The sequence below is a fragment of the Chloroflexia bacterium SDU3-3 genome, from assembly GCA_009268125.1.
Classification (GTDB): domain Bacteria; phylum Chloroflexota; class Chloroflexia; order Chloroflexales; family Roseiflexaceae; genus SDU3-3.
Map to the genome: position 1 here is coordinate 1 of WBOU01000013.1, position 186,360 is coordinate 186,360.

Annotated in this window: 150 protein-coding genes and 1 pseudogene; 90 read left to right on the forward strand and 61 right to left on the reverse strand. The window is 65.3% G+C overall.

Annotated elements, in window-relative coordinates; all coding sequences use genetic code 11:
* Window positions 1-136: 136 nt before the first annotated feature.
* The 9 genes from F8S13_19345 (at window position 137) to F8S13_19385 (ending at window position 7,703) form a co-directional block, all read left to right on the forward strand.
* Window positions 137-544 carry a hypothetical protein gene (locus tag F8S13_19345; protein KAB8141254.1) on the forward strand — a complete coding sequence of 136 codons (408 nt, stop codon included), beginning with the start codon at window positions 137-139 and terminating at the stop codon, window positions 542-544.
* Between the two features lie 1,405 nt (window positions 545-1,949).
* Window positions 1,950-2,825 (forward strand): hypothetical protein, encoded by an 876-nt coding sequence (locus F8S13_19350; protein KAB8141255.1) that lies wholly within the window; start codon window positions 1,950-1,952, stop codon window positions 2,823-2,825.
* Between the two features lie 6 nt (window positions 2,826-2,831).
* Window positions 2,832-3,320 carry an isoprenylcysteine carboxylmethyltransferase family protein gene (locus F8S13_19355; GenBank protein ID KAB8141256.1) on the forward strand — a complete coding sequence of 163 codons (489 nt, stop codon included), beginning with the start codon at window positions 2,832-2,834 and terminating at the stop codon, window positions 3,318-3,320.
* Between the two features lie 103 nt (window positions 3,321-3,423).
* Entirely contained in the window at window positions 3,424-3,948 is a 525-nt protein-coding gene (locus F8S13_19360; GenBank protein ID KAB8141257.1) for a hypothetical protein, read from the forward strand.
* 186 nt (window positions 3,949-4,134) lie between these two features.
* A complete protein-coding gene (locus F8S13_19365; GenBank protein ID KAB8141398.1) occupies window positions 4,135-5,055 on the forward strand; it encodes an NAD(P)H-binding protein in 921 nt (306 codons plus the stop codon).
* Between the two features lie 122 nt (window positions 5,056-5,177).
* A complete protein-coding gene (locus tag F8S13_19370) occupies window positions 5,178-5,987 on the forward strand; it encodes a hypothetical protein (GenBank protein KAB8141258.1) in 810 nt (269 codons plus the stop codon).
* Window positions 5,988-6,016: 29 nt separating this feature from the next.
* A complete protein-coding gene (locus F8S13_19375) occupies window positions 6,017-6,553 on the forward strand; it encodes a hypothetical protein (GenBank protein ID KAB8141259.1) in 537 nt (178 codons plus the stop codon).
* A 19-nt stretch (window positions 6,554-6,572) separates the two neighbouring features.
* On the forward strand, window positions 6,573-7,142 hold the full coding sequence (locus F8S13_19380) for a hypothetical protein (protein KAB8141260.1): 570 nt from the start codon (window positions 6,573-6,575) through the stop codon (window positions 7,140-7,142).
* A 45-nt stretch (window positions 7,143-7,187) separates the two neighbouring features.
* On the forward strand, window positions 7,188-7,703 hold the full coding sequence (locus F8S13_19385) for a hypothetical protein (GenBank protein ID KAB8141261.1): 516 nt from the start codon (window positions 7,188-7,190) through the stop codon (window positions 7,701-7,703).
* A 104-nt stretch (window positions 7,704-7,807) separates the two neighbouring features.
* Here F8S13_19385 and F8S13_19390 read toward each other — a convergent pair whose 3' ends face one another.
* Window positions 7,808-8,194, reverse strand: coding sequence for a VOC family protein (locus F8S13_19390; GenBank protein ID KAB8141262.1), 387 nt, complete (start codon window positions 8,192-8,194; stop codon window positions 7,808-7,810).
* A 279-nt stretch (window positions 8,195-8,473) separates the two neighbouring features.
* Here F8S13_19390 and F8S13_19395 point away from each other — a divergent pair, with 279 nt between their 5' ends.
* A complete protein-coding gene (locus tag F8S13_19395) occupies window positions 8,474-8,821 on the forward strand; it encodes a hypothetical protein (GenBank protein ID KAB8141263.1) in 348 nt (115 codons plus the stop codon).
* A 60-nt stretch (window positions 8,822-8,881) separates the two neighbouring features.
* On the opposite strand, the gene F8S13_19400 is transcribed toward F8S13_19395, so the two are convergent.
* Window positions 8,882-9,556, reverse strand: a complete 675-nt coding sequence (locus F8S13_19400; protein KAB8141264.1) for a peptidase E — start codon at window positions 9,554-9,556, stop codon at window positions 8,882-8,884.
* Window positions 9,557-9,908: 352 nt separating this feature from the next.
* Window positions 9,909-11,234 (reverse strand): annotated as a pseudogene (locus F8S13_19405) (VWA domain-containing protein).
* Window positions 11,235-11,980: 746 nt separating this feature from the next.
* Here F8S13_19405 and F8S13_19410 point away from each other — a divergent pair.
* The gene (locus F8S13_19410; GenBank protein KAB8141265.1) at window positions 11,981-13,018 is read left to right on the forward strand and encodes an STAS domain-containing protein; all 1,038 of its coding nucleotides are present in this window, start codon (window positions 11,981-11,983) and stop codon (window positions 13,016-13,018) included.
* Between the two features lie 61 nt (window positions 13,019-13,079).
* Here the strand turns inward: F8S13_19410 and F8S13_19415 are convergent, their stop codons facing one another.
* Window positions 13,080-15,890: a DNA polymerase III subunit epsilon gene (locus F8S13_19415; protein KAB8141266.1), complete on the reverse strand. Its 2,811-nt coding sequence runs from the start codon at window positions 15,888-15,890 to the stop codon at window positions 13,080-13,082.
* Between the two features lie 471 nt (window positions 15,891-16,361).
* Here F8S13_19415 and F8S13_19420 point away from each other — a divergent pair, with 471 nt between their 5' ends.
* The 7 genes from F8S13_19420 (at window position 16,362) to F8S13_19450 (ending at window position 22,172) form a co-directional block, all read left to right on the forward strand.
* On the forward strand, window positions 16,362-16,598 hold the full coding sequence (locus F8S13_19420) for a hypothetical protein (GenBank protein ID KAB8141267.1): 237 nt from the start codon (window positions 16,362-16,364) through the stop codon (window positions 16,596-16,598).
* Between the two features lie 20 nt (window positions 16,599-16,618).
* Entirely contained in the window at window positions 16,619-17,539 is a 921-nt protein-coding gene (locus tag F8S13_19425; protein KAB8141268.1) for a hypothetical protein, read from the forward strand.
* Between the two features lie 12 nt (window positions 17,540-17,551).
* Complete coding sequence (locus tag F8S13_19430; protein KAB8141269.1) at window positions 17,552-18,763, forward strand: MFS transporter; 1,212 nt, start codon at window positions 17,552-17,554, stop codon at window positions 18,761-18,763.
* Between the two features lie 16 nt (window positions 18,764-18,779).
* Window positions 18,780-19,142, forward strand: coding sequence for a DUF2089 domain-containing protein (locus tag F8S13_19435; GenBank protein KAB8141270.1), 363 nt, complete (start codon window positions 18,780-18,782; stop codon window positions 19,140-19,142).
* A 16-nt stretch (window positions 19,143-19,158) separates the two neighbouring features.
* Window positions 19,159-19,524, forward strand: coding sequence for a hypothetical protein (locus tag F8S13_19440; protein KAB8141271.1), 366 nt, complete (start codon window positions 19,159-19,161; stop codon window positions 19,522-19,524).
* Between the two features lie 12 nt (window positions 19,525-19,536).
* Entirely contained in the window at window positions 19,537-21,264 is a 1,728-nt protein-coding gene (locus F8S13_19445; GenBank protein ID KAB8141272.1) for a tropomyosin, read from the forward strand.
* Window positions 21,265-21,446: 182 nt separating this feature from the next.
* Window positions 21,447-22,172, forward strand: a complete 726-nt coding sequence (locus F8S13_19450) for a class I SAM-dependent methyltransferase (protein KAB8141273.1) — start codon at window positions 21,447-21,449, stop codon at window positions 22,170-22,172.
* 140 nt (window positions 22,173-22,312) lie between these two features.
* Here the strand turns inward: F8S13_19450 and F8S13_19455 are convergent, their stop codons facing one another.
* The 7 genes from F8S13_19455 to rsmI form a co-directional block, all read right to left on the reverse strand.
* Window positions 22,313-23,044, reverse strand: coding sequence for a PIG-L family deacetylase (locus F8S13_19455; protein KAB8141274.1), 732 nt, complete (start codon window positions 23,042-23,044; stop codon window positions 22,313-22,315).
* A 304-nt stretch (window positions 23,045-23,348) separates the two neighbouring features.
* On the reverse strand, window positions 23,349-24,896 hold the full coding sequence (locus F8S13_19460; GenBank protein ID KAB8141275.1) for a protein kinase: 1,548 nt from the start codon (window positions 24,894-24,896) through the stop codon (window positions 23,349-23,351).
* Window positions 24,893-25,099, reverse strand: a complete 207-nt coding sequence (locus tag F8S13_19465) for a hypothetical protein (protein ID KAB8141276.1) — start codon at window positions 25,097-25,099, stop codon at window positions 24,893-24,895. Before F8S13_19465 ends, F8S13_19460 begins: the two co-directional genes overlap by 4 nt.
* Entirely contained in the window at window positions 25,060-25,704 is a 645-nt protein-coding gene (locus F8S13_19470; GenBank protein KAB8141277.1) for a hypothetical protein, read from the reverse strand. The genes F8S13_19465 and F8S13_19470 overlap by 40 nt, the downstream gene beginning before the upstream one ends.
* A gap of 89 nt (window positions 25,705-25,793) precedes the next feature.
* Window positions 25,794-27,065: a methyltransferase domain-containing protein gene (locus F8S13_19475; protein KAB8141278.1), complete on the reverse strand. Its 1,272-nt coding sequence runs from the start codon at window positions 27,063-27,065 to the stop codon at window positions 25,794-25,796.
* A complete protein-coding gene (locus F8S13_19480) occupies window positions 27,062-28,297 on the reverse strand; it encodes a methyltransferase domain-containing protein (protein KAB8141279.1) in 1,236 nt (411 codons plus the stop codon). Before F8S13_19480 ends, F8S13_19475 begins: the two co-directional genes overlap by 4 nt.
* A gap of 17 nt (window positions 28,298-28,314) precedes the next feature.
* Window positions 28,315-29,067: a 16S rRNA (cytidine(1402)-2'-O)-methyltransferase gene (gene rsmI, locus F8S13_19485; protein ID KAB8141280.1), complete on the reverse strand. Its 753-nt coding sequence runs from the start codon at window positions 29,065-29,067 to the stop codon at window positions 28,315-28,317.
* Window positions 29,068-29,847: 780 nt separating this feature from the next.
* Between rsmI and F8S13_19490 the strand changes: the two genes are divergently transcribed.
* Entirely contained in the window at window positions 29,848-30,747 is a 900-nt protein-coding gene (locus F8S13_19490; protein KAB8141281.1) for a pseudouridine-5'-phosphate glycosidase, read from the forward strand.
* Window positions 30,748-30,824: 77 nt separating this feature from the next.
* Here the strand turns inward: F8S13_19490 and F8S13_19495 are convergent, their stop codons facing one another.
* Entirely contained in the window at window positions 30,825-31,709 is an 885-nt protein-coding gene (locus F8S13_19495) for an oxidoreductase (GenBank protein ID KAB8141282.1), read from the reverse strand.
* A gap of 141 nt (window positions 31,710-31,850) precedes the next feature.
* On the opposite strand from F8S13_19495, the gene F8S13_19500 reads away from it, so the two are divergent.
* Complete coding sequence (locus tag F8S13_19500) at window positions 31,851-32,705, forward strand: helix-turn-helix domain-containing protein (GenBank protein ID KAB8141283.1); 855 nt, start codon at window positions 31,851-31,853, stop codon at window positions 32,703-32,705.
* Window positions 32,706-32,789: 84 nt separating this feature from the next.
* Here F8S13_19500 and F8S13_19505 read toward each other — a convergent pair whose 3' ends face one another.
* A complete protein-coding gene (locus F8S13_19505; protein ID KAB8141284.1) occupies window positions 32,790-33,674 on the reverse strand; it encodes an oxidoreductase in 885 nt (294 codons plus the stop codon).
* 135 nt (window positions 33,675-33,809) lie between these two features.
* On the opposite strand from F8S13_19505, the gene F8S13_19510 reads away from it, so the two are divergent.
* Window positions 33,810-34,664, forward strand: coding sequence for a helix-turn-helix domain-containing protein (locus tag F8S13_19510; protein ID KAB8141285.1), 855 nt, complete (start codon window positions 33,810-33,812; stop codon window positions 34,662-34,664).
* 52 nt (window positions 34,665-34,716) lie between these two features.
* Here the strand turns inward: F8S13_19510 and F8S13_19515 are convergent, their stop codons facing one another.
* From F8S13_19515 to F8S13_19525, 3 genes are all read right to left on the reverse strand, one after another.
* A complete protein-coding gene (locus F8S13_19515) occupies window positions 34,717-35,229 on the reverse strand; it encodes a hypothetical protein (GenBank protein ID KAB8141286.1) in 513 nt (170 codons plus the stop codon).
* Between the two features lie 16 nt (window positions 35,230-35,245).
* The gene (locus F8S13_19520; GenBank protein ID KAB8141287.1) at window positions 35,246-35,650 is read right to left on the reverse strand and encodes a hypothetical protein; all 405 of its coding nucleotides are present in this window, start codon (window positions 35,648-35,650) and stop codon (window positions 35,246-35,248) included.
* 1,135 nt (window positions 35,651-36,785) lie between these two features.
* Window positions 36,786-38,375, reverse strand: a complete 1,590-nt coding sequence (locus F8S13_19525) for a hypothetical protein (protein ID KAB8141288.1) — start codon at window positions 38,373-38,375, stop codon at window positions 36,786-36,788.
* Window positions 38,376-38,859: 484 nt separating this feature from the next.
* Here F8S13_19525 and F8S13_19530 point away from each other — a divergent pair, with 484 nt between their 5' ends.
* From F8S13_19530 to F8S13_19565, 8 genes are all read left to right on the forward strand, one after another.
* Complete coding sequence (locus tag F8S13_19530; protein KAB8141289.1) at window positions 38,860-39,471, forward strand: trimeric intracellular cation channel family protein; 612 nt, start codon at window positions 38,860-38,862, stop codon at window positions 39,469-39,471.
* A gap of 1,030 nt (window positions 39,472-40,501) precedes the next feature.
* Entirely contained in the window at window positions 40,502-41,239 is a 738-nt protein-coding gene (locus F8S13_19535) for a DUF4343 domain-containing protein (protein KAB8141290.1), read from the forward strand.
* Window positions 41,240-41,297: 58 nt separating this feature from the next.
* On the forward strand, window positions 41,298-42,029 hold the full coding sequence (locus tag F8S13_19540) for a hypothetical protein (GenBank protein KAB8141291.1): 732 nt from the start codon (window positions 41,298-41,300) through the stop codon (window positions 42,027-42,029).
* Entirely contained in the window at window positions 42,026-42,538 is a 513-nt protein-coding gene (locus F8S13_19545; GenBank protein KAB8141292.1) for a GNAT family N-acetyltransferase, read from the forward strand. Before F8S13_19540 ends, F8S13_19545 begins: the two co-directional genes overlap by 4 nt.
* Before the next feature lie 458 nt (window positions 42,539-42,996).
* Window positions 42,997-43,911 (forward strand): SDR family oxidoreductase, encoded by a 915-nt coding sequence (locus tag F8S13_19550; protein KAB8141293.1) that lies wholly within the window; start codon window positions 42,997-42,999, stop codon window positions 43,909-43,911.
* 153 nt (window positions 43,912-44,064) lie between these two features.
* Window positions 44,065-46,320 carry a hypothetical protein gene (locus F8S13_19555; GenBank protein KAB8141294.1) on the forward strand — a complete coding sequence of 752 codons (2,256 nt, stop codon included), beginning with the start codon at window positions 44,065-44,067 and terminating at the stop codon, window positions 46,318-46,320.
* 544 nt (window positions 46,321-46,864) lie between these two features.
* Window positions 46,865-50,425 (forward strand): alpha-amylase, encoded by a 3,561-nt coding sequence (locus F8S13_19560; GenBank protein ID KAB8141295.1) that lies wholly within the window; start codon window positions 46,865-46,867, stop codon window positions 50,423-50,425.
* 165 nt (window positions 50,426-50,590) lie between these two features.
* A complete protein-coding gene (locus F8S13_19565) occupies window positions 50,591-53,650 on the forward strand; it encodes a helicase (protein ID KAB8141296.1) in 3,060 nt (1,019 codons plus the stop codon).
* Window positions 53,651-53,791: 141 nt separating this feature from the next.
* On the opposite strand, the gene F8S13_19570 is transcribed toward F8S13_19565, so the two are convergent.
* The 6 genes from F8S13_19570 to F8S13_19595 all read right to left on the reverse strand — a co-directional run bounded on the left by F8S13_19570 (window position 53,792) and on the right by F8S13_19595 (window position 60,124).
* On the reverse strand, window positions 53,792-54,952 hold the full coding sequence (locus F8S13_19570) for a GNAT family N-acetyltransferase (GenBank protein ID KAB8141297.1): 1,161 nt from the start codon (window positions 54,950-54,952) through the stop codon (window positions 53,792-53,794).
* Window positions 54,949-56,097, reverse strand: coding sequence for an ATP-grasp domain-containing protein (locus F8S13_19575; GenBank protein ID KAB8141298.1), 1,149 nt, complete (start codon window positions 56,095-56,097; stop codon window positions 54,949-54,951). Before F8S13_19575 ends, F8S13_19570 begins: the two co-directional genes overlap by 4 nt.
* Window positions 56,097-57,086: a ketoacyl-ACP synthase III gene (locus F8S13_19580; GenBank protein KAB8141299.1), complete on the reverse strand. Its 990-nt coding sequence runs from the start codon at window positions 57,084-57,086 to the stop codon at window positions 56,097-56,099. The genes F8S13_19575 and F8S13_19580 overlap by 1 nt, the downstream gene beginning before the upstream one ends.
* A gap of 49 nt (window positions 57,087-57,135) precedes the next feature.
* Window positions 57,136-57,966 carry an MBL fold metallo-hydrolase gene (locus tag F8S13_19585; GenBank protein ID KAB8141300.1) on the reverse strand — a complete coding sequence of 277 codons (831 nt, stop codon included), beginning with the start codon at window positions 57,964-57,966 and terminating at the stop codon, window positions 57,136-57,138.
* Window positions 57,967-57,978: 12 nt separating this feature from the next.
* Window positions 57,979-58,953 (reverse strand): NAD-dependent epimerase/dehydratase family protein, encoded by a 975-nt coding sequence (locus tag F8S13_19590; protein ID KAB8141301.1) that lies wholly within the window; start codon window positions 58,951-58,953, stop codon window positions 57,979-57,981.
* A 274-nt stretch (window positions 58,954-59,227) separates the two neighbouring features.
* Window positions 59,228-60,124 carry a DUF4349 domain-containing protein gene (locus F8S13_19595; GenBank protein ID KAB8141302.1) on the reverse strand — a complete coding sequence of 299 codons (897 nt, stop codon included), beginning with the start codon at window positions 60,122-60,124 and terminating at the stop codon, window positions 59,228-59,230.
* Window positions 60,125-61,064: 940 nt separating this feature from the next.
* Here F8S13_19595 and dnaX point away from each other — a divergent pair.
* The 9 genes from dnaX to F8S13_19640 all read left to right on the forward strand — a co-directional run bounded on the left by dnaX (window position 61,065) and on the right by F8S13_19640 (window position 74,993).
* On the forward strand, window positions 61,065-62,861 hold the full coding sequence (gene dnaX / locus F8S13_19600) for a DNA polymerase III subunit gamma/tau (GenBank protein ID KAB8141303.1): 1,797 nt from the start codon (window positions 61,065-61,067) through the stop codon (window positions 62,859-62,861).
* Window positions 62,862-62,900: 39 nt separating this feature from the next.
* Window positions 62,901-63,206 carry a YbaB/EbfC family nucleoid-associated protein gene (locus tag F8S13_19605; protein ID KAB8141304.1) on the forward strand — a complete coding sequence of 102 codons (306 nt, stop codon included), beginning with the start codon at window positions 62,901-62,903 and terminating at the stop codon, window positions 63,204-63,206.
* An 86-nt stretch (window positions 63,207-63,292) separates the two neighbouring features.
* On the forward strand, window positions 63,293-63,910 hold the full coding sequence (recR, locus tag F8S13_19610) for a recombination protein RecR (protein ID KAB8141305.1): 618 nt from the start codon (window positions 63,293-63,295) through the stop codon (window positions 63,908-63,910).
* A gap of 326 nt (window positions 63,911-64,236) precedes the next feature.
* The gene (gene malQ, locus F8S13_19615; GenBank protein ID KAB8141306.1) at window positions 64,237-65,754 is read left to right on the forward strand and encodes a 4-alpha-glucanotransferase; all 1,518 of its coding nucleotides are present in this window, start codon (window positions 64,237-64,239) and stop codon (window positions 65,752-65,754) included.
* 136 nt (window positions 65,755-65,890) lie between these two features.
* Window positions 65,891-67,408 carry a YifB family Mg chelatase-like AAA ATPase gene (locus F8S13_19620; GenBank protein ID KAB8141307.1) on the forward strand — a complete coding sequence of 506 codons (1,518 nt, stop codon included), beginning with the start codon at window positions 65,891-65,893 and terminating at the stop codon, window positions 67,406-67,408.
* Between the two features lie 605 nt (window positions 67,409-68,013).
* On the forward strand, window positions 68,014-70,218 hold the full coding sequence (locus tag F8S13_19625) for a fibronectin type III domain-containing protein (GenBank protein ID KAB8141308.1): 2,205 nt from the start codon (window positions 68,014-68,016) through the stop codon (window positions 70,216-70,218).
* Window positions 70,219-70,911: 693 nt separating this feature from the next.
* Window positions 70,912-72,612, forward strand: coding sequence for a proline--tRNA ligase (locus tag F8S13_19630; GenBank protein ID KAB8141309.1), 1,701 nt, complete (start codon window positions 70,912-70,914; stop codon window positions 72,610-72,612).
* Between the two features lie 144 nt (window positions 72,613-72,756).
* Complete coding sequence (locus tag F8S13_19635; protein KAB8141310.1) at window positions 72,757-73,326, forward strand: universal stress protein; 570 nt, start codon at window positions 72,757-72,759, stop codon at window positions 73,324-73,326.
* A 158-nt stretch (window positions 73,327-73,484) separates the two neighbouring features.
* Window positions 73,485-74,993: a threonine/serine exporter family protein gene (locus F8S13_19640; protein KAB8141311.1), complete on the forward strand. Its 1,509-nt coding sequence runs from the start codon at window positions 73,485-73,487 to the stop codon at window positions 74,991-74,993.
* A 77-nt stretch (window positions 74,994-75,070) separates the two neighbouring features.
* Here the strand turns inward: F8S13_19640 and F8S13_19645 are convergent, their stop codons facing one another.
* The 6 genes from F8S13_19645 to F8S13_19670 all read right to left on the reverse strand — a co-directional run bounded on the left by F8S13_19645 (window position 75,071) and on the right by F8S13_19670 (window position 80,814).
* A complete protein-coding gene (locus F8S13_19645; protein ID KAB8141399.1) occupies window positions 75,071-75,595 on the reverse strand; it encodes an STAS domain-containing protein in 525 nt (174 codons plus the stop codon).
* A 287-nt stretch (window positions 75,596-75,882) separates the two neighbouring features.
* Window positions 75,883-76,662 carry a hypothetical protein gene (locus F8S13_19650; protein KAB8141312.1) on the reverse strand — a complete coding sequence of 260 codons (780 nt, stop codon included), beginning with the start codon at window positions 76,660-76,662 and terminating at the stop codon, window positions 75,883-75,885.
* 289 nt (window positions 76,663-76,951) lie between these two features.
* Window positions 76,952-78,799: a phosphoenolpyruvate carboxykinase (GTP) gene (locus F8S13_19655; GenBank protein KAB8141313.1), complete on the reverse strand. Its 1,848-nt coding sequence runs from the start codon at window positions 78,797-78,799 to the stop codon at window positions 76,952-76,954.
* 322 nt (window positions 78,800-79,121) lie between these two features.
* Window positions 79,122-79,607, reverse strand: a complete 486-nt coding sequence (locus tag F8S13_19660; protein KAB8141314.1) for a response regulator — start codon at window positions 79,605-79,607, stop codon at window positions 79,122-79,124.
* A 278-nt stretch (window positions 79,608-79,885) separates the two neighbouring features.
* Window positions 79,886-80,134 carry a hypothetical protein gene (locus F8S13_19665; protein ID KAB8141315.1) on the reverse strand — a complete coding sequence of 83 codons (249 nt, stop codon included), beginning with the start codon at window positions 80,132-80,134 and terminating at the stop codon, window positions 79,886-79,888.
* A 50-nt stretch (window positions 80,135-80,184) separates the two neighbouring features.
* Window positions 80,185-80,814 carry an MBL fold metallo-hydrolase gene (locus tag F8S13_19670; GenBank protein KAB8141316.1) on the reverse strand — a complete coding sequence of 210 codons (630 nt, stop codon included), beginning with the start codon at window positions 80,812-80,814 and terminating at the stop codon, window positions 80,185-80,187.
* A gap of 537 nt (window positions 80,815-81,351) precedes the next feature.
* Between F8S13_19670 and F8S13_19675 the strand changes: the two genes are divergently transcribed.
* The 8 genes from F8S13_19675 (at window position 81,352) to F8S13_19710 (ending at window position 90,406) form a co-directional block, all read left to right on the forward strand.
* Window positions 81,352-82,728, forward strand: coding sequence for a BMP family ABC transporter substrate-binding protein (locus tag F8S13_19675; protein ID KAB8141317.1), 1,377 nt, complete (start codon window positions 81,352-81,354; stop codon window positions 82,726-82,728).
* A 95-nt stretch (window positions 82,729-82,823) separates the two neighbouring features.
* Entirely contained in the window at window positions 82,824-84,368 is a 1,545-nt protein-coding gene (locus F8S13_19680) for an ATP-binding cassette domain-containing protein (GenBank protein KAB8141318.1), read from the forward strand.
* A complete protein-coding gene (locus F8S13_19685; protein ID KAB8141319.1) occupies window positions 84,365-85,405 on the forward strand; it encodes an ABC transporter permease in 1,041 nt (346 codons plus the stop codon). The genes F8S13_19680 and F8S13_19685 overlap by 4 nt, the downstream gene beginning before the upstream one ends.
* Window positions 85,406-85,421: 16 nt before the next feature.
* Entirely contained in the window at window positions 85,422-86,438 is a 1,017-nt protein-coding gene (locus F8S13_19690; protein ID KAB8141320.1) for an ABC transporter permease, read from the forward strand.
* Window positions 86,439-86,496: 58 nt separating this feature from the next.
* Window positions 86,497-87,105: a xanthine phosphoribosyltransferase gene (gene xpt / locus F8S13_19695; protein ID KAB8141321.1), complete on the forward strand. Its 609-nt coding sequence runs from the start codon at window positions 86,497-86,499 to the stop codon at window positions 87,103-87,105.
* A gap of 208 nt (window positions 87,106-87,313) precedes the next feature.
* Window positions 87,314-88,255 (forward strand): cation transporter, encoded by a 942-nt coding sequence (locus tag F8S13_19700; protein ID KAB8141322.1) that lies wholly within the window; start codon window positions 87,314-87,316, stop codon window positions 88,253-88,255.
* Window positions 88,256-88,332: 77 nt separating this feature from the next.
* Window positions 88,333-89,751 (forward strand): aldehyde dehydrogenase family protein, encoded by a 1,419-nt coding sequence (locus F8S13_19705; protein KAB8141323.1) that lies wholly within the window; start codon window positions 88,333-88,335, stop codon window positions 89,749-89,751.
* Between the two features lie 52 nt (window positions 89,752-89,803).
* A complete protein-coding gene (locus tag F8S13_19710) occupies window positions 89,804-90,406 on the forward strand; it encodes a formylmethanofuran dehydrogenase (GenBank protein KAB8141324.1) in 603 nt (200 codons plus the stop codon).
* A 34-nt stretch (window positions 90,407-90,440) separates the two neighbouring features.
* On the opposite strand, the gene F8S13_19715 is transcribed toward F8S13_19710, so the two are convergent.
* The gene (locus tag F8S13_19715) at window positions 90,441-92,405 is read right to left on the reverse strand and encodes a glycogen debranching protein (protein ID KAB8141325.1); all 1,965 of its coding nucleotides are present in this window, start codon (window positions 92,403-92,405) and stop codon (window positions 90,441-90,443) included.
* A gap of 283 nt (window positions 92,406-92,688) precedes the next feature.
* Between F8S13_19715 and F8S13_19720 the strand changes: the two genes are divergently transcribed.
* The 4 genes from F8S13_19720 to F8S13_19735 all read left to right on the forward strand — a co-directional run bounded on the left by F8S13_19720 (window position 92,689) and on the right by F8S13_19735 (window position 98,505).
* A complete protein-coding gene (locus F8S13_19720; GenBank protein ID KAB8141326.1) occupies window positions 92,689-94,347 on the forward strand; it encodes a diguanylate cyclase in 1,659 nt (552 codons plus the stop codon).
* A gap of 17 nt (window positions 94,348-94,364) precedes the next feature.
* Window positions 94,365-96,761 (forward strand): response regulator, encoded by a 2,397-nt coding sequence (locus F8S13_19725; protein ID KAB8141327.1) that lies wholly within the window; start codon window positions 94,365-94,367, stop codon window positions 96,759-96,761.
* Window positions 96,748-98,223 (forward strand): response regulator, encoded by a 1,476-nt coding sequence (locus F8S13_19730; GenBank protein ID KAB8141328.1) that lies wholly within the window; start codon window positions 96,748-96,750, stop codon window positions 98,221-98,223. Before F8S13_19725 ends, F8S13_19730 begins: the two co-directional genes overlap by 14 nt.
* Window positions 98,224-98,295: 72 nt before the next feature.
* Entirely contained in the window at window positions 98,296-98,505 is a 210-nt protein-coding gene (locus tag F8S13_19735) for a hypothetical protein (protein ID KAB8141329.1), read from the forward strand.
* Between the two features lie 63 nt (window positions 98,506-98,568).
* Here the strand turns inward: F8S13_19735 and F8S13_19740 are convergent, their stop codons facing one another.
* The 7 genes from F8S13_19740 to F8S13_19770 all read right to left on the reverse strand — a co-directional run bounded on the left by F8S13_19740 (window position 98,569) and on the right by F8S13_19770 (window position 106,053).
* Entirely contained in the window at window positions 98,569-99,747 is a 1,179-nt protein-coding gene (locus tag F8S13_19740) for an ArsA family ATPase (GenBank protein ID KAB8141330.1), read from the reverse strand.
* A 150-nt stretch (window positions 99,748-99,897) separates the two neighbouring features.
* Window positions 99,898-102,567, reverse strand: a complete 2,670-nt coding sequence (locus F8S13_19745) for a pyruvate, phosphate dikinase (protein ID KAB8141331.1) — start codon at window positions 102,565-102,567, stop codon at window positions 99,898-99,900.
* 90 nt (window positions 102,568-102,657) lie between these two features.
* Window positions 102,658-103,044 carry a type II toxin-antitoxin system death-on-curing family toxin gene (locus F8S13_19750; protein KAB8141332.1) on the reverse strand — a complete coding sequence of 129 codons (387 nt, stop codon included), beginning with the start codon at window positions 103,042-103,044 and terminating at the stop codon, window positions 102,658-102,660.
* A 44-nt stretch (window positions 103,045-103,088) separates the two neighbouring features.
* On the reverse strand, window positions 103,089-103,475 hold the full coding sequence (locus tag F8S13_19755) for a type II toxin-antitoxin system death-on-curing family toxin (protein ID KAB8141333.1): 387 nt from the start codon (window positions 103,473-103,475) through the stop codon (window positions 103,089-103,091).
* A 25-nt stretch (window positions 103,476-103,500) separates the two neighbouring features.
* Complete coding sequence (locus F8S13_19760; GenBank protein KAB8141334.1) at window positions 103,501-103,707, reverse strand: hypothetical protein; 207 nt, start codon at window positions 103,705-103,707, stop codon at window positions 103,501-103,503.
* Between the two features lie 105 nt (window positions 103,708-103,812).
* On the reverse strand, window positions 103,813-105,171 hold the full coding sequence (locus F8S13_19765; protein KAB8141335.1) for a hypothetical protein: 1,359 nt from the start codon (window positions 105,169-105,171) through the stop codon (window positions 103,813-103,815).
* A 3-nt stretch (window positions 105,172-105,174) separates the two neighbouring features.
* Window positions 105,175-106,053 (reverse strand): M55 family metallopeptidase, encoded by an 879-nt coding sequence (locus tag F8S13_19770; GenBank protein KAB8141336.1) that lies wholly within the window; start codon window positions 106,051-106,053, stop codon window positions 105,175-105,177.
* 93 nt (window positions 106,054-106,146) lie between these two features.
* Between F8S13_19770 and F8S13_19775 the strand changes: the two genes are divergently transcribed.
* From F8S13_19775 to F8S13_19785, 3 genes are all read left to right on the forward strand, one after another.
* Window positions 106,147-107,787, forward strand: coding sequence for a DHA2 family efflux MFS transporter permease subunit (locus tag F8S13_19775; protein ID KAB8141337.1), 1,641 nt, complete (start codon window positions 106,147-106,149; stop codon window positions 107,785-107,787).
* A 144-nt stretch (window positions 107,788-107,931) separates the two neighbouring features.
* The gene (locus F8S13_19780; protein ID KAB8141338.1) at window positions 107,932-108,663 is read left to right on the forward strand and encodes a CoA pyrophosphatase; all 732 of its coding nucleotides are present in this window, start codon (window positions 107,932-107,934) and stop codon (window positions 108,661-108,663) included.
* A 184-nt stretch (window positions 108,664-108,847) separates the two neighbouring features.
* Entirely contained in the window at window positions 108,848-109,093 is a 246-nt protein-coding gene (locus F8S13_19785; protein ID KAB8141339.1) for a hypothetical protein, read from the forward strand.
* A 60-nt stretch (window positions 109,094-109,153) separates the two neighbouring features.
* On the opposite strand, the gene F8S13_19790 is transcribed toward F8S13_19785, so the two are convergent.
* The 4 genes from F8S13_19790 to F8S13_19805 form a co-directional block, all read right to left on the reverse strand.
* Window positions 109,154-109,993, reverse strand: a complete 840-nt coding sequence (locus F8S13_19790; protein ID KAB8141340.1) for a purine-nucleoside phosphorylase — start codon at window positions 109,991-109,993, stop codon at window positions 109,154-109,156.
* A 90-nt stretch (window positions 109,994-110,083) separates the two neighbouring features.
* A complete protein-coding gene (locus tag F8S13_19795) occupies window positions 110,084-110,782 on the reverse strand; it encodes a PH domain-containing protein (protein ID KAB8141341.1) in 699 nt (232 codons plus the stop codon).
* Window positions 110,783-110,896: 114 nt separating this feature from the next.
* Complete coding sequence (recO, locus tag F8S13_19800; GenBank protein ID KAB8141342.1) at window positions 110,897-111,670, reverse strand: DNA repair protein RecO; 774 nt, start codon at window positions 111,668-111,670, stop codon at window positions 110,897-110,899.
* A gap of 32 nt (window positions 111,671-111,702) precedes the next feature.
* Window positions 111,703-113,568, reverse strand: a complete 1,866-nt coding sequence (locus tag F8S13_19805) for a hypothetical protein (protein ID KAB8141343.1) — start codon at window positions 113,566-113,568, stop codon at window positions 111,703-111,705.
* A 215-nt stretch (window positions 113,569-113,783) separates the two neighbouring features.
* Between F8S13_19805 and F8S13_19810 the strand changes: the two genes are divergently transcribed.
* The 5 genes from F8S13_19810 to F8S13_19830 all read left to right on the forward strand — a co-directional run bounded on the left by F8S13_19810 (window position 113,784) and on the right by F8S13_19830 (window position 118,867).
* Window positions 113,784-114,386 carry a CDP-alcohol phosphatidyltransferase family protein gene (locus F8S13_19810; GenBank protein KAB8141344.1) on the forward strand — a complete coding sequence of 201 codons (603 nt, stop codon included), beginning with the start codon at window positions 113,784-113,786 and terminating at the stop codon, window positions 114,384-114,386.
* 61 nt (window positions 114,387-114,447) lie between these two features.
* A complete protein-coding gene (locus F8S13_19815; protein KAB8141345.1) occupies window positions 114,448-115,314 on the forward strand; it encodes a hypothetical protein in 867 nt (288 codons plus the stop codon).
* A 142-nt stretch (window positions 115,315-115,456) separates the two neighbouring features.
* Window positions 115,457-116,839, forward strand: a complete 1,383-nt coding sequence (locus F8S13_19820; protein KAB8141346.1) for an SLC45 family MFS transporter — start codon at window positions 115,457-115,459, stop codon at window positions 116,837-116,839.
* 8 nt (window positions 116,840-116,847) lie between these two features.
* Window positions 116,848-117,633: a tryptophan synthase subunit alpha gene (locus tag F8S13_19825; protein KAB8141347.1), complete on the forward strand. Its 786-nt coding sequence runs from the start codon at window positions 116,848-116,850 to the stop codon at window positions 117,631-117,633.
* 151 nt (window positions 117,634-117,784) lie between these two features.
* The gene (locus F8S13_19830; protein KAB8141348.1) at window positions 117,785-118,867 is read left to right on the forward strand and encodes a methyltransferase domain-containing protein; all 1,083 of its coding nucleotides are present in this window, start codon (window positions 117,785-117,787) and stop codon (window positions 118,865-118,867) included.
* A gap of 131 nt (window positions 118,868-118,998) precedes the next feature.
* On the opposite strand, the gene F8S13_19835 is transcribed toward F8S13_19830, so the two are convergent.
* From F8S13_19835 to F8S13_19860, 6 genes are all read right to left on the reverse strand, one after another.
* Window positions 118,999-121,530, reverse strand: a complete 2,532-nt coding sequence (locus tag F8S13_19835; GenBank protein KAB8141349.1) for a hypothetical protein — start codon at window positions 121,528-121,530, stop codon at window positions 118,999-119,001.
* A gap of 338 nt (window positions 121,531-121,868) precedes the next feature.
* On the reverse strand, window positions 121,869-122,603 hold the full coding sequence (locus F8S13_19840) for a hypothetical protein (protein KAB8141350.1): 735 nt from the start codon (window positions 122,601-122,603) through the stop codon (window positions 121,869-121,871).
* A 72-nt stretch (window positions 122,604-122,675) separates the two neighbouring features.
* On the reverse strand, window positions 122,676-123,602 hold the full coding sequence (locus tag F8S13_19845) for an NADP-dependent oxidoreductase (protein ID KAB8141351.1): 927 nt from the start codon (window positions 123,600-123,602) through the stop codon (window positions 122,676-122,678).
* Window positions 123,603-123,682: 80 nt separating this feature from the next.
* Window positions 123,683-124,102 (reverse strand): MarR family transcriptional regulator, encoded by a 420-nt coding sequence (locus tag F8S13_19850; GenBank protein KAB8141352.1) that lies wholly within the window; start codon window positions 124,100-124,102, stop codon window positions 123,683-123,685.
* A 78-nt stretch (window positions 124,103-124,180) separates the two neighbouring features.
* Window positions 124,181-125,596: a cytochrome P450 gene (locus F8S13_19855; protein ID KAB8141353.1), complete on the reverse strand. Its 1,416-nt coding sequence runs from the start codon at window positions 125,594-125,596 to the stop codon at window positions 124,181-124,183.
* The gene (locus tag F8S13_19860) at window positions 125,589-126,167 is read right to left on the reverse strand and encodes a hypothetical protein (protein ID KAB8141354.1); all 579 of its coding nucleotides are present in this window, start codon (window positions 126,165-126,167) and stop codon (window positions 125,589-125,591) included. Before F8S13_19860 ends, F8S13_19855 begins: the two co-directional genes overlap by 8 nt.
* A 483-nt stretch (window positions 126,168-126,650) precedes the next feature.
* Between F8S13_19860 and F8S13_19865 the strand changes: the two genes are divergently transcribed.
* The 3 genes from F8S13_19865 (at window position 126,651) to F8S13_19875 (ending at window position 130,612) form a co-directional block, all read left to right on the forward strand.
* Window positions 126,651-127,409 carry a TetR/AcrR family transcriptional regulator gene (locus tag F8S13_19865; protein ID KAB8141355.1) on the forward strand — a complete coding sequence of 253 codons (759 nt, stop codon included), beginning with the start codon at window positions 126,651-126,653 and terminating at the stop codon, window positions 127,407-127,409.
* 93 nt (window positions 127,410-127,502) lie between these two features.
* Window positions 127,503-128,300: an SDR family oxidoreductase gene (locus tag F8S13_19870; protein KAB8141356.1), complete on the forward strand. Its 798-nt coding sequence runs from the start codon at window positions 127,503-127,505 to the stop codon at window positions 128,298-128,300.
* Window positions 128,301-128,446: 146 nt separating this feature from the next.
* Entirely contained in the window at window positions 128,447-130,612 is a 2,166-nt protein-coding gene (locus tag F8S13_19875) for a catalase (protein ID KAB8141357.1), read from the forward strand.
* 50 nt (window positions 130,613-130,662) lie between these two features.
* Here the strand turns inward: F8S13_19875 and F8S13_19880 are convergent, their stop codons facing one another.
* From F8S13_19880 to F8S13_19895, 4 genes are all read right to left on the reverse strand, one after another.
* Window positions 130,663-132,108, reverse strand: a complete 1,446-nt coding sequence (locus F8S13_19880) for a DNA-3-methyladenine glycosylase 2 family protein (GenBank protein KAB8141358.1) — start codon at window positions 132,106-132,108, stop codon at window positions 130,663-130,665.
* Window positions 132,099-132,626, reverse strand: coding sequence for a methylated-DNA--[protein]-cysteine S-methyltransferase (locus tag F8S13_19885; GenBank protein KAB8141359.1), 528 nt, complete (start codon window positions 132,624-132,626; stop codon window positions 132,099-132,101). The genes F8S13_19880 and F8S13_19885 overlap by 10 nt, the downstream gene beginning before the upstream one ends.
* A gap of 570 nt (window positions 132,627-133,196) precedes the next feature.
* Complete coding sequence (locus tag F8S13_19890; protein ID KAB8141360.1) at window positions 133,197-134,858, reverse strand: CapA family protein; 1,662 nt, start codon at window positions 134,856-134,858, stop codon at window positions 133,197-133,199.
* The gene (locus F8S13_19895) at window positions 134,855-137,446 is read right to left on the reverse strand and encodes a DUF3160 domain-containing protein (GenBank protein KAB8141361.1); all 2,592 of its coding nucleotides are present in this window, start codon (window positions 137,444-137,446) and stop codon (window positions 134,855-134,857) included. The genes F8S13_19890 and F8S13_19895 overlap by 4 nt, the downstream gene beginning before the upstream one ends.
* A gap of 272 nt (window positions 137,447-137,718) precedes the next feature.
* Here F8S13_19895 and F8S13_19900 point away from each other — a divergent pair, with 272 nt between their 5' ends.
* On the forward strand, window positions 137,719-138,864 hold the full coding sequence (locus tag F8S13_19900; GenBank protein ID KAB8141362.1) for a sigma-70 family RNA polymerase sigma factor: 1,146 nt from the start codon (window positions 137,719-137,721) through the stop codon (window positions 138,862-138,864).
* Window positions 138,725-141,556, forward strand: a complete 2,832-nt coding sequence (locus tag F8S13_19905; protein KAB8141363.1) for a DEAD/DEAH box helicase — start codon at window positions 138,725-138,727, stop codon at window positions 141,554-141,556. Before F8S13_19900 ends, F8S13_19905 begins: the two co-directional genes overlap by 140 nt.
* Before the next feature lie 606 nt (window positions 141,557-142,162).
* On the opposite strand, the gene F8S13_19910 is transcribed toward F8S13_19905, so the two are convergent.
* The 3 genes from F8S13_19910 to F8S13_19920 all read right to left on the reverse strand — a co-directional run bounded on the left by F8S13_19910 (window position 142,163) and on the right by F8S13_19920 (window position 147,936).
* Window positions 142,163-142,738 carry a hypothetical protein gene (locus tag F8S13_19910; protein ID KAB8141364.1) on the reverse strand — a complete coding sequence of 192 codons (576 nt, stop codon included), beginning with the start codon at window positions 142,736-142,738 and terminating at the stop codon, window positions 142,163-142,165.
* Between the two features lie 706 nt (window positions 142,739-143,444).
* Entirely contained in the window at window positions 143,445-144,698 is a 1,254-nt protein-coding gene (locus F8S13_19915; protein ID KAB8141365.1) for a TCR/Tet family MFS transporter, read from the reverse strand.
* Window positions 144,699-144,840: 142 nt separating this feature from the next.
* The gene (locus tag F8S13_19920; protein KAB8141366.1) at window positions 144,841-147,936 is read right to left on the reverse strand and encodes a hypothetical protein; all 3,096 of its coding nucleotides are present in this window, start codon (window positions 147,934-147,936) and stop codon (window positions 144,841-144,843) included.
* 299 nt (window positions 147,937-148,235) lie between these two features.
* On the opposite strand from F8S13_19920, the gene F8S13_19925 reads away from it, so the two are divergent.
* The 5 genes from F8S13_19925 to F8S13_19945 all read left to right on the forward strand — a co-directional run bounded on the left by F8S13_19925 (window position 148,236) and on the right by F8S13_19945 (window position 153,221).
* Window positions 148,236-149,393, forward strand: a complete 1,158-nt coding sequence (locus F8S13_19925) for a PAS domain-containing protein (GenBank protein KAB8141367.1) — start codon at window positions 148,236-148,238, stop codon at window positions 149,391-149,393.
* A gap of 172 nt (window positions 149,394-149,565) precedes the next feature.
* Complete coding sequence (locus F8S13_19930) at window positions 149,566-150,945, forward strand: ABC transporter substrate-binding protein (protein ID KAB8141368.1); 1,380 nt, start codon at window positions 149,566-149,568, stop codon at window positions 150,943-150,945.
* A gap of 89 nt (window positions 150,946-151,034) precedes the next feature.
* Window positions 151,035-151,922 (forward strand): sugar ABC transporter permease, encoded by an 888-nt coding sequence (locus tag F8S13_19935; GenBank protein KAB8141400.1) that lies wholly within the window; start codon window positions 151,035-151,037, stop codon window positions 151,920-151,922.
* A complete protein-coding gene (locus tag F8S13_19940) occupies window positions 151,922-152,806 on the forward strand; it encodes a carbohydrate ABC transporter permease (protein KAB8141369.1) in 885 nt (294 codons plus the stop codon). The genes F8S13_19935 and F8S13_19940 overlap by 1 nt, the downstream gene beginning before the upstream one ends.
* A gap of 205 nt (window positions 152,807-153,011) precedes the next feature.
* Window positions 153,012-153,221: a tyrosine-type recombinase/integrase gene (locus F8S13_19945; GenBank protein KAB8141370.1), complete on the forward strand. Its 210-nt coding sequence runs from the start codon at window positions 153,012-153,014 to the stop codon at window positions 153,219-153,221.
* A 348-nt stretch (window positions 153,222-153,569) separates the two neighbouring features.
* Here F8S13_19945 and F8S13_19950 read toward each other — a convergent pair whose 3' ends face one another.
* The 3 genes from F8S13_19950 to F8S13_19960 form a co-directional block, all read right to left on the reverse strand.
* Complete coding sequence (locus tag F8S13_19950) at window positions 153,570-154,067, reverse strand: hypothetical protein (protein ID KAB8141371.1); 498 nt, start codon at window positions 154,065-154,067, stop codon at window positions 153,570-153,572.
* Window positions 154,068-154,180: 113 nt separating this feature from the next.
* The gene (locus tag F8S13_19955) at window positions 154,181-155,509 is read right to left on the reverse strand and encodes a hypothetical protein (protein ID KAB8141401.1); all 1,329 of its coding nucleotides are present in this window, start codon (window positions 155,507-155,509) and stop codon (window positions 154,181-154,183) included.
* Between the two features lie 209 nt (window positions 155,510-155,718).
* Entirely contained in the window at window positions 155,719-156,648 is a 930-nt protein-coding gene (locus F8S13_19960) for a hypothetical protein (protein ID KAB8141372.1), read from the reverse strand.
* Window positions 156,649-156,782: 134 nt separating this feature from the next.
* On the opposite strand from F8S13_19960, the gene F8S13_19965 reads away from it, so the two are divergent.
* Window positions 156,783-157,646, forward strand: a complete 864-nt coding sequence (locus F8S13_19965; GenBank protein KAB8141373.1) for a transposase — start codon at window positions 156,783-156,785, stop codon at window positions 157,644-157,646.
* A gap of 215 nt (window positions 157,647-157,861) precedes the next feature.
* Here F8S13_19965 and F8S13_19970 read toward each other — a convergent pair whose 3' ends face one another.
* Together F8S13_19970 and F8S13_19975 are read right to left on the reverse strand one after the other, a co-directional pair.
* Window positions 157,862-158,287, reverse strand: a complete 426-nt coding sequence (locus tag F8S13_19970; protein ID KAB8141374.1) for a hypothetical protein — start codon at window positions 158,285-158,287, stop codon at window positions 157,862-157,864.
* A gap of 197 nt (window positions 158,288-158,484) precedes the next feature.
* Window positions 158,485-159,291: a hypothetical protein gene (locus F8S13_19975; protein ID KAB8141375.1), complete on the reverse strand. Its 807-nt coding sequence runs from the start codon at window positions 159,289-159,291 to the stop codon at window positions 158,485-158,487.
* 332 nt (window positions 159,292-159,623) lie between these two features.
* Between F8S13_19975 and F8S13_19980 the strand changes: the two genes are divergently transcribed.
* From F8S13_19980 to F8S13_20000, 5 genes are all read left to right on the forward strand, one after another.
* The gene (locus F8S13_19980) at window positions 159,624-160,112 is read left to right on the forward strand and encodes a DUF1232 domain-containing protein (protein KAB8141376.1); all 489 of its coding nucleotides are present in this window, start codon (window positions 159,624-159,626) and stop codon (window positions 160,110-160,112) included.
* Window positions 160,113-161,087: 975 nt separating this feature from the next.
* Entirely contained in the window at window positions 161,088-161,288 is a 201-nt protein-coding gene (locus tag F8S13_19985) for a hypothetical protein (GenBank protein KAB8141377.1), read from the forward strand.
* A 100-nt stretch (window positions 161,289-161,388) separates the two neighbouring features.
* Entirely contained in the window at window positions 161,389-162,879 is a 1,491-nt protein-coding gene (locus tag F8S13_19990) for a radical SAM protein (GenBank protein KAB8141402.1), read from the forward strand.
* 14 nt (window positions 162,880-162,893) lie between these two features.
* The gene (locus tag F8S13_19995; GenBank protein ID KAB8141378.1) at window positions 162,894-164,255 is read left to right on the forward strand and encodes an SPASM domain-containing protein; all 1,362 of its coding nucleotides are present in this window, start codon (window positions 162,894-162,896) and stop codon (window positions 164,253-164,255) included.
* A 44-nt stretch (window positions 164,256-164,299) separates the two neighbouring features.
* A complete protein-coding gene (locus F8S13_20000; GenBank protein ID KAB8141379.1) occupies window positions 164,300-165,814 on the forward strand; it encodes a hypothetical protein in 1,515 nt (504 codons plus the stop codon).
* A 93-nt stretch (window positions 165,815-165,907) separates the two neighbouring features.
* Here the strand turns inward: F8S13_20000 and F8S13_20005 are convergent, their stop codons facing one another.
* The gene (locus F8S13_20005) at window positions 165,908-166,300 is read right to left on the reverse strand and encodes a hypothetical protein (GenBank protein KAB8141380.1); all 393 of its coding nucleotides are present in this window, start codon (window positions 166,298-166,300) and stop codon (window positions 165,908-165,910) included.
* Between the two features lie 57 nt (window positions 166,301-166,357).
* Entirely contained in the window at window positions 166,358-167,113 is a 756-nt protein-coding gene (locus F8S13_20010; protein ID KAB8141381.1) for an NAD-dependent deacylase, read from the reverse strand.
* A 210-nt stretch (window positions 167,114-167,323) separates the two neighbouring features.
* Here F8S13_20010 and F8S13_20015 point away from each other — a divergent pair, with 210 nt between their 5' ends.
* From F8S13_20015 to F8S13_20040, 6 genes are all read left to right on the forward strand, one after another.
* Window positions 167,324-168,334 carry a hypothetical protein gene (locus F8S13_20015; protein KAB8141382.1) on the forward strand — a complete coding sequence of 337 codons (1,011 nt, stop codon included), beginning with the start codon at window positions 167,324-167,326 and terminating at the stop codon, window positions 168,332-168,334.
* Window positions 168,335-168,353: 19 nt separating this feature from the next.
* Window positions 168,354-169,058, forward strand: coding sequence for a hypothetical protein (locus F8S13_20020; GenBank protein ID KAB8141383.1), 705 nt, complete (start codon window positions 168,354-168,356; stop codon window positions 169,056-169,058).
* Window positions 169,059-169,261: 203 nt separating this feature from the next.
* On the forward strand, window positions 169,262-169,501 hold the full coding sequence (locus F8S13_20025; GenBank protein KAB8141384.1) for a hypothetical protein: 240 nt from the start codon (window positions 169,262-169,264) through the stop codon (window positions 169,499-169,501).
* Between the two features lie 9 nt (window positions 169,502-169,510).
* Window positions 169,511-170,101 (forward strand): arginase family protein, encoded by a 591-nt coding sequence (locus F8S13_20030; GenBank protein ID KAB8141385.1) that lies wholly within the window; start codon window positions 169,511-169,513, stop codon window positions 170,099-170,101.
* Window positions 170,102-170,328: 227 nt separating this feature from the next.
* Complete coding sequence (locus tag F8S13_20035) at window positions 170,329-171,453, forward strand: iron-siderophore ABC transporter substrate-binding protein (protein ID KAB8141403.1); 1,125 nt, start codon at window positions 170,329-170,331, stop codon at window positions 171,451-171,453.
* Window positions 171,454-172,027: 574 nt separating this feature from the next.
* Complete coding sequence (locus F8S13_20040) at window positions 172,028-172,279, forward strand: hypothetical protein (GenBank protein KAB8141386.1); 252 nt, start codon at window positions 172,028-172,030, stop codon at window positions 172,277-172,279.
* A gap of 105 nt (window positions 172,280-172,384) precedes the next feature.
* Here the strand turns inward: F8S13_20040 and F8S13_20045 are convergent, their stop codons facing one another.
* Entirely contained in the window at window positions 172,385-174,382 is a 1,998-nt protein-coding gene (locus tag F8S13_20045) for a tetratricopeptide repeat protein (GenBank protein KAB8141387.1), read from the reverse strand.
* Window positions 174,383-175,202: 820 nt separating this feature from the next.
* Here F8S13_20045 and F8S13_20050 point away from each other — a divergent pair.
* From F8S13_20050 to F8S13_20095, 10 genes are all read left to right on the forward strand, one after another.
* Window positions 175,203-175,667, forward strand: coding sequence for a lipocalin-like domain-containing protein (locus F8S13_20050; GenBank protein KAB8141388.1), 465 nt, complete (start codon window positions 175,203-175,205; stop codon window positions 175,665-175,667).
* A 52-nt stretch (window positions 175,668-175,719) separates the two neighbouring features.
* Window positions 175,720-177,198: a glucoamylase gene (locus tag F8S13_20055; protein ID KAB8141389.1), complete on the forward strand. Its 1,479-nt coding sequence runs from the start codon at window positions 175,720-175,722 to the stop codon at window positions 177,196-177,198.
* The gene (locus F8S13_20060; protein KAB8141390.1) at window positions 177,182-177,619 is read left to right on the forward strand and encodes a hypothetical protein; all 438 of its coding nucleotides are present in this window, start codon (window positions 177,182-177,184) and stop codon (window positions 177,617-177,619) included. The genes F8S13_20055 and F8S13_20060 overlap by 17 nt, the downstream gene beginning before the upstream one ends.
* Window positions 177,619-179,397: a GMC family oxidoreductase gene (locus tag F8S13_20065; protein ID KAB8141391.1), complete on the forward strand. Its 1,779-nt coding sequence runs from the start codon at window positions 177,619-177,621 to the stop codon at window positions 179,395-179,397. The genes F8S13_20060 and F8S13_20065 overlap by 1 nt, the downstream gene beginning before the upstream one ends.
* Before the next feature lie 85 nt (window positions 179,398-179,482).
* Window positions 179,483-181,333 carry a GMC family oxidoreductase gene (locus F8S13_20070; GenBank protein ID KAB8141392.1) on the forward strand — a complete coding sequence of 617 codons (1,851 nt, stop codon included), beginning with the start codon at window positions 179,483-179,485 and terminating at the stop codon, window positions 181,331-181,333.
* Window positions 181,334-181,392: 59 nt separating this feature from the next.
* Window positions 181,393-182,457 carry a hypothetical protein gene (locus F8S13_20075; GenBank protein KAB8141393.1) on the forward strand — a complete coding sequence of 355 codons (1,065 nt, stop codon included), beginning with the start codon at window positions 181,393-181,395 and terminating at the stop codon, window positions 182,455-182,457.
* Between the two features lie 2 nt (window positions 182,458-182,459).
* On the forward strand, window positions 182,460-182,915 hold the full coding sequence (locus tag F8S13_20080) for a hypothetical protein (protein ID KAB8141394.1): 456 nt from the start codon (window positions 182,460-182,462) through the stop codon (window positions 182,913-182,915).
* Window positions 182,916-182,946: 31 nt separating this feature from the next.
* Window positions 182,947-183,858 (forward strand): myo-inosose-2 dehydratase, encoded by a 912-nt coding sequence (iolE, locus tag F8S13_20085; GenBank protein KAB8141395.1) that lies wholly within the window; start codon window positions 182,947-182,949, stop codon window positions 183,856-183,858.
* Between the two features lie 3 nt (window positions 183,859-183,861).
* On the forward strand, window positions 183,862-184,881 hold the full coding sequence (locus F8S13_20090) for a sugar phosphate isomerase/epimerase (protein KAB8141396.1): 1,020 nt from the start codon (window positions 183,862-183,864) through the stop codon (window positions 184,879-184,881).
* A gap of 3 nt (window positions 184,882-184,884) precedes the next feature.
* Window positions 184,885-185,841, forward strand: coding sequence for a hypothetical protein (locus F8S13_20095; protein ID KAB8141397.1), 957 nt, complete (start codon window positions 184,885-184,887; stop codon window positions 185,839-185,841).
* The last annotated feature ends 519 nt before the right edge of the window (window positions 185,842-186,360 follow it).

The window sequence follows — 186,360 nt, forward strand, 5'->3', positions numbered from 1 at the left end:
ATGATGGTATGATAGCGGGGCGAGGGGGGCATAACGACTCCATAGGGTATGGTTTGGGTTGGCACGCAAAGCATACCCGTTTTGCGCGTTCTGTCCACCTCGCCACAAAAGTGACACCTGTTGAGGGGCGCGACCCGTGGCTCTGGTGGGCATCGCGGGGGCCATGGCCGCGCTGGCGCTGATGGCCACGCTTGGCCCCCAGGCCCCCTACCCGCTGATCGGCGGCGTGCTCTTCCTGATGGGCGGCTCATTCGGCTGCGTGCAGCAGCTCCCCGTGGCCGCCATGGCCAACACGCCCGCCGATCAGCACGCGGCGGTGGCCCACGGCTCCACCCTGCTGTCGGTCATCCACGCCACCGCCGCGCCGCTGGGCGTGGGCGCGCTCTCCACGCTGCTGCAGATCTTCGGCCAGCACGCGGGCGCGCTGGCCGGGTTCCACCGCAGCGCCCTGGTGGCCGCCGCCGTCGCCACAGCGGCGCTGCTGCTGATGCTGGGAGCGCCTGCCCGCCGCGCGCCGAACGTACGGGCGCAATTACCTAACTAAAAATATTCTTACCACGAAGACACGAGGTTTTTACCACCAAGACTCCAAGACTCCAAGGAGCAATAAGATCTGGGAAATAGCGGCGGGCCAGCTCCACCCACTCGGCCCATGCGGCGAAGGTGCTGCTGGTGTTTTGATGGCCATATGCACGAACACCAGCAGCCTGTTTCTCAGCACGGGAACGCCTTAAATTGGGAGTTCCAAGGGGGCGATGCCCTCACATGGTGTCACTTTCTCTGGCGGAGCATTCGGATGCGGCACATGACGAGAGAACGCGTGCCAAGCCATGCACCGCATGGAAGATTCTCGATCTCACCCACCCGGCCCATGCGGCGAAGGTGCCGCTCGTGCACACTGGCCATATGCACGAACACCAGATGCCTGATTTCGGCATAGGAATGCTCCAAATTGGGGGTTTCGAAGGGGGCAACGCCCCCTCGCGGGGTTCCGAGGGGCTGGCCCCTCGGCGCTGCCCGCGCAAGGCATCCACCCACCAAACATCGACCAATGCCATCGCTGAAGGAAAAAACGCCCAGCGCCGACGGGAAAAGTGACACCATGTGAGAGGCATCGCCCTCACATGGTGTCACTTTATCGGGTGTTCCGAGGCCGTTTTAGCGAGACGGTGCGTTGGTATTCGTTCGGCTTGGGTGCGCCTTCGTCGATAGTGGTCATTTTTGGATGGTGATGCATGCCCTATGCGGGCGGCACCACGGACTCCGCGCCCTTGGATCCCCGCGAGGGGCGTTGCCCCTTCGAACCCCAATGTTGACCGTTCCTATGCCGTTTCCCGGTAGCTGGTGTTCGTGCATATAGCCATCAAGACGTGAGCGGCACCTTCGCCGCATGGGCCGGGTGGGATGGCGCGGCGCGATCATGGGTTGAGGCGGATTGCTTGCTGGGAGCGCAACTGGTGGTGTGCATAGTCTGGCACGCATGATTGTGGGTCTTGCCGCATCCTGACGCCCTGACTAAGAACGTGACACCATGTGAGGGCCAGCCCCTGTGAACCCCGCGAGGGGCATCGCCCCTCACATGGTGTCACTTTTCAGGGCGTTCCCATACCTTTTTGGCAAAGATGCCCGTTCGGCGGCATGAGAGCCGCATTCCAATGCGCTGGATGTACGACAAGGTCGTGCAAGCCCCGGCACGCGGTTTTGTACCATGTGCCGCATCCAAAGGCCCCACTCATGAAAGTGACACCTGCTGAGGGGGCAGGCCCCTAGGCGCTGCCCGCGTAGGGCACACACCCACCAAACACGATGAACCCTTATCATCGAAGCCGCAGCCGGTCGCCCCGACCAGGCAGCCTCGCCGCTGCGCAGCCCAGCGAGCACCGAGCCGCGCGCAGCCCCGACGAGCTATGCTATAATCGCCGCGCATTCTTCCTACCATGAGAGAACCTATGACCGCCACCGCACGCGCGCTCCCGCGCACCATCGTCATCGGCTCGGCGTGGATGCTGCTGCTCACCATCATCGGCGGCATCATCGGCGGCGTCCTGCTCGGCCTCCTCGCGCAGGTCGTCTACCTCGTGTTCATCTTCCCTGTCATGCTCGGCGCAGTCTGCGGCGGCATAGTCACCCAGATGGCCCGCAAGCGGAAAGTGGCCATCGCCCCCTTCGTCATGCTGTGCGCCGTGGTCATGGCGCTGATCGCCTATATGAGTTACCACGGCACCAGCTACGCCCTATTCACCTATCAGGCCAGCGACCAGCTCGCGAAAGACTACCCCGACAGCACCCCCGAGCAGCGTGACAGGGCTATCCAGCAGTCCCTCTACGATACCACCGGCTTCAGCGGTGTGCTCGGCTTCCTGAGCCTCAGCGCCAGCAGCGGGATCACCATCGGCAGCATGGGCGGGGCGCACGGCATTATGCCGCTGGTGGGGCCATTCGTGTGGGGCTACTGGGTGGTAGAGCTGGGCATCGTGGTCACGGTCAGCGGGCTGATCGCGCGCGGCGAGAGCAAAAAGCGCTTCTGCTACACCTGCGGCGAGTGGTATCGCGGCGAGAACATCGGCACGATCAGGCGGCTGAACCAAGAGCAGATCGTACAGCTCATGCGGCTCCAGGAGTGGAAGGCGCTCGACGAGGCGATAGAGGAGACCGACGCCAGCGGCTACGACGTGTACTGCGAGGCATGCGAGTGCAGCTACGCCCCGGTGTTGCTCACCGCCACCTACATGGGCAGCGACATGCAGGGCCGCCCGCGCGTCGTCGACATCGCATCTGCCGAGGTGCCCGCCGACTTCGCGGATACCTTCCGCCTAGCGCACTAGAGGATCATGCCTATGTCAAGCTCGGCCCACAGCCGCCCGTGGCAGATCTTCGAGGTTGTCGTCGGCACCCCCATGCTGCTGGCGGCGGCGCTGCAGGCGCTGCTGCCGCTGCCCATCGGCGGGGCGCAGCACGCCCCGCCGCGCGTGGGCGCGGGCGCGGCGCTGCTGGTGGCTGGGGCGCTGCTGGTGGCCGCGACGCGCCGCCAGATGCGCGCGCTGCACCAGCCCACCGACCCTGGCCAGCCAACCACGCGGCTGGTCACAGGCGGGGTGTTCGCGTGGTCGCGCAACCCGCTGTACCTCGGCGGGTTCGCGGCGCTGGCCGGGCTGGCGCTGGCGCTGGGCGCGGCCTGGGGCCTGATCATGCTGCTGCTGGCGCTGGCCGCCGCCCACGCCCTGCTCATCCGCCCCGAGGAGCGCTACCTTGCGGCGACGTTTGGCGAGGAGTACCGCGCCTACGCGGCCAGGGTGCGCCGATGGATCGGGCGGGGCTAAGGACCATGAAAGGGCACACAAGATAATGCTCACGCAAGAGGACATCGAACAATTATACTCTTATCAGCTCTCTATTCAACCAGCAATTCTCAGAAATGAGCTAATGACAACAGTCCTCAGCTTCTATGGTATTCTAGGAGTGATATGCGACATTGAGAGCAAAAATCAAAATGCCCACCAATACCTCAATGGAGAAGATAGATCCTGCTGTAATATGATACCATCGCCACTCAAAGAATATATTGTGTGCATAGAGCCATACCGCCAGAATATTCTCGATATCTGTAATCATTGTCTAGGCGATATTATCCAAAATCGCATAGATGGCAGCGAGGTCAGCAATACAGGCCGCTCAAGCTTCCCAGATACTACTCTTATCGCATCCTGTCTCAGTGATGATCTGGAAACAGCTATCTACCGCATCGCCAATGAGCTAAACGCATGCTGGGCTATCATCAGACGCGAAACAAACGCCTTTCGAGACAGCTCGATAGATCACCTATCGCCAACTGCCCAAGAGATATTTCTTGGCACACCGGTGCTGGCCGAGCCACAAGGTCTAGAGCAGGTCGACGTATTAATACGCGGCCTGCTGATCGCCAAGCTGCGCGAGCGTGACGCAGCCTAGCCACACTCGCGTAGCCGTTCCTGCCGCCTGGGTGCAAAAAGCGTTCATATTGGCGAGAATCCTGGCCCCTACAATAGATCTATCGATTCGCCCATCACACCAACATTGGCGCATCACCAGCGTATCTGCTGCGCCAGACGAGAGGCATAGCGAAAGATAGACCCTATGAGCGCAGCACCCACCCACATGGTCACCGGGGCCTTCGGCTACTCGGGAAAATATATCGCCCAACGGCTTCTGGCCCAGGGGCGCAGCGTGGCCACCCTCACCAACTCGCCCCAGCGCGCCAACGCCTTCGGCGGCAGGGTGAAGGCCCACCCCTTCAGCTTCGAGCGCCCCGACGAGCTCGAGCGCGCACTATACGGCACCGAGGTGCTCTACAACACCTACTGGGTGCGCTTCAACCACAGCATGTTCAGCCACGCCGACGCGGTGGCCAACACGCTGGCCCTGTTCGAGGCCGCGCAGCGCGCGGGCGTGCGGCGCATCGTGCACGTCAGCATCACCAACCCCTCGCTCGAATCGCCGCTAGAGTACTTCAGCGGCAAGGCGCGGCTTGAGCAGGCCCTGGTCGAATCTGGGCTTTCCTACGCCATCCTGCGCCCCACCGTGCTGTTTGGCAAAGAGGACATCCTGATCAACAACATCGCGTGGGTGCTGCGGCATCTGCCGGTGTTCGGCGTGTTTGGCGATGGACAGTACAAAGTCCAGCCCATCGCGGTGGAGGATCTGGCCGATCTCGCGGTGGCGCAGGGCGCGGTGCAGGCGAGCGCCACCATCAACGCCATCGGGCCGGAGACCTACACCTACCGCGCCATGGTCGAGATGATCGGGCGCGGCATCGGCGCGCGCAGGCCGATGGTGGGCGTGCCCCCGGCGCTGGGGCTGCTGGTGGGGCAGGCCCTGGGCGCGCTGGTCAACGATGTCATCATCACCCGCGAGGAGATCGCCGGGCTGATGGCGGGCCTGCTGTGCGTCGACACGCCGCCCATCGGCACCACCCGCCTGAGCGCGTGGGTCGCGGCCAACGCGGCCACGCTGGGCCGCCGCTACGCCAGCGAGCTGGGCCGCCGCCGCGACCGCGCCGCTGCCTACGCCAGCAACTAGCGCGGGGTCTCGGAAGATTGGGCGCTGTGGTGAAGTTAGGAAAATGCCTCTAGAACATATTGCATGTGGGGAAGAAAACCGTATACTTCACCACAGCGCCCTTCGCCACAGCGGAAAAGCCCATGACTCAAGCTGCGATCCTCGGCTATATCAACCATCTCGAAGACCCTGCCTACCTAGCCCGCCTGCTCGACATGGCCCCGATGCCAGCGCTTGTGGAGCAGCTCGGCGCGCTGCTACGCTCGGGCGACGCCGAGCATGTCGCGGCGGCGTGCCTCATCATCCGCGACCTCACCCCCGTCGTGCCCAGGCACGAGCTGGGCAGCGCATTCCGCGCGGCCTTCGCCAGCTCGCCGCTGGTGGCCGCGCTGGAGGAGCTCGTACTCACGGGCGACCGCGCCACCCGCGCGGAAGCCATCTACACGCTAGGGAAGACTGGCTGCGTCGCCAGCGCCGCCGCGCTACGCCGCGCCTTCGACGCGCTGTACGAGGCCGACCCGCTGGTGCTGCCGCGCCTGGTGGGCGAGATCTGGTGGCTCGAAGGCCAGCACGACTGGGCGCTGATCGACACGATGGTAGCGAGCCGCAGCTACGCGACCCGCTGGGCCGCGCTTGCCGCCCTCTCCACATGGTCGGGCAATACCGCATTCCAGGCCGAAAGGCAGCGCCGCTATGCCGCCCTGCGCCAGGATGCACACCCGCTCGTGCGCGCCGAGGCCGACTTCGCCTACCAAGAGCTGCTGCTTGAGCAGCGCCTGCCCAGCCTGCCCCTGCGCGAGAGGCGAGCGCAGCGGGCCGCGCTCGAGCGCGACAGGCCGCGCATCACGTTTGCCGATATGGGGCATCGCTTCAGCGCCTACCTGCACGCGCGGCGGCAGGGTAGCTACACGCTGGAGATGCTCAGCCAGTTTCTGGATGGGAAGCTGCTGTAGGGTTATTATGACAATCAGGAGACAAGATCATGCAGCAGATCACCTCAATTTCCGCACTTGACGCATTTCTGGGCGGTATCTCGTTTGGCGTGTCGATGTACACCCGCAACATCAAATTCGACTTTTCGATCCGAGAGATCCCGCGCCATCGTTCCCCCAGCAAGACGCTGCTGCATACCTCTATGCATCTCACCCGCCCATCCATCGCGACACTCTCTACCGAGGATCAAAATCGCCAGCCAGAAACCTGGGAGGCGTTTGGCAAACGGCTAGAGTCCTGGTTCACGCGGCATGAGCAGTTTTTGCCTGTAGCACCTTACGATTCGGCAGACGACGAGGTACCCAAGCAAGGGTGGCTGCGCGCCACCGACCAGATTCTCATCGCAGCAAGCGAGGCTATCGAGGCCATCATCTCCCTCTTTGGCGAGCAGGCCGAGGTCTACATCCACCCCTTCCCGGCTGAGATCTACCACCGACACAAGATGGCCGTGTTCGAAGAGGACCGCGTGCTGATCTTTGGACGCAAGCATGCCGCACTCCTGATACTCAGGCTGGAACAAGCATAAGAGAAAGGCAGTGACATCCATGAATATCGGAGAGATACTTGGGCGGATGGCTAAGATTCAGGAAAGCATCTTCGGGCCAGCGCTGCCGAAAAAATCTATCACCTACGGCAGCCGCATCGCCATCCGCGCTTCCAATGGCAAATATGTGCAGGTCAACCACCACCAAGCGGCCCGCATCATGGCGCTCGCGAGCAATGTCCAAGAGTGGGAGATCTTCGAGATCGTTGCAGCCCACGACCCATTCTCCTACAAGCAGAAAACCATCCGCTACGGCGACCAGATCGCGCTCAGGGCGATCAGCAACAAAACCTTTGTCCGCAATATTGTTGAGCAAGATCCAACTGAGCTAGGGGCGCTCGCGCCACTGGTGAAAGAGACAGAAACCTTCAAGCTGGTAGCCGCACCGAGCATGCGGGCAACGGCAGCCCGAAAAGATGTGGACTACGGACAGCCATTTGTGCTTCAGACCGCGCAGGGCGACTACATCACCTGCGATCACGCTGCCGATGGCCGACTGCGGGCCAAGCGTAGCGCTGCAATTGGCGATACCGAGACCTTCTTCTTTATCCACCCCGATCTACCGCGATAGGGCCAGCGTTATCGATCCTTGCGCTACCACAGAAAAGGCACCGCCATGATCCTGCCCAAAGAGCGAGACCCGCGACTGATCACCATCCGCCGAGGTGGCACGCTCACCGACGAGCACCACCGGCTGCTGGCGCTGTGGGCGGCGGCGTGCGCCGAGCATGTGCTGCACCACTTCGAGGCGGCGCAGCCCGCCGACACGCGTCCCCGCCAGGCCATCGAGCACATCCGGGCCTGGGCGCGCGGCGAGATCTCCATGACCCTCGCGCGCGCGGCGGGGGGCCACGCCATGGCCGCCGCGCGGGCCTTGAGCGGGGCGGCGCGCCACGCCGCCTACGCGGCGGGCCAGGCTGGGGTGGTGGCCCACGTGGCCGCGCACGACCTTGGCGCGGCGGCCTACGCCATCCGCGCCGCCATGGCCGCCGCGCCCGCCGCCCAGGCCCAGGCCGCCGCCCTCGCCGAGTGCCGCTGGCAGCGCGCCCAGCTCCCCGAGGACATCCGCGCGCTTGTGCTCGACGACCAGCGGCGGCGCAACGCGATCTGCTGGTCGGTGTTCGAGTGCTGATCGGGTGGCATTCGCGCACACATGCACCGCTGCGGCCTCCCTACACCATAGATAAGGTGCGAGGCACTCACCAAAAAGGCAGCCGCAAGAGATACCGCCAGCGCTCACTGCCCATCCGGCGGCTGCCACAGCTCGATCCTGTTTCCCTCGGGGTCCAGCAGCCATGCAAACACGCCATACTCCGAGTCCTCCACGCGATCCTCCACCGCCACGCCCTCGGCGCGCAGCGCGGCCAGCAGCCCGCGCAGGTCGGCCACGCGGTAGTTGATCATGAACGGGGCCGCGCTGGGGCCGAACGAATCCGCGTCGGCGGGCACTAGGTTCCACGCCGTCGATCCAGCACCCGCCGGGTTGTCAGGGCCAGCCCAGGCGAAGGACGCGCCACCCCAGGCCTGCACGTCGATACCCAAGTGGGCCTTGTACCACACGCCCAAGGCCTGGGGGTCTCTGGCCTTGAAGAAAATGCCGCCGATACCGGTCACGCGCTTCATTGAATTTGCTCCTCTGAGGATAGCCGATCTATAGCATAAAGCACTATTGGCAAAATAGCGCTCCCAAAATGCCCGATTGCCCTGCAGGTCATCGAAATCACCCGCCAGCTGGCAGCCCTGAATATATTCTGCTGCTTCTAGAGCTTGCTCATCGCCAGATACGACCAGGTGGTCCAAAGTCTCGCGGACACCAGCAGAAACCAAAAACTGTATATCGAGGCCGCAGTAGGTATCAAAATTAGCCACCTTCGCCCTCCAGAGCAAGGGCACATCTTCAACATGGCCGAGCTTGGAGAGCACAAAAGCGCTCAGGCGCAGCTCGTCGGTCATACCCTCTTCTGGATCTCGATGCAGCGCGATATCGTGCTCCAAAATGTATCGGGACAGCGGGCGATCTGCCGCATCTGCCGATTTGTTCATCTCCAGGCAGATAGCGTGGCGAAGATCCAGATCTCCAGCGATCTGGCGGAGAATCTCGGCGGGCGGGAGATCGGGGCTGACTCGCCGCGACACCGCAAGACAGTCAAGCGCATGCATGTCTGTGTTAATGCTACTCCTATGCTGTTGGGCGAAAGCCAGATAGGGACTCTTTATCATAGGCGGTACTGGCATTATACCCAACGATAGCGCGCCAGGGTGTCAGGTGCAAGCAAACATATAGGTAAACGGAAAGCCCGCCGTGCCCTATCAGCGCGCGGCGGGCGCGAAGCTGCGCCAGTGCCCCTCGGAGATCACCTCGGCGACCCCATCGACCACCTTGATCGCGGTCTCGTCGTCGATGGCATAGGTGGGCAGGGGCAGGCGGGCGGCCCAGCGCTCGGCATGGGCCATGGTGTTCTCGGGCAGCATCTCGTGGTCGAGGTGCGGGAAGATCGCGAAGTCGACCAGCCCCAGCGTTGCGTCATCGCCGCCGGTGGGGGGCCGCCAGCCCACGAAGTCCTGGCCGATGCGCGGGGCCATCACCATGCTGCCCGCGCTCAGGCCCACGTAGACCAGCCCCAGCGTCGGCAGCAGCTCGGCCAGGCCCGATTGGCGCATCCAGTAGTGCAGGAACAGCGGGTCGCCGCCGTTCACCAGCAGCGCATCGGCCTGCTCCACCGCAGGCAGCCAGCGCGACCGATCGATGCTGGGCAGCGCGGTCAGCTCCAGCACGCCCATGGACTTCCAGCCCAGCTCGCACATGGGCGTGGTGGACTGGCCGCTGAGAAACTCCCAGGCGTGGGCCGGGCCGCCAGGGATGGCGTAGATGGCGGTCGGGATGCAGAGCGCATGGCACTCGGCGATCGGCTTGCCCAGCATGCCGACCAGCGCGCTGTGGATGCTGGGGTTCTTCACACCAGCCGAGGTGAGCAGCAGTTTCATGCGGTCGCTCCTTTAGGCATAGGGAGAAAATGGGCAGCGCTGGGCGTAGTTCATACGCTTTTTACGCCAGCGAAAACCGCACATATATTCTAATCGGCGTGTCAATACCACTAGCCCCACAAATGATCCACACGGGTGGATCGGGCTGACCTGATGCCCGCCCCATCGCGATGCGCCCGCATCGCAGCCTCACCCGATGCGGGCGCATCGCAGGGGCGTTCGATGAACCCATGCATGCGGCGCGGGCGGGCACGCGGCCCGCCCCTACCACAATGGTAGCATCGTTGCTGACCGGGCAACACAAGCATCGCCCACGGTCGGCCCCCGCGCCTATCCTACACAAGCGCTATCGCTAGCGCATCGCTAGGCCAGATGCGCGCTCGACGAGCTGGGCGAACTCCTGCGCGTCCGCATCGTTGGGCAGGCTGGATGCGGCCTGCCTAGCCAGCGGCAGCACGTCGGCCATGGTGTAGCCCTTGGCGCTGCCGCGCAGCTGCTCGGCGAAGCTGGCCACCGCCACGGCCAGCTGCAGCTGCGGTGCGGCCCCCTGCCAGCTGCCGCCCATGGCATCGCTGGACAGCGCCTGCGACTGCTCGCGCACCCCACCGCCCTCGGGGTCGGCGTAGCGCATATGCACCGTCAGAGCCGTGCCGCTGCCCTGCTCGGTGAGCGCCACCTCGTAGAGCGCGGTGACGCTGTGGCCTGCGCCCACCTCGCCCGCGTCCACCTGGTCGTTGCGGAAATCGGCATCGGCCACGGCGCGGTTCTCGTAGCCCAGCAGGCGGTAGCGGCTGACCACCGCCGGGTTGAACTCGACCTGCACCTTGGCGTCCTTGGCGATCACCTGGAGCGTGCCCGTCAGGTTCTCGCGAAACACGCGCTGGGCCTCGTCGATGGTGTCCACATAGGCGTAGTTGCCATCGCCATCGTCGGCTAGCTGCTCCATCAGCGTGTCGTTGTAGTCGCCTAGGCCAAACCCGACGGTTGTCAGGTACACGCCCTGCGCGGTGTAGTCCTTGATCTGCTGGCGGATGCCTTCGGGGCCGGTCACACCCACATTGGCCACGCCATCCGAGCAGAGGATCACGCGGTTGATGCCGCCGTTCAGGAAGGCACCGCTGGCCACCTGATAGCCCAGCTTGATGCCAGCCTCGGCGTTAGTCGAGCCTTCGTTGGCCAGGCTGTTGATCGCGGACATGATCGTGTCGCGGCTGGTGGCGCTGGTGGCCTCCAGCACCGTACGGGCCTGGCTGCCGTAGACCACGATCGCCACCTGATCGCCCTCGCGCAGCTCATCCACCAGCAGGCCCAGCGCCTGCTTCACCAGCGGCAGGCGGTTTGGCTGCTGCATCGAGCCGCTGACATCGATCACGAACACCAGCGAGGCGGGCTTGCGCTGGCTGGCGTCGATCACGCGGCCCTGCACGCCCACGCGCACGATCTGCGTATTGGTGCCGCCCAACGGTGATGGAACCGCATCGACCGAGATACCAAACGCGCCATCCTGCGGCTTGGGGTAGCTGTAGTCGAAGTAGTTGACGAACTCCTCGACGCGCACGGCACCTGGATGCGGTAGCTGGCCGTTGTTGAGGGCGTTGCGCGCCGACGAGTACGACGCCGTGTCCACATCCATGGCGAAGGTCGAGAGCGGATCGGCGGCGGTCTCCACAAAGGGGTTTGGGGCATCTGGCTGGGCAGGGACAGGCGTCGGGCCGTGGTCATCCTGCGGGGCGGGCGTGGGCAGCAGCGCGGCGTCGGCGGGCGCGGCGGGCGCGGCAGCCTCGGCTGCCGGGTCGGGCTTGCCCACCGGGGGCGATCCGGCCTGGGCGGGGGCCGCTTGGCCTGCCGCCTGCGGGGCGGGCGGCGCGACATTCGAGACCGGGGCGGATGGGGCGGGTGCCCCGCCGCACGCGCCGAGCAACACGGCGCAGAGCAGCATGGGCGTGTGGCGTTCCACAAACCGTCGCATGGGAGTCTCCTTTTTGGTTATTGGTCCACCATGCCTGGGAAATCTGGCGCAAATGACCAAGGGACATCCGCGCTGCCCTATAGACGGCTACCCGCACAAATAGGTTCCCACGAACGACACAGCTCATGCAGCCAGTTTCACCGCAGGGCCGCAGAGTTCGCGACAGAGCGCCGATTCTTTTACCACCAAAAACTCCAAGGAAAGAAGGGAGCCAAGAACCACGAAGGCTCGAAGACCCCAAAAAGATACAAACCTTCGCGTCTTCGCATCTGCGTAGTAAAGAAGCTTCGGTGAATCAAGCATGCAGCGGCCCTGGACTGTGACTGCAGGCAGCAGCGCTGCTTGCCAAGATCGTGTATGATACCAAGCAGGCGTCGAGCTATGTTCCCCACAACCCTGACGGCGGCGCACGCACTGCGACAGATCCTCGCTACCCATGCTGATGGAGAAGGCCGATGGCTCGTAACACCAGGCACACCAGCATCACCAAACGACAGGCGATCCTCACCCTATTCACCTTGCTGTTCGCCGCCACCACCATGTTCTTCCTGATCACTCTAATCTTCCCCAACGACAGGATCGCGCTGGCGATCGTGGGCGTGACGTGGATTATCGTCGCCAGCCTGTTTGCGAGCTACTACCGCGGCTGGGATACGGCGCGCTTTCTGGTACCACCGGCGATTGTCATTGCCTTCAGCATGACCGATAGCGCTCCCTATACGCTTGAGAATCTGATCGTGCCGATCTCGCTCATCCCCATCCTCACGCTGATCTTCGCCAACTGGATCTGGACCGTCGGCATTGTGGTCACGCTTTTCGCCATCATGGTTGTGCGCGGCGGCGGCGCACCGATCGCCGAGGGGGTACTTAGCATACCGATGTATGCCGCTCAGCTTGGGCTGGTGGCGCTGGTCTGGCACCTCTCTAGCGCACACGCGCGGCAGGCCGAGCAGAGCGCGCTGCTGGCCGACGAGGCCCGCCAGCAGGCCGAGCACGAGCGGCAGCAGGCCGAGCAGCACCGCGACGATCTGACCAGGCAGAATCAAGAGCAGCAGCGCCTGATCCAGCTGATCGACGAGCTGGAGACCCCGGCCATAGCGGTGGCCGAGGGCGTGCTGATCGCCCCGCTGGTGGGCAATATCGACTCGCGGCGCGGCCAGCAGATCACCAAACATCTGCTGGATGAGGTCTACCGCCAGCAGATCGAGCTGGTGATCCTCGACATCACCGGCGTGCGCGCCATGGACACCATCGTCACCCGCCATCTGGTGCAGACCAGCCAGTCGCTGCAGCTGCTGGGCTGCCAGGTGATCCTCAGCGGGATCTCGACCGAGCTGGCCATATCGATCACGCAGATGGGCATTGAACTCAATCAGCGCATCCAGACCGCGCGCACACCCAAGGCTGCGCTGGAGCAATTTTTTCAGCAGAAGGATGCGACCGACGAGCTGGGTGGCAACGCGATCATCGCGCGGCTGTTCCAGCAGAGCTAGCCACAACGCACCGCCCCCGCCCAGATCTGGGCGGGGGCGGTGCGTTGTGGTGCAGCGCAGGCTAGCTGCGGTTCAGGAAGCGCGCGGCCAGCGCGGGCAGCTGGGCGGCGGGGCCAGAGCGCACCAGGGCCTCGGGCAGCGAGTCGAGGAAGAGCTGGCCGTAGCGCTTGGAGAGCAGGCGCTTGTCGAGCACGGCCACGATGCCACGGTCATCCTTCGAGCGGATGAGGCGGCCAAAGCCCTGCTTGAAGCGCAGGATGGCCATAGGCACCGACAGCTCGTTGAACGAGTCGGTGTACAGCTCGGAGCGGGCCGCGAAGATCGGGTCGTTGGGCACGGGGAAGGGCAGCTTGGCGATCAGCAGCACCGAAAGCGCATCGCCCACCACATCCACACCCTCCCAGAACGAGGTGGTGCCCAGCAGCACGCTCTGCGGGAATTCCTTGAAGCGGTGGATGAGCGAGCGGCGCGAGCCATCGATACCCTGGCCCAGCACTGTGATCCCGCGCTCCTCCAGCGGCTCCTGGATGGCGCGGTAGGTCTGCTTCAGCGCGCTGGAGGCGGTGAAAAGCACCAGGGCGCGCCCGTTGGAGGCGGTGCAGATACTGACGATGGCCTGCTCCAGCGCGCGCTGGTAGCCCGGGTGGTTCGGCTCGGGCATGTCGTTGGGCAGGTAGACGAGGGCCTGCTTGGTGTAGTCGAAGGGCGACTCAAGCTGGAGCGCGTCCGGCTCCTCGACGCCCAGTCGGTCGCGGATGAAGTCGAACTGGCCATCGACCGACATGGTGGCCGAGGCCAGCACAGATGTGGCCTTGAGGGCAAACAGGTTGGCCTGCAGCAGCTCGGCCACCGAGAGCGGGGCGGCGCGCAGCTCCAGGGTGTCGCGCATGCGGTCGTAGGTGAGCCATGTCACCAGCTTCTCCTCGCCGCCCACGATGATCGCGCCAACGTTCACGCGCACGTCGGTCACATAGCGGCGCAGGCTCTGCACCCGCAGCGCCAGGGTCTCGTAGTCGGGGATGCCCGCATCCTTCAGGTTGCCCACCAGCGCCTCCAGCTTGCCCAGAGCGTTGCTGATCTCCTGCAGCTGCAGCGACAGATTGCCCCAGGCCATCTCGATCTCGGCCCAGGCGGGGTGCTGGCGCTCCTTGGGTGTCAGGCGCAGGCGCGGATCGTAGCTGGTGCTCTCGGCCTCCTCGTTCATAAAGATCGAGAGGCGGTTGAAGCAGTCGTAGACGCTGGCGCGGGCCTTGGTGACGGTGGGGCCAAGCGTGCGAGCGATCTCGCTGGCGGTGTCCATGTCGCCCTGGGTGGTCGCGCCCTCGCGCAGGCGGCTGGGCAGCTCGGCGAACAGGCCGCTGGAGATAGCCGCGCCGCCCTCGGCGAACAGGCTATCGAGGAAATCGAGCAGCCCGGACTGATCGACCGCGAAGCCGAGCTGATCGGTGGCCACATCCTCAAGATTGTGGGCCTCGTCGATCACTAGGTGGTCGTAGGGCGGCAGCACGTTGGCCTCGGTGGCCAGGTCGGCCAGCATCAGGGCGTGGTTGGCCACCACCACGTGGGCGGCCTCGGCCTCGCGGCGGGCCTTGAAGAAGAAGCACTCGCGGAAGAAGGCGCAGCTGGGGCCGACGCAGGTCTCGGGCGTGGTGTTGATCTTCGACCACGCGCCCGACTCGCGCTCGGTCAGCAGGATCTCGGCCTTGTCGCCGCTGGTGGTGGTGGGGATCCACAGCTGCACCTTCAGCAGCGCTTTTATGTCATCTTCGGTGGCGCGGGCGTCGCGGCGCAGGTCGTGGTAGCGCTTGAGGCAGAGGTAGTTGCTGCGGCCCTTGAGCAGCGCGGCCTTGAACGGCACCTGAACCTCGTCATCCTCGGCCATAATTCGCTGGAGATCGGGGATATCTTTAAAAAATAGCTGATCCTGCAGGTTGATCGTGTTGGTAGACACCACCACGCGCTCGCCGCGCTGGGCCGCCCACATCACCGAGGGCACCAGGTAGGCCATAGACTTGCCGGTGCCGGTGCCGGCCTCGACCATCAGCGGGATGCTGGTGTTGAAGGCGTTGCCCACGGCCTCGGCCATGTGCACCTGGGGGGCGCGCTGCTCGTAGCCAGCGAAGGCGCGGCCCATCGGCCCATCGGGCGCGAAGAAGCGGCGCACGCGGTCGAGGTCGAGCGGCTCCTCATTGCCGGTGGGCTTGAGCGGCACCGGCTCCTTGGCGGGCTTGGGGTCGTCGCCCGGCTTAGCCGAGGCCCCCTCTTCGAGCAGAAAGCGCTTGGCCTTCTCGCGCTGGGCCTCCTCGAACAGGTCGCGCAGCGGCCACTGGATCTTGGCGGTGAGCTGCGTGATCTGGGTCAGCTCGTCGAGCGAGAGCGCATTGATCCGCCTGAGCATGTGCAGAAAAACTTGGCGCGTGGCGTCCGAGTCGGACAGGGCGCGATGGGCGTCCTCGTGGGTGATGCCGAGCGCGGCGGAGAGCGCGCTGAGGCGGTAGGCCGGGGCGTGCGGCATCAGCAGCGTGGCGAGGTCGAACGTGTCGTAGGATGTCTGCGGCAGGCGCATGCCGTGGGCCTGCAGCATACGGATGTCGAAGCCGATGGAGTGGCCAACGATCGGGTAGCTCTTCAGAAAGCGCACCAGATCTGGCCCGATCTGGGCGAAGCGCGGCGCATCCTCCAGATCGGCATCGCTGATACCGGTGAGGCGGGTGATCTTCAGCGGCAGCGAGTGGTGGGGTTTCACCAGTTGCTGATACGTCTCAAGCACCTCGTCGCCGTTGAATTTGACGGCGGCAACTTCAATAATCTCGTCGTTGGCCGGGTCGAGGCCGGTGGTCTCGACATCCAGCGCTACATATATGCGGTCCATTCGCCACCTTCGCTCACCTGTTTCAAATTGCTGCATTATACCTGATTTTGCCTGGTAGCGACCTCCTACCACGGCCCGGCTCGGGGCCGATGCGTTCTCATTCGGCAGCACGTTTTTACCACCAAGACGCCAAGCGACCCAGCAACCCAAGGGCGCGATTCGCCACCAAGCCCCGAAGGCGCGAAGAGAAGAAAAGCGTAGGGACACGGCATAGCAGCCACACGTCATCGCTTATGGGGGCCAGGGCGGCACGCACAGCAGATTATCAGGCGCGACACGACAACGCGGTGCCAAAAATCACCATCCGGTTGCAGTTTTTGGCAGCCGCCCCCCATGAGTAACTCATTCTCAAGAAGTATTCTACAAATAGATTGCATAAAATCTCAAAATTACCTATTGACATTCTACAAATATGCTATATTATCACATCAGGTTAGCAATTATCTGCAAATCACTTGAGAGGAAGCAGTGATGTTCACATCTGACAGCGAGGATCTCGGGCACGCGCAGCGCAAGCAACACGAGCTGCTGGCAGAGGCGCAGCATCAGCAGCTGGCTCAGCAGCTTGCAGGGCCGACCATGGGCGAGCGCGCCACCACGGCGCTGGGGCGCGGCTGCGTCAGCATCGGCAGGTGGCTGATCGAGCAGAGCAGGCGTCGGCGGCAGCGCTCCCTTCCCACCCAGAACTACACGAGCCACTCGCTTTAAGCACACAAGGAGCTGGATCTATGGAAACATACACTCTCACCAAGACGGCTGGCGATATCTTCATCGACGGCAGCAAGGGTCGGCTGAGCATCGTGGCCGACGACGTGCAGCAGGCTCAGATCAGCGGCGCTGCCGACCTGCCCGCCCCCAGCGCCGATGGCAGCATCCGCCTGAGCGGCGTGCAGGGCGAGCTGGTGCTGCGCGTGCCCTACGGCGCCAGCGTGACCGTGACGCGCCACCAGGGCGATGTGCGCGTCGAGCGCATACACACGCTGCGCGGCCACGACATCCACGGCACGCTGCGGGCCAGCGGCATCGAGCGGCTGGTGATCGAGCGCGATGCAGAGCAGGTGTCGCTGCTGCGCAGGCTCATCGAGCATGTCGACCGCAGCATCCGGATCGCGGATGTGGCCACGGCGGAGCTAGAGTGCGTCTACGGCAGCCTGCAGATCGACCGGGCGGGCGAGGTGCGCGGCGGCGATGTAGGCGGCGGGGCCGAGATCAGCGCGGTGCGCGGCAGCCTGGAGCTGCGGAATATCGGCGGCGGCTGCGAGCTGGCCGACTGCGGCGGCGATGTGCAGATCAAGAACGTCGGCGGGGCGCTGCGGGCGCAGGGTATCGCGGGCCGGCTGAAGGTCGGCGCGATCGGCGGGTCGGCCACGGTCAGCGGCTGCGGCGGGCTGCAGGCGCTGGGCAATGTGGGCGGCAACCTGGATCTGCACGAGGCCCCGCTGGCCTTCGACGGCTCGCTGCGGATGGCGGTGGGCGGCAGCGCGCACATCCCGCACCCGCAGGATGCCTTCACGCTGCACGCGATCGTGGGCGGGCAGATCCGGGGGGCTACGCTCAGCGGCGGCGAGAAGCACCAGATCGCCTGCGGGAATGGCCGCAGCCAGCTGTCGCTCACCGTGGGCGGCAATCTGACGCTCACCGAAGGCTAAGGAGGGCCAACCGTGACCACATCCACCCTGCTGCGCTCGCTGCGCTACCGCTCGTTCACCCTGCTGTGGCTGGGGCAGACCATCTCGCACCTAGGCGACAGCCTGTACAGCGTGGCCCTGGCCTGGTGGGTGCTAGAGCAAACCGGCTCGGCGCTGGCCATGGGCGCGGTGCTGGTGTGCACCTACGCGCCCATGGTGCTGTTCACGCTGGTGGGCGGGGTGCTGGCCGACCGGCTGCCCCGCCTGCAGGTGATGGTCTTCTCGGACATGCTGAGCGGGCTGGTGGTGACGATCGTGGCGCTGCTGGCCATGTCGGGGAATCTGGCGCTGTGGCATGTGTATGTGGCCAGCACGCTGTTTGGCTTCTTCAGCGCCTTCTTCGAGCCAGCCTACCAGGCCGCTATCCCCGACATCACGCCGCGCGATGCGCTGGCCAGCGCCAACTCGCTCACCAGCCTGAGCCGCCAGCTGATCGGCATCGGCGGGCCTGCGCTGGCGGCGGCGCTGGTGGCGGTGGGCGGCACATCAATCGCGTTCACGCTCAACGCGCTCTCGTTCTTCCTCTCGGCGGCGCTGGTGGCCCCGCTGCCCGCCGCGCCCAGCGCCCAGCCCACAGGGCGCGGCATGCTGGGCGGGCTAGCCGAGGGCCTGCGCGCCGTGCTGGCCCAGCCGTGGCTGTGGGTCACGATCGGGCTGTTCTCGCTGGTCAACCTGACCGCGCTGGCCCCGGTATCGGTGGCGCTGCCCTTCTTGGTGCACGAGCAGTTTGGCGACCGCGTGGGCCTGCTAGGGCTGCTGCTCTCGGCCTCGGCGGCGGGCGCGGTGGCGATGGCGCTGTGGCTGGGCCAGGCGCGCGCGCTACGCCGCAGGGGGCCGCTAGCCTACGGGGCAACCTTGGTGGCGGGCCTGGCGCTGGCGGCCATGGGTCTGGGGCTAGACGCGGCGGGGCTGGCGCTGGCGCTGTTCACCCAGGGCGCGATGCTCAGCATCTTTGGCCTGATCTGGACGCGCACCCTCCAGGAGCTGGTGCCGCGCGAGCTGCTTGGCCGCGTGGTCAGCATCGATATGCTCGGGTCGTTTCTGCTGCTGCCGCTGGGCTTCGCGCTGGTCGGCTGGCTGGTGGACCGCGTGGGCGCAAGCAATGTGTTTCTGCTGGGCGGTGCGTCAACCGCCGCCCTGATGATCATCGGCCTTCTTCACCCAGCCGTTCGTCGGCTGGACTAGCACAGCGAGGTATGCTATGAACTCAATCCTAACCAAATGCCCCGTATGCAGCCACCCACTGCACGTCGAGCGCTTCGGCTGCGCCGAGTGCGACACCCATATCGACGGCCAGTTCTCGCTCGGCTGGATCGGCAGGCTCAGCCGCGAGCAGCTGGAATTTGTCGAGCTGCTGGTCAAAAATCGCGGCAACATCAACAGCGTGGCCACCGATATCAAGGTCTCGTACAACACCGCCCGCAGCCGCCTGGATGACGTGGTGGAGGCGATGGGCTACGGCGCGCCGCCCGAGGAACAGCGGGCCGACCGCCGCGCGGTGCTGGACCGCCTGGCCTCAAAAGAGATCTCCGTCGAGGAGGCCATGAAGCTGCTGCGCGGCTAGCAGCGAGGAGGCGGCCATGACCCAGTCGGAAGAGCGGCTGCGCGTGCTGCGCATGATCGAGAACGGGCAGATGCGGGCCGAGGAGGGCGCGCGCCTGCTGGATGCGCTGGCCGAGCCGCGCGATACCCCGCGCAGCCGCCAGCAGGCCCGCACGCTGCGGGTGCGCGTGAGCGACCTGGGCAGCGGGCGGCAGAAGCTGAACGTGACCGTGCCGGTCTCGCTGATCGGCGTGGGCGTGAAGCTGGGGGCTAGGCTGCTGCCACGCAGCAGCACCAGCACGATCGAAGAGCTGCAGCACATGATCGAATCGGGCACGAGCGGGCGGATCTACGAGATGCAGGATATCGAGCAGGGCGAGCGGATCGAAATCTTTGTAGAGTAGGAGAACCAAACGATGGCAACACTGTCTTTTCCCGTGGGGGAGACCCCGCGCCTAGTGCTGGCCAACTGCGCCAGCGATATTTCGGTGAAGGTCCACGACGAGCGCAGCATCGTGCTGAAGCTGGACAGCGACGATAGCGCCGAGCAGCAGGGCGACGATGTGGTGGTGAGCCGCGCCAGCGATGACCTGACCGCGCTGGTGCCGCACGACACCCAGGTGGTCATCCGGAACGCCCACAGCGATGTGAATATTATGGGCGTGGATGGCGGCATCTGGGTGGATCTGGCCCAGAGCGACCTGGTGCTACGCGATGTAGGTGTGGTGCAGATCGAGGGCCAGGTCGGCGGCGACGCCCACGTCCTCCGCGCCGCTGAGCTCATGGCCAAGCACGTGCGTGGCGACATCCAGATCGCCCACATTGGCACGGTGTCGGTCGGCACCGTGGATGGCGACTGCCACATCACCGATGTGGCCGGGCGCGTCACATGGGGCCATGTGCGCGGCGACCTTGAGATCGGCGGCAGAGGCCAGGATGTGGCGGTGGTGGGGTCTAGCGTCGGCGGCGACTGCGAGATCCACGAGGTCGTCAGCATCGAGCTGTCCGACATCGGCGGCGACGCCAAGCTGCGCGCTCAGAGCGACATTCGCCTGGGCAGCGTGGGCGGCGACCTGGATGCGCGCACCGCCCAGGGCGAGATCGCGGCGGGCAGCGTGGGCGGCGACGCCCAGATCATGTCGGGCACTGGCGCGGTGCGGGTGGCCAGCATTGGCGGCGACCTAGATATGGAGACCACCTTCGCCGCCAGCTCGCTGGCCCAGCTGGTGGTGAGCGGCGACGTCTCGCTCGACCTGCGCGACGGCTCGGATGTGACGGTGCGCGCCACGGTGGGCGGCGAGGTCCACGGGCGAAAGATCGCCACCACCAGCGAGGGTGAGCTGATCACGGCAACCTATGGCGAGGGGATCGGCAAGCTGGACCTGATGGTGGGCGGCGATCTGGACCTGGACGGCAAGGCCCCGCGCAGCAGCAGCTCGGGGTGGGGCGCGTGGGCCGACTTTGGCCGCGAGATGGGCCAGCTGGGCGCGGTGCTAGGCCGCGACCTGGGGCGCATGGGGGCCGAGCTGGGCCGCGACCTAGGCCGCGTGCTCAGCAACCAGAGCGCCCAGTGGGCCGACCGCGCCGCCGAGCAGGCCGAGCAGGTCTCGGCCCGCATCCAGGAGCGCCTGCGCAGCGCCGAGGATGAGATCAAGCGCAGCATGGACCGCGCCGCACGCGAGGCTGAGCGCACCGCACGCGAGAGCGAGCGCGCCGCGCGGGTGACGGTTCGCATGGGCGACCGCGAGTGGCGCTTCGACGAAGAGCGGCTGGAGCGCCTGAAACAGCAGGCCCAGGATGCCGCCGAGAGCGGCATCGCCAGCGCGGTGGAGGCGGTAGACCGCGCGATCGCAGGGATGGGTATGCCCAGGCCACCTGCGCCACCTGCGCCACCTGCGCCACCTGCGGCCCACGCTGCACCGCCTGCGCCACCTGCGCCGCCCACTGCACCGCCCGCGCCCGAGGCTGCGCAGGCCCCTATGACCGGCGTGACCATGCGGATCGACCGCGCCGAGCCTGCCGAGCCTGCCGAGCCTGCCGCCCCGCGCGACATCGAGGCCGAGCGAGCCGCCATCCTGCGCATGATCGCCGAGGGCCGCATCTCGCCCGAGGAGGGCGACCTGCTCCTAGAGGCGCTGGGCTAGCACACCCCCACCACATAAGCAAAAGAAATCGGCAGATGCTATAGCATCTGCCGATTTCTTTTCCCACCTCAACCAAATCATACATATATCATTTGCAAATACATGAGGAAAGCACCATAATAGATGCACGCTCAGTAAAAGTATTTCCACCTAAGGAATATCTATATCACAAAGTATAAAATATGAGCACACTCAGCAAAACTCTCATATCATCTTACTATGATTCTTTCGCCAGAGAGTATCACCATGCTCGATTAAATCAGACAAAAGTGATCAACGAGCATATAGAGATGCCTGCTATGCTGAGTATGATTGGGGATATCCAGGGTCGCACCATCCTTGATATTGGTTGCGGCTCCGGCATCTACACAAAAATTCTCGCATCTCATGACGCACATGTCACCGCTCTAGATATCAGCCATTCTATGATAGAGATCGCAAAAGATTATTGCCAAGGGCTAGATATATCGCTTATTCACACGAGCTTTGAAGAGTATATCGCTGAGCAAATGAGCTTTGATATCATCATCGCCTCGTTTATGCTTGGATACTTCCAAGATCTCGCAGGATCTTTCAGAAAAATTCGCTCGCTGCTTAAACCTGGCGGCTTCAGCATCATATCCGGCCTACACCCGATCAAAACGAGCCGGTCTAAAATAAGCGAGTTTCCCGTCGTAGACGACTATTTCTCAGAGGGCTACTATTTCTCGGAGATCGTAAAAGATCAGCCGAAGATGCCATTACTGCGGAGAACCATCCAGGACATCTGCAATGCCGCTATTGAGAGCGGTCTATCTATCGAGAAGATCCTTGAGCCTACGCCAGCACAGCGCGAGGGGCTGCCGAACGAACTCGAGTATCTTTTTCACACGCCGACCATCATCGCGCTCAAGCTCGCGCGCACCTGACGGTATGACCCAGCTGTGTGGCGCATACCGAAGGCCTACGTCGAATATCATGCACGTCTTGCATAGGCGCGCATGCCATCCCACGTAGGCCCAGGCTCCCGGCAGGCGGCCCGATCCGCCCGGCCCATATGCGTGGCCGCCTAGTTGGTGGTGCGGTGGAACAGCTCGGCCAGCTCCATGCCATTGGCCGCACCCAGCGTGGCGGCACGGCTGCGCATGCGGTCCTCCAGCTCGGCGCTCATACCCACCTGGCTGGCGTGCGCCCGCAGCGCGTCCATCTTAGTGGCGAAGGTCGCCGTAATATCGACCGCGTAGTTATCGCTGGGCGTGCCCATCACCAGGATCTCGCGCACGCGGTGGGGCAGCAGGCCCTCGGCCAGCAGCTCGGGGAAGTCCCACGGGTTCTGCGAGGCCGGGTAGATCGCCGCCAGAGTGGCGGTGCCTGCGGCCAGGTGATCGGGGTGATAGCGCCCGATCATCAGCTGGGGCTGCCACGAGCGCTCGGGCGACTGGCAGACCACCCGCGTGGGGCGGTAGCGCCGCAGCAGAGCCACCAGCTGCTTGCGCAGCTCGATGGTGGGCTGGAGCAGCCCGTCGGGGTAGTCCAAAAATACCACATCGGACACGCCCAGGATATCGGCAGCGGCCCGCTGCTCGGCCTTGCGCGTGGCGGTGATCGTGGCCCGCGCCTCGGGGCCGCACTCAGTCGCGCCATCGCCGCCGCCCGCCGAGGCGTCGGTGCACACCACGTAGTGCACCGTCCAGCCCTCGCGCACCCACGCGGCCACCGCACCGCCGCAGCCAAACTCGGCATCGTCGGGGTGGGCCATCACCACCATCGCCACCCGCTCGCTCTGTTCTTGCTCGCTCATGTCTTCCTCTGAACAATAAGAAAAGGGCCATCACGACCCTTCTGGCGTCCTCGCTTCTCTTTTGACAGTCGTATTATACCGCTGTTTTCGCCGCGATAGTGACCGTGCAGCCCAGCACCGACCTGCCGGGATCGGACTGCCGTATTCGACAGGGAATGAGCGGGTAGGCGACATCAAGAAGCCATCCCTGAAATGGCGAAAAGAAGCGCCAAAGAGACAAGCATAAGCAAAAGGCGCATAGGCATCCGGAGCTTGCCAGAGCGCCGCAGGGCAGGTGCGCCGCACACCTGCCCCGCCCCACGCGCTAGCGCCGCACGCCCACGCGGCACAGCGCCAGCGTCTCGTTCCCAGCGCGCAGCACCACCTCGCCCTTTGTGCGGCGCGCGCCGGGCACCGCGTGGAGCTGGATGCGCACCTGCTTGCCCGCAGGCAGCGAGAGCCGATCCACGCTCGCTGTCATCCAGGGCGGCAGATCAAGCGTGGCCTCCACGTAACGGCTGCCGGTATTCGCCACCGCCAGCGTCTCGGGCGCGGCGCTGGGCGTGCGGGAGAACGCCAGCGCCCTGCTGGAGAAGATCACCTGCGGGCGGGCCATGCCGTAGCCAGCCGGGTCGAGCAGCGCCAGCGCCGCATCCAGCGCAAGGCGCAGCGAGGGCGCGCTGGCCAGCGCATCGCGCACCTGCTGGGCGCGCTTCATGCCACGCCAGCGCTCAATATCCACCGGCAGCGCGCCCGCCATCCACTCCACCGCCGACTCCCAGTGGGCGCGGCACCACGCCACCAGCTCGGCCTCGTCCTCGATCCGCTGGCCGTCTGGCGTCACCAGCGCGGTACCGCCCAGGCCCAATTGGCTCTCCAGCTGGGCGCGGAACAGCGCCGCCGACGGGCGCTGCTCCACCTCTTTCTGAAGCGCCTGGGCCAGCACATCGCCAAACGGGCCAAGCTCGCCCAGCTGCGGGAACTGGAAGGGGTGCTGGCTGGGGTCGTCATCGGTGGCCAGGTGGTAGAGCGTGGCGGCCAGCGAGAAGATGTCGCTGCGCGGCTCGCTGAGGCCCTGGTACTGCTCGGGCGGCGAGTAGCCGGGGGTGCCGAAGCTCTCGGCCTGCTGCGCGCGCTGGGGGTCGTACAGCTTGGCATTGCCGAAGTCGATCAGGAACACATCGTGGCTGCTGCGGTCGAGCACCAGGTTGGATGGCTTGATGTCCTGGTGGATGATGGCCATGGGCCTGCGGCTGTGCAGCTGCTCAAGCGTGCGGGCGATCGCCGCACCCCAGCGCAGCGTGTCGGTCAGCGGGTAGCGGCTGCCCGCGCGGCGCTGGCCGTGCTCGTCATCCTGGCTCAGCGCCTCGTGCAGGTTGGGCCCGTCGATATACTCCATGGCCAGAAAGCGCTGGACGCCGTGGGTGAAGTAGGCGTAGATGCGCGGCAGATTGCGCTGCTGGATGGATGCCAGCAGCCAGCCCTCGGTGCGCAGGCGGTCCTCGGTGTCGGCGGCGTCGTCCTCCAGCGTGTGGACCTTCAGCACCACCAGCCGGTCGAAGGCCAGCCGGTCGGCGGCGAGGTAGATCGCGCCCATCCCGCCGCGCGCCAGCAGCCGCCGGACGATGTACTGGCCGTGGTGCAGCGTCTCGCCGGGGTTCAGATCCACGCCCACCAGCTTTGCGCCGCAGGCGCTGCAGACCCTGGCCCCCGGGCGCTGCTCTGCCGAGCAGCGCGGGCACAGCAGCAGGTCGCCCGAGTCGGGCGGCGGGCCTGCGGGGGCGCTGCCGAACACATAGCCGCAGCCGGGGCAGTAGGCCTCGCCAGCGGCGGCGGGAAGGTAGCAGATCGGGCACGTATGCGTCATGGTCATTCTTCCACACCCTGCTTCATCACTACCAGCGCGGTGGCCAGCCCGCCTTCCAGCGGCGCGAGCGCCACCGTGTAGCCCCGCGACTCAAACTCGTATGCCAGCGGCCCCAGCCCCACGCTCTCGCGCATGTAGCGGTGCAGCGCCAGGTAGAGCGCCGGGCACTTCAGAAAGAGCCGCGCCACCAGCGGCACCGTAGACCGCATATACCATAGATACGCCCAGCCGCGCGCATGCCGGGCCGCAGATCCAGCCGGGCCAGCAGCGCGCCCCGCCAGCGCGCCAGCATACCCAGCCCCGCCAGGTACTCCATCCGATCAGCAATCTCCGGGGCCATGTCGAACAGCGCACGACGACCCTCAGGCAGATAGGAATCCAGTATATCGGGCGCAGAGCGGTCATAGGGTATCTCGACCACGCCCACGTTGCGGATGGCGCTGGCCGAGATGCGCTGTGTGGCCCAGAGCATGTAGAACATCGTGGGGCTAAACGTGCTCTGCAAAAAAGAGAGGAGTTCAAAAAAACTGATCGGGGAGCTGAGAACGCTGAAGATTGGCATGATCAGCGGGATGAAGAACATCGCCGCCTGATACAGGCGCGGCGAGCGCATCGGGTAGAAGATATGGAAGGTGAGCAGCGCGGCGACAAGCCCCAGTACCACGCCGCCGATCACGCCGCCGATGGTGAAGAGCACCAGATAGCCAAAATCCAAAAAACTAAGCCTGTCGGCAAAAAGCAGCGCAACACTATAGGAGAAAACGCCGCCGACCGCACCATACGCCACGCTCTGTCGAAGGATCTGCCAGAACACCTGCTGGGGAGTCACCTTCGGGAAGGGCAGGGCGAGCGTCGCGGGATCGGCTATCGCGGTTGGGGCGGCGGCGGTCTGCTGGCGAACCGTCATGGCGTTGGCCCTTCCTCTTGCTTCATGGCCACCAGCGCGGTGGCCAGCCCGCCATCCAGCGGCGCGAGCGCCACGGCGTAGCCCCGCGACTCAAACTCGTATGCCAGCGGCCCCAGCCCCACGCTCTCGCGCGCGTAGCGGTGCAACGCCAGGTAGAGCGCCGGGCACTTCAGAAAGAGCCGCGCCACCAGCGGTATCGTAGACCGCATATACCATAGATACGCCCAGCGCAGCCCTAGGTTGCGTGGCAGCGTCAGATCCACCAGCCCAACGACGCCGTTGGGCGCGAGCAGCCGGTCCACCTCGTCCGCCAGCCGCATTTGCTCGGCCTGCCGCAGCCCCAGCGTCCCAAAGGCGCAGGTCACCACATCCGCGCAGCCGCTCGGCAGCCCATTTGCCAGCGCATCGGCCTCCACCACATCCACGCCCACCACCCGCCGTAGCCGCGCCGCCACCCCAGGAGCAGACTCCACCACCGTCACCTTGCCCGCGCCCACCCGCCGCACCAGCGCGCGGCTCAGCGCCCCCGTGCCCGCCATCAGGTCCACCGCGCGCATGCCGGGCCGCAGATCCAGCCGGGCCAGCAGCGCGCCCCGCCAGCGCGCCAGCATACCCAGCCCCGCCAGGTACTCCATCCGATCAGCAATCTCCGGGGCCATGTCGAACAGCGCGCGGCGACCCTCGGGCAGGTAGGGGTCGAGCACATAGGGCACGGGGCGATAGTAGGGTAGCTCCACTACCCCCACCGTGCGGATGGCGCTGGTGGTAATGCGCTGCGTGGCCCAGAACAGATAGAGCGTCGATAGGCTGAACACGCTCTGAACGAGAAACTCGAACGTATCCATCCCGATCAAAAATAACCTATTCATGCTCTGTTGAATCGCTACTATGGATACGGCCAGCGGCAAAAGCCACATGAGTGCTTGGTAGAGCCGATATGAGCGCATCGGGTAGAGTAAGATGGAGGTAAGCAGCGCGCCAATCAGCCCGAGGGCCACCCCGGAGATCCCACCAAAAAGAGCGGTAATGATCAGCGAGAGAATGATCGAAAAACCACTGCCCAGAGAGGAGAAACCATCAGAAAGGATGAGGCGTATCCACAGTACGATCAGGAAAAAAAGACTGCCCGTAACGCCATAGAGCAGGCTCTGCACGAGGATGTGCCAGAACACCTGCTGGCGCGTCGCCCGTGGGGCAGGCAACACCAGCGAGGCAGGGTCGGGTGCCGTTGTTGCATCTGCCGCTGTCTGCTGCTGAATCGTTCTCATAACGCTTTCGCTCCATCCCCCGGTTTCATCGCCACCAGCGCAGTGGCCAGCCCGCCATCCAGCGGCGCAAGCGCCACGGCGTAGCCACGGGTCTCGAAGCGCCGCGACAGCGCCTCAAAGCCCGCGAATTCGCGCAGGTAGCCGGGCAGCAGCCGGTAGAGCAGCGGCAGCTGCTGGGTGAGCTGGCCCACCAGCACCACCGCCGTGCGCAGGTACAGCAGGTAGGCCCAGCGCAGCGGCGCAAGGCGCGGCAGCGACAGATCCAGCACGCCCACCAGGCCGTTGGGCGCGAGGATACGGTCAATCTCTTCCACCAGCTGATCTTGCTCGCCCGCATCCAGCGCCACCACGCCAAAGGCGCAGGTCACCACGTCCACGCTCGCACGAGGCAGCGAGGTCGCCAGGCAGCTCTCGCACAGCAGCCGCACCGGCCCGCCCTCGGGCGCACGCTGCAGCATGCCCTCCACATAGTCGACCATTGTCAGGTGGCCCGCCGCGCCCACCCGCCGCAGAATGCAGCCCTGCAGCTGCCCTGCGCCGCTCATCAGGTCGGCCACGCGCATGCCGGGCCGCAGGTCCAGCCGCGCCAGCAGCGCCTCGCGCCAGCGCGCCAGCAGCCCCAGGCCCGCCAGCCGCTCCACAGCCGGGTAGGAGCCCGGCATCAGCTCGTACATATAGCGCTGAAAGAAGTTACCGCTCTGCTGAAGGAGCAGCTGGTTGGGCACAGAAACAAGGTTGGTCACACCGACCTTGTTTATGCCAACATGGGCAAGAACATTGACAAACAGGAAAATTGGAAACGCTGGTATTGGCAGAAGCCCAAGGACCGGATTCATTCCGATAGGTAGTATCAGAAAAGCGCACATTCCCAGCAGCGCTATGTTGAGGGCGGTAAAAAATGGCCAGGCGGCTCGCATCGGGTAGAAGACAGCCCCCACCAGCCCCACGAACAACCCTACCGCCAGACCCACGCCGGATCCGACCAGCGCTAGGAAAAAGAGGAGCCCTATGGCGGTGCCTATCTCTCGCGCTAAAAGCGCCAGGCCGCCAAACAGCGCCGCCAACACCATCGCGCTCAGGAAGCCATACTTTATCCCCTTGCCAATCATCAAGGCAAAAAGCTCCCCCCGCCCTACCTGCGGCACTGCGGCTAGGGAAGGAAAAAACAGCGCCAGCTCCGGCGGCGGGCCGGACGGCGGGGCGGGGTGCTTTTTGACGACGGTGGCGGGCATGGCGGTGCTCCTCGGCGCTAGTCCTCGTCCCCGGCATCCTCCCAGGTCTCATCGGGCTGCTCGGCGTCTCCGGCCTCCTCGGCATCGTCCTCGGGGGCGGGCGGGCGCTCATCGGTCCCGGCGATCACCACCACATACTCGCCCTTGGGCTTCTCACCCACCCGCGCGATCAGCTCGGAGAGCCTGCCGCGCTCGACCAGCTCGAACTTCTTGGTCAGGTCGTTGGCCAGCGCCGCCTCGCGGTTGCCCAGCACCTCCAGCGCATCGGCCAGGAAGGCGCGGATGCGGTGGACGCTCTCGTAGAACACCAGGGTGTGGGGCGCATACTGGTCGACGGCGATAAAGCGACGGCGCGGCCCGGGCTTGCGCGGCGGGAAGCCGCGAAACGTGAAGCTGTGCGAGGGCAGACCCGAGAGCACCAGCGCCATCACCACCGCCGACGCGCCGGGCAGCATGGTGAACTCCAGGCCCTCCTCGATGGCCCGCCGCACGATGGTGAAGCCCGGGTCGGAGATGCCCGGCGTGCCCGCGTCGGAGACGATCGCCACCGACTGCCCGGCCCTGAGCATGCCGATGATCCGCTCGCCCACGTGGCGCTCGTTGTGCTCGTGGAAGGAGATCTGGGGCTTCTTGATATCGAAGTGGCGCAGCAGCACGCTGGTGGTGCGCGTGTCCTCGCTGGCGATCACATCGACGCTCTTCAGCGTCTCGATCGCGCGCAGGGTCATATCGCCAAGGTTGCCAATGGGGGTTGCGACAAGGTAGAGCATGGGATCTTTCTGCACGAAAGGCCGCAGTGCGCGGCGTTGACGAATGCAGCGGCTATTATAGCAAACATGTGCCCCGCTGAGCGAATGCCCATCGAATGAGCCAGGGCGTCGGCGTGCTCATTCGGCAGAACATATTTACCACCAGACTCCAAGACTCCAAGGAACAAACGGAAACATATACCACGAAGGCGCGAAGGGAAACAAGCAATCGATCTCGTAGGGGGCATATGGCGCTGGTTGCCAGGGCCTCTGCGTTCTCGGTCGGCAGCACGTGCTTATCACCAAGAGCCAAGACCCAAGGGACAAAAAGAACCCACGTGCCCTTGGTGACTTTTCCCTACCCTTCTGCTATTATTCTCGCTATTTCGTCATTCTTTTATTCATATAATTTCATATATCATCATATAAACAATAACAGCAAAATAACACGCATATTCCCCCCAATCACCATCATATATTCTAACTTCTCACATCCTAGCTTCAAAAACCTTGGGGCTGGGGGTCTTGGTGGGAAAGCATCATCTTCGCAGTTGCGCCGTAGCAGCAGGCGGCGGTACAATAGCAGGGTATGAGAACGCCCGCGACGGCCCCGCCGTCTACCGCAGCGCCACAGCGGCGCGGCACCGACATCATGGAACCACAGCAGCCTAGGTGCGCACCCGCACGCCCAGCAGCGCTCACATCCCCCTCGGGCTGACCCGATCAGCCACCCCGCCGCCGATGACACGATGGTGCGACCGACGCGCCACGGCATCTTCATTTATAGAAAGGGTCTTCACTATGATTCACACCCCCGAGCACATTCGCGCCGCGATCGCCGAAGGACGCCCGGTGGTTGCCCTTGAGAGCACCGTCATCTCACACGGGCTTCCCTACCCCCACAACCTTGAGCTAGCCCGCGACATGGAGGCCGAGATCCGCGCCGCAGGGGCCATCCCGGCCACCATCGGCGTGGTGAAGGGCGTGCCGACCGTGGGCATGAGCGACGAGGAGGTCATCCACTTCGCCCAGGAGAAGGACATCCTCAAGCTCTCGCGCCGCGATATCGGGCACTGCGTGGCCCACGGGCGCAGCGGAGCCACCACCGTGGCCGCCACCATGGCGCTGGCTGCGCTGGCCGGGGTAAAGGTGTTCGCCACCGGCGGCATCGGCGGCGTGCACCGTGGCGCGCGCGACACCTGGGATGTGTCGGCGGACATGACCGAGCTGAGCCGCACCCAGGTGCTGGTGGTCTGCGCGGGCGCAAAGTCGATCCTCGACCTGCCCGCCACGCTGGAGTACCTGGAGACGGCGGGCGTGCCGGTGCTGGGCTACGGCACATCCGAGCTGCCCGCCTTCTACAGCGCCGAGAGCGGCCTGGCCGTGCCCGCGCGCGCCGACACCCCCGATGAGGCCGCCGCGATCTGGAAGGCCCACGAGGCCCTGGGTGGCGGCAGCGGCCTGCTGGTCACCGTGCCCCCGCCCGCCGAGGTGGCCCTGCCCCACAGCGCCATCGACGGCGCGATCGAGCGGGCGCTGGCCAAGGCCGAGGCGGCGGGCGTGCGCGGCCAGGCGGTCACGCCGTTCCTGCTGGCCTCGGTGGCCGAGGAGACCGAGGGCGAGAGCATGCGCACCAACATCGCGCTGCTGCGCCAGAACGCCTGCATCGCCGCAGCTATCGCCGCCAGCATCGCATCGTAGCGCCACGGGCTGCGAGCGCAGCACGGCCCGCCACACTGGTGTGTGGCGGGCCGTGGTGGTTTATGGCAGAAGGCGCGCTACGCCCCGATGGCATCCAGCTCGGCCACATCCTCGGGGGCGAGCACGAGCGCGGCGGCGGCCACGTTCTCGCGCAGGTGCGCCACCGACGAGGTGCCCGCGATCAGCAGGATGTTGGGCGAGCGCTGCAGCAGCCAGGCCTGCGCCACCGCCATGGGCGTGGCCCCCAGGCGCGCCGCCACCGCGCTCAGCGCCTCCGACTGCAGCGGCGAGAAGCCGCCCAGCGGGAAGTACGGCACGTAGGCAATACCCTGCTGGTTCAGCTGGTCGATCAGCGCGTCGTCGGTGCGGTTGGCCAGGTTGTAGAGGTTCTGCACGCACACCACCGGCGCGATCGCTAGGCACTCGGCCACCTGCTCGGCGTTCACCGTGCTCAGCCCCAGGTGGCGGATGAGGCCCTGCTTCTGCAGGTCGACCAGCACGCCAAACTCCTCGGCGATCGACCCCGGCTCGGGCCCAAGCAGGCCGCCCACGCGCAGGTTGACCACATCCAGCGCCTCCAGGCCCAGGTTGCGCAGGTTGTCGTGCACGGCCTCGCGCAGCTCGCGCGGGCTGCGGGCGGGCGGCCAGCCGCCCTGCTCGTCGCGGCGCGAGCCGACCTTGGTGATGATGTGCAGGCCCTCGGGGTAGGGGTGCAGCGCCTCCTTGATGATCTGGTTGGTGATGTACGGGCCATAGATATCGCTGGTGTCGATATGATTGATGCCGAGGGCCAGAGCCTCGCGCAGTACCGCCACGGCGGCGGCACGGTCGGCGGGCGGGCCGAACGCGCCGGGGCCAGCCAGCTGCATCGCGCCGTAGCCGATGCGGTTGACCGTCAGGCCCGGGGCCATGGTGAAGGTGCCAGCGGCGGCGGCGGGCAGGTCGCGATATGTCTGTGTCATGTCGTCTCTCTCCTCATTGGTCTGCGCGCATCTCACCTAAGTGCGCTCAGGAAGAGTATAATGATCTGACCGACAAACAAACAGAGCCTCTCTATGGTACGAGTCCAGATGGTATGATAGTAGAGCAATGGATAGATCACCATGAGCGATGAACAGCGACGGCACGAGCTGGCCGATTTTCTGCGCACGCGGCGCATGCGCATCTCGCCCGAGCAGGCGGGCCTCTTCAGCGGCGGGCGGCGGCGCACCCCTGGCCTGCGCCGCGAGGAGGTGGCCCACCTGGCCCATGTGGGCATCTCGTGGTACATCATGCTGGAGCAGGGCCAGGACATCCGGCCCTCGCGCGCGGTGCTGCAGAGCATCGCCGACGCGCTGCAGCTCAGCCCGGTCGAGCGCCAGCACATGTTCGTGCTGGCCGACCAGGGGCCGCTGCCCGCCGACCTGCCCGACGATGAGGGGCAGATCAGCCCGGCGCTCCAGCGTATGCTCGATGCCCTTGAGCCGCTGCCCGCCTACGTGGTGGGCTACCGCTGGAACTATCTGGCCTGGAACACCGCCGCCGCCGAGATACTGAACCTGGAGAGCGCACCTGGACCCTATAGGACCAACGCGCTCTGGAGCATGTTCACCGATACCGAGATCCGCCAGCTGCACCCCGACACCTGGGAGCAGGTGGCCCAGAAGATGCTGGCCGAGTTCCGCGCCGACAGTGCGCCCCACATGCACGACCCGTGGCTGCAGCGCCTAATCGCCGACCTGCAGGACGCCAGCCCCGAGTTCCGCACCTGGTGGCACCGCCACGACATCCGCGCCAAGGCCGACTCGGTCAAGCGCATCATCCACCCGCTGATGGGCTCGCTGGCGTTCGAGCACACCATCCTGCAGGCGGTCGCCGCGCCCGGCCTGAAGGTGATGGTGTGCGCACCGCTGCCCGGCACCGACACGATGGAGAAGATCCAAGAGCTGCTAGAGATAGCCCAAGCGCAGGGCATATAGCGCCCGCCACACCCCAGCGCCGCACGCACACGGCCCGCCACACTGGTGTGTGGTGGGCCGTGCGCGTTGTGGGGCAAAAGCGGGCTACGCCCCGATGGTGTCCAGCTCGGCCACATCCTCGGGGGCGAGCACGAGCGCGGCGGCGGCCACGTTCTCGCGCAGGTGCGCCACCGACGAGGTGCCCGCGATCAGCAGGATGTTGGGCGAGCGCTGCAGCAGCCAGGCCTGCGCCACCGCCATGGGCGTGGCCCCCAGGCGCGCCGCCACCGCGCTCAGCGCCTCCGACTGCAGCGGCGAGAAGCCGCCCAGCGGGAAGTACGGCACGTAGGCGATGCCCTGCTGGTTCAGCTGGTCGATCAGCGCGTCGTCGGTGCGGTTGGCCAGATTGTAGAGGTTCTGCACGCACACCACCGGCGCGATCGCTAGGCACTCGGCCACCTGCTCGGCGTTCACCGTGCTCAGCCCCAGGTGGCGGATGAGGCCCTGCTTCTGCAGGTCGGCCAGCACGCCAAACTCCTCGGCGATCGACCCCGGCTCGGGCGCACCCAGGCCACCCATGCGCAGGTTGACCACCTCCATCTGCTCTAGGCCCAGGTTGCGCAGGTTGTCGTGCACGGCCTCGCGCAGCTCGCGCGGGCTGCGGGCGTGCGGCCAGCCGCCCTGCTCGTCGCGGCGTGCGCCGACCTTGGTGACGATGTGCAGGCCCTCGGGGTAGGGGTACAGCGCCTCCTTGATGATCTGGTTGGTGACGTGCGGGCCGTAGAAGTCGCTGGTGTCGATATGGTCGATGCCCAGCGCCAGGGCCTCGCGCAGCACGGCCACGGCGGCGGCACGGTCGGCGGGTGGGCCGAACACGCCAGGCCCGGCCAGCTGCATCGCGCCGTAGCCGATGCGGTTAACCGTCAGGCCCGGGGCCATGGTGAAGGTGCCAGCGGCGGCGGCGGGCAGGTCGCGATATGTCTGCGTCATGTCGTCTCTCTCCTCGTTGGTCGGCGCGCACCTCAGCTAGATGCGACAAGAGAGAGTATAATGGTCTGGCAATCATACGACCAGAGCTGCGCTATCCTATGATTCGCACTCATAGGATACGGTGGGGAGATCACCATGAGCGATGAACAGCGGCGGCACGAGCTGGCCGAATTCCTGCGCACGCGGCGCACGCGCATCTCGCCCGAGCAGGTGGGGCTGTTCGGCGGCGGGCGGCGGCGCACCCCCGGCCTGCGCCGCGAGGAGGTGGCCCACCTGGCCCACGTGGGGGTCTCGTGGTACACCCTGCTGGAGCAGGGCCGCGACATCCGGCCCTCGCGCGCGGTGCTGCAGAGCATCGCCGACGCGCTGCAGCTCAGCCCGGTCGAGCGCCAGCACATGTTCGTGCTGGCCGACCAGGGGCCGCTGCCCGCCGACCTGCCCGAGGAGGACGAGGAGATCAGCCCGGCGCTCCAGCGCATGCTGGATGCGCTGGACCCGCTGCCCGCCTACGTGATGAACGCCCGCTGGAACTACCTGGCCGGCAACCGAGCCGCCGTCGAGGTGCTGCGCATCCAGCGCTCGACCACGCCCTACGGCAACAACGCGATCTGGCGGATCTTCACCGACCCCGAGTCCCGCGCCATCCACCCCCATACCTGGGAACAGGTGGCCCAGAAGGTGCTGGCCGAGTTCCGCGCCGACAGCACGCCCTACATGCACGAGCCGTGGCTGCAGCGCCTGATCGCCGACCTGCAGGACGCCAGCCCCGAGTTCCGCGCCTGGTGGCCCCAGCACGACATCCGCGCCAAATCGGACTCGATCAAGCACATCATCCACCCGCTGGCGGGCGAGCTAAAGTTCGAGCACACCATCCTGCAGGCGGTCGCCGCGCCCGGCCTGAAGCTGATGGTCTACACGCCCCTGCCCGGCACCGACACGCTTGAGCGGCTGCAGCAGCTGCTGGGCGTGGGCGAGCCGCTGGGGGTGTAGGGCGTATGCTGACACACCGCAGCGCCATCACCTTACATCTGCGCATGTAAGCCTAACCAAAAACCCGAGCCAGCTGCCCCTTAACCACAGCAGCAGCCTCGGCGCTATACGCGCTGCCATAGGCCAAAGCCCACCGCTCCTGAAACTCGGCCAGCAGCACATCCGATGCCCCAGGTGGGGCCAGAGGAGCAGCGCGCAGCAGCCCATGCGCCTGGAAGTAGCGGATATGCGCCTCCACCGGCTCGGGAAAACCGCCTAGAAAATAGCCGCCCACCACCAGCAGCGGCACATCCTGCACGATCAGGATGGGAAAGCGGGGAATAGCCTGCGGGTTCGCAGGCGGCGGGATGCTCGGCTGGCCGAGCAGGACTGGCGGGAAGGCTTGCCCTTCCGGAAGATCAAAGAGCGTGCGCAGCAGCCAGAACAAGCCATAGCCTTGCGGGCGCGCCGCACCAATCTGAGCAAGCGCCTGCTCCTTCCCGAGCGGAAGCAGCTCGTTGACCGCCGCAATCACATCGACGGGGTTATAGTCCTCAAACTCCATGACCGCCACATGTGCTAGCATACCAGCCTCCTAACACTTACGACCCGATGGCGTAAACCGGCGTATGCCCAATCACGCTACCGTTTACCGCCAGCTGAACATGGTAGCAGCCTGCGTGGGGCAGCAGCAGCGGCGGTAGCTCCACCCCGAAGGATACCACCGCATCTGGGCTATCGCAGCGGATACCCAGCGGCTGTGTGGAAACAAGCGTATCGCCTGTCGTAACATCCACCAGCGAGATCCCAATGTCGGTGCTGCCCGCCAACCCCGACATCGAGACAAATAAACCGATCGTTCGAGGGAAGGTAGCGGGAAAGGCCGCCACATTCAGCTGGTGAAACGTACCCGAGATCACATACTTGCCGCTCTCGCGATCTTGGTAGATGTGGTCGGCCAGCAGAAGCGCATGAAGCTGGACTGCTGGAAAGCTCGCCCCTGTCATCGTCTAGCCCCTCCCCGCCCTAGCCAGCCAACGCAGCCCATGCCGACAGCGACAGCATAGCCAGAGCGCGATGCATTGCCGTACCTGCCCCTCCACCTCTGCCGCCACGACGAAGCCGGGCGAAAGCGCGCAGCCACATACGGAAGCAGCGAAAAACGCGCAGTGCTAGCATAAAGGGCGACTCTACTACCTGGCCGATCCAGTATGGGTTGGCGTGGCACCCGTTGAATCCCAGGTGCCTTGGGCATAGCGGTGGAGCCGCGCAACACCCAGGCCAGCCGGCTCGGTTGTACTGGAGAGCAGGATACCTGCATCTGGAGCATTGCCTGCGGCAAAGCCCTGCGTCGCAGGGTCGGTGGTGGTGAAGAAGACCTTACCAGTCATCGACCAATGGCCGGTAGTGTTTGGCCCATGGCCTGGCCGGATCCAATAGTCATTATTTGGGCCAACGTTTGGTGTTATCGTACTAGCCCCATCGACCGCCCAGGCCTCCCAGTAGTGTGGGGTTGGCACGGGGCCAGCGAGATCGGCCCCAGTATCATCCTGGGCGCGGTAGGTGTTCTCTATCTCTTGCACGATCCAGCCATTTGCGCCGGTAGTGCTAAAGCCAACACGCCAGTCGAAGTGGCCATGGTCGTTCCAGGTTGGGCCAGCGTTGGTCGTCGAAGAGATCGAGACCCCGGTTAGAGCACCGACCGTAGACCCCACGATATTGCCGAGTGTCGTGCCGACGGGCCGTGCGATATCACCCACGGCCTCGCCAAAAGTCTTTCCGCCGATAAAGGTATCGGCGCTATCTTGCTCGATGCCGGGCGCGAGGCCGCCCACAGGGGCGGGGGCTGGGGATGACGAGGCTATCGGGGGGGCATGCAAGGGCAGCTGCCCAAAGCTGTGATGCAGCTGTGGTGGGCTGCTTGGGGCAGTGTTAGCGCTAGCATCCTCATGATGCTGGATGGGAGTGCTCTCCTCCTGCTTGCGCGATAGTGATCGCATGCCTAATCCCCTTTCATGCGGTTCGACTCCATCAACGAATATTCAGGCCCCGCGAGTGCGCAGCACCTAGGGCGAGGGATACCTACATGTCAACAAAAACGCCACATCTTGGTGTTTTCGAGTAGCAAGCATTTGGGTGGCCTTAGCTCAGCGGCAGGTGTTTCCCACAGTGCCCAAGCACAATCACCCGATCTTTTGCATGCCAGGCAAAATGTGCTCGCCACGTTTGCGCGACGCTATCTTTTACCCCTAATTTGAGATGGGAAAGCATCACTATGGGCTGAGATTGGTAGGTGAAGGTTCGGTACTGCACAAGACGTGACGTATTGCGCACCGTATCAGATTCTTTTGCTGCATAGCTCGACCCAAAAATCGCACGAGCTACATTGTCCCCCTGACCACTGTTGAGCGCTTCCCAATAATCAGTTGCGAGCTTCCAGAGCAACTGTAATACCTCTTCCGCCTGCCCAAACTGCACCGCGTCCCGGGCCGATTTGCACGCACTATCGAGCACCACTACGCGATCTGGGAATAGATTGCTGATGATATCTAACACATCGGTCAGCAAAAGATCTCTATTCCAGGCCTTACTCAGCGCAGCTCTGAGGGGTGCAAGTGCCTCTTTTGTATCCAGACGCCGATTCCGGCTCAGTTGCGCTTGCTCAAGTCGTGTCTGAAGATGTCGTTTCGCTTCTCGTTCTACGAAAAGGGCTGTATCAAGATCTTCTTTTTGCTCTGTAAGTATCCCTATTTGGTCGTTCAGATCTTGTATTGCTCTCTTCGCGTTTCTCTCGATCTCTTCGATATATGTGAGAAGAAAATCGCTTTCAAGCGTATTTTTCCCATATTCTTCAAGCTGACGCCTGAGAGCAATTTCCCGCACATGCTCTGGAGTGATATGCTTGCGCATGTGCGGAAGATTCGTCCCATGCGTGAGAGTCTGCAATATGCGTCGCTCCGGCTTTTCACCAGCATTTTTTATTTCCGCAATATCCTCGGCAGAGAACCAACGGGTATTTGCAGGAACGTAATCTGCTACATTGCGATGGTAGGGCCAGACAATCTTTACCGCACCATCCCAGGTATTGTAGAACTGACCAAGGAGGCGGCTCGAATCATGATGATCAACACCCCGAGGAAGGACATATACATCGGCCAATGTGGCAACTTGGAGGAGCAAAAACTCATCATCCACCAGATAGTTACCATCTTTTGCCGCACTCACAATAAGGATTGGGTGGCGGCGATCCCGTGATTCAATCCGACGCCGCAAATCGGGAAACGTTTCTTGGCCTATCCTATGTACAAACAGGCCTGGCGTTGTTGGGATCGGTATAGAATTGTTCAGCATCTCATTCACAAACCATGGTCGGCTCGCCTCAATCGCCGCCGGCACTCGCGAACTGATCTCGCTGGTGGAGAGCAGTACCGAAACACGGATCAGCCCTTCCTCCACAAGCATACCAACCTCTGTTGACCATTGGCGACCTACAACCTTATCATCAGGATGGGTGTAGCGCATGGCCCAGCTTCCAATATCTTCCTGCCTCATATTTCCGTTACAGACGAGTTCTACCATATGCCGCCCATGGTAACGCGTCTCCGTTCGCAAGAGATCCTCAAGCTCAACACCGACATGGATCTTCTTCCGGAACCAATAGGCAATGCTCTCAACTAATGACGGGATGGTTGTAGAGGACTCAAAGGTGATCGTAGTTGAATAGATAATCATCGCGCCTCCCTGGTGTACATGTTGCGCTAAAATTCTTTACATCAGAGTATAGAAAAAGCGGCCCGCGTGTACGGGCACAGAATTAGTGCGTGTCTGTCTCAGAACGATATCAAGACCTTCTCACGGCTTGAGATCCACGATCGCCTGCCCCTAGGCCAGCATCGCGGTCATCGCTGTGGCCAAGTCCTGCTGCACCACGGTCTCAGCCTGCTGGCCCAAAAACGCCAGCTAGGCATTGATATTGAGGTGCTGCTGGGGCTCAACTGCGCACGCTGGCATATTGATCGTCTTCCGGCGAATCTCCTGGAGACTGCCGATCTGCGTGGCCAAACCTGCACGCGGCGTTGCGCGACGCGCATCGGGCGGGGCGGGCGGGTGTGGTAGAATCGCGCTTCCGCTGGGTGGGGCAGGCGGGCACAACGTGGTGGCCGCGAAGCCGTTTCGCGCCAGTGGGCAGCCCCCGAGGGAACGCCAAACATCCGGTATGGACTTCTTCATCAAATGCATTGAGATCGTGGGCACGCTGGCCTTCGCCTGGTCGGGCATCATCGAGGCCCGCAAGAAGCAGATGGACCTGGTGGGACTCTACTCGGTGGCCATGATCACCGCCATCGGCGGCGGCACCGTGCGCGACATCCTGATCGACCAGTACCCGCTGTTCTGGATCGCCCAGCCCGAGTACCCCATGATGATCTTCATCCTGTGCCTGGTGGCCGCGCTGTTCCGCCAGCGCAGCTTCTCGCGGCCCTGGGCGCAGCGCGGCGTGCTCATCCTCGATGCGCTGGGCGTGGGGCTGTTCACCGCCACCGGCTGCTACCGCGCCTACCAGGCGGGCACGGGGGTGTTCGTGGCCATCCTGATGGGCGTGGTCACGTGCGTGTTCGGCGGGGTGGTGCGCGACATCATCTGCAACGAGGTGCCGGTGGTGTTCCAGCGCTCCGAGCTGTACGCCACCTGCTCGTTCATCGGCGGGGCGCTGTACATGGGCGTCATCCTGCTGGGCGGCGACCCCATGGCGGCCACGCTGGGTTGCATCCTCACGGTCACGGCGCTGCGGATCGCGGCCATGCGCTACCGCCTGACGCTGCCGATCTAGCCGAGCAATGGCTTTCTCATGACTATTCTGCAACATGGAACTCGTAGCCCCCGTTGGGCCAATTGTGAGCAATGCTTGCTGTGCTAGCCGGTCGGCCCGACCTCAGTGCCATATCCCCCATGGTGGTTCCGCCTAGTTGGTTGGTGGATGCCCTGCGTGGGCGGTACCTAGGGGGGCCTGCCCTCAACAGGTGTCACTTTTCCCGTCGGCGCTGGGCGTTTTTTCATTCGGCGATGGCATTGGTCGATGTTTGGTGGGTGGATGCCCTGCGCGGGCAGCGCCTAGGGGCCTGCCCCTAGGAACCCCGCGAGGGGGTGTCACCCCCTTCGAAACCCCCAATTTTGGGCGTTCCGATGCCGTTTCCTGGCGGCGGGCATTCGTGCATATAGCCATCAAGACTCTCGCGGCGCCTTCGCCGCATGGGCCAGGTGGGCTGGCATGCCACGATCATGGTTTGGTACATGGTTCATGGTCGGCAGGGCTTGGCACGCATAATAATGCGTTTCGCCGCTTCCAAATGAGCCACCTAGAAAAGTGACATCATGTGCGGGGGCCTGCCCCTAGGAACCCCGTGCGGGGGTATCGATCTCACATAGGATCGCATTTTGCGGGTTTCCCACAACCTTTTGGAAACTATGCGCGATCGGTTGTGGATGATGCTGCATTGCGATCATCGCCCCCAACCCGATGCCCGCAATGATCCGCAGTGGGTGTAGGGGCGGGCGCCGGATGCATCACCGTCATCGCAACCCTCTTCGATGTGCGCAATGGATGCGGTGCGGGCGGGCACGAGGCCCGTCCCTACCTCACGGATCGCATCACACAGGCCCAGCGGCAGCAGGGGACAGGTAAGATCCTGTGTCCCGCTTGCCCATTCTGCCCTGCCCCCCTTTGTGTCTTCGTGCCTTTGTGGTAAATCGGTTCGTTTATCTGGAAAGCATAGCCCCGTGCCAACCCGCCCGCAGCCCGATGCCACGCGGCCCAGCGCCGCTATACTTGAGACATCCGCCCGAATGTTTGGAGAAAGCCTATGCGCGCGTTCTTCCGCGCCGACGAGCAGCACGCGTACCCGTCCGCCAGCTTCGCCAGCGCCGCCGAGGGCTTCCGCGATCTGGGCTGGGAGTGCCTGCGCTACCAGGATGTGCGCAACATCCTGCCCCAGCTTGAGCGCGAGGATGTGGTCGTCGACTTCATCGACGAGACCTGCGCGGCGCTGCGCCACCTGGGCATCGCCCCGCCGAGCCTGCCCACCTACCCCGACGCACTGCGGCATCTGCTGGGCCGCAAGATCTGGGCATCCAGCATCAACGCGGTGGCCGCGCAGCCCGACATGTGGCCGGTGTTCGTGAAGCCGCGCGACGATGCCAAGACCTTCACGGGCGTGCTGGTGCGCGGCCCGCGCGACCTGGTGGGCTGCGGCAGCCAGGGGGCAGACACGCCGGTGTGGTGCTCGGAGCCGGTGCGCATGCTGGCCGAGTGGCGCTGCTTTGTGCGCTACGGGCAGGTGCTGGATGTGCGGCCCTACCGTGGCGACTGGCGGCTGCACTTCGACCCCGCCGTGATCGAGCAGGCCGTGGCGGCGTGGCATGGCCAGCCCAGGGGCGGCGCGCTCGACTTCGCGCTCGACGAGCGCGGGCGCACCCTGCTGATCGAGGCCAACGACGGCTTCGCGCTCGGCTCCTACGGGCTGCGGCCCCGCGACTACGCGCGGCTGCTGGCGGCGCGCTGGGCCGAGCTGACGGGCACGCCCGACAGCTGCGATTTCTAGCGTGGGTGTGCGGTATACTATGCGCGGATTATCGTGTGAATGAGAGTACCTTTTTCGTATGAGCATTGTGTTTCTCGATCTTGAGTGGGGCCAGATCTACGGCACCGCCGGGCGCGAGTTCTTCCCCACCGAGATCGGCATGGTGATCGCCCACGGCGAGGCGGGCGCGCCGACCTTCGTCAGCCGCAAGATCGCCCTCGACATCGACCTGGTCATCCGCAGAAACCGCGTGGACGGCGCGGGCAAGACCATCGGCTACAGCGAGAGCGTGGTGAACCTGGCTAGAGATGAGCATCAGAAGCCCTTCGACAGCCGGTTCCGCCTGGGCAAGCAGGACAGGCAGCGCATCCACACGCTCTATCGCGCCGCGCTAGACGAGCTGCGTGGCGCGGTCAATGCGGTTGTGGCGGCTGAACGGGTGCAGCACACCATTCTGTTTGGCGGCAGGAACGATATCAAGCTGCTGAACCAGGCCCGTGTCGACACCATCCGGCTGAACATCAGCGATCTCCAGCGCATCCTCCAGCGCGAGGTGGGCTACGTGTTCTCGCTCGACAAGATCTCGGGCGTGCTGGGCTTCCGCAGCAACGGGGCGCAGTTTGGCACGGCCAACTTCCGCTACGCGGTGCCGCGCGAGCACCGCCACATCATCAAGCCGCACCGCGCGCTGGGCGACGCCTGCCGGATCTTCGCGATCTTCCAGGAGTACCGCCGCGCCCACCCCTATGTGATCGAGCAGTGCCAGCGCTACCTGGCGCAGCAGGCCAGCGCGGCGGAGGCCAAGGCATGAGCAAGGCGCTCTGCATCCGCCCCGCGCTGCTGCCCGATCTGGCCGCGCTGTGCCGCGTGCGCTACGCCGAGATGCCTGGGATCCACGCCGACCGCATCCTGGCCAGCGATGGTGTGGCCTCAGCCTACCTGGTGGCCGCGCGCGGGCAGGATATCGTCGGCTTCGGCGTGCTGCAGATCGAGCGGCCCGAGCGCTGGGACGACCCGCACGGCCAGTTTCCCATGGTCATCGACCTGTTTGTGGATGCGGCCCAGCGCGGCCAGGGCTATGGCCGCGCCCTGCTGGGGGCCATGGAGCAGCTGGCCGCCGCCTGCGGCAAGGCCGCGCTGCACCTGAGCGTGGAGCCGCTGGAGAACCCGCGCGCGCTAGCGCTCTACCGCCGCCTGGGCTATGCGCCGCTTCAGGATGCGCCCTACCACAGCCAGTGGCGCTTCACCGACTCGCAGGGCGTGGAGCACTCCGGCGCGGAGTGGGTGATCGACATGCGCAAGCCGCTGGATAAAAGTTAGGCAATATGAGCACACCAGATATCTACCAGCCGACCTTTGTGCAAACACGGAGAGGCCGAGCTAGCAACGACTGCGCCATCGGCGTGCATGGCCGAAGCCTTCACATGGTGTCACTTTCTTGGGTGAGGCCTCTGGATGCGGCAAATGGATCAAAACCGTGTACCGGGGCATACCCATCGTATCGCTGACGCAAACCATGGTGCCCATGAGAACTGCGCCCATGTCGCCTGCGATCATACCGCACAGGGCATGCACCACCATCCAAGCACGACCACTATCGACGCAGGCGCGCCCAGGCCGATCCGACGACAACGCGCCATTTCACCAAAAATGTCTTGGATCACCCGACAACGTGACACCTGCTGAGGCCAGAAGCCCCCGCGCACAGCCATGTGACCCTACCTGACACGCCGCCCGCGTACAATGGGCCTCTCATCCTATGCTGTGAAGGAGGCGCTATGCAGAGCACGCTTGCGGGCAAGGTGGCACTGGTGGCCGGGGGCACGCGCGGGGCCGGGCGCGGCATCGCGGTGGAGCTGGGCGCGGCGGGCGCGACCGTGTATGTGACCGGCAGGAGCACCCGCGCCGCCCGATCGGAGTACGACCGCCCCGAGACGATCGAGGAGACGGCGGAGCTGGTAGCGCAGGCGGGCGGCACTGGCATCGCCGTGCAAGTCGACCACCTGGACCCCGAGCAGGTGCGGCGGCTGATCGAGCGCATCGACGCCGAGCAGGGGCGGCTCGACCTGCTGGTGAACGATATCTGGGGCGGCGAGCTGCTATTCGAGTGGGACAAGCCGCTCTGGGAGCACTCGCTAGAGCGCGGGCTGCGCCTGCTGCACCTGGCCGTGGACACCCACCTGATCACCAGCCACTTCGCGCTGCCGCTGCTGCTGCGCCGTCCCGGCGGCCTGGTGGTGGAGATGACGGACGGCACCGCCGAGTACAACGCCAGCACCTACCGCGTGTCGGCCTTCTACGACCTAGCCAAGGCGGCGGTGCTGCGCCTGGCATGGGCGCAGGCCCAGGAGCTTGGCCCGCGCGGCGCGACGGCCCTGGCCCTGACGCCCGGCTGGATGCGCTCGGAGATCATGCTGGAGACCTTCGGCGTGACCGAGGAGCGCTGGCGCGACGCGACGGTGGGCGAGCCGCACTTCGCCATCTCCGAGACCACGCGCTATGTGGGCCGCGCCGTGGCCGCCCTGGCCGCCGACCCCGAGGTGGCGCGCTGGAACGGCCAGTCGCTCTCCAGCGGGCAGCTGGCCCAGGTCTACGGCTTTACGGACCTGGATGGGTCGCGCCCCGACGCCTGGCGCTACCTCGTCGAGGTGCAGGACGCGGGCCGGCCCGCCGACACCACCGGCTACCGCTAGCCGCGTAGGCCAGCCGAGCACGGGCGGCGCGGCTGGCCCAAATGTATCCCCGAATCTCCTCGCACATGCCGTTGAATGAGTCACTCACACCCCCCAACACACCCCGCCTGTGTCGCCATATCTCAATACCCATATCAAGGAGGAGAGAAGACGATGAAGCGAAGCTCATTCATGCGGGCATGCATCCTCGCCGTGGCGGCGCTGGGGCTAGCCAGCCCCGCCGCGCCCACCGCCGCGCCCACGGCATCCGCCGCCGCACCACCGCTGCTGCGCACCGCAGTGCGGGCCGCCGACGGCAACGGCTACAGCGCCACCTTCACCTTCCCCGAGGCCGCGCAGGTGACGCTCACCCGCGAGGTGGCCAGCGGCCAGCCGCTCGACTTCACGCGGCTGGTGCTGCCCGACAGCGCCACCGATAACACCGAGCAGGGCATCGGCACCCCCGAGATGCCCTACTACCGCCGGATCGTGGCCGTGCCCCCTGGAACCACCGCGATCTCGGTGACCTACGACACGCCCAAAGTGCGCGACCAGCAGAGCAACGTGCTGCTCTACCCCATCCAGGAGCTGCCGGTGGATGAGGGGCCGGACGATTTCAAAGACAAGCCCTTCCAGTACGACGACAAGGCCTACCTCAACCGCGCCTACATCCCCGACAGCGCCAAGCTGGTCACCACCACGCCGCTGGGCAAGGTGCGCGACCTGCAGCTCTACGCACTCGATATCGCCGTTGGGCAGTATAGCGCCGGGCTAAAAGAGCTGATCCTGTTCAGCGATATCACCGTCAGCCTCAGCTTTGTGGGCGACAGGAGCTTTGACGGCAAGTTTATCGACAGCGCGGCGCTCAACCCCTTTGAAGATCAGGCCAGCAACACCTACGCCGGGGTGATCAACTACGAGGCGGTGGTGCAGAACCCGCGCATCACGGTCTTCCAGCCCCGGATCTGCTTCGGCTCCGAGTTCCTGATCGTCACGCCGCCCGCCCTGCGCACCGCCGCCGACAGCCTGCGCAGCTGGAAGATCGACAAGGGCATCTCCACTGTGGTGGTGGAGACGGGCAGCGCCAGCGGGCAGGCCGGCACCACCAAAGAGCAGATCCAGCAGTACATCCGCAACCGCTTCAGCACCTGCGCCATCCGGCTCTCGTATGTGCTGCTGCTGGGCGACGCCGAGCACATCCCGCCGTTCTACCGCGGCAGCACCGGCACCGATCTGGACTACAGCCTGATGGACAACGCCGATATCCTGCCCGATCTGGCGCTGGGCCGCATCCCGGTGGACACGCTGGAGCAGGCCCAGGTGGTGGTCAATAAGATTATCAAGTATGAAAAGAACCCGCCCTTTAACACGGCCTTCTACCGCAACGCCAGCATCGCCTCGTTCTTCCAGTGCTGCCAGACCGGCGGCGGCGTGGCGGCGGGCACCGACATGCGCTGGTTTATCGAGACATCCGAGCTGGTGCGCAACGCCATGCTGGCCAAGGGCTACACGGTGCAGCGCATCTACACCACCAACACCGACTACGCCAGCGCCGCCGTGGCCGACACCACCCCGCGCCGCTACTACAACGGCACCAGCCTGCCCGCCGAGCTGGCCCCGGCCAGCGGCTTCGCCTGGAACGGCAGCACCACCGACATCGTCAACGCGATCAACGCCGGGCGCTTCCTAGTGCTGCACCGCGACCACGGCTCCAAAGGCGGCTGGGGAGACCCAGACTTCCACACAGGCGACCTCGACAGCCTAACGAATGGCAACCTCACGCCGGTGGTGTTCAGCGTGAACTGCTCCAGCGGCTACTTCGACAACGAGACCGACGGCAGCGGCAACACCGGCGTCTATTTTGCCGAGAAGATGCTGCGCATGGAGGGCGGCGCGGTGGGCGTGCTGGGCGACACCCGCGACAGCCCGACCGTGCAGAACAACACGCTCACTCGCGGCTTCTTCGACGCGATCTGGCCGAGCACGCTGCCATCCTACGGCGGCACCACCTCGATCAAGCGCCTAGGCGACATCCTGAACTACGCCAAGACCTACATGGTCAGCGAGCACGGCATCGGCAACAGCAATGTGCAGTTCGAGCTGGCCGCGTGGCATGTCTACGGCGACCCGACCATGGAGATCCGCACCAGCAACCCCTACATCCTCACCCTGCCGATCTCGACGGTCATCAAGCTGAAGGAGACCAGCCGCTGGGTGGTGAGCTACCCGCAGGATGGCGCGACCATCACCGCCCTGCAGGATGGCCTGCCGATCGGGCGCGCGAAGGTGGTGAACGGCCAGGCCGAGATCGCCTTCCTCAACAGCCCTGAGGATGGCAAAGAGATCACGCTCTCGGCCAGCGGCGAGGATGCGATCGCCACCCCGCTCTACCAGGGCGACCGCGCCTTCCTGCCCATCATCACCAACTAGCCCCGCACTGGCCCGAGCCAAACGCAGCGGCCCGCCGACCAACATGTGGTTGGCGGGCCGCTGCGGCTTCGCCCAACAGGGCCTATGCGTTCTTGATTCATTGAAGATTCTTTCCCACGAAGACGCGAAAGCTCGAAGGAATGGTAAGAAAAACCTTCGCGTCTTCGTGGGAAATATGGTAAGAAAAACCTTCGCGTCTTCGTGGGAAATAGGGTCTTGTGTTCCTTGGTGTCTTGGAGTCTTGGTGGTAAAACCTGCTGCCGAATAAAAACGCAGCGGCCCTGCCCAATCTACCACTTGACGGGCAAGGTACCGAACGGTATACTAGGCATAGCACATCGCATCGTACGAGTTCCACGCACATAGACAACGTGCGCCCACCCAAGGCAGCCCGCAGCATGCCATGGCATGTCCTGCTCTGTCTCGCCCAAGCAAGCCTCGCACGCTGATCCATGGCACAAGATGTGAAGTATGCCAAGAAGAGCGCGGCAATGGAGCCGCCTGAGAATCGTCGCCTACCGTCAGAGAGGCTGTGAGGGTGCTTATGTTGATGAACGACGAGGCTATACTGCGCGAGTTCCACGTCTCCCGCACCGCGCGCGACCGCTACAAATTTGACCAGACCTTCTACGCCACCAACGGCGAGGTCATTTTCGCCAACCTGCGTGCCGCACGCATCTTCGCGCAGCGCATGAACCAGCAGCGCAACCTGGCCAAGAACCCCGAGCAGGCCGTGCGCGCAGGGCAACTGAACGCCCTGGGCCTCATCCACGAGATCTCGCACCACATCGTGCGCTGGTATCGCACCACCAAAAACCCCAACCTGCTGAGCAACCTGCTGCAGGGGCTCAACGCCAGCCTGGGGGTCGAAGCGGTGGAGAAGACCTTACATCACTTTGCGGATGAGTTCCCCCCGCTGGCGGTCTACCGCAGCGAGCAGACGGTGGCCCAGTATGTGTCTGGTGATACCGGCGGCACCCCCAACAAAGAGTTGCTGCTCGAAGAGCTGCTGCTGCTGTGGATGTCGAACATCAACCCGGCCTTCGCACCCTTCAAAGAGCTGTTCTCGGATGGCAACCTGGCGCAGAAGACCGCCTACCTGCAGATCGCGGCGTTCTTCCCCACCTTCTTCGAGAGCCAGCCGCGCGTCACGCTCGACGACGGCGTGGGCGTCGAGGGCATCATGGCAGCGGCCAGCGCCCGCGACCGTGGCGTGACGCTGCTGGATGTGCTGCTGGCCCCCATGCGCGCCCACCCCGACTCGCTGGAGGCCCAACTGAACTTCATCCGCGCCCGCTGGGGCTCGGTGATCGGCGAGTACCTCTTCCGACTGCTGGGCAGCCTAGACATGATCCACGAGGAGGAGAAGCCGGTGTTCGGCGGCGGCTTCGGGCCGCCCCAGGTGCTGATCGACGACTTCTCGCACACCGGCGAGGATGTGGAGAACTTCACCCAGGACCGCGAGTGGATGCCGCGCCTGGTGATGATCGCCAAAAACGCCTACGTGTGGCTCGACCAGCTGAGCAAGAAGTACGACCGCCCCATCCGCACCCTGGCCGATATCCCCGACGAGGAGCTGGACACCTACGCGCGCTGGGGCATCACCGGCCTGTGGCTGATCGGCCTGTGGGAGCGCAGCGAGGCCTCGCGCCGCATCAAGCAGATCATGGGCAACAGCGACGCGGTGGCCTCGGCCTACTCGCTCTACGACTACCAGATCGCCCAGGCGCTAGGCGGCGAGGAGGCCTGCCAGAACCTGCGGCACCGCGCATGGCAGCGCGGCATCCGCCTGGCATCGGACATGGTGCCTAACCACGTGGGCATCGACGGGCGCTGGGTGGTGGAGCACCCCGACTACTTCGTGCAGACCGACTACCCGCCCTTTCCCTCGTACACCTTCAGCGGCCCGAACCTCTCGAACGATGGCCGCGTGGGCATCTACCTCGAAGACCACTACTACACCAAGAACGACGCCAGCGTGGTGTTCAAGCGCGTGGACCACCACTCCGGCCACACCACCTACATCTACCACGGCAACGACGGCACATCCATGCCCTGGAACGACACCGCCCAGCTCAACTACCTGAACCCGGCGGTGCGCGAGGCCGTGATCCAGACCATTCTGCACGTGGCGCGGCAGTTCCCGATCATCCGCTTCGATGCGGCCATGACCCTGGCCAAAAAGCACTACGAGCGGCTGTGGTTCCCCGAGCCGGGCAGCGGCGGCGATATCGCCTCGCGCGCCGACTTCGCCATCACCAAGGCCGAGTTCGACCGCCTGATGCCGCAGGAGTTCTGGCGCGAGGTGGTGGACCGTGCCGCCGTAGAGGCCCCCGACACCCTGCTGCTGGCCGAGGCCTTCTGGCTGATGGAGAGCTACTTCGTGCGCACGCTGGGCATGCACCGCGTCTACAACTCGGCCTTCATGCACCTGCTGCGCGACGAGGACAACGCCAAGTACCGCACGCTGATGAAGAACACGCTTGAGTTCGACCCCGAGATCCTCAAGCGCTATGTCAACTTCATGAACAACCCCGACGAGAAGACCGCCGTCGAGCAGTTTGGCAAGGGCGATAAGTACTTCGGCATCCTCACGCTGATGATCACGCTGCCGGGACTGCCGATGTTCGGCCACGGCCAGATCGAGGGCTTCGGCGAGAAGTACGGCATGGAGTACCAGCGCGCCTACTGGGAGGAGCAGGTTGACCAGGATCTGGTCGCCCGCCACGAGCGCGAGATCTTCCCGCTGATGCACAAGCGCTACCTGTTCGCCGACGTGTCCGACTTCCTGCTGTACGACTTCTACAGCACCGACGGCCACGTGAACGAGAACGTCTACGCCTTCTCCAACCGCCACGGCGACGAGCGCGGCCTAGTGATCTACCACAACGCCTACGCCAGCGCGCGCGGCTGGGTGCGCACCTCGGCGGCCTACATGGCCCGCCAGGGCAGCGACCGCAGCCTGACCCAGAAGAGCGTGGGCCAAGGGCTGGGCCTGGTGGGCAGCGACGACCACTTTGTGATCTTCCGCGACCATGTGGTGGGGCTAGAGTACATCCGCCCCAGCCGAGGCATCGTCGAGCAGGGCCTCTACGTGGAGCTAGAGGCCTACAAGTGCCACGTGTTCCTCGACTTCCGCGAGGTACTGGACGACCAGAACCACACCTACCGCGAGCTGAACAGCCTGCTGAACGGACGCGGCGTGCCCAGCATCAACGAGGCCATCCAGGAGATCTACCTGCGCCCGGTGCACGCCCCGCTGCGCGAGCTGCTGAACGCCGAGCTGTTCGGCGAGCTGGCCGCCCTGCTGCAGGATGAGCAGGCTGAGGAGGCTGCCGACGCCGAGTGGGTCGACCAGGTGGAGGAGCTTGAGGTATCGTCGGCCAGCTTCGCCGATGAGGTGGACGAGGAGCTGGAACAGGCCACCGACCTGCGCGAGGGCGCGCTGCTGGATGGCGAGAGCGAGATCGCGCTCTGGCCCACGATCGAGCGGCGCACGCTGGCGCTGGGCCAGGCGATCTGCCGCTTCACCGGCGCGGCGGGCGACCCGCAGGATGTGGCCGACGCTGTGCTCGCCACGCTGGAGGAGATCGTGCGGCAGCGCGAGGTGGTGGCCAGCGCGGTCGCCCCCGCCGACATGCCGGTGCTGTGGTCGTGGCTGTTCCTGCACGCCCTGGGCAAGCTGGACACGCCCGAGGCCGACGGCGAGCAGAGCCTGGGCATGTTCGACGACCTGATGCTGGGCATGGTGCTGCGCAACCTGTTCGCCCAGCTGGGGGCCAGCGAGCAGACCGCCTCGCGGCAGGCCCTGCTGGTCAAGCGGCTGGTCGCCGAGCAGGTCTGGTTTGCGCAGGTCGCCGACGCGCCCGCGCTGCTGGAGCACCTGTTCGCCGAGCCAGACACCCACCAGCTGCTGCAGATCAACCGCTACAACGGCGTGCTGTGGTTCAGCAAGGAGTGCCTGGACGAACTGCTGGGCTGGCTGGGGCTGCTGGCCGACCTAGGCGGGGCCAGCGATGCCCACGCCGCCCTGGATGAGCTGGCCGAGAGCGCCGACGCCAGCGGCTACCAGGTCGAGAAGCTGCTGGCGGTGGCCAGCGCCTAGCCACATCGGCCAAGCCGCCTCCCCGCCACCCAGGCGAGGAGGCGGCTTTCTGTTTGAAGAAATCGCTACTACCGCATATACGGAACACCTGTTCCAAAATCTTCCACCAGATGCTACAATAGGCGCAGCGGGTCTCGATTGAACGCAGGCATAGGGCGAGGCGCAGTGCAGCACATTCTTGACACCATCCAGGCAATTGCACGGCAGCGGGGGCGCAGCGAGGCTGGCCCGCTGCTGAAGATTCGCGACATCGAGCAGCACGAGGGCGAGCGGGTTAGCCACATCCCCATCGACCAGGAGCTAGCCCAGGCCTGGCAGGCCCTGCTCGGCGAGCCGTTCCGGCCCCACCAGGCCCAGGCCATCACCAGCCTGCGGCGAGGCGAGCCGGTGGCGCTGCTGGCCAGCAACCCGCGGGTCATCCTCACCACCTACCTGCTGCTCTACGCCATGCTGGGCCAGCGCAACGCCGCCGGCGTGCTGATCGCGCCCAGCGCCCAGGCCGCCCAGACGGTGCATGCCCAGATCACCCAGCTCAACGAGCGCCTGCCCGCCACCTACCGCCTGACGGCGCACCTGACCGAGCCAAGCCAGCGGCCCAACCCCTACGCCAGCCTGCTGATCACCACGCCCGACGGCTGGCACAACCGCCTGCTGCGCCACCATGACCGCGCGTGGTCGCTGCTGTGGCCCAAGGTGCAGATGCTGGCCCTGCTCGACATCCACCGCTACCACGGCGTGGCCGGGTCGCACGTGGCCGATCTGATGCTGCGCACCCAGCGCGTGGCCGCCGCCCACGGCAGCGTCATCCCCCATCTGATCGCCACCGGATGGGAGCTAGACGAGCCGCTGCCCGCGCTGGAGGCGATCTACAACGCGCCCTGGAAGGTGCTGTCGGGCAACGACCTGCCGTCCGACGCCACCAAACTGGCGGTCTGGCGCGGCAGCGCCGATCGGCTGCGCGAGGCGGCAGATCTGGCCACGGCCATCCAGAAGCAGGGCTGCCGCGTCCACATCCTCTGCCAGCCGATCGAGCAGCTGATCCTGACCCCGATGCTGGGCAAATCCGACGAGATCAGCTTCGGCCCCGAGCCGCAGACCGGCCACGTGGTGATCTGCGCGGGCTACCCCAGCGCGCAGTCGGCGCTGCAGCAGCTGCTGCGCTCGGGCTACCAGCTGGTCATCCTGGTGCTGGGCGACGCGCCCTACGAGCAGATGCTCTCGCGCCACGACGAGCTGGCGCTCAACCCCGCCGCCAGCACATGGCCGCCCTCGCCGATCAACACCTACGTGACCGCACAGAACATCCTATGCGCCGCCGCCGAGATCCCCCTGACCGAGGCCGAGGTGCACGCCATCGGGATCGGCGACATCGTCGAGCGCCTGGCCAGCAGCGGCCAGCTGATCGACCTGCCCGATATCGAGGTGGCCTGGCGGCCCGGCCCCCAGGCCGACGACCCCTACCAGGAGCACAGCCTGATCTCGGCCAGCGGCGGCGCGACCCTGGCCTACCCCGAGAAGGGCGCAAAGGCCGCCACGCCCACCCCGCTCGACCCCAGCGGGCTGGAGCGCTGGTACCCGCTCAACGCCGCGCTGCCGCCCACGCGCGGCGGCCTGCGTGTGGTGGCCCACGACGTGGACCAGTCCACCATCGGCCTGCGGATCGACACCGGCGGGCGGCGCACCATGCCGCTGCGGCGCTGCACCGTCACCCCGCGCGACGAGCGCGACCAGCGCCCGCTGTTCCTCTCCAACAACATCGGCATCGGCCGCGCGGTGGTGGAAGAGGAGATCTACGGCATGCGCGAGATCTCCACACAAGGCTCGCCCGCCGAGCCAGCGCTACGCCCGTCGCTCAGCACGCGCTGGATCGCGCCCTGCTGCTGGATCGATCTGCCCACTACACCCCCGGCCAGCGGCCAGCTGATCGGCTGGAGCCTAGCCGCCGCCGTGGAGTATCGCACGGTCTGCGCCATGCAGGATGTGGTGCCCTGCTATGTGCCCGAGAAGAAGCGGCTATACTTCGTCGAGTCGCAGCCCGGCGGCAATGGTCTGGCCAGCTGGATCTACGCCAACGTCGAGGATCTGCTGCCGCTGGCCTACGATATCGCGCTCTCGTGCCGCCACGACCCGCTGCTGGAGCCGGTGGCCCGCGCCGACATGGACTGGCTGCTGCCGCTGCTGGGCAAGCGCGACCCGGCGGCAAAGAAGAGCGGCGAGAAGCTCATCCTGGTGCCCGCGCCCGAGCCAGCGCCGCAGCTCATCCCCGCCCGCCCCGAGCCGCTGCAGCTGCTGCGCCCCGCGCCGCAGCCTGCGCCGCAGCCCGCCAAGCCCGCGCCACAGCCCGTGCGCCCCGCGCCACAGCCTGCCAAGCCCGCACCCCAGGCTGCGCCGCCCACGCCGCAGCCCGCCAAACCCGCACCCCAGCCCGTGCGCCAGACGGTGCCTGCGCCACAGCCAGCCAAGCCTGTGTCTCCCACGCCGCAGCCGGTACGCCAGGCCGCACCGCCGCCTGCGCAGCCCACAACACAGTCTGCACCGCCGCCCATGCGCCCCGCGCCGCAGCCAGTGCCGCAGCCTACCAAGCCTGCGCCGCCGGAGCCAGCCACGCCCGCTGCCCAGCCAAGCAGGCCCGCACCGCAGCCAGAGCCAGCGCGCAAGCTCAGCCGCAAGGAGCGCAAGGAACAGGAACGGAAGGAGCACGAGCGCAGAGAGCAGGAGCGCAAGGAACAAGAGCGCAAGGAGCAGGAGCGCAAGCAGGCACTTGAGGCCCAGCGCGCCCAGCGCCAGGCCGAGCCAACCAGGCAGGCGCCGCCACCACGCCAGCCCGAGCCAACTAGGCAGACGCCGCCACCACGCCAGCCCGAACCAACCAGGCAGGCCCCACCAGCGCCACGCCAGCCCGAGCCGCAGCCCGCGCTGCCCGACGCCAACGCCCTGATCGAGCGGCTGCGCCGCCAGCGCGAGCAGCGCGAGTCGCAGCGCGCCCAGGCCGAGCCGCCGCGCCCCGCCAGCAGCGCGCCCGCCGTGCTGCGCTTCAGCGTGGGCGATGTGGTGATGTGCCTGCCCTACGGCCAGGGCACCGTGCGCGCCAGCGGCATCGACGACGGGCGCGAGATCCTGCGCGTCTCCTTCCCCGAGCACGGCGAGCTGACCATCGACCCCGCCGTGAGCATGGTGCGCACCATCCAGGCCGCCGATGCGGCGGAGGATGATGACCTGCTGTAGGGTTGGTGAGCCGCTGGCACAGCAAAAGAAACGAGGTCCGTGCGATTGTGCGCACAGACCTCGTTTTCTGTATATCTCGCATTCCACAGGCTTACAGATGCAGGCCGCTGGCTTATGAAGCCTCTTCTTCCCTATTCTCTGCTACAGCCCATACAGGCGCATCAGCGGCACGATCAGCGTGCTGGTGAGCGTGGCCAGCGCGGCCCACGGCGCGCGGCGCGCGGGCGGCAGGTGGCGGTCGTAGACCATGTTGTACTCCACACTGGGCAGGCTGCCCCGGTGGCGCTTGAAGGCCGCCGCCCCCGAGCTCTGGTGCAGCACTAGGCCGCGTGCCGCCGCCTCCTCCACCAGCTTCAGCGAGATCAGGCGGTACAGCCCATCTTCGGCGGGCAGCGAGCGGTCGTAGCCGATCAGCGGCGTGGTCATCACGCCGTTGCGCTCCACAAAGCCCAGCACGCCATCCACGCGGCCATCGCGGCGGGCCGCCATCAGCATCAGCCAGCCCTCACGCAGCGCCTCGGCGAAGAACTGCTCGGTGAACTGCGGGTTGAAGGCCGAGTACTTGTCGATATAGAGCGAATCGTACAGATGCTTGACCCGCCCGATCTCGTGCGGCGCGATCTGCTGGGCCGCGCCCCATTGGTAGGGGCTGCGCCGCGCCAGCGAGCGATCTTTCTGAAACGACTTCTTGCGGGCGTAGCCACCGTCGCGCGGGTCGAGCAGGTAGACCTGCCTGCTGAACACGCCCCGGAAGCCCAGCCGCGCCAGCCGCCCGCGCAGCGGCTCGCCCAGCATGTCGCTCACCGAGCGAAACACGATCGCGCGGTCGGGGAAGGCCGCCGCCAGCGCGTCGCGCACGGCTGGCAGCGCATCCAGCGGCAGCGCGGGGTAGAGGTTGGTGGAGAGCAGCCAGTTGTTGACGTAGACCACTTGCTCGAACTGCGCCCAGCCCAGCGGGATGCGCAGCAGCCGCAGCAGGCTAGGGAATACCGCCCGCGCCAGCGGCCTGCCGCCCAGCTCTAGCTCCACCTCGCGACAGGCGTAGTCGATGTAGTGGACAGTGGGCGAGCATACGTAGGACTGCGGGCTGGCCGCCGCATTGGCCAGCACCAGCGGCAGCAGCGCATCGCCCACCCGCAGCACCTGCACCTCGGCCTGGGCGTTGGCGATCAGGTGGGCGGGGCCGTGGCGCACCATGGGGGCCAGCACCGAGCGGGCGTAGCGCCCATCGGGCGTATCGGGCCATTCCAGCGTGTCGATTGTCGCCGCGTCGTAGCGGGCAACCAGGGGTTGTGCGATCACAGCAGCTCCTCGCCATTCCACTCAATATCCGCCGTCGTGGCCGCCACCAGCCCCACGCCGCGTCGCAGCGCCACGCCCGCAAACGCCGCCACCGACGCGATCTGGCCCAGCACCGGCAGCCAGTCGTCGCGCCGAAACACCACATCCGGCACCAGGGCCAGCTGGCGCACCAGCTCGGGCCAGCGCCGCAGCGGCACCGCGCCGGTGGTGAGCATGGCCAGCGCCAGCTGGCGCACGCGCCCCGGCGGCACCACGTGGGCGGGCGCGGCGGGGTCGGCAATCGCCCGCACCAGCGCGGCGTGGTCGATCAGGTGCAGGCCACTGGTGGCGCGGGGGTTGCACTCCAGCACCTGCGGCCCGGCCTCGCCGCAGATCCAGTCGAGCGAGATCTGGCCGGTGTAGCCCAGCGCCGCGCCCAGCCGCTCGACCAGCACCAGCGTCGGGCCGCCATCCACCGACGCGAACTGCACGCCCGAGCCGAGGCCCAGGCGATAGGGCACCGCATAGGCGCAGTGGGCCGTCACGCGGCCAGCGTGCAGCACGCTGTACGTGCACACGCTCGCGCCGTGGGCGAAGGACTGGATGAGCCAGGGCTGCTCGGGGGTGGGCTGGCAGGATGCGGGCGGGCGGTCATTGGCGCTCGGGCCGCAGTTGGTGATGATGCTGGTGGCGAAGCGCGAGAAGGCAGGCTTCAGCACATACTCGGGGAAATCGGGCAGCGCCTCGGCCACATCCGCCGCGCTGCGCAGCAGGCGGGTGCGCGGGGTGGGGATGCCCAGCGCCGCGCAGCGCTGCTGAAACTCGTACTTGTGGTGCAGGGGCCGCAGCATCTCCAGCGGCATGGTCAGCACCCGCGCCCGCTCGGCCAGCGCCACGTGGCTGGCCGCCAGCGCGAACACCTCCTCGCTGGTCGGGATAATCAGGTCGATGGCATAGCGCTCGACCGCCGCCAGCAGGGCCGCGACAAACGCCCGGGCCTGCCCGCGCGGCGCTGGCGTGGCGATATGGCCCGCCACAAAGCGCGAGCTGCTGCCCACCGTGCAGGGCAGCGGGTCGGCGGTGTACACGGTGTGGCCCGACTCGCCAAAAGCGCGGGCCAGCTCAAGCGCGACCGGGGCGCGCGAGCCGGTGATGAGCACGCGCATCAGTAGGTCATCGCCACAGCGCCGAGCGTGAGGCCAGCGCCGGTGCCCACCAGCAGCACCCGCTGGCCGCGCCGCAGCCGCCCGGCCTGATCGGCCTCGGCCAGGGCCAGCGGGATGGAGGCGGCGATGCAGTTGCCGCGCTCGGGCAGGTTGATGAACACCTGATCCTCGCGGAAGCCCAGGCGGCTGGTCAGCAGGTTCACCGCGTGGCCGCTGGCCTGATGGGGGATGACCAGATCCAGCTCGCCGCGATCCCAGCCCAGGTCGGCAAAAAACTGGTTGAGGAACGGCTCGATCTGGCGGGCCGCCTGCTTGAACACCGCCAGCCCGCGCATGTGGAACATGTTCATCTCGGGCAGCGTGGCCGGGTCGTTGGGGTGGTGCAGCGTGCCACCGCCCAGGATACGGGTCAGGTCGGCCCCGCTGCTGTGGGTGGCGAAGCGCGCCAGATGCAGCCCCGTGGCCGCGCCCGGCTCGGCGGCGGTAACGATGGCGGCGGCGGCGGCGTCGCCGAACAGCACCAGGCTCTCGTGCTCGCACGGGTTCAGCGAGCGCGAACCGATCTCGCTGCTGAACACCAGGATGCTGCGGTACATCCCGCTCTGCACCAGCAGCGCCGCCGTCTGCAGCGCAAACATGAAGCTCAGGCAGGTGGCGTTCACATCGAAGCAGGCGCTCTGGCCCTCGGGCGCGCCCAGCTCGCGCTGCACCAGCGCGGCGGTGCATGGAATGGCCTGCTGCGGCGCGGTCGAGGCCCCGATGATCGCATCCAGGTCGCGCACGGTCATGCCCGCGCGCTCCAGCGCCATCCGCGCCGCCGAGGCCGCCATGCCGGCGGTGGTCTCGTCGCCCGCGTAGCGCCGCGCCACCACGCCGGTGGCCCGCTCGATCCAGTTGGGCGGGATGTCGAAGCACTGCTCCAGCTCCTCGTTGGGCACACGGCGCGAGGGGAGGTAGGAGCCGAGGCCAGCAATCATGCAGGGGATCATAGCAGGTGTCCTTCAGGTTTCACAGGATGTTTGGTAGAAACGGCGTGCGCTACTCCGCCACGTAGGCCTCGTAGATCGCGGGGCAGTGGGTGGGCACGATCAGCACATCGGGGCGGGCCTGCGCAAAGGCGTGCAGGCCGTCGATGGTGGCGCATACAGCGCGGAAGTCGTCGGTCATCACGGCGGTGTACCAGGGCGGCGGGCGCCGCTCGCGGTAGGCGCGGCTCAGCCAGCAGCCGTCGGCGGCCAGCAGAACCGGGCCGCGCTCGGTCTGCACCAGCGCGCCGATCTGGCCGCGCGCGTGGCCGGGCAGGCCCACCAGCACCACCGAGCCATCGTCGAACAGATCGAACGTGGGGCCGAGGCCGGGCAGCGGCGGGCCGCTGAAGGGCAGCAGCAGGCGGGACTGGCGCTCGAAGCCCTCGGGCAGCAGGTCGGGCAGGTAGCCGCGGCGGATGGCGGCCAGCCCCGTGCGGCCCGCCACATCCTCGTAGGCGGCGCGCGTGGCCACCACGGTGGCGTCGGGGAAGTCGCGCAGGCCCGCCACATGGTCGCCGTGGAAGTGCGAGATCAGCACGTGGCGCACCTCCTCCGGCCCCACGCCCATGGCCAGCAGCTGGCTGGCCACGCTGCGCGAGCGCTCAATGCTGAGCGGCGTGGTGATGCGGTAGATCCAGTAGGGCCAGGCCATGGTGGCCCCCAGCATGCGCGGCGCGTAGCCGGTATCCCATAGCAGCCAGCCGTGCTGGGGGTGGCGCAGCAGCGCCACCAGCGCGTGGCACTGGGCCGCGCGGCGCTCGCCGCCGCGCAGCATGGCAGATTCGCTCACCGTGCAGTAGCCGGTGTCGAGCAGGCGCATCGAGAGCAGGGGTGTGGTCATAGGGTGAAGCTCCTAGCGGGCGGCGGGAAGCGCGGCCAGCGTGCGCGCCACGCCCTCATCCACCGAAACCAGCGGGGCGTAGCCGAGGTCGCGCTGGGCGGCGGCGATGGTGTAGGTCTGCGTGCGGCCAAGGATGGTGGCGGTGTAGCGGGTGAGCAGCGGCTCGCCGCCCAGCAGGCGGGCGCGGGCCTCCATAGCGGCGGCGGCGGCCAGCACCACCGGCAGCGGCAGCCTGCGCAGGCGGTCGGGCAGGCCGCAGGCCCGCAGCACGCGGCGGATGAGGCCCCACAGCGGCACATGCTCGCCGTTGGTGATGGTGTAGGTGCCGCCCACGGCGGCGGGCGCATCCAGGGCCAGCGCGGCGGCGTGGGCCACATTCTCCACGTAGGTCACATCTACATGGTTGTGGCCGTCGCCCACCTGCGGCAGCCGCCCGGCCCGCGCCGCCGCGATCAGGCGCGGCAGCAGCGCCTGGTCGCCCGGTCCGAAGATCGCCTTGGGCCGCAGGATCACCGTCTCTAGGCCCTGGCTGGCCCGCACCAGATCCTCGCCCAGCTTCTTGGTGTGCGAGTAGATCGAGGCGAAGCGGCGCGGGTAGGGCGCGTCCTCGCGCTGATCGAACACGTCGCTGCCGCCAAACGTGACGCTGGGCGAGGAGACGTAGACCAGGCGGCGCACCCCGTGGGCCTGGCAGCCTGCGATCACCGCCGCCGTGCCGCCCACGTTCACGGCCACAAATTCGGCTCGCGGCCCCCACGGCTCGGACAAGGCCCCCGCGTGGATCACGGCGTGCGCGCCCGCGCAGGCAGCCGCCACCGCAGCGCGGTCGCGCAGGTCGGCGCGCACGGGGGCCGCGCCCGCCGCCAGCACCTCGGGGATGGCCGCCATGTTGCGGCCCATCACCCGCACCCTGTGGCCGCGCGCCAGCAGCGCCATGGCCACGTGGCGTCCAAGAAAGCCCGTCCCACCAGTGACAAGAATTTCCATAGGCCCCCAAGATCGGCTTCAAAACAGCGCCCAGCCATGCAGCAGCCAACGCGCAGAGCGGATGTCGTGCGGGCGCATCCTATCGATCCAGCTGCTAGCCAGCTGCCACAGGCGCATGTTTGACGGTTCGTAGTACAAAACGAGGGCCAGATCAGCTTTTCGCAAACCCAGCGCGGCGCAAAAAATGCGCCGCCCTCGCGATAGCAGGCTGCCCCGTACCGCAAAGGATAGCGCATTGTCCCAGGACTTCAAGAGCCGATCTGGCGCGGGCCAGCTACTTGGCGATGCCCACCACCGCCTTGCCGCGCAGCTTGCGGCTGATCAGCCAGCCCGCCAGCAGCACCAGGCCCCACACCGGCGACCACACCAGCAGCACGATCAGCACGCTGGCCAGGCCCTGGCCGAACTCCACCAGGCTGCGCAGCGCGTCGCGGGCCACACCCATCGGCTGCCAGCCATCCGCAGAAACAATCGGCGCGGCGCTGGGCACCGGCATCAGCGTCAGGTCCACCGTCGAGAGCGAGGCGCTCTGGCTCAGGTACTTCATGCGCCCCTCGATCTCGTCGATCTGGGCCTGGTACTCGTTCAGCGCCTCGTTGACCTTCAGCGTGTCCTCCACCGTCTGCGACTTGGCCAGCAGCTCCAGCAGGCGGTCGCGCGTGGCGGTCAGCGTCTTCTTGTGCGACTCTAGGTCGACATACTCCTCGGTCACATCCTGGCCCTTGATGCCCAGGTCGCTAACCTTCACCGACGCGCTCTTGATCTGCTCCAGCAGCGCGTCGAAGCGGTCGGAGGGCACTCGGATGCGTACCACAACCCGGCGGTAGTCATCCGTGCCGCTGGTCTGCGAGTCGACGATGAAGCCGCCCATGCCGCCCACCTGGGTGAGCACCTGCTGCGCCACCGCGTCTAGGTCGTTCACCTGCACGGTCATGGTGGCGGTCTTGATCACCATGCGCTCGGTCTGCTGCACGCTAGCCGCCGTGTCCACCACCTTGCTAGCACCATCGCCGGGCGCGGCACTGGCCCCGCCGGTGGCGGGGGCCTCCTCGGGCATGGCCGGGGCAGCCTCGTACTGCGGGGCGCTCGCCCCAGTCATGCGATCTGCGCTGCCGCACGCGCTCAGCGCCAGCGCCAGCATCGCAAAAAGGGAGAGGGATCGCCAGGTCATATGGGTTCCTCTTTCGGTGAAATCTGCTATCTGGAACAAAGACGCGGTGCCCGAACAAATAGTTCCTTGGCAGATCGAACGTGGCCAAACCGCTTTTTCGCCCCGTCGGCGGGCTGGGGCAAAAAAAACGAATACCACGAAGGCATGAAGGCGCGAGGGGAGACCGTTTTACCACCAAGCCTCCAAAGCTCCAAGGGGGCAAAAGGAGAAGCGTTTTACCACCAAGACTCCAAGGCTCCAAGGGGGCAAAAGGGGTAAAAACATAGGCATGGCCAACTTTACCCACCCGGCCCATGCGGCGAAGGTGCCGCTCATGTTTTGATGGCCATATGCGCGAACGATAGCAGCCAGAACACGGCATAGGAACGCTCAAAATTGGGGGGTCGAAGGGGGCGATGCCCCCTCGCGGGGTTGTTAGGGGCTGGCCCCTAACCGCCGCCCGCGCAGGGCACACACCCACCAACCACGAGCAACCATCATGAGGGGACAAAAAACGAATACCACGAAGACACGAAGACGCGAGGGGAGACCGTTTTACCACCAAGACTCCAAGACCCCAAGGGCACAAAGGGCTAAAAACAGAGGCATCGCCAGCTTTACCCACCCGGCCCATCCGGCGAAGGTGCCGCTCATGTTTTGATGGCCATATGCACGAACGATAGCAGCCAGGAAACAGCAGATGTAGATCTCATCTCCACCACCATGTGGGATCGTCCCACTACCGCCCTCTTCCCTTCGCGCCCGCGCGTCTTCTAAAACAATCGCCTTCGTATCCTGGAGGCTTGGTGGTAAAAAAACCTCGCGCCCTCATGTCTTCGTGGTAAACAATCTCCTTGGTGTCTTGGTGGTGAACCCACACGCAACCCGAAAATCTGTGCTTGCCGATGCAGGCACCGTAGGGTATAATAAAAACCTACGGAACGCATCAGAGAGGCTTAGAATGGCATCCCAGGCACTATACCGGCGCTACCGATCGCAGACGTTCTCGGAGCTAGTAGGCCAAGAACACATCGTTCAGACCCTGCGCAACGCCCTCGCGGAGGGGCGGCTGGGCCACGCCTACCTCTTCACCGGGCCGCGCGGCGTAGGCAAGACCAGTGTAGCCCGCCTGCTGGCCAAGGCCGTGAACTGCACCGCCGAGGGCGAGCGCCCCTGCGGCGAGTGCGAGTCGTGCCAGGCCGTGGCCGAGGGCCGCCACGTGGATGTGATCGAGATGGACGCCGCCTCGCACACCAGCGTCGAGGACGCCCGCGAGATCATCGAGCGCGTGCAGTTCCGGCCTACGCTGGGGGCCTACAAGGTCTACATCATCGACGAGGTCCACATGCTCTCCACCGCCGCCTTCAACGCGCTGCTGAAGACGCTGGAGGAGCCGCCCGGCCACGCTATCTTCATCCTGGCCACCACCGAGAACCACAAGGTGCCCGCCACCATCCTCTCGCGCTGCCAGCGCTTCACCTTCAACCGCCACACCGTCGCATCCACCGCCGCGCACCTCCAGGAGATCGCGGTCGAGGAGGGCTTCGCGCTTGAGGCGGGCGTGGCCGAGACGGTGGCGCGCGCCGCCACCGGCAGCATGCGCGACGCGCTGAGCGTGCTGGATCAGCTGATGTCCTACGGCAGCCCCACCATCTCGCTGGCCCAGGTGCAGGGGCTGCTGGGCGCGGCCCAGTCGCGCGAGGTGGTGGCCCTGGTCGAGGCCATGATCGCGGGCGACATCACGGCGGCGCTGCGGGCCGTGGGCGGCGTGGCCGCACAGGGTGCCGACCTGCGCCAGTTCGCCCGCGACCTCGTGGCCCACCTGCGCGACCTGATGCTGCTGAAGGCCGGGGGCGACCCCGAGCTGCTGGACGCGGGCGAGGACGAGCTGGACGAGCTGCAGCGCCAGGCCAGCGCCGCCGATCTGGCCGCGCTGATGCAGTGGGTCAAGCTGTTCGGCATGATCGACCAGCAGATCCGCGCCGCCACCATCGCCCAGCTGCCGCTGGAGATGGCCGTGGTCGAGGCCATCGCCCGCCCCGCGCCCGCACTGGGCGCGCCCGCCGCGCGGCCCGCAGGCCCCAGCGCCCGCGCCGCAGCGCCCACGCCACAGCCCCAGCGCCAGACCCCAGCGCCCGCGCCGCAGCGCCAGCCCGCGCCGCAGCCCCAAGCCCCGCGCCCCGCGCCAGTGGAGCAGGCCGCGCCGCCCGAGCAGGCCGCGCCGCCGCACCCCGCCGACGAGCAGCCGCCGCACCCCGCCGACGCCGCGCCCGCCCCAGCCGAGCAGGCAGCGCCTGCGCCCCAGGCCGAGCCCGCAGCTGCGGAGGTGGAGGAGGATGACGCCTCGACCGCCGACATCGCCCAGGAAAACGCCGCCGTAGCCGCGCTAGAGCAGATTGAGTCGATCTGGAACGACGTGGTCCGCGATGTGCGCGTCCGTGATAAAATGGTCTACGCCCTGCTCAACAGCGGCGTCAGGCCGATCGATGTGGAGGGCATCGTGCTGGTGCTCGAAGTGGCAAGCGACTTCTTCCGCACCAAGCTCGACCAGCCTAGCACCAAGGCCGTAATCGAGCAGATGCTCAAGAAGCACACCGGCATCGACTACCGCCTGCGCTGCGCCGTGAAAGAGCTTGAGCGCGAGAACCCGAATGTGCTGCGCGAGCAGATCCGCACCAGCCGCAAAGACCCGCACGTGAAGGCCGCGCTCAACATCTTCGATGCCGAGATCGTGGCCGTCGAGCCGGATGAGGCCTAGCATACAATCAGCGAAAGCAAACGAAAGGAATACCAACGCATGAACCCCAAGCAGATGCAGCAGATGGCCATGCAGATGCAGCGCCAGATGGCCAAGATCCAAGAGGAGCTGGGCAAAGAGATCGTCGAGGGCAAGGCCGGCAGCTACATCACCGTGAAGATGAACGGCCACCGCGAGATCCAGGGCATCACCATCGCCCCCGAGGTGGTGGACCCCGAGGATATCGACACGCTGCAGGATCTGCTGGTCTCGGCCATCCAGGACGCCACCGCCAAGGCCCAGGAGCTTGCCCAGAAGCGGCTCGGCCCGCTGACCGGTGGCATGAACATCCCCGGCCTGTTCTAAACACCGCGCGGCCAGGCGCAACAGCCCTGGCAGATGCTGGATGGGGTGCCGACGCGCGCCCCATTTCTTATGATGTAGAGCACCATATGACACACGGAAACGACAACCAGCTGCTGGTCGAGCCGGTGGCCCGCCTGATCGAGCAGTTCGGGCGGCTGCCCGGCGTGGGGCCAAAGACCGCCTCGCGGCTCACCTTCTACCTGCTGCGCGCCCCCGAGGAGCAGACCCGCGCCCTGGCCGAGGCGCTCACCGGCCTGCGCGAGGGCGTGCAGTTCTGCAAGCGCTGCTTCAACATCGCCATCGGCGACCTGTGCGTCTACTGCGCCAACACCAACCGCGACCAGCGCCTGATCTGCGTGGTCGAGGAGCCGCTGGATGTGCTGGCGATCGAGCGCACCGGCGGCTACCGTGGCGTCTACCACGTGCTGCACGGGCGCATCGCCCCGCTAGAGGGCATGAACCGCGAGGATATCTACTTCGACGAGCTGATCGACCGCGTGCGCAGCGAGCCGGTGGAGGAGATCATCATCGCCACCAACCCCAATACCGAGGGCCAGGCCACCGCGTTCTACCTGCACCGCGCCCTGGCCCCGCTGGGCGTGCGCGTCACCCAGCTGGCGCGCGGCCTGCCCACCGGCGGCGACCTGGAGTGGGCCGACCCGGCCACGCTTGGCTCGGCGCTGGAGGGGCGGCGCGAGTTCTAGCCCGCCCCGGTGCGGGGGTCGCCCCCGATCCCCGCGCCGCATCCCCCACGAGAACCATTTACCACCATACCCCAAGGCCCCAAGGAACAAACAGAAACGAATACCACGAAGACGCGAAGACGCGAAGGGAAGAAACCCCAAAACACGAAGCGGCATCATAGAGAACGTGTAGCCCCTTCCCCCGCCCGATGCTCCTTGGCGCAAACTATTTTCGTTCAAAAAATCTAAACCAGTTTAGCCCATTTTCAACCAATCTTGGGCCAATCTAGTGTATACTTCTTGCTATGTTTTGCGCATAATCGCCTTGAACTGACTGATGGTGCATAATGAACATACTGCGACGGAGCGGCATCCTGCTGCACCCGACATCGCTGCCGGGCAACTCGGGCATCGGCGACCTGGGCGAGCACGCCTATCGATTTATCGACTTCCTCCAGCGCACCGGCCAGCAGCTCTGGCAGGTGATGCCGCTCGGCCCCACTGGCTACGGCGACTCGCCCTACCAGTGCTTCTCGGCCTTCGCCGGCAACCCGCTGCTGATCAACCTTGAGGCGCTGGTGGCCCAGGGCCTGCTGGCCCAGGCCGATCTGGCCGACACCCCGGCCTTCCCGCGCGACCACGTGGACTATGGCTGGATCATCCCGTTCAAGATCGCCGCGCTCCGCCGCGCCTTCGAGCGCATGCAGGCCAGCGACTCGGCGGGCATGCGGCAGGCGATCAACCACTTCCGCGCCGCCAACGCCGCCTGGCTGGATGACTACGCCCTGTTCGCCGCGATCAAGGCCGCCCACGGCGGCGCAAGCTGGAACACCTGGGAGGATGACATCGCCCGCCACCAGCCCGAGGCGCTGCAGCGCTGGGCGGCCCAGCTGAGCGAGGAGGTGCAGTTCCACGCCTTCATGCAGTTCCTGTTCTTCCAGCAGTGGGGCCAGCTGAAGAGCTACGCCAACGAGCGCGGCATCCAGATCATCGGCGACATCCCGATCTTTGTGGCCTACGATAGCGCCGACGTGTGGGGCAACCGCGAGATCTTCGCGCTGGATGAGCAGGGCGAGCCGACCGTGGTGGCCGGGGTGCCGCCGGACTACTTCAGCGCTACCGGCCAGCGCTGGGGCAACCCGCTCTACCGCTGGGATGTGCTGGAAAAGCGCGGCTTCGACTGGTGGGTCAGCCGCTTCCGGGCGATGCTGAACATGGTCGACATCATTCGGCTCGACCACTTCCGCGGCTTTGCGGCCTACTGGGAGGTACCCGCATCCGAGGAGACCGCCATCAACGGGCGCTGGGTGCCCGGCCCGGGCGCGCGCCTGTTCGAGGCGATCAAGGCCGAGCTGGGCAGCCTGCCAATCATCGCCGAGGACCTGGGCGTGATCACCCCGGACGTGGAGGAGCTGCGCGACCAGTTCGAGTTCCCCGGCATGAAGGTGCTGCACTTCGCCTTCGGCGACGACGACCCCGAGAACGCCTACCAGCCCCACAACTACCCCACACGCTGCGTGGTCTACACCGGCACGCACGACAACGACACCACGCTGGGCTGGTGGCAGGCCATGGGCGATACCGAGCGAGCGCGGGTGCAGACCTACCTGGCCCGCGATGGCCACGACATCTGCTGGGACATGGTGCGCCTGGCCTTCGCCTCGGTGGCCGAGATCGCGGTGGTGCCGCTGCAGGATGTGCTGGGACTAGGCAGCGAGGCTCGCATGAACACCCCCGGCCAGCCCGGCGGCAACTGGGGCTGGCGCTACCAGCCCGAGCAGCTGGGCGGCTGGGGCGAGAGCCGCCTGCACGACATGACCAAGCTCTATGGCCGCGCGCCCAAGAGCGAGACCGAGAAAGCCTAGCGGCCCGCCAGAGGCAACCAAGACGCCCCGTAGCTCGCAAGCTGCGGGGCGTTTTTTCACCCCCTAACGTACGTATCTTTTCTCCTAGCAGCTCGGTACATTCAGCGACGAACGTACGTACTAAAGGGAAGAGTATATGCTTGCAAAAGTCCACAGCTGCGCTATGGTCGGCCTCGAAGGCGTGCTGATCGAGGTGGAATTGGACATCACCACTGGCCTGCCCGCCTTCACCATCGTCGGCCTCGGCGACACCGCCGTGCAGGAGAGCAAGGAGCGCGTGCGCTCGGCAATCAAGAACAGCGGCTTCACCTTTCCCCTCAAGCGGCTCACCGCCAACCTGGCCCCCGCCGACATGCGCAAGGCCGGCCCCGCCTACGACCTGCCGATCGCCATCGGCCTGCTGATCGCATCCGAACAGGTGGCGGGCGAGCTGGGCGACTGCGTGCTGATCGGCGAGCTGGGGCTGGATGGCGCCGTGCGCCATACCGACGGCGTGCTGCCTATGGTGGCGGTGGCCCGCCAGCACGGCATCGACACCGTGTTCGTGCCCTTCGAGGATGCGGCGGAGGCGGCCCTGATCGACGGGATGCGGATCATCCCGGTGCGTGCCCTGGGCGACCTGGCCGCCCACATCACCGGCGAGCGCCCGATCGCGCCGTTCCTGCCCCAGCCCAGCGCCGACGAGGCCGAGGTGTGCGTGGGCGTGGACTTCGCCGAGGTGCGCGGCCAGGAGCACGTGAAGCGGGCCATGGAGGTAGCCGCGGCAGGCGCGCACAACCTGCTTATGTCCGGCAGCCCAGGCTCGGGCAAAACCATGATGGCGCGGGCCATGCTCTCCATCCTGCCGCCGCTAACCCTGGACGAGGCGCTGGAGGTGACGAAGATCTACAGCGTGGCCGGGCAGCTGCACAAAGATACCCCGCTCATCCGCCAGCGCCAGTTCTGCGCGCCCCACCACACCACCTCGCTGGCCGGGCTGGTGGGCGGCGGCGCGAGCCGGATCAAGCCGGGCATGATCTCGCTGGCCCACCGTGGCATCCTCTTCCTCGACGAGCTGCCCGAGTTTGGCCCCAAGCTGGAGGTGCTGCGCCAGCCGCTGGAGGACCGCGCGGTCACACTCTCGCGCGCGGCGGGCAGCGTGGTCTTCCCAGCCTCGTTCACCCTGGTGGCGGCCCAGAACCCCTGCATGTGCGGCTGGCACGGCGACAGCGAGCGCCAGTGCATCTGCTCGCCCGCCTCGGTGGCGCGCTACCAGAAGCGCGTCTCCGGCCCGCTGATGGACCGGATCGACATCCATGTCGAGGTGCCGCGCATCAACTACGACAAGCTGTCCGGCGGGCGTGTGGGCGAGGCCTCCGAGCGCATCCGCGAGCGCGTGATCGCCGCCCGCCAGCGCCAAGCCGAGCGCTTCCGCGGCACGCGGCTGCTCACCAACGCCGACATGGGGCCGGGCGAGATCCGCCAGCACTGCCCGATCGACAGCGCGGGCCAGAGCCTGATGAAGGCCGCCATGCGCCAGCTCCAGCTCTCGGCGCGCGGCTACCACCGCGTGATCAAGCTGGCCCGCACCATCGCCGACCTCGCCGCCAGCGACGTTGTCGGCGCGGCCCACCTAGCCGAGGCCCTGCAGTACCGCCCCCGCCGCGCCGAGTAGGCCCCTCTTACCCATGGCGGCGGGGCGCAGGCTCCGCCGCCACACCAACAGGGGTACGCGTTCTCTCTATTGGTAATGAATCGGCCTTCTCCCCTCCGCGTCTTCGCACCTTCATGGTATTCGTTTCCTGTTGTCCCTTGGTGCCTCGGCGTCTTGGCGGTAAAAAACATTCTGCCGACCAAGAACGCATAGGCCCCACCGCCCCGCTAACAAAATTGTTCCTTGTTCCTACGACAAGCTATAGTAAAATAGAACAAGCGGCTATTCCCTTGCTCTAATGGCCTACCACCCATAGACCCAGGAAGAACCACCACCCAGGGCGCGTGGCACCCCCGTGTGCCGTCTACACGCCCCAGCACCCAGGCGGCGCGCCGATGCGCAGGCCATGGGCCGCCAGCGTGCGCCACAGATCCGGTAGCGATGGACCGCAACGCCACCATGGGATGCCACAAAGGCCACGTGGCGCAAAGCCCGTGCCCGCACGCGCATAACAATTCGTTCAAGACAGATGCCCCTTTCGGCGGCTAAAACGCCCCGCGAGTGACATTTATCTCATTTTACTGCTGGCCGACCACGCCGATCGGCCAGCCGAGGAGCACCCACAGATGAATAGCATCCGATGGTGGCGCGCTGTCGCGGTAGTAGCACTACTCGCGGCGGCGTTTTTGCTGCCCGCCCAGCCCGCTGCCGCCGCGACCAAGGTTATCTACGACGACGCCCTAGCCATAGGCTGGGACAACTGGTCGTGGGCCGAGGTCAGCCTGAGCGCCACATCTCCCACCCACAGCGGCAGCCACAGCATCCAGGTGACCTACAGCGCCTGGTCGGGCCTCTACCTGCACCACGCCGGGCTGGCCACGGCTGGCTACACCACCCTGCGCTTCTTCATCCACGGCGGAACCGCAGGCGGCCAGGGCATCATGGTCTGCGCCAGCAGCGGCTGCTCCACCGCCACCCACAAGGATGTGAACGCCGTGGCCAACGCATGGACCCGGATCGACATCCCGCTGAGCGAGCTGGGCAGCCCCGCCATGATCACCGACCTTGAGTGGCAGGCAGGCAAAAGCGCCCTGGACACGCTCTACATCGACGACATCGCGCTGGTGCGCGACGACTCGGCGGCAGCGCCCTCGCTCGGCGGCGGCAGCCTGCGCCCCAGCGCCCTGCCCGCCGACGGCACCAGCAAGGCGCTCATCCAGGTGGCGGCCAGCGACCCGCAGGGCCTGGCCGACATCGCCAGCATCACCGTGGACGCCAGCGCCGTGGGCGCGGGCAAGGTGGCGCTGCGCGACGACGGCAACAGCGGCGACGGCGCGGCGGGCGATGGCACCTACGCCGGGGCATTCGCCGTGCCCGGCGGCGTGGCCAGCGGCGAGTACGCCCTGACCGCCACCGCCACCGACAAGGCGGGCAACACATCCAGCACCGCGCTGGGCAATCTGGTGGTGCTGGCCAATGCGGGCGGCAGCGTGCCAGCCGCCCTCCCACAGCGCTTCGGCTGGGGCACCAACGAGTGGAGCTACGACGACAGCCAGGACTGGCAAAAGCAGAGCGGCGTGCCCTGGGACTACATGTACAACTACATCACCTACGAGTGGTACACCGACCCAGGCCACTGGGGCAACTACGTGCAGCAGCTGACCCAAAGCTCGTGGCGGCGCGGCGTCACCCCCGTGATCAGCGTGTACATGATGCTGGCGGCGGGCGGCAACAGCGGCGAGGGCGGCGCGGTCTACGCCCAGAAGCTCCAGAGCGCCTCTACCGTCAGCAGCTACCTGGCCGCGCTCCAGAAGGCGGCGGAGGACGCCAAGGGCGACAAGCCCGTGATCTTCCAGCTGGAGCCAGATTTCTACGGCTTTATGCAGCAGCTTAGCAACGATGCCGCCAAGCGCCCGGCGGGCGTGCGCGCCGACGACCCCACGTCCTTCCCGGTGGCCCTGAATATCAGCGGCTACCCCAACACGCTGGCGGGCTTTGGCAGGCGCATGGTCGACGTCATCCGCCAGACCGCACCCAACGTGCTGATCGCGCCCCACGCCAGCATGTGGGCCACCAACGGCGACCCCAACAACGGCACGCCCGCCGACACCATCGCCATAGCCCAGCGCACCGCCGATTTCATGGGCGCGATGGGCGGCGACCAGGCCGACTTCTATATCGTCGAGTGGAGCGACCGCGATGCGGGCAGCGGCATCCGCGCCTGGTGGGACGACACCGACCAGTCGCTGCCGCGATTCACCCGCGCCCTGCTGTGGGAAAACGCCCTCTCGGCCCGCGCCAAGAAGCGCCTAGCGCTCTGGCAGGTGCCGGTGGGCAACATGGGCCTGGACAACAGCTGGTACCACTACCAGGACAACAAGGCCGCCTACATCTTCCGGCACCAGAGCGCGCTGGCCAAGGCGGGCGTGTTCGCCGTGCTGTTCGGCGCGGGCACCGACCATATGACCCGCCCCTCCACCGATGGCGGCTTTGTCACCGCCAAGGCCGGCCTGGCCTACGCCGCGCCCGGCGCGCCCAGCGGCCTCACTTCGCTGGGCGCCAGCCGCGTGCTGGCCTCGTTGCGCTGGGCACCCAGCGCCGAGGCCGACGTGGTGGGCTACCGCCTGACTGCCAGCGGGCCAGGCGGGAACACCGTGGTGGATGTGGGGCCGCAGAACAGCGCCACCGTGCTGCTGCCCGTGGCGGGCAGCTACAGCGTCACCGTGGCCGCGCTCGATTCACAGGGCAACATCAGCCCGGCCTCCGCCGCTATCAGCGTCACCACCGACGCCACCGCGCACACCCTCTTCTTCCCCATCGCTGGCCGCTAGGCTGCCGCGAACAAGCCGGGGCGGCAGCACACGCCGCCCCGCTTTTTTGCAAACGTAGCCGCCGCCGCAGCGCGGCAGGAGCGCTTCGGTTGGGATTATGGCCAGTAGCCCACCTGCGGCACCTTCGCCGGATGGGCCAGGCCGCTGTTTGAAACATTCCCCAGCACGCTTGAATCACCCCCCGCGCCTTATCGCAAAAAACCACCCATAGCTCCTATTTCCTTGGTGTCTTGGAGTTTTGGTGGTAAAAAATCCTCGCGCCTTCGTATCTTCGTGGTAAAACGGTCGCCTGTGCTCCCTTGCGTCTTCGAGGCTAGCGGCCCTCACGTCTCCATCTCGCGGCGGATGCCAGCGGCCAAACCTGTGCTATACTTGCGCCCAAACCACATAGCAACGACGAAGACAGCGAAGCAGTACGCGCGCCGCCCGCAACCCAGCGAGCCGGGGAGAGTGCAAGCCCGACCAGACCGCCCGCGCCGAACCCATCGCCAGAGTCGCACCCGAGCCGCCCCGCGCGGGAAGGAGTGCCGGAAGCCCACCGTGACTAGGGCGCGCCCTCGGCCATCGGCTGGCGGCGGCAGAGTGGGGGCCACACGGCCCCAAGCAAGGTGGTACCACGGGAACTCCCGCCCTTGAGCAAGACGCTCAAGGGCTTTTTTGCGCCCGCTATTTCAGACACCCAAGGAGGGAACCATGCGACTCTCAACCCTGTTTGGCCGCACGCTGCGCGAGGCCCCGAGCGAGGCCGACCAGCGCGGCCACCAGCTGGCCCTGCGCGCCGGGCTGGTGCGCCAGGTGCAGGCTGGCAGCTTCGCGCTGCTGCCGCTGGGCATGCGCGTGCTGCGCCGCATCGAGGCAATCATGCACCACGAGCTGGCCGCCATCGGCGCGCAGGAGTTCCGCACCCCGATCATCCAGGCCCAGACCGCCTGGGAGAAGAGCGGGCGGCTGGAGAGCTACGGCCCGCTGATGCTGCGGCTGGCCGACCACGGCGAGCGCCCGCTGATCGTGGCCCCGACCCACGAGGAGGCCGTGGCCGAGCTGGCCGCCCGCGAGGTGGCCTCGTACCGCCAGATGCCGCAGATCGTCTACCAGATCCACACCAAGTACCGCGACGAGACGCGGGCCAAGGGCGGCCTGATGCGCATGCGCGAGTTCACCATGCTGGATGCCTATAGCCTGGACAGCAGCGCCGCCGGGCTGGATGCCAGCTACGAGCTGCTGGCCGGGGCCTTCGAGCGCATCTTCACGCGCTGCGGTGTGCGCTTCGGCGCGGTGGATGCCGACGCGGGCGAGATGGGCGGCAGCGAGCCGCGCGAGTACATGGCCCACTCGGCCAGCGGCGAGGATGTGCTGGCCATCTGCACCGACTGCGGCTACGCGGCCAACATCGAGGTGGCCGAAGCCGACTACACCGCCGATACCGCGCAGGGCGAGCAGGCCATGGAGGAGATCGCCACACCGCACACCGCCACCATCGCCGATCTGGCCGCGCTGCTGGGCATACCGGCATCAGCCACCGCCAAGGCGGTGTTCTTCGATACGCCGGAGCGCGGGCTGGTGTTCGCGGTCATCCGGGGCGACCTTGAGGTGAACGAGCTGAAGCTGCGGCGAGCGGCGGGCGTCTCGGCGCTGCGCCCGGCCAGCGCCGAGCAGATCGCGGCGGCGGGCGCGGTGGCGGGCTACGCCTCGCCGGTGGGGCTGGGCGTGGCGAGCGAGCTGGGCAGCGCGGGGGTGCTGGTGGTGGCCGACGCCAGCGTGGCGGGACAGGCCGCGCTGGTGGCCGGGGCCAACCGCGCGGGCTACCACCTGCGCGGCGTGCGCTACGGGCGCGACTGGCAGGCCACCCTGGTGGCCGACATCGCCAGCGTGCGCGAGGGCGACGCCTGCCCGCGCTGCGGCGAGCCGCTGGCATGTGTGCGCGGCGTGGAGATCGGGCACATCTTCAAGCTAGGCACGCGCTTCGCCAGCGCGCTGGGCGCGCTGTTCCTGGATGCCGATGGCAGCGAGAAGCCGATCGTCATGGGGTCGTACGGCATCGGGCTGGAGCGGCTGCTGCAGATCATCATCGAGCAGCACAGCGACGAGCGCGGCATCATCTGGCCGTACGAGGTCGCGCCGTTCCAGGTGCATCTGGTGCGGCTGGGCAAGGGCGAGGAGGCCCGCGCCGAGGCCGAGGCGATCTACCGCGAGCTGCAGGCCAGGGGCACGCAGGTGCTCTACGACGACCGCGACGAGAGCGCCGGGGTCAAATTCAACGACGCCGACCTGATCGGCATCCCGCTGCGGGTGGTGGTGAGCGAGCGGCTGCTGGCCGCAGGCCAGGTGGAGGTGAAGGCGCGCGACGGCGCGGCACGCACGCTGGCGCGCGGCGATCTGTACGCGCTGCTCTAGTGTGGGCAGACGTGTTACTGCCCTTGCCCTATCGGTGAAAGAACGACAACCCCTATCTTCACGCCGATATGGTATCTTATATCCGACAGTTATTGGCAAGGGAGCAATGGCGCTCCCCAACCTTCACAGAAGTGAGGTGTCTCAATGAAGCGACACACCGTGCTCATCCCACTCGACGGCTCGCAGTTCAGCCGCGAGATCGTACCACACATACTCCGCCGGTTCGCGCCGGAAGAGTGCAGGCTCATCCTGCTGCGGGTGGGGCATATGCCGCACGGGCTGATCGGGGCATCGCCTCGCCCGATCGGCAGTCACTGGCCAGTCAACGGATATACACGCGCTGAAGACGTATCGCGCGCCTACCACCCGATCTACTCGACCCAGGAGGAAGAGAGCGAGCGGGCGCGTCTGATCGATTCGGAGCATGCGCTCAAGGGCATGCTGGAGCAAGCAGGGTACGAGGTACGCGTGATCGCCCAGTTCGGCGATCCAGCCGAGGAGATCATCACCGCTATTCGGCAGCTCAATGCCGATTTCGTCGCGATGGCCATCCACGGTCGGCAGGGCTTCCGGGCGTTCTTGCCCTCGGGCATATCGTCCCAGGTGCTGCGGCGCTCTTCCGTTCCAGTGCTGCTCTTCCAGCCGCTCGCTCGCGGCGCGCAACCGGTTACCACGTCCCATAAGGATGGCTACTATCATAAGAGCGCGATGTGATTGACCTGATCAATCACGGGTAGCACCAGTGCATATCCGGCAGCGCCGCAGCCAGCAGCTTGTGAGGGCGAACAGAAGCCCTCGGAAGGGTGCTGGGGCGGCGCTGTTTTGTGTGGTGGGCACGGCAGAACGCACCGCTAGAAAGTTGTGATGAGGCTATGAGCCAACCTATAGGGGCCACAAGCTCTACCGACAACATAGCGCACGCCCCGAGCGACCCCGCCCAAGCGCCATCCTCAGCTTTACCCCCTTCGTTGGTTCAGTCTACATCATCCGAGGATCGTACAACCCCTATGCAGGAACTACTCGACGAAAACGCTAGAACGCGCCAGATCCGCGCCGAGCTGCGCGACATCCTGAACGTCGTGCTGCGCGCGGGCCAGCTGCTGCTGGAGAACAGCGCCAACACCGCCCGTGTCGAAGACACCATGCGGCGCACCGCCATCGCGCTCGGCGCGCAGAGCCTCGACACCCACGTGACGCCCACCGGCATCTTTGTCACCATCCACAGCAACGACGAGCACCGCACGCGCATCCTGCGCATCGTGGGCCACGGCGTCGACCTCAGCCGCGTCGAGGCCGTGCTTGAGGCGCTGCACGAGCTAGAGGATGGCAAGTTCGACCGCGCCCAGATGGCCGCGCGGCTGGAAGAGATCGCCAAGCAGCCCCGCGAGTACAGCAAGGTCTTCACCGCAGTGTCGGTGGGCGTGGCCGGTGCGAGCTTCTGCGTGCTGTTCGGCTGCGGCTTCTGGGAGTTCGTGGTGGTGTTTATCTCGGGCTTCCTGATGCAGTTTATCCGCGCCGAGCTGAACCACCGCCACGCCAACCGGCTGCTGATGACGGGCATCGTCTCAGCCGCAGTCACATGCTTTGCGCTGCTGTTCACCACGCTGCTGAACCAGAACGCCGAGGCCATCGGCGCGCTGCTGCCCTGGCTGCCCACCCCCCACGCCGACCCGGCGCTGGCGGTGGCGGCGGGCGGCATCCTGCCCATCCCCGGCATCCTGATGGTCAGCTCGATCGCCGACCTGTTCCGCGGCGATACCCTGGCGGGCATGGCGCGCTCCACCATCGCGCTGCTCACGATCTTTGCGATCAGCATCGGCATCTGGCTGGTGCTGCTGACCATCCAGATGACCACCGGCCTCAAGCTTGAGATCAAGACATCCAGCATGCCGCCCATCCTCACCACGCTGATCGCGGGCGGGTTCGGCGCGGCGGGCTTCGGCATCGTGTTCGACGTGCCGCGCCGCAGGATCTTCTTCGCCGGGCTGGTCGGCTCGGTGGCCACGGGCGTGCGCTGGGTGGCCGTGCAGAAGGGCGGCATCCCGCTTGAGGCGGCGGCGCTGCTGGCCGGCATCGGCATCGCGCTGATCAGCGAGCTGTGGGCCATGATCTTCAAGGCCCCCACCTCGATGTTCACCATCGCGGGCTTCATCCCGCTGGTGCCCGGCGTGTTCTCGTTCCGGGCCATCCTCAACTTCGCCGAGGCCAAGTATACCGAGGGCACCACCGACATGGTGCGCGCCCTGCTGATTACCATGTCGGTGGCCGCCGGTATGGGCATCGTCACCGCGATGACCCGCATCCGCCCCAACGCGCCCAAGCAGGTGGTGATCGCCCGCAACAGCCTCAACCCAAGCGCCGCAACGCTTGAGCAGCCCTAGCGGGCCATCGACCGACCGGCACACAAGCGCCCCGGCGGAAATCCGCTGGGGCGCTGCTTTTTGGCTTTGGGATTGCGCTAGGCGGGCTGGATGGCGAGGCGCAGGCTGCCCAGGGCGTACTCAATACCCGCCTCTAGGTCGCTCAGGGTCAGCACGCCATCGAGGTCGACGCCGATCTGCACCATGGTCTGCGCGATCTCGGCCCCGATGCCAGTGAAGATCACCAGGGTGCCCAGCAGGCTGGCCGCCCGAGCGGTCTGCAGCAGGTACTGCGCCACAAAGGTGTCGACGATCGCCACGCCAGTTATGTCGATTATCACTGCGTCGGCGCTGTGCTCGGTGATCTTGGTGAGCAGCGCCTCCATCACCACGCCTGCGCGGTTGCTGTCGATCGCGCCGATCAGGGGCAACACCAGGATGCCGCTATAGATCGGGATGATCGGCGTCGACAGCTCGTTCACCAGCACCGCCAGGCGGTCGGCCTCGCTGCGCCGCAGCAGCAGGTCGCTCTGGCGCTCCTCGGCGGCGCGGGCGGCTGCGGCGCGGATCTGCTCCTGCTCGCGCAGCACCAGGGCGATCGCCGCGTCGTTCATGGCCAGCATCAGCGGCGAGAGCTGGCCGATCACGTGGCGGGCCTCGGCAGCGTGGCCAGCATCCAGCAGGGCGGCCTGCAGTGCCTCGGCCCCAGCCAGCAGCGACGAGAGCGCCAGCCCCGATGCGGCGAACTGCTGCGCCATAGCCCGCGCGTCGGCCTCGGGCGTCAGCAGATAGTCGGCCAGCTGCTCGCCCAGGCGGCGCAGCAGCGCGGGGTGCAGCGTGCCTCGGTTGTCCAGCGCGCGGGCGTGCATGGCCTGCTGCACAGCGGGGTAGAAATCGGCTGTCTGCATGGTCATACCTTCGTCACAATCACGCCGTACAGATCCAGCGGCGACTCCTCCTGGCCTGCCTCATCGCCGCGCCACTGCGCCACGCCATTCCACTCGCTCAGCGGGATGATGCCGGGCTGCTCGATCTGCCACGGCCCCAGCAGCTCGCGCACCTCGTCGAGCGTGCGCGGCTGCACCGGCGAGCCCAGCTGGCGGTACATAGCCGCAAACGAGCTGGATGCGAAGCGCGCCACATCGGCTGGCTCGCCCGCCAGCCACGAGATGGCCAGCTTCGAGCCGGGGGCGCACCAACGGTAGAGCGCGCCCAGAATATCGCGCAGCACCGGCAGATCGAAGAAGTAGGCAACGCCGATGAAGCTGATGCCCACCCGCCGCTCGCCGCCGAAGTGCTCATCCGCAGCATCCAGAATGCCTGCGATGTCGGTCAGATTCGACTGGATGTAGCGCACCAGCGGGTTGTCGCCGATGATCTCGCGCCCATAGGCCACGATCACTGGGTCGTGGTCGTTGTAGAGCACGCGGGCCGTGGGTACCAGATCGTGGATGTAGCCCACCGTCGGCAGTCCGCTGGCTAGGTCGATCAGGCAGCCCAGCCCGGTGTCAGCCAGGCGGGCGGCGGCGTCGTACATGAACCAGCGGTTGAGCCGCGCGCCGCTGCGGCTGGATGGCATGAGCCGCAGCAGCTGCTCGGCGGCCACACGGTCGGCCTCGAAGTTGTTGGTTCCGCCTAGGAAGTAGTCGTAGATTCGCCCTGCGTTCGGAGTGGATGTGTCGATTTCCATGATGCCCGACCTTTATCAGAACAGGGTGCCATTCCACATGGCCGCCTACGCAGCCCGCTTTCTGCCCGCGCCAGCTGGGCGCTTCGCGGTAGAAAACGTACGTGTGTAGTAGCTTCGGATGCAGGGCGATGATACTGCAAGTGATCGCATAAGTCAATGAAAATGAATAATCCGTTAGGAGTCGTTGTGCGGCTTGCTTCTGCCAAGCGCCCCGCGCGGCGCACAAAAGGGCGGCGGTGGCAATGCCACCGCCGCCCTGCCGCCTACCGCGAGCGATAGGCGCTACCGACTAGATCTCCCAGTGCTCGGGCGTGCGCCAGAGGTTCGAGAGGATCAGCTGGCGAACGAAGACCATCTCCTTCGGCAGCCGGTCAAACATCTTGGTGAACAGCTCCTCGTGGAGCAGCAGCTCCTGCACCCACTCCTCGCGGTCCACCGACATCAGCTCGTGGAAGCGCTCCGCAGAGAAGTCCTCCATCCCGCGCCAGTCGAGGTCGCAGTAGCGGGGCATCCAGCCGATCGGGCCCTCGGTCGAGACCGCGCGGCCACGGGCGCGCTCGACCACCCACTTCAGCACGCGCATGTTGTCGCCGAAGCCCGGCCACAGGAACTTGCCGTTCTCATCCTTGCGGAACCAGTTCACGCCGAAGATGCGGGGCGGGTTGGCCACGGTGCGGCCAAACTGCAGCCAGTGGTTGAAGTAGTCACCCATGTGGTAGCCACAGAAGGGCAGCATCGCCATCGGGTCGCGGCGAACCTGGCCGATCGTGCCAGCCGCAGCAGCCGTCATCTCCGAGCCCATCGTGGCGGCCAGGTAGACGCCGTAGGTCCAGTTGAAGGCCTGGTACACCAGCGGCATCAGGGTCGAGCGGCGGCCACCGAAGATGAAGGCCTGGACGGGCACGCCCGCCGGGTCTTCCCAGGCCGGGTCGATCGAGGGGCACTGGCTGGCCGGGGCCGTGAAGCGGGCGTTCGGGTGCGCCGCCTTGCGGCCGCAGTCCGGAGTCCAGTCCTGGCCGGTCCAGTCGATCAGGTGCGCGGGTGGGTTCTTGGTCATGCCCTCCCACCACACGTCGCCGTCATCGGTCAGGCCGACGTTGGTGAAGATGGTGTTCGACTTGGCCGACTCCATCGCGTTCGGGTTGGTCTCATACGAGGTGCCAGGCGCGACGCCGAAGTAGCCGCTCTCGGGGTTGATGGCGCGCAGCGTGCCATCCTCGCCGGGCTTGATCCAGGCGATGTCGTCGCCGACGGTCGTGACCTTCCAGCCCTCGTCGGTAAACGCGGGGGGCGGGATGAGCATCGCGAAGTTGGTCTTGCCACAGGCCGAGGGGAAGGCGGCGGCCACGTAGGTCTTCTCGCCCTGGGGATCCTCGACGCCAAGGATGAGCATGTGCTCGGCCAGCCAGCCCTCGTCGCGGGCCATCGTCGAGGCGATGCGCAGCGCGAAGCACTTCTTGCCCAGCAGCGCGTTGCCGCCGTAGCCCGAGCCGTACGACCAGATCGAGCGCTCCTCGGGGAAGTGCACGATGTACTTCTGGTCCTTGTTGCAGGGCCAGGCCACATCCTTCGCGCCGGTCTCCAGCGGAGCGCCGACCGAGTGCACGCAGGGCACGAAGTCGAAGCCATTGTTCAGGTACTCGTGCACCTGCTTGCCCATGCGGGTCATAATCCGCATGTTCACCACCACATAGGGCGAGTCGCTGATCTCAACGCCGTACTGGGCGATCGGCGAGCCGAGCGGGCCCATGCAGAAGGGGATGACATACATCGTGCGACCCTTCATCGCGCCGTCGAACAGCTTGGCCAGGGTCTCCTTCATCTCCTTGGGGTGGACCCAGTTGTTCGTGGGGCCGGCATCGTCCTTCGAGATGCTGCAGATGAAGGTGCGGTCCTCGACACGAGCGACATCGCCGGGGTCCGAGCGGGCCAGGAAGCTGTTGGGGCGCTTGGCCTCGTTCAGCTTAATGAAGGTGCCCGCCTCCACCAGCTTGGTGCACATCGCATCGTATTCCTTCTGCGACCCATCGCACCAGTAGACAGAGTCGGGCTTAACAAGCTGAGCGATTTCCTCAACCCAGCTGATCAGTTTCTGATTGCGAACATATTCCGGAGCACTCATGGCTACCTCCGCCATCGTTTGGTACGAACGTTGGTGTTCGTTTGCTTGCTTGGCCTAAGTATACGCCATCCGCCACCGTTCCAGCGTGAAGATAGTACAACGCGCCGTTAAAGGAATTAGGGGTGAGAAAAAGTCTCATTCCACTTATTCCTGTGATGCGCCTATCATATCATAGATGATAGTTGCTTCGTCAAAAAGCGATATCAAAGCCTTAAATTATTATATTTGAGTAAGACACTATAGATAGAGAAGTTTCTTACGCATCATGGGGATTATCTTCAATAAAAATGTGCCGCGCATGTGGCCATGCGCGGCACGTGGACCCAAGAAGCTTTTCTTACCGAGCGATCGACACCGCCATCGCGCTCGGCGCGTCTGGCTCGCCGGTGTGCATGAGCGCCCGCAGCTCGCCCTCGCACAGGGGCAGCAGCAGGGGCTTCTCAAAATACAGCTCCACCGCGAGATCGCTCATCCGCCGACGCAGCGCCGGAGTGGGGATCGAGGCGATCACCACAACGCGGGTGGCCGGATTCACTGTCTTGATCCGCTGAATAAGCTTCAGCGCATGAGATTGGTGCTGAGACGGGTCGATCAACAGCAGGTCGGGCCAGCGTTGCTGCATCAGCGACCAGCCGTCCTGGATGTTCGACGCTATCTTCAGATCCACAGTTGACGCAATCTGGGATATCACTGCGCCGGTTATCTTCGCCGCCTGAGCGTCGGCGTCGATTATCAGGATATATGGGTTCATCCCTGGTCGCTGCTCTTCCTGACGATGAACGATTAGGTGCATATCGCCCCAACCATCGTCAAACAATGGCAAACATAGCGCCCACTGCAAAAATGGTACGCCACGCTGCGAGGGGCCGCTTGGCTCTCAAGTGTACTGGTATTCGGTGCGATCTGGAGTTCAGAAGCGACAACAAAGCGTGGGGAAGGCACAACTTGCAAAAAATAATCGCGCCAGCGTGCGGCTGGCGCGAACCCAGAGCGTATTTCAGCGGGGCTGTGGTGACAAGCGGGCGACCGCTATAAACACAGTATTTTTGGCGATCAGGCTGCTGTCGCGAGTGCCGATAGTGGCTACAACCCGCCGCAGCGCTAGCGCTCGTAGCTGCGCGCGGCGCGCTGATACGCGCTGGCGAACAGGTAGCGGCCCACACCATTCGCCGCCACCTCTTTGATAGCTAGGCGGTGCGCCGCAAGATCATCAAGATAGGCGCGGGCCTCATCGGCGTTCAGGCCGATGCTCTCGGCCACCTCGCGCACGGTCAGCGCGCAACCTGGATTATCGCGCAGAAGGCCCACCACACGCTCGACATTTGCCAGAGTCTTTACTGAGACGCTCATCGGAATTTCCTCCTGCTGCCACACCCAAATGCCCATACTAGCAGCATAAACTATGCCATTGGGCCGCGCCATGTGGCATCGCCGAAGAAACGTCCGTAGTCGCGCGAGAGGAACTTCTCGATCTCGGCGCGCCTGTCGCCCAGCGTGAACGGCTCGCCGTGGCCAGGGTGGCAGCGCGCAGTGTCGGGCCAGGCCAGCACCACCTGCCGCAGGGTGCGCAGGGTGGTCTGGAAGCCCTCGGTGGACCATGTGCGCCCCGGCCCCCCGCTGAAGATGGTGTCGCCCACGATCACATCATCGCCACCCTCGACCGCCAGGCAGATCATGTCCTCGGTGTGGCCCGGCGTCTCGTGCACCGCCACCGCCCCGCTGCCGATGGCGATCCGCTCGCCGTGCAGCACCAGCTGGTCGGGCGCGACATCGCGGATGTAGGGGCCGCGCCGCGAGAGCACCGGCACACCGAGGCGGCGGCGCATCTCGCCCAGCGCGCCCACGTGGTCGGGGTGGGTGTGGGTCAGCACGATCAGGGTGGGCGTGGTGCCGCTCAGCAGCCGCATGAGCGCCTCGGGGTCGGCCCCAGGGTCGATCAGCGCGCTCTGGCGGGTCTCGGGGCAGACCAGGGCGTAGGTGTTCATCGGCCAGGGGCCGACGGATCTGCTGCGAAGTTCAAGGATGCTCATGGGCCTTCACCTCCAAAAAATAGGCTGGCATGTGCTGCTAGGATGATACTACGGCGGGCGAGCAAAAGGCGCGCGCAGCATCTACGGGTTAGGTTCGTTTTCACGCTATGGGCAAAGCCCCGGCATACGATCGCCGAGGCAGCAGGGGTTGGGCATGCAGCGTGCTCCCCGCTATTGTACCGAGAATAAAGCAGGGTTTCAAGCGATGGGTAGGCCAGCAGCAGGGCTTCTGCGTTCTCGTTCGGCAGCACGTTTTTACCACCAAGGCTCCAAGGATCAAAACAGCCGATCCACCACGAAGACACGAAGGAAAAAACAACCGCCGCAGAGCCGGTTTTCCGCATGCGGGCGGATTCCTTGACAGTGTGTAGGGCTTGCCGTATACTCGAAATATCGTATTAAAAGCCGTTAACTTTCGACCCAGAGCGAAGACAACCTAGCACCAAGCGCGTGCTTCTGCCCGACACAGATGTTGGCCGTTTTCCAGGCCACAGTGTGTTGTTTTTTGTGTTTCCGTCAGACTCTTGAAGGAGAAGTATGAACGGCAAGCGAATCTCTCAGTTTGCGAGCGTGCTCGTCGGCGGGATCTTGTTCGCCTCGTGTGGCACCACCCCCGCGAGCACCCCCGCAGCCACCGCGCCCGCCGCAGCCACCACGGCTGCCACCGCCATCACCGAGACGGTGACGGCAGCAGCCACCGCCGAGGCCACCGCAGCAGCCACCGCCGAGGCAGCGGCTACCGCCGAGGCCACCGCAGCAGCCACCAGCGAAGCAAATTCCCCCAGCGGCGCAGTACCCACCGGCAATGGCGAGGCGATCACCTTCGGCCTCGTGCTGGTTGGCCCGATCAACGACGGCGGCTGGAACCAGGCCGTGTACGAGGGCGCGAAGTACGCCGAGGCCAAGATCACCGGCTCCAAGCTGGTCTACATCGACAAAGTCAACCCCGCCGACAAGCCCAACGTGACCATCCCGCAGGTGGTCGATGAGCTGATCGCCCAGGGCGCGAAGCTGGTGATCACCAACTCCGCCGAGTTCAGCGACGGCACGATCGAGTCGGCCACCGCCCACCCGGATGTGAAGTTCATCCACCTTTCCGGCGACGCCGTGCTGAAGGGCACCGCGCCCGAGAACATGGGCAACCTGATGGGCCGCATGGAGTTCGGCAAGATGATCGCTGGCTGCGCCGCCGCGCTCCAGACCGAGTCGGGCAAGATCTCCTACCTCGGACCGCTGATCGACCCGGAGACCCTGCGCCTGACCAACTCGGTCTACCTGGGCGCGAAGTACTGCTGGGAGACCTACCGCAGCAAGCCCGCCAGCGAGCTGGCCTTCGACGTGACCTGGATCGGCTACTGGTTCAACCTGCCAGGCCAGACGCTCGACCCGACCAAGGTCGCCAACGACTTCATCAACGCCGGCAGCGACGTGATCCTCTCGGGCATCGACACCACCGAGGCGCTGGTGGAGGCCGACAAGGCCACCAAGGCGGGCAAAAAGGTCTACGCCATCCCCTACGACTTCAAGGATGTCTGCAGCCAGGCCCCCGACGCCTGCCTGGGCGTACCCTACTTCAACTGGGGCCCCTCGCTGACCAAGGTGCTGGCCAGCGTGCAGGACGGCAGCTTCAAGCAGAGCTGGGACTGGATCGGCCCCGACCCGAGCGATATCAACAACCCCGACACCAGCATGATCGGCTTTGTCGAGGGCGCGGCGCTCACCCCGGAGAACAAGACCACGCTGGACGAGTTCACCAAAAAGCTCACCAGCGGCGAGATCGATCTCTACACCGGCCCGCTGAACTGGCAGGATGGCAGCACCTTCCTGGCGGCGGGCGAGAAGGCCGACGACCAGAAGATCTGGTACGCCCAGCAGCTGCTCGAAGGCATCAAGGGCCAGAGCACCTCGAAGTAGCAGGACAGACATGACGGTATGATACGGTGGCGGAGTGGTATGATGAGTACATCATAGCATCCCGCCGCCGTATCAGCTTTCTGACCAAAGAAACCATGAACGTAGAGATCCGCAATCTGACCAAGACCTTCGGCCCGCTGCGCGCCAACGACTCGCTGACCCTGAGCTTCGCCGCCGGGCAGATCCACGGCGTGCTGGGGGAAAATGGCGCGGGCAAAAGTACGCTGATGAAGCTGCTCTCAGGCTTCCTCAAGCCCGACGCGGGCGAGATCCTGCTGGATGGCAGGGCCGCGCAGCTCGGCTCGCCTGCCAGGGCGCTCCAGGCGGGCGTGGGCATGGTGCACCAAGACCCGCTCGACATCCCGGCGTTTACCGCGATCGAAAATTTCTACTGTGGCAGCCATCGCCTAGCGATGCGCAACCGCACCGAGGCGCGCCGCAAGCTGGCCGAGCTTGCGGCGCGTTTTGGTTTTGCCGTCGACCCCGACGCCCAGATCGCCAGCCTGACGGTGGGCCAGCGCCAGCAGCTAGAGATCATGCGCCTGCTGGCGGGCGGCGCGCGGCTGCTCATCCTCGATGAGCCAACCACCGGCATCAGCGCGGCCCAGGCGCGGGCGCTGTTCGCGGCGCTCAAGCGGCTGGCCGCCGACGGCGCGACGGTGCTGTTTGTCTCGCACAAGCTAGATGAGGTGGCCGAGCTGTGCGACACGGTGAGCGTGCTGCGGGCTGGGAAGCTGGTGGGCGCTGGCCAGATGGCCATGCCCCAGCCCCAGGCCACCCTGCTCGACCTGATGTTCGGCAGCGCAGGCCCGCAGCACGCCGAGGCCCTGCCCGAGCGCGCGACCGCCAGCGGCGATGCCCCGCCCACCTGGCAGCTGCGCGATCTGAAAGCCCGCGAGGGTGTGGTGCGGCTGCGCGGCGTCAGCCTCGACATCCCGGCGGGCGCGTCGGTGGGCCTGGCGGGCATGGAGGGCAGCGGGCAGCAGGTGCTGCTGCGGCTGCTGGCCGGCAGCCTGCCGCCCACCGGCGGCACCATCACGGTCGGCGGCACCGACCTGACCGGCGCGGCCATGCGGCGGTTCCGCGATGCCGGGGTGGAGTATTTGCCCGCCGACCGCCTGAGCGACGGCGTGATCGGCTCGTTCTCGCTCCAGGAGCACTTCGCGCTGCTGCGCCCCGCCAGCGAGCGGCTGCTCAACCCACAGGCCGCGCTGGAGTCGGCGCAGGAGGCGATCGCCTCGTACAACATCAAGGCCACGCCCAGCACGCCGATCGCATCGCTCTCGGGCGGCAACCAGCAGCGAGCCATGCTGGCCCTGGTGCCACCGGATGCGCGCGGCATCCTGCTGGATCAGCCTACGCGCGGCCTGGATGTGGCCTCATCGCAGGTGGTGTGGGAGAAGATGCACGCCCGCCGCACCCAGGGCGCATCGGTGGTGTTCGCATCGGCAGATCTGGATGAAATTCTCGAAAATAGCGACTTTGTGCTGGTGTTTTTTGCGGGAAAGCTCTCGCCGCTGCTGCCGCGCGCATCGCTCGACTTTGCGCGGCTCGCCGAGCTGATCGGCGGCATTGGATTTGACGACCACGGGTTCAGCGCCGCGCAGGGCGCGGCCAGCCCGGCGGAGGCCCAAGCGTGACAACTTCATCTGCATCCCCTAAACCCCAGTGGCGCTCCGGCGCGCTGTTCCTGCTGATCGCCATCGGCGGCGCGCTGATCTTCACCACGCTGGTGCTGCTGGCCTCGGGCACGCCCGTGCTCGAAAGCTACCAGCTCATCCTCACCGGCTGGGCCTCGACCCCGCCGCGCCTAGCCGACACCGTGATGGTTGCCGCGCCGCTGCTGCTGTGCGCGGCGGGGCTGGCCGTCACCTTCAGCGCGGGCCTCTACAACCTGGGCGTCGAGGGCCAGATCGGCCTGGGCGCGGTATTCGCCTACGGCGCGCTGCGGGCCATGCCGGGCGCGCCGCCAGCCCTGCTGTGGGCCGCCAGCTTTGCGGCGGGCGCGCTGGGCGGCGCGCTGTGGGCCTTGGTGGCCGCGCTGCTGAAGCGCTACGGGCGCGTGAGCGAGATCTTCGCGGGCCTGGGCCTGAACTTCCTAGCCACCGGTGTGCTGATGTTTATGATCGCCGGGCCGTGGCGCAAGGCGGGCAGCATCTCGGTGGTCAGCACCGACCAGCTGCCCAAGGATGTGTGGCTGCCCACCATCAGCGCGCTGCGGCTGGCCCCCGCCGCGCCGGTGCTGGCGCTGCTGGCGCTGGGGCTGGTGTGGTTCCTGCTCACCCGCAGCCGCTGGGGGCTTTCGGTGCGCGCCACCGGCCTGAACGCCAGCGCGGCGGAGCGCATGGGCACGCCGGTGACGCTGCGCATGTTCCAGGCGCTGGCGCTCTGCGGGGCGCTGGCAGGCATGGCGGGCGCGATCCAGGTGCTGGGCGTCTACCACGCGCTCATCCCCACCGTCTCTAGCGGGCTGGGCCTGCTGGCGCTGCTGGTGGTGCTGCTGATCGGCTCGCGATCGCTGCTGGCGCTGCCCGTGGTGGTGCTGTTCGCGGCCTTCGCCACAGGCAGCCTCCAGCTGCCGCTGGTGCTAGGGGCCGACAGCAGCATCGCGGGCGTGTTGCAGGATGCGCTGGTGCTGTTCGCGCTGATCGGGCGCGGCGTGATGAGTAGAAAATAGCTTCAAATAGGGAAATATGGACACATCGCAACTGCTTATCGATGCCGCCGCCGTGCTGGCGAGCGCCTCGCCGCTGGTGATCGCGGCTCTGGCCGAGATGATCAGCGAGCGCGCCGGGGTGGTGAACCTCTCGCTCGACGGCAAGATGCTGCTGGCCGGGATGGTCGGCTTCGCGGTGGCCTACAACACCGGCAGCGTGGGGCTGGGCTTCATGGCGGCGGCGCTGCTGGGCGGGCTGGTGGCGCTCATCCTGTGCTTCGTGAGCCTGAGCCTGCGCCAGTCGCAGAACGCGGCGGGCTTCGTGCTCTCGCTGCTCTGCACCGATCTCTCATCCTTCCTCGGCTCGCCCTACAACCGCCAGATCGGCCCCACGGTGCCGCACGCGCCCATCCCGCTGCTGTCGGACATCCCGGTGCTGGGGCCGCTGCTCTTCACCCACGACGCGGTGATCTACAGCAGCTTCCTGCTCATCCCGCTGATGTGGTGGTTCCTGATGCGCACGCGGCCCGGCGTGCTGGTGCGCTCGCTGGGCGAGCGACCGCAGGCCGCCTTCGCGCGCGGCGCGCAGGTGACGCCGCTGCGCTACCTGGTGGTGATCTGCGCGGGCATGCTGATCGGCATCGCCGGGGCGGCCTACACGCTCGATCTCAAGCAGGGCTGGAGCTACCGCCACATCGCGGGCATCGGCTGGATCGTGCTGGCGATCGTGATCTTCGGCGGCTGGAACCCCTGGCGGATCGCGCTGGGCTGCTACCTGTTCGGCGCGCTGCAGACGCTGGCCAGCCGCTGGCAGAGCGACCCGCCCACAGCGTTTGGCGGCCTGCTGGCCAGCATCCCCACCCAGGTCTACCAGGTCGCGCCGTTCGCGCTGATGATCTTTGTGCTGGCGCTGGTGAACGGCCTGACCAACCCCGCCGTCGGGCGCTGGGTGGCGGGCCTGCCCACACCGGTGCGCCGCCCCATCCACTGGTTGATCGCGCGGCTGAGCATGCCTGCCCCGTCGGCGCTCGGCCAGCCATTTGTCCGCCCGTAGCCATGAACTCAAGTCGGCGGGGCGTTTGGCCCCGCCCTCGCTCACGAGGATACACCCCATGACCGCTCTTGCATCGACGGCGCTGGTCGCGCCCTACGCCCCCCTGGCCCAGCGCGTGATCGACGAGGCGACCGTCGTCAACGACAAGATCCTGAAGATCGACCACTTCCTCAACCACCGCATCGAGCCGTCGTTCATGGCCGACCTGGGCCGCGAGATGGCCCGCCGCATCGCGCCCTTCGCCCCCGACCTCATCCTCACCGCCGAGGCCAGCGGCATCGCGCCCGCGCTCTCGGTGGCCACCGCGCTGGATGTGCCCATGGTCTACGCCAAAAAGTACGCGCCCACCGTCGAGATGCCCGCGCTCTCGCGGATCGTGCCCTCGGCCACCAAGGGCAGCGACTACCGCCTGGTGATCTCGGCCCGCTATCTTCCGGCGGGCGCGCGCGTGGCGCTGATCGATGATTTTCTGGCCAATGGCCGCACCGCTGTGGCCCTGGCCGAGATCGTGGCCGAGGCGGGCGCGCAGCTGGTGGCGGCGGGCTTCTTGGTCGAAAAACTGTTCCAGGATGGCCGGGCCAAGATGGCCTCCCACGATGCGCCGATCGCCGTGCTGACCCAGGTGGAGCGGCTGGAGGCTGGGCGCGTGATCGTGGCTGGGCTGTAAAGCGTTTTTGGGCCGCCCGCTCCTGATTTTTTGGCCAGCCATAATATTTAGCGCAGCAAGATCGGATATTTTGTTCCCTCTTGCCTAGAAGGTACGACGCCTGCTATCATAGTGGCAGGCGTTGATTTTTACACTCACAGCGGCACATGCCGACCGAAACACCCTCGTATTTCTGTCGCATGTGCTGCTGTGTCTTTTTTGCACTATGATGACAACAGCACACACCCGCACACCGCAGCCATCCTCCCCTGCGCCCACCCGCTTCGCGTGGCTCTCGATCGCTGCGGCGGTCATCACCATCGCGATCAAATTTGCTGCCTACATGGTCACCGGCTCGGTCGGCCTGCTCTCCGACGCGCTTGAGTCGGTGGTCAACCTCGTGACAGCCGTTCTCACCCTGATCATCCTGGGCATCGCTATGCGCCCGCCGGATGAAGAGCACGCCTACGGCCACTCCAAGGCCGAGTACTTCTCCAGCGCCGCCGAGGGCATCATGATCGTGGGCGCGGCGGTCAGTATCATCGCTAGCGCGGTGCCGCGCCTGCTGGCCCCGCAGCCGCTTGAGTCGGCGGGCCTGGGCCTGGCGCTCTCGCTGGCGGCCACGCTGGTGAATCTGGTGGTGGCCCAGGTGCTGCTGCGCGCCAGCCGCACCCACTCCTCAATCGCGCTAGAGGGCGAGTCGCACCACCTGATGACCGACGTGTACACCTCGGGCGGCGTGCTGGTGGGCATCCTGCTCGTCACCATCACCGGTATCGAGCGGCTCGACCCGATCATCGCGCTGCTAGTGGCGCTCAACATCATCTGGTCGGGCGTGAAGCTCATGCGCAGCTCGGCGGATGGCCTGATGGATGCGGCGTTGCCCGCCGAGGATCGCCAGGCGATCATCACAGTGCTCGACCGCTACGTGGCCGAGCAGCAGATCGGCTACCACGCGCTGCGCACGCGCATGGCCGGGGCGAGGCGCTTCACCTCGATGCACATTCTGGTGCCGAACACCTGGACGGTGAGCCAGGGCCACGATATCGTCGAGCAGATCGAGCGCGACATCCGCGCCGCCCTGCCGGGCACCACCGTGTTCACCCATCTGGAGCCAATCGAAGACCCGACATCATTTGAAGATACCAATCTCGACCGCTCGGCGGTCTAAGCGCCGCCACAAATAGCCCGCCGCGTCCTGCGGCCTCTGGTATAATTTTGTCACCTACAAAGCAACCGGAGGTCGCAGTGGACGACTATCAGTTCTATCTCGCGGGGGAGTGGCGCTCGGGCCGCCCCTACACCATCTTCTGCCCATTCGACGGCGAGCCGGTCGGCAGCGTGCAGCGCGCCGATGCCACAGATGTCGAGCGCGCCATCGCGGCGGCGGCGGGTGCGTTCGCACAGACCCGCAGACTGCCCGCCCACAAGCGCGCCGCCATCCTGCGCAGCATCGCACGCCAGCTCGGCGAGCAGGCCGAGGACATGGCCCGCACCATCGCGCTGGAGGCCGCCAAGCCCATCCGCCAGGCCCGCGCCGAGATCCAGCGCAGCATCCTCACCTTCGAGGCCGCCGCCGACGAGGCGGGCCGCAGCCACGACGAGGCGCTGCGCATGGATGCCACGCCCGGCGGCGAGGGGCGGCAGGGCTTCGTGCGCCGCTTCCCGGTCGGCCCGATCGGCGCGATCACCCCCTTCAACTTCCCGCTCAACCAGGTGGCCCACAAGCTCGCCCCGGCCATCGCTGCAGGCTGCCCCGTGGTGCTCAAGCCCGCCCCGCAGGCCCCGATCACCGCGCTGCGGCTGGCCAAAATCATCGCCAACACCGAGTGGCCCGCCGAGGCGCTGAGCGTGCTGCCGCTGGATGTGGCCGACGCCGCCCCGATTGTCGACGACGAGCGGCTGCGGCTGCTCACCTTCACTGGATCGGTGGCGGCGGGCTGGGCGCTGAAGCAGCGGGCGGGTAAGAAGAAGGTGACGCTGGAGCTGGGCGGCAACGCCGCGTGCGTCGTCCACCTAGATGCCGATCTGGCCCTGGCCGCCGCCCGCTGCGCCACCGGCGGCTACTCCTACGCGGGCCAGTCCTGCATCAGCGTGCAGCGCATTTTCGTGCACGACTCGGTCTACCAGACCTTTCTGGATGCCTTCGTGCCGCTGGTGCAAGATCTGAAAATCGGACACCCGCTCGACGAGCAGAGCGACCTCTCGGCGCTGATCGACGAGGCGGCGGCTGGGCGGGTCGCAGGGCTTCTGGATGAGGCGCGCAAGGGCGGCGCGCAGGTGCTTACCGGCGGCGGCTTCCACGGGCGCGCACTGGAGCCAACCGTGCTGATCAACACCGCCCCTGGTATGATGGTCAACAGCCAGGAGGCCTTCGCGCCCCTGGTGACCGTGCAGACCTACACCGACTTCGACGATGCGCTAGCGCGGGTCAACCAGAGCGCCTTCGGCCTGCAGGCGGGCGTGTTCACCCGCGATATCGGGCGAGCCTTCCAGGCCTTCGAGACGCTGGATGTGGGCGGCGTGATGGTGAACGACGTGCCCACATGGCGGCTCGACCCCATGCCCTACGGCGGCGTGAAGGACTCCGGCATGGGCCGCGAGGGCCTGCGCTACGCGATCGAGGACATGACCGAGCCAAAGCTGCTGGTGCTGAACCTGGGCTAGCGGCCACGGCGGGGGCGGGCGCACCGCCCCCGCCACCCAGATAGGTGAGATCATGACCCCAACCCTATCGCTCGACGACATACTGGCACAGCTGCTGCCGATGCACCGCCATATCTGCCCGCGCCAGGTGCTGGGCGTGCGCATCGGCATGTGCGCCGCCGAGCTGCTGGGCCTCTATCTGCCCCAGGAAGACAAGCGGCTGCTGGCCTTTGTGGAGACCGACGGCTGCTTCGCCGATGGTGTGGCAGTGGCCACGGGATGCTGGATGGGCCACCGCACCATGCGCCTGATCGACTACGGCAAGGTCGCCGCGACCTTTGTCGACACCCGAACCAACCAGGCCGTGCGCATCGCGCCCAGCCCGCACGCCCGCGCCGCCGCCGCCCAGGCCCTGCCCCACGCCAAGAGCCGCTGGCACGCCCAGCGCGACGCCTACCAGACCCTGCCCGACAGCGTGCTGCTGTGCGCCACGCCGGTCGAGGTCACGCTGCCGCTGGCCCAGATCATCGCGCGCCCCGGCGTGCGGGTCAGCTGCGACACGTGCGGCGAGGAGATCATCAACAGCCGCGAGGTGCTGCGCGGCGCCCAGACGCTCTGCCAGAGCTGCGCGGGCGAAACCTACTACCGCGACGTAGTGCGCGAGGCCATAGCCTAGCGGCGGGGCGCGCTTGCCCCGCCGCCCGAGGAGGCTAGGCAGCCGTCTCGCGCCAAGCCCGCAGCACCTCGGCCACGCTCCATGCCTGCTGCGGGCAGCCGCGCGGCGCGTGGGGCGCATCCCCATCGAAGATCTCGCTAATGCTGCCCACCCCGCCGCCGTGCAGCAGGTGGCCGACCATTGGCTCTAGGAAGCTGCGCGCCGTAGCCGCATCGCCGTAGGCCCGCAGGTGCGCCCGCACAAACGGCCCGATCAGCCAGCCCCACACCGCGCCCTGGTGGTAGCTGCCATCGCGCAGCTCCAGGTTACCGCGATAGCCGCCCACATACGCCGCATCGCTCGGCGTGAGGCTGCGCAGCCCGTGCGAGGTCACCAGCTCGCGGGCGCAGGCATCCACCACCGCCCGCTGCTTCCCCGCATCCAGCGGCGAGTGCGGCAGCGAGACCGCGAAGATCTGGTTCGGGCGAACGCTGGGGTCGACGCCATCTGGCCCATCGATCACATCGTAGCAGCATCCCCCCGCAGCGTTCCAGAAGCGCCCAAAGCTGGCCCGCACCCGCTCGGCATCGACCTCGTAGGCGGCGGCATCGCGCCCAAGCGCGCGCGCAAACCCCGCCGCAGCGAGCAGCGTGTTGTACCACAGCGCGTTAATCTCCACCGGCTTGCCGATACGCGGCGTCACCACCCAGTCCAAAAACTTGGCGTCCATCCACGTGAGCTGCACACCCGGCTCACCCGCGTAGATCAGACCATCGGTGGGGTCGACGTGGATCTGGTAGCGCGTGCCCCGTCGGTGCCACGCGATGATCTCCTCCACCGCCGGGAGCAAATCGCGCAGCAGCGCGTCATCGCCGGTGGCCTCATGGTAAGCGCGGATGGCCTCCACATACCACAGAGTGGCGTCCACGGTGTTGTACTCGGGCACCTCGCCCGCGTCGGGGAAGCGGTTCGGGATCATGCCCTGGTCGACAAAGCGGGCAAAGGTGCGCAGGATACGCGACGCCACTTCGGGCCTGCCAGTAGCCAGCGTCAGCCCCGGCAGCGCGATCATGGTATCGCGGCCCCAGTCGCTGAACCACGGGTAGCCCGCGATCACGCTGCGGCCCTCGGCGTCGTCCGCCAGCGGGCGGCGCACCACGAACTGGTCGGCGGCCAAGGTCAGCTCGGCCAGCGCCACATCGGCGGCAGCGCCGGGGCTGGCCGCCACGATCCCGCGCTCATAGGCCTGGCGTTCGGCCAGCGCCGCCGCCCCATCTAGCGAGGGCGCGGCCTCGGTGCTCAGCACCATCGTCAGCGACTCGCCCGCCCGCAGCGTCGCGCTGAAGTCACCCGCGTGCAGCAGATCCTCCATCGGCTCCTGGCCACGGTCGGCCTCCGCCGCATACCACAGCCCGCGCCGCCACTCGGACACCGGCTGGGCCGCCGCGCCATCGCTCAGCAGGTAAAACGGCCCATGCGCCGCATCTCCCTGCACACGCAGGCCGTGGGGCACCGCATCCACGGCCAGGCCCAGCAGCCGCGCCCGGGTGAAGCCGTGGTAGTCGCGGTGCGTGACCAGCGCGGCCAGCCGCAGCGCCAGCGGCCCCGACCCACGGCGCAGCGTATAGCGCACATAGGTCGTGTTGGCATCCTGCTGCATCCAGACGCGCTTCTCAAGCAGCGCGTCGGCCAGCGCATAGCGCCACACCGCAATCCTGCCATCAAGCGAAAAGCGCTCGATCAGGCGATGCCCGGCAGCGCCAAGCCCGCCCACCCAGCGATTTGTGCTCAGATCATAGGAAGAATCGGCATAGAGCGCCATCTCATCAAGCTTTGCAGCCAGCAGCGTGCGGCCCAACGGCGGGTGCAGCGCGGCGATCAGCAGGCCATGGTAGCGCCGGGTCAGCTCGCCCGAGATCGTCCCCATCGCAAACCCGCCGATGCCATTGGTCACCAGCCACTCACGCTCGCTGGCCTGCGCCACATCGCCGCAGATATCTCGCCCAAATACGACAGCCATACCATTCCTCCGCAACACACCAATGGCGGGCACCAGCCCGCCAGATAAACGTCACGGCCTATAGTAGCACGATATTTGCCCCACAGTTTGTCATCAATCCGGCGCAATTCTGCTCACACCAGCAGCCTATCCGTGAGTATGATACACAGCATAGCACGCCCTTTGCAGGCCGCCACCGCCCAACAATAGTATGTAGCACCAAGCATTCCCAACCGCAGGCGCGCTCTGACAGATCGGCAAAGAGCAGGCCCAGACTGCACCAAGATATGCGCGGGAGAATACCATGACCGTGGATGCAACCAATCTCCTTTTTGAAGAACGCCTTCGAGCCCTCCGGCGAGCGTATATCGAACAGCTGTGGAAAACATCCGCCGAGCTTGACCTGCACCTGCAGAACTTGCAGAGCGGACAGTACCCGATCGAAGATCTCGAGCAGCTGCGGCTCACCGCCCATGGGCTGGCGGGGTCGGGGGCGACCTATGGGTTCAGCACCATCAGCGAGACAGCTGGGCGGCTCGACCGCTACATCCAGAGCATCCTGGAAAGTAAGATCAGCGCCACCCAGACCCAGCTCAACTATATCTCGGCGCTGCTCAACGACCTGCGCGCCGTGCTGGCCAAGCTCCCATCCGAGCCAGCCAGCACGCCCGCCATCCCCAACGAATCGCCCGCCGTGCCGCGCTTCCCCCACGACGTACGGCGGATTGTGATCTGCGACCCCGACCCGCTCACCAGCGACGACATCGCCCGGCAGATCGCCAACTACGGCTACAGCGTGGACATCTTCAGCAGCGCCGAGGCGGCGATCGATCATATCGGCACCACCGCACACTCGGCGATCATCAGCGACATCTCGTTTATCAACAGCTGGCAGAACCTCAACACCTCACAGCACCTGCAGCTGCTGTTCACCGCCACTAGCGACGACTTCGCCACACGGCTCAAGGCCGTGCGGGCCGGCGGGGTCGCCTTTCTCACCAAACCGATCGACCTAGGCGCGCTGATCGACACCCTCGACACCTTCACCGCCGCCCGCGAGATGGAACCATACCGCATTCTGATCATCGACGACCAGCCGCTGCTGGCCGCCACCTACGCCACCACGCTGCGTCAGGCCGGCATGGTGGTCTCCACCGTCACCAACCCGCTGCGGGTGATGAGCACGCTCGGCGAGTTCCACCCCGATGTGCTGCTGCTCGACATGTATATGCCGGGCTGCACCGGCATCGAGCTAGCCACCGTGCTGCGCCAGCAGGCCACATTCGTTGGCATCCCGATCGTCTTTCTCTCCGCAGAGACCCAGCTCGACCGCCAGATGGATGCGCTCAAGCGCGGCGGTGACGACTTCCTCACCAAGCCCATCCAGCTCGACCACCTTGTGACGGCGGTCGCCAGCCGAGCACAGCGGGCCAGGCTGCTGCGCTCGGCGATGGTGCGCGACAGCCTCACCGGGCTGTACAACCACACTACCACCAAAGAGCACCTCAAGCGCGAGCTAGCCCGCGCGGCCCGCCAGGATCGCCCGCTCACCTTCGCCATGATCGACATCGACCACTTCAAGCGCGTCAACGACACCTACGGGCACGTCGTGGGCGATCAGGTGATCAAAAGCCTCTCGCGGCTGCTGCAGCAGCGGCTGCGCAAGACAGACATCATCGGGCGCTACGGCGGCGAGGAGTTTGCGATCATCCTTCCCGATACCGACACGGTCGGCGCGGCCAAACTGCTCGATGAGATCCGCGAGCGCTTCTCGCAGGTGCGGCAGAACGCCGATGACATGGCCTTCTCCTCCAGCATCAGCTGTGGGTTCGCCAGCTTCCCCGAGCGCTCGGATGCCGCCACGCTGGTAAGCGCCGCCGATCGCGCGCTCTACGATGCCAAGCACGCGGGCCGAAACTGCGTGATGCAGGCAGTCCTCGATCAGGCCGAGCGCGCATCCTAGTTCTCATTGTTCAGCCTATGCAAACACGACGCATATCTGATACTAGCAGCCCAGCACAACCGCCTATGCACCGCCAACTTATCGAGCAGATCCGCACGCATCTGGGCAGCATCGACATCGAGGAGCGCTGGAAACCGCTGTTCGCCGCGATCAGCAGCACCTACGAGCAGAGCGACGAAGAGCGCAACATGCTGATCCAGCAGAACAGCTACCTAGAGGCGCTGCACCACACCACGTTCGGGCTGCTCAACCAGCACGATCAGAAGACGCTGCTGAGAGAGATTGTCACCCGCGCCACCGCGCTGCTCGGCACGCCCGACGGGGGCCTCTTTGTGATCGATGCGGAGGGCAGCAAGCTGGTGCTTGAGGCCGCCAGCGGCATCTTCACCCAGATTCTGGGCGGCGAGATCGAGCGCGGGGCCGGGCTGTGCGGTCGGGTGTGGGATCTGGGCAAGGCGCTGACGGTGTATGACTATATCGGGTGGGCGCATCGGCTGCCCACGCTCGACCCACTGCAGCTCCACACGGTGATCGGCGTCCCGCTGACCTCGCATGGCGCCATGATCGGCGTGTTTACCATCGCCTACGCCGAGACAGAGCATACCTTCTACCAGTCCGAGCTCGAGCTCATCGATCGCTTCGCCCAGCTCGCATCGCTGGCCATTGAGAATGTGAAGCTCTACAACGAGCTAGAGCAGCGCGTGCTGCAGCGCACGATCGAGCTTGAGGAGATCAACCAAGAGCTTGAGCGCGAGATCGCCGAGCGCATGCGCACCGAGGGCCGCCTGCGCGAGCGCGAGACCACCTACCGCCTGCTCACCGAGTACGCCACCGATGTCATCTCGCGGCACAGCCCCGATGGAACCTACCTCTATGTCTCGCCCGCCTCGGCCACCACGCTCGGCTACCTGCCAAATGCGCTGCTTGGCCGCAATATGCGCGATTTCATCCACCCCGACGACGTGCGCACTATCACCCACTTCACCACCGAGCTGCTGGACAAAGTGAACAACTACAGCATCAGCATGCGGTTCCGGCGCAGCGATGGTAGCTACATCTGGCTGGAGACCACCACGCGGGTCATCCGCCACCCCGAAAGCAACCAGGCCGCCGCGCTGATCGCCGTATCGCGCGATATCAGCGAGCGCAAGCGTGTGGAGCTGGCCCTAGAGGAGGAGCGACAGCTGCTGGCCATGCGCGTGGAGGAGCGCACCGCCGACCTGCGCCGCGCCAACATCGAGCTGGCGCGCGCCGCCCGCCTCAAAGACGAGTTCTTGGCCAACATGTCGCACGAGCTGCGCACCCCGCTAAACGGCATCCTGGGCCTTTCCGAATCGCTTCAGGAAGAGGTGTATGGCCCGCTGATCGCTGATCAGAATCAGGCGCTGCAGATCATCATCGAGAGCGGGCGGCACCTGCTGGCCCTGATCAACGACATCCTCGACCTCTCGAAGATCGAGGCCGGCATGCTCACGATCGAACGCCACCAGATCGAGATCCCGCGCGTCTGCGAGATGAGCCTGCGGATGATCCGACAGTCGGCAGTGCAGAAAAGGATCCACGTCGAAACCTGCATCGACCCCGCCGCAACCATTATGTATGCCGACGAGCGGCGGCTCAAGCAGATCTTGGTCAACCTGCTGGGCAACGCGGTCAAATTCACCCCCGAGGATCGCAGCATCGGGCTGCACGTGACCACCAACACCGAGGACGACACCATCCAGTTTCGCATCTGGGACACCGGGATCGGCATTGCAAAGGAGGATCTTGGGCGGCTATTTCAGCCCTTCACCCAGCTCGACAGCAAGCTCTCGCGGCAATATGAGGGCACCGGGCTAGGGCTGGTGCTGGTGGCGCGCATGGTCGACCTGCACGGCGGCAGCATCCAGGTGGCCAGCGAGCCTGGTAAGGGTAGCCAGTTTACCATCACGCTGCCATGGCACCCACTTGGCAGCGAAAATCCTCACGAGCTAGCGCTGATCGAGGGCAAGCCAGCCGCCCCAGCGCGCCACACAGCGCACAAGCGCACCATCCTGATCGCCGATGATAACGAGATCAACATCCTTACCTTTAGCGACTACCTACGGCAGAAGGGTTTCCATATCGTCGTTGCAAGAAATGAGACCGAGATCTACACCCACCTCAGCCAGAGCATATCGCTTATCTTGATGGACATCCAGATGCCCAAAAGCAATGGGCTAGATATTATCAGAACTATCCGGCAGCAGCTGGACAAATACCAACTGCCGATCATCGCACTGACTGCGCTAGCGATGCCGAGCGACCGCGAGACAAGCCTGGCCGCCGGTGCCAACGCCTACCTCAGCAAGCCGGTGAGCCTGCGCGAGCTTGTCAGCACGATCGAGCACATCCTTAGCACCTACCAGGAAGGAAAGAACCATGGAACAGCCTAGCATCGTCCTGATTGTGGACGATGAGCCCATTGGGAGGGCCACCCTTGAGGGGCTGCTGCGGCATCATGGATATCAGCTGGCCTTCGCCGCCAATGGGCAGGAAGCCCTGGCGCAGGCCGCAACCCTGATGCCCGATCTCATTCTGCTCGATGTGATGATGCCACACATGGATGGCTATGAGGTCTGTCGGCGGCTGCGCAACAATGTGCACCTAGCCGACATCCCGGTGATTATGATCACCGCGCTGGATGACCGCGAGTCGCGGGTGCGCGGGATCGAGGCCGGTGCCGACGACTACATCGGCAAGCCGTTCGACCGGGTAGAGCTGCGCACCCGCGTGAACACAATCACACGGCTCAACCGCCACCGCCGCATCATGGCCGAGCGCGCGCGCTTTGAGTGGGTGGTGGAGCACACCGATGAGGGCTACCTGGTGATCAACAACCACGCCCGGCTGGTGTACGCCAACCCGCAGGCGCGGCGCTACCTGGGGCTGGCGCAGGGCGAGATGGTGTCCGGCGACTTCTTCCAGCTAATCGAGAAGCAGTATGTCTGCGAGCCACGCGACGCCTGGGAGCAGTGGCGCAACAAGAGCGGCGATCTGGCAGGCAGGCCGCTCTACCTCATCCACCCCGAGACAAACGCAACCCAGACCTTCTGGCTTGAGATCGACTCGCACGACTTCCCTAACGGCAGCGATGGGCAGCGCCTGATCCGCCTGCGCAACGTCACATCGCAGGTGAACTACCAGCGCGACATGTGGAAATTCCACAGCATGGTGACGCACAAGCTGCGCACACCGTTTATCGGCATCAGCAGCCTGCAGATCCTCGGCCAGCACGCCAAGAACATGTCGCCAGACGAGATCGCCGAGTTCAGCCAGATGGTGGCCGACGGTGCGGAGCGCCTGCGCAGCTCGATCGAGGATATCCTTCAGTACATCAGCATCCCAGGCATCGTGCGGCAGGCCGGCAAGTGTCCGCTCAGGCTGATCGAGAATCTGGTGCAGGAGCTGAACAACAGCGAGCAGTTCGGGGCGATCTCGGTAGCATACCAGCCGGGGCTGGAGGATGTGCAGCTGCCTGTTCATCCGCAGGGGCTCGATCTCATCCTGCGCGAGCTGCTCGAGAACGCGAAGAAGTTTCACCCCAGCCACGAGCCGACCATCGAGATCATGGCGCTGCGCGGGTCGGGCAACAATGTGCTGATCCAGGTACGCGACAATGGCACCACGCTCTCACCCGAGCAGCTCAGCCAGGTGTGGGTGCCCTACTACCAGGGCGAGAAATACTTCACCGGCGAGGTCTCGGGCATGGGGCTGGGGCTGCCGATGATCGCATCGCTGCTGTGGAGCGTGGGCGGCAGCTGCAATATGCGCAACCGCGAGGATGGCCCGGGTGTGATCATCGAGATGCGCATCCCGATCGCGCGCGAGCGCACCCCCGAGTCGGCAGCGGCCTAGCCAGGGGCGCGGCGGGCCAGCGCCAAGATGGTACAATACGAGGATAGTATCGATACCACCGAGGAGAACTCTATGGCTGGGAAGCCGCTTCCCATCTATCGGCTGCCGATGCAGCCGAGGCAGCGCGTCGGGCAGGTGCTGGTGAAGAAGGATCGCAATGGCAAGCTCTATATCGAGGGCACGCGGGTTGAGGAGATGACGCCAACCGGCGAGTACCAGATCCTCAGCATGCCAAACGGCAAAAAATACTACGTGCTCCAGAGCGACCTCGACCAGCTCTAGAAAACACACACCGCCCGCAGGTTTCCCTGCGGGCGGTGGTCTTTTTCGGGCTTTGGGCTAGCGCTAGGGCTGGGGGATGGGCGGCTCGGGCGCGCCGAAGCGCACCTCCAGCGTGCCGCCCTTGAACACCGCCTTGGTGGCGGGGCGCTCGGCCAGGGTCAGCGGCAGGATCATGTCGCGCTTGAAGTTGCCGATGGTGATGAACAGCTCGTCGCCGCGCTTGGTGATGCCCACCTTGCCGATCTCGACATGTGGCAGCGGCAGGCGCAGCAGGTACTCCTCGCCCTCTTTCACGATCTCCTGGGTGCTGCCTGCGAAGAAGACCTTGGTCGGATCCTCCTGCTTGAACAGGGCGCGGCCCACGGCGGCCAGCCGCTCGACGCCGGTGACATCGTGCGGGTAGTGCGGGGCCTCCCAGATCGGCAGGGGCGAAAACAGGTCGTGGACCTGCTGGCGGTAGCGCGACTGCATCTCGGCCATCTGGCTCATGAACGCGCCCTCGACGGCGGTCTTGGGCAGCACGCGGTTGAGCACCACGCCATCTACCGGGTAGCCGAACAGCGAGAGGTAGGTGGCGGCGCGCTGGGCCTCTTTGATCACGATCCGCTCGGGGTTCACCACCAGGCGGTACGAGCTGATCGACGGATCGGTGAGGGTGGTGCGCAGCACCTCGACGCCCTTCTGCAGCTTCTGCACCTGCTCGAAGGCGTTGGTGGCCGGGATGAGCGCCCGCACCAGCGGCTTGGCCAGGCTCATGGTGCCGCTGTCCCACTCCATCACGCGCGAGGCGTACCACTGGAAGGTCTCGGGCATGGTTAGGAGGCGGATGGTCTCGCCGGTGGGGGCCGCATCCACGATCACGGCGTCGTAGTTGCCATCGCGGGCCTGGCGGTGGATGTGCAGCAGCGACACGACCTCCTCCATGCCAGGGATGATCGCCAGTTCCTCGGAGGCTACGTCGTCCACGCCCTTGCGCTTGAGCAGGGTGGCCAGGTAGTTGCGCAGCGCGCCCCAGTGCTCGCGCACCTCGTCCAGCACGTTGATCTCCTGGCCCCAGAGGTTCTCGGCCACCTGAGTGGGCTGCGAGCCAAGCGGGGTGTCAAGCGCGTCGGCGAGGCTATGGGCCACGTCGGTGCTGACCACGAGGGTGCGGTGGCCAAGCTCGGCGGCGCGCACCGCCGTGGCGGCTGCGGTGGTGGTCTTGCCTACACCGCCCTTGCCAAGGTAGAGAATAAGTCGCATCGAAGTTCCTTCGAGTCTATCGGCTGATTTTGTACCGCTACGACGCAGCGCGGCGCGGCTTTGTTGCAGGCCGACATGCACAGCGGGCGCACGGGGTTTCCCCCGCGCGCCCGCCTGCTGCTCGCTAGGGCCGAAGCCCCAGGGCGATGCCTACTTGTCCTTCAGCGCCGCCTGGGCCGCCGCCAGCCGCGCGATCACCACGCGGTAGGGGCTGCACGAGACGTAGTTGAGGCCGGTGCGGTGGCAGAACTCGACCGAGGCCGGCTCGCCGCCATGCTCGCCGCAGATGCCGACCTTGAGGTTCTCGCGGGTCGAGCGGCCCTTCTGGGTGCCGATCTGCACCAGCTGGCCGACGCCGTCCTGGTCGAGCACCTGGAAGGGGTCGTCCTTGTAGAGCTTGCGCTCGACGTAGCTGGGCAGGAAGCGGCCAGCGTCGTCGCGGCTCATGCCCAGGGTGGTCTGGGTCAGGTCATTCGTGCCGAAGGAGAAGAACTGAGCCTCCTCGGCGATCTTGTCGGCGGTGAGGGCCGCGCGGGGCAGCTCGATCATGGTGCCGAGCAGGTACTCGACGGTCTCGCCGGTCTCCTCCTGGACCTCCTTGGCCACGGCGTGGACAAGCTGGGCCTGGGCGCGAAGCTCGGTGATGTCGGTGACCAGCGGGATCATGATCTCGGGGCTGGCCTTGATGCCGCGCTTCTGGACCGCAGCGGCGGCCTTGAAGATCGCGCGGGCCTGCATCTCGGTGATCTCGGGGTAGATGATGCCGAGGCGGCAGCCACGGAAGCCGAGCATCGGGTTCGACTCGTGCAGGTTGTTGATCTTCTCGTGCAGAGTCTTCGAGCTGATGCCCATCTTCTGCGCCAGATCCTCGATCGCCTCATTGTCGTGCGGGAGGAACTCGTGCAGCGGCGGGTCGAGCGTGCGGATGGTGACCGGGAAGCCCTCCATCGCCTCGAAGATGCCCTCGAAGTCGCCCTGCTGCAGCGGCAGGATCTTGGCCAGGGCGGCGCGGCGCTCCTCAACCGTGTTGGCCACGATCATCTCGCGCACGGCGTCGATGCGGTCGCCCTCGAAGAACATGTGCTCGGTGCGGCAGAGGCCGATGCCGCTCGCGCCGAACGCGCGGGCGATCTTGGCATCCGTCGGCGAGTCGGCGTTGGCGCGCACGCCCAGCTTGCGGACCTCGTCGGCCCAGCTGAGGAACGTGGTGAAGTAGGTGTACAGCTCGGACTCCTCGGCCTTCAGCTGGCCGCGGATGACCTGCACCACCTCGGCCTCGCTGGTCGGGATCTGGCCAGCGTAGATCAGGCCGCCGTGGCCGTCCACGGTCACGTAGTCGCCAGCCTTCAGCACGGTGTCGGTGCCGCGGATGGTGACGGTCTGGGCCTTGTAGTCGATCTGCAGCGCGTCGACACCGCAGACGCAGCACTTGCCGAGCTGGCGGGCCACCACGGCGGCGTGGCTGGTGAGGCCGCCGCGGGCGGTGACGATCGCGCCAGAGGCGACCATGCCGTGGAAGTCCTCGGGGGCAGTCTCGGTGCGGATGAGGATGACCTGCTCGCCCTTCTCGGCGCGCTCGGCGGCCACATCCGGGTCAAGCACGATCTGGCCGCTGGCGGCGCCGGGGCCGGCGGCCAGGCCCTTGGCCAGCACGCCCGCCTTCTTGGCGGCCTTCGCGTCCACGATCGGGAAGAGGAACTGGTTGAGCATCTCGGGCTTCACGCGGGTGAGCGCCGTCTCTTTGTCGATCAGGCCCTCGTTCACCAGGTCGACCGCGATCTTGACGGCGGCCATGCCGGTGCGCTTGCCGTTGCGGGTCTGCAGGAGCCACAGCTTACCGCGCTCGACGGTAAACTCCATGTCCTGCACGTCCTTGTAGTGCTGCTCCAGCTGGTGGGCGAAGGCCGAGAACTCCTTGTAGGACTGCGGCATCTCGTCCGTCATCTGCGACATCGGCTTGGGCGTGCGGATACCGGCCACCACATCCTCGCCCTGGGCGTTGATGAGGTACTCGCCGAACAGCACGTTCTCGCCCGTGGCCGGGTTGCGGCTGAACGCCACGCCAGTGGCCGAGTCGTTGCCCATGTTGCCGAACACCATCGACTGGACGTTCACGCCCGTGCCGATGTTGTCGGGGATCTTCTCGATACGGCGGTAGTCGATCGCGCGGCGGCCCATCCAGGAGTTGAACACGGCGGCGATCGCCAGGCGCAGCTGCTCGAACGGGTCGTCAGGGAACTCCTGGCCGGTCTCGTTCTTGATCAGGGCCTTGAACTTCGCGGTGATGTCGGTCAGCTCCTCGGTGGAGAGGTCGGTGTCCTGGCGCTCGCCGTGGCCCTTGGCCTCGTCCATCACGTGCTCAAGCTTCTCGCCGTCCACGCCAAGCACGATCTTGCCGAACAGCTGCACGAAGCGGCGGTAGGCGTCGGCGGCGAAGCGGGGGTTCTCGGTCAGCTTGGCGAGGCCCTCAAGGGTCGCCTGGTTCAGGCCGAGGTTGAGCACCGTGTCCATCATACCGGGCATGGACTCGCGGGCGCCAGAGCGCACCGAGACGAGCAGCGGGTTCGAGGGGTCGCCGAACTTCTTGCCGGTCTTGGCCTCGATATCCTTCAGCGCCTCAAGCGCCTGCTCCCACAGGCCCTCGGGGAACTGCTTGCCGTACTCGTAGTATGCATTGCAGGCCTCGGTGGTGATCGTGAAGCCTGGAGGAACCGGCACGCCCGTGCGCGTCATCTCGGCAACGCCAGCGCCCTTACCGCCAAGCAGCTCGCGCATCGACGCGTTGCCCTCGGTGAACAGGTACACCCATTTGTGAGCCATTACAACTCCTCCGTTGTATTGTGTAATACTGGAATGCGTGCTGCGCAGAAGCTGGTCTGCCTGCTGCACCATTGCGGCACGCGCATGCAGCTACGCACTATCCTCGATTTGATCCGCCAGCCACGCGGTCACATCCTCGCGGCTGATCGCGCCGCGAGCGATCTCGCGGGCGTACTGGCGCAGCGCATCATCGGTGGCGGTGAGGCGCGCGCCGTTGCGCTGGAGGAAGAGCCGAAGCGCCAGGGTTGCGATCCGCTTGTTTCCATCCCAGAACGGGTGGAAGACAACCAGGCTGTGCAACAGCGCGCCCGCCTTCTCCTCAAGCGAGCCAAATATTTCTTGACCAAACACCACCTGCTGTGGCGCGCTGATCGCAGCCATCAGGCTGCTCATCTCGCGCACCGCGCAGCTGTTCACGCTCTCCTTGGCCACCCGATGCCGGATGGCCATCAGATCGCCCAGGTGCAGGTAGTTCATGCCGCGCTTCCAGGCCAGCGCTGGCGGCGGGAAGCCCGCTGTGGCTAGCGCTCGGTGCTATGGCGTTCGAGCCAGTCGAGCAGGCCCTCGCGGCTCATCGAGCCATCGGCCAGGGCCATGATCGCGCTGTAGGCCTCGTGGTTGCTGGCCTGCAGGCGCAGCCCAGCCGCATCGAGGGCCATATCCAGGGCCACCAGGGCCACCCGCTTGTTGCCATCCGAGAACGGGTGCGCCTTCATGATCGCGTAGCACAGCGCCCCGGCCTTCTCGCGCGCGCTGGGGAAGATCTCCATCCCGAAGGCGCTGGCGCTCGGTGCCGCCGCCGCGCCCTCGAGCCGGCCAAAGCCCGACTCGGTGATGCCGCGCATGCCACCGAACGATGTCATCAGCAGCTCGTGGATCAGCAAGATGTCGGCGGGCGCAAGAACCATAGCCAGTGGTACCACCCTGGCGTTGCTACGAGAGGTTCATCAGGGCCTCGCGGTAGGTGGCCATGGTCACCTGCGCGCGGGCGATCACCTCGGGGGCAACACCGGGAAGGGCGCGAATTCTCACGCGCCCTTCATCTAGCTGCTCGATTGAAATAACAACAGCGGGCTGCTCTGCAAGCCATGTGCGCATGACCTCGGGTAGCTCCGCCATCGGAAGTACGATATCATCCATAGAGCAACACCAAGCCCATGTGGGCAGAAGTGTATTCGGCTGCGCCAGAATCATCTGTCCAGCACGCTTTGCCGAACCGTACTATACCGCGCTTTCGGGTACGTGTCAAAGTTGCCGATCGCCTTCCGAAGGCTCTGGGCGCTGATCATCTGGCGGCGGCGGCGCTTGCTCGCTGCTGGGCGGGGGGATCTCCCCCGCTGGCGCAGCGGCCTGGGCGGCAGCGGCGGCACGGGCGCGACGCTGCATCTGGATGCGGCGCAGCAGCACATAGGCAAAACAGACAAATGAGGCCAACAGGAACAGGCCGATCATCAGATTGCGATAGGGCAGCACCGGGCGCTTGAGCCGCAGCGACTGGACGACCGTACCACCACGCGTAGGGCTTTCCCCCGCCGCGCCCACCGACGCATCGCGTGCCACCAGCGGCAGGTAGCGCACGCTCGGCCCTGTGGTGTCGGGCGCGGGCGCAGGCGGCAGCTGGGCCACCGTGGTGGCCCCGGCGGGCGCGGCGGTAGCTAGCGGGGCCACCGCAGTGGGCAGGCGACCAGGCTGCGCTGGCGAGGTGCCGCGCGGCAGGATGACCACCTCGGTCGGCTGCTCGGTGGCACGGATGTCGCCAGGGCCAGGGGTGGCGCCAAAACCTGTAGGTGCCACATCCACGGCAGCGGTGGCGGTAGCGGTGATGGCCAGGGTGTCCGTGGGGGTGGGCGTGGCCGTAGGCGTGCTGGTGGCGACAATCACCCCGCCAGGCTGGGGGGTGAGCGTGATGGTGGGCGTGGCGGTGGCGTTGCCATCTGGCGTGGGCGTGATGGTGCGGGGCGTCGTGGGGGTGGGCGTGGTGCCCATCTGCGAGTCGCTGGTGAGCGTCAGGCTCTCGCCATTGCCCAGCGCGTCGATCCCGAACTCCCACAGCGCCGAGGTCGAGTTACACGACGAAAAGCGGCTGGGCGTGCACTCGACCACGCTGGCCGACTGCACTTCCCAGTGAAAGCGGCTGGGGTAGCCTGCGGGCAGAGCATCGCCATTGGCATCAAAGGGCCTGCCGGTGAGGGCCGCCACCACCGACACATGGTCGTTCTGGCGGGTCGCCGTCAAGGTTGTGATCATGCTGTTGTAGTTGCTGGCCTTCTCGCGCAGCGTGTTGAGCTGGCTCTGCAGCATGGCCGTGTCGGTGAACTGGGTGGTAAGGCGGACGCCAGCGTAGGTGCTATCGCTCCAGTAGTCGAGCGCGGGCTGCCAGGCCTCTGGGAAGTTGTCCACCTCCGCCGAGAAGATCTCGTAAAGCGTCTGCGGGTCGATAGGCACCTGGCCAGCCGCCTCCTGCTGCTGCTGGTACGCCTGGTTCACCCCCACATGGACCTCGATCGTACCGCTGCCGTCGTCGTTCAGCTGCACGATCGTATCGTGGGCATAGCAGCCCGAGAGCAGCAGGGCGCACAGCAGCAGCAGAAAACAGTGCTTCATAGGCTAGCCAGCAAGGTTATACATAGCGCGGAAGGCCCGGAACACCTCGGTATAGCTGGCGTGGGTGAACTGCACGCCGCGCGCGCCCACCCGCTCGCTGCCGGGCGTGAGCGCGGCCATATCGGCCTGGCTGGTCTTCATAAACTCGACCAGCATGGTCACCCTGGGGGCAGGGAGCAGCGGCGGCGGCAGCTGGGCCAGCGCGGCCTGCGCGCCCTCGCGGATGCGGCGGCGGCTCTCGCCCAGGGGCAGGCAGCGCGCGCCGGTGCGGCTGATGGCCTGCTTCACCTGCACGGTGGTGACGCGGTCGCCCAGCAGGGCGCGGGCCTCGGCGCAGATCGTCTGGTCGCCGGTGACAAGCGCCACCGGCACGCCGAAGTGCCCGGCGAACAGCGCATTGATGCCCAGCTCGCCCACCACCAGATCGTTGATGGTGACGCGGTAGACCGACCCCTCGGTGTAGGTATGGTCGATGGTGGCCGGGGTGCTGCCCGCCATGCCATGGTAGCCCACGCAGAACATGGCGTCGAAGCCTGCCTCCAGCCCCTGCACCATCGAGTAGGGCTTGGGCGAGCCGGAGATTAGCTCGGCGCACGGGTGCAGATCCTCAATATGCAGATTGCGCATGTTCCAGTGCGAGTCGTTCACCACCACCTCGGTCGCGCCAGCATCCAGCGCGCCCTCCACGGCGGCATTCACATCGCCCATCATCAGCGCGCAGGCGCGGTCGTACTCGCGCGCCCCTGGCTCGGTCTGGTCGGCGTGGACCACACCCGATGCCCCTTCCATGTCGGCAGAAATATAGACTCGCATGCTTTCACCCTTCCCCAGCCTGAGGGTGCGCTCGGTAGCGCAGCGCGTGGGGCTGGCCCATTGTAGCATAGCGCTGAGTGGGCGTGGGGCGCATCCAGCGCAAAGAAATGGACGTAGGCAGCATAATCACATCCCAACGAGCAGGAGAAGGAGCCGCAACCTATGAGCAACCCCGCCGCGCCGGCGATGCAGCCCTCGGGAGAAAAGGGCCTAGCGTACAAGTGGAAAGTGCTGATCTGCGTGATCTTCGGGATCTTCATGATCATTCTCGACAGCACGGTCATCAATGTGGCGCTCCAGACGCTGCGCGCCGAGTATGGCGTGACGCTGGCAGAGGCGCAGTGGATCATCAGCATCTACACGCTGGCGCTGGGCATCACCACGCCGCTCTCGGGCTTTCTGGCCGACCGATTCGGCATCAAGCGCATCTACATCACCGGCCTAGCGCTATTCACGCTCAGCTCGCTGTTCTGCGGGCTGGCCCCCAGCTTCCTGCTGCTGATCGTCGCGCGCGCCCTGCAGGGCATCGGCGGCGGGCTGGCCCAGCCGCTTGGCCCGGCCATGTTCTACCGCGCCTTCCCGCCCAACGAGCAGGGCACCGCGCTCGGCTTCTTCGGCATGGCGCTGGTGGTGGCACCGGCGCTGGGGCCGATCCTCGGCGGGCTGCTGGTGGATGCCGATCTGTGGCGCTGGATCTTCTTGATCAACCTGCCGATCGGGCTGCTGGGCGTGGTGCTGGCCACCACCATGCTGCGGCCCGACAAGGCCGAGGGCCACGCCAAGGCCGACCCGCTGGGCATCGCGACAGCGGTCATCGCCTTTGGGTCGCTGCTGTACGCCGCCACGCAGGCCGCCGAGATCGGCTGGGGGGCTGCCGAGGTGCTGGGGATCTTCGCGGTAGGCGCGGTGGCGCTGCTGGCCTTCATCATCGTCGAGCTGTTTGTGGCCAAGGAGCCGCTGCTCGACCTGCGGCTGTTCCGCAGCCCCACCTTCGCGATCGCCACGGTGATCGGTTATGTCACTGTGGTGGCGCTGTTCGGGGCCGAGTTCCTGATGCCGGTGTACCTGCAGGTGCTGCGCGGGCGCACGGCCATGGAGAGCGGGCTGCTGCTGCTGCCGCTGGCGCTCACCTCGGCGGTGGTCACGCCGCTGGCCGGGCGCTTCTACGACAAGATCGGCCCGCGCATGCTGCTGATCGTGGGCTTCGGGCTGCTGGCGGTCAACACATGGCAGCTCTCGCAGATCCAGGCGCTCACGCCGATGAGCACGATCATGTGGCTGCTGGCGCTGCGCGGGGCGGCGCTGGGCTGCATCACCCAGACCACCATGGCCACGGCGCTGGGCGCGGTGCCGCGCAACCTGCTGCCACGCGGGTCGTCGCTGATCAACGGCACGCGCTTTGTGGTGCAGTCGATCGGCGTGGCGCTGCTGGCCACGTTGCTGGCCAGCACATCCTCGGCGCAGACTCGGCAGCTGCAGGCCGACTACAGCGCTCACAGCGCCGCTGGGGCATCGACCAGCTTCGGGCTATGCGAGACCCCAGGCGTCGCCCCCGAGCGCAACCTGCCGCCCGCGCTGAGCAGCCAGCCCGCCGCCGCGCAGGCACAGGCCAAGGCCCAGATCGACCAGGCCTGCAGCGAGTATCTGGCCGGGTTCGACCTGGACTACCGGCTCACATTCTACTTCGCGCTGGCGGCCCTGGCGCTGGGAGCGCTGCTGCCGGGCTGGCCAGGGCCGTGGGCCGGGCGCGGCGCACCGCAGCCCGAGCGCGGCGCGCCAGCCATCGCCGAGCATGTGGGCTAGGCGCAAGCTCCACCCGTTCTGCGCAGGAAAAGCCCTCTAGTACACAACATCCTGTGATCGGGTACACTCTGGTATTTTCTTGGCAGCTTGATGGTAACAACGCTTCCGTATTATTGAGGACGCACACCCTCGGCGAAGCCTAACATGGCTTGCAGTTCGTGCTACACTATGCTATGTCGAACCATGGCTTCTCGGAGGCACCACGTGATACGGCCAAGCTCGCTTCCCACAACTAGCCAGGGCTGGGCGGCCCTGGCCCACACAGCAACGCAGCTTGAGACCACCATAGCACCAGAAGAACTGCTGATCGTGCGCGACACCCAGGGCCGACACATGCGCTTGGCGGGGCCGCCGCCGGGCATGCGCGCACGGCTGGGCGCGGTGCTCCTGCTGCTCTTCCCCCAAGGCGGCGACCTGTGCCTGCCGCTTACGGTGCGCAGCGAGCACCTGCCCCACCATAGCGGCGAGGTCTCGCTGCCGGGCGGCGCGACCGACCCCGGCGACAGCGGGCCGATCGCCACCGCCCTGCGCGAGTGCGAGGAGGAGATCGGTGTCCCCCAGGGCGGGCTGGCGATCTGGGGCGAGTTCGCGCCGATCTACATCCTGCCCAGCAATTTCCAGGTCACACCTGTGGTAGCATATAGCCAGATCGCGCCGCAGCTGTATGTGAACCCCTACGAGGTGAGCGACATCATCCTGGTGACGCTGCGCGACCTGCTCGACCCGGCCATGGTGCTCACCGAGCGGCGCACGCTGCGCGGCACGGTGGTGGATGTGCCCTACTTCGCCATCGGGCAGCAGAAGGTGTGGGGGGCTACCGCGCTGGTGCTCAGCGAGTTCACCGCCCGGATGCGCCGCGTGCTCGCCGATGGATGAGAGTACTAGCGCGGCGCGGTACAATGGTGCCACCCCCAGGTCGGCAGCGCGCCATTGACAGCGGCTGCACTGCCCTTTTATTATTAGGGGCGGTAGCCTGCGAAATTCGCTGTAGGGTAGCCCTTTACGGCTTGCGGCAACATCTTAGATTCTCTACGGTCGTTATGTATAGGAGGACCGGCTCATGTCCATCGAAAATGCCATTGCGGATCTCACCAGCCGCATCCAGGGTGCCAGCCCCGACGCTGTCATCCGCATCAAGCAGCGCAACAGCGAAGAGGCGACCATCCGCGTCTACGCGCCCGCCGACCACGAGAGCACCATCAAAGAGATCGTCCAGCCGATCACGCTCTCGCTGCTGACCGAGAACGACCTGGATGTGCAGGTGCTGGTCTACGACATCGCCACCTCGCTGCCACCCGAGGAGTAGGGTGGGGTGTGATACGGGGCATCGGGGAGCTTAAAAAGACCCCGACGCCCCGCTTTTTCGCTAGCCCGCCGCCTGGATGCGCGACAGCACCCCGCGGATCACCGCGCTGAACGCGGGCTTGGCGGCCTCGCCGGCCTCAAGCACCTCCTCGTGGTTGGCGGGCGCACCATCGGGCAGCGCCAGGTTGGTGATCAGCGAGATCGCCAGCACCCGCATGCCGCCGTGCCGCGCCACCAGCACCTCGGGCGCGGTCGACATCCCCACCGCATCGGCCCCCAAGATCTGGAACATCTTCAGCTCGGCCCCGCTCTCGAAGGCCGGGCCGCTGACCATGGCGTAGACGCCCTCGCGCAGGGTCGTCCCGGCCTCGGCAGCGGCCTCGCGGGCCATCTGGGCCAGCCCCTCGTCGTACGCGCCCACCACCGGCGGGAAGCGCACGCCCAGGCGGTCGTCGTTCGGGCCGACCAGCGGGTGATGGCCAGCCAGGCCAGGGAAGAAGATGTGGTCGCGCAGGCGCATCAGGTTGCCCACCTGCCACTCGGGGCGCAGGCCGCCCGCCGCGTTGGTGGCGATCAGGGTGTCGCAGCCCAGCGCGCGCAGCACGCGGATGGGGAAGGTCACCTCCTGCATAGTGTAGCCCTCGTAGAAGTGGAAGCGCCCGCGCATCACGGCCACGGGGTGGCCCGCCAGAAGGCCCACCGCCAGCTCGCCGCGGTGGCCGTGCACCGTGGACTTGGGGAAGCCCGGGATCTCGCCGTAGGGGATGATGGTGGCCTGCTCGATCTCATCGGCCAGCGCGCCCAGGCCCGAGCCGAGCACCAGCGCGGTGCGCGGCACTATGCCGATCCGGCCCGCGATAGCGGCGCGCGCCTGCTCGATCTGGGTATAGAGGTCGCTCATGATTCAGTGCTCCTTTAGATCCGGCAAAACAAAGACCGCGAAACCGCCATTATAGGGCGATTTCGCGGCGCGGGTAATTCCTTAGGCGCGCTAGATCCGGCTCAGCAGCTCGCGCTTCTTCAGCTCGAACTCCTCGTTCGAGAGCACGCCGCGGTCGCGCAGCTCGGCCAGGGTGCTGAGCGTGTGCTCAAGATCGCCGCCGCCCGCCAGAGCGCCGCCCGCCGACACATACGGCTCGACCTCGCGCGGGTCGTAGTAGCCGAACCCGTGGATGTACTGCTGCTTCGCGTCGTTCATGGCCCGCTTGAAATCCAGCGGGTGCGCGATCTTCTGCAGCACATTCGCGCCTGTATCCGACGCGGTGAGAATCTCGACATCGCCGAAGTCGAACATGCGGCCCAGCCAGCTCTGGCGCAGCTCCAGATCATTGATCTTATCCAGCGACGAGTCAGCCGCCTCCTTGTTCACCACGCCGCGCAGGCGAACGACGCGGTGGTTAGTGATCACGAACTCGGTGCTGACCCAGCGCAGGTAGTCGATGATCGCGCTCACCAGGATGATCAGGCTGATCACCAGGCACACGATCAGCACCATCTGGCCGATCGGCATATTCCCTATCATACCCTGCCGCGAGTTCGGGAAGGCCACCTGCGAGGCCACGCCCGCCGCCACCATCAGCACGATCAGCGAAAGCTCCGCCAGGATATTCCCGATAAGAATGAAGATATGCTGCCGCCCGATATAGATCACCTTCTCGTCGCGGCCCAGCAGATCGTCGATGTAGGCCATAACCACTTCTCCTTACGCAATGGCTGGAATGTCTGTGACTACGCGGCTTGCGGGACTTGCACCCATGCGTCGTAGTCCCAAAGCGATAGTGCAATGTCCCCGGCGCAGGGCGTGCTACGCCGGGCCGCTCGGTAGGCGGGTACGAACATCATCTAGGAATGCGACCGAGCGCAGGTCGCGCTCAAGCACCTGCCGGATGTAGGCGCGCAGCAGCGCCTCGGCCTCGGCGCGCACCTGGGGCGAGATCTGCATGCGGTCGACCGCCTCGATCGGCTGGGTCTGCAGGAAGCGCAGCAGCTTGAATGCACCAAGCCCCATGGCCATGGCGCGCGGGTCGGCGCTGGCGCAGCGCGGGCAGAGCACCCCGCCCATCGCGGGGCTGAAGCGGCTGGCCTGCTCGGTCAGCTGCTCTTGGCAGGCGGCGCAGTGGTGAAAGCGTGGCCGATAGCCCACATACCCCAGCAGGCGCAGCTCGAACATGCGCAGCACCAGATCGGCGGGGCTGCCCGCGTCCAGCGCACCCAGGGTCTCGACCAGCAGCTCAAATACCTGGGGGTTTTCGTCTTCCTCCTCTATCAGCCGGTCGATCAGCTCGGCGCAGTAGTAGGCTGCGCCGATGCGGTCGAGATCGGCCCGCAGATGCTCGTAGCTGTGGATGAGGGCGCTCTGGGTGACGATATCGAAGGTGCGGCCAACCGCCAGCAGCATGGTGGCGTAGCTAAACAGCTCGATATGCCCAGCGATGCGGCTGGCGGTCTTGCGCGCGCCCTTGGCCACCACGCGCCGCTTACCCGCCGGGGTCAGCAGGGTGAGCAGCCGGTCGGCCTCGCCAGTGTCGCCGCGGCGGATGACCACCGCCTCTGTTCGGTAGACGCGTTCTCGTGCCATAGGGTGATTGCCGTGCCTCGTGGGCCGAGGGCCTAGGGCAGCCGCTCGCGCAGCGCCTCAAGCGCCCCCCGCCCCAACTGATATGCTCGGTTGAGCTGCCGCTCGTCGAGAAGATCGGAGACCCGCCGCAGCAGGGCCGCGCTCGCGCCGCCCTCGATCTGTAGATCGGCGCAGGCCCCGGCGTAGAACTCCAGCGCGGCCAGCACCACCGCTAGGTCGCGCTCGCCCAGGGGCGTGGCAGCGGCCTCGGCGGCGAGGCCGTAGCCCGCCTTGCGCATGCGCTCGGCCAGGGCGGGCGCATCGCCCTCGCGGATGGCGTAGGCCGTGTCGCTCAGGCGCTGGGCGGCGGGGAAGCGCAGCCGCCGATCATGGCGGATCTGCTGCATCACTGCGGCGTCGCTGGCTTCGACCAGCACCGCCCGCCGCAGCGAGACCTGGCCGTGCTGGCGGGCCCACTCGCGCATGGATGCCAGCACGTTCTGCGGCACACGCCGCTCGCTGGCCTCGATCAAGAACTGCTCAATATCGTCAAAAGCTATGCCACGGTCCAGCGCGGCCAGCAGCGCGTGTCGGTCGAGGTGGAAGACCGACATTGCACCGCCTGCTATCTGGCGTGCGATCCGCCCGATCTGAAAGCGCGCGTAGAGCGACGCATAGGGCGGCACCAGCGCCTCAAAGTTTGATTGTACCACGAGTGGTGCGGCTGGTGGCTCTGCGGGCGGCGGGGCCTGCCGCAGCAGCGCCGCGCCCATGGGCGTCAGCCGCAGCAGCGCGGGGTCGCCCGCGCGCGGGGCCAGGTCGGCCAGGCCCAGCCAGTGCAGCGGCCCGGCGATCACGCTGGCGATCTGCGCGCCCTCCACCGCATCCCAGTGGGCGAAGCCATCGAGCGAGCGTCCGTCGCGGCTGCGGATGCCCCACGACTCGTAGCGGCCGGTGGGGCGGGCGTAGTCCGGCTCGACATCGCGGATGGCGGCGACCACGGCGGACAGCGACACCCACTGGTCATCGGGCAGCTGGGCGAAGATCCGCACCAGAGCGCGGTGGGCGCGCTGCAGATCGCGCCCGTAGGTGCGCTCGAACGACATACCGCACATGCTGGCCAGCTCGTCGAACCCCGACTCGGCCCAGGCATCCAGCATGGCGCGGGCGCGCTCGGCGGCGGGGCGGCGCAGCCATGCCAGCGCCGCGCGGGTGGGGCGCAGCAGGCCGCCGCTGGGCCGCAGCAGGCCGGACTGCTCGGCAATAGCCTGCAGAAAGGTGTGGTAGGGCGCAGGCTCGCCCTGGCCCAGCCGCTGCGCCAGCTGGCGCAGGCTGGCCGCCCGCAGCGCGCCGCCCGCCCCCACCTCAAGCGCGCCATCATAGCCCAGCAGCAGCAGGGCCAGCAGGTCGCCCTCGGCATCCTGGGTGGATCGGGCGCGCATGTCGAGCGGGGCGGGCGCGGGGGCCACCTGGATGCGAGAGGGCGCGGGGGCCACCGGCGGCAGCAGCGCCAGCAGATCGGGCGGGATGGCGTAGCGGCGCTCGTGGCCCGACGGCACCGGCTGGATCATACCCAGCAAAAATAGCCGCTCGGTGGGCGACGGCGGGGCCGACAGCGCCAGCAGATAGGCGCGGGGGTTGGCGTAGCTCTCGGCGGCGCGGATGCTGCCAAACTCGCGCTCGATCACCGGCGCGGGCAGGCTGCCGCCGTGGGATTGCAGGCGCACCAGCGCGGCGCGCGCTGGCGGCGGCAGGCCATCTAGCGCGCGCCGCACTGCGGTGGCATCGAGCATCGCATCTGCCAGCAGCTCGGGCGAGGCCCCCAGATCAGGCGATAGCAGCCACATCCGCGCAATCACCGCTCGCTCCGAGGGGATTCGCTCCTCTAGCCAGAACCGCAGATCCAGAGCGCCATTCATCAAGCTATCGTCCTTCTGTGGGTACGAAAACCCTTTCACGATCGCGCCATAGGCCATAGGGAAGCCCAGCAAAGTATAGCATATCTGAGCTAGGAAGGGGAGCAGCGCCCCATGCCGCGCCCCGGCTGTGGTATTATGCACCGCGGGCTTTTCTGGCCCGTGTCGCTGAAGCACCAAACGATACTGCCAGGCCAGCGCCTGGCAAGGAGGAAGGCTTGTCGGCCCGAAGCATCCCAAATTTGCTCGGCTTTCTGCGCATTCTCACCACGCCCCTGCTGTTCTGGCTTGTGCTCTGGGGCACGGCGGGCGGCTACATCGGGGCCAGCGTCCTGCTGCTGCTGATGGCGATCAGCGACATGGTAGATGGCAAGCTGGCCCGTCGGCTCAACGCGGTCTCGCCGCTGGGCGTCTTCCTCGACACCACATCCGACAAGATCTTTGTGGCCGGTGCCATGCTGCCCATGATCGAGACCGGCCTGCTGCCCGCCTGGATCCCCTTCCTAGTGATCTTCCGCGACTCGGCGGTGTCGGGCCTGCGCTCCTACGCCGCCGCCGAGGGCCACGTGATCTCGGCTGGGGCCTGGGGCAAGCAGAAGCTGGTGATCTCGGTGGTGGCAATCATCTGGCGGCTGGTCGCGGCCACGATCACGCTCTACCCCGAGGCGCCCAACTGGCTGCAGCTGATCGGCAACGTGTGGCCGATCTCGATGGGGCTGTGCGTGATCTGGACGGCGATCTCGGGCATTGAGTACTTTGTCAAGGCCTGGCCCATGCTCAGCAGCGATATCACCCCCAAGGTGAAGGGCGATCTCGAGTAGCTTGCCACCTAGCGCACGGCGCGTTCCGATCCAGCCCGCGACAACCTACCGAGCAACCTGCATGTACAACGCACAGATCCGCAGCCTGCTGCACCGCGTCCTCATCCAGATCAGCATCGGCACCGCAGCGCTTGCGGCCATCGGCGTGCTGGCCCTGGCGCAGGGCCACACGCGCTCCTGGGATTTCCCGCTGGCATGCGGCATCGAGGCGCTGGCCTTCGCCGGGGCCGCCGCGTGCATCCAGCGGCGCTGGATGGCTGGCGCGGGGGTGGCGCTGGCGGCACAGGCGCTGGTGTGCGCCGCTATGGCCACGCGCTACCCCCAGCTGGCGGCGGCGCTGGCGGTGCGGCAGTCGGTGGGGGCGTGCCTGATGCTTGCGCTCATCCCGCGCAGGCTGTTTGCGGCCATGTGCGGGCTGTCGCTGCTGAGCGTGGCCTGCAGCATCATCCGCCCCGCGATCGCTATCCCGCCCGCGCCGCTGGGGCCGTGGCTCATGCCGATGAGCATGGCGGTCACCATGCTGACGCTCGGCGCGGTGGTCTGGGCGGGCAAGCAGATCATCGGCATCGAGCGCGCCACCCGCGTGCAGCTCGCCCAGAGCCTGGCCCAGCTGCACGATGCCCAGACCCAGCTGCTGCGGGCTGCGCAGGACAAGGCCGCCATCGATACCGCGATCGCGGCCACCCACGACCTCGCCCAGCCGCTGACCGTCATCCTCAGCGAGGCGGGCATGCTGCGGGCCTTCCCGCAGACCGCCGCCGAGCAGGCCCAGTCGATCTCTGCGATCGAGCGCGCGGCCATCCAGGCATCCCAGAAGCTCCACCGCATCCGCGAGGTGCGGCACTATGTGCCCACCGAGTACCTAAACGATATCACGATGCTGAATCTGGAATCGGATCAGGCCTACGATCCGCAGATCCGCATATAGCGACGCCCCAGCGGCAGGAACATACAGCGGCGTACCGAGCAGCACAGCAAGCAACAGGAAGGCACAGTCAGGCGGCGCGCTGGGCATATTGACATGGGTTCTGCGGCAGACTATTGTAGCCATAGCCGCCGTACGCCAAACGATGCCATCATTTTTCGCCAGAGCGCCCCGCGCGCTTGGCAAGGGAGCTTGTGCTATGCGCGACATCTCCGCCCAGGCCGCCGACACGCGCCGCCCGCTCACCACGGCCCAGCAGATCGTGCTGAGCGTCTACTGGCTGGCCACCAGCGCCCACTGGTCGGCCATCCTGATCACGCTGCTGCCCCTCCAGGCCGAGGCGATCGGCGGGGCCGAGTTCAAGGGCCGCACGCTGGGCAGCATCCTGCTGTTCGGCGCGCTGGTGTCGATGGTGGTCGCGCCCTTCTTCGGGGCCTGGAGCGACAGCGTGCGCACGCGCTGGGGGCGGCGCAAGCCCTTCCTCGTCGTTGGGACGATCTGCAACGTGGCGGGGCTGCTGGTGATGGCCAACATCCACGCAGGGCCAGGCGCGCTGCCGATCTACATCGCCACCTTCATGTGGCTCCAGCTGTTCAACAACCTGGCCACCGCTCCCTACACCGCGCTGCTGCCCGACATCACCCCGCCCGAGCAGCGCGGCTCGGCCAGCGGCTGGATGGGCCTGATGAGCATGCTGGGCACCTTCGTGGGCGGCATCACCGGGCTGCTGCTGCCGGTGGTGGGCGGCGTGTCGGGCGCATACCTGATGCTGGCCGCGATCATGCTGGTGGCCATGCTGATCACGGTGCGCTTCGTGCACGAGCCGCCCGCGCCGCCCGCAGCGCCGTTCCGGTGGGGCGTGGCGCTGCGCGGCATGCTCGCGCCCTTCCGCTCGCGCGACTTCGGCTGGGTGTTCTTCACGCGCTTCCTGGTCATCCTGGGCACCTTCACCGTGCAGGAGTTCATCCAGTTTTTTATGCAGGATGTGGTGGGCGGCGGCAGCGCCGAGCACACCTACACCTTCTTCGGCATAGCGCTGGCTAGCACCGCCGCCGCCGCGACCTCGTTCTTCATTATCGCGCTGCTGGTGGGCGCGGTGGGCAGCTCGCTGGTGGCAGGCAAGCTCTCCGACCGCTACGGGCGCAAGATCATGGTCTACATCAGCGGCGGGCTGCAGGCGCTAGTGGTGCTGGTGTTCGCGCTCAGCGGGCGCTTCGAGGTGGTGGTGCTGCTGGGCGTGGTGTTCGGGGTGGGCTACGGAGCCTACCGCTCGGTCGACTGGGCGCTGATCACCGACGTGCTGCCCAACCAAGAGGAGTACGCCAAGGACATGGGTATGTGGCACATCGCCGACACCCTGCCGCAGATCCTGGCCACCCCGATCGCGGGCGCGCTGCTCGATGAGTTCCAGCGCGTCGGGCGCAGCAACGGCATGCCCACACTCGGGTATAATGTGATCTTTGCGATGGCCTTTGTCTACTTTCTGCTTGGGACTGCCCTTGTCCGCAATGTGCGCGGGGCAAGATGAGGTAAGCTGTGAGCACAATCGCAGACGTTTTTACCCGCTGCAAGGCGGAAAAGAAGCTCGCGCTGATGCCGTACCTGATGATCGGCTACCCCCAGCGCGAATCGACCCTGGAGCTCGCGCCCGCGCTTGAGTCCGCCGGGGCCGACATGTTCGAGCTGGGCGTGCCCTTCTCCGACCCGCTGGCCGACGGCGCGACCATCCAGCGCGCGGCAGAGCGCTCGCTCGCCAACGGCGTGCGGCTGCCCTACTGCCTAGAGACGGCCGCCACGCTGCGCCAGCGCGGCCTGAAGGCCCCGCTGGTGATGATGGGCTACTACAACCCCTTCCTGCAGTATGGCGTCGAGCGGCTGTGCGACAGCGCGGCCTCGGCGGGCGTCGACGGCCTGATCATCCCCGACCTGCCGCCCGAGGAGGCCGCCGAGGTGGGCGCGGCCTCGCGCGCGCGCGGGCTGGACCTGATCTGCTTCATGGCCCCCACCACCCCCGAGGAGCGCATGGAGCAGATCGGCAAGGTGGCCAGCGGCTTCATCTACTGCGTGGCGCTCACCGGCGTCACCGGCGCGCGCAAGGAGCTGTGGTCGGGCCTGCCCGACTTCCTGCACCGCGTGCGCCAGCACACCGACCTGCCGCTAGTGGTGGGCTTCGGCATCAGCACGCCCGAGCACATCCAGCAGGTAGGCGCCTACGCCGACGGCGCGATCGTGGCCAGCGCCCTGATCAACACGCTCGACCGCCTCGCGCCCGAGGCCCAGGTCGAGGGCGCGGCCCAGTTCGTGCGCTCGCTGCGCGGCTAGCCCGCCTAACTTGTTCCTACGTTCCAGCTTGGGGAGGCAGCGCGCCTCCCCAAGCCTGTCTCTGACGCTGCTCGCAAAAAACCAGCGCTATCATTTGCTTTGCATTGAAAAAGAGCCGAGACTCTTTCAAAATGAGGAGAGGAAAACAGACGTGAAAAAGCTGATCTATATTGCCCACACCCAAGTTGGATTCGAGGAGATCGTGGCCGAGCAGCTGCGCCAGGAGTACACCGGGCTAAAGGTGCTGGGCACCCGCTCGGTCTCCGATAAGAATGGCATGGTGCTCTTCCACTACGATGGCGCGATCCAGGATCTGTTCGACCTGCGCACGATCGAGGATCTGTTTGTGCAGGTGCTCAGCCAGGCCGGGCTGCCGCCAGTCTACGCCGGGCTACGCCTGCTCACCGATGGCGTGAAGGCCGCGCAGATGGAGGACGCCTTCACGCTCATCCGCTCGCTGCGGCCTGGCTTCGGCGGGCGCGGCGGCAAGACGCGTTTCCGCGTGATCGCGCGGCAGGCCAACCAGGCCAGCTACCGCCGCGTGGACGCCCAAGAGGCCGTGGAGAAGGGCATGAAGCAGCGCGAGGACCGCAAGTGGGAGCTGGCCGAGCAGAGCGCGATCGAGCTGTGGGTGACCATGCTCACCAACGAGGCCATCGTGGCGCTGCGCCTGAGCGACGAGAAGATGCGCCGCCACACCGAGAAGCGCGAGCACCTGCCCGCGTCGCTGCGGCCCTCGGCGGCGGCGGCGCTGGTCTGGCTCTCGCGCCCGCGCCCCACCGATGTGTTCCTCGACCCTATGTGCGGCGCGGGCACCATCCTGATCGAGCGCGGCGAGGCCGGGCGCTACAAGCAGCTCTACGGCGGCGACATCCGCGAGGAGGCCGTGGCGGCTACCCTAACAAACATCGGGCCGCGCTACAAGCCGATCAGCATCGAGGAGTGGGATGCGCGCAGCCTGCCGCTCGCCGACGAGTCGGTGAGCAATGTGGTGGTGAACCTGCCCTTCGGCCAGCAGATCGGCTCGTACGAGGAGAACCGCACGCTCTACCCCGCGTTCCTGCAGGAGATGAGCCGCGTGGTGCGGCCCGCCGGTCGCCTCGTGGCGCTCACCGGCGACATGCGCTCGTTCGAGACGGCGCTGCGCCGCAACACCAACTTCACGCTGCTGCGCCAGTTCTCGGTGATGGTGCTGGGGCGCGCGGCGGCGGCCTACCTGTTCGAGCGCAACTAGGCGCAGCGCCCGCCGCACCGCAGCAGACACGCATGCGGTGCGGCGGGTCGGCAAAATTATGATATCCAAGCCACAAGCAAATCCATGTTGGCTACAGTTAAGATTAGAACCACTATTCCAAGTTAAACCAACTAAGACTGATGTCCTTGATTCCGAACGCTCAACCATTGCTTATCATAATTCTTACTTAGCATCAACTCAATCTGCCTTAATAGAATACCATCATCTTTATTAAAGCAACCCTGACTGCGTTTAGCTTCTATCCGTCGATGAACTGCCCATAGAATTGTTAGAGCACTATATATAAGTATACGTACTGATTGTGGATTCTTCTTCTCTAATTTACCTACGGACTTATAAATATCACCACCATCGATTTTACTATCTGATTTATCGCCAGAACTCGTCATTATTCCACCATAAACATCGTAGCTTAAAATTTTCAACCCACCAAAACGAAACTTCTCATTCTCTTCCACCAAAAACAGCATATAACCAGAAACACTTATAAGGTCTTTTATATATTTATCATTATAATTACTTTCTTCTTTTTCATAATCATCAATATTAACCTTATACAGCATATCACATATGAAATCTGTATACTTCACAAGCTTCTCTGGAGAATCCCTATCTTTACTATGTATTATATTCATTTTCGGATGAATATAATATTTTATTATTTTTTCAATTGTATTTTTAACTTTCCCTGTTTTATTACCACTAATATACTTATTTAAATCTAATATAGATTTTCTACTTAGACCAATACAAATATCAACTAAATGCGTAAAAAGGCTGATCTCAAGAAAATCATTATCTTCTGAGAAAGCAGCCTGATCTTGAATATCACTTCCCTTACATACGCCTTCAGATCCTTTAGCTCTTATGCTATTTACTTGATGAACACCCTGATAAACAAAAATAGCACTATTATTTTCATGATGGCGGCCATCTGCTGTCATATCCAAATCTGATCCAGCATTAATAGTCAATACTACACCCACATGCACATCAGCTGAGGGATTTACAATCTTCTCATCGTAATCAATATTGATCTCCTCATAACCATGGGTCGCATCTTTCCAAAGTGCTATGTTTTTCCAGCCATCCTTATAACGTTTATCATTACCACGTTTTGTCATGCCCAATGCGCTTAACGACAGTACCGATGTACCAGGATCGTCAGCCATCACACTTGCATAGCGCCCAGACCAGCGAGCTTTGCTCTGCGGGCCATCAAGTAACAATGCTATCAACAGTGTGGGTCCTATCCCTCGTACCAGCTCCGACACGGGGTCAAGCCGAGCAAGGTCTTCACAGACCAGAGGGCAAAGCGTAAACCATTCATTTGCTGCAAGGACAGAAAGCCTCCGCATATAGAAATTGGTCGCCTCCCACCATAATTTTTTACTTGTTAGCACACTACCCAGCTTATATTGTAAAATCTGCTGTTGATTAAGACACCAACGATGGTGCTTATTCTGCATCATCCGATACCATTTACCAGCAAAAAACGTAGACATGTAAACCATATTATTAGAGAGCCTGCCAGTATCAATTTCATCAAGATTATCACCCGCATGGCCACAGATACCCGATATAACTATCGGCATCTTATCTCTATCTTGGTTTTTGGTAAGGAAACTTAAAAATGCATCTAGCTGTTTTTCTGTTAGGGCCTGCTCTGGCAAGACGACCATATGAATGCGGCCAATTGATTCTTCTGCATTTTTTATCAGATCATACGCAACATCAGGTTTGAATTCTTCTTTCGCGCCAATATATTGAAAGTATCTTGTGTTTTCATAACTATTCCTATCAGTAGCAAATGTACTAGCCCGAAAACGATCAGTATCAATCGTGAAAGGCCAGGGGATTATTAATATATTAACAATATTATCATCAATATTAACTAAAGGCATTGTTCTCCAGCGTATCTCTGCTTCTGTCTGGTGAGATGTCAGATGATGAGACACTGAGCGTAGAGTCATCCCTACAGTAGGGGTTCGTAGCTTTGGCAAGATAGATACAATATTTTTCGGAAGACGAGACAGTGTCCCATGCAAAGAAAGCAAGTTATTGGCAACAAATATAACCATCTTCGTTTTATGTCTTAAATCATGCTCCTTATTATCATCAGTGTGTTCTACTAATGGTATGCCAAATCCTCTACAGGTCTCATCAGCTATTGCATGTAGCTCTAATAAAACCTTTGCAACTTCCCAAGCATCATCTTGATTATAGCTATAGGCATTTTCATTTTTAGATTCAACATACTCATTCTCATCGAATAGATCCTTCTTTGTATCTGGACTAATAAGTGCTGATAGATGTCTCAATGTTACTCTTCCAGCGCTTTCTCGAAGCTTATTCTTAAGTTTTTCTAATTTCTCCATGTGTGAGTTTTCATTTACAATATTCTCAATCCATTCTTTCTTATAAGCTTCAAGATCTTTATCCCAAGTCTTGCTTTCAGGCCATGTTTTTGTTGGAGCTACCGCCAAGAGATAACTACCAGTGCGGCTAAAAATTAGCGATGTTAGAGCAAAAACATCCGGTGGCCAAGCAAACCAATCATCCAAATTCCATTTTGGATTTAGCTGGTTCATAAACTCAAAGACTGTCGGAGAATCACTTGCAATATTTTCAGAATCACTCATGATATGCCTCATTTCAAGTGTGCCTCTGCCATAAAACATGCAATATAAGCATATCACATATGTCAATCAAAAATATAATTTTACAGGTAAAATATATCACATACTAAATAAGATGTCTTGCTATATCAGCTGATATAGCAAGACATCTTATTTACCAACTTTCAGTATGGCGTTACCCAATATCATCAACAGTACTCCCGGAATATCTTGGTATGCCCCAAAACCGCGCAGAAGCTCTGCCCCGGCACCAGCGCCAGAGCCAGCCGCCGCAACAGGTGGGCCAGCACCACCCGCATCTGCAGCTGCGGCAAGCTACCTTGTTCGCGCTCAACTAGGCGCTAGGCATGCCCAGCGGCGCTCGCCCTTCGGCGTGCCTCGGCGATAAGCGCAGCGTTATCCTGCGCCAATGCGCCGCCGGGCAGGTCGAGCACATCCTCCAGGCCAATGCGGGTGCTGTAGCCGCGCGCCAGCGCCAGATCGAGCACCGGCCAGGCGGTAGCATCTTGGCCGTGCAGCAGGCGGGGCGTCCGATCGGCGGCATAGTCGAGCGCCGCCTCAATCTGCGCGATGGTCGCCATCGCGCCGTGGAGCGTCGGCTCGCCTGGCTCGATCAGCACCCGCAGGCATGCTCCGGCAAGCCCCCAGCGCACATAGGCCTCGGCGGCGGCGGCGCTGTCGATCCCGGCCTCTACCGCCACGCCCAGGTCCGCAAGCGCGGCGCACAGCTCGCCAGCGCCCGGCTCGGAGAAATTGACCGAGGCGAAATCGGGCAGCTCGCGCCACGAGGCCACCGCAGCACGGCGCGCCTCGACATCCGGCAGGATGCTGAACAGCGTGCTCACGCCCACAGGCACACCAGGGCAGGCGGCGTGCACCGCCAGCAGCGCCGCGCCCACATCCGCCGCCGCAAGCGACTGGTGCCCAGCGGCACCGCGCGGGTGCATGTGGATGGCCTGCGCGCCAGCGTCCACCGCAGCCCACGCCGCATCCGCAAGCTCGCGCGGGGAGAGCGGCAGCGCGGGGTGATCGCCTGGCGCGCGCGCGCCGTTCAGACAGACTTTGAGCAGCGGCATCGTATCCTCCTTCAGCAAAACCACGGGCCACCCCAAGGGTTGAGATCAACCCTTGGGGTGGCCCGCACATAGCTACACCACCTGCAGCACGATCCGGCCCCGACCATGCCCGCGCTGGCTCTGCGCATGGGCTTGGGCAGCCTCGCTCAGCGGGAAGACCGCCCCAACCAGCGTGCGCAGCTCGCCGCGCTCAAGCATCTGCGACCACGTGTCGAGCTGCTCGGCAGAGGCTCGCATCGAGAAGAACGATGCCTTCACGCCAAGCGACTCGGCCTGCGCACCGTCGGGCGGGTTCACGATGCTGACAAACCGCCCGCCCCGTTTTAGCGCCGCCATGGCGCTGGCGGCCGTCGCGCCGCCGACCGCGTCAAAGAGCAGATCAACATCTTCCACAGGAACGGCGGGGGTCTGCGTGTAGTCAATCACCGTGTCGGCACCCAGCGAGCGCACAAACTCGACATTGCTGGTGGATGTGGTCGCGAGCACCTGCGCGCCGCTGGCGTGGGCAAACTGCACCCCGAACATGCCGACGCCGCCCGACCCGCCCAGGATCAGCACCCGCTGGCCCGGCTGAAGGCCGCCCTCGTCAAAAAGCGCCTGCCAGGCGGTGCTCGCCCCGATAGGGATGGTCGCCGCCTCGACAAACGTGAGCGATGGCGGCTTGGGCGCAAGGGTGGTGGCGGGGGCCACGCAGTACTCGGCGTAGGCACCGGCGTTGGCCCGGCCAAACACCTCCTGCCCGACCGAGAAGCCAGCCACGCCCGGCCCGACGCGCTCCACCACGCCCGCCAGCTCCACGCCGGGCACCCACGGGAAGCTCACCGGCATCATGCGCTGCATCGCGCCCGAGCGGATCTTCCAGTCGATCGCGTTGACGCCCACCGCATGGACGCGCACCAGCACCTCGCCCTCGCCCGGCTCCGGCTGTGGGATCTGCTTCAGCTCAAGCACGCCGACATCACCATAGCCCTCTACCACAATCGCCTTCATGTCGCCCATCTTCTTCTCCTCTCGCCAAAGATATGTTTAGCAAATACTATGCCAGCATAGTATTTAGAACAAAAAAACACCTCGTCGTCCTACTCCTCGCCCAGATTCGCCACAGACTGCTGGAGCAGGCGGAGAAAAAGCACCTTCTCCACATCGCTCATGCCGCGCACGGTGCAGGCCGCCAGATCCTGCCACACCTGCTGGGCTGGGGCGTAGAGCGCGCGGCCCTCCTCGGTGAGGAACACCTGCAAAGCGCGGCGATCCTCGGGGTCGGGACGGCGCACCACCAGGCCAGCGCGCTCCATGCGCTGCAGCGACTTGCCGATAGTGGCTAGGCCCACCCTAAAGCGCGCCGCCAGCTGGGTGGCCGTCAGGCCATCCTCCTCGTGCAGCAGAAAGAGGATATGCTCTTGCGCAGCGTAGAGGCCGATCTTCTTGAGATTTTCCTCGCAGCGCTGCCGGTGAGAATGGGCAAGCATGATGATCTGATAGCTGATCTCGTCATTCATAGGCACCACGTGCGCTCAAAAATTACTATGCTGGCATAGTATCATGCGCTAGCACTTTAGTCAATAGGGCAAATTCACTCATCTTCGCGGGCGCACCGTCACCCGCAGGCCGTCCCAGGGCATCTTGGTGGGCACCGGCACCGCGCGGAAGCTCTGCCCTGGCACCAGCGCCAGATCCAGCCGCCGCAGCAGGTGGGCCAGCACCACCCGCATCTGCAGCTGCGCGAAGGCCAGCCCCACGCACACGCGCGGCCCGCCGCCGAAGCCGATCAGGTGGAAGGGGTGGCGGCCCTCCTCGCGCGGGGGCGCGAAGCGCTCGGGGTCGAAGCGCTCGGGTTCGCGCCACAGCTCGGGCATCATGTGGGTGAACACGCTGGAGTACATCACCGTCCAGCCCTTGGGGATGCGGTAGCCGCCATAGGCGAACTCCTCCACCACGCCACGAAAACCGCCGGGCGCAGGCGGGTGCAGGCGCTCGGCCTCGCGGAGCGCGCGGTCGAGGTAGGGCAGCTGGCGCAGCTGCTCGGCGCGCAGCGGGGCCTCGCCCAGCGTGGCGGCTAGCTCGGCGCGCAGCCCGGCCAGCTCGGCGGGGTGGCGCAGCAGCTCGTAGCAGGCCCACGTCAGCAGCGAGGTGATAGTGTCGTGCCCGGCCCACAGCAGCACCAGCAGCTCATCCACCAGCTCGGCATCGCTGAAGCCCTGGCCGTCGGCGTCGCGCGCGGCGATCAGCATGGACAGCATGCTGTCGTCGGGCCTGCGCCGCCGCTCGGTGATAATACCAGCCAGGGTGCGGCGCAGATCCTGTGCGGCCCCCCAGGCGCGGCCAAACGGCAGGAAGGGCAGCCGCCACGCAGGGAAGGCGAACAACCCCCGGCTGAACACGTGGAACTCGTGGGCGAAAGCGCGGGCCTGCGGGCCATCGGGCAGGCCCAGGATGGCCCCCGCCGCCACCGCGAAGCTCAGGTGCTTGAAGCCGTCGAACAGCCGGATCTCGCCCGCCCGCAGCCACACATCGGCGTGCGCCTCCACCAGCCGCTGCATCAGGCCCAGGTAGCGCGGCACCGCCGTGGCGTGCAGCGCGGGCATGATCATGCTGCGGTGGCGGCGGTGCTGCGCGCCGTCGATCAGCGACAGGCCGTCGCCGATCAGCGCGGTGAGCGTGCGACTCCAGCCATCGCGCGAGGAGAACAGGTGGGTGTGGCTGCCCAGGATGAAGCGGTTGGCCTCCGGCCCCAGCAGCACGGCGCACGGCCTGCCCAGCAGGTGGGTGCGGAACACCGGCCCGTAGCGGGCATGGCGCTCCTGCGCGAAACCCAGCGGGTCGAGCCACCAGTGGTTCATCTCGCCCACAACGGGCATGCCATCGCTGCCCGGCGGCAGCGGCAGATCTGCGACGGCCATAGCGTTTCTCCTACCTGCGCGACACCACAATAAAAAAACGGCTGCGCGGGCGATCTGGATCGCCCGCGCAGCCGCAGCGTGGCCGCTAGACATCGTGCGGGATGATCACCGGCATGATCCGGTCGTAGCGCACCGAAGACTGGATCGGCTCCAGCACACGCCAGGTGCCGGGCGTGCGCGGCAGGCACAGCACCTGCAGCCGCCCCTGGCGCAGCAGCCGCAGCGCCTCGTTGCCATCGGCCACCCAGATGCTGCCCACATAGGTGCGGCGCGGCGCGACCGCGATCGCGCAGTCGAGCAGCGCACCCTCGATATCGCCCGTGAGCGTACGATTGGGCCGCAGCTTGAGGATATGGGCGCGCAGCATCAGCCCGTTGCGCAGCAGGAAGATGTCGTCCCACACGCGCATGCCGATGCGGTAGGTGCCAAACAAGAACATACCCACCAGCAGCGTAAGCGGCAGCGCCACCAGCACCAGCGGCATGCGCATCACGGTCAGCACCAGCAGCGCCACCACGCTCAGCAGCAGCATGGGGTTGAGGAAGCGCTCGGGGCGCTCGAAGGTATACTCGCCAAACAGGTTCAGCAGTAGCACCGGCGAAAGCGGGCGCGGGGTAGATTGCTGCAGATAGGCTGCATCGACGTGTTCGCTAACCTGCTGCATACACGCTCCTAACAAGATAGAAAGACTGCGATTACGATGAATTGTAGTGTATGCGCTGTTTTCTGACAAGCGGCAAATTTCCCCGCTGCGGTGGGGCATATGTCCCATCGATATGCGGAAGATTGTTTACCACGAAGACGCGAAGACGCAAAGGGTACAAGAACCGTTTACCGCCAAGACGCCAAGACACCAAGGGCGAAAGCGGTTGACTGCCGATGATCTCGCATTGCCGACATTGGCTCCGATCCGATGCCCGCAATGCCGCGCCATTGGTGTAGGGGCGGGTCTCGTGCCCGCCCCATCGTGACCCGCCGCAGGCATCGCAATCCAACCGATGATCACGGCGCGTGGCGATGTTGATCCGCGACGGGGTTCATCGCATGCATCGCAGGGATGTTCGATGTATACGATAAACCCCGTCGCGGGCGGGCACAAGACCCGCCCCTACGTCCATGATTTGCATCGTGCGATCCTGCCTTGCCCATGGCCCACAGGCCGAAAAGCGCCGATTTTTCCCCTTCGTGCCTTGGCGTCTTCGTGGTTAAAAGTTCACCGCTGCGCTGTACGGGGTTGACAGCGCCCACATGTCGTGATACAGTGTTTTTCTTGAAAAACATTGTTATAGCGCTCTTCTTTATGACAACATACAGCGCAGTGCGCGACCACAACCAAGAGACCCTGCGGCAGGCCATCATCGCCGCCGCCACCAGGCTGCTCCAGCGCCACGGGGGCGAGGCCATCACCGTGCGGCGCGTCGCCCAGGAGATCGGCTGCTCCACCACGGTGATCTACAGCCTCTTCGGCAGCAAAGATAGCCTGGCCAACGCCCTGTTTCAGGAAGGCTGCCGCCTGCTGAACGCCACCATGGCCAGCGTATCGCTGGACAGCGAGCCGCGCCAGGTGCTGGCAAGGTTGGCCGATGCCTACTGGCAGTTTTCCCAACAGCACCCGCACTACTACACCATGATGTTTAGCGGGACACTGGCCGAGTTCAAACCCAACGATGAGAGCAAGCAGGAGATGGAAAACGCCATCGACATGCTGATCGCCCTGCTCGACCGCTACCGCCAGCAGGGCCTAGTGGCCGCAGGCGAGAGCTTCGTGCAGGCCAAGATGCTCTGGGCGGCGCTCCACGGCGTCATCCAGCTGGCCCTGGCCGGGCACCTGCACACCGAGCAGATCGCCAGGGCGATCTACGCACAGATGGTGAGCACCATGGTCGCCGCCATCGTTCTCCCATAGCAAACGACGCACGTCGCTACGGCGTGCGTTGCTTTTACCCAATAAATAACAGCGTTATCGAATAAGAACATCGCTACAAGAAGGAGCAGCACTATGTTCAGCTACAAAGGAAAGACCGCACTGATCACCGGGGCATCGTCGGGCATCGGCATGGCATTCGCCCACGAGCTGGCCAAGCGCGGCATGCACGTCATCCTGGCGGCGCGCAGCGAGGAAAAGCTGCGCGAGCTGGCCACCCAGCTGAGCGCCCAGCACAAGGTGCAGGCCATCGCCGTGCGCGCCGACCTGAGCGCCGAGCACGGCGCGGCCAGGCTGGCCGAGGAGCTAGAGCGCCGCGCGCTGGTAGTCGACCTGCTGGTGAACAACGCCGGGCTGGGCGGCTACGGCCCCTTCGCCAGCATCAGCGCCGAGCGCCAGCACGAGCAGGTGATGGTGAACATCGCCGCGCTGGTCGAGCTGACCCACGCGCTGATGCCGCAGCTGCTGGCCCGCCGGGGCGCGGTGATCAACGTCTCCTCCACCGCCTCGTTCCAGCCGGTGCCCTCCATGGCGGTCTACGCCGCCACCAAGGCCTTCGTCACCTCGTTCTCGGTGGCGCTGGCCGAGGAGTACCGCAGCGAGGGGCTGCAGGTGGTGGCGCTCTGCCCCGGTGCCACCGCGACCAACTTCTTCGCCGTGCTCGGCACCCGCGACGCCGCCGCTGGCGCGATGCGCACCACCCAGCAGGTGGTGGCCACCGGCCTGCGCGCCCTAGAGCGCGGGCAGAGCGTGGCGGTGGATGGCAGCCTCAACGCGCTGCTGGCGGCGCTCGCCAAGCGCTTCCCGCTGGGCATCGCAGCCAAGCTCGCCGCCAGGGCGGTGCACGCGCCGAGCACGATGAGCAAGGCATAGCCGCCGCTCGCACCCCAGCCCACACAGCGCGCTGCTGTGTGGGCTTTTTGCGCTGGCCACTATTCCACATGAAAGTCGGGTATGGTGTGGCACCGCTTATGCTACGTCGTGAGGCGTCTTCATCATACGCAAGAGAGGAAGTAGCGATGAGCGATGATGTGATAAAGCCCACGCAGAAGGACGCCGATCTCGCCGCCTTCACCAGCGCCGACGACCAGCCGATGACCACCAACCAGGGCCAGCCAGTAGGCGATGACCAGAACTCGCTGCGGGCCGGGCCGCGCGGCCCGACGCTGCTTGAGGACTACATCCTGCGCGAGAAGATCCAGCACTTCGACCACGAGCGCATCCCCGAGCGGGTGGTGCACGCGCGCGGCGCGGCGGCGCACGGCTACTTCGAGCTGAGCACATCGCTGGCGCAGTACACCACCGCCAGCGTGCTGACCCAGGTGGGCAAGCGCACGCCCGCCTTCGTGCGCTTCTCCACGGTGGCGGGATCGCGCGGCTCGGCGGACACCGCGCGCGATGTGCGCGGCTTCGCGGTGAAGCTCTACACCGACGAGGGCAACTGGGATCTTGTCGGCAATAACATCCCTGTATTCTTCATCCAGGATGCGATCAAGTTCCCCGACCTCGTCCACGCGGTCAAGCCCGAGCCGCATAACGAGATCCCCCAGGCGGCCTCGGCCCACGACACTTTCTACGACTTCATCTCGCTCACGCCCGAGTCGATGCACATGCTCATGTGGATCATGAGCGATCGCGCCATCCCGCGCAGCTACGCGATGATGGAGGGGTTCGGCGTGCACACCTTCCGCCTGATCAACGCGGCGGGCGACAGCACCTTTGTGAAGTTCCACTGGAAGCCTGTGCTGGGCGCGCACTCGCTGGTGTGGGATGAGGCCCAGATCATCGCGGGCAAAGACCCCGACTTCCACCGGCGCGACATGTGGGAGTCGATCGCGCAGGGCAGGCCGCTGGAGTGGCAGCTGGGCGTACAGCTTCTGGCCGATGGCGAGGAGGGCAAGCTCGACTTCGACATCCTCGACGCGACCAAGCTCTGGCCCGAGGATCTGTTCCCGGTGCAGATCGTGGGCAAGCTGGTGCTCAACCGCAACCCCGACAACTACTTCGCCGAGACCGAGCAGGTGGCCTTTATGACCACCAACATCGTCCCCGGCATCGACTTCAGCGACGACCCGCTGCTCCAGGGGCGGAACTTCTCGTACATGGACACGCAGCTGAGCCGACTGGGCAGCCCGAACTTCCCCGAGCTGCCGATCAACCGCCCGGTGGCGGCGGTCGCCAACAACCAGCGCGACGCCCACATGCGCACCACCATCAACAAGGGCCGGGTCTCCTACGCCCCCGCCTCGCTCGATGGCCACTCGCCCGACGAGGTGACGAACCAGCGCGGCTTCGCCAGCTACCCCGCGCCGGTGGGCGGGCCGAAGGTGCGGGTGCGCAGCGAGTCGTTTGGCGACCACTACGGGCAGGCGCGGCTGTTCTGGAACAGCATGACCCCGGTCGAGCGCGAGCATATCGTCAAGGCGCTGCAGTTTGAGCTGAGCAAGGTGGAGACCCGCGAGGTGCGCGTGCGCATGCTCGACCACCTGCACACGATCAACCCAACGCTCGGCGCGCAGGTGGCGCTGGCGCTGGGCGAGCGGCCTGCCAGCGGCGGCCCCCTGGCCCCGCCCGACGGCACCGCCGACTCCGCCGCCGAGATCGCGGCCCTGGCCAGCGCGACCTCGCCCACCAGCGCCTCGGGCGGGCTGCAGCACACCGGCGGGCTGAGCCTAGAGCAAGGCCAGCCCAGCGTGGCCAAGGGGCGCAGGGTCGCGATTCTGGCCGCTGGCGGCACAAGCGCCGCGCAGGTGCAGGCCATCCAGGCCGCCCTGAGCGCCGAGGGTGCGATCGGCGAGGTGGTGGGGCCGCACCTGGGGCCGCTGGGTGGCGAGGCGGGGGTGGAGGCGACCAAGACGCTGGCCAACACCTCCTCGGTGCTGTTTGATGCGGTGGCAGTGCCCGGCGGCGCACAGGGCATCGCCGCGCTGCGCAAGATGGGCGACGCACGCGCCTTTATCGACCAAGCCTTCAAGCACGGCAAACCGATCGCCGCCCTAGCAGAGGGCACGGATCTGTTCGCGGCCACCGAGACCGCCCGGCTGCTGCATGGCGAAAAAGACCTGAGCGGCTACGGCGTGTTTGTCGACCAAGGCGGGCAGCCCACCACGATCACATCGTTTGTGGCGGCGCTGGCCCAGCACCGCTTCCGCAACCGCAGCCAGGCTGATCAGATAGCCGCCTAGCTCTTTTCGCACCATCCAGGCGGGTGCTTTCCCGCCTGGATGCCACAGCCTCACCCCGCCGTACCCAGCCGCCGCCACAGATGGAAGGTCGCGAGGCTGCGGTAGGGCGCAAACCGCTCCATCAGCGCCAGCGTGGTCGCACGATCGGGGCGCTCGCCCAACGAAAAAAACGTGCGCAGCGCGGCCAGCAGCCCGGCGTCACCCACCGGCACGCAGTCGGCGAAGCCAAACGAGCGCATGAGCATATACTGGGCCGACCACGGCCCGATGCCGCGCGTGGCCAGCAGCGTGCGCTCGATCGCCGGGGCGCTGCGGCGGGCCAGCTGGGCCAGCGGCAGCCGCCCTTCGGCCACGACCTGGGCCACGCCCACCAGATAGGCAGCCTTGGAGCGCGAGAAGCTGAGCGGCGAGAGCGCGCCCGCGCCCAGCGCCGCCACGGCCTCGGGCGCGGGCGGGGCATACCTCCCGCCCACCAGCGGCTGTCCAGCCAATTCTGTCAGGCGGCTGCGCAGCGCATAGGCAAAAGGCAGATTGATCTGCTGGCCGATGATCGTCCAGACCAGCCCATCGAAGTGGTCGGCCACCAGCGGCATGCGCAGCCCGCGCTGGCCCTCGGTGAGCCGCGCCACCTCGGGCGAGCCTGCGGCCATGGCCTCGAAGCGCTGCGGGTCGCTCGCCAGCCCCAAGCCCAGAAACACGTGGGTGTGGATCTGGCGCATGGCCTCGGCATCGAGCGTGGCGGGCGCGATCAGCTCGCACTGGGCCACATGCTCGCCCAACGATACCCGCAGCAGCGCCGCCCCGCCGCCCGCCAGCCGCAGCGCGCTGGCCCACACATCCCCCTCCACCCGGTCGGTCAGGCTATGCGGATCGCGCCCCAGGTAGGCCAGCGCCTGCCGCGCCTGGAAGCCCTCGGGCAGCGCCAGCGCGAAGCCGCGCCCCTCGCGCAGCTGGCGATAGGCGCTGGGCGACATGGCCGTGTGGCGGCGGAAGTTCTCCTGAAAGGCCGAGAGGCTCTCGAAGCCCACATCGCCAGCGATGGCGATAATGGTCGCATCGGTTCCCAGCAGCGCCCTGCATGCGGCCTCGACCCGCGCGCGCGCCAGCATGTCGGCGGGCGTAGTGTGGTAGTAGGCTCGGAACAGCTCGAACAGCTTGGTCTGGCCCACGCCGCCAGCGATGGCCATTGTGGGCACATCGCGGAAGCTGGCGGGGTCGGCCCAGATCGCCTCGGCCAGCCGCTCGGCTAGGCGCTCCTCGGTATCCACGCCGTGGTAGAAGTCGTCGGGGCGGCACATCTTGCAGGCGCGGTAGCCCGCCGCCAGCGCCTGGTCGGGCGTGGCGTAGAACTCCACGTTCTCGGGGCGTGGCTTGCGCGCCGTGCAGCCGGGCAGGCAGTAGATGTGGGTGGTGCGCACCGCCGTGATAAAGCGCCCGTTGTAGCTGGCATCCGAGCGCAGCATGCGCTCGATCATATGGTCGCGGGTCAGCTCCATAGCTGCACCGCCTCGCCAGCCAGCGCGCCCTCGTGGCGCAGCAGCCAGCGCTTGCGCTCCAGCCCGCCCGCGTAGCCCGTCAGCGAGCCGTCGGCACCCACCACGCGGTGGCAGGGCAGCGCCAGGCTGATCGGGTTGAGGCTGTTGGCCAGGCCCACCGCCCTGGCCGCGCCGGGCAGGCCCAGCCGCGCCGCCAGCGCACCGTAGCTGCTGGTGCTGCCCGCCGCGATGCCGCGCAGCGCCAGCCAGACCCGCCGCTGGAACTCGGTGCCGCCCAGGGTGACGGGCATGGCATCCAGCGCGCCAAGCTCGCCCGCGAAGTAGCGCGCCACCATGGCCCCCAGGCCGCGCGCCGCCGCGCCGGACACCAGCGCGTGCGCGCCATAGCGCTGGGCCAGCAGCCGCTCGCGCCGCACCGTGTTGTCGGCAAAATCTATGTAGGCCGCAGCGCCGCTGTCGCACACTACCACCACATCGCCGATCGGCGTGGCGATCGTCTCAATCTCTAGCTCTCTCATCCCATCCTCCATCTGCTCGCTCGTGATAGGGGTAGTATAGCCATATCCGCACATGCGGGCTACCGCTTTTCTTCGCAGGTATTTTACAAACAAAACAGCAGCCGTAAGCTTTCGCTACGGCTGCTGTCCCTAAAGTATGGAGTAGCGGGTATCTACCGTGCAATCACCGGTAGAAAGACATGGTAGTCACTTATAGTCACCTCTGGGATAGAATCCGATGGGCGATCCTCATGATATGGAGCATCACTGCTTAGCGTAATATGCTGCTCGCTCTCAATCGAAACAGCCCGCGACCGCTGCCCGTTGCTAAGAACGCTGATTCGCACCGAGTAAACACCCTCAGGATCATTTGGCCCTGTAAGGGTGATTCTTCTTATCCGGTGGGTGGATGCCCTGCGCGGGCGGCACCGAGGGGCCAGCCCTAGGAACCCCGCAAGGGGGCATTGCCTCTTGGAACCCCCAATTTTGAGCATTCCCCTGCTGCTCGGCGGCACCTTCACCGCATGAAAAAAGTGGGATGGCATGCCACAATCATGGGTTGAGATACATTGCTCTCTCAGCGATCTTTTCCTAGCGCGCTAGAGGCGGGCTCGCACCTGCCAAGATCTCCAGCGCGCCGTCGCTGTCGGCGTCGCGCAGGTCGATGGCCCGGTAGTGGCCGGACGGCGAGCGCCACGCCACCCCCAGCATCCAGTGGTCCCAGCGCAGCACGCTGATGCGCTGGCCTAGGTCGCCGGGACGCTCGCCGCCCTCCAGCAGCACCACCTCGTCATCCCCATCGCCGTCGATATCGCCCACGCGAACATCCTGCAGCCCCATGGGCGTGGGCGAGCCGCCCCAGATCACACGGAACGCGCCGCCACGGTAGCCCACGAGGAAGGGGTGCGAGCGCAGCACGCCCTGCGCGTCCGGCTTCCAGAGCGCCAGCAGCAGGTCGGCCCTGCCGTCGCCGTCGGCGTCGCCGCTGGCGATGCGGCGCACCTGCCACGCGGGCGACTCGTTCTGCCAGAGCAGCTTTGACGTGCGCGATGCGTTCGCGCGCACCTGCACGATGCCCCGGCTGTCGAGCGTGACCCAGAGCGGGTGTCCGTCGCCGCGCAGGTCGGCGGAGAAGGCGGTGGGCGCGGGGCGCAGGCCCTCATCCGTAGGCGTGGATATCGGCGTAGCAGTGCCCTTTTCCCAGCGCCATGCTGCCGTGGCCCGCGCCTCGGCTGGGCGCAGCTCGGCCAGTGCCTCGGCGGCGCTGGCCGAGCCTGCGGGCGCTGCGGCCACCTGCCCACGCCGGATGGCCACCGGCGCGGCCTCCAGCGCCGCGACCCCGCGCGCGTCGAGCCGCACCCGCAGCACCGCGCTGCGGCTGGTGTCGGCGCGGCCATCCTGGTCGAATATGAAGTTGCCAAGCGAGAACGCGACCACGCCGCGCCGCCCGCCCGCGTCCAGCAACTCCACGGGCTGGAGCACGTGCGGGTGCGCGCCCAGCACCACGTCGGCTCCGGCGGCCACCAGCCGCGCCGCCCAGTCGCGCTGGGCGGGCGATGGCGCGTGCTGGTACTCCTCGCCCCAGTGGACGAGCACCACCACGTGGTCGGCGCGGCGGGCGGCGGCGCGCACGTGGGCGATGGCGTTGTCATCCAGCCAGGCGCGGCCCCAGCCCTCGGCCTCGTCGGGCTGGTCGGCGGGGTCGCGCACCTGGTTGTAGGCCAGCAGCGCCACGCGCTGGCCCGCCGCCGTGAGCATGCGGGCGGTGCTAGCAGCCTGCGCGCCATTGCCCGCACCCAGCGGCGCGATGCCCTGGGCCTCTAGGGTTTGGGCCGCATCGCGCAGCCCGGCTGGCCCGGCGTCGAGCGCGTGGTTGTTGGCCAGCGACAGCGCATGGAAGCCCGCCGCGCGCAGGGCCGGGGCGAATGCGGGCGTCGCGGGCAGGCGGTAGGGGCCGCTGCGCACGGCGGCGCGCTCGGTGAGCGGGCTTTCTAGGTTGCCCAGCGCCAGATCGCCCGCCAGCAGCGGCCTGGCCAGCGCGAGCGCGTAGCCGTAGCCCTGCTGCTGGGCCGCTTTCGCCACGCCGCGCCCCAGCATCACATCGCCCACGGCCCGGATGTCGAGCGCGGGGCCGCCATCCCAGCCCTGGCGGGTGTAGAGCGGCTGCCAGGCCACGGCGGGCGCGGCGCTGCCGGGCCTGGGCGCGAGGCCCGCCAGCAGCGCCAGCGCGATCAGGAGTCGCCGCACGCTCATGGCTTCTGCAGCGGTGGCAGATCGGCCTTAGTCACGATCTTGGTGATGATCCAGCTATCGCCCTGCTTCTCCATCGTGTAGGTCACATCCGAGTCGTAGGCGTCGCGCACGCCGATGGGCTTGGGCAGGCTGCCCTCGTCGGGCGGCAGGTCGGAGACCGAGCCGGGGTAGAGCTTCTCCGACCAGCGCTCGCGGGTGGCCACCGTGGCGTGGCTGGCGTCCTGCATGTCGAAGGAGCGGAAATCGATGCTGTGGCGCTTCATGCCCAGGAAGGTCTTATCATCCACCAGCCCCTGGATGAAGGCCTTGGTGTCGGCCAGCTCATCCGGCCCCAGGTAGCTCTCCACCTGGCTGGCGTTGGTGTTCCAGAAGGCGTTGACCAGCGCGGTGTTGAAGTTCAGGATGGTGTCCGAGAGCTGCTGGTCGGCGGTCTGCGCCACCAGAAAACTCGCTGTCCAGTCGGCCAGCGGGGGCACGTCGCCCGCCTCTAGGCGCTTCTTCCAGGCCTCGTCGGTCAGGCGCTCGCCCAGCGGCTGCTCGAACTCGTAGTGCGAGAATACGCCGCCCTGGGCCAGCACCAGTTTGCCCTCCACTGGTACGGCCACGTAGATGTTGAACACGCGGCCCACGCCCTCCTCCAGCACGCTGCCGCCGGGGTTGGTGGCCACGTCGGCCACGGTGGCCACCTCGGGCGGGATCTCGCTCGACCCGTTCTCCTGCGGGCCAACGTAGGCGTTCTCGTCGTCGTGGGCGCTCAGGGTCAGCGCCTCGATCTCCACGCCGTACCTGCGGATGAACTGATACTCGTCCTCGGTGGGCGTCACGCCGGTCAGCTCTTTTTCGGCGATGCTCTTGAGCGTGGCGACCACGCGCTGCATGTTCTCCAGCAGGGTGCGCCCATCGTCATCCAGCAGGCCGCGCGAGTCAAGCCCCTCCTTCAGCATGGTGGTCATCGCGCCGATGCGGGCGTACAGCTCGGGCACCGGCTCAACATAGCCCTTGGGCAGGTCGGGCGAGGGCGGCGGCAGCCACGCGCCCTCGGCGTAGGCCTGCTTGCTGTAGAGGATGGTGTCGCGCTTCAGCTGGCTCCACGAGGCGATGGCGGCGTTCAGCTGCTTGTCCTGCCAGGCCTGCGAGCGCATGAAGAAGGGCATCTCGTCGCCGGGCTTTTCCAGCATGGGTCGCAGGCTGTAGATCCACGACCAGTAGAGGTTCTGGGTCCAGGTGTCCTGGTTATAGCCCTGGAAGGTGCTCTGGAGCTTGGCGATCTGGTCTTGGTAGCCCGGCATGGCGCTGTCGCCCGCGCTGGCCAGGTGCTGGCTGGCGCGCTCGGAGCCGATGGCGGCGAACAGATCCAGCGCCTTGGGCAGCGAGCGCCCCTCGACGTGGGGCGCGATCAGCTGGTCGAAGACGTAGGCGTCGGGCACTAGGCGCTGGCCCATGAAGCGCAGCCCCGCACCCTGGCTAGTGTTTACCTGGGGCGGGTGCAGCGCGGCGGCCTGATCGCGCAGCTGCGCGAGCTTTGCGGTGTCGAGCAGCGCGCTAGGTGCGGCTCCTGCGCCAAAGGTTTTCTCTAGCAGGTCGATGTACTCGGGGGGCGTCAGGTCGTCGCTCTTGCCCACGAAGAAGACCGTCGGCTCGTAGATGCCGCTCCACACATCGGCGGCCTGGTAGGAGCCGATGGTGGTGTCGCGCATGGCCATGGCCAGCAGCGCGGCCTGCTGGCTCGCGGTGTCGCTGGATGTGCTCATGGCCATGCGCCCGTGCCACATCATGGCGGTGAAGTAGCGCGCGAGCTTCTCGCTGGCGGTGTAGTGGCCGCGCGGCACGTACTGGCTCCAGTCCTCGCCGTTGGGCAGATCGGGGAAGATCGCCGAGGGCGCGAAGCCGCTGTGCGCGGCGATCTGGTCGAGGTCGGGCTGGGCCAGGTCGCGCAGGGCCTCGGGGATGCTCCACTCGGGCTGGAGCAGGTGCACGGCCACGGCGAAGTAGGCGGCGTTGCGGCGGGCGGGCTGCTCCAGCGGGGTGCCGCGCAGCTGCTCGTACTGCTGGGTGGATGCGCGCATCAGCTCCCAGTCGAGGCGGGTGAGCATATCGGCTAGATACTGCGACTCGGTGGTGCGCAGCATCTTGTCGAACATCAGATGGTAGACGTGCAGGATGGAGTCGGATGTGACGAAGGCGGGCGCGTAGCTGTAGCGGGCGCGCTCGTAGACCTCGTAGAACTCTTTGGTGTCGGCGGGGCTGATGGTGAAGCCCTGGAGTGCGACCATGGAGCGCTGCTCGGGGGTGAGCAGGGCGGTGACGGCCACATTGCTCAGGTCGGGCGCGGGGCTGAGCGCGGGCAGCGCCGCGGCCTTGGCCACCGCAGCCACCTGGAAGAGGGCGAAGTGGCCCGATGTGGCCTTGAAGCTCGCGGGTATGGCCGCATCCACCGGCGCGATGCTGAGCCTGCCTGCGGGCGCCGCTAGCGTGGTGGGCGCGGCGCTGGCGCTTGGGGTAGCGGTGGGCGGCGTGGCGGCAGACTGCATCTGGCACGCGGCCAGCAGCACGACGCCAAGCAGATACAGAGGTGCGCGTCGTCGCATAGGAAGAGCCTTTCCTCTACAAAGCAAATGAGGTGATCCATAGAGGAAAAACGATAGTTTATTTTTAGTTGGGGTGGCTGTCTCTCAAGTTGCGGTGTCGTAACTTTTCTCTAATGTTGTCAAAATGTTCTCTAATCGCTCAGAATATGGTCTATACGGTGCGCATATGTGCCCGCGCTTGGCGTGTATGCTAGGGGCAGAAAGCGGCGCTGGCACGGCCTCCCCGGCCCCCGCCGCGAGCGAGCATCTTCTGGCAGAAAGGCCACACGTCCATGGAATGCGCCACCACACAGACGATTACTGCTGCGCAGGTCATCGAGCTACTGGATACGGTCGGCGGGCGGGTCAGCTACGATCAGATCGAGACCACCCTGGGCCAGATCGCGCCTGATGGTAGCGATGATCTGTACGTTCAGGTGCTCGATGCGCTTGACCAGCAGGGCATCCTAGTGGTCGAAGATCTCAACGCGATCGCCGAGGATGCCGACGCTGCCGCTGAGGCCTCCGCGCAGGAGGTGGTGGCGCTGCTGCAGACGATCCGAGGCGGCCTCCTCGCCCACCCGCTGCTGAGCGTGGGGCAGGAGCGGCGGCTGCTGGAGATCGTGGCCGACGGGCAGCGGGCCGAGGCCGAGCTGCTGCTGGATCTGAGCCAGCGCCAGCGCACCGCCGCACGGCAGCGTCTAGAGGCGGCGGCGAGCGCCCGCGACGAGCTGATCCGCTGCAATATGCGGCTGATCGCCAAGATTGCCTGCCGCTACGTGCGGCAGATCTACCATCTAAGCGTCGAAGACCTGATCCAGGAGGGCGCGATCGGACTCAACCGCGCCATCGAGCGCTTCGACCTGGGCCAGAACCTGAGGCTCTCGACCTACGCCACGTGGTGGGTGCGCCAGGCCATCACCCGCGCCATCGCCGACAAGGAGCGGCTGGTGCGGCTGCCGGTCCATGTGGTTGAATCGCTCTCCGCCGTGCGCCGCGCCACAGGCGCGCTCTACAGCTCGCTGGGGCGCGAGCCAAACGATGCCGAGATCGCCGCCGCAACGGGCCTGCCCGCCAAGAAAGTGGCGCTGCTGCGCGCCCAGATGCGCTCGGTCGTCTCGCTCGACCTACCGCTGGGTGAGGATGGCAGCATGTCGCTGTGCGATGTGATCGCCTCGCCGCTGGAGCTTGCGCCCGACACGGCGGCGGCTCAGGGCGAGCTTTCCGCCTGCCTGCGCGACCTGCTGGGCACGCTGACCGAGCGTGAGCGCCAGGTGGTGAGTCTGCGCTTCGGGCTGGATGGCGCGGGGCCGCGCACGCTTGAGGTGGTCGGCCAGCGGCTCGGCGTCACTCGCGAGCGCGTGCGCCAGATCGAGGGGAAGGCCATGCGCAAGCTGCGCCACTCAAAACAATGCACCATACTTCAGAGCATGCTATAGGAGCACAACCATGGACACCCAGACCATCCGCTGCCGCAGGCACAACCGGGGCGAGGCCCGCCGCCCGTTCCAGATCTTCCAGATCGCCATGGCCGAGGATCAGCAGCGCGCCCGCCGCGACCTGATCGACCAGGGCGGCCAGGTGGCCAAGGGCGCATGGAGCGCCACCAAGCGCCCGTTCGAGCCTGGCCTGTACTGCCAGCACTGCGTGAACGACGGCAGCCGCGCGCCGATGGACTTTGACGCCCAGGATCTGCGCGACTTCGGGCTGGATGACGCCCCGCTGATCTTCCAGGCCGCCGCCGAGGTGCAGGCCGACGCGCTGGCGGCCTCGCTGGCCGGGCGGTTTGGCGAGCGCGTGCAGATCCACGAGCTGCCCGCCCAGGAGCCGCGCTACGCCGACAGCGAGCGGCTGGGCCAGCTGCACGTGGGCACGCGCCGCGCCCTGGGGCGGCTGCTGCCTGCGGGCGGCCAGCTCTACGCCTTCCAGGCTGCCGCCATCGACGCTGCGCTGGCCGGGCGCGATGTGGTCGTGACCACGCCCACCGCCAGCGGCAAGTCGCTCACCTACACCGTGCCAGTGCTCGATACGCTGCTGCGCGACCCATCGGCCACCGCGCTCTATATCTCGCCGCTGGTGGCGCTCACCGAGGATCAGCTCAACGCCGTCTCGCGCATCGATGCGGGCGAGACCGACTGGTACGCCAAGGGCGAGCGCTTCTCCATCCACAACGTGTGCCGCACGCTGGACACCGGGGCCGGACGACTGACGGTGGCGCGCTACGACGGCCAGGTGAGCGAGGGCGACCGCGAGGAGATCCGCCGCAGGCAGCCGCAGTACATCCTCACCACGCCCGACATGCTGCACGCCGCGCTGCTGGATGGGGCCACGAGCGACCGGCGCTGGCAGTACCTCTTCCGCAACCTGCGCTACGTGGTGATCGACGAGCTACACACCTACCGGGGCGTGCTGGGCGCGGGCTTCGCCAATTTGCTGCGCCGCCTCCAGCGGCTGTGCCGCCTGCACGGGGCCGCGCCGCGCTTCCTGTGCGCGTCGGCCACGCTGGTGGAGCCGGCCAGCACCGTGGCGCGGCTGATCGGGCGCGAGCCTGCGGTGGTGGATGCCCAGGGCGCGGGCGCGCGGCAGCACCGGCGGAAGTTCGTGCTGATCAACGGCAGCGCCGACGACGAGACCCCATCCACCGCGCTGACCACCCAGGCCAAGAAGGCGCTGCTGCACCTGCTGGGCCAGCGCGTGCGCACCATAGCCTTCGCCCGCTCGATCAGCGAGATCAATGATATCTACCGCTTCACCAGCGCCGAGCTGCGCGATGGCGGCATCAGCGAGGCGCAGATCCGCCCGTTCATGCGCGAGCTGCTGCCCGCCGACAAGCGGGCAATCATCCGCGACCTGCGCGAGGGTCGGCTGAATGGGGTGATCTCCACCACCGCGCTCTCGATGGGCATCGACATCGGCAGCCTCTCGGCGGCGGTGATCATCGGGTTCCCCGGCTCGATCGCGCAGCTCTGGCAGCAGGCGGGCCGCGCCGGGCGCGCGGGCGAGGGCGTGGTGGCGCTGATCGCGGCCAGCAACCCGCTCGACCAGTTCTTTGTGCAGCACCCCGACGTGCTGTTCAAGCTGGAGGCCGAGCCGCTCTACTGCAACCCCGACAACCCCTACATTGTGCGCGGGCACCTGCTGGCCGCCGCCCGCGAGCTGCCGCTGCGCCGCGAGGAGCTGGCCATGTTCGGCGGGGCCGCCGAGGCCACCGCACAGGCGCTGGCGGACGAGGGGCTGCTGGCCGAGGGTGCGGGCGGCGCGCTGGCGCTCACCGAGCAGGGCCGCGAGCTGTCGCGCACACCCTTCCGCAACATCGCGTTCTCGGTGGCGGTGGTGGATGCGGCCTCGCGCCAGAGCATTGTGGAGGTGGATGCGGCGCGAGCGCAGCGCGCGCTGCACCTGTACGCGCACTACCAGCACATCGACCGCTACTACCGCGTGACGCGCTGCGACCTGGACTGGCGGCGCGGCAAGGGCGAGATCCAGGTGCAGGAGGTGGAGCGGCCCGAGTTCACCACCACCGCCAAGGTGGAGCGCGAGACATCGCTGGCCCAGCCCGAGCGCACGCGACAGGTGGGCGTCGCCCAGGCGGCCTTCGGCCAGATCCGGTGCAGCACGCGGGTGCTGGGCTACTACGAGGTGCCGCTGTTCGCACGCGGCGATCGCTTCCCGTTCAGGCCGCTGGGCCGCGCCGCGCCCGCGCCCATGGCCTACGACACCCAGGCGCTCTGGCTCACCTGCGACGCGGCCTCGCTGGCCCAGCACCCCGAGGATGAGCGCGCCGCCGGGCTGTACTCGCTGGCCGGGGCTATGCGCATGGCCGCCGCCATCGAGGCGCTGTGCGACCCGGCGGACATCGACGCGCTGGGGCTGGAGGCCCACCCCGACACCGGCAGGCCCACGCTGCTGCTCTACGACGCAGTGCCGGGCGGCGTGGGCATCGCCGAGGCGGCGTTCACGCGGCTGCCGCAGGTGCTGGCCCGCGCCACCCAGATCCTGGCGGAGTGCCCCTACTGTGCGGCGCACCCCGAGAGCCGCGGCTGCCCCTCGTGCGTCACCGCGCAGTACGGCGACGAGCGCACGATCAACCGCCACGTGGCGCTGGCGCTGGCTCGGGCTTTGGGGGCGTAGGGGGTGGGGAAAGGGGAAGCTTTCGCGTCAGGTTGATCGTAGGCAGTGCTTGGAGCGTTGCCCGGTTGGAGCAACCGCTTGCTGCTTCGATGAGGATGGTTCCTCTTTATTGATGGGTGTGTGCCCTACGCGGGCGGCGTCTGGGGGCCAGCCCTCAGAACCCCCGCGAGGGGCGATGCCCCTTCGAACCCCAATTTGAGGCGTTCCGATGCCGTTCTCTGGCAGCTGGCCTTCGTGCATATGGCCATCAAGACTTTTGCGGCATCTTCGCCGCATGGGCCGGGTCAGTAGGGTTGGCTCCTCGCCTCTTTTAGAGTCTTTTGTTCCCTTGGAGTCTTGGAGCCTTGGTGGTAAATAGGTTTTTGTGCTCCCCGGCCCGATGATCGCCATGCGCCGCCATGATGGAGGGGCGGGTTGTATGCCAGCCAGTATCGCGAACATCGTTTGCATTGAGGGCGATGCACGCGGCGCGGGCATCGATAGCATCGCGCGCATTCGCTGCTCTGCACGGCACTGCGCTGTGGGCGGACACGATCTCCGCCCCTACAGCGATGATCTACCGTCGCCCGCATTGTAGCGCATCGCGGTGCGGGCGGCGCTCGGGGGCTAGCTCTGGCCCCCCAGCCGCGCGCCGATGTATGCGCCGATGCTGGCGATGATCTCATCGGTCAGGTGCTCCTCACCGCTGTCGGTGAGGATGCGCTCGGTGCGTATGCCAAATGCCTTTAGCTGCTCATCCATGGCGATACCGAGGAACTGATGCGTTCTGGCGCGCATAAATGCATTCTCGACGCAGATCACGGTGGTTCGCCCCTCGATCTTCTCATCGGCCGCATGCAGCGACTCTAGATAGTATGGCTCTACCAGAAAGATGCTGCCCAAAGGATCATCATTCCGCATCATCGCCACAGAGAGCGCTAGGCACGACCCGTGCTGAAAGCCGCAAAGAAATATGCGAGTGGTCGGAATATCAAATCGCCGCTTGATCTGATCGATGAGCCGATTGACATAGCCTGCGGCGGATCGTATCGATGCGCCGACCTGGGCCTTGTGCTCGATGAAGCTGGCGGTTGATACGGCGTCAGCCATCGGAAACATAAACCAGTAGCGCTTCTCTGCATGTCCATAGTATGATCCGTCGCCTGGCATGGGCGAGCCGCAGATAAGCCCGTCGTCGGCCAAGATGTAGCTGTTGGGCAGATACGCTGTGAGTGTGTGGAGGAAAGGGCGCATCTCGTCGCCGCTGCGGCCAGCCGAGTGCAGATAGATATATGCCGATTGAACCTGCTCGGGTATAACCTCGATCATATGCGTTCTTTGCCTTTCGCCGTGTTGGAGTGCTAGATAGCGTGGCTATTATAGCAGGGAAAAGGCGTAGATCGGCACATATGTGCTACGTGAGATTATGCGTTGGGCCGACCGTAGGCAATGCTTGAAGCGTTGCTCGGTCGGCCCTGCTGTTCTTTCCACGATGGTGGTTCCTCGTGGTTGGTGGGTGTGTGCCCTGCGCGGGCGGCGACTAGGGGCCAGCCCCTAGTAACCCCGCGAGGGGGTGTAACCCCCTTCGAACCCCCAATTTTGGGCATTCCTATGCCGTTCCATGGCGGCTGCCATTCGTGCATATGGCCAGCAAAACGCTAGCGGCACCTTCGCCGCATGGGCCGGGTGGTGAGGGTTGGCTCCTCGCCTTTTTTAGGGCCTTTTGTTCCCTTGGTGTCTTGGTGGTGAAAGATCTTCGTGCCTTCGAGTCTTCGTGGTATTTGTTCCCTTGGTGTCTTGGCGTCTTGGTGGTAAAAGATCTTCGCGCCTTCGCGTCTTCGTGGTATTCGTTCCCTTCGCGTCTTCGTGGTATTCGTTCCCTTCGCGTCTTCGTGGTATTCGTTTCCCCTCACCCCAGCGCCTCGGCGGGGGCTGCGGTGCGGTGGGCGTGCAGCGGGGGGATGGAGCGTACCACCGCCGCCGCCGCCAGCAGCGCCACCAGCGCGCCCGCCCAGTAGGGCACCGCGTGGCCCACCTGGGCATAGAGCACGCCCGCGATCAGCGGGCCGACCACGGTAGCCAGCGACTGGATGGCCTGGCTGCCACCCTGGACCATGCCCTGCTGCTCGTCGGATACCTGCGAGATCAGGCCGCGCGTGGCTGGCTCGCGGAACCCCGTGCCCACGGCGTAGAGCGTGATCGCGCCGAGCATCAGCAGCGCCGAGGGGATGATGACGATCGCGCCCATCAGAGCGTAGCCCGCCGCCTCGCACACCAGCCCCACCACGCTCATGCGCTCCTCGCCTAGGCGTGGCAGCAGCCACCCCGCGATACCGCCCTGCATCACGATGTCGAAGATACCGATCACTAGAAACATCGCGCCGATCATGTCGGCATTCCAGCGCAGGTGGTCGATCAGCAGCACCGAGACATTAGACTGCATCATGGCGAAGGCCAGCGCGAAGCAGAAGGTGGCGGCGAACAGCCAGCGCAGCTGCGGCAGCGCCAGCGCCGCGCCCAACTGCTTGAAGGGGTTCAGCTCGGCGGCGGCGAAGGAGGTGCGCCGCCGCTCCCTGGGCAGGCTCTCGGGCATGGCCAGCAGGCCCCAGGCCAGGCTGGCCAGCGCCACGGCGGCGGCGGCGTAGGCGGGCACGCTGTAGCCCAGGCTGGCCAGGAACCCGCCCGCCGCAGGCCCGACCATAAAGCCAGCGCCCGAGGCCGCGCCTAGCATGCCGAAGTAGCGGCTGCGCTCCTGCGGCTTGGCCACATCGGCGATATAGGCCGCCAGGATGCTGAAGTTGCCGCCGGTCAGGCCGTCGATGATCCGCCCGAGGAAGATGACCCAGATCGCCCCGCCCAGGCCGAATAGCGCGTAGCCCAGTGCCGAGCCGAGCAGGCACAGCAGCAGCAGCGGCCTGCGCCCGAAGCGGTCGCTGAGCGCGCCCAGCACCGGCGCGGCCAGGAACTGGCAGAGCGCGTAGACCGAGCCGAGCCAGGCCATGAGCATGGCCAGTTGGTCGGGGGAGCTGGCGTACTGGCGCACGATGAAGGGCAGCGCCGGGATGACTAGGCCGTAGCCCAGCGTGTTCATGAAGGCGATGATCATGAGGAAGATCAGCGTGCCGCCGCCCGGGCCGCGCCGCTCGCGAGGTGATGTCTCCACTGGTGGACTCCTTCTCTCTATCTAAAAGCGCGTGGCCTTCCAGCGCTTGCTTTCAGATATATCGGATGTACACCAGCAGTATAGATTTGCTCATTGCGGCGCGGTATTCCCCAGGCGGGTAGTGTGGGCGGGTAGTATAAACCTAGCCCTCGGCGGTCGCCTCGCCGCGCAGGCGCTGCCTCGCCCAGATGATCGCCTCGTGGCGGCTGCCGAGATCGAGCTTGCGGTAGATGCTCTTGAGGTGAGCCTTGATGGTATTGACCGAGACCACCAGGCGCTCGGCCATCTCGGGGTTGCTGCGGCCCTCGGCCAGCAGCAGCAGCACGCGCTGCTCCTGTGGGGTGATGTCGGCCCCCAGGGCGCTGCTCGCGTGCGGGTCGGCTGGGAAGGCGCGCAGCAGCGTGGAGAGGTAGCCAGCCAGCGGGGTGCCGCGCACGGCTGGGCGCAGCGAGCGCAGCAGATCGCCCATCGTATCGCCCGCATCTACAAAGCTGCGGATGTAGCCCTCGCCTGCGGCCTGGGCCAGCGCATCCAGCGCGGCCTGCTGGGCCTGGGCGGCCTGCCCGGCGGCGGCGTGGGTGGCCGCAAGCTGGGCCTGCGCCTCGATCGCGAGGTAGGCGTGGCCCGCCTGCCGCGCCTGGTCGCGCACAGCGGCTAGTGTATCTAGCGCATGCCCGTGCTGGGCCTGGGCGGCCAGCAGCCGCGCGGCCAGCAGCTGCTCGCGCTGGTGCTGGAAGTGGCGGACCGGCGCGTCGATGCGGTCGCGCCAGGCCAGCCAGCGCTGCGCCGCGAACAGGTCGCCCTCGCGGATGTCGAGCTGGGCCAGCAGCGCCCAGGCGCTGCGCTGGTACCAGCGGATGCTGGGCTGCGGCCCGCGCCAGGGCTGGGCCACGCGGGCCAGCAGCTCGCGGGCCTGGGCGGCGTCGCCGCGCGCCATGGCGAGCTGAGCCAGCAGCACGGGCACCTGCGACTGCGACTCCTCGTCGTCGAAGTGCTCGCCGATGCGCGCCACCTCGCGCAGCGCCTCCTCGGCGCGGTCGAGCGCGTTCCACTCGTACAGCAGCCGCGCGTGGACCAGCAGCGCATTGGCGATATCATCCCAGTCGCTCACCTCGCGCGCGTCGTGCAGCAGCCGCAAGGCGGCCCGCTTGGCCTCGTGCAGCTGGCCGCGCTCGCGGCTCACATCGCTGTACATGCCGATGCTGGCGCGGATGAATAGCTGGCTGCTGGCGCGGTAGATCGGGTCCATCTCCGCGCTGATCTGCTGGATGTCGTGGAAGATCTGCTCCGCCGCATCCAGCTGCCCGCTGAACAGCGCGCCGGTGCCTAGCGTGCTCAGCCCGACCGCCCGCCAGATGTTGTGCTTGGTGCTGATCAGCGCCAGCGCCTGATTGGCCCAGCCCACGCTGGCCTTGATCTGGTCGAGGTGCTTGATCATCAGCGAGCGGAAGGCGAACACCTCGCCCACCCGCTCCAGATCGCCTGCGGCCCGGAAGCCGCGCTCGGCGTGGTCGAGCGCGTGCTCAAGCACGGCCACGCTCGGCTCGGGCTGCTGCTCGGTCATAAAGCACAGCAGCAGCGTCTCGGCGTAGCCGAAGCACAGCACGGGGGATGCGGTGAGGATGTGCTCGGGGATCTGCTCGACCCAGCGGCGCAGGGTCAGGAACTCGCCGCGCTCATCCAGCATCTGGCTCTGCTGGCTCTCGATCAGGTCGACGATCAGCGCCGCCGCCCGCTGCCAAGCCCGGGCCTGCAGCGCCGCCTCGATGGCCTCGGCGCGCATGGCGTGCTGCTCGTACCACTGGCTGGCGGTGAGCAGCACCTGCTCCAGCGCGGCGTCGCCCAGCCTGCGGCGGGCCTCGTGGCGCATGGCGTCGGCGAAAAGCGCGTGGTAGCGGTACCACTGGCCCTGGCCATCCAGCGGTTCGAGGAAAACCTGGGCGCTGGCCAGCTGCTCCAGCGTGGCGGCGGAGGATGCGGCATCGGTCGGCTGCATCACGGCGTCGCAGAGCTGGCCGTTCAGCATGCGCAGCGCCGAGGTGCGCAGCAGAAAGGCCTGGGTGGCGGGCGGCTGGGCCTGCAAGATCTCCTCGGTGAAGTACTCGCGCACCGAGCGCTGGCTGCCGCTGAAGCTGGCCACCAGCTGGGCCAGCGGCTGGCTGCTGGCGCTGTGGCCCAGTGCCAGCAGCCGCAGCCCCGCCGCCCAGCCCTCGGTCTGCTGCTCGATCTGGGCGAGGTCGGGCGCATCCAGCTGGATGCCGCTGGCCTGCGCGAAGAACTGCCCGATCTCCTCGGGCGAGAAGCGCAGCTCGGCGGCGGAGAGCTCGCAGAGCTGGCCGCGGGCGCGCAGCCGGGCCAGGGGCAGGGGTGGGATGCTGCGCGTCATCATGATCAGGCGGACCGCGCCGGGCAGGTGCTCAAGCAGGTAGGAGAGCGAGCTGTGGATGCTGGGGCTGCTGATCAGGTGGTAGTCCTCCAGCACCAGGGTCAGCGGCTCGCGCAGCCGGGCCAGGTCGGCCAGCAGCGTGGCGAGCAGCAGCTCGTGGGGCGGCTGCTCGAAGGGCGGCTGGATGCTGGCCGCCAGCGCGCCGAGCGCGGCCTGCCCCACCTGCGGCGCGAACTTCTGGGCGGCGCTGATCAGGTAGCGCCAGAAGCGGGCGGGGTCGTTGTCCTGCTCATCCAGGGCCAGCCAGCCCGCGCTGCCGCCCTGCCGCGCCAGCCAGCTGGCCACCAGGGTGGTCTTTCCAAAGCCCGCAGGCGTGACCACCAGCGTGAGCGCGCAGGCTCGCCCCGCGTCCAGCCGCGCATCCAGCCGCTGGCGCTGCACTAGCCCGCCCGGCAGGCGCGGGAGCTGGAGCTTGGGGGCTAGGATGGGCGGGCGAGGCGCGGGGCCGGCTTGGGGAACAGCCTCGCCCGCAGCGGCTAGCTCGGCGGCGGCCCGCTCCAGCCGCTCGGCGCTCAGCTCGGCGCTGCGCCCCAGGTAGCGCTTGGCCACCCGGCTGCCCTGGCGGCGGTAGGCGTACCAGTAGCCCGAGCCGCTGCCCGGGCGGCGCTCCTTCAGCAGGGTGATCTGGCCACTCCGCCCCTCGAAGGCGAAGGAGCGCTGGCCCTCAAGCCAGGCTAGCCAGGCCCGCTCGTCGTCGGCGTCGGGAAGCGGCTCGGGCCGCCCGTGCTCGTAGAGGGCGTAGCCGCCGCGCTCGTGGCTCCAGATCAGGCGGTGGCGGGTAGGTTTTGGCATGGGTGCCCTCGCTATGTTCCCCAAGTATCATGGGCGTAGTATAGGGCATGCCGGGTGCGGCGGCAAGTGTTCCCCAAGCGAGGACCGCTTCACCACATCGGTTCGCCGCACGAGCAGCGTCCGCCGATGCGCGGCTCGTTTGGGTATACTACGTGCTTACAGAGGGTAGCATGTTGGTGACCGCACGCGGCGACGCGCAGGAGAAGGCATGGGCGGCTATGTTCGCGCCTTAACCGCTGCTGATTGGTAGCTGTCAGACCTGACTGGATGTGCAACGCCGCTATCATTAGAGAAAGCTGATGAGCGATCAATTGATAAATAAGCATCAGGAAGCGCTGGATTTTGCCAACGGCATCATCGAGACCATCCGCGAACCGCTGCTTATCTTGGACAACGACCTTCGCGTTATCCGGGCAAACCGCGCCTTCTACCACACCTTTCGGGCCGATCCTGCCGCCACCGAGGCGCAGCGCATCTACGATCTGGGCAACGGGCAGTGGGACATCCCCGCCCTGCGCACGCTGCTCGAAGCGAGCATCTCCCACAACACGGCCTTTCATGATTTCGAGGTCGCGCACACCTTCCCGACGATTGGCCACCGAGTCATGCGACTCAACGCCCGCAAGGTCTATCAGCCGGGCCACCGTGCCGAGGCCATTCTGCTGGCGATTGAGGATGTGACCATCCAGCGCCAGGCCGAGCTGGAGCGCCAGTCGCTGCTTGCCCAGGCGCAGCGGGCACAGGCGCTAGCCGAGGAGGCGACCCGCATCCGCGACCACTTCCTGGCTATCGCTGGCCACGAGCTGCGAAATCCGCTCACCACGCTGCTGGGCAACCTGCAGATCCTCCAGCGCCGCGTGGCCCCCGCGCTGGAGGATCGCGACCAGCGCTCGCTCAAGAGCGCGATCGACCAGGCGTTCCGGATCCACCGGCTGATCACCACCCTGCTCGATCTTGCCGGCTCGACGGACACGGTGGGCGGCGATCCCGCCGAGCCTGTCGACCTGTGTGAGCTGGCCCAGCGCCTGGTGGAGCGCACCGAGCCGCTGCTTGAGCACCACACCATCGCGTGCCAGTGCGGCGTAGCGCCCGCTATCGTGGTGGGCGACGCGCTGCGGCTTGAGCAGGCCCTGACCAACCTGATCAATAACGCGATTAAGTACAGCCCGCTCGGCGGCCATGTGCAGGTTACGGTCGAGCGGGCCGCCGAGGGGGTCTGCGTGCAGGTGAGCGACACTGGCTTGGGCATACCCGAGGCCGCGCAGCAGCACCTGTTCGATCTGTTCTACCGGGTTGAGCACGGCGAGAACATCGCGATTGAGGGCATGGGGATTGGGCTGTACATCGTGCAGCAGGTGGTGCAGCAGCACCACGGGTCGATCCGGGTGGTCAGCGCGCCTGACGAGGGGAGCCAGTTTATCATGTGCTTTCCGCCTGCCCCGCCGCCCTCGGCGTAGCCGAGTGGCGACTGCCGCTAGGCGACCCTGCCACAGCCAAAACTCCTCCCATGGCTGCTGCGCGCCGCCTCATATCGGCCTGCTTCTTGCTAGATGATGCCCCGCAGGCGCTTCTCCCTACCTCGCCCCCTGCTTGGGTCCATCTTGGTCTCGTGGAAAGGCTTCCGACACTATGGGACAGCACACCACACGGCGCGGCGCGCTCTCGCGTCGGCAGCTGCTGCGCCTGGGCGGGCTGGCGGCTGCGTCGTCGCTGGCCCCGGCGCTGGCCGCGTGCAGCTCGGGTCGGGCGGCGGCCCCAGCGCGGGCGGGCGGGCCGACCACCATCACCGAGTGGGGCTTTGGCACCGATAACACCCTGGCCAAGGCCCGCGTGCAGGCCTTCCGCGACGCCCACCCCGACATCGGGCTTGAGCTGGTGCCGCAGATCAACGATCAGAAGGTGCTCACCGCCGTGGTCAGCGGCGAGGTGCCCGACCTGCTCTGGCTCGACCGCAACACCATCGTCTCGTGGGCCGCGCGCGGCGCGCTTGAGCCGATCGATGACCTGATGGCGCGCGACGGCGTGACCCTGGACGACTTCTACGCCTCGCCCGTCGAGCAGGTGCGCTACGGCGGCCAAACCTGGGCCATCCCGCAGTTCTCGCACGTGCGCGCCCTGTGGGTCAACCACGAGCCGCTTGAGCAGGCCGGGCTGAGCGTGGATGACGTGCGCCGCGCCGACTGGGCTGCGCTCCAGCAGTACGGGGCTAGGCTCACCCGCCGCGAGGGCGGCAAGATCACGCGGGTCGGCTTCGACACGCGGGCGGCGGATGGCTTCTTCTGGATGTTCTCGTGGGGCAACGGCGGCAGCCTGATCGGCGGCGACGGCAGGCAGGCTACCTTTCGCGATGCCAAGAATGTCGATGCGCTTCAATATGTGGTGGACACCGCCAACGCCCAGGGCGGTCGGCAGGCCCAGAAGGCCTTCGCCGACAGCTGGGGCTGGGATGCCCAGCACCCCTTCATCCTCAACCAGGTGGCGATCACGCTCTACGACAGCTGGCTGCTGACCATGGTGGCCAAATTTGCCCCCGAGCACCGCTTCAGCGTGCTTCCCTTCGTTGGGCGCGACGGCGGCACTGTGGCGATGACCACCGGGCAGGCCTGGGCCATGCCGCGCGGCGCGCGCAACCGCGAGGCGGCCTGGCAGTTCATGAAGTTTATGGCCACGCCCGAGAGCTGGCGGGTGGGCGCGCAGGCCCAGCTGGCCGAAAACACGGCCAAGGGCGCGCCCTACGTGCCATCCCTGACTGGCAGCCGCGCCGCCGACGCCATCATGGTGGGCGAGGTCTACCAGCCGATCAGCCCGCAGTTCGACGAGGTGGTGCGCCTGCTGCCCACGCTGCTGCAGCCCAGCCGCGCCATCCCCAGCTCGCCGCTGATCACCGAGCTGACCGACATCCTGATGAACAACGCCGTCAACCCCGCGCTGCTGGGCAGCCGCGCCCCCGCCGATGGCCTGGAGCGAGCCCAGGTGCGCGCCGAGCAGGCCATCGCCGCCTTCGCGTAGGCAAGCAAGCACCTTTGGCCGCACACGCAGCAGAAGGAGACCCGATGAACGCCCAGGCCCACACGCAGCGCAAAACGCGCCCCTCGCCCATGCGGCGCAGCGAGGCCGTGGCCGCATACCTGTTCATGCTGCCCTGGCTGATCGGCTTTGTGGTCTTCACCGCAGGGCCGATGCTCGCCTCGCTCTCCCTCAGCTTCACCAGCTACAACGTGCTCCAGCCGCCGCGCTGGGTCGGGCTGGCCAACTTCACGCAGATGCTGGGCTACGACGACATGTTCCGCAAGGCGCTGGTGAACACCCTGGTGTACACCGCGCTGTACGTGCCGCTGCATATGGCGGTGGCGCTGGGGCTGGCCCTGCTGCTCAACGCCCGTGTGCGCGGCGTGCCGCTGTGGCGCACCGCCTTCTACCTGCCCTCGATCACGCCGGTGGTGGCGGTGGCGCTGCTGTGGCGCTTCATCCTCAACCCCGCCGACGGCGCGCTCAACCAGCTGCTCGGGCTGCTGGGCATCCCCGGCCCAGGCTGGACATCCGACCCCCACTGGATCAAGCCCGGCCTGGTGCTGATGAGCGTGTGGACCGGCGGCAGCGCCATGCTGATCTACCTCGCCGGGCTGAAGAACATCCCGCAGGCGCTCTACGACGCGGCGGATGTGGATGGGGCCAGCCCGTGGCAGAAGTTCGCCCGGATCACGCTGCCCATGCTCTCCAGCGTGCTGTTCTACACCGCCGTGATCGGCGTGATCGGCTCGCTGCAGATCTTCGCCCAGTCGGTGGTGCTGCTGGATGCCAACGGCGGCAGCGACAACGCCGCGCTGTTCTACATCATGTACCTGTTCAACCAGGGCTTCGCCTACTTCAAGATGGGCTACGCCTCGGCGCTGGCCTGGGTGCTGTTTGTGATCATCGTGGCGCTCACCGCGCTGCAGTTCTGGCTCTCGAACCGCTGGGTCTACTACGAGGGGGGGAATGCGTAATGCTCGATACTGCAGGCATCTTCGAGGCCCCGGCGGAGCGGCAGATCGAGGAGCCGCGCCCACGCCTCACCGTCTGGCGCGTGCTGATCTACGCAGCGCTGGCCGCGCTGGCGATCTTCTACGTGGTGCCGTTTGTCTGGCTGCTCTCGACATCGCTCAAGACGCCGGAGACGATCTTCGACAACCGGCTGATCCCCGCTGCGCTGCGCTGGCAGAACTACGCCGATGTCATCCAGCAGACCGACTTCCTGCGCTGGACGCTCAACAGCGCGATCGTGACCCTGCTGGCGATCGTCTCGATCACGCTCTCCAGCGCGCTGGTGGCCTACCCCTTCGCCAAGCTGCGCTTCCCGCTCAAGCGCACGCTTTTCGCGCTCATCCTCGGCACCATGATGCTGCCCAGCAGCGTGACCATGGTGCCCACCTTCCTGATCTGGCGGCAGCTGGGCACGATCAACACCTTCTGGCCGCTGTGGGCGGGCAACCTGTTCGGCTCGGCCTTCTACATCTTCATGCTGCGCCAGTTCCTTATGACCATCCCCGACGATCTGCGCGACGCCGCGCTGGTGGATGGCGCGTCGCAGCTGCGCACCTTCTGGGATGTGATGCTGCCGCTCATCCAGCCCGCGCTGATCGCGGTGGCGCTGTTTGAGTTCGTGGCCAAGTGGAACGACTATCTGACGCCGCTGATATACCTGAACCGCCCGGCCCTCTACACGCTGTCGCTGGGGCTGGCCACCTTCGTGGAGTCCGAGGGGCTGGATAGCCGCTGGGATCTGTGGATGGCCGGCTCGGTGCTGGCCATGCTGCCGGTGCTGATCGTGTTTCTCCTCGGCCAGCGCTTCTTTGTCGAGGGCATCGCCACCACCGGGATCAAGGGCTAGCCGATCCCCGCCGCTCGCGTGGGGTGGCGCTGCGTCAGCTTGTCGGCGCACCACCCCACACTGCCCAGCGCGTCGGTTGCGTACCACGGCGCGAAAACCGTTTACCACCAAGACTCCAAGACACCAAGGGGACAAACAGCGCTACAACAGGCGCGGGGCCATGCGGGGAGGCTGCCCCACGCGCAGCCAGCCCTAACCGTGACGCCTGCGCGGGCGATGCGTGGGCGCGAGGGTGCCACAGGGCCGCTCACCGCACTCGCTGCGGCACAGCTTCGTCACGCTGGCCATCCGGGGCGGGGCTAGCGTGGCCCAGGCCCAGGCGGCGGCGCGGCACAAGGACCCGCGCACGACGATGCGGTATGCCCACGACTTGCAGAACTTGGATGATAACGCCGTGGATGATGTGAAGTTTTGAGGAGAGGCAAGGGAGCGCGGTGGGTGCGATGCCGCGTTCGCCCATCTGTGGGTTGTGGATCTTGGGGTCATCACTCACCGGAATTGGGCATCCCATCGATGTATTCGTGCGGATCGCTGCGACCTCAGCCTCGTCTCGTTGGGGCTTCGCTTTTTGGTCTCGTGCCTTTGTCATCACTGCCCGCTGCCCCATCGCTTGCCAAAACACTGGTTCGCGCCCGTCAGCAGCCGATTACATGTTCTGTATCCTTGATTTCCTATTATTACACGTATGTCGGCTCAACCCCTATAAGAGGCAGACGGTTTTATTTAACTCTACCAAGCTATCCGCTCTCAAAAACCATCAGACTTACATCATAGCCTTTATCACATATGTGAGTATATCTCTAACGTCCATTGGATTTGCAACATCTTTATAAATCGTATTTGAACGTAGTTCTTGAGGTATGATATCTATACTTTTTTGGTACAATATAGTTTCTGGTATATTAACTACACAAACCCATGGTATGTTTACTCTTGACTTATCCATCTGGAAAGATATGCGTTTCCATTTCTCATACGAATAATCCTCACGAGGTGTAGGATAATCTACAGAAAACATATATATAATCGCATCTGAATTATCAATGATTTCCTTGTAAATATCATCTTTTTCCTCTAGGAACGGACCTGATATAGATGATATGTAGTATGGTTTATTTATATTAAAATTAAGTCCTATCTTATTTTCCCAAGGTTTTCTAGAAATAATACAGCCTTTATTATTAGTTATACAAGATAGTGTTTGGATCATTTTAGTTTTACCAACACACGGCGCGCCGCATACAGATATATTCTTAGTCATACAATGCATCCCTTATAAGGCCATAATATACACAAATATAAAGTCATATTAGTAAAAGCAAAGTTTTTAACACCTTGCTTTTACCTTTAAATAAGTTATGTAGTTTTAATCAATTAATAATCATCTGGTAGTTGCCAAAAATCATCTGGTATATCTAATCCACCACCGTTTTGATTTGGTGTTGTGTCTTGTTCTATAAGCCCTTTACTTAAATTATTCCATGTTTTGCTTATACCATTAGCATCTAATCCCTTGGTAAATAAATCTTGCCAAGTATCCAGCAACTTATTATATGTTCGCAGGTCAAATGTGTCAATGCCTCTAAATTTCTCCAATTCAGCAGGTAGTATCCATTTATTTGCTCTACTTATATTCATAAGTATAGTACGATCCGTAATACTACCATCTAGATTTCGTACAGCTACATGTTCGGGGGTAACTAATCCCCTGAATCTTTCTGCCATTGGATCAAATAATCCCGTCATCCTAGGCACAAAACCTTCTTGGCCTGGCAATAACTTATATGGAAAGAGCTTTAATTTTGCAACCTTAGGAGCTGAAGTAGTACATAAAGTACTAGCCTCTTGACCACCCATCATAAGCGATCGATAGGGCATAAGATTTCGAAGGGCAAATTTACCAATAACTCCTATGGGTGCGTTCGAACCTAATACCTGCCCAATCTCATAAGGCTTATCATTTACCCTATGCATAATATTGCCAGGCGTCGCAAGATTGCTCAACACAAAGCTACCTCCACGCACAACAGGATCTACATATTCCTCCTTTAGTATGTTTGATCCTTCCTGAGGATGCTCTTTTAGATATTGGTATCCTCTACCTACATTCTGCCAGGTTTGCGGCTGCGTCAAGGCATACACGGTTTTGACAGGAGATGCTACTCCATCAGCAACTCCAGCAAAATAGAGCGCTGAATCATGAAAGCCTGAATATTCATGCACTCTCCCTTGTACTGCTTCAAGAATAAACCAATCAACTGATTTACAGTAAGGATCGAGCCAGGCAATACACCGCCCGCTCGGGTCGGTAAACAGCGTCGGCTGGTTATACGCGTACATGTACGGCGCGAGGCTGGCGGGGCTGGCCGGGTCGCCCGCGTAGGGGTCGACGCTGGCGAAGCTGCCGCTGGCGGCATTGTACCACCGCGCGCGCAGGTGCACGCTGCTGCCCTGCTGGAGCTCGCCCGTGAAGCCGAAGCGGGCGGGCGCGCCGCGCTCCACCTGGCCCCACGGGTCGTCGTCGATGCTGCTCAGCGCCGCGCCGGTGTCGCTGGTGGTGAGGCGCACGCTGCCCAGCGTGTCGGCGGTGTACCATGTGCGGGCGGCGGTGGCGGCGTAGCCCCTAGGGCCGCACGCGCTGCGCCACAGCTTCGTCACGCTGGCCCAGGCGGCAGCGCGGCACAAGGACCCGCGCACGACGATGCGCTACGCGCACGACTTGCAGAACCTGGATGATAATGCGGTTGATTATGTGAAGTTTTAGGGGGGGAGACGCGGTGGGGGTGACGACCCACCGCGCCGGTGGTGAGGTGTGTGGGAATAGGGCAACATATCCGTACGTACCCGGAGTAGGGGAAAAGACATCTCGCCCGAGTTCGATGACCACCATTGCTAGATATAACTACCTTCGCCTACGGTAATCTTTTTATGAGATCATCTATTTCATCTACGGCATCGTATATAGATGTAAACTCTTTTGTTTCATCAATTGTAAATCTATCACCAAATTCGGCATATATGTATCTTATAACAAAAATACTATCCTCAATTAATAAATATATTTTTAAATTATTTCCGTATTTCCTTCGAATTACTAAAGGATATCTATCTTCTACATCAACCATGTCTTCACTATCAAGAACAGATGATAAATCTAATACTCTTACCTTAGAAATAGATCTCACAGCATCTAGAAAAGAGTTATGTGGTCTTAATTCTGACATACCCATGCCTTCTCGGTTGTCAGGAAATAATACAGCAAAATAAATATCCACCACCACATCAATAGACTTTATAAGTTCTCTATTTAATAAATATAATACATCATCTGGTATTTCTCGATCTTTTTCCCTCATAGTACGAGAATATGATCTTATTATTTGTATGTCTTTCATCGACTCAATGCCAAGATTGGATAATTTTTTCTGATCGTCTAAACCTCGACATAAAAACCTCATCACATCAAACATATACCCCATATAATCCTCCATATCATTTAAAGCCTTAAGGGTGAATATATTCTTTCGTCTCAAAAACCGACTTCCATTTCCTGGAATACCCGTACGGAACTCTTGAACGCTTATACGTAATCTATCAGTGTATTCTCTGATAAAATTATCCATAGCATCACGCCCAGCAGTAATAGAAATAAGAGTCCCCAATCTCGTCATAGCTGCAGCGTCAAGGCCAAAACTTCCGCCAAGCTGTGGATTTGGTGCAATCGTGAATATGATATCCGGATCTAAACCCAGTGTACGAATGGCAGCATTATTATAGATACTATTGTCATCAGGTCTAACAATAACGCCAGCTTTGCGCGCAGCAAGAGACTCATAAAACATATCTGTAATATGCTTATTGCATGACATTGTACAAGGGTTTTGAAGAAGATCGCATCCTAATGCATAAAATTGACTGAGGCCGCGAACTCCGCTAGGATGTGGTTACCACACACACAACCTATGGGAGGAACACAATGCCTCAGTCCGCTTCAGTATATGCCATGTCGTCTGCTTTGGAAAGCCTCGAACTGTGGCTTGCGCAGCAGCTGCCCGATCTGGAGGCGGTTGCGCGTCACCGGTTTACGCAACTGGTGGCGGGGATCATTGAGCAGCAGTCGCTGCTGCTGCGCCAGATTGCGGCGGCCAGTCCCTTTCAGGCCGAAGCCGTCAGCAATTTCACGCAGGTCCAGCGAATCATTCGCGATACTCGCCTAACGCTGGAACAGGTGTACTATCCGCTGGTGCGGCAACTGCTTGCCCATATCCCGCCCGCCGATGCGTATGTGACCATCGACCAAACCTGCCATACCGATCTGTATAATGTTGTGGTGATCGGCTGGGCCAGCGATGGCGTGAGCTTGCCGTTCGGATTTTTGATCTATCCCACCAACGGTGCTTGGGCTGAAGATGCCCGCGCGCTGGTGCCGCAGATCCATGCGCTGTTTCCCGCAGGCCAAACCATCACCCTGCTGGCGGATCGTGCCTACGCCTCCGATGCCCTGATCGCGGCGGTCGAGGCCCTGGGCTGGCAGTACCTGATTCGGTTGCAGGAAGATACCCTGATCCAGCACCCGGATGCGGGCTGGGTCGCGGTGCGTAACCTGCGGCAGCGCGCCCAACGCCAGCGGTTCTTCCCGGATGTGCGCATCTGGAAGGGGGCGACGCGCACGGCCACGGTGTGTCTGTCGCGCCAGCGTACGGCGGATGGCCGAACCACCTCGTGGTATGTGGTCACGAATCTGGTCGGTGACCGCACCTGTTTTCTGGCCTATGCCTGCCGCTGGTGGCAAGCATGCACCCACAAGCTCCCTTACTGCATGACATGCTCTTTTGGCTGACGAATCAAATAGCTAATTAGAAAGCCTTGCACCAATATCTGAGCTTTGTGTATTCCCATGTTTACACAAAATGATGGTGTAAGGCTCTATAATGCGATAAAGGGACCACCCATAAAACAACATGTCATGCAGTAAGCCGGAACCCCTCTTACCAGATTTGATACATACCTTTTTTAGCCCCCAATTCCGCACATACTTTCTGTACGGTAGTCAAATTACTCATTCCAAAATGACCACATAGAGACTTTTATTAAACCTATATTTTCATCTTTAAATCCTATATATCGTGATTCATCCGATCCTATATTTAAAACACATTGCGTATAAGGCGGGTCTATAAAACGAAATAATGCACCCCCAGATGAAATATCTACCTCTACACACGCGTAACCCTTGCTATTATAGAAATGAATAATTTCATCAGAACTGCCATATAAATCATAATTATTATATCTATTACAACCACCAGAACCACAAGCTTTTCCACCAACCTTGAGGTTTGAGTAATTTGAAGGATAATCAAAATGATCAGACCCTTTAATAAATATATACAAAAAAAGCGATATAAGAGCTATGATTACAACTAACAATGTGTATCTTACATATATATTTTTATTAACCTGGAAAAACAATCTGTTCATCATAAACTTCCTTGTAATAGACATCGCACAGCAGTGATACAACAATATAGCCGCTTACGACGATCGAATCTTAAATAATGAAGATAAGCCACTGGGTAAATAGCTGCTGGAGCAAGGGATAGACAATCAGCAACTTCCCTTGCTGACGTCTAGTGCACGCATATGACAGTTTCAGGTAGAGCCGCACCACTAGGGTTCTATAAATCACTTTGAAATAGTTGGGAAAACAGCCTATTATAAAACTTATCAACCAGTACCTTCTCATCAGCATTATAATAGTTTACATTTACCGGCAACGACACTCCTATATTTTTCGCAGCGCGTGGTAAGAATTCAACAGCAACCCTCACACCATAAGGATAATAACCTGTTTCTAGGAGTGCTTTAGGATCCTGTACGCCTTTATTACGCCATGTAGCAACATTAAGTACAGATGGTTTTATACCCTCTGCTTTTGCTCTTAATATTCCAGCCTTAAGATTTATAGCTAACATCTCTATTGAAAACTCAGTAGAAAACGTCAATAAAAGAGAGAAAGTGGCATAATCAGATTTATCGAATTTACCATCCCTATCACCTGTTATAATATTCATGTTGTTTTTCGGAATATAAGTTGGAGAAAAATCAACAGATATATGTTTATCGTTCGTCATTAGAATATCACAATTGTACACCTGCTCAGCATTTTCAGGACGAAGTTTGGCAACACCAACGCTTGAGTTACCATTTAATATATGATTATAAATAGGACTCGCAAGCCTATTTGCGAAATCCTCAAATGACGAGTCACCGTTTTCCATCTGGATAATAGCTGCCATCAAGGCTGCAAACGTATTTTTATCAAAACCATCACCAGGCATGGCATGAATTCTTGCGTATTTTAAGATTATTGGTGATAAGCACTGAGATAGGAGTATTTCATCTGAATTATAGCGCGTTTTCTCATCTGGCATGCTAATGCTGAAGCTAGGTTGAACAGGCGGGTTACAAGTATATGCTTGCATCGTATTCTCATCCACAACATATCGACCGCTCGGATCAAGCAATAATGTCGGCTGGTTATACGCGTACATGTACGGCGCGAGGCTGGCGGGGCTGGCCGGGTCGCCCGCGTAGGGGTCGACGCTGGCGAAGCTGCCGCTGGAGGCATTGTACCACCGCGCGCGCAGGTGCTACGATTGCTGCTCGATAATCCCCGCCACCAGATGCGTACAATGGCGGCGTGCGACCACATCCAGATCGGGCAACTGCTACGCAAGCCACGGTTCGAGGCGTTCCAAGACGGACGACAGGGCATATACTAGGGCGGGCTGAGGCATCGCCTTCCTCCGATCGTATGGGTGTGTGGTACCCTCATCCTAGATGCGAACAACCGCGCCAAGCCCGCCAGCCAGCCCTGCCGCATTTCTCTGCTACAATCCACCCCATGAACCAACAACCTCTACTCCAGCGCCTAAGGCAGTGGGCGCGCGCCCTAAAGCGCGATGTGGTCGCGCTCTACCTTGCCGCCCAAGACCCGCGCGTCCCGTGGTATGCCAAGGCCGTGGCCGCCTGCGTCGCGGCCTACGCGCTCAGCCCGATCGACCTGATACCCGACGTGGTGCCTATTCTCGGCTATCTCGATGACCTCATCCTGGTGCCGCTGGGCATCGCCCTGGCTGTGCGGCTCATCCCCGCCGCGCTGCTGGCCGAGCACCGCCGCGCCGCCGAAGAGCGCGCCGCCGCGCGGCCCACCAGCCGCGCAGCTGCCGCCGTGATCATCCTCATATGGGTGGGCTGCGCCGCCATCCTGCTCTGGTGGCTGGCGCGGCAGCTCGGCGGCTAGCCTCGCGTAGGCCACATGCACGCGGCCTAGGCAGGGCTGCCTAGGCCGCGCGCCGAGCGATGTCGACGTATCGCTCGGCGCACAGCCCGCGCCCTGCCTAGGCCGCATATATAGTTAGGACATTTTCGCAGCATGTATACATTCTAATGACCACAAAATATAGATTATGTGGCAATACATTTAAGTATAGCAACAAAACTCATCCCATACACCCGATCACTTAATATTTGATCATATCCACTTTTATACTACGCATTAGAAACTACTAGGCATCTATCGTTGATATTCTACCACCAAGAACATGATTTGCTTACCTGAAATCTTTGAATAACCGCATATGATCTACATGTAGTCCGAGCGCAACCTGAGCAAGCATATGCAATGAAGCATCCACGCTCGAAATTCAATCCAGCTACTCTTTCAAAATAAATAGTGCTCTAGCACAGAGCCAAGCTATCTGATCAATATAGGCAGGAGATCGTATTTCTTGGGGTAGACGCCCTCAAACCTCCTGCTATGCGCCGAGCGCATGTATTCATCAGGTCGCAATACGCTATCGATGATTAACATAGTATGCTGCATACTATCGCGAGTGCATCACCTAGCCACACCTTTGAATATGGAGGAGGTGATAGAGCAGCTGCGTATCCCCACACCTGTCGCTGCTGCATGTATTGTCTGATTAAAGCAGATACGCTTATCTAGCCTACCATAACGATCTGACACCGAGATCACACTACTCGATCTGTAGTGCTAGCCCCCCCTCAGAGAGTACAGCGGCGTGGGGACGTATCAACAGGTTCATAGAGAGCCATATTCGTGAAAACCTTGTGTGGCTAGACCGTCGCTCGACCATATTGCCCGCATCGTGCGGAAACGGCGTGTATCTCGGCGCTGCATCCTGGCCCATACGCCGACGCCTCCTCATTTACTGTTCGCTGTAGCCGGTTTTTATCGTCATGAAAGGGAATGAACATGCCAAACCCACTCGGAACCGAAGGCAAAGCCACCTCCCTGGAGTCGCAGAAACTGGTCGAGGAGATCAAGACCCTGATCGAGAAGAAGGGCCTGAACATCAAGCTGGCCGAGGCCCCGAGCGAGCGCGCCGAGACTGATCTCAAGGCGGCAAGCGGCTGCACCGGCTGCACGCTCTGCCCCTGCATGATCTGTTGGTAGTGGTAGATCGCTAGCCCCGCGCCGCCGCCGCCGCTGCTAGGCCAGCGGCGACGGCGCGCGGCCCACCAGAGAGAGGCATCCCGTGGTACAGCAGCAACGCATCATCGAGGATCACCAGTATGTCGCCATCAACCCCGAGTATGTGCTGAAGATCGATGGCGATCGCCCCATCCTCTACCCGCTCGACTATGTCAACACCCAGTTCTACTTCCTAGAGCCGGAGCAGGGCTTCGCGCTCTCGCTGCTCAACGGCAGCATGCCCTTCGCCCAGATCCGCCAGCTGTTTAGCCACTTCTTCCCCGGCGCTCCCGACGATGCCCTTGCCTACCTGATCGAGCAGGTCGATCTGCTGGTGCGCAGGCAGCCCACCGCCACCGGCATCGGGCTGCGCGGCGTGCTGCAGATCGCCGACACCCCGATCGCCCACGCGATCACCCACGACCCGCGCGAATTCGTCGTCGCGCCCTCGGCCTACGCCGCCAGGATGCGCGACACCAAAAATAAATATCGGCTCGACACGCCGATCAACATCTACACCGTCTTCACCCACCGCTGCCAGACCAACTGCGTCTACTGCTACGCCGAGCGCAAGAAGGTGCCCGAGCTGCCGCTGGCGCGCTGGCGCGAGCTGATCGGCGAGATGGCCCAGCTGGGCATCAAGATGTGCTCGCCCGACAATGGCGACACGCTGGCCCGCGCCGACGGCGTCGACCTGCTAGAGTGCCTGATCGAGCACGATATGCTCTTCCTGCTCTCCACCAAAGCCCACATGGGCCAGGATGCCATCCGGCGGCTGGTAGATGCGGGCTTCACGCGGCCCATCCAGGGTGCCATCCAGCGCCCCGTGCAGCTGAGCATCGACGCCGGAGAAGATGAGCTGTGTATGCGCATGCTCGGCATCACCAAGCCGCGCCTGGCCAAGATGACCGAGACCTTCGAGAACTTCCTCTCCTTTGGGATCATGCCCAAGGTGAAGGCGGTGATCACCGGCCTGAACTACGACCAGCCCAAGCGGATCGTCGACCACTTCTACCCACATGGGGCCAGGGTCTTCACCTTCGTGCGCTACCACCGCACCTTCCACCGCCACACCGACAGCCTGTTCGTGCAGCCCGAGCACATCCCCGTGCTCAAGGCCCAGTTCGACGCCATCCGCGCGCAGTACCCCGATGTGGAGCTGCACGAGGATCTGACCGCAGGCAGCAACGACATCACCTTCCTGGCCCCCGAGCTGCGCCAGCAGGTGTGGGAGAACCGGCTCGGCTGCGGCGGCGGCTGGTTTGCGCTGGGCATCGCGCCCGACGGCAGCGCCTTCCTCTGCGAGCAGATGAAGCTCGACACGCCGTATATCGTGGGCAACGCCGCCGCCCAGTCCATCCGCCAGATCTGGCAGGGTGCCCAGCTAGAGACCTTCATCCACCCCTCGCGCGAGCGCTTCAAGGGCACGCTCTGCTACGAGTGCGAGCAGTTCGAGCCGTGCATCTGGGAGAAGGGGCGCTGCTACCGCGACGCGTTCTTCGCCTATGGGTCGATCTACGACACGCCGCCGCTGTGCCCCTACAACCAGCGACCCGGCCTGCGGCTAAGCTAGAGAGGAGGCGGGCCGTGACAGCAACGCAAAAATGGAAGCCCTCGTGCTTTAACGTCGTCGTCCCCGCGCAGGATGGCTACATGCTCTTCAACAGCGTCTCGTCGGAGACGCTGGCGCTCAGCGATGGCCAGCTGCCCGTGCTCGAAGATGCCCTGCGCGAGATCGCGGCGACGGGGCGCAGCCACGACGAGGATCTCTGCCTGGGGCTGCGTGCGCTCGGCTTTATCGTGCCCATCGGCGACGACGAGTACCAGCGCGAGCACCGCAAGTTCCTCGACGCGCAGGCCGAGCAGGATGCGCTCTACCTTACCATCGTGCCATCCATGGCCTGCAACCTGCGCTGCACCTACTGCTTCCAGCAGAACATCGAGCACACCAAGGCCGACAAGGCCAACTTCGCGCAGGGCGTGCTGGCGTTCGTGCAGCAGAAGATGGTGGGCTGCAAGCGCCTGGTGGTGCAGTGGTTCGGCGGCGAGCCGCTGATCAACTACGCCATGATCCGCTCGCTCAGCGCCTCCTTCCTGGCGCTCTGCGAGGAGCGCGGGGCCAGCTACCACGCCGAGATGCTGACCAACGGCACCCTGATCAAGCCGCAGATGATCGCGCAGCTGGGCGACATGGCCATCCGCGCCATCCAGATCCCGCTCGACGGCGTGCCCAGCACCTACGCCCACCGCAAGCAGGTGTCGCTGGCCAAGGCCCAGGCCTACTACAGCTTCCTGGCCCAGCACCTCGATGCGATCGCCGAGGCCACCGGCAGCGTCACCATCCGCATTAACGTCGACCGTGAGAACGCCGAGGAGGCCAAGCAGGTGGTGGCCTTCTTCCGCCAGCAGGGCGTGTCCGACTCGCGCATCGACTTCCGGCTCGGCTTCCTGAACACCAGCCGGGGCATTATCGAGTGCATCCCGCACGACTGCCTCTCGTACACCGAGTTCGCCGACCTCGAGCTGGACTTCCGCCAGTTCCTCGCCGACCAGGGCTACCGCGTCTACGGCAAGCCCGGCGCGCGCCACCACCCCTGCGCGGCGGCGCTGTGGAACTCGTACACTATCAGCCCCGATGGCCGGATCGGCAAGTGCGTGCCCGCCGTCGGCACCACCGAGACAGCCTTCGCCCAGATCAACACGGGCGATATCGCGCAGACCATGCGGCAGCTCGCAGGCGACGCGCCCTTCCACGGCTTTGACCCGTTCGAGAGCGCCAGCTGCAAGGGCTGCGCGCTGCTCCCGGCCTGCCTCGGCTCGTGCCCCAAGATGCACCTGCCCGACCACACGCTGGTGTGCAGCATGAAGGAGGGGCTGGGCGACACCCTGGCGTTCTACCACAGCTACTACCACGCCACCGCCGCCCAGCGCGAGCAGGCCTGCGGCTAAAACATCGCGCGCCCGGCAACAAGCCAGCAAGAAAGGATTGGGGCATGCGAACCGTGATCATGAGCGACATCCACATTGGCGACAACTATCGGACATGCTGGTACCAGGCTACGGTGCACGAACCGTATCTGCTAGCCTTGCTCGACTATATCATCCAGAACGCCAGCGGCGGCCCCGAGCCGATCGGGCGACTGGTCATTCTGGGCGACTTCTTCGACTTCTGGACCTACCCGCCTGCGGTGGTGCCGCCAAGCATCGATCAGATCATCCAGGCCAACCCCAACGTGCTCGGGCCAGAGGGCAAGCTGCGCCAGGTGCTCGACGCGCTGGCTGGCAATGTGCAGTACATCCACGGCAACCACGACATCACACTCACCCAGGCCGACCTCGACCGCATCCCCACCGGCCAGCACAAGATCGCCATGCTGCCCGACATCACCCCCGACCCCAGCGGGCTGCTGCTGACCCACGGCCACCTCGCCACCATGTTCAACGCGCCCGACCCCCGCGCGCCTGTGCCGGTCGGCTACTATGTCACGCGGGTGATCGCGCACCTTGTCGAGCAGGAGCTTGCGCCCAACCAGACCGCCGCCGACCTGCACAACCAAGGCTCGCCCTACGGCTTCAGCCTAGCCAGCCTGATCCCGTCGCTATCTGGCCAGTTCAGCAACCCCTCGATCACCAATCTGCTGATCGACTACATCTGCGAGCGCTGCGGGTGGGATGAGAGCGGCCAGATCAAGCTGGAGGGCGGCGCATCCACCACCATCGCCGCGATCAAGCCGCTCTACGATGGGCTGTGGACCAACTGGGCGCGCGACAATGGCGGCGGCGAGGTCGGTGCGCTGATCGCCGCCAAGGCCGCGCAGGCCGACTACGAGGGCAGCTACATCTGCTGGTTCGCCCAGAAGTTCGCCTTCGAGCGCAACCAGGCCCGCGCGATCATGGGCCACACCCACGTGCCCAAGGTGGGCATCCAGCACTCGGCCTGCGACTATGTCAACAATGGCTTCGAGTGCCCATCCACCCCCGACATCAGCGCGGGCCAGACGCACTGGAACTTCACCGAGGTCGCAGGCGATGGCACCATGTCGCTCCGCCAGGTGGCCCACAGAAACGGCAGCTACCTGATCGAGCCGGCCAGCGCCCCGCCCGACACGATCGTCTACTCACCGTTCATGGATTTCTCGTGCTACATCAGCATCGTCAACAATAGCGGCGGCGATCTCACCTACCAGACCCAGAGCGCATCGCGGGGCTACTTCGTCTTCCCGCCGCCCAAAACCATCCGCGCGGGCACCACCGCGCGGCTCTGGATCCAAGATCTGCCAGGCGCATACGGGGCCGAGGGCGCGGTCACCTACACCGACAGCCAGGGCAAGCGCTGGGCCTTCAGCTTCGGGTGCCCGACCGGGTTCTCGCCCAACTACGCCTCAGGCGGCGCGTGCTTTGTCGCCACCTCCGAGAACCCGCCCATGCCAGGCCAGAAGCCCTCGCCCAGCGTGCCGCGCACCGGCCACCCGCTGTTTGTCACCTTCTACCTCGTCTACCCTTCCTAGGCAGCACCCGTAGCTTACAAACAACGATGCCCAGCGCCATGGATCCATGGCGCTGGGCATCTGTGCATGGGGCCAGCATGCGCCCCGGCCCGATCAGCGCGGCCCCATGGTGCGATGCAGCTGCTGCACATCATCCGCCAAAAACCGCACCGACTGCGAAAGCGTCTGGATATCACCCGATGACGAAGGCAGGCTACGCACCGCCTGGGCCAGATCCTCCAGACCCACCGCTGTGGCCCGGGTGTTCTCCTCGATATCGAGAAAAACACGGAACAGCTCTGAAAAAAGAAGCAGTGGTCCTGCCGCTGCCGCTGGGGCAAGTCCTATCATCAAACTTGGAAATGCCCAAAAGGAAGGTACTTGCTCACGTGCCACCACGGTACTAAAAACAGCAACAAACGACATCACCAAGAAAAGCGCTGCAACGATGCGCATGAGCACAATTACCACCCGCAAAAACACATAGCGCTTGGGAACAGAGAGCATAGGATCGCTTTCTCCTTGTGCCGTAGCCACTGCTGCTCGCTACAGGCAACCCTCAGATCACGCCGCCGCCTCCGGCCAGGCCGCCCGCACCAGCTCGGGCAGCAGCTGGCCCGCCTGCGCGTGGAAGCGGTACAGCCAGCGCGCCTCGCTGGTCGTCACATCCAGGTTGATCACCACCACGGTCGCACCGTGGCCCATCGCGCGCGGCGCAAACGAGGCCGCAGGCTCCACCTCGCCCGAGGTGCCGATCGAGAAAAATACATCGCAGGTGCGCACCGCCTCATTCGCGCGGTCGAGCGCCGCGTCGGGCAGGCGCTCGCCGAACCACACGATGTCGGGGCGGATGTGCGCCCCGCAGCGCGGGCAGGGCGGCGGCTCCTCGCTGCCCTCGGCCCAGGCCTCCACCGGCTCGTGCTCCGCCGAGCACTTCATGTGGTGGATGTTGCCATGCAGCTCCACCACATCGGGGCTGCCCGCCCGCTGGTGCAGGCCGTCGATGTTCTGCGTCAGCAGCGTGACCTTGGGTGCGTGGCGCTGCATGGCGGCCAGCGCGTAGTGCGCGGGGTTGGGCTGGGCAGCCCGCATGGTGGCGCGCAGCCCGCTGTACCACTGCCACACCAGCGCGGGGTTGGCGCGGAAGGCCGCCGGGGTCGCCAGCTCCTCGGGGCGGTACTGCGACCACAGGCCGGTGAGCGCGGCGCGGAAGGTGGGGATACCGCTCTCGGCGGAGATGCCCGCGCCGGTCAGCACGGCGATGTGGCGGGCCTGCCGCAGGATCTCGATCAGCGCTGCGGGGATGGGTGGCGTGCTCATAGGCGCTTCCTCTTATCATGGGGATGAATGCACTGGCGGCTATGATAGCGCAAAATACGCCCCTGGGCGTTATCCCAAAAAGACGATGATCGCCTGCTTGCTTGGTGCGATCTCGCCCCGAGCGATCACCGAAAATCACCACAGCCGAAGTTTATGTCTATAGACCAGGGTCTACCTGTTATCAACCCCTCAACACAAGGCTGGTATCACATGGGAGAACGACCCCTCATCCGCCGGAAGGAATCCGCCGCCCAAGCCGCGCCGCAGCAGCTCGACATCTACGGCGGCGAGCCGCAGCAGCCACCGCCACAGCAGCACCACAGCCTTGGCGGCTTCCAGCTGCCCAGCCAGGCCCAGCAGGCCCAGCTCGACAGCGACGCCCAGTCGCCCTTCAGCGCGCTCATTCGCCCAGGGCGCGGCCCCGACTGGAGCAGCCCGCCGCAGACCACCACAGCCACCCATCAGCTGGTCGCAAGCATCCCCATGGCCCCTAGCCCCAGCGCCCGCGCCGCACCCACAGGCAGCGCGGCCCAGACCGACGCCGACACCGTGGGGCCAGGCGGTGCCGACCGCGAGGAGGTAGACGACAAGGGCGGTATCACCATGACCGAGAGCGACGCGGTCGGGGCGGCACTTACCTACACGCCCACCATCGCCAACAGCGGCACGCCTGGCGCAGACGAGTTCGGTGTGACAAGCACGCGCACCCGGATCAATGGCATCAATGTCACCCAGGACGCGACGGCTCACACGTTTAATGTCACTGCCACTGTCAACAACGACATCACTTGGTCGGTCCACTCGCTCGGCAGAACCGATATTCCCAACGAGAATGCGGCTGCGATCACGAAGGACAACTACACGACCGTGGTTTCCGACCTCACCCCCGATATGACATCCGACAACGGACGCCCGCCACGCACTCAGTTCTGGGCCAGCGATCTGACCCAGCGGCACGAGCAGTTTCACGCCAACGAGCGCGCCCACACCTATGGCCAGCCAGCCTTTGATTTCGCCCGCACCTGGCTGACCGCCCAATCGGCGAACTCGGCAGCCGACGCGACCACGCTGGCCCAGCAGGTGCCGGGCAAGATGCGCGAGAGCTACAATGCCAGCTACGCGCCAGGCAAGGAGAGCCGCGCCTACGGCGATGGCGCCCCGCTCTATCTGGCGCGGGCCACCGCTGTCCGCAACAAGGGGCAGAGCAACCAGTATCCCTAGCTAGCATGGAGAAGACACCATGGCGATGATAGAAGAGAGCGACGGCGACACAGAAGAAGACATCGTGCTCGATATCGCCGACCCGCCGCCCAGCCTGCCATACGCCTACATCGACGACTACCACGCCCAGGCGCTGCTTACCGCCAACGGGGTCGCGCTCGATCAGGGCGCGCTGGAGGCCGCACTGGGCCACCCCGAGGCGGTGCTGCGCGGCGCTGCGGCCCATGTGCTGGGCAGCAAGGGCCTAGCTCAGTCGGCCCCGAAGATCGCCCAGCTGCACGACAGCGCCGATGATCTGGTGCGGGTCGAGTGCGCCTATGCCCTGGTGCGGCTGGGGCGCGGCGAGTACCGCGACTCGCTGCACGCCAGCCTAGCGCTGCCGCAGCACGCCTACCTCGGCCCCTCGCTGGCGGCGGGCGATCTGGCCCGGTTGGGCGACCCCGCCGGATTCGATGTGGTGCGGCAGGCGCTCGGCTACGAAAATGTGATCATCCGTGTGGTGGCCACCAAGCAGCTGCTGCACTTTGCGCCCTTCCACCCCCAGGTCGCCATCTACGATCTATTTGCCCAGGCCCTGAACGATCAGCACGCCGACATCCCCTGGCTGGCGGTGCGCCAGCTGGGCGAGCTAGGCACCCCCGAGGCGCAGGCGCTGCTAGAGCGCTACGCCGCCACTGGCGACGACCTCGCCCTGCGCGCGGTGGCCCAGCGCGCCCTCGGCTAGCATCGCACACATACCATATCCTTCCGCAAAGGGTGGCTTCGGGCCGCCCTTTACGCTGCCTGGAATATGCCCATAGGCCATTGCCAAGCTCGGCAGCGCCTCGATACCATCTGCCCACGCGAGCCACCTTGTGCTGTTCTGGTACTATCGGCGATAATCGCCGCAGACGACATAGCCAGAAGCCCCAGCAGAAGGAGCACACAATGACACACATCTTCTTCCCGCAGTGGCAGGGCAGCCACGGTCGAGCCGACCTCGCGCCAAGCGCGGCGGCCCTGCGCCAAGCCATCGATGAGGCCGCCAGCCCTACCGCAGTACAATGGGTCGACATCCCGCTGATCGAGACCGGGCAGCAGCACCACGAGCAGGGCATCCTCAGCCGGGGCGACCTACTCGGGCAGCTGGGCCACGCCAGCCAGCTCATCCGCAGCCTGCGCCCCTAGCGCCTAGCGTTGCTGGGCGGCGACTGCGGTATTGAGGTAGCCGCGATCCCGGCGTTGCACGAGCGCTACGGCGCTTCGCTGGGCGTGCTGTGGGTGGATGCCCACGCCGACCTCAACACCCCCCAGTCGTCGCCCAGCGCCACGTTCCACGGCATGCCGCTGCGGGTGCTGCTGGGCGAGGGCGACCCCGCGTTCACCGCGCTTGCGGGCCGGGCCTTGGCGCCCGAGCAGGTGGCGCTGGTGGGCGTGCGCGATCTGGATGCACCCGAGCAGCACTACATCCAGCAGCACGGCATCGCCAGCATCGCCGGGGAAGAGCTGCAGGCGCGGCCAGGCTCCCCCGCCGAGCTGCTGCTTGGCCGTGGCTGCCAGCACATCTATGTCCACCTCGACATGGATGCGCTTGAGCCTACCGAGTTCCCCTTTAGCGCCATGCCGACCGCAGGCGGCCTGCCCATCCTCGCCGTCGCACAGATGCTTGAGCACCTGGCGCAGCAGCATGCCCTGGTGGGCCTCGGACTCACCGAGTATGCCTCGGCTACCGGCGAGGGGGCCAGGCAGCTGGCCCCGATCCTGGCGCATTTCCTTCGGCTTGGCTAGGCTATCCTCGCGCTGCGGGCCTTCGCATCTCGTGCACCGATGGCGGCGCGGCACTGGCAGCACGCGCCCGATTCTTCGCCTCAGAGCACGGCTATACCGCCTTGCATCGGCATGTATTTAAAAAGTTTTCGCTTGACAAATTGTCCTTATTAGCACATACTAACCGGCACAAACGATAGCCAGATGGTTCTTAGAGGATGTTTGCCGTGACACGAAACCTGTTCATCATGCCCGCGCTCGCCGCCGTGCTGCTGAGCGCCTGCGGTGCACCCGCAGCAACAGCCCCCACAGCCCCAGCGAGCACCGCAGCCGCTGCCACCACCGCCGCCACCGCTGCTGCAGCACCGGCAGCCGCCACCGCCGCCGCCGATGTCACCGCTGCACCCGCCGAGGCGACCGCCGCACCTGCCACAGCAGCGGCAGATACCGCCGCAGCATTCCCCGTGACCATCAAGCATAAGTTTGGCAGCACCACCATCACCGCCGAGCCAAAGCGGATTGTCACCGTGGGCCTGACCGATCACGATGCGCTGCTGGCGCTGGGGATCGTGCCGGTGGGCGTGACCGAGTGGTTTGGCAACTACCCCTCGGCCACATGGCCCTGGGCGCAGGATGAGCTTGGCGACGCTAAGCCCGAGGTGGTCGGCACCTCCGCCGAGGGCGTCAGCTTCGAGAAGATCGCCGCGCTCAAGCCCGACCTTATCCTCGCGCTCTACTCCGGCGTCACCGAGGATCAGTACAAGCTGCTGGCCCAGATCGCCCCGACTGTGGCCCAGCCCGGCGAGTATGTAGACTACGGCATCTCCTGGCAGGAGCTGACCGACACCGTTGGCAAGGCGGTGGGTAAAGAGGCCCAGGCCCAGGCGCTGATCAAGGGCGTGGAGGATAAGTTCGCCGCCGTGCGCGCCGAGCACCCCGAGTTCGCGGGCAAGAGCGCGCTGGTGGCCACGCCCTACCAGGGCATCTGGGTCTACGGGCCGCAAGATCCGCGTGGGCGATTCCTGACCCTGCTCGGCTTTACGCTACCCGAGGATCTTGGCAGCATCACCGGGGCCGAGTTCGGCGGCAACCTGAGCATGGAGAAGGTCGATCTGCTCAACGTGGATGCGCTGATCTGGCTGGACGCCAAGCAGGGCGAAGGCCCGCTGGCCGAGGAGGTTTACGCCAAGCTGCCGGTGCACAGCGAGGGCCGCGAGGTGCTGCTGAGCAGCGAGTCGCCGCTGGGTGGCGCTACCTCGTTTGTGAGCGTGCTGAGCCTGCCCTACCTGCTCGACGGTATCACGCCCATGCTCTCGGCAGCTGTCGATGGCAAGACCGATACCGCAGTGCCGACCGCTGCTGCGAACAACTAGCCGCACCATAGGCTCGACATAGCCCGCTTCAATAGAAGGCCCCGCCTCCAGTGCAAACAATGCTACTGGGAGCGGGGCCTTTTCTTAACAGCGCTGCAGCGGCAGAGCAGTGTGGCTGGGCGCTCGGGCAAGCTGCATCTGCCCTTGGGCAGTGTGGATTGCTACCTGGGCACGCTGCATCTACGCTCGGACGTTCTGCATCTGCCCTTGGGCAAGCTGCATCTGCCCTTGGGCAGTGTGGTTTGATACTTGGGCACGCTGCATCTACGCTCGGACGTTCTGCATCTGCGCTCGGGCAAGCTGCATCTGCCCTTGGGCAGTGTGGATTGATACTTGGGCACGCTGCATCTACGCTCGGACGTTCTGCATCTGCGCTTGGACTGACTGGATTGCTACCTGGGCACGCTGCATCTGCACTTGGGCAAATCGCATTGTTGCCTGGGCAGCCTCATTGTAGGGCTGGACACCGGACCGCAGACCATCAAGAAGAGCATTTTCATCAATGGTCTAGAGCTAGACCTCGTGACCCACGACATCGGGATGTTCTGCGAGCTGCTGCAGAAGAAGAGGTGAGGTGGAAGCCAACCTCGTCCGCCTGAACGAGCACTTTCGCCTGCCCTTCCTGCCCGAGCTGATCGCGCAGAAGGTCGAGGGCGAGGAGGGCGGCGAGCTGAGCGATGGCGACATCGGCCTGATCGAGCGCGAGCACCTGCGGCTGCGCGCCGAGCTAGAGCGCCAGCACGCGGCCAGCAGCCTGCCCGAGCACAGCGACGCCCGCGCCGATCTGCACGATCTGCTCGTGCGGCTGCGGCTGGGCGCGCGCTAGGCGCGTGGGCAAGCCAAAGCCATGCATATGGCCTGCCCCTCGATATGAGGGGCAGGCCATAGCTTGAATAAAGCATCACCCGCGCACGAGAGGCCAGTAGGGCGATCACTGTCCCAGGTTTTTCAGCTCCTCCAGGGCGTTCTCCACCTTCTGGGCCTCCTCGGCATCGCCGTGCTGCTTGTAGAGCGCGATCGACTTCTGCCAATCGGCGGTCGCCTTGGAGACCTGGCCCTGCTTGCGGTAGCTCTGGCCGCGATTATAGTAGGCGGCGGCGTCATCCGGCACGTGCTGAAGGTAGCGCGTATAGTCGCTGATCGCCGCCGCGTAGTCGCCTAGGTGGTAGTGCGCCACGCCCTTGGTGAAATGGGCGCAGTAGTAGGTCGGGTCGAGCGAGAGGGCCGTATTCGCATCTTTGAGCGCACCATTGTACTCATCGATCTCCAGCTTCGCATCACCACGCGAGCAGTAGAGCGCCGCGCTCTTGGGCCGCAGCTTGATGGCGCGATCCAGATCGGCGATCGCCTCCTGATACTTCTCTTGTGATTTGTAGAGGATAGCTCGGCTCTGCAGCGGGCTGGCAAACGTGGGCGCGAGCTTGATCGCCTGGGCGTAATCCTCCAGCGCGCTCGCGGCATCGCCAGCTGAGTCATAGGCCCGCCCGCGCAGGTAGAGCGCATCGGCAAAGGATGGTTGCAGCTTCAGCGCCGTGGTGGCATCCTTGATCGACGCATCCCACTGCTCAAGATTACTATAGGTAAGCGCGCGCGTATAGTAGATCTCGGCATAGCTGGGATCAGCCTTGATAGCCTTCTCCAGACTCTCCAGCGCGGCATCGGTCTGGCCTAGATAGTTCAACATCCGGCCCATATGATAGTCGGCGCGCTTGGATTCGGGATCGAGCTGCTGCCCGCGCTTGTAGTCATCGGCCCCCGCCTTCAGATCCTCGGCCATCAGCACCTTGAGATCGCCACGGAAATAGTAGGCGTCGGCGTTCTTGGGGTCGAGCGCCACCGCCTGGTCGTACCCGGCCAGCGCGCCCTGGTAGTCGGCCTCGCGTCGCTCAAGCAGCAGCGCGTTGGCCACCACCTGATCGGCATCGGAGAGCGCGGCGGTAGGCACCGGCGTGGCCGCGCCTAGGGCCTGGGCTGTCTGGGTCGCCGCGACGATCAGGTTGGTGAAAACATCGCCGCTCGACGGCGCGGCGGTGGGCAGCGGCGTGGTGGTGGAGATAGGGGCCGCCGCAGCCGTGGGAGTGGGTACTGCCGTGGTCGCAGTACCGTCTGTGGTAGCGACCGGCACAGTGGTCTCAGCAGCAAAGGGAGCTGCCGTGGCAGCCTGCGCGGCGGTAGCGGCAGGGGCAACGGTAGGCGAGACACTGGGCGGCGGGCCAAACGTGACCGAGCCAGCGTCGGCGCTCGGCAGGGTTGGCTCGGCCACAGCGAGCGTTGGCCCGCCGCCGCCTATGCTGGATAGGAGCGACGGCTGCACGAGCAGCACAACGACCAGCCCAAGCACGCCCACCAGCAGCAGCCCGCTGATCACCCATAGCGCCACATTCAGCGGGTTGGAGCGGCCCGAGCTGCCACCGCCGTGAGCCTTTCCTCCTCCATGCGCCATGCGCAAGGCATCGACGGTAGACTCGGTGCCGGGCGTGGGCGAGTCGGGGCGCGCTGCAAGCCGAGCGGCTGTGGGTTCGGGCGGCGACAGCGAGGACGTAGACGCTTGCACGAGCGGTGGGGGTGGCGTGACGGGCACAGAGCGGGGCGCCGCCGCTGGCGACACAGGGGGGGTAGGGGCTATCGGCGCGGGGCGCGGGGCTGCGGGCGCAGGCAGCGGCGAGCGGGCGGGCACCAGCGGCAGCTTGGCCAGGCCGCGCTGGGCCGCCACGTTCCCCGCATCGGCATGCAGCACCTGCTCAAGGCAGTAGCGGCGCTCGCCGTCGGTCTCCACCGCGCCCGAGAGCCAGAGCCAGGCCACCGGATCGTGGGGCGCGGCCTGCAGCACCTGGAAAAGCAGCGCGCGGGCCTGGGCTGTATCGCCGCCGCGTAGGGCGGCCACGCCGCGCTCGCGCAGCGCGGCCAGATCGGCTTGAGAAGGGTTCATCTTCAGATTGGCGCGGCGCTGCTCTTCCCCGCCGTGCGCGCCGCAGGCCACCCTGCGTCACTTTTCGCCAGCGGGCGGCAGCCAGACGCCCGTCAAGAGTATAGCAGAAACCACGCCCAGCCCCAACCCCCTGCGCTGCACCCGCAGCTAATGCGCACCCCGCGCTCGGCCCAAGATGACGACACAGCATCGCAGGCGCACCTGGCCCATCGCCCATCGCAACGCCGCAGAGCGCCCAGGCACTTGCGCAAATTGACTCTTGACACGACATTGCCCTATGCTATACTTGCGATGGCAACGTACTCCAACATCCTCACCACCACCCATCTCTACAGCGCTGCGTCCTTTGGGCATACCCAATTCTCTAAACCTATCCGTTCAACACCACCCGGCGTACCGTGAGAGAAAAGCATTATCACTATGCCAACCAGCCGCATACGCATCGCGCCACAGGCGGGCAGCCGCTTCCTGGCACCCCGATCATGCGCTCGCCTACTAGAGCGCAAGTTCGCAGCCTAAGCTTATAGCTCTCTTCCTGTACACTCATTTCCCTTTAGAACAACCAAAAAGAGCACCGATCGACTATTTTGCGTGTCTTACTATCATCATCTGATCGATAAAAGACATCTGACAGAGTATCTACACCATACTCGAAAACACCATATAGCTACGTTTTCATGAATCAGGTGTAGCTGTAGTCGCTCTTTATCCCACTAGGTTAGCACTATAGCTCTTATACCCGATATTCCGAGCTACTGTACCGTTTCTACCATCTATAGGCCACCATACCGATCTTTATGTGCAAAGATCGCGCTAGGCTATGCCTTTCAGGCGTATGCAGTATACAATGGAGAGACGTATGCCCTTTGACATCACCGGAACGTGGAAGCTGCTGGCGTGGAAACGATTTGAGGGCGACACCACCCACTACCCGCTGGGCGAGCAGGTGACGGGGATCCTGATCTACGCCGCCGACGGCAGCATGGCTGTGCAGATGACGGCGCTCGACCGCCCCCACATCCCCACCAGCGACCCCCAGGGCGGCACCGCCGAGGAGCGCGCCGCCGCTTACTCGACATGCCTGGCCTACTTTGGCAGGTGGTCGCAGGCCCCCGACGACGAGATCGTGACGCACTATGTGGATGCCAGCCTGTTCCCCAACTGGTCAGAGACCGTGCAGGAGCGCCCCTTCACCTGCGACGGGCGCTACCTGGCGCTGCGCACCCCGCCAGCCGAAGGCCCAAATGGCACCGTGGTGAACGAGATGTCCTGGGAGCGGGCCTAGCCCCGAACGCCGCCCACAAATCAGAACTAAGCCAGAGAAAGGTGCCGCAGCGATGTCTGAAATGACCCACGCCCGCGCGAGCGCTCATGCCCCTGTGCCCAGCGCAAGCCCCCCCCTGCCGAGTGACACAGCGGTGGCTGAGCCAACCCACGCCCGCGCAAGCGCTCAGACCCCTGTGCCCAGCACAAGCCTTAATCTGCAAAAAGTTGATGTCATCTCATCGAACTTCCAGGCCATAGCGCAGCACATGTTCATGCTGATGATGCGCAACATGGCCAGCGACGGCTATGTGTTTGTCGACCCCACCAACTCCCAGGTGTTCTCGCGGGCGGGCTGCATCATCGCATCGCCATCCTACCCCGCCAACACCGCCACCATCGATCAGGACTACGTGTTCAACTGGGTGCGCGACGCCGCGATCACCGTGCTGGAGATCGCGGCGACCACGCCGCCCACCGCGCCCGGCCAGGGCGTGCAGTCGCTGATCGACTACGTCGCGTTTGCCCAGCTCTGCCTGTCGAATGGCACCCAGAGCATGGCGCGCGGCTGCTTCACCATCGCGGGACAGCCTCGCTCGTGGAGCGACCAGAACGATGGGCCAGCCCTGCAGAGCGTGGCGCTGCTGGCGATCTACCCGCAGCTGAACATGGCCGCGCAGCAGACCGCCGCCGAGATGATCGCCACCAACCTGCAGTTCCTGCTGGGCGTCTACCAGCAGCCCACCACCAACCTGTGGGAGGAGCACAACGCCTACTCCTTCTTCGCGCGAGCGGCCCAGCTGCGCTGCTTCGAGGCGGTGAAGACCAACACGCTGGGCATCGCCATCCCCGACGGGGTGGATGCCGCGATCGCGTGGCTGAAGAGCAGCCTCGACGAGCACTGGAGCGAGCAGGAGCAGATCTACCTATCGCTGCTGCCGCCGATAGCCGGATACGACCCCAACATCGACATCATCTGCGCCAGCCTGTACGGCGCTATCCCGTTCACCGACACGCGGCTGCTGGCCACCGCCGCCAAGATCCGCAGCGTGTGGGCCGACGATGGCTCGCCCCACCAGTACCCGATCAACGTGACCGACCGCGCCCACGGCATGGGGCCGCTGCTGGGGCGCTACCCCAGCGACTTCTACGACGGCGACGCCCGCGACGGGCAGTCCACCGGCAACCACCCGTGGGCGCTGTGCACCTGCAATCTGGCCGAGCTGTACTACCACGTGGCGAATACGATCGCCGCCAGCCAGAGCCTGCCGCTCGACCCGCTGTCGGAGCCGTTCTTCAGTCAGGTCGGCATCACCGCGCAGACCTCACCTGCCGATGCAGTCAACCTGCTGCACGCGGCGGCGGACGCCATGCTCAACGCGGTGATCTACCACAGCGACCACCTGGAGCTGAGCGAGCAGTTCGACGGCTACACCGGCTACGAGAAGAGCGTGAAGAATCTGACCTGGAGCTACGCGTCATTTCTGTCGGCGGTGCGCGCGAAGACCAGCGGCACCATACTGGGGGTGACGGCACATGCAATCGAACGATAGCTTTCTGGCGCTCTCGGCGGCGCTCACCGGCTTCAGCACGCTCGACCTGCTGGGCACGGGCATGGCGCAGGAGTACCAGCGCACGCTCGACGCCACGCTGCCACCGGGCATCTACCGCGAGCTGCTGGAGACGTGGGCCAGCGCCGGGGGCGGCGAGGCCGCGACCGACCAGATCATGGGCGACCCCAAGCTCGGGCCGGTGGCGCGTAACCTCATCCAGCTGTGGTACTGCGGCACCTGGAGCGCCATGCCCGACGACTGGCGCAGCGCCTACGGCACAACCCCGCTGGACATGAGCCGCGTGGTCTCGCCCGAGGCCTTCCAGGCCGGGCTGCAGTGGGCGGTGGCCGGGGCGCACGCGCCCGCCAGCGGGCAGCAGGGCTTCGCGGCATGGGCACTGCCGCCAGAAGGGAGCAGCTGATGAGCGACGAGGAGTGGTACGATGTGGTAGTGGTGGGCGCTGGCGTGGCCGGCGCGCTGATCGCCAAGGCGGTATCCGACGCCAAGCTCACCGCGCTGGTGCTCGAGGCCGGGCCGGAGCGCGCCACCAGCTTCGACGGCTACCAGCGGCACGTGCGGCACTTCTACGCCGCCGCCGCAAAGAACGCCGAGTCGGCGTGGCCGCCCGACCCCCACGCGCCCCAGCCCGACACCGCCGACATCCGCCAGGGCAGCGGCTACTTCATCCAGCGCGGCCCCGACCGCTACGGCAGCAGCTACACCCGCGCGCGTGGCGGCTCGACCCTGCACTGGCTAGGCGTGTCGCTGCGCATGCTGCCCGAGGATTTCGGCATCCGCACCCGCTACGGCGTGGGCCGCGACTGGCCGATCGGCTACGACGAGCTGGAGCCCTACTACCGCAAGGCCGAGGTGGCCATGGGCGTCTCGGCGGATGTGGCCGACCAGCGCTACCACGGCCTGACCTTCGGCGAGGGCTACGACTACCCCATGCGCCGCCTGCCGCTGAGCTACTCGGATACCAAGCTGGCCGAGGCCATCGCGGGCCTGACGGTGGACGTGGGCGCAGGGCCGGTGCCTGTCACCGTGCGCTCGTACCCCGCCGCCCGCAACTCGACGCCGCGCCCCGGCTACCGGCCCATCGGCACCATCGACAAGCGCCCCGAGGGCGGCGAGGTCGAGATGTTCGTGGGCGAGCGCTGCGCGGGCAACACATCCTGCACGCCGATCTGCCCCATCCAGGCCAAGTATAACGCGGGCCGCACCCTGACCCAGGCCGACGACACCTACCTGCGCCTGATCCCGCAGGCCGTAGTCTCGCACATCGATATCGACAGCGAGAGCGGCCAGGTGAGCGGCCTCACCTACCTGCGCTATGACGACAGCGGCTTCACCATCCACCGCGTGCGCGGCGGGGCCTACGTGCTGGCCGCACACGCGGTGGAGAACGCCAAGCTGATGCTGCTCTCCGGGCTGGGCGGCCAGCACGTGGGCCGCAACCTGATGGACCACCCGGCGCTCTACGCCTGGGGCCTGGCGCCGGAGCCGATCGGCGCGTTCCGCGGGCCGCTCTCCACGGCGGGGATCGAGGAGCTGCGCGCGGGCGCGTTCCGCAGCCAGCACGCGGCCTTCCGCTTCGACGTGGGCAACGACGGCTGGCGGGCCACCACCGGCGCGCCCGACACCACCGTGGCCGCCGCCATCCGCCAGCAGGGCCTCTACGGCCCGCGGCTGCGCGAGTCGCTGGCCGCCGCGCTCTCGCGCCAGGTGCGGCTCTCGCTGGCCGTCGAGCAGCTGCCCGACCCCGCCAACCAGGTGACGATCGACCCCTCGCAGCGCGATCCGCTGGGCATCCCCCGCCCCGCGATCAGCTACCAGATCGACGACTACACCAAGGCGGGCATGGCCGCCGCCACCCAGGTGGCCCAGGCGATCTTCCAGCGCGCCGGCATCGCCGACTGCACCGACCACGCCAGCGGCACATGGTTCCCCACCGTCACCTGGGGCGACCAGGTCTTCGCCTACCACGGCATGGGCCACTTCGCAGGCACCCACGCCATGGGCAGCGGCCCCCACGACTCGGTGGTAGACAGCTACCAGCGCTCCTGGGAGCACCGCAACCTCTACCTGGTGGGCTCGGGCAGCATGCCCACCATGGGCACATCCAACCCCACCCTAACGCTCGCGGCGCTGGCTATCCGCACCGCCGAGCAGCTGATCGCAAGCATGAGCCGTGGCTAGGGCGAGAGTACGCATGATTCACAAGCCTGCGGGCACCCGATGAGCGAGGCCAGCGAGACGAGGATTGAAGAGGAGAGCAAGCGCCATGGTCTTTTTCCCCAGGGATAAAATGACGCGCACCAGCGCCGAGCAGGTGGGCGAGGAGATCTACGACGTGGTGATCGTGGGCGGCGGGGTGGCTGGCGCGATCATCGCCAAGCAGCTCAGCGCCGCGCACAAGCGCGTGCTGGTGGTCGAGTCGGGGATGGGCAAGGACGTGGACCTGGCCGGGTACGAGAGCTACGTCTCGCGCTTCTACGGCACCGCCATGAAAGACAACCAGTCGCCCTACCCGATCAACCGCAACTCGCCCATGCCGCGCAGCACCGACGCCCGCAAGATCACCCCCGGCCTGCCCGCCACCGACGCCTACATCGTGCAGAACGGGCCGTTTGGCAGCGATACCACCTACACCCGCGTGCTGGGCGGCACCACCATGCACTGGGAGGCCAAAACCCCGCGCATGGTGCCCGACGACTTCAGCATGCGCAACACCTTCGGCGTGGGCGAGAACTGGCCGATCAGCTACGACGAGATCGAGCCAGACTACCGCGAGGCCGAGCGCGAGATGGGCGTCTCGGCGGATGTCGAGGACCAGCGCTACCTCGGCATCAGCTTCCCCGACGACTACGTCTACCCCATGCGCAAGATGCCGCTCTCGTACCTCGACCAGCAGGTCGACCAGGGCATCCGTGGCACCAGCGTGCAGCTCGGCGGCCAGCAGTTCGACCTTGAGGTGCGCTCGTTCCCGCAAGCCCGCAACGGCATCCCCAACCCGCTCTACAACGGCGGTAAGGGCTACCGCCCGCTCGGCGCGGTCAGCACCAGCCAGGTCGAGGCGGGCGAGCGCTGCCAGGGCAACAACAACTGCGTGCCGATCTGCCCCGTGCAGGCCAAGTACTACGCGGGCAAGACCATGGCCCAGGCCCTGCTGGGCGGCGATGTGAAGGTGCTAACCCAGGCCGTGGCCTCGCGGGTGGTGCTCGACGCCGACGGGCGCGTCAGCCATATCGAGATCAAGCAGTACCACGACCCCATCCTGCCCGACCACACCACCGCCACCGTGCGCGGCAGAGTGTTCGTGCTGGCCGCCAACGCGATCGAGAACCCGCGCCTAATGCTGGCCTCGGGGCTGGCGGGCAGCAGCGGGCTGATGGGCCGCAACCTGATGGACCACGCCTACCTGCTGTGCTGGGGCCTGATGCCCCAGGTCTGCGGCACCATGCGTGGCACCAACTGCACCGGCGGCATCGTGGCGCTGCGCAACGGCTCGTTCCGCAGCCAGCAGGCCGCCTTCGGCATCGACATCCACAACGACGGCTGGGGCTGGTCCGAGGGCTCGCCCGCCAGCGACCTGCTGCGCCTGGTCGACGGCCAGAACAAATTTGGCCGCAGCCTGCGCCGCGAGCTGGCCGACAGCATCACCCGCCAGCTGCTGCTGGCCTTCATGATCGAGGTGCTGCCCGACCCCAACAACCGCGTCAGCGTCGACCCCGCCTACAAGGACCAGCTGGGCAACATGCGCCCTGTGGTCACCTACAACATCCCCGAGTACACCATGCGCGGGGCCGCCTACGCCCGCCGCTTCGCCCAGCTGGTGTTCCAGCGGCTCGGCGTGGCCGACTACACCCACTACGACCCCGGCGACTACGGCTATGTCACCTACGAGGGCGCGGGCTACGCCATCCGTGGCGGCAACCACCTGGCGGGCACCCACATCATGGGCAGCAGCCCCAGCACATCGGTGGTCGACCCCGACCAGCGCTCGTGGGATCACGCCAACCTCTTCCTGGTGGGCGGCGGCAGCATGCCATCGATCGGCACCGCCAACGTCACGCTCACCATCGCCGCGCTCTGCTTCCGCACCGCGCGCGCGATCATCGCCGATCTTGCCTAGGCGCGGGCGGCCCGCTGGCGAAGACGCATCGGAAAAGCAAGATAGAAGGAGCACACGCTATGTCGCTTGAGCAGATCACCAGTAAGGAAGAGCTGTACGAGTACCTCGACGTGGCCATGCAGCTTGAGCACGCTACCATCCCGCCCTATCTGCTGGCGCTCTACACCATCCACCCCGGCACCAACCCCGACGCCGCGCATATCATCCGCACCGTGGTGGTGGAGGAGATGCTGCACCTCACGCTTGCCGCCAATATCCTCAACGCCGTGGGCGGCAAGCCCGATCTCACCACCCCGCACTTTGTGCCCACCTACCCCACCTTCCTGCCCGACGGCGAGACCGACTTCGAGGTCGATCTGCAGGCCTTCTCGCCCGCCGCGATCGAGACCTTCCTGAAGATCGAGCGCCCGCGCCAGGCCCCCGACGAGGAGTCGCGCATCGTGCGCCGCCCCGGCAACAAGTCCTTCATCAGCAGGCGGCTGGGCGACGAGTCGCTGCACTTCTACAGCATCGGCGAGTTCTACGAGGAGATCGCCCGCGGCATCAAGTTCCTCTGCGAGCGGGATGGCGAGCAGAGCCTGTTCACCGGCGACCCCGCCCTGCAGGTCACGCCCGAGTACTACTACTCCGGCGGCGGCGAGCTGCATGTGGTCACCGGCTACGAATCGGCCAAGGCCGCCACCGACCTAATCAGCGGCCAGGGCGAGGGCCTGGGCGGCGATATCTACGACAAAGAGCACGAGCTGGCCCACTACTACCGCTTCGACCAGCTGCGGCTGGCCCAGTACTACCAGCCCGGCGACACGCCCGGCAACCCCAGCGGCCCGCCGCTCAACGTGATCTGGGAGGCCTCCTACCCCGTGCAGAAGAACCCGCGCATCGCCGAGTACCGCGACCCCGACATCCACCGCGCCGCACTGGCCTTCAACCAGTCCTACGCCGACTTTCTGCACACGCTCACCCGCGCCTACAATGGCCAGCCCCAGCTGCTGCTGGATGCCGTGCCCCAGATGTTCCGCCTGCGCGACAAGATGAACCAGCTCATCCGCGTGCCGCTGCCCGACAAGCCCGGCACCAACGCCGCGCCCACCTTCGAGGTCAACGAGCTAAGCAGGGAGATCTAGCCGTGCGCGATCTGTTCCTCTCCTTCTCCGCCGAGGTCACGGCCTTCACCACCTTCGAGCTGCAGGGCACCGGCATGGCCGACGCCTACCTAGCCGCCGCCATCGGCGTGGTGGGCGACGGGCCGGTGCAGCAGCTGCTCGCGGTCTGGCAGGGCATCCGCCAGGAGGGTGCCGATGTCGAGGGCCGCCTGCGCCGCGAGATCTTCGGCGACGAGCTGCTCGGGCCGATCGCCCGCAACATCGTGAAGATGTGGTACATCGGCAACTGGTACCAGCTGCCCTACGCCTGGTCGCAGACCTTTGGCGCGCACGAGAACGACACCACCTTCGCCGTCTCGCCCGCCGCCTACATCGAGGGTCTGCTCTGGCCCGCCATCGGCGCGCACCCGCCGGGGGCCAAGGCCCCTGGCTACGACTCGTGGTCCGGCCCGCCCACCATCCCCGAGGTTCCCGAGTAGCAAGCCGATGCGGCTTGGAAAGGCGAGATCGATGAGTAGCGCATACGTGCTCGACCCGCAGAAGGTGCCGCTGGGCATCACGCCGACCCTCTGGTGGAACGACGACTTCCCGCTGATCGATATCGGCATCCCATTCGGCCAGTGCGTCAGCGAGATGGCCCTGGCCGGGTTCCAGGGCTGCAGCGTGGGCCACAAATACCCCACCGACCCGGCCCAACTCAAGCCCGCGCTCGACCTGCGCGGCCTGCGCGTCTCCGAGCCGTGGGTCAGCACCTACTTCACTATCGCGGGCATGCGCGAGCAGACCATGCAGACCTTCCACCAGCAGCTGGCGTTCATCAAAGCCATGGGCGGCACCGACATGGTGATCGCCGAGTTCGGCCAGGCGGTTAATCCGCTGCCGGTGGCGCTGTTTGACAACCGCCCGATCTTCAGCGCGCAGCAGTGGGATGACCTGTTCGCCGGGCTGCGCGAGCTGGGCACCATCGCCAACGACAGCGGCATGCGCCTGTGCTTCCACCCCCACATGGGCACCGGCGTGATGATCCAATCCGATGTCGACCGCCTGATGCAGTACACCGACCCCGATCTGGTGCACCTGCTGCTGGACACCGGACACCTGGCCTTCGCCGGGGCCGACCCGCTGTACGTCACCCAGACCTATGGCAGCCGCATCAAGCACATTCATCTGAAGGATGTGCGCGCCGATGTGGTGCAGCGCGTGCGCGACGAGAAGCTCTCGTTCCAGCAGGCCATCGAGGCGGGCGTGTTCACCGTGCCCGGCGATGGCTCGATCGACTTCGTGCCGATCTTCCAGGCCCTCGCCGACGCCCAGTTCGAGGGCTGGCTGGTGGTCGAGGCCGAGCAAGACCCAGCCAAGGCCAACCCGCTGGAGTACGCCAAGAAGGCGCGCAGCTACCTGCGCGAGACCCTGGGGTGGTAAGCCATGAGCGAACAGCCGATCAACGACATCTACCTCAGCTTCTTTATGTTCACCACCGATCTGCAGCCCACCAACCGCGACTACACCCAGCAGATCATCGAGCACATGCAGGCGCTGCGCTCGTTCGGCTACGCCGGGTTCGATCTGCCGATCGCCCCGCCCTCCGGCGCGTTCGACCCCGAGGCCGATCTGGCTGCCTACATGGCCCTGCGCGACGCGCTCGATAGCGCGGGCCTGCACGACGTGGGCGTGACCACCAACGTGGGCGCGACCCATACCTACGACCCCTCGTCGCCCTACCGCGAGCAGCGCGAGCTGGGCCTGGCCTACCTGAAATCGCGCGTAGACATCACCAAGGCCCTGCGTGGCACCATCATGGCCGGGCCGATCGTGCTGCCCTACGGGGTGTTCCCCACCAGCGACTTTGGCCAGCCGATCTGGAGCGACGCCCTGCAGGACTGGATGGCCCCGCGCTACCGCAACGCCCAGCCGATCATCCAGGAGCTGGGCGAGTACGCTGCCGCCCAGGGCGTCGAGCTGGCCATCGAGCCGGTCGACCACTGGGAGACCCCCGGCCCCAACATGGTGCGCGAGGTCCGCGAGTTCCTCCAAGGCGTGGCAAGCCCCCATGTCGGCGTGTGCGTCGACAGCGCCCACGTGGTGCTGGGCAGCGACGGCCCCGACGAGTTCGTGGAGGACATCGCCAGCCTGCTCGGACAGGGCCGCGTGGGCTATGTGCACATCTCATCGCCCGATCGCGGCGCGGTGCGCAACAGCTGGATCCCCTGGCAGCCCTTCCTAGCCCCCATCCTGCCCGACTACCGTGGCCCGCTGCTCGTCGAGGTCTTTAACGCTATCCCGGCCTTCCTCAGCAGCCTGCGCATCACCCGCCGCATCTACCAGATCCCGGGCCAAGGCCCGATCGACCCCAGCCGCCCCGATGCCTACACGATCGCGCACGAGGCCATCGAGGCCACGCGCCACCAGGTCGCCATCGCGCTCGGCCAATTCAGCGAAGGATAACCCATGAGCTACATCAAACACAACGAGCGGCTGGGCGCAGCCACCATCCAGCCCGGCGCAAGCGAGACGCTGACGCAGGACGATGTCACCTCGTTTCGCGCCACAGCCACCCAGCGCACCACCGCCGTGCGCCTCGGCCCCCTACAGGATCTCCCCGGCTTCTGGGAGGGCGTCGGCTTCAGCTTGATCGCCCGCCCCAACTTCTCCGGCGGCAACGAGAATGGCATCTACCTTGAGCTGAACATGCTGCGCGAGACCATCGAGTTCACCGCGATCGGATCACCCATCCTCAACCGTGGCAGCATGCAAGAAGACATCGCCATCTTTGGCCTCACCTACATCCACCGTGTCACCGATGGCGTGACGGGCGGCGCGCTCCACATCGAGCCAGGCCTCTGGCTCAACATCCCGCCCACATCGGCCCCCTCGGCGGATGCCAGCATCGCACGCCTAGCCACCATCCCTCACGGCAACTCGGTGTGCACCGTCGGCTTCGTGCAGGAGGTCTACCCCAACGGCGAACTGCCCGATATCCCACCCGCCAACACTGTGCCGTTCGCCATCGGCAGCCAGCCGCCCGCCCCCAGCACCAAAAACCCCTTCCCCGAGTACGATCTGAGCCAGCCCAACATCTACCGCTCCACCCCGCTGCCGCCGCAGATCACCCAGGCGATCATCGACGACCCCAACACCATGCTGCGCAACGCGCTCAAGGGCCAGCGGCCTATGAAGATCACGCGGCTGATCACCAGCACGCCCGCAAACGGCGTCAGCAACATCCCGTTCATCACATCCAACGCCGATACGCCCACCCTAGAGTCGGTGTTCGCCATCGAGGTGATCGAGACCGAGTCTGGCGAGGAGTTCTTGCAGCTCCAGTACTCGCAGACGGCGCTGCTGAACTTTCGCGGCATGAGCTTCCCGCACGTCACCGTGGGCACCCTGATCAAGGCGTTCTAGCCCCACGCCACATGCGGGTGCCCAAAAGCCCCGTGCAATAAGGCCCAAGCCGCATCCGCGCAGCAGGCGGGGGTGTGGCCTGGGCCTTTGGCGTGCCGTACCCCGCCGCGCGGGTGCATCTCAATTGGTATCACTTTCATGAAGCGGGTATTGGGAAACGACAAAGCACAAAAGGCAGCGTACCAAACCTTGCACCATGCATTATTGCATGCAACTCATGCAAAAAAATGAGCACTGCGCCCATGTCGCCCGGCATCCAAAATCGCCGCTCCACCCTACTCACCTGGCCCATGCGGCGAAGGTGCCGCTCATGTTTTGATGGCCATATGCACAAACATCAGTAGCCAGGGAACGGCACAAGAACACCTAAAATTGGGGGTTCGAAGGGGGCAATGCCCTCAACAGGTGTCACTTTTGTGGCGAGGTGGACAGAACGCGCAAAACGGGTATGCTTTGCGTGCCAACCCAAACCATACCCTATGGAGTCGTTATGCCCCCCTCGCCCCGCTATCATACCAT

Excerpts from the sequence above, each read along its gene's own strand:
- F8S13_20025 (KAB8141384.1), top strand. The coding sequence starts at position 169,262 with ATGACACACATCTTCTTCCCGCAGTGGCAGGGCAGCCACGGTCGAGCC.
- F8S13_19930 (KAB8141368.1), top strand. The coding sequence starts at position 149,566 with ATGGGACAGCACACCACACGGCGCGGCGCGCTCTCGCGTCGGCAGCTG.
- F8S13_19465 (KAB8141276.1), bottom strand. The coding sequence starts at position 25,099 with ATGCGGTCTACGGTGCCGCTGGTGGCGCGGCTCTTTCTGAAGTGCCCG.
- F8S13_19700 (KAB8141322.1), top strand. The coding sequence starts at position 87,314 with ATGACAACAGCACACACCCGCACACCGCAGCCATCCTCCCCTGCGCCC.
- F8S13_19750 (KAB8141332.1), bottom strand. The coding sequence starts at position 103,044 with ATGAACTACCTGCACCTGGGCGATCTGATGGCCATCCGGCATCGGGTG.
- F8S13_20050 (KAB8141388.1), top strand. The coding sequence starts at position 175,203 with ATGCCTTTCAGGCGTATGCAGTATACAATGGAGAGACGTATGCCCTTT.
- F8S13_19530 (KAB8141289.1), top strand. The coding sequence starts at position 38,860 with ATGGACTTCTTCATCAAATGCATTGAGATCGTGGGCACGCTGGCCTTC.
- F8S13_19515 (KAB8141286.1), bottom strand. The coding sequence starts at position 35,229 with ATGCTAGCACATGTGGCGGTCATGGAGTTTGAGGACTATAACCCCGTC.
- F8S13_19425 (KAB8141268.1), top strand. The coding sequence starts at position 16,619 with ATGGAAACATACACTCTCACCAAGACGGCTGGCGATATCTTCATCGAC.
- F8S13_19875 (KAB8141357.1), top strand. The coding sequence starts at position 128,447 with ATGAGCGATGATGTGATAAAGCCCACGCAGAAGGACGCCGATCTCGCC.
- F8S13_19395 (KAB8141263.1), top strand. The coding sequence starts at position 8,474 with ATGGCCGAGCTTGGAGAGCACAAAAGCGCTCAGGCGCAGCTCGTCGGT.
- F8S13_19735 (KAB8141329.1), top strand. The coding sequence starts at position 98,296 with ATGGCTGGGAAGCCGCTTCCCATCTATCGGCTGCCGATGCAGCCGAGG.
- F8S13_19835 (KAB8141349.1), bottom strand. The coding sequence starts at position 121,530 with ATGAGTGATTCTGAAAATATTGCAAGTGATTCTCCGACAGTCTTTGAG.
- F8S13_19760 (KAB8141334.1), bottom strand. The coding sequence starts at position 103,707 with ATGGATGATATCGTACTTCCGATGGCGGAGCTACCCGAGGTCATGCGC.
- F8S13_19730 (KAB8141328.1), top strand. The coding sequence starts at position 96,748 with ATGGAACAGCCTAGCATCGTCCTGATTGTGGACGATGAGCCCATTGGG.
- F8S13_19505 (KAB8141284.1), bottom strand. The coding sequence starts at position 33,674 with ATGACGCAGACATATCGCGACCTGCCCGCCGCCGCCGCTGGCACCTTC.
- F8S13_19715 (KAB8141325.1), bottom strand. The coding sequence starts at position 92,405 with ATGGCTGTCGTATTTGGGCGAGATATCTGCGGCGATGTGGCGCAGGCC.
- F8S13_19630 (KAB8141309.1), top strand. The coding sequence starts at position 70,912 with ATGCGACTCTCAACCCTGTTTGGCCGCACGCTGCGCGAGGCCCCGAGC.
- F8S13_19445 (KAB8141272.1), top strand. The coding sequence starts at position 19,537 with ATGGCAACACTGTCTTTTCCCGTGGGGGAGACCCCGCGCCTAGTGCTG.
- recR (KAB8141305.1), top strand. The coding sequence starts at position 63,293 with ATGACACACGGAAACGACAACCAGCTGCTGGTCGAGCCGGTGGCCCGC.
- F8S13_20035 (KAB8141403.1), top strand. The coding sequence starts at position 170,329 with ATGCCCGCGCTCGCCGCCGTGCTGCTGAGCGCCTGCGGTGCACCCGCA.
- F8S13_20095 (KAB8141397.1), top strand. The coding sequence starts at position 184,885 with ATGAGCTACATCAAACACAACGAGCGGCTGGGCGCAGCCACCATCCAG.
- F8S13_19450 (KAB8141273.1), top strand. The coding sequence starts at position 21,447 with ATGAGCACACTCAGCAAAACTCTCATATCATCTTACTATGATTCTTTC.
- F8S13_19975 (KAB8141375.1), bottom strand. The coding sequence starts at position 159,291 with ATGCAAGCATATACTTGTAACCCGCCTGTTCAACCTAGCTTCAGCATT.
- F8S13_19580 (KAB8141299.1), bottom strand. The coding sequence starts at position 57,086 with ATGATCCCCTGCATGATTGCTGGCCTCGGCTCCTACCTCCCCTCGCGC.
- F8S13_19595 (KAB8141302.1), bottom strand. The coding sequence starts at position 60,124 with ATGACCTGGCGATCCCTCTCCCTTTTTGCGATGCTGGCGCTGGCGCTG.
- F8S13_19815 (KAB8141345.1), top strand. The coding sequence starts at position 114,448 with ATGTACAACGCACAGATCCGCAGCCTGCTGCACCGCGTCCTCATCCAG.
- F8S13_19500 (KAB8141283.1), top strand. The coding sequence starts at position 31,851 with ATGAGCGATGAACAGCGACGGCACGAGCTGGCCGATTTTCTGCGCACG.
- xpt (KAB8141321.1), top strand. The coding sequence starts at position 86,497 with ATGACCGCTCTTGCATCGACGGCGCTGGTCGCGCCCTACGCCCCCCTG.
- F8S13_19585 (KAB8141300.1), bottom strand. The coding sequence starts at position 57,966 with ATGACCACACCCCTGCTCTCGATGCGCCTGCTCGACACCGGCTACTGC.
- F8S13_19655 (KAB8141313.1), bottom strand. The coding sequence starts at position 78,799 with ATGGCGGAGGTAGCCATGAGTGCTCCGGAATATGTTCGCAATCAGAAA.
- F8S13_19680 (KAB8141318.1), top strand. The coding sequence starts at position 82,824 with ATGAACGTAGAGATCCGCAATCTGACCAAGACCTTCGGCCCGCTGCGC.
- F8S13_19785 (KAB8141339.1), top strand. The coding sequence starts at position 108,848 with ATGTCCATCGAAAATGCCATTGCGGATCTCACCAGCCGCATCCAGGGT.
- F8S13_19365 (KAB8141398.1), top strand. The coding sequence starts at position 4,135 with ATGGTCACCGGGGCCTTCGGCTACTCGGGAAAATATATCGCCCAACGG.
- F8S13_19350 (KAB8141255.1), top strand. The coding sequence starts at position 1,950 with ATGACCGCCACCGCACGCGCGCTCCCGCGCACCATCGTCATCGGCTCG.
- F8S13_19845 (KAB8141351.1), bottom strand. The coding sequence starts at position 123,602 with ATGGGCGACATGAAGGCGATTGTGGTAGAGGGCTATGGTGATGTCGGC.
- F8S13_19820 (KAB8141346.1), top strand. The coding sequence starts at position 115,457 with ATGCCATCATTTTTCGCCAGAGCGCCCCGCGCGCTTGGCAAGGGAGCT.
- F8S13_19560 (KAB8141295.1), top strand. The coding sequence starts at position 46,865 with ATGTTGATGAACGACGAGGCTATACTGCGCGAGTTCCACGTCTCCCGC.
- F8S13_19670 (KAB8141316.1), bottom strand. The coding sequence starts at position 80,814 with ATGAGCATCCTTGAACTTCGCAGCAGATCCGTCGGCCCCTGGCCGATG.
- F8S13_19935 (KAB8141400.1), top strand. The coding sequence starts at position 151,035 with ATGCGGCGCAGCGAGGCCGTGGCCGCATACCTGTTCATGCTGCCCTGG.
- dnaX (KAB8141303.1), top strand. The coding sequence starts at position 61,065 with ATGGCATCCCAGGCACTATACCGGCGCTACCGATCGCAGACGTTCTCG.
- F8S13_19525 (KAB8141288.1), bottom strand. The coding sequence starts at position 38,375 with ATGATTATCTATTCAACTACGATCACCTTTGAGTCCTCTACAACCATC.
- F8S13_19980 (KAB8141376.1), top strand. The coding sequence starts at position 159,624 with ATGGGTGTGTGGTACCCTCATCCTAGATGCGAACAACCGCGCCAAGCC.
- F8S13_19970 (KAB8141374.1), bottom strand. The coding sequence starts at position 158,287 with ATGAACAGATTGTTTTTCCAGGTTAATAAAAATATATATGTAAGATAC.
- F8S13_19985 (KAB8141377.1), top strand. The coding sequence starts at position 161,088 with ATGCCAAACCCACTCGGAACCGAAGGCAAAGCCACCTCCCTGGAGTCG.
- F8S13_19870 (KAB8141356.1), top strand. The coding sequence starts at position 127,503 with ATGTTCAGCTACAAAGGAAAGACCGCACTGATCACCGGGGCATCGTCG.
- F8S13_20055 (KAB8141389.1), top strand. The coding sequence starts at position 175,720 with ATGTCTGAAATGACCCACGCCCGCGCGAGCGCTCATGCCCCTGTGCCC.
- F8S13_19905 (KAB8141363.1), top strand. The coding sequence starts at position 138,725 with ATGGCGCGGGGCCGCGCACGCTTGAGGTGGTCGGCCAGCGGCTCGGCG.
- F8S13_19650 (KAB8141312.1), bottom strand. The coding sequence starts at position 76,662 with ATGGAAATCGACACATCCACTCCGAACGCAGGGCGAATCTACGACTAC.
- F8S13_19795 (KAB8141341.1), bottom strand. The coding sequence starts at position 110,782 with ATGGCCTACATCGACGATCTGCTGGGCCGCGACGAGAAGGTGATCTAT.
- F8S13_19400 (KAB8141264.1), bottom strand. The coding sequence starts at position 9,556 with ATGAAACTGCTGCTCACCTCGGCTGGTGTGAAGAACCCCAGCATCCAC.
- F8S13_20020 (KAB8141383.1), top strand. The coding sequence starts at position 168,354 with ATGGCGATGATAGAAGAGAGCGACGGCGACACAGAAGAAGACATCGTG.
- F8S13_19960 (KAB8141372.1), bottom strand. The coding sequence starts at position 156,648 with ATGTTTTATGAGTCTCTTGCTGCGCGCAAAGCTGGCGTTATTGTTAGA.
- F8S13_19900 (KAB8141362.1), top strand. The coding sequence starts at position 137,719 with ATGGAATGCGCCACCACACAGACGATTACTGCTGCGCAGGTCATCGAG.
- F8S13_20045 (KAB8141387.1), bottom strand. The coding sequence starts at position 174,382 with ATGAACCCTTCTCAAGCCGATCTGGCCGCGCTGCGCGAGCGCGGCGTG.
- F8S13_19775 (KAB8141337.1), top strand. The coding sequence starts at position 106,147 with ATGAGCAACCCCGCCGCGCCGGCGATGCAGCCCTCGGGAGAAAAGGGC.
- F8S13_20010 (KAB8141381.1), bottom strand. The coding sequence starts at position 167,113 with ATGAGCACGCCACCCATCCCCGCAGCGCTGATCGAGATCCTGCGGCAG.
- F8S13_19805 (KAB8141343.1), bottom strand. The coding sequence starts at position 113,568 with ATGAATGGCGCTCTGGATCTGCGGTTCTGGCTAGAGGAGCGAATCCCC.
- F8S13_19385 (KAB8141261.1), top strand. The coding sequence starts at position 7,188 with ATGATCCTGCCCAAAGAGCGAGACCCGCGACTGATCACCATCCGCCGA.
- F8S13_19415 (KAB8141266.1), bottom strand. The coding sequence starts at position 15,890 with ATGGACCGCATATATGTAGCGCTGGATGTCGAGACCACCGGCCTCGAC.
- F8S13_19855 (KAB8141353.1), bottom strand. The coding sequence starts at position 125,596 with ATGTCTAGCGGCCACGCTGCGGCTGCGCGGGCGATCCAGATCGCCCGC.
- F8S13_19455 (KAB8141274.1), bottom strand. The coding sequence starts at position 23,044 with ATGAGCGAGCAAGAACAGAGCGAGCGGGTGGCGATGGTGGTGATGGCC.
- F8S13_19440 (KAB8141271.1), top strand. The coding sequence starts at position 19,159 with ATGACCCAGTCGGAAGAGCGGCTGCGCGTGCTGCGCATGATCGAGAAC.
- F8S13_19940 (KAB8141369.1), top strand. The coding sequence starts at position 151,922 with ATGCTCGATACTGCAGGCATCTTCGAGGCCCCGGCGGAGCGGCAGATC.
- F8S13_19865 (KAB8141355.1), top strand. The coding sequence starts at position 126,651 with ATGGCCCACAGGCCGAAAAGCGCCGATTTTTCCCCTTCGTGCCTTGGC.
- F8S13_19540 (KAB8141291.1), top strand. The coding sequence starts at position 41,298 with ATGAGCATTGTGTTTCTCGATCTTGAGTGGGGCCAGATCTACGGCACC.
- F8S13_19965 (KAB8141373.1), top strand. The coding sequence starts at position 156,783 with ATGCCTCAGTCCGCTTCAGTATATGCCATGTCGTCTGCTTTGGAAAGC.
- F8S13_19755 (KAB8141333.1), bottom strand. The coding sequence starts at position 103,475 with ATGGTTCTTGCGCCCGCCGACATCTTGCTGATCCACGAGCTGCTGATG.
- F8S13_19460 (KAB8141275.1), bottom strand. The coding sequence starts at position 24,896 with ATGACCATGACGCATACGTGCCCGATCTGCTACCTTCCCGCCGCCGCT.
- F8S13_19780 (KAB8141338.1), top strand. The coding sequence starts at position 107,932 with ATGGCTTGCAGTTCGTGCTACACTATGCTATGTCGAACCATGGCTTCT.
- F8S13_19950 (KAB8141371.1), bottom strand. The coding sequence starts at position 154,067 with ATGACTAAGAATATATCTGTATGCGGCGCGCCGTGTGTTGGTAAAACT.
- F8S13_19545 (KAB8141292.1), top strand. The coding sequence starts at position 42,026 with ATGAGCAAGGCGCTCTGCATCCGCCCCGCGCTGCTGCCCGATCTGGCC.
- F8S13_19790 (KAB8141340.1), bottom strand. The coding sequence starts at position 109,993 with ATGAGCGACCTCTATACCCAGATCGAGCAGGCGCGCGCCGCTATCGCG.
- F8S13_19745 (KAB8141331.1), bottom strand. The coding sequence starts at position 102,567 with ATGGCTCACAAATGGGTGTACCTGTTCACCGAGGGCAACGCGTCGATG.
- F8S13_19765 (KAB8141335.1), bottom strand. The coding sequence starts at position 105,171 with ATGAAGCACTGTTTTCTGCTGCTGCTGTGCGCCCTGCTGCTCTCGGGC.
- F8S13_20015 (KAB8141382.1), top strand. The coding sequence starts at position 167,324 with ATGGGAGAACGACCCCTCATCCGCCGGAAGGAATCCGCCGCCCAAGCC.
- F8S13_19725 (KAB8141327.1), top strand. The coding sequence starts at position 94,365 with ATGCAAACACGACGCATATCTGATACTAGCAGCCCAGCACAACCGCCT.
- F8S13_19355 (KAB8141256.1), top strand. The coding sequence starts at position 2,832 with ATGCCTATGTCAAGCTCGGCCCACAGCCGCCCGTGGCAGATCTTCGAG.
- F8S13_19495 (KAB8141282.1), bottom strand. The coding sequence starts at position 31,709 with ATGACACAGACATATCGCGACCTGCCCGCCGCCGCCGCTGGCACCTTC.
- F8S13_19380 (KAB8141260.1), top strand. The coding sequence starts at position 6,573 with ATGAATATCGGAGAGATACTTGGGCGGATGGCTAAGATTCAGGAAAGC.
- F8S13_19850 (KAB8141352.1), bottom strand. The coding sequence starts at position 124,102 with ATGAATGACGAGATCAGCTATCAGATCATCATGCTTGCCCATTCTCAC.
- F8S13_19435 (KAB8141270.1), top strand. The coding sequence starts at position 18,780 with ATGAACTCAATCCTAACCAAATGCCCCGTATGCAGCCACCCACTGCAC.
- F8S13_20075 (KAB8141393.1), top strand. The coding sequence starts at position 181,393 with ATGTCGCTTGAGCAGATCACCAGTAAGGAAGAGCTGTACGAGTACCTC.
- F8S13_19590 (KAB8141301.1), bottom strand. The coding sequence starts at position 58,953 with ATGGAAATTCTTGTCACTGGTGGGACGGGCTTTCTTGGACGCCACGTG.
- F8S13_19925 (KAB8141367.1), top strand. The coding sequence starts at position 148,236 with ATGAGCGATCAATTGATAAATAAGCATCAGGAAGCGCTGGATTTTGCC.
- F8S13_19520 (KAB8141287.1), bottom strand. The coding sequence starts at position 35,650 with ATGACAGGGGCGAGCTTTCCAGCAGTCCAGCTTCATGCGCTTCTGCTG.
- F8S13_19555 (KAB8141294.1), top strand. The coding sequence starts at position 44,065 with ATGAAGCGAAGCTCATTCATGCGGGCATGCATCCTCGCCGTGGCGGCG.
- F8S13_19840 (KAB8141350.1), bottom strand. The coding sequence starts at position 122,603 with ATGCCGCTGCTCAAAGTCTGTCTGAACGGCGCGCGCGCGCCAGGCGAT.
- F8S13_19690 (KAB8141320.1), top strand. The coding sequence starts at position 85,422 with ATGGACACATCGCAACTGCTTATCGATGCCGCCGCCGTGCTGGCGAGC.
- F8S13_20060 (KAB8141390.1), top strand. The coding sequence starts at position 177,182 with ATGCAATCGAACGATAGCTTTCTGGCGCTCTCGGCGGCGCTCACCGGC.
- F8S13_19720 (KAB8141326.1), top strand. The coding sequence starts at position 92,689 with ATGACCGTGGATGCAACCAATCTCCTTTTTGAAGAACGCCTTCGAGCC.
- F8S13_19740 (KAB8141330.1), bottom strand. The coding sequence starts at position 99,747 with ATGCGACTTATTCTCTACCTTGGCAAGGGCGGTGTAGGCAAGACCACC.
- F8S13_19575 (KAB8141298.1), bottom strand. The coding sequence starts at position 56,097 with ATGCGCGTGCTCATCACCGGCTCGCGCGCCCCGGTCGCGCTTGAGCTG.
- F8S13_19390 (KAB8141262.1), bottom strand. The coding sequence starts at position 8,194 with ATGAAGCGCGTGACCGGTATCGGCGGCATTTTCTTCAAGGCCAGAGAC.
- F8S13_19360 (KAB8141257.1), top strand. The coding sequence starts at position 3,424 with ATGACAACAGTCCTCAGCTTCTATGGTATTCTAGGAGTGATATGCGAC.
- malQ (KAB8141306.1), top strand. The coding sequence starts at position 64,237 with ATGAACATACTGCGACGGAGCGGCATCCTGCTGCACCCGACATCGCTG.
- F8S13_19920 (KAB8141366.1), bottom strand. The coding sequence starts at position 147,936 with ATGCCAAAACCTACCCGCCACCGCCTGATCTGGAGCCACGAGCGCGGC.
- F8S13_19885 (KAB8141359.1), bottom strand. The coding sequence starts at position 132,626 with ATGAGAGAGCTAGAGATTGAGACGATCGCCACGCCGATCGGCGATGTG.
- F8S13_19420 (KAB8141267.1), top strand. The coding sequence starts at position 16,362 with ATGTTCACATCTGACAGCGAGGATCTCGGGCACGCGCAGCGCAAGCAA.
- F8S13_19370 (KAB8141258.1), top strand. The coding sequence starts at position 5,178 with ATGACTCAAGCTGCGATCCTCGGCTATATCAACCATCTCGAAGACCCT.
- iolE (KAB8141395.1), top strand. The coding sequence starts at position 182,947 with ATGAGTAGCGCATACGTGCTCGACCCGCAGAAGGTGCCGCTGGGCATC.
- F8S13_19895 (KAB8141361.1), bottom strand. The coding sequence starts at position 137,446 with ATGCGACGACGCGCACCTCTGTATCTGCTTGGCGTCGTGCTGCTGGCC.
- F8S13_20000 (KAB8141379.1), top strand. The coding sequence starts at position 164,300 with ATGCGAACCGTGATCATGAGCGACATCCACATTGGCGACAACTATCGG.
- F8S13_19770 (KAB8141336.1), bottom strand. The coding sequence starts at position 106,053 with ATGCTACAATGGGCCAGCCCCACGCGCTGCGCTACCGAGCGCACCCTC.
- F8S13_19880 (KAB8141358.1), bottom strand. The coding sequence starts at position 132,108 with ATGGAGCTGACCCGCGACCATATGATCGAGCGCATGCTGCGCTCGGAT.
- F8S13_19635 (KAB8141310.1), top strand. The coding sequence starts at position 72,757 with ATGAAGCGACACACCGTGCTCATCCCACTCGACGGCTCGCAGTTCAGC.
- F8S13_19535 (KAB8141290.1), top strand. The coding sequence starts at position 40,502 with ATGCGCGCGTTCTTCCGCGCCGACGAGCAGCACGCGTACCCGTCCGCC.
- F8S13_19625 (KAB8141308.1), top strand. The coding sequence starts at position 68,014 with ATGAATAGCATCCGATGGTGGCGCGCTGTCGCGGTAGTAGCACTACTC.
- F8S13_19480 (KAB8141279.1), bottom strand. The coding sequence starts at position 28,297 with ATGCCCGCCACCGTCGTCAAAAAGCACCCCGCCCCGCCGTCCGGCCCG.
- F8S13_19490 (KAB8141281.1), top strand. The coding sequence starts at position 29,848 with ATGATTCACACCCCCGAGCACATTCGCGCCGCGATCGCCGAAGGACGC.
- F8S13_19675 (KAB8141317.1), top strand. The coding sequence starts at position 81,352 with ATGAACGGCAAGCGAATCTCTCAGTTTGCGAGCGTGCTCGTCGGCGGG.
- recO (KAB8141342.1), bottom strand. The coding sequence starts at position 111,670 with ATGGCACGAGAACGCGTCTACCGAACAGAGGCGGTGGTCATCCGCCGC.
- F8S13_19640 (KAB8141311.1), top strand. The coding sequence starts at position 73,485 with ATGAGCCAACCTATAGGGGCCACAAGCTCTACCGACAACATAGCGCAC.
- F8S13_19665 (KAB8141315.1), bottom strand. The coding sequence starts at position 80,134 with ATGAGCGTCTCAGTAAAGACTCTGGCAAATGTCGAGCGTGTGGTGGGC.
- F8S13_19890 (KAB8141360.1), bottom strand. The coding sequence starts at position 134,858 with ATGAGCGTGCGGCGACTCCTGATCGCGCTGGCGCTGCTGGCGGGCCTC.
- F8S13_19620 (KAB8141307.1), top strand. The coding sequence starts at position 65,891 with ATGCTTGCAAAAGTCCACAGCTGCGCTATGGTCGGCCTCGAAGGCGTG.
- F8S13_19710 (KAB8141324.1), top strand. The coding sequence starts at position 89,804 with ATGACCCCAACCCTATCGCTCGACGACATACTGGCACAGCTGCTGCCG.
- F8S13_19410 (KAB8141265.1), top strand. The coding sequence starts at position 11,981 with ATGGCTCGTAACACCAGGCACACCAGCATCACCAAACGACAGGCGATC.
- F8S13_19550 (KAB8141293.1), top strand. The coding sequence starts at position 42,997 with ATGCAGAGCACGCTTGCGGGCAAGGTGGCACTGGTGGCCGGGGGCACG.
- F8S13_20090 (KAB8141396.1), top strand. The coding sequence starts at position 183,862 with ATGAGCGAACAGCCGATCAACGACATCTACCTCAGCTTCTTTATGTTC.
- rsmI (KAB8141280.1), bottom strand. The coding sequence starts at position 29,067 with ATGCTCTACCTTGTCGCAACCCCCATTGGCAACCTTGGCGATATGACC.
- F8S13_19860 (KAB8141354.1), bottom strand. The coding sequence starts at position 126,167 with ATGCAGCAGGTTAGCGAACACGTCGATGCAGCCTATCTGCAGCAATCT.
- F8S13_19645 (KAB8141399.1), bottom strand. The coding sequence starts at position 75,595 with ATGCTGGCCATGAACGACGCGGCGATCGCCCTGGTGCTGCGCGAGCAG.
- F8S13_20005 (KAB8141380.1), bottom strand. The coding sequence starts at position 166,300 with ATGCTCTCTGTTCCCAAGCGCTATGTGTTTTTGCGGGTGGTAATTGTG.
- F8S13_19475 (KAB8141278.1), bottom strand. The coding sequence starts at position 27,065 with ATGAGAACGATTCAGCAGCAGACAGCGGCAGATGCAACAACGGCACCC.
- F8S13_20070 (KAB8141392.1), top strand. The coding sequence starts at position 179,483 with ATGGTCTTTTTCCCCAGGGATAAAATGACGCGCACCAGCGCCGAGCAG.
- F8S13_20065 (KAB8141391.1), top strand. The coding sequence starts at position 177,619 with ATGAGCGACGAGGAGTGGTACGATGTGGTAGTGGTGGGCGCTGGCGTG.
- F8S13_19510 (KAB8141285.1), top strand. The coding sequence starts at position 33,810 with ATGAGCGATGAACAGCGGCGGCACGAGCTGGCCGAATTCCTGCGCACG.
- F8S13_19605 (KAB8141304.1), top strand. The coding sequence starts at position 62,901 with ATGAACCCCAAGCAGATGCAGCAGATGGCCATGCAGATGCAGCGCCAG.
- F8S13_19375 (KAB8141259.1), top strand. The coding sequence starts at position 6,017 with ATGCAGCAGATCACCTCAATTTCCGCACTTGACGCATTTCTGGGCGGT.